This is a genomic window from Arthrobacter sp. MSA 4-2 (assembly GCF_016405885.1).
In the GTDB taxonomy this organism is placed as follows: Bacteria; Actinomycetota; Actinomycetes; order Actinomycetales; family Micrococcaceae; genus Arthrobacter_D.
Genome location: NZ_JAEKGC010000001.1, coordinates 1 through 230,686 on the forward strand (window position 1 = coordinate 1; position 230,686 = coordinate 230,686).

General features: G+C 66.4%; 192 protein-coding genes, 2 pseudogenes and 1 riboswitch (1 of these 195 cut by a window edge). Of the genes and pseudogenes, 96 read left to right on the forward strand and 98 right to left on the reverse strand.

Translation table 11 applies throughout. The features are described 5' to 3' along the window. Positions 1-1,103: DUF222 domain-containing protein (locus I6N91_RS00005; protein WP_198809887.1), on the reverse strand; the 1,103-nt coding region annotated here is incomplete at its 3' end. Positions 1,104-1,344: 241 nt separating this feature from the next. Between I6N91_RS00005 and I6N91_RS00010 the strand changes: the two genes are divergently transcribed. Both I6N91_RS00010 and I6N91_RS00015 read left to right on the forward strand, forming a co-directional pair. Beyond that, positions 1,345-1,686: a helix-turn-helix transcriptional regulator gene (locus tag I6N91_RS00010; protein ID WP_198809888.1), complete on the forward strand. Its 342-nt coding sequence runs from the start codon at positions 1,345-1,347 to the stop codon at positions 1,684-1,686. Next, positions 1,683-2,180 carry an SRPBCC family protein gene (locus I6N91_RS00015; RefSeq protein ID WP_198809889.1) on the forward strand — a complete coding sequence of 166 codons (498 nt, stop codon included), beginning with the start codon at positions 1,683-1,685 and terminating at the stop codon, positions 2,178-2,180. Before I6N91_RS00010 ends, I6N91_RS00015 begins: the two co-directional genes overlap by 4 nt. Before the next feature lie 224 nt (positions 2,181-2,404). On the opposite strand, the gene I6N91_RS00020 is transcribed toward I6N91_RS00015, so the two are convergent. Continuing rightward, positions 2,405-3,283, reverse strand: coding sequence for a CPBP family intramembrane glutamic endopeptidase (locus I6N91_RS00020; RefSeq protein ID WP_198809890.1), 879 nt, complete (start codon positions 3,281-3,283; stop codon positions 2,405-2,407). Between the two features lie 618 nt (positions 3,284-3,901). Here I6N91_RS00020 and I6N91_RS00025 point away from each other — a divergent pair. Then, positions 3,902-5,467, forward strand: coding sequence for an MFS transporter (locus tag I6N91_RS00025; protein ID WP_374058882.1), 1,566 nt, complete (start codon positions 3,902-3,904; stop codon positions 5,465-5,467). A 38-nt stretch (positions 5,468-5,505) separates the two neighbouring features. Here I6N91_RS00025 and I6N91_RS00030 read toward each other — a convergent pair whose 3' ends face one another. From I6N91_RS00030 to I6N91_RS00055, 6 genes are read right to left on the reverse strand one after another with little or no spacing between them, the layout of a single operon-like run. Then, positions 5,506-5,847 carry a hypothetical protein gene (locus I6N91_RS00030; RefSeq protein ID WP_198809891.1) on the reverse strand — a complete coding sequence of 114 codons (342 nt, stop codon included), beginning with the start codon at positions 5,845-5,847 and terminating at the stop codon, positions 5,506-5,508. Between the two features lie 23 nt (positions 5,848-5,870). Further along, entirely contained in the window at positions 5,871-6,572 is a 702-nt protein-coding gene (locus tag I6N91_RS00035; protein ID WP_198809892.1) for an SDR family NAD(P)-dependent oxidoreductase, read from the reverse strand. Further along, a complete protein-coding gene (locus tag I6N91_RS00040; RefSeq protein ID WP_133402890.1) occupies positions 6,572-7,339 on the reverse strand; it encodes an SDR family NAD(P)-dependent oxidoreductase in 768 nt (255 codons plus the stop codon). The genes I6N91_RS00035 and I6N91_RS00040 overlap by 1 nt, the downstream gene beginning before the upstream one ends. Then, positions 7,323-8,717, reverse strand: coding sequence for an MFS transporter (locus tag I6N91_RS00045; RefSeq protein WP_198809893.1), 1,395 nt, complete (start codon positions 8,715-8,717; stop codon positions 7,323-7,325). The genes I6N91_RS00040 and I6N91_RS00045 overlap by 17 nt, the downstream gene beginning before the upstream one ends. A gap of 2 nt (positions 8,718-8,719) precedes the next feature. Continuing rightward, a complete protein-coding gene (locus I6N91_RS00050; RefSeq protein WP_133402892.1) occupies positions 8,720-9,604 on the reverse strand; it encodes a polysaccharide deacetylase in 885 nt (294 codons plus the stop codon). Between the two features lie 3 nt (positions 9,605-9,607). Beyond that, positions 9,608-10,666, reverse strand: coding sequence for an asparaginase (locus I6N91_RS00055; protein ID WP_233091274.1), 1,059 nt, complete (start codon positions 10,664-10,666; stop codon positions 9,608-9,610). A gap of 436 nt (positions 10,667-11,102) precedes the next feature. Here I6N91_RS00055 and I6N91_RS00060 point away from each other — a divergent pair, with 436 nt between their 5' ends. Next, the gene (locus tag I6N91_RS00060) at positions 11,103-12,167 is read left to right on the forward strand and encodes a LacI family DNA-binding transcriptional regulator (protein ID WP_198809894.1); all 1,065 of its coding nucleotides are present in this window, start codon (positions 11,103-11,105) and stop codon (positions 12,165-12,167) included. A 33-nt stretch (positions 12,168-12,200) separates the two neighbouring features. Here I6N91_RS00060 and I6N91_RS00065 read toward each other — a convergent pair whose 3' ends face one another. The 9 genes from I6N91_RS00065 to I6N91_RS00105 form a co-directional block, all read right to left on the reverse strand. Further along, entirely contained in the window at positions 12,201-13,172 is a 972-nt protein-coding gene (locus I6N91_RS00065; protein WP_198809895.1) for a biotin-dependent carboxyltransferase family protein, read from the reverse strand. Next, positions 13,162-14,064 (reverse strand): allophanate hydrolase subunit 1, encoded by a 903-nt coding sequence (locus I6N91_RS00070; protein WP_198809896.1) that lies wholly within the window; start codon positions 14,062-14,064, stop codon positions 13,162-13,164. Before I6N91_RS00070 ends, I6N91_RS00065 begins: the two co-directional genes overlap by 11 nt. Further along, on the reverse strand, positions 14,061-15,422 hold the full coding sequence (locus I6N91_RS00075) for an acetyl-CoA carboxylase biotin carboxylase subunit (RefSeq protein ID WP_198809897.1): 1,362 nt from the start codon (positions 15,420-15,422) through the stop codon (positions 14,061-14,063). The genes I6N91_RS00070 and I6N91_RS00075 overlap by 4 nt, the downstream gene beginning before the upstream one ends. Beyond that, entirely contained in the window at positions 15,419-15,658 is a 240-nt protein-coding gene (locus I6N91_RS00080) for an acetyl-CoA carboxylase (RefSeq protein WP_120168750.1), read from the reverse strand. The genes I6N91_RS00075 and I6N91_RS00080 overlap by 4 nt, the downstream gene beginning before the upstream one ends. Before the next feature lie 32 nt (positions 15,659-15,690). After that, entirely contained in the window at positions 15,691-16,470 is a 780-nt protein-coding gene (pxpA, locus tag I6N91_RS00085) for a 5-oxoprolinase subunit PxpA (protein WP_233091275.1), read from the reverse strand. Positions 16,471-16,548: 78 nt separating this feature from the next. Next, positions 16,549-17,133, reverse strand: coding sequence for a hypothetical protein (locus tag I6N91_RS00090; RefSeq protein WP_198809898.1), 585 nt, complete (start codon positions 17,131-17,133; stop codon positions 16,549-16,551). A gap of 49 nt (positions 17,134-17,182) precedes the next feature. Then, entirely contained in the window at positions 17,183-17,770 is a 588-nt protein-coding gene (locus tag I6N91_RS00095; RefSeq protein ID WP_198809899.1) for a dihydrofolate reductase family protein, read from the reverse strand. A gap of 118 nt (positions 17,771-17,888) precedes the next feature. Beyond that, positions 17,889-18,755 (reverse strand): AraC family transcriptional regulator, encoded by an 867-nt coding sequence (locus I6N91_RS00100; protein WP_198809900.1) that lies wholly within the window; start codon positions 18,753-18,755, stop codon positions 17,889-17,891. 137 nt (positions 18,756-18,892) lie between these two features. Continuing rightward, positions 18,893-19,936, reverse strand: coding sequence for an AAA family ATPase (locus tag I6N91_RS00105; protein ID WP_198809901.1), 1,044 nt, complete (start codon positions 19,934-19,936; stop codon positions 18,893-18,895). Between the two features lie 302 nt (positions 19,937-20,238). On the opposite strand from I6N91_RS00105, the gene uraD reads away from it, so the two are divergent. The 6 genes from uraD (at position 20,239) to xdhC (ending at position 26,873) form a co-directional block, all read left to right on the forward strand. After that, positions 20,239-20,733, forward strand: a complete 495-nt coding sequence (gene uraD, locus I6N91_RS00110; protein WP_198809902.1) for a 2-oxo-4-hydroxy-4-carboxy-5-ureidoimidazoline decarboxylase — start codon at positions 20,239-20,241, stop codon at positions 20,731-20,733. Further along, positions 20,730-21,080, forward strand: coding sequence for a hydroxyisourate hydrolase (uraH, locus tag I6N91_RS00115; protein WP_198809903.1), 351 nt, complete (start codon positions 20,730-20,732; stop codon positions 21,078-21,080). The genes uraD and uraH overlap by 4 nt, the downstream gene beginning before the upstream one ends. A gap of 2 nt (positions 21,081-21,082) precedes the next feature. Beyond that, positions 21,083-22,024: a factor-independent urate hydroxylase gene (gene pucL, locus I6N91_RS00120; protein WP_198809904.1), complete on the forward strand. Its 942-nt coding sequence runs from the start codon at positions 21,083-21,085 to the stop codon at positions 22,022-22,024. A 73-nt stretch (positions 22,025-22,097) separates the two neighbouring features. Beyond that, positions 22,098-23,609, forward strand: a complete 1,512-nt coding sequence (locus I6N91_RS00125; protein ID WP_198809905.1) for a xanthine dehydrogenase small subunit — start codon at positions 22,098-22,100, stop codon at positions 23,607-23,609. Continuing rightward, a complete protein-coding gene (gene xdhB, locus I6N91_RS00130; RefSeq protein WP_198809906.1) occupies positions 23,606-25,999 on the forward strand; it encodes a xanthine dehydrogenase molybdopterin binding subunit in 2,394 nt (797 codons plus the stop codon). The genes I6N91_RS00125 and xdhB overlap by 4 nt, the downstream gene beginning before the upstream one ends. 1 nt (position 26,000) lies before the next feature. Continuing rightward, positions 26,001-26,873, forward strand: coding sequence for a xanthine dehydrogenase accessory protein XdhC (gene xdhC, locus I6N91_RS00135; protein ID WP_198809907.1), 873 nt, complete (start codon positions 26,001-26,003; stop codon positions 26,871-26,873). A 53-nt stretch (positions 26,874-26,926) separates the two neighbouring features. Here xdhC and I6N91_RS00140 read toward each other — a convergent pair whose 3' ends face one another. Further along, entirely contained in the window at positions 26,927-27,421 is a 495-nt protein-coding gene (locus I6N91_RS00140; protein ID WP_198809908.1) for a nucleoside deaminase, read from the reverse strand. Between the two features lie 320 nt (positions 27,422-27,741). Here I6N91_RS00140 and aceB point away from each other — a divergent pair, with 320 nt between their 5' ends. The 4 genes from aceB to allB are packed head-to-tail and all read left to right on the forward strand — an operon-like array spanning position 27,742 to position 32,900. Then, the gene (aceB, locus tag I6N91_RS00145; protein ID WP_198809909.1) at positions 27,742-29,340 is read left to right on the forward strand and encodes a malate synthase A; all 1,599 of its coding nucleotides are present in this window, start codon (positions 27,742-27,744) and stop codon (positions 29,338-29,340) included. Then, entirely contained in the window at positions 29,340-30,671 is a 1,332-nt protein-coding gene (locus I6N91_RS00150) for an aldolase/citrate lyase family protein (RefSeq protein ID WP_198809910.1), read from the forward strand. The genes aceB and I6N91_RS00150 overlap by 1 nt, the downstream gene beginning before the upstream one ends. Next, complete coding sequence (locus tag I6N91_RS00155; RefSeq protein ID WP_198809911.1) at positions 30,668-31,483, forward strand: bifunctional allantoicase/(S)-ureidoglycine aminohydrolase; 816 nt, start codon at positions 30,668-30,670, stop codon at positions 31,481-31,483. Before I6N91_RS00150 ends, I6N91_RS00155 begins: the two co-directional genes overlap by 4 nt. A 49-nt stretch (positions 31,484-31,532) precedes the next feature. Further along, entirely contained in the window at positions 31,533-32,900 is a 1,368-nt protein-coding gene (allB, locus tag I6N91_RS00160) for an allantoinase AllB (RefSeq protein WP_198809912.1), read from the forward strand. An 11-nt stretch (positions 32,901-32,911) separates the two neighbouring features. Here allB and I6N91_RS00165 read toward each other — a convergent pair whose 3' ends face one another. Both I6N91_RS00165 and I6N91_RS00170 read right to left on the reverse strand, forming a co-directional pair. After that, entirely contained in the window at positions 32,912-35,755 is a 2,844-nt protein-coding gene (locus I6N91_RS00165; RefSeq protein ID WP_198809913.1) for an FAD-binding and (Fe-S)-binding domain-containing protein, read from the reverse strand. After that, a complete protein-coding gene (locus I6N91_RS00170; RefSeq protein ID WP_198809914.1) occupies positions 35,752-36,771 on the reverse strand; it encodes an N-acetylglucosamine kinase in 1,020 nt (339 codons plus the stop codon). Before I6N91_RS00170 ends, I6N91_RS00165 begins: the two co-directional genes overlap by 4 nt. Positions 36,772-37,004: 233 nt before the next feature. Here I6N91_RS00170 and murQ point away from each other — a divergent pair, with 233 nt between their 5' ends. The 4 genes from murQ to nagA all read left to right on the forward strand — a co-directional run bounded on the left by murQ (position 37,005) and on the right by nagA (position 41,233). Continuing rightward, positions 37,005-37,964: an N-acetylmuramic acid 6-phosphate etherase gene (gene murQ / locus I6N91_RS00175; RefSeq protein WP_198809915.1), complete on the forward strand. Its 960-nt coding sequence runs from the start codon at positions 37,005-37,007 to the stop codon at positions 37,962-37,964. Further along, on the forward strand, positions 37,961-39,160 hold the full coding sequence (locus I6N91_RS00180; protein ID WP_198809916.1) for an anhydro-N-acetylmuramic acid kinase: 1,200 nt from the start codon (positions 37,961-37,963) through the stop codon (positions 39,158-39,160). The genes murQ and I6N91_RS00180 overlap by 4 nt, the downstream gene beginning before the upstream one ends. 118 nt (positions 39,161-39,278) lie before the next feature. Beyond that, positions 39,279-40,061: a glucosamine-6-phosphate deaminase gene (nagB, locus tag I6N91_RS00185; RefSeq protein ID WP_198809917.1), complete on the forward strand. Its 783-nt coding sequence runs from the start codon at positions 39,279-39,281 to the stop codon at positions 40,059-40,061. Between the two features lie 5 nt (positions 40,062-40,066). Beyond that, positions 40,067-41,233 (forward strand): N-acetylglucosamine-6-phosphate deacetylase, encoded by a 1,167-nt coding sequence (gene nagA, locus I6N91_RS00190; protein WP_198809918.1) that lies wholly within the window; start codon positions 40,067-40,069, stop codon positions 41,231-41,233. Here the strand turns inward: nagA and I6N91_RS00195 are convergent. Next, entirely contained in the window at positions 41,208-41,582 is a 375-nt protein-coding gene (locus tag I6N91_RS00195; protein ID WP_198809919.1) for a GNAT family N-acetyltransferase, read from the reverse strand. The two genes, nagA and I6N91_RS00195, sit on opposite strands and share 26 nt — an antisense overlap. 326 nt (positions 41,583-41,908) lie before the next feature. Here I6N91_RS00195 and I6N91_RS00200 point away from each other — a divergent pair, with 326 nt between their 5' ends. Beyond that, positions 41,909-45,298 (forward strand): phosphodiester glycosidase family protein, encoded by a 3,390-nt coding sequence (locus tag I6N91_RS00200; protein WP_198809920.1) that lies wholly within the window; start codon positions 41,909-41,911, stop codon positions 45,296-45,298. An 88-nt stretch (positions 45,299-45,386) separates the two neighbouring features. Here the strand turns inward: I6N91_RS00200 and I6N91_RS00205 are convergent, their stop codons facing one another. Continuing rightward, positions 45,387-46,418, reverse strand: a complete 1,032-nt coding sequence (locus I6N91_RS00205; RefSeq protein WP_198809921.1) for a matrixin family metalloprotease — start codon at positions 46,416-46,418, stop codon at positions 45,387-45,389. Between the two features lie 13 nt (positions 46,419-46,431). Continuing rightward, positions 46,432-47,100: a class F sortase gene (locus I6N91_RS00210; protein WP_198809922.1), complete on the reverse strand. Its 669-nt coding sequence runs from the start codon at positions 47,098-47,100 to the stop codon at positions 46,432-46,434. A 692-nt stretch (positions 47,101-47,792) separates the two neighbouring features. Beyond that, a riboswitch (SAM riboswitch) is annotated at positions 47,793-47,912 on the forward strand. A 37-nt stretch (positions 47,913-47,949) separates the two neighbouring features. Here I6N91_RS00210 and I6N91_RS00215 point away from each other — a divergent pair. The 5 genes from I6N91_RS00215 to I6N91_RS00235 all read left to right on the forward strand — a co-directional run bounded on the left by I6N91_RS00215 (position 47,950) and on the right by I6N91_RS00235 (position 52,524). Continuing rightward, on the forward strand, positions 47,950-49,356 hold the full coding sequence (locus I6N91_RS00215) for an LLM class flavin-dependent oxidoreductase (RefSeq protein WP_198809923.1): 1,407 nt from the start codon (positions 47,950-47,952) through the stop codon (positions 49,354-49,356). A gap of 18 nt (positions 49,357-49,374) precedes the next feature. Beyond that, positions 49,375-50,433, forward strand: a complete 1,059-nt coding sequence (locus I6N91_RS00220; protein WP_198809924.1) for a methionine ABC transporter ATP-binding protein — start codon at positions 49,375-49,377, stop codon at positions 50,431-50,433. Beyond that, positions 50,430-51,149 carry a methionine ABC transporter permease gene (locus I6N91_RS00225; protein WP_198809925.1) on the forward strand — a complete coding sequence of 240 codons (720 nt, stop codon included), beginning with the start codon at positions 50,430-50,432 and terminating at the stop codon, positions 51,147-51,149. The genes I6N91_RS00220 and I6N91_RS00225 overlap by 4 nt, the downstream gene beginning before the upstream one ends. A 69-nt stretch (positions 51,150-51,218) precedes the next feature. Continuing rightward, positions 51,219-52,139, forward strand: a complete 921-nt coding sequence (locus I6N91_RS00230) for a MetQ/NlpA family ABC transporter substrate-binding protein (protein ID WP_198809926.1) — start codon at positions 51,219-51,221, stop codon at positions 52,137-52,139. Positions 52,140-52,314: 175 nt separating this feature from the next. Then, the gene (locus I6N91_RS00235; protein WP_233091276.1) at positions 52,315-52,524 is read left to right on the forward strand and encodes an FCD domain-containing protein; all 210 of its coding nucleotides are present in this window, start codon (positions 52,315-52,317) and stop codon (positions 52,522-52,524) included. 557 nt (positions 52,525-53,081) lie between these two features. On the opposite strand, the gene I6N91_RS00240 is transcribed toward I6N91_RS00235, so the two are convergent. Genes I6N91_RS00240 through I6N91_RS00255 form a run of 4 tightly spaced genes read right to left on the reverse strand, consistent with a single transcriptional unit; the run spans position 53,082 to position 60,689 of the window. Then, the gene (locus I6N91_RS00240) at positions 53,082-56,216 is read right to left on the reverse strand and encodes a type I restriction endonuclease subunit R (protein WP_198809927.1); all 3,135 of its coding nucleotides are present in this window, start codon (positions 56,214-56,216) and stop codon (positions 53,082-53,084) included. Continuing rightward, positions 56,213-57,943, reverse strand: a complete 1,731-nt coding sequence (locus I6N91_RS00245) for a hypothetical protein (protein WP_198809928.1) — start codon at positions 57,941-57,943, stop codon at positions 56,213-56,215. Before I6N91_RS00245 ends, I6N91_RS00240 begins: the two co-directional genes overlap by 4 nt. Continuing rightward, on the reverse strand, positions 57,940-59,127 hold the full coding sequence (locus I6N91_RS00250; protein WP_198809929.1) for a restriction endonuclease subunit S: 1,188 nt from the start codon (positions 59,125-59,127) through the stop codon (positions 57,940-57,942). The genes I6N91_RS00245 and I6N91_RS00250 overlap by 4 nt, the downstream gene beginning before the upstream one ends. Then, the gene (locus I6N91_RS00255) at positions 59,124-60,689 is read right to left on the reverse strand and encodes a class I SAM-dependent DNA methyltransferase (protein ID WP_198809930.1); all 1,566 of its coding nucleotides are present in this window, start codon (positions 60,687-60,689) and stop codon (positions 59,124-59,126) included. Before I6N91_RS00255 ends, I6N91_RS00250 begins: the two co-directional genes overlap by 4 nt. Positions 60,690-61,557: 868 nt before the next feature. On the opposite strand from I6N91_RS00255, the gene I6N91_RS17425 reads away from it, so the two are divergent. Further along, complete coding sequence (locus I6N91_RS17425) at positions 61,558-61,974, forward strand: FCD domain-containing protein (RefSeq protein WP_307843195.1); 417 nt, start codon at positions 61,558-61,560, stop codon at positions 61,972-61,974. Between the two features lie 122 nt (positions 61,975-62,096). Here I6N91_RS17425 and I6N91_RS00265 read toward each other — a convergent pair whose 3' ends face one another. Next, positions 62,097-62,411 (reverse strand): hypothetical protein, encoded by a 315-nt coding sequence (locus tag I6N91_RS00265; RefSeq protein WP_198809932.1) that lies wholly within the window; start codon positions 62,409-62,411, stop codon positions 62,097-62,099. A 418-nt stretch (positions 62,412-62,829) separates the two neighbouring features. Between I6N91_RS00265 and I6N91_RS00270 the strand changes: the two genes are divergently transcribed. Genes I6N91_RS00270 through I6N91_RS00285 form a run of 4 tightly spaced genes read left to right on the forward strand, consistent with a single transcriptional unit; the run spans position 62,830 to position 69,921 of the window. After that, positions 62,830-64,329 (forward strand): class I SAM-dependent DNA methyltransferase, encoded by a 1,500-nt coding sequence (locus I6N91_RS00270; protein ID WP_198809933.1) that lies wholly within the window; start codon positions 62,830-62,832, stop codon positions 64,327-64,329. Continuing rightward, the gene (locus I6N91_RS00275) at positions 64,326-65,819 is read left to right on the forward strand and encodes a class I SAM-dependent DNA methyltransferase (protein ID WP_198809934.1); all 1,494 of its coding nucleotides are present in this window, start codon (positions 64,326-64,328) and stop codon (positions 65,817-65,819) included. The genes I6N91_RS00270 and I6N91_RS00275 overlap by 4 nt, the downstream gene beginning before the upstream one ends. Beyond that, positions 65,816-66,985 (forward strand): restriction endonuclease subunit S, encoded by a 1,170-nt coding sequence (locus tag I6N91_RS00280; RefSeq protein ID WP_198809935.1) that lies wholly within the window; start codon positions 65,816-65,818, stop codon positions 66,983-66,985. The genes I6N91_RS00275 and I6N91_RS00280 overlap by 4 nt, the downstream gene beginning before the upstream one ends. Beyond that, a complete protein-coding gene (locus tag I6N91_RS00285) occupies positions 66,985-69,921 on the forward strand; it encodes an HsdR family type I site-specific deoxyribonuclease (RefSeq protein WP_198809936.1) in 2,937 nt (978 codons plus the stop codon). Before I6N91_RS00280 ends, I6N91_RS00285 begins: the two co-directional genes overlap by 1 nt. Before the next feature lie 179 nt (positions 69,922-70,100). On the opposite strand, the gene I6N91_RS00290 is transcribed toward I6N91_RS00285, so the two are convergent. From I6N91_RS00290 to I6N91_RS00310, 5 genes are all read right to left on the reverse strand, one after another. Continuing rightward, positions 70,101-73,259 (reverse strand): helicase C-terminal domain-containing protein, encoded by a 3,159-nt coding sequence (locus I6N91_RS00290; protein WP_198809937.1) that lies wholly within the window; start codon positions 73,257-73,259, stop codon positions 70,101-70,103. Further along, on the reverse strand, positions 73,249-75,126 hold the full coding sequence (locus I6N91_RS00295; RefSeq protein WP_198809938.1) for a phospholipase D family protein: 1,878 nt from the start codon (positions 75,124-75,126) through the stop codon (positions 73,249-73,251). The genes I6N91_RS00290 and I6N91_RS00295 overlap by 11 nt, the downstream gene beginning before the upstream one ends. Beyond that, on the reverse strand, positions 75,119-76,327 hold the full coding sequence (locus tag I6N91_RS00300; RefSeq protein ID WP_198809939.1) for a DUF6361 family protein: 1,209 nt from the start codon (positions 76,325-76,327) through the stop codon (positions 75,119-75,121). Before I6N91_RS00300 ends, I6N91_RS00295 begins: the two co-directional genes overlap by 8 nt. 1,271 nt (positions 76,328-77,598) lie before the next feature. Continuing rightward, positions 77,599-80,745 carry a UvrD-helicase domain-containing protein gene (locus I6N91_RS00305; RefSeq protein ID WP_198809940.1) on the reverse strand — a complete coding sequence of 1,049 codons (3,147 nt, stop codon included), beginning with the start codon at positions 80,743-80,745 and terminating at the stop codon, positions 77,599-77,601. Then, a complete protein-coding gene (locus tag I6N91_RS00310) occupies positions 80,742-83,396 on the reverse strand; it encodes a PD-(D/E)XK nuclease family protein (protein ID WP_198809941.1) in 2,655 nt (884 codons plus the stop codon). Before I6N91_RS00310 ends, I6N91_RS00305 begins: the two co-directional genes overlap by 4 nt. Before the next feature lie 539 nt (positions 83,397-83,935). Between I6N91_RS00310 and I6N91_RS00315 the strand changes: the two genes are divergently transcribed. From I6N91_RS00315 to I6N91_RS00330, 4 genes are all read left to right on the forward strand, one after another. Beyond that, positions 83,936-84,619: a DUF2510 domain-containing protein gene (locus I6N91_RS00315; RefSeq protein ID WP_198809942.1), complete on the forward strand. Its 684-nt coding sequence runs from the start codon at positions 83,936-83,938 to the stop codon at positions 84,617-84,619. Positions 84,620-85,901: 1,282 nt separating this feature from the next. After that, the gene (locus I6N91_RS00320) at positions 85,902-87,701 is read left to right on the forward strand and encodes a hypothetical protein (RefSeq protein ID WP_198809943.1); all 1,800 of its coding nucleotides are present in this window, start codon (positions 85,902-85,904) and stop codon (positions 87,699-87,701) included. A gap of 259 nt (positions 87,702-87,960) precedes the next feature. Then, complete coding sequence (locus tag I6N91_RS00325) at positions 87,961-88,653, forward strand: DUF6308 family protein (protein ID WP_198809944.1); 693 nt, start codon at positions 87,961-87,963, stop codon at positions 88,651-88,653. Between the two features lie 2 nt (positions 88,654-88,655). Next, the gene (locus tag I6N91_RS00330) at positions 88,656-89,735 is read left to right on the forward strand and encodes a hypothetical protein (RefSeq protein WP_198809945.1); all 1,080 of its coding nucleotides are present in this window, start codon (positions 88,656-88,658) and stop codon (positions 89,733-89,735) included. A 92-nt stretch (positions 89,736-89,827) separates the two neighbouring features. On the opposite strand, the gene I6N91_RS00335 is transcribed toward I6N91_RS00330, so the two are convergent. After that, positions 89,828-91,507, reverse strand: coding sequence for a nuclease-related domain-containing DEAD/DEAH box helicase (locus tag I6N91_RS00335; RefSeq protein ID WP_198809946.1), 1,680 nt, complete (start codon positions 91,505-91,507; stop codon positions 89,828-89,830). Between the two features lie 325 nt (positions 91,508-91,832). On the opposite strand from I6N91_RS00335, the gene I6N91_RS00340 reads away from it, so the two are divergent. Then, positions 91,833-94,952, forward strand: coding sequence for a DUF3427 domain-containing protein (locus I6N91_RS00340; RefSeq protein ID WP_198810172.1), 3,120 nt, complete (start codon positions 91,833-91,835; stop codon positions 94,950-94,952). A gap of 134 nt (positions 94,953-95,086) precedes the next feature. Further along, positions 95,087-95,827, forward strand: a complete 741-nt coding sequence (locus tag I6N91_RS00345; RefSeq protein WP_198809947.1) for a hypothetical protein — start codon at positions 95,087-95,089, stop codon at positions 95,825-95,827. A 75-nt stretch (positions 95,828-95,902) separates the two neighbouring features. Here the strand turns inward: I6N91_RS00345 and I6N91_RS00350 are convergent, their stop codons facing one another. The 3 genes and pseudogenes from I6N91_RS00350 to I6N91_RS00360 all read right to left on the reverse strand — a co-directional run. After that, positions 95,903-97,042 (reverse strand): ScyD/ScyE family protein, encoded by a 1,140-nt coding sequence (locus I6N91_RS00350; RefSeq protein ID WP_198809948.1) that lies wholly within the window; start codon positions 97,040-97,042, stop codon positions 95,903-95,905. Between the two features lie 599 nt (positions 97,043-97,641). Further along, on the reverse strand, positions 97,642-97,722 hold the full coding sequence (locus tag I6N91_RS17430) for an excalibur calcium-binding domain-containing protein (protein WP_307843196.1): 81 nt from the start codon (positions 97,720-97,722) through the stop codon (positions 97,642-97,644). A gap of 263 nt (positions 97,723-97,985) precedes the next feature. Further along, positions 97,986-98,717: pseudogene (locus I6N91_RS00360) on the reverse strand (HNH endonuclease family protein); the annotation flags it as partial. Between the two features lie 570 nt (positions 98,718-99,287). Between I6N91_RS00360 and I6N91_RS00365 the strand changes: the two are divergent. From I6N91_RS00365 to I6N91_RS00375, 3 genes are all read left to right on the forward strand, one after another. After that, complete coding sequence (locus tag I6N91_RS00365) at positions 99,288-99,872, forward strand: hypothetical protein (RefSeq protein ID WP_198809950.1); 585 nt, start codon at positions 99,288-99,290, stop codon at positions 99,870-99,872. A gap of 292 nt (positions 99,873-100,164) precedes the next feature. Next, complete coding sequence (locus I6N91_RS00370) at positions 100,165-100,890, forward strand: hypothetical protein (RefSeq protein ID WP_233091277.1); 726 nt, start codon at positions 100,165-100,167, stop codon at positions 100,888-100,890. A 97-nt stretch (positions 100,891-100,987) separates the two neighbouring features. Beyond that, positions 100,988-102,085 (forward strand): type I restriction endonuclease, encoded by a 1,098-nt coding sequence (locus I6N91_RS00375; protein ID WP_159615351.1) that lies wholly within the window; start codon positions 100,988-100,990, stop codon positions 102,083-102,085. On the opposite strand, the gene I6N91_RS00380 is transcribed toward I6N91_RS00375, so the two are convergent. Beyond that, positions 102,060-103,433, reverse strand: coding sequence for a hypothetical protein (locus I6N91_RS00380; RefSeq protein ID WP_233091279.1), 1,374 nt, complete (start codon positions 103,431-103,433; stop codon positions 102,060-102,062). The two genes, I6N91_RS00375 and I6N91_RS00380, sit on opposite strands and share 26 nt — an antisense overlap. A gap of 257 nt (positions 103,434-103,690) precedes the next feature. Here I6N91_RS00380 and I6N91_RS00385 point away from each other — a divergent pair, with 257 nt between their 5' ends. Continuing rightward, a complete protein-coding gene (locus tag I6N91_RS00385) occupies positions 103,691-104,767 on the forward strand; it encodes a glycosyl hydrolase family 28-related protein (protein ID WP_198809953.1) in 1,077 nt (358 codons plus the stop codon). Between the two features lie 26 nt (positions 104,768-104,793). Here I6N91_RS00385 and I6N91_RS00390 read toward each other — a convergent pair whose 3' ends face one another. Further along, a complete protein-coding gene (locus tag I6N91_RS00390; protein ID WP_198809954.1) occupies positions 104,794-107,727 on the reverse strand; it encodes a hypothetical protein in 2,934 nt (977 codons plus the stop codon). A gap of 401 nt (positions 107,728-108,128) precedes the next feature. On the opposite strand from I6N91_RS00390, the gene I6N91_RS00395 reads away from it, so the two are divergent. Then, a complete protein-coding gene (locus I6N91_RS00395) occupies positions 108,129-109,103 on the forward strand; it encodes a GNAT family N-acetyltransferase (RefSeq protein WP_198809955.1) in 975 nt (324 codons plus the stop codon). A gap of 64 nt (positions 109,104-109,167) precedes the next feature. Here I6N91_RS00395 and I6N91_RS00400 read toward each other — a convergent pair whose 3' ends face one another. Genes I6N91_RS00400 through I6N91_RS00415 form a run of 4 tightly spaced genes read right to left on the reverse strand, consistent with a single transcriptional unit; the run spans position 109,168 to position 113,293 of the window. After that, positions 109,168-109,956 carry a PIG-L deacetylase family protein gene (locus tag I6N91_RS00400; RefSeq protein WP_198809956.1) on the reverse strand — a complete coding sequence of 263 codons (789 nt, stop codon included), beginning with the start codon at positions 109,954-109,956 and terminating at the stop codon, positions 109,168-109,170. Continuing rightward, positions 109,953-111,149 (reverse strand): glycosyltransferase family 4 protein, encoded by a 1,197-nt coding sequence (locus tag I6N91_RS00405; protein WP_233091280.1) that lies wholly within the window; start codon positions 111,147-111,149, stop codon positions 109,953-109,955. Before I6N91_RS00405 ends, I6N91_RS00400 begins: the two co-directional genes overlap by 4 nt. A 6-nt stretch (positions 111,150-111,155) precedes the next feature. Continuing rightward, complete coding sequence (locus tag I6N91_RS00410; RefSeq protein WP_233091281.1) at positions 111,156-112,568, reverse strand: glycosyltransferase family 4 protein; 1,413 nt, start codon at positions 112,566-112,568, stop codon at positions 111,156-111,158. Positions 112,569-112,591: 23 nt separating this feature from the next. Continuing rightward, positions 112,592-113,293: a glycosyltransferase gene (locus I6N91_RS00415; protein ID WP_307843175.1), complete on the reverse strand. Its 702-nt coding sequence runs from the start codon at positions 113,291-113,293 to the stop codon at positions 112,592-112,594. Between the two features lie 762 nt (positions 113,294-114,055). On the opposite strand from I6N91_RS00415, the gene I6N91_RS00420 reads away from it, so the two are divergent. Continuing rightward, on the forward strand, positions 114,056-115,828 hold the full coding sequence (locus I6N91_RS00420) for a GAF domain-containing protein (RefSeq protein WP_198809958.1): 1,773 nt from the start codon (positions 114,056-114,058) through the stop codon (positions 115,826-115,828). A 6-nt stretch (positions 115,829-115,834) separates the two neighbouring features. Here the strand turns inward: I6N91_RS00420 and I6N91_RS00425 are convergent, their stop codons facing one another. Then, positions 115,835-116,254, reverse strand: coding sequence for a heme-binding protein (locus tag I6N91_RS00425; protein ID WP_198809959.1), 420 nt, complete (start codon positions 116,252-116,254; stop codon positions 115,835-115,837). A 179-nt stretch (positions 116,255-116,433) separates the two neighbouring features. Here I6N91_RS00425 and I6N91_RS00430 point away from each other — a divergent pair, with 179 nt between their 5' ends. Genes I6N91_RS00430 through dhaK form a run of 4 tightly spaced genes read left to right on the forward strand, consistent with a single transcriptional unit; the run spans position 116,434 to position 119,784 of the window. After that, positions 116,434-117,297 (forward strand): class II fructose-bisphosphate aldolase, encoded by an 864-nt coding sequence (locus tag I6N91_RS00430; protein WP_198809960.1) that lies wholly within the window; start codon positions 116,434-116,436, stop codon positions 117,295-117,297. Positions 117,298-117,299: 2 nt separating this feature from the next. Next, the gene (locus I6N91_RS00435; RefSeq protein WP_198809961.1) at positions 117,300-118,118 is read left to right on the forward strand and encodes an HAD-IA family hydrolase; all 819 of its coding nucleotides are present in this window, start codon (positions 117,300-117,302) and stop codon (positions 118,116-118,118) included. After that, the gene (gene dhaL, locus I6N91_RS00440) at positions 118,115-118,747 is read left to right on the forward strand and encodes a dihydroxyacetone kinase subunit DhaL (RefSeq protein ID WP_198809962.1); all 633 of its coding nucleotides are present in this window, start codon (positions 118,115-118,117) and stop codon (positions 118,745-118,747) included. Before I6N91_RS00435 ends, dhaL begins: the two co-directional genes overlap by 4 nt. 41 nt (positions 118,748-118,788) lie before the next feature. Then, positions 118,789-119,784, forward strand: coding sequence for a dihydroxyacetone kinase subunit DhaK (dhaK, locus tag I6N91_RS00445; RefSeq protein WP_120168594.1), 996 nt, complete (start codon positions 118,789-118,791; stop codon positions 119,782-119,784). Between the two features lie 110 nt (positions 119,785-119,894). Here the strand turns inward: dhaK and I6N91_RS00450 are convergent, their stop codons facing one another. The 4 genes from I6N91_RS00450 to I6N91_RS00465 all read right to left on the reverse strand — a co-directional run bounded on the left by I6N91_RS00450 (position 119,895) and on the right by I6N91_RS00465 (position 123,876). Next, positions 119,895-120,758: an ABC transporter permease gene (locus I6N91_RS00450; RefSeq protein WP_307843176.1), complete on the reverse strand. Its 864-nt coding sequence runs from the start codon at positions 120,756-120,758 to the stop codon at positions 119,895-119,897. A gap of 4 nt (positions 120,759-120,762) precedes the next feature. After that, entirely contained in the window at positions 120,763-121,716 is a 954-nt protein-coding gene (locus I6N91_RS00455) for an ABC transporter ATP-binding protein (protein ID WP_307843177.1), read from the reverse strand. A gap of 61 nt (positions 121,717-121,777) precedes the next feature. Then, a complete protein-coding gene (locus I6N91_RS00460; RefSeq protein WP_198809963.1) occupies positions 121,778-122,860 on the reverse strand; it encodes a DUF2092 domain-containing protein in 1,083 nt (360 codons plus the stop codon). A 251-nt stretch (positions 122,861-123,111) separates the two neighbouring features. Next, the gene (locus tag I6N91_RS00465) at positions 123,112-123,876 is read right to left on the reverse strand and encodes a DUF6544 family protein (protein WP_198809964.1); all 765 of its coding nucleotides are present in this window, start codon (positions 123,874-123,876) and stop codon (positions 123,112-123,114) included. A 158-nt stretch (positions 123,877-124,034) separates the two neighbouring features. Here I6N91_RS00465 and I6N91_RS00470 point away from each other — a divergent pair, with 158 nt between their 5' ends. Further along, positions 124,035-125,141, forward strand: coding sequence for an exonuclease domain-containing protein (locus I6N91_RS00470; RefSeq protein ID WP_198809965.1), 1,107 nt, complete (start codon positions 124,035-124,037; stop codon positions 125,139-125,141). A gap of 77 nt (positions 125,142-125,218) precedes the next feature. Here I6N91_RS00470 and I6N91_RS00475 read toward each other — a convergent pair whose 3' ends face one another. After that, positions 125,219-125,692 (reverse strand): DUF6194 family protein, encoded by a 474-nt coding sequence (locus tag I6N91_RS00475; RefSeq protein ID WP_198809966.1) that lies wholly within the window; start codon positions 125,690-125,692, stop codon positions 125,219-125,221. Between the two features lie 66 nt (positions 125,693-125,758). Next, positions 125,759-126,514 (reverse strand): DeoR/GlpR family DNA-binding transcription regulator, encoded by a 756-nt coding sequence (locus I6N91_RS00480; protein ID WP_198809967.1) that lies wholly within the window; start codon positions 126,512-126,514, stop codon positions 125,759-125,761. Positions 126,515-126,748: 234 nt separating this feature from the next. On the opposite strand from I6N91_RS00480, the gene I6N91_RS00485 reads away from it, so the two are divergent. The 13 genes from I6N91_RS00485 (at position 126,749) to I6N91_RS00545 (ending at position 141,694) form a co-directional block, all read left to right on the forward strand. After that, positions 126,749-127,795: an autoinducer 2 ABC transporter substrate-binding protein gene (locus I6N91_RS00485; protein WP_198809968.1), complete on the forward strand. Its 1,047-nt coding sequence runs from the start codon at positions 126,749-126,751 to the stop codon at positions 127,793-127,795. A 78-nt stretch (positions 127,796-127,873) separates the two neighbouring features. Continuing rightward, a complete protein-coding gene (locus tag I6N91_RS00490) occupies positions 127,874-129,394 on the forward strand; it encodes a sugar ABC transporter ATP-binding protein (RefSeq protein WP_198809969.1) in 1,521 nt (506 codons plus the stop codon). Beyond that, positions 129,391-130,434, forward strand: a complete 1,044-nt coding sequence (locus I6N91_RS00495; protein ID WP_198809970.1) for an ABC transporter permease — start codon at positions 129,391-129,393, stop codon at positions 130,432-130,434. Before I6N91_RS00490 ends, I6N91_RS00495 begins: the two co-directional genes overlap by 4 nt. Before the next feature lie 2 nt (positions 130,435-130,436). Next, complete coding sequence (locus I6N91_RS00500; RefSeq protein ID WP_233091282.1) at positions 130,437-131,543, forward strand: ABC transporter permease; 1,107 nt, start codon at positions 130,437-130,439, stop codon at positions 131,541-131,543. Continuing rightward, entirely contained in the window at positions 131,540-132,541 is a 1,002-nt protein-coding gene (locus I6N91_RS00505) for a dihydroxyacetone kinase subunit DhaK (RefSeq protein WP_198809971.1), read from the forward strand. The genes I6N91_RS00500 and I6N91_RS00505 overlap by 4 nt, the downstream gene beginning before the upstream one ends. Positions 132,542-132,546: 5 nt before the next feature. Beyond that, positions 132,547-133,158, forward strand: coding sequence for a DAK2 domain-containing protein (locus I6N91_RS00510; RefSeq protein ID WP_198809972.1), 612 nt, complete (start codon positions 132,547-132,549; stop codon positions 133,156-133,158). 60 nt (positions 133,159-133,218) lie between these two features. Continuing rightward, positions 133,219-134,139 carry an NAD(P)-dependent oxidoreductase gene (locus tag I6N91_RS00515; protein ID WP_198809973.1) on the forward strand — a complete coding sequence of 307 codons (921 nt, stop codon included), beginning with the start codon at positions 133,219-133,221 and terminating at the stop codon, positions 134,137-134,139. Beyond that, complete coding sequence (locus I6N91_RS00520) at positions 134,136-134,948, forward strand: BtpA/SgcQ family protein (protein WP_198809974.1); 813 nt, start codon at positions 134,136-134,138, stop codon at positions 134,946-134,948. The genes I6N91_RS00515 and I6N91_RS00520 overlap by 4 nt, the downstream gene beginning before the upstream one ends. Positions 134,949-134,955: 7 nt before the next feature. Further along, the gene (locus I6N91_RS00525; protein WP_198809975.1) at positions 134,956-136,473 is read left to right on the forward strand and encodes an FGGY-family carbohydrate kinase; all 1,518 of its coding nucleotides are present in this window, start codon (positions 134,956-134,958) and stop codon (positions 136,471-136,473) included. Then, on the forward strand, positions 136,463-137,551 hold the full coding sequence (locus tag I6N91_RS00530) for an aminopeptidase (protein WP_198809976.1): 1,089 nt from the start codon (positions 136,463-136,465) through the stop codon (positions 137,549-137,551). The genes I6N91_RS00525 and I6N91_RS00530 overlap by 11 nt, the downstream gene beginning before the upstream one ends. A gap of 102 nt (positions 137,552-137,653) precedes the next feature. Next, positions 137,654-138,847, forward strand: a complete 1,194-nt coding sequence (locus I6N91_RS00535) for a polysaccharide pyruvyl transferase family protein (RefSeq protein ID WP_233091283.1) — start codon at positions 137,654-137,656, stop codon at positions 138,845-138,847. 17 nt (positions 138,848-138,864) lie between these two features. Continuing rightward, complete coding sequence (locus tag I6N91_RS00540; protein ID WP_198809978.1) at positions 138,865-140,916, forward strand: DUF6541 family protein; 2,052 nt, start codon at positions 138,865-138,867, stop codon at positions 140,914-140,916. 127 nt (positions 140,917-141,043) lie between these two features. Then, positions 141,044-141,694 carry a DUF1992 domain-containing protein gene (locus I6N91_RS00545; protein WP_198809979.1) on the forward strand — a complete coding sequence of 217 codons (651 nt, stop codon included), beginning with the start codon at positions 141,044-141,046 and terminating at the stop codon, positions 141,692-141,694. Between the two features lie 26 nt (positions 141,695-141,720). Here the strand turns inward: I6N91_RS00545 and I6N91_RS00550 are convergent, their stop codons facing one another. Then, positions 141,721-143,037: a M20/M25/M40 family metallo-hydrolase gene (locus I6N91_RS00550; RefSeq protein ID WP_198809980.1), complete on the reverse strand. Its 1,317-nt coding sequence runs from the start codon at positions 143,035-143,037 to the stop codon at positions 141,721-141,723. A 247-nt stretch (positions 143,038-143,284) separates the two neighbouring features. Between I6N91_RS00550 and I6N91_RS00555 the strand changes: the two genes are divergently transcribed. The 8 genes from I6N91_RS00555 to I6N91_RS00590 all read left to right on the forward strand — a co-directional run bounded on the left by I6N91_RS00555 (position 143,285) and on the right by I6N91_RS00590 (position 152,282). Continuing rightward, complete coding sequence (locus I6N91_RS00555; RefSeq protein WP_198809981.1) at positions 143,285-145,156, forward strand: ABC transporter substrate-binding protein; 1,872 nt, start codon at positions 143,285-143,287, stop codon at positions 145,154-145,156. Between the two features lie 3 nt (positions 145,157-145,159). Beyond that, entirely contained in the window at positions 145,160-146,200 is a 1,041-nt protein-coding gene (locus tag I6N91_RS00560) for an ABC transporter permease (RefSeq protein WP_198809982.1), read from the forward strand. Continuing rightward, positions 146,197-147,111, forward strand: a complete 915-nt coding sequence (locus I6N91_RS00565) for an ABC transporter permease (protein WP_198809983.1) — start codon at positions 146,197-146,199, stop codon at positions 147,109-147,111. The genes I6N91_RS00560 and I6N91_RS00565 overlap by 4 nt, the downstream gene beginning before the upstream one ends. After that, positions 147,111-148,952: an ABC transporter ATP-binding protein gene (gene nikE, locus I6N91_RS16980; protein WP_233091284.1), complete on the forward strand. Its 1,842-nt coding sequence runs from the start codon at positions 147,111-147,113 to the stop codon at positions 148,950-148,952. Before I6N91_RS00565 ends, nikE begins: the two co-directional genes overlap by 1 nt. Then, positions 148,949-149,890 (forward strand): LD-carboxypeptidase, encoded by a 942-nt coding sequence (locus I6N91_RS00575; protein ID WP_307843178.1) that lies wholly within the window; start codon positions 148,949-148,951, stop codon positions 149,888-149,890. Before nikE ends, I6N91_RS00575 begins: the two co-directional genes overlap by 4 nt. After that, positions 149,877-151,049: a serine hydrolase gene (locus I6N91_RS00580; RefSeq protein ID WP_198809984.1), complete on the forward strand. Its 1,173-nt coding sequence runs from the start codon at positions 149,877-149,879 to the stop codon at positions 151,047-151,049. Before I6N91_RS00575 ends, I6N91_RS00580 begins: the two co-directional genes overlap by 14 nt. Further along, positions 151,046-151,915 carry a serine hydrolase gene (locus tag I6N91_RS00585; RefSeq protein ID WP_198809985.1) on the forward strand — a complete coding sequence of 290 codons (870 nt, stop codon included), beginning with the start codon at positions 151,046-151,048 and terminating at the stop codon, positions 151,913-151,915. The genes I6N91_RS00580 and I6N91_RS00585 overlap by 4 nt, the downstream gene beginning before the upstream one ends. Positions 151,916-152,018: 103 nt before the next feature. Continuing rightward, entirely contained in the window at positions 152,019-152,282 is a 264-nt protein-coding gene (locus I6N91_RS00590; protein WP_198809986.1) for a hypothetical protein, read from the forward strand. Here the strand turns inward: I6N91_RS00590 and I6N91_RS17540 are convergent. The 3 genes from I6N91_RS17540 to I6N91_RS00605 form a co-directional block, all read right to left on the reverse strand. After that, positions 152,239-152,664 (reverse strand): zinc-binding dehydrogenase, encoded by a 426-nt coding sequence (locus tag I6N91_RS17540; protein ID WP_374058888.1) that lies wholly within the window; start codon positions 152,662-152,664, stop codon positions 152,239-152,241. The genes I6N91_RS00590 and I6N91_RS17540 overlap by 44 nt on opposite strands. 143 nt (positions 152,665-152,807) lie before the next feature. Then, on the reverse strand, positions 152,808-152,978 hold the full coding sequence (locus tag I6N91_RS00600) for a hypothetical protein (protein ID WP_198809988.1): 171 nt from the start codon (positions 152,976-152,978) through the stop codon (positions 152,808-152,810). A gap of 613 nt (positions 152,979-153,591) precedes the next feature. Further along, positions 153,592-154,164 carry an NADPH-dependent FMN reductase gene (locus tag I6N91_RS00605; RefSeq protein ID WP_198809989.1) on the reverse strand — a complete coding sequence of 191 codons (573 nt, stop codon included), beginning with the start codon at positions 154,162-154,164 and terminating at the stop codon, positions 153,592-153,594. A gap of 681 nt (positions 154,165-154,845) precedes the next feature. Between I6N91_RS00605 and I6N91_RS00610 the strand changes: the two genes are divergently transcribed. Then, positions 154,846-155,262 carry a helix-turn-helix domain-containing protein gene (locus tag I6N91_RS00610; RefSeq protein WP_233091285.1) on the forward strand — a complete coding sequence of 139 codons (417 nt, stop codon included), beginning with the start codon at positions 154,846-154,848 and terminating at the stop codon, positions 155,260-155,262. On the opposite strand, the gene I6N91_RS00615 is transcribed toward I6N91_RS00610, so the two are convergent. Next, complete coding sequence (locus I6N91_RS00615; RefSeq protein WP_198809990.1) at positions 155,228-156,409, reverse strand: dipeptide epimerase; 1,182 nt, start codon at positions 156,407-156,409, stop codon at positions 155,228-155,230. The genes I6N91_RS00610 and I6N91_RS00615 overlap by 35 nt on opposite strands. Before the next feature lie 67 nt (positions 156,410-156,476). Between I6N91_RS00615 and I6N91_RS00620 the strand changes: the two genes are divergently transcribed. Beyond that, positions 156,477-157,337: a MurR/RpiR family transcriptional regulator gene (locus I6N91_RS00620; RefSeq protein WP_198809991.1), complete on the forward strand. Its 861-nt coding sequence runs from the start codon at positions 156,477-156,479 to the stop codon at positions 157,335-157,337. A gap of 19 nt (positions 157,338-157,356) precedes the next feature. Here I6N91_RS00620 and I6N91_RS00625 read toward each other — a convergent pair whose 3' ends face one another. The 9 genes from I6N91_RS00625 to I6N91_RS00665 form a co-directional block, all read right to left on the reverse strand. Next, complete coding sequence (locus I6N91_RS00625) at positions 157,357-158,148, reverse strand: alpha/beta fold hydrolase (protein ID WP_198809992.1); 792 nt, start codon at positions 158,146-158,148, stop codon at positions 157,357-157,359. Continuing rightward, on the reverse strand, positions 158,149-158,601 hold the full coding sequence (locus I6N91_RS00630; protein ID WP_198809993.1) for a hypothetical protein: 453 nt from the start codon (positions 158,599-158,601) through the stop codon (positions 158,149-158,151). It lies immediately after the preceding gene. Positions 158,602-158,686: 85 nt separating this feature from the next. Then, positions 158,687-159,418 (reverse strand): DUF72 domain-containing protein, encoded by a 732-nt coding sequence (locus I6N91_RS00635; RefSeq protein WP_198809994.1) that lies wholly within the window; start codon positions 159,416-159,418, stop codon positions 158,687-158,689. 215 nt (positions 159,419-159,633) lie between these two features. Then, positions 159,634-161,232 (reverse strand): alpha-amylase family glycosyl hydrolase, encoded by a 1,599-nt coding sequence (locus tag I6N91_RS00640; RefSeq protein WP_198809995.1) that lies wholly within the window; start codon positions 161,230-161,232, stop codon positions 159,634-159,636. Between the two features lie 2 nt (positions 161,233-161,234). Beyond that, the gene (locus tag I6N91_RS00645) at positions 161,235-162,836 is read right to left on the reverse strand and encodes an amidohydrolase (protein WP_233091286.1); all 1,602 of its coding nucleotides are present in this window, start codon (positions 162,834-162,836) and stop codon (positions 161,235-161,237) included. Positions 162,837-162,890: 54 nt separating this feature from the next. Beyond that, positions 162,891-163,748: an ABC transporter permease gene (locus tag I6N91_RS00650; protein ID WP_198809996.1), complete on the reverse strand. Its 858-nt coding sequence runs from the start codon at positions 163,746-163,748 to the stop codon at positions 162,891-162,893. A gap of 9 nt (positions 163,749-163,757) precedes the next feature. Beyond that, positions 163,758-164,669: an ABC transporter permease gene (locus I6N91_RS00655; protein WP_198809997.1), complete on the reverse strand. Its 912-nt coding sequence runs from the start codon at positions 164,667-164,669 to the stop codon at positions 163,758-163,760. Between the two features lie 61 nt (positions 164,670-164,730). Beyond that, positions 164,731-165,924: an ABC transporter substrate-binding protein gene (locus I6N91_RS00660; protein ID WP_198809998.1), complete on the reverse strand. Its 1,194-nt coding sequence runs from the start codon at positions 165,922-165,924 to the stop codon at positions 164,731-164,733. A gap of 135 nt (positions 165,925-166,059) precedes the next feature. Continuing rightward, entirely contained in the window at positions 166,060-167,130 is a 1,071-nt protein-coding gene (locus I6N91_RS00665; protein WP_198809999.1) for an ABC transporter ATP-binding protein, read from the reverse strand. A gap of 138 nt (positions 167,131-167,268) precedes the next feature. Here I6N91_RS00665 and I6N91_RS00670 point away from each other — a divergent pair, with 138 nt between their 5' ends. The 3 genes from I6N91_RS00670 (at position 167,269) to I6N91_RS00680 (ending at position 170,265) form a co-directional block, all read left to right on the forward strand. Then, positions 167,269-168,003 carry a FadR/GntR family transcriptional regulator gene (locus I6N91_RS00670; RefSeq protein WP_198810000.1) on the forward strand — a complete coding sequence of 245 codons (735 nt, stop codon included), beginning with the start codon at positions 167,269-167,271 and terminating at the stop codon, positions 168,001-168,003. 26 nt (positions 168,004-168,029) lie between these two features. Next, positions 168,030-168,728: a cache domain-containing protein gene (locus tag I6N91_RS00675; RefSeq protein ID WP_198810001.1), complete on the forward strand. Its 699-nt coding sequence runs from the start codon at positions 168,030-168,032 to the stop codon at positions 168,726-168,728. Positions 168,729-169,008: 280 nt separating this feature from the next. After that, a complete protein-coding gene (locus tag I6N91_RS00680; RefSeq protein ID WP_198810002.1) occupies positions 169,009-170,265 on the forward strand; it encodes an aromatic acid exporter family protein in 1,257 nt (418 codons plus the stop codon). 79 nt (positions 170,266-170,344) lie between these two features. Here the strand turns inward: I6N91_RS00680 and I6N91_RS00685 are convergent, their stop codons facing one another. From I6N91_RS00685 to I6N91_RS00695, 3 genes are read right to left on the reverse strand one after another with little or no spacing between them, the layout of a single operon-like run. Then, a complete protein-coding gene (locus tag I6N91_RS00685) occupies positions 170,345-171,529 on the reverse strand; it encodes an MFS transporter (RefSeq protein WP_198810003.1) in 1,185 nt (394 codons plus the stop codon). A 37-nt stretch (positions 171,530-171,566) separates the two neighbouring features. Further along, the gene (locus tag I6N91_RS00690) at positions 171,567-172,289 is read right to left on the reverse strand and encodes a response regulator (RefSeq protein WP_198810004.1); all 723 of its coding nucleotides are present in this window, start codon (positions 172,287-172,289) and stop codon (positions 171,567-171,569) included. Then, entirely contained in the window at positions 172,286-173,869 is a 1,584-nt protein-coding gene (locus tag I6N91_RS00695) for a sensor histidine kinase (protein WP_198810005.1), read from the reverse strand. The genes I6N91_RS00690 and I6N91_RS00695 overlap by 4 nt, the downstream gene beginning before the upstream one ends. A gap of 173 nt (positions 173,870-174,042) precedes the next feature. On the opposite strand from I6N91_RS00695, the gene I6N91_RS00700 reads away from it, so the two are divergent. From I6N91_RS00700 to I6N91_RS00715, 4 genes are read left to right on the forward strand one after another with little or no spacing between them, the layout of a single operon-like run. After that, complete coding sequence (locus I6N91_RS00700) at positions 174,043-175,050, forward strand: tripartite tricarboxylate transporter substrate binding protein (protein ID WP_198810006.1); 1,008 nt, start codon at positions 174,043-174,045, stop codon at positions 175,048-175,050. A gap of 2 nt (positions 175,051-175,052) precedes the next feature. Then, on the forward strand, positions 175,053-175,595 hold the full coding sequence (locus I6N91_RS00705) for a tripartite tricarboxylate transporter TctB family protein (protein ID WP_198810007.1): 543 nt from the start codon (positions 175,053-175,055) through the stop codon (positions 175,593-175,595). Then, entirely contained in the window at positions 175,588-177,345 is a 1,758-nt protein-coding gene (locus tag I6N91_RS00710) for a tripartite tricarboxylate transporter permease (RefSeq protein ID WP_198810182.1), read from the forward strand. The genes I6N91_RS00705 and I6N91_RS00710 overlap by 8 nt, the downstream gene beginning before the upstream one ends. Continuing rightward, positions 177,342-177,737, forward strand: a complete 396-nt coding sequence (locus I6N91_RS00715; protein ID WP_198810008.1) for a universal stress protein — start codon at positions 177,342-177,344, stop codon at positions 177,735-177,737. The genes I6N91_RS00710 and I6N91_RS00715 overlap by 4 nt, the downstream gene beginning before the upstream one ends. On the opposite strand, the gene I6N91_RS00720 is transcribed toward I6N91_RS00715, so the two are convergent. Continuing rightward, the gene (locus tag I6N91_RS00720) at positions 177,734-179,011 is read right to left on the reverse strand and encodes a GAF domain-containing sensor histidine kinase (protein ID WP_198810009.1); all 1,278 of its coding nucleotides are present in this window, start codon (positions 179,009-179,011) and stop codon (positions 177,734-177,736) included. The genes I6N91_RS00715 and I6N91_RS00720 overlap by 4 nt on opposite strands. A 115-nt stretch (positions 179,012-179,126) precedes the next feature. Beyond that, the gene (locus I6N91_RS00725) at positions 179,127-179,711 is read right to left on the reverse strand and encodes a sigma-70 family RNA polymerase sigma factor (protein ID WP_233091289.1); all 585 of its coding nucleotides are present in this window, start codon (positions 179,709-179,711) and stop codon (positions 179,127-179,129) included. Between the two features lie 377 nt (positions 179,712-180,088). On the opposite strand from I6N91_RS00725, the gene I6N91_RS00730 reads away from it, so the two are divergent. Then, the gene (locus I6N91_RS00730; RefSeq protein ID WP_198810011.1) at positions 180,089-180,865 is read left to right on the forward strand and encodes a hypothetical protein; all 777 of its coding nucleotides are present in this window, start codon (positions 180,089-180,091) and stop codon (positions 180,863-180,865) included. Between the two features lie 69 nt (positions 180,866-180,934). Here the strand turns inward: I6N91_RS00730 and I6N91_RS00735 are convergent, their stop codons facing one another. Next, positions 180,935-181,657: a potassium channel family protein gene (locus I6N91_RS00735; RefSeq protein WP_198810012.1), complete on the reverse strand. Its 723-nt coding sequence runs from the start codon at positions 181,655-181,657 to the stop codon at positions 180,935-180,937. A gap of 121 nt (positions 181,658-181,778) precedes the next feature. On the opposite strand from I6N91_RS00735, the gene I6N91_RS00740 reads away from it, so the two are divergent. Then, on the forward strand, positions 181,779-182,315 hold the full coding sequence (locus tag I6N91_RS00740; RefSeq protein WP_307843179.1) for a gluconokinase: 537 nt from the start codon (positions 181,779-181,781) through the stop codon (positions 182,313-182,315). 45 nt (positions 182,316-182,360) lie between these two features. Further along, positions 182,361-183,380 carry an LLM class flavin-dependent oxidoreductase gene (locus tag I6N91_RS00745; RefSeq protein WP_198810013.1) on the forward strand — a complete coding sequence of 340 codons (1,020 nt, stop codon included), beginning with the start codon at positions 182,361-182,363 and terminating at the stop codon, positions 183,378-183,380. Between the two features lie 82 nt (positions 183,381-183,462). On the opposite strand, the gene I6N91_RS00750 is transcribed toward I6N91_RS00745, so the two are convergent. Next, entirely contained in the window at positions 183,463-184,602 is a 1,140-nt protein-coding gene (locus tag I6N91_RS00750; RefSeq protein ID WP_198810014.1) for an ROK family transcriptional regulator, read from the reverse strand. 131 nt (positions 184,603-184,733) lie between these two features. On the opposite strand from I6N91_RS00750, the gene I6N91_RS00755 reads away from it, so the two are divergent. From I6N91_RS00755 to I6N91_RS00770, 4 genes are all read left to right on the forward strand, one after another. Beyond that, a complete protein-coding gene (locus I6N91_RS00755; RefSeq protein WP_198810015.1) occupies positions 184,734-186,008 on the forward strand; it encodes an ABC transporter substrate-binding protein in 1,275 nt (424 codons plus the stop codon). Then, a complete protein-coding gene (locus tag I6N91_RS00760) occupies positions 186,005-186,895 on the forward strand; it encodes a carbohydrate ABC transporter permease (protein ID WP_233091290.1) in 891 nt (296 codons plus the stop codon). The genes I6N91_RS00755 and I6N91_RS00760 overlap by 4 nt, the downstream gene beginning before the upstream one ends. Then, on the forward strand, positions 186,895-187,788 hold the full coding sequence (locus I6N91_RS00765; protein ID WP_198810016.1) for a carbohydrate ABC transporter permease: 894 nt from the start codon (positions 186,895-186,897) through the stop codon (positions 187,786-187,788). Before I6N91_RS00760 ends, I6N91_RS00765 begins: the two co-directional genes overlap by 1 nt. A 74-nt stretch (positions 187,789-187,862) precedes the next feature. Next, positions 187,863-189,494, forward strand: coding sequence for a glycoside hydrolase family 13 protein (locus I6N91_RS00770; protein ID WP_198810185.1), 1,632 nt, complete (start codon positions 187,863-187,865; stop codon positions 189,492-189,494). A gap of 82 nt (positions 189,495-189,576) precedes the next feature. On the opposite strand, the gene I6N91_RS00775 is transcribed toward I6N91_RS00770, so the two are convergent. From I6N91_RS00775 to I6N91_RS00790, 4 genes are all read right to left on the reverse strand, one after another. Next, the gene (locus I6N91_RS00775; protein ID WP_198810017.1) at positions 189,577-190,218 is read right to left on the reverse strand and encodes a TetR/AcrR family transcriptional regulator; all 642 of its coding nucleotides are present in this window, start codon (positions 190,216-190,218) and stop codon (positions 189,577-189,579) included. A gap of 73 nt (positions 190,219-190,291) precedes the next feature. Beyond that, a complete protein-coding gene (locus I6N91_RS00780) occupies positions 190,292-191,389 on the reverse strand; it encodes an alcohol dehydrogenase catalytic domain-containing protein (protein ID WP_198810018.1) in 1,098 nt (365 codons plus the stop codon). Next, the gene (locus I6N91_RS00785; protein WP_198810019.1) at positions 191,386-192,852 is read right to left on the reverse strand and encodes a cytosine permease; all 1,467 of its coding nucleotides are present in this window, start codon (positions 192,850-192,852) and stop codon (positions 191,386-191,388) included. Before I6N91_RS00785 ends, I6N91_RS00780 begins: the two co-directional genes overlap by 4 nt. After that, the gene (locus tag I6N91_RS00790) at positions 192,849-193,022 is read right to left on the reverse strand and encodes a hypothetical protein (RefSeq protein ID WP_198810020.1); all 174 of its coding nucleotides are present in this window, start codon (positions 193,020-193,022) and stop codon (positions 192,849-192,851) included. Before I6N91_RS00790 ends, I6N91_RS00785 begins: the two co-directional genes overlap by 4 nt. 145 nt (positions 193,023-193,167) lie before the next feature. On the opposite strand from I6N91_RS00790, the gene I6N91_RS00795 reads away from it, so the two are divergent. Continuing rightward, complete coding sequence (locus tag I6N91_RS00795) at positions 193,168-193,956, forward strand: nitrilase-related carbon-nitrogen hydrolase (RefSeq protein ID WP_198810021.1); 789 nt, start codon at positions 193,168-193,170, stop codon at positions 193,954-193,956. Between the two features lie 102 nt (positions 193,957-194,058). On the opposite strand, the gene I6N91_RS00800 is transcribed toward I6N91_RS00795, so the two are convergent. From I6N91_RS00800 to I6N91_RS00820, 5 genes and pseudogenes are all read right to left on the reverse strand, one after another. Next, on the reverse strand, positions 194,059-194,760 hold the full coding sequence (locus tag I6N91_RS00800) for a type 1 glutamine amidotransferase domain-containing protein (protein ID WP_198810022.1): 702 nt from the start codon (positions 194,758-194,760) through the stop codon (positions 194,059-194,061). Positions 194,761-194,869: 109 nt separating this feature from the next. Next, positions 194,870-195,738: pseudogene (locus I6N91_RS00805) on the reverse strand (aldo/keto reductase). Positions 195,739-195,801: 63 nt separating this feature from the next. Next, on the reverse strand, positions 195,802-196,749 hold the full coding sequence (locus I6N91_RS00810; protein ID WP_198810023.1) for an acyl-CoA thioesterase: 948 nt from the start codon (positions 196,747-196,749) through the stop codon (positions 195,802-195,804). Between the two features lie 21 nt (positions 196,750-196,770). Next, positions 196,771-198,162 carry an aminotransferase class V-fold PLP-dependent enzyme gene (locus I6N91_RS00815; RefSeq protein WP_198810024.1) on the reverse strand — a complete coding sequence of 464 codons (1,392 nt, stop codon included), beginning with the start codon at positions 198,160-198,162 and terminating at the stop codon, positions 196,771-196,773. Between the two features lie 72 nt (positions 198,163-198,234). After that, on the reverse strand, positions 198,235-199,104 hold the full coding sequence (locus I6N91_RS00820; protein ID WP_198810025.1) for a hypothetical protein: 870 nt from the start codon (positions 199,102-199,104) through the stop codon (positions 198,235-198,237). A 255-nt stretch (positions 199,105-199,359) separates the two neighbouring features. On the opposite strand from I6N91_RS00820, the gene I6N91_RS00825 reads away from it, so the two are divergent. Both I6N91_RS00825 and I6N91_RS00830 read left to right on the forward strand, forming a co-directional pair. Continuing rightward, the gene (locus I6N91_RS00825; protein WP_120167147.1) at positions 199,360-199,584 is read left to right on the forward strand and encodes a hypothetical protein; all 225 of its coding nucleotides are present in this window, start codon (positions 199,360-199,362) and stop codon (positions 199,582-199,584) included. 152 nt (positions 199,585-199,736) lie between these two features. Next, positions 199,737-200,018 (forward strand): hypothetical protein, encoded by a 282-nt coding sequence (locus I6N91_RS00830; RefSeq protein WP_233091291.1) that lies wholly within the window; start codon positions 199,737-199,739, stop codon positions 200,016-200,018. Positions 200,019-200,075: 57 nt separating this feature from the next. Here I6N91_RS00830 and I6N91_RS00835 read toward each other — a convergent pair whose 3' ends face one another. Next, entirely contained in the window at positions 200,076-201,050 is a 975-nt protein-coding gene (locus tag I6N91_RS00835) for a LacI family DNA-binding transcriptional regulator (RefSeq protein WP_198810186.1), read from the reverse strand. 59 nt (positions 201,051-201,109) lie between these two features. Next, on the reverse strand, positions 201,110-202,573 hold the full coding sequence (locus I6N91_RS00840) for a GH1 family beta-glucosidase (protein WP_198810027.1): 1,464 nt from the start codon (positions 202,571-202,573) through the stop codon (positions 201,110-201,112). Positions 202,574-202,881: 308 nt separating this feature from the next. Between I6N91_RS00840 and I6N91_RS00845 the strand changes: the two genes are divergently transcribed. Then, a complete protein-coding gene (locus tag I6N91_RS00845; protein WP_165968701.1) occupies positions 202,882-203,037 on the forward strand; it encodes a hypothetical protein in 156 nt (51 codons plus the stop codon). Here I6N91_RS00845 and I6N91_RS00850 read toward each other — a convergent pair. Continuing rightward, positions 203,034-203,264 (reverse strand): hypothetical protein, encoded by a 231-nt coding sequence (locus I6N91_RS00850; protein ID WP_198810029.1) that lies wholly within the window; start codon positions 203,262-203,264, stop codon positions 203,034-203,036. The two genes, I6N91_RS00845 and I6N91_RS00850, sit on opposite strands and share 4 nt — an antisense overlap. A 202-nt stretch (positions 203,265-203,466) precedes the next feature. Between I6N91_RS00850 and I6N91_RS00855 the strand changes: the two genes are divergently transcribed. Continuing rightward, complete coding sequence (locus tag I6N91_RS00855) at positions 203,467-203,682, forward strand: hypothetical protein (protein WP_198810030.1); 216 nt, start codon at positions 203,467-203,469, stop codon at positions 203,680-203,682. 113 nt (positions 203,683-203,795) lie between these two features. Beyond that, positions 203,796-204,335, forward strand: coding sequence for a heme-degrading domain-containing protein (locus I6N91_RS00860; protein WP_198810031.1), 540 nt, complete (start codon positions 203,796-203,798; stop codon positions 204,333-204,335). Positions 204,336-204,537: 202 nt separating this feature from the next. Here I6N91_RS00860 and I6N91_RS00865 read toward each other — a convergent pair whose 3' ends face one another. Further along, on the reverse strand, positions 204,538-205,179 hold the full coding sequence (locus I6N91_RS00865; protein ID WP_198810032.1) for a ScbR family autoregulator-binding transcription factor: 642 nt from the start codon (positions 205,177-205,179) through the stop codon (positions 204,538-204,540). A 311-nt stretch (positions 205,180-205,490) separates the two neighbouring features. On the opposite strand from I6N91_RS00865, the gene I6N91_RS00870 reads away from it, so the two are divergent. Next, a complete protein-coding gene (locus I6N91_RS00870; RefSeq protein ID WP_198810033.1) occupies positions 205,491-207,542 on the forward strand; it encodes a bifunctional diguanylate cyclase/phosphodiesterase in 2,052 nt (683 codons plus the stop codon). 192 nt (positions 207,543-207,734) lie between these two features. On the opposite strand, the gene I6N91_RS00875 is transcribed toward I6N91_RS00870, so the two are convergent. Further along, a complete protein-coding gene (locus tag I6N91_RS00875) occupies positions 207,735-209,252 on the reverse strand; it encodes a flotillin family protein (protein WP_198810034.1) in 1,518 nt (505 codons plus the stop codon). Positions 209,253-209,376: 124 nt separating this feature from the next. Then, positions 209,377-211,788 carry a GGDEF domain-containing phosphodiesterase gene (locus I6N91_RS00880; protein ID WP_198810035.1) on the reverse strand — a complete coding sequence of 804 codons (2,412 nt, stop codon included), beginning with the start codon at positions 211,786-211,788 and terminating at the stop codon, positions 209,377-209,379. 385 nt (positions 211,789-212,173) lie between these two features. Between I6N91_RS00880 and I6N91_RS00885 the strand changes: the two genes are divergently transcribed. Further along, positions 212,174-213,433, forward strand: a complete 1,260-nt coding sequence (locus tag I6N91_RS00885) for a glycosyltransferase 87 family protein (protein ID WP_198810036.1) — start codon at positions 212,174-212,176, stop codon at positions 213,431-213,433. 23 nt (positions 213,434-213,456) lie between these two features. On the opposite strand, the gene I6N91_RS00890 is transcribed toward I6N91_RS00885, so the two are convergent. From I6N91_RS00890 to glsA, 4 genes are all read right to left on the reverse strand, one after another. Beyond that, complete coding sequence (locus I6N91_RS00890) at positions 213,457-213,804, reverse strand: metalloregulator ArsR/SmtB family transcription factor (protein WP_198810037.1); 348 nt, start codon at positions 213,802-213,804, stop codon at positions 213,457-213,459. Then, on the reverse strand, positions 213,794-215,068 hold the full coding sequence (locus I6N91_RS00895; RefSeq protein ID WP_198810038.1) for an MFS transporter: 1,275 nt from the start codon (positions 215,066-215,068) through the stop codon (positions 213,794-213,796). Before I6N91_RS00895 ends, I6N91_RS00890 begins: the two co-directional genes overlap by 11 nt. An 80-nt stretch (positions 215,069-215,148) precedes the next feature. Next, on the reverse strand, positions 215,149-215,994 hold the full coding sequence (locus I6N91_RS00900; RefSeq protein WP_198810039.1) for an NAD-dependent epimerase/dehydratase family protein: 846 nt from the start codon (positions 215,992-215,994) through the stop codon (positions 215,149-215,151). A gap of 21 nt (positions 215,995-216,015) precedes the next feature. Then, positions 216,016-217,830 (reverse strand): glutaminase A, encoded by a 1,815-nt coding sequence (gene glsA, locus I6N91_RS00905; RefSeq protein ID WP_198810040.1) that lies wholly within the window; start codon positions 217,828-217,830, stop codon positions 216,016-216,018. Between the two features lie 528 nt (positions 217,831-218,358). Between glsA and I6N91_RS00910 the strand changes: the two genes are divergently transcribed. Beyond that, positions 218,359-219,018 (forward strand): pentapeptide repeat-containing protein, encoded by a 660-nt coding sequence (locus tag I6N91_RS00910; RefSeq protein ID WP_198810041.1) that lies wholly within the window; start codon positions 218,359-218,361, stop codon positions 219,016-219,018. Between the two features lie 51 nt (positions 219,019-219,069). Here I6N91_RS00910 and I6N91_RS17440 read toward each other — a convergent pair whose 3' ends face one another. Further along, on the reverse strand, positions 219,070-220,569 hold the full coding sequence (locus I6N91_RS17440) for a type II CAAX prenyl endopeptidase Rce1 family protein (RefSeq protein WP_307843182.1): 1,500 nt from the start codon (positions 220,567-220,569) through the stop codon (positions 219,070-219,072). A gap of 62 nt (positions 220,570-220,631) precedes the next feature. Then, a complete protein-coding gene (locus I6N91_RS00920) occupies positions 220,632-221,339 on the reverse strand; it encodes a YoaK family protein (protein ID WP_198810042.1) in 708 nt (235 codons plus the stop codon). A gap of 309 nt (positions 221,340-221,648) precedes the next feature. Here I6N91_RS00920 and I6N91_RS00925 point away from each other — a divergent pair, with 309 nt between their 5' ends. Beyond that, positions 221,649-223,451: a gamma-glutamyltransferase family protein gene (locus I6N91_RS00925; RefSeq protein ID WP_198810043.1), complete on the forward strand. Its 1,803-nt coding sequence runs from the start codon at positions 221,649-221,651 to the stop codon at positions 223,449-223,451. A gap of 109 nt (positions 223,452-223,560) precedes the next feature. Here the strand turns inward: I6N91_RS00925 and I6N91_RS00930 are convergent, their stop codons facing one another. Both I6N91_RS00930 and I6N91_RS00935 read right to left on the reverse strand, forming a co-directional pair. Then, complete coding sequence (locus I6N91_RS00930; RefSeq protein WP_198810044.1) at positions 223,561-224,814, reverse strand: phosphatidylserine/phosphatidylglycerophosphate/cardiolipin synthase family protein; 1,254 nt, start codon at positions 224,812-224,814, stop codon at positions 223,561-223,563. Between the two features lie 63 nt (positions 224,815-224,877). Next, entirely contained in the window at positions 224,878-225,621 is a 744-nt protein-coding gene (locus I6N91_RS00935; protein WP_198810045.1) for an MBL fold metallo-hydrolase, read from the reverse strand. 211 nt (positions 225,622-225,832) lie between these two features. Between I6N91_RS00935 and I6N91_RS00940 the strand changes: the two genes are divergently transcribed. Both I6N91_RS00940 and I6N91_RS00945 read left to right on the forward strand, forming a co-directional pair. Further along, complete coding sequence (locus I6N91_RS00940; protein ID WP_198810046.1) at positions 225,833-226,093, forward strand: hypothetical protein; 261 nt, start codon at positions 225,833-225,835, stop codon at positions 226,091-226,093. Positions 226,094-226,141: 48 nt separating this feature from the next. Next, a complete protein-coding gene (locus I6N91_RS00945) occupies positions 226,142-226,384 on the forward strand; it encodes a hypothetical protein (protein ID WP_198810047.1) in 243 nt (80 codons plus the stop codon). Between the two features lie 88 nt (positions 226,385-226,472). On the opposite strand, the gene I6N91_RS00950 is transcribed toward I6N91_RS00945, so the two are convergent. The 4 genes from I6N91_RS00950 to I6N91_RS00965 all read right to left on the reverse strand — a co-directional run bounded on the left by I6N91_RS00950 (position 226,473) and on the right by I6N91_RS00965 (position 230,345). Continuing rightward, positions 226,473-227,420, reverse strand: coding sequence for a carbohydrate ABC transporter permease (locus I6N91_RS00950; protein WP_198810048.1), 948 nt, complete (start codon positions 227,418-227,420; stop codon positions 226,473-226,475). Next, positions 227,413-228,384 (reverse strand): carbohydrate ABC transporter permease, encoded by a 972-nt coding sequence (locus I6N91_RS00955; protein WP_198810049.1) that lies wholly within the window; start codon positions 228,382-228,384, stop codon positions 227,413-227,415. The genes I6N91_RS00950 and I6N91_RS00955 overlap by 8 nt, the downstream gene beginning before the upstream one ends. A gap of 3 nt (positions 228,385-228,387) precedes the next feature. Continuing rightward, positions 228,388-229,764 carry an ABC transporter substrate-binding protein gene (locus I6N91_RS00960; protein ID WP_198810050.1) on the reverse strand — a complete coding sequence of 459 codons (1,377 nt, stop codon included), beginning with the start codon at positions 229,762-229,764 and terminating at the stop codon, positions 228,388-228,390. Between the two features lie 164 nt (positions 229,765-229,928). Further along, on the reverse strand, positions 229,929-230,345 hold the full coding sequence (locus I6N91_RS00965; protein WP_198810051.1) for a hypothetical protein: 417 nt from the start codon (positions 230,343-230,345) through the stop codon (positions 229,929-229,931). A gap of 328 nt (positions 230,346-230,673) precedes the next feature. On the opposite strand from I6N91_RS00965, the gene I6N91_RS00970 reads away from it, so the two are divergent. After that, a protein-coding gene (locus I6N91_RS00970) for an ABC transporter permease (protein WP_198810052.1) crosses the window boundary here: on the forward strand, positions 230,674-230,686 show its 5' portion. 629 nt of this gene lie beyond the right edge of the window; only the first 13 of its 642 coding nucleotides appear in the window; the start codon lies at positions 230,674-230,676; its stop codon lies beyond the right edge, outside the window.

Consider the following 230,686-nt stretch of genomic DNA (forward strand, 5'->3'; position numbering starts at 1 on the left):
TGGTCGAGTTGACCGGTCAGGGTCCGGTAGTCGATGGTGACCATGACCTGGGGGCGGTGTCCGCCGGCGGCGGGCAGCCCGTCGCCGGCCAGGGCGATCCGGCAGGCACCCACCAGGCCGTCCAAAAGTTGCTGCGCCCGGGTGGGCCGATCTCCTTGGCTGGATGTGGAATCGCCACCGCATTCCGGATCGCCGAGTTCGGTCTGGTCGTCCGTCCCGCGGCCGTCCGGCGTGCTGGGCTCTACGGAAACCTCAGGCGTTCCGTTGCCGGAGCCCTCGGCGGGGCCGGGGAGGCGGGGGTTGGTTGCGGTGTTCATCACCGTGGCGAGGTGTTCGAACTGCTCGTCCGTGGCCCCGATCTCAAGATAATGAAGCCCGTTCCGGCGCCCGCGCAGGAACACTCCCTGGCGGGCCCGCAGCAGCTTCTCCGACGGCTCCTGCCCGTCCTGATCCAGGACGCTCTCCCACCGCCGGGTCACCGCGCGCAGAATGTCCTCGTCGCTTTGCACCGCCTGCTCGGTGAGGTGGCGCTCCATCGCGTCGAGGTCCGGCGGTGCGGCGATGGGCCGCACCCTGTCGATGGCATCGCGGATCAGGGACGCGGCCCGCCCACTGACCCTCCCTTGGCCACATGCCCCACCCAAGACCTCCAGCGGCGCCGGCGCCTCCAGCCCGCCCGCGGGCACCGGCGGCAGGATGGCCGCGGCCAGCCGGAGCCGCCGGGTCGCCTCGCTGCGGCTGATGCCAACCCGTCCCCGGAGATAGTCTGCGGTATCCCTAAACTCGGTGCGCGTGCCGCCGCCAGCCGGTTCCGCGGCGGGCCACTGGCCTTCCCCTGGATCGGCGAGGCCGTGCTGCTCGGCGGCATGGGCGCCCAGGATCTGCAGGTGGTCGACGACCTTTGATAGTTCCTCAATGTGGGCCACAGTCTCTGCGACCTCATGGCGTGCCAGCAGCATGAAGCGTCCAGAGAAGTCGGCGGCAAATTCGAGTAGCTCGGCGTGCGCCGCGGAGAGAAAAGCCCCGGCGCCCGAGGGAAACTCCCCGGTGCCGGAGAAGAAATCTCCGGTGCCCGCGTGCTCCTCGATCGGCGCCGTTGCCATACCCCCATTCTATCGAACGAGTGTTCTATTTCCGCTCGAAAAAGGCCATTGTGGAGGAACAGTCGGGCCCGAGGATATCCACGGGCGGGGGCGCTTCTGGAGCTGCTGCGAGGGCGCACCTTTGGACCCCCGGCAGAATGCCATGGCCAGGGAAAAACAGGGCGAAACCCCTTGACCCTTCCAGGTGGCAGGTCTACATTTGGATTATCAACCGATTGGTTGATCAACTGACAGGTAGAGAATGAAGCAAGGATCAGAGGAGCAGCTCAACTCGGCATTCGCCGCCCTCGCAGATCCCGTACGCCGGGCCCTCATCGCCCGATTGTCCCGGGGACCCGCGACGGTCAACGAACTGGCTGAACCGTTCCCAATCACCAAGCAGGCCGTCTCAAAGCACATCCAGGTGCTTGAGCAGTCCGGGTTGATCACCCGCACCCGGGAGGGACAACGACGTCCCTGCCACCTTGATCCGGCTGCGCTGGAGGCATTGACCAGTTGGATCGACACTCACCGGCTCACCGTCGAGCGACAGTTCCGCAGCCTCGACACAGTGCTCGACACACTCAAGGAGAAGGAATCATGAGCAACGCAACAGTGATCACTGCAGTTCCGGACCTGCCGTTCATCGACATCGTCCGCGAGTATGACGCCCCGCGCGACCTCGTGTACCGCGCCTACAGCGACCCCGAACTGGTGGTGCAGTGGCTCGGCCCGGACCGACTCACCATGGAACTCGGAGAGTACGACGTGCGGGACGGCGGATCGTGGTCCTTCGTGCACCGGGACACCGACGGCACGGGGTATGGGTTCCGCGGCGTCTTCCATTCAGCAACCCCTCCGGAGCGGATCATCCAGACCTTCGAGTTCCTCGGCGCCCCCGGCTACGTCAGCATCGAAAGCGTGACCTTCGAAGAGCTCGAGGGAGGTCGGACCCGCGCCGTAGCCCACGCCGTCTACCCGACGATGGAGGCCCGCGACGCAATGATTGAAAACGGTATGGAGGGCGGCGTCGTCGAGGGCAACAACCGCCTCGACAAGATCCTTGCCCGCCTCCAGGAACACGCCGACAGCAAGTAGGCGCGCGGATCGGGGCCTGCTTCCGTCAGCTTCCGGACGGGAGGAGGCCCCGACGCGGCGTGGTGCGGTACCAAGCGAGCGTCCGCCTGATCCCCGGCTGATAGTCAGTGACACTGCCCGGCCCGACGACGGCACGGAACCGTGACGCGTCGCCGACGTGCTGCTGTTGGAATTGATGCAGCGTCTCGGCCCCCTCCTGCTTCCACAAGATTCAGCTCCATCGGCTAGTCCCGCCCGCCGGCCCTGCCCGGCGCGACTGCATCTGTGGCCGCTGCGCCCCCGGAACGGCGTGGACCCTCGCCCAGCCGTCCCCGGGTCGCGGCGATCACGATGACACCGACGACGGCGGACACCAGAAGATGGACCGGTCCGAAGTTCTCCCCGGGGTAGAGCAGCGGAAGCATTCCGTCCCCGGGCCACTCCCGGACCGCCACGGCGTTCCCCGCAGCATGGAAAAGCCCAACGAGGAGCAGGCTCGAGGTGCGGTTGTAGAGCCAGCCCGTCACCGCCCGAAAGGGGATCGCGAGCAGGGTGAGCACCAGCAGCAGGATGATCGTCGCCGCGAATGACCCTCCCGCGACGAGTGCGGCATGCTGCAGCGCGAAGAGGGGCGCCGTCATGAGCGCCGCACGCAGTGCGCCGTGCCGCTGCTGCAGCCGCACCTGCACAAAACCCGTCCACGCCACCTCTTCCCAGAGGTTGCTGGTGATGAGCCCAAGCGCTGTCTGCAGCACCAGGCCCTGCAGCAGGGCCGCCGTCATGACCGGTCTGGACGCAGTTGGCGGGTCCGCAAGAAGGAGCGCGAGAACGAGCCCTCCCAGCGGCACCACGACGACGGCGAAGAGATACCACCAAGGGTTCCGCCGCCACGTGAGGATGCGGTCGCGGAGGGCCCGAAGTCCTGTGCGCCCGTTGCACAGCCAGGTGAGGACAAGTGCGGGCAGCAGGAGCCCGATGAGGTTGCTCGCCGTGACAAAGAGAGGCACGGAGAGTTCCAATCCCTGCGATTCGGCGATGCGCGGGAGGAAGGCAAGAAGCTGCCCCACGGTGAAGAACCACACGAGCAGTGCGGCGATGGGATGGCGTCGAATTTTCTCGGTCATAACGGCACTCCATCCAAGAGCGGAGCAGGCAGCGCCACCCTGCACGAGGCGGCCCCAGCCGTAGTGTGCCTGCCCACCGGCGAACCTTGGCATCAAGGGTACTTTCACCTCCGGGGCCCGGAAAACGGTCTGCCCACCCCTGACTCGACCCTTTTCTTCGAGGTCCGGGCGCCCTGCTGGGCCAGAGCGACTGTTGACCGGTTCCGGCGTCGGGTTTATAGTTACTGTAAGCAACGAAGTGAATCCCGAACCGGACCGAGGGCCCCGGCCGCCGGTGTTCCCGAAGCGCGGCGGGAAGCGCCATCACAGCATTTCCCCCGGGTGGGCCGGACATCGAGGCATCCCTTCCGGCTCCAGTGGCTTCATCCGGGTCCCTCATCCATCCATGACCTCGGCTACGAATCACCCCAAGCTCCGGAACTCCAGCTGCAGGAACCTGACTGCAGGAACCCTGACTGCAGGAACCCGGAGCTGCACTATCCCTCGACGGGCAATGACGACCGCCAGCCATCACCGACCCCTGTCGGAAACACCGGAAGCACAATGGCACACTCAACGGCACGTTCAACGACACCTTCACAGACAAATCCAACAGCCGGCTCGGGAGAAGAACCCCCGATGGTCGAGCCCGCAACCGCCCAGCCACCCTCGATGTCGCATGCGCAGATCCTGCAGGCCCTCACCGGACTGCTCGCGGCACTGTTTACGGCGATCCTCAGCAGCACCATCGTTGCCAACGCCCTGCCCACGATCATGGCCGACCTCAACGGCTCTCAGACCGACTTCGCCTGGGTGATCACGGCAGCGCTCCTGGCCAACGCCGCCACCACCCCCATCTGGGGTAAGTTCGCCGACCTGTTCGACAAGAAGCTCATGGTGCAGCTCAGCATCGTCATCTTCGTCGCGGGCTCGGTGCTGGCGGGCCTCGCCTCCACCATTCCGGTGCTCCTGACGGCTCGAGTCATCCAGGGCATCGCCATGGGCGGCCTCACGGCACTGGCGATGGCCGTCATCGGCACCATCATCCCGCCGCGCGAACGCGGCCGGTACTCGGGCTACCTCGGCGGCGTCATGGCCGTCGCCACGGCCGGCGGACCGCTGCTCGGCGGCTTCATCGTCGACTCGCCGCTGGGCTGGCGCTGGACCTTCTTCGTCTGCGTCCCGCTCGCCGTCGTCGCCTTGATCCTGCTGCAGTTCACCCTCAAGCTTCCCCACATCCGCCGCAAGGTCAGCATCGACTGGGTCGGCTCGATCCTCCTCACCGCAGGCGTGAGCCTCGCGCTGATCTGGGTGTCCTTCGCCGGCAAGGCCGGATACTACGGGTGGTTCTCCTGGGAGAGCGCCGCGATGGTCGGCGGCAGCGTCGTCCTGCTCGGGCTCCTGCTCCTCGTTGAGACCCGGGTGGCCGAGCCCATCATCCCGCTGAAAATCATCTCCGAACGCACGACGGCGCTTGCCATCCTCGCCTCCATCGCCGTCGGGATCGCACTCTTCGCGTCCTCGACCTACCTCGGCCAGTACTACCAGGTGGCACGCGGCGCGACGCCCACCGAGGCCGGCCTGCTCACCCTGCCCATGATCGCCGGCAACCTCATCGGCTCGGTCGGCGCGGGACAGCTCGTGTCCCGCTTCGGCAAGTGGAAGCGGTTCCTGATCCTTGGAGCCGTCTTCCTCATCGCCGGACTCGGCCTTTCCGGAACCATCGACCACCTCACCGACCTCCGGCTCGTTGGCGTCTACACCTTCCTCTTCGGCATGGGCCTTGGCCTGATGCTCCAGAACCTCGTCCTGGCCGTGCAGAACACCGTGGCGCTGAAGAATGTCGGCTCCGCGAGCGCCTCCGTCGCGTTCTTCCGGTCCATCGGCGGTGCGGCCGGGGTCGCTGTGCTCGGTGCCATCCTCGGCACGCAGGTCAGCAACCGGACCACCGAGGGCCTCGCCGCGGCGGGAGTGCCCGCGGACCCCTCAGGTGCGGCCGGCGGAAGCCTCGACCTGGTGAACCTGCCGGAGCCGGTGGCCGAGATCATCCGGGCCGCCTACGGCGACAGCACCGCTCTGATCTTCCTGATCACGGCCGGCTTCGCCGTCCTCGCCCTGGTCTGCGTGCTCTTCATCAAGGAGCGGCCGCTGCGGCGCACCGTCGACATGGAGCCGGCCCGGGAATCGGTGGACCTGGAGGCATAGGACAAGCCCGGCGTCCGGTGTGGGTGTCTGGGCGCGGGTCAGGGAGAGAACCGCAGGAGCCCGACGTCGATCACCCGGCGCGTCAGTCCCTCGGCCGCCGCCCGCTCCGCCGCCAGGCGCGCGGCCAGTCGAGCAAACGCTGCCGCGGGACACGCGGCGGCGACGGCGGCCCACAGTTCCATGACGGTGTCGCACCGGGTGACGGCCCCGGTGACGCCCCGGACCTGCCAGGAGTCCCCGGCGACCTGCACGCGAGAAACCCCCGGCAGTCCGGCGCAGAGGCCGTTGACGGCCGAGGCGATCAGGAGGTGCTGACGCAGGGTGCGCACCGGTCCGACGACGTCGTCGGTGGCGACGGTCCGGCCGCACGCTCCACACATGGTTCAGCCCTTTCCCGGGAGCTTCACGGCATGACGTCGCCCGAGTTGGGCCCGAGGGTCTGCCCCACGAAGAGGTTTCCGCCCGGGTCGCTCGCCAGCAGCAGCGCTGTGGGCGCCACCTCCTCCGGCGTGCCGAACCGGCCCAGCGGCAGCTCCTTCCGTTTGGCGGCCTTCCACTCCTCCGAAATCCCGTCGACCAGGGGAGTCTCGATCGGACCGGGCGCGATGCAGTTCACCAGCACGTTGTCCCCGGACACCTCAAGGGCAAGGGACTTGGTCATGCCGATCACGCCGGCCTTCGCGGCACTGTAGTGGCTCAGCCCGGTTCCTCCTTTGATCCCCAGCTGGGAGGCGATATTGATGATGCGCCCCCACTTCCGGTCCCGCATCTCCGCCACCACCTCCCGGCAGCACAGGAAGACGCCCGTCAGGTCGACGGCGAGGGTCTCGTTCCACTGGTCGAGGCCCATGTCCTGCAGCGGCGACTCGGTGAGCAGCCCGGCGCTGTTCACCAGGACGTCCACCTGCCCCAGGTCCTCCCGGGCCGTGGCGAACGCCCGGGCGACGCTGTGCTCGTCGGCCACGTCGACGGCGATGGTGCCTTCCGCCGACGCGTTCCGGTCGAGCACCGCCACCCGGGCGCCCCCGGCCCGGAACGCCTCGGCGATGGCGGCCCCGATCCCGCTGCCACCGCCGGTGACGACGACCCCGCGGCCCTCGATCATCAGGCCCTCATCTTCACGGTCAGTCCGCCGTCGACGACGAGCGCCTGCCCCGTGATGTACACGGCCGCCTCCGAGGTGAGGAAGCTGATGACGCTTGCCACCTCCTCCGGCCGGCCCACCCGACCCCAGGGGATGTCCTTGCCCGCCCGCTCCAGCCCCTCGGGGCCCAGCGAGTTGACCGGGTCGAGCGACTGCGGTGTCTCGATCAGCCCCGGAATCACCGCGTTGGCGCGGATCCTTCGGGGTCCGAGTTCGACGGCGACGCTGCGCACCAGCCCCAGCACGCCGGCCTTCGCGGCGGCGTAGTGGGCGTGTTCCTCCCACCCGTAGACGCCGCCGGCGATCGAGGACACCGCCACCAGGGCGCCGCCGTCGTTCATCCGCTGCGAGCCGGCCCGCAGGGTGCGCAGCACCCCGGTGAGGTCGACGTTGAGCATGTCGTCCCACTTCTCGTCGGAGAGCTCGTTCAGGGGCGCGTTGCGCAGGATGCCCGCGTTGGCGATGGCGTAGTCGAGCCTTCCGTACTCGGCGAGGGCCCGCTCCGCGAACGCATCGACCGACTCGGTGGAGCGGACGTCGACCTCGTGGATGATTCCCATGCCGCCCGCGTGCTTCACCGCGTCGAGGGTCTGCTCGGGGTCGTGCGGATCCCCGGGGAAGGTGCCGATGATCGACACCACGCCGCGCTGCGCGTAACTGACCGCCAGGGCGCGGCCGATGCCGCTCGCCGCGCCCGTGATAATCGCTACCTCAGGCTGGGATGTCATGGGGTGACTCCTCCCGCATGACCGCGTCGACGTGCTTGGCGCCCATCATCATGAAGCCCGACAGCAGGGTGCCCACGGCGCCGACCCACAGCGCGGCGGCGCCGGTGCCGGCGGCCGTGGCCACGATGGTGAACAACGCGCCGCCGATGATGGTGCCGGGCTGGCTCATCGCCCCGATGAAGGCGAGGCCGGTGGCCCGGCAGCTGACGGGGTAGCACTCGGCCATGTAGTACTGGATGGCGGCGTAGGGGCCGACCAGGAAGAACAGGCCCGTGCCGTAGGTCAGGATGATCAGGAACGAGCTCTCCACCAGCGGGCTCAGCATGACGGCGAACGACAGCCCGGAGATGATCCAGCCGCCGATGATGGTGCGCTTCCGTCCGATCTTGTCACCGATCCAGCCATGGAACACGTAGCCGAAGTAGGCGAGCAGGTTGATGACGATCAGCAGCCAGAACGCCGTCGACAGCTCGACGCCCTTGGCATTTGCCAGCACCGAGGTGCCCAGGACGCTGAAGATCGCGATGCCGAAGAAGTTGAGGATCCAGGCGAGCGAGAAGACGATGGTGTTCCGGCGCAGCTCAGGTTCCCAGATGCGCTTCAGGGGAGAGGTCGAGGAGTGCTCGACGCCGAAGCTGCGGGCCAGGGCATGCGCCTCCTCGGTCTTGCCCGACTTCTCAAGCTCGGTCAGGCGGTGGTGCAGCTCGAACTGCGGGGTTTCCTTGAGCTTCTTCGAGATGAGGAACACGATGATGAAGGCCGGGATAGTGGCCATCAGGTAGAGGGCGCGCCAGCCGAAGATTGGAAGGAAGACGAGGGCCAGGGCGCTCGCGAGGAGGAAGCCCAGCGGCCAGCCGCCCTGGATGAACGAGTAGTGGAAGCCGGGGCGCTTGTGTTTCTTTTCATCCTCGGTGACCTGGTACACCTCGTTCATGTACGTGGCGTTGACCGCCTGTTCGGAGAAGCCGAGGCCGCCGAAGGATCGGACGAAGATGAGCAGGCCGTTGCTCAGGAAGCCGAGCCCGGTGGGGATCGCGGCGGTGAGGCCGGAGACGACGGCGGTGCCGCCGACGGTGACCATCATGCCCTTGCGCCGCCCGAGCCGGTCGATGACCGGGCCGATCCCGAAGCAGACGATCGCCGTACCGACGGCGATCCAGGTGTTGATGGCGTAGGCCTCAGGCGCGGTCCAGCCGAACTCATCCTGCATGGCGGGCAGGAGGGTGCCGAACAGGCCGTAGTCGAAGACCGCAACGGTCCAGGCGAGGAGGGCGAGGACGGTTGCCGTCGTCGTCTGCTTCTTGGTGAATGCCGGGAAACGGCGCTTTTCGTCTCCCGTGGGCGTCGAGAGGTCGACGCCTGCCTCTTGGGTGGACATTTCTAGCTTTCCTTTCGGGGGCTCCGGGCGAGGAATGAATCGGCGATTTCGTCGAAGGTGTGCCAGCTGACTCCCTCGTGGGAGTTGAAGTGCTGGATGAGGCGCTCGAGCATGAGCAGGACCTGGGGGCGGCCCGAGACGTCGGGGTGGATGGTCATGGTGAAGACCGCCTCGTCCATTTCGGCGTAGACCCAGTCGAACTGGTCGCGCCACATCTCCTCGAGGTGGCGGGGGTTGACGAACCCGTGGGAGTTGGGCGCGGCCTTGATGAACATCATCGGCGGGAGGTCGTCGAGGTACCAGTTGGCCGGAATCTCGACGAGGTCCGTCTCCTTCCCCCGTACGAGGGGCTCCATCCAGGTGTCGGCGGGCTGGCCGTAGTCGATCTTCTTCCAGCTGTCGCCGACGCGGATGTAATAGGGCTCGAAGTCGTTGTGCATCAGGGAGTGGTCGTACTTGATGCCCCGGTCCAGCAGGATCTCGTTCGTGACCGGGGAGAACTCCCACCAGGGGGCGACATAGCCGGTGGGCCGGCGCCCGGAGACCTTCTCGATCAGTTCGATTGAGCGGTCGAGGATCGCCGTCTCCTGCTCGCGGGTCATGGCGATCGGGTTTTCGTGGGAGTAGCCGTGGACGCCGATCTCGGAGCCCGCGTCGACGACCATCTGGGTCAGCTCGGGGAAAGTCTCGATTGAATGGCCGGGCATGAACCAGGTGGAGGGAAGGCTGTGTTTCTCGAAGAGCCGCACAAGCCTCGGCCCGCCGACCTCGCCGCTGAAAAGCCCCCGGGAGATGTCACAGGGCGAGTCCTCGCCCCCGTAGGATCCGAGCATGCCGGCGACGGCGTCGACGTCCACACCGAATGCGAGTTGGATGTTCTTGGTCATGGGTCAGCCTTTCGACGGAGTGGATAACGGGGGACGGACAGCTGCTGCATGCGGCACGAGGGTTCCGCGCCGGGAGAACTGCTCGGCGATCCGGGATGGCGGCATGCCGAGCGTGAGGAGCAGTTGGAGCAGGATCCGGGCCTGCGACGGGCGCAGCATCCCCGAAGGGATTGCACCCGCGGCGTGGAGGTCCCTGCCACCTCCGCCCCCGTAGACCTGCATGATCGGCCCGGCATGGACGCGTGTACTGACGACGACCACGACGCCGGCCGCCGTGGCGTCCGCCACGGCCGCACAGATGGCGGGGTTCGCATTGCCGTTCCCGGTTCCCTGCAGCACGATCCCCCGCGCGCCGGCCGCGAGGGCCGCCCGCAGGAGGGTGGCGTCCGCGTCGGGGTGGGAGGCGACGATGTCGACCCGAGCGGGGTCTGTGTCCACCGGCGGCAGGGGGAGCGGCTTGTAGACAGGCGGGGCGGGCCGCAGCTCGACCTGCCCAGCCTCGCTTACGGTGCCCACCGGCTCGAGGTCGGGGGTGCTGAAGGCGTGGGCATTCACCGTGTGGGCCTTCCGGACCCCGGCGGCCCGGAAAACGTTCCCTGCGAAAGCCACGAGCACGCCCTGCCCGACGGCGGCGGGCGAGGAAGCGACTGCGAGGGCGCCGCGCAGATTGCCCGGGCCGTCCGGGTGGTCATGGTCCGCCGTGTGCTGTGCCCCGGTGAAGACAACGGCCCGCGGGTCATCCTGTACGAGATGCGCGAGGTAGGCGGTCTCCTCGGTGGTGTCGGTTCCGTGGGTCACGACGATGCCGAGCACGGAGGGGTCCGAAAGGGTGTCTTCAATGGCGGTGCAGATGGTGATCAGGTCGGAGAAGGTCAGCAGGTAGGAGCCCTTCGTCATGACGTCGACCACCCGCACGGGGACGGTGCCGTTTCCGGCGCTGGAGAGCAGCGCGTTCCCGGTGTCCGCTGCCAGGGCAGCACCGCCGGCGGCGTCCGAGCTGCGCGAGGCGATGGTGCCGCCGGTGGCCAGCAGCGCCACATGGGGCGAATGGGGGGTGCTCATTTCACCTCCGGGTTTCCGGTGATGGCGGTGGTGAGGAGGGTGCCGGAGTTCGGGTGCTGGCATCCGTTGCGGTGAGCTGTCCGCGGTGCACTGTGTGCAGTGAGCCGCTGGCAGGGACGGAGGAACGGAGACTCGGGAGCGGGGTAGCTCGGGAGCGGCGATCGGCGGGTGCCGAATCGGTCGGTCGGCGGCGGTCCTGGGAGCGGGGCCGACGGCGGTGATGGGTGCTAAGACGCGGAAGGCGGAGGCGGAGGCGGAACGGCAGTCGGGGCTGCGGAACGGCCCGGCACCTGGATGTTTGCCGGTCCTGCGCCGCAGTTACCCAATCGTTTGGGTAGCGTGGAAATTACCCTAAAATGTGATCTGGGTCTCGTCAACCGAAATGTCTCCAATAGGTTCATGCTTGAAAGATCGGATTCAAGGGGGGAGAAACAGAATGCGCGCAGAGGGAACAGGCCGACAACCGATAACGCTCAAGGATCTCGCGGCCGAGCTCGGGATTCATCCCTCCACCGTGTCGCGGGTGCTTCACTCGACCTCGGAGATTGCCCGCGGAGCGGCGTCGTCGGCCACCGCCGAGCGGGTCCGCAAACTGGCCCGGGAACGCGGCTACTCGCCTGATCCCGGCGCCGCAAGCCTGCGCACCCGCCGGACGAAGGCCTTTGGGGTGATCGTGCCACGGCTCTCCGACCTGGTCCTGGCCACCATGTACGAGGGGGTCGAGGAGGCAGCGGCCGAGGCCCGGTATTCCACGTTCGTGATGAACTCCCACGACAACCCCGAGGAGCAACGCCGCAAGGCCGAGATCATGCTGGCACGCAGGGTGGACGGGCTGATCCTCGGTGACATCCACGCCGGCAGCGAACTGGTTCACGAACTGCAGGCCCGATCTATTCCGTTCGTGCTGATGAGCCGCAGGTATCCCGGATTTCCGTCATCCACGTGCGACGACGTCGTCGGCGGTGAGCTGGTTGCCGACCATCTGTGGGACACGGGCCATCGGGCGGTGGCGGTGATCGCCGGCGAGCCCTTCGCCAGCACGGCCCTCGACCGCACCTCAGGCTTCCGGGATCGGTGGCTGGACCTGGGTGGGAGGATCTCGGACGCCGACATTGTCTGGTCCCGTTTCGACACCGAGGGCGGCCGTGAAGCCGCCGAAACCCTCCTGGCCCGCCGGGGCGGAATACCTACCGCCGTCTTCGCCGTGAACGACTTCGCGGCGATCGGTGCGATGGGGGCCATACGCTCCCATGGGCTCACTGTGGGGCAGGACATCGCCGTCGTCGGATTCAATGACACTTCACTCGCCGCCCAGCTACCCATTCCGCTGTCCTCGGTGCGCTCGCCGATGCTGGAGATCGGCCGCCGGGCCGTTGAGCTGCTGCGCCGGGTGATCGCCGGGGAGCAGGTCGAATCACTCCGCCTGAAGCCTGAGCTGTTCATCCGGGAGAGCAGCGCCGGCGTCGCCGCCGCGGCCTCCCGCGACGCCCTCGTCGGGTAGGGCAGGGCGGTCTCACCGACCCGGGAAACCGGCTCAGCCCCAGATCTGCGAGCGCACCTTCCGCCCCTCGGCCCGTGCAGCCAGCGCCTCCTCGAGGGTGACGGCCCGGAACAAGGTTTTCGTGCCCGGGGCGCTGCGGGCCAGCAGGTCCATGTCTGCACTGATCACCGTGGCGACCATTGCGTAACCGCCGCCGGAGACGGCGTCGCGGTGCAGCACGATCGGCTCCTTGCCGCCCGGGATCTGAATCGAACCCACCGCGTACCCGGCGTCGACGATGTTCGACGGATCGGAACCCGCACCGAACGGCTGAGTGCGCGGCTTCCAGGCGATCTCGGGCCCGGAGTACCTCAGCCCGGTGCGGTCCGCGACCGGCGTCAGGGTCCAGGTGGCGCTCAGGAGGGTGTCGAGTCCTTCCTCGGTGAGGCGGTGGTCGTAGAGTCCGGGCAGCACCCGGACGGTGACCTCCTTGTCGAAGGATGGCCGCAGCGCCTCCTCCAGCTCGGTTCTCTCCGCCCCTCCGGTGCCGACATCCAGTGCCGGCCCGACGGGCAGCACGTCTCCGGCCTTCAGTGCCCTGCCCTCGAAACCCCCAACCGCCCCGAGGGTGTAGGTTGAGCGGCTGCCCAGCACCACCGGAACGTCGATCCCGCCCTGCACGCCTATGTAATACCGGGTTCCGCCGCGCAGCATGCCGAAGGAGACCTCATCGCCTGCGGAAAGTTGAAGCCTGGACCACTGCGGGCGCGGCTCCCCGTTGACCTTGACGTCGACGGGGGCGCCGGCGACGGCGATCACCGCGTCGGCGTCGGTGGTGAACCTGGGCCCCAGGTAGGTGCACTCAAGGACCGCCTCGACAGCGGAGTTGCCGGCCAGTGCGTTGGCCATCTCGGCCGACAACGAGTCCATCGCGCCGCCCTGGGGGATGCCGACGTTGTAGTAGCCGGGCCTTCCCTGGTCCTGCACCGTCGTCGCGAGTCCGGGCTCGAGGATATTAATGGCCATGAAGGCGCTCCAAAAGGTCCAAGTTGTAGGCGGCGGGGTCATCGAGCGCGCGCTGGAGGTCAAAGACCACCGGTGCGTGGCGGTAGGTGTAGGTGCCGGCGTCGACCTGCGCCTGAATGTCGCGGTACTCCGCCTCCTCGACGGGACGGAACTTCACGATGTCGCCGGGGCGGAAGAAGATCATAAAGTCCCGGAAGTCGTCGAGCCGCTGGGCGGGGTCGAAGATGGGTGCCGCCGCAATGCCGAACATCTGGTACCCGCCGGCCCCCCGCACCGAGTAGATGCACGCGAAGCAGCCGCCGTGGCCCACCGTCAGCGCCGGGGTGTCGGTGCGCGGGCTCAGGTACTTGGGCACCTCCAGTTGATCCTTCTGCGGCACGATCTGGAACATGAAGGGCAAGCCCGCGACGAATCCGACCATCGAGACGAGCCAGGGCGATTCGTGGTGGCGTCGGATGAACTCGGCGGGGGAGTCCAGCCCGTTCTCCTCGGCGGCGAAGTCGAGGTCGGTGCCGTCCGGCTTCTGGTGGCCCTTGCGGAATCGGGCACCGGTCTCGCGGGTGTAGGGGTCGTCGTACCAGACCGGCACCTCGATGATGCGGGTGTCGAGCGTCTGGTGGCTCGAGTGTGCCACCTCGTCCTCAACGCCGCGGACTTCGGCCTCCAGCCGGTCCGGGGGGAGGATGTCCGGATTGAAGCGGAGAAGCAGTGACGCGTTCGCCGGGCAGATGTCACTCACGCCGGTGAGGCCGCGCGCCGTGAGGAGGGCCGCCATCGCGTTCGCCTTGTAGTTCGCCGCAAGGCTCATCGCCTCGGCAATCTCGACGAAGAGGAACTCGTCCCCGCCCCAGGTGTAGCGGGCGTCGGTCCGCTGGACCGCGGTGTCGGTCATGAGGTCACTCCCAGCAGGTCGGGGGTCGATTCGATGAACTTGGTTGAGTGGGCGACGTCGCGCACCTCGCTGCGGGAGAGCACGGCCTGCAGCAGGGGGAGCGTTGTCTTCACGCCCTCGATGCGAAGCTCGCCCAAAGCCCTCAGAGATCGGGCGATCGTCTCCTCCCGGCGCGAATCCCATACGATGAGCTTCGCAAGGAGCGAGTCGTAGAACGGGGCGACGACGGAGCCGGTGACGACGCCGGAGTCCACGCGGATGCCGGGGCCGCCGGGCCAGTCGAGGCGCGACAGCGTGCCCGGACTCGGCAGGAAGTTGTTCGCCGGGTCCTCGGCGTTTACCCGGAACTCGAAGGCGTGCCCGGTGAACGTGATGTCCTGCTGTGTCAGGCGGAGCCTGCCGTCGCGGGCCACGAGGATCTGCTCGCGGACGAGGTCAAGGCCGGTGATCATCTCGGTGACGGGGTGCTCGACCTGCAGCCGGGTGTTCATCTCAATGAAGGCGGCCTCGTGCGACTCCGGGTCGTAGAGGAATTCGACCGTGCCCAGGCCGCTGTAGGAGCACAGCTTCCCGAGTTCGATGGAGGAGGCAAGGATTTTGGTCCGCACCGCTTCGGGCAGACCCGGGGCGGGTGCCTCCTCGACGACCTTCTGCTGGCGCCGCTGCAGGGAGCAGTCGCGGTCGCCAAGGTGGATCACGCGCTCGCCGTCGCCAAGGATCTGCACCTCGACGTGCCGGGCGGCGGAGACGAACTGCTCGAGGTACACCGACGCATCGCCGAAGGCGCCCAGGGCCTCCGCCCGGGCCATTCCCAGGGTTGACTCGAGTTCCTCGGGGCCTGTGACCAGGCGGATTCCGCGTCCGCCGCCGCCGGCCGACGCCTTCACCACCAGCGGGTAGCCGACTTCTTCGGCGATGGCGGCGGCGTCGTCGTCCGGGGAGAGGCTGCCGTGGCTGCCGCGGAAGGTGGGGACGCCGGCATCCTCCGCTGCCTGGCGCGCCCGTGACTTGTCGCCCATCAGTTCGATAGCGTCGGCGGCCGGGCCGATCCAGGTCATTCCGGCGTCGGCGACGGCGCGGGCAAACGCAGCGTTCTCTGAGAGGAAGCCGTAGCCGGGATGGACGGCCTCGCAACCCGTGGACCGGGCGGCGCTCAGGACCGCCTCGACGTTGAGGTAGCTCTTGCCGGCCGCGGCAGGGCCGATGACCTCCACTTCGTCGGCCAGTTCGGCGGCGTAGGAGGTGGCGTCGGGCTCGCTGGCCGCCAGCACGGTGCGCAGGTCCAGCTCCCGGGCGGTGCGGATGATGCGCACGGCGATCTCGCCTCTATTGGCGACGAGGAGTTTCTTGAAGGTCATTGTTCTGCCACCACCGCAATCACGTCCCCTGGGTTCACGGCTCCCGCGTCTTCGACGGCGAAGCGTTCGAGGGTGCCGCTGACCTCGCTGCGGACCTCGGAGAACTGCTTCATGATCTCAACCATTCCGATCGCCTGGCCGGCCTCGATGCGGTCCCCCTCGGAGGCGAAGGGCTCCTTGTCCGGTGCGGGCTTGCGGTAGAAAATGCCCGGGAGTGGGGAAATGATGTCAGCCATGGTGCGCGTCCTTCCAAGCGGGGATGGGGTAGTCAGGCGGTAGCGGGCTCCTGGGACCGGCCGGCATCGGAGAGCACCTCGCGCACGGCGGCCGCGACCTCCGGTGAGTTCGGGGCGTCGGAGTGCACGCAGATGCTGGTGAAGTCGATACGCAGGAGCGTGCCGTCCGAGGCCTCGACGAGACCGTCGTCGAGCACCCGGCGGACGCGTTCGGCGGCCTTCGCCGGATCGGTCAGCTCGGGCCGGCGCTGGATGAGTAGCTGGCCTTCGGGGCCGTAGTTGAGATCAACGTAGAGCTCGCCGACGAATTCGATGCCAAGGCTCTCGCACACCACCTGGTGCTGGGTGCCGGCCAGGCCGTAGAAGGGCACTCCGTACAGGGCGGCGACCTTGCCGGCTGCCTGCATCAGGTGATGGTCGCGGGCCAGCATGCCGTAGAGGGAGCCGTGCGGTTTGATGTGGTGAAGGTCGACGCCCTCCCGCCGCAGGAAGGCCGAGAGCGCCCCCACCTGGTACAGCATCAGGTGTTCGACCTCGTTGGGGGTCAGCTTCATCTCCCGCCGGCCGAAGCCGACGAGGTCCGGCAGCCCGGGGTGCGCCCCGATGCCGAGGTCCCGGCAGGCGGCGGCGGACACGGTGTCGGCCATGGCGTCCGGGTCCCCTGAGTGGAAGCCGCACGCGACGTTAATCGAGTCGACGAGTTCCATCAGGGCCAGGTCGTTGCCGAAGGAGTGAAGGCCAAGCGATTCACCCATGTCGGAGTTGATGGTGGGCGTCAGTGCCTGAGTGACGCCGGATTGTGCATCAGTCATGCGCCCAACGCTAAACCCGTAGTCCACCCGGTGTCAGGGGGTGGAGGGGCTTTGAAAAATCGGTGAGGATGTGCTGTTTCAGCGCCGGGTCACCCGACGGTCCGGAAGCAGTCCCTTGACCGCTCCGGCGGTGAAGTGGACGCCGAACCGGCCCAGGGCTCCGAGTCGCAGGGGGACCGACTCCGCGGCGGCCCGGAGCGAGGCAAGGCATCGAAGCGCCTGCGGCGTCGGGGTGCGGAGGAGCCCCTGTAAGGCGGTGCCATCGGGGGCGGTCAGCTCGAAGCGCGTCGTGGTGAAGTCGTACCAGAGCGCGCGCGGGTTGCCCGGCCGCTGGGCCTTGGCGCCCCGCAGATGCAGGTCGACGTGGTCGTCGCTGGAGAAGGAGAGGGAGTATTCGACGGCGGCGCCGGCGTCGTCGGGAAACAGCGCAAGCGTCCCGGTGACCGGCCTCGCGCTGGCGAACCCGTCGATGTCGATCGTGCCCTCGACGTTCAACCGGTGGTGCGGGTCGGTGCGGAAGGTCTCCCAACCGGGCATCGAGGCACGGAGCACCAGGCGCACCGCGGCCTGGCGGAAGGGAAGTTCGAGCCAGCCGGAGAGCTGCTCGGTGAAGCTGACACTGTCCGTTGGGCTTATCTCGCGCATGCCTGCTCTTTCAGCCATGGCTTCATCTTGGGGCATTTCGCCGGTTTTTACATCAAGTGATCCTCGCTCAGGTACGAGTACCGTGCAGGGTCGGCCGGTAGGTGAGTTCCTGGGTCCGCCCGTCGAGGGTCCGGTGCTCCACCAGGTCCAGGTCAAAGTCGGCCGCCCCTTGGAAGACCGGCTCGAGACCGGTCCGACCGGTGATGACGGGGAAGAGCGTCATCTGGAGGAAGTCCACCAGGCCGGCAGCCATCAGCGCTCGGTTCATCGAGAGGCTGCCGTGCGAGCGCAGTGGCACCTCCGACTGCTCCTTGAGCCGGGCGACGACGTCGACGGCGTTCCCGCCCGCCACCGTCGCGTCCGGCCAGTCGAGGGGTTCCTGCAGCGTCGTCGAGACCACCGTTGCCGGCAGGTTCACCATCCGGGTGACCCAGGGGTCCCGCACCTCCGATTCCGCAGTGCTCGAGGCAAGCATCTGCACGAAAAGCCGGAACGTTGTGGCCCCGAAGACCATCCGTTGCGTCGAGTCATACAACGCGAGACGGTGCTCGAGCAGGTCCGGGCCCTGCTTGCCCCAGTAGCCCGTCCAGTCGCCGCCGGCGGCGGCGTAGCCGTCGAGGCTGGAGAAGATGTCCCAGGTGTAGGTAGCGGTCATGATGCATTCCTCCGGTTGCTGTTCCGCCCCTGCCGCACTGTCCTTATGGGTTTCGGAGCGGTGGCCGTGACGTTACACCCGTTCGTCGAAGCCCGCGACAGAATGGGCGCCGCAATGGCTAGGCGCGTTCCACGGGCAGCCATAACTCGGAAGTTGCGGTGCTGAAGTCGGGGGCGCGGTCGATCACGGCAACGATCGAGGGTCCGGGCCTCAACCGCCAGGGGTTGGAAGGGAACCAGTCGGTGGCGGTCGCCGCCCACGTTTCCTGCAGGGCCGCCGGGTACGGGCCCGCGGTGCGGAACACGGCCCAGGCGCCGGCCGGTACCTCGATGGCGTGGAGGTCCCCGGGCACGGGAGTATTTTTATCGACCGCGACGCCGTGGAGGTAGAGCAGTTCGCTGCCCTCGGCGTAGTCGGGGTCCACGTCGGCACTCACCTGGAGCAGTCCCGCCGGCTCGGTGCAGTTCATTTCCTTGAGGCGGTCATGTTCGGCCGCGGGAAGGGACGCGATATGGGCCTCGATGGCGAAATTGGCACCGCGGTGGATGAGTGGCACACGGGCCGACTGTCCGACGAGTCGGAAGGCCGGCAGGTCTGTGATGCGGGTGTCCATGGGTGTGTTCCCTTCTACGGTCAGGCGGAACCTGAGCTTCGGTTGTGTGCGAAGGGGGCCACCGGAACGGCGCACATCGCCGGGGCTGACGCCGTGCACCGCTCGAAAGGCGCGGTTGAATGCCTCAGTGGAGCCATACCCGTAGCGCACCGCGATTCCCAGCAGATCGCCGTCTTCGAGGACCTCCGCAACGGCGACCGCCATGCGGCGTCGTCGAACATATTCGGACAACGGCATGCCTGCGAGTGAGGAGAACATCCGGCGGAGGTGGTATTCCGTCGTGCCAAGACTGCCCGCCAGGCTGGTGATGTCGATGTTCTCGGTGAGATGGTCCTCAATGAGTCCGACGAGTTGGTTCAAAGCTGCGATCACGGTTTCCCCCTTCAGCGTCAAGCCTGCCCGTCAGCGCAGGCGCGCACCCGACTATTGCGGTCCGATGCAGTCGCATTCCTTAACGCGGGCCGGCCGTGCACGCATTCGGCGGCCCGCCGGGAGGATCACCGATTGGCTCAAGTCATCAGCCAGCGCCACCACCGCGACGGTCCGGCTGCAGTCGCCGGGCCCGGCTCGGGTTCCGGTTCCTCGCCCAGCGCCCGCGCGGCCTCGACGAGGTCGTCCTCGGTGAGGGTCATGACGTCCTCCCGGTCGAGCGCGTCGAGACTCCGGTCCTCATCGAGTGAAAGCCTCAGCGCCTGTCGGTTGAGCGCCTGCTCGAACAGGGTGCGGGCGAAGCGCGCATTGCCGGAGTCCTCGCCGGAGTGAAGGCCCGCGAGGATGCGGCGCAGCATCTGCTCCGCGCCCGGCTCGAGCAGGTACTCGTGCTGGGCGAGCATCTGGCCGAAGATCGCCACGAGCGCGTCGACCGAGTAGTCGGGGAAGGTGATCTCGCGCGCAAACCGGGACCGCAGGCCGGGGTTCGAGAGCAGGAACATTTCCATCAGCCGCGGATAACCGGCCACGATCACCACCAGGCGGTGGCGGTGATCCTCCATCCGCTTCAGCAGGACCTCGATCGCCTCGGGCCCGAAGTCCATCCGGTGATCCTCAGGGGCCAGGGCGTAGGCCTCATCGATGAACAGGACGCCATCCAGCGCCCGCCGGATCACCCGGTCCGTCTTGAGTGCGGTTTCGCCGACATACTGTCCGACCAAGCCCGAACGGTCGACCTCCACCAGGTGGCCCTTCTGCAGCAGGCCGACCGCCCGGTACATCTCGGCCAGAAGCCGCGCCACGGTGGTCTTTCCCGTGCCCGGGTTTCCGAGGAACACAAGGTGCTGCGAGGTGGCGACCTCCGGCAGGCCGTGCGCCTTGCGGCGGGCCTGCACCTGAAGCAAGGCGACCAGCGCCCGCACCTGTTCCTTTACGGTCTCCAGCCCGATCAGCGCGTCGAGCTCGGCCTGCAGCTCGGAGAGCGGGCGTGCCGGCCCGAGCTTGGGGCCAAACATCTCACTCACCCGGTCATCGACCCGGTCTCCGCCCGGCAGCTTGAGCTGCTCGGCCAGGTGGCCAATCGTTTCGCGCAGTTCCTCAAGCGGATTGCGGCTGGCAGCCATGCTTTACTCCTGGAGCGGTGGTGGCGCGATGAGCGTACGCGGAACTCCCCGGCAACGGTTGCCGCCGGGTTCGTCTCACTGTAGTACCGGGATCCGGTGAGTTGCTGGCCATTTGTAGGCGTCGATGGAGCGCTTACCGGCGTCTTCGTGGCTGCGCAGGACTGTTGACACGTTCCGTGGAACGGGGGTTACAGTGACGGGAAAATACAGTTCCGCTTTGCAGAAACATCGAATCAAGTCGATTCCGTCGATGGTCAAGGGTGTTCAGCGCTGCAGCGGAGGAACCAGGAAAGCTGACACCCATGCGCCTAGCCGACTTCAACGCCGCTCCCGCCACCGACGCCGCGAAACTGCTGCGTCCCTGCCTCGACATTCCGCGCTGGATCGACGAGATCGTGCGGGCGCGTCCCTTTGGCTCGCTCTCCGCCCTGACCTCGTTCGCCGCGGCCGCGGCGCCTGACCTGTCAGTCGACGAACTCGATGGCGCCCTGGCGCACCACCCGCGGATAGGGGAACGTGCAGCCGGGGCTTCGACGGAGGCGGGGCTGTCGCGGCAGGAACAGTCGGGGCTTGACGGGTCGGAGGATACTGCGGAGCAGATCGCTGCCGGGAACCGCGCCTACGAGGAGAAATTCGGACGCGTCTTCCTGGTCCGGGCCGCCGGACGGTCGGCCGAGGACATCCTCGCCAGCCTTCAGGAACGCCTCGGCCATACCTCCGAGGAGGAGCTTCCCGTCATCGCCGGCCAGCTGCGGGAGATTGCCCTCCTCCGGCTCGATGGAACGGTCACCCCGTGAGCTCCGTGAGCACGCACGTCCTCGACACCCGAACCGGCCGGCCCGCCGCGGGCATGTCGTCCCGGCTCCTGCGCCGCACCGGCGGGAACTGGGAGCAGGTGGGACAGGGGACCACCGACGTCGACGGCCGCATCAAGGACTTCGGCATGCAGGACCGCGGCCCCGCCGTCCTGCCCGAGGGCGTCTACCGGATCGAGTTCGATACCGGAGCATATTTCGAGAGCGCCGGAGTCGAGTCCTTCTTCCCCGAAGTTGCCCTCACCTTCACGGTGGCCAGCGCCTTAGAGCACTACCACGTCCCCCTGCTCCTGAGCCCTTTCGCTTATTCGACCTATCGAGGGAGCTGACCATGACGTCTCAGCGCGATACCGACCAGCCGGCGTCGCAGCCCGGCACAGCATCGGGAGGGACCGGCCGCATCGTGCTGGGCCGCAACCAGTATGGGAAGGCGGAGGTCCGGCTCGTCCGGATCACCCGGGACACCGCCCGTCACAGCATCGAGGACCTCAGCGTCACCTCGCAGCTGCACGGTGACTTCGAACGCGCCCACACCGAAGGCGACAACTCGCACGTCATCGCCACCGACACCCAGAAGAACACCATCTACGCCTTCGCCCGGGACGGTATCGGAACACCCGAGGCGTTCCTCATGCGCCTCGGTGAGCACTTCACCTCAAGCTTCGACTGGGTGACCGGCGGCCGCTGGGCGGCCGAGCAGTATTTCTGGGAGCGGATCTCCGACCACGACCACTCTTTCAGCAGGAACAAGTCGGAAACCCGCACCGCGGTGCTGGTGATGGAGGGCGGCCGGAGGACAATCGTCGCCGGAATCTCGGGCCTCACCGTGCTGAAGTCGACGGGATCGGAGTTCCACGGCTACCCGCGTGACCGCTACACGACCCTTCCCGAGACGACCGACCGCATCCTGGCGACCGATGTGACGGCCCGCTGGCGGTACACCACCCTCGAGGCGGACTTCGACGCCCTGTACTCAAGCGTGCGCCGGATCCTCCTCGACGCCTTCGCCTCGACCCATTCCCTGGCCCTGCAGCAGACGATGTTCACCATGGGAAAGCAGGTCCTCGAGGCCCATCCCGAGATCGGTGAGATCCGGATGTCGCTGCCAAACAACCACCATTTCCTGGTGGACCTCTCGCCGTTCGGGCTGGACAACCCCAACGAGGTGTTCTTCGCAGCGGACCGTCCCTACGGCCTCATCGAGGCGACGGTCCAGCGCGAGGGCGACACCGGCGAACCGGAGGTATGGGCCTCTATTCCGGGCTTCTGCTGACCGGAATTTGGGTCGTGGAAGGCCCTTTCCGCCGGTTGTATAGTTTTGCTCACACCGCTGAGGAGTGGAAAGCATGGACGCTACGCAGATCACCGTGAACGGCCAGGTCCGCCCCTGTGAAGGGATTTCCCCGCACCTCCGGCTGCTCGACTGGCTGCGGGCCGAAGGGCTGACCGGGGCCAAGGAAGGCTGCGCCGAGGGGGAGTGCGGGGCCTGCGCCGTGCTGGTGGCACGGCCCGACGGCGACGGCCGCACCCGGTGGACCTCGGTGAACGCCTGCCTGCCTCCCGCCCTGGCCTTCGACGGCCAGGAAGTCGTGACGGCCGAAGGCCTCGGCACGGCGGCCGGCCCCCGGACGGCCGAGCACCTGCACCCGGTCCAACAGGAAATGGCTGAGCGCGGCGGCTCCCAATGCGGCTACTGCACCCCGGGCTTCGTCTGCTCCATGGCGGCCGAGTACTACCGCCCCGAGCGGGACGCCACCGGCTCCAGCGAGGGCGTCGAGACCGGCACCGCCGTCGTGGGGGAGGAACACGCGAGCGACCACGAGACCGGGCCCAACGGCTTTGATCTCTCCTCGCTCAGCGGGAACCTCTGCCGCTGCACCGGGTACCGGCCCATCCGTGACGCCGCCTACGCCCTCGGTGCCCCGACGGACGACGACCCGCTGCTGCGCCGCCAGGACCGGCCCGCTCCGGCGGCCCGACCCACGCAGGCGGCGGCGGGCGGCTCCCGGTTCCTCCGCCCCGGCAGCATGGAGGAGCTCCTCGGCCTGCTCGAGCAGAACCCGGACGCCCAGGTGCTCGCCGGCGCGACGGACGCCGGGGTCGAGGTGAACCTCCGGCACAGCAGGCCTCCGCTGGTGCTCGCCGTCGACCGCCTCGAACCGCTCCTGGTCCTCACGCTCGGCCCGGACCGGATCGAGATCGGCACCGCGCTCACCCTGTCGGAGGTCGAACGCGGACTGGCCAGCCGGGTGCCCCTGCTGAACCAGCTCTTTCCCCAGTTCGCCTCCCGGCTGATCCGCAACGCCGCGACGCTCGGCGGCAACCTCGCCACCGGCTCACCCATCGGCGACACCGCACCCGCCCTGCTGGCCCTCGACGCCTCGGTGGTCCTTGCCTCCGCCGGCGGCGAGCGCGAGGTGCCGCTCGCCGAGTACTTCACGGGGTACCGGCAGAGCGTCCGCAGGCCCGGTGAACTCCTGCGCGCGGTGCACCTTCCGCTGCCACTGGCCGAAACCACCGCGTTCTACAAGATCGCCAAGCGGCGCTTCGACGACATTTCGAGCGTCGCCGTCGCCTTCGCCCTGCGGCTCGAGGACGGCGTCGTCGCCTCGGCGCGGATCGGCATGAACGGGGTGGCCGCCATGCCCTTGCGGGCCCTGCGCACCGAGGAGGCCCTCGTCGGGCGGCCCTGGAGCGAGGAGACCGCCGCCGGTGCCGCAGCGGTGATGGAGACCGAGGGCACCCCGATCGATGACCTCCGGGCCACCGCCCGCTACCGGTCGGCGATGCTCGGCCAGTCGGTCCTCCGGTTCTACGCGCAGACCACAGCCGCACCCGCACTGGAGGTGACCCGGTGAAATCCCTCGCAGACCGCCCCGTGAACCCCGTCGTCGGCGTGCCCGTTTCCCACGAAAGCGCCGCGCTCCACGTCACCGGCACCGCCCTCTACACCGACGACCTCCCCATCCGCAGCTCGGACGTCCTTCACGCCTGGCCGGTGCAGGCCCCGCACGCCCATGCCCGAGTCACTGAGCTGCGCACCGCACCAGCCCTGGGCGTGCCCGGCGTGGTGCGGGTCCTCACCGGAGCCGACGTGCCTGGGATCAACGATGCCGGGACCAAGCACGACGAACCGCTGTTCCCGAGCGAGGTGATGTACTACGGCCACGCCGTCTGCTGGGTGCTCGCCGACAACCTCGAGGCCGCCCGTCTCGGTGCGGAGGCCGTCGAGGTGGACTACGAACCGCTCCCGTCGATCGTGACGCTGGCCGAGGCGATCCAGAAGGAAAGCTTCCAGGGCGACCAGCCCACCGTAGCCCGGGGCGACGCTGGGGCCGCCCTGGCCGCTGCGGCCCACCGCTTCAGCGGGGAGGTAGAGATCGGCGGGCAGGAGCACTTCTACCTCGAGACCCACGCCTCCTACGTCTATGTCGACGAGAGCGGGCAGGTGTTCGTCCACAGCAGCACCCAGCACCCCACGGAGACCCAGGAGATCGTCGCCCACGTGCTCGGGCTCACCAGCTCCCAGGTGACGGTGCAGTGCCTGCGCATGGGCGGCGCCTTCGGCGGGAAGGAGATGCAGCCCCACGGCTTCGCCGCCGTCGCCGCCCTGGGAGCGACGCTCACCGGGCGGCCCGTGCGGGTGCGCCTGAACCGCACCCAGGACATCACCCTGACGGGCAAGCGCCACCCGTTCGCCGCCAGCTGGGAGGCCGGGTTCGACGACACCGGCAGGCTTGTGGCGCTCCGGGCCACGTTGACCAGTGACGGCGGGTGGAGCCTCGACCTCTCCCAGCCCGTCCTGGCCCGCGCGCTGTGCCATATCGACAACGCCTACTGGATCCCCAACATCGAAGTGCTCGGCCGGATCGCGAAGACGCACAAGACCTCGCAGACTGCCTTCCGCGGGTTCGGCGGCCCGCAGGGGATGTTCGTCATCGAGGAGGTGCTCGGCCGATGCGCGCCGCTGCTGGGCGTTGAGCCCTCCGACCTGCGGCGGCGGAACTTCTACAACCCGGGCCAGAGCACCCCGTACGGGCAGCCGGTCCGGCATGCCGAGCGGCTGCATGCCGTCTGGGAGCAGCTGCTGGGCGGCGCGGACGTCGAACGCCGCCGTACCGACATCGCCGACTTCAACGCCACCCACCGTCACCTCCGCCGTGCCCTGGGCATCACGCCCGTGAAGTTCGGCATCTCCTTCAACCTCACGGCCTTCAACCAGGCCGGGGCCCTGGTGCACGTGTACAAGGACGGGTCGGTGCTGATCAACCACGGCGGAACGGAGATGGGCCAGGGGCTCCACACCAAGATGCGCCAGGTCGCCGCCACCGCGCTCGGCGTTCCGCTCGCCAACATCCGGCTGGCGCCGACGCGCACCGACAAGGTTCCCAACACCTCGGCCACGGCGGCGAGTTCCGGGGCGGACCTCAATGGAGCGGCGATCCGCAATGCGTGCGACCAGATCCGGGACCGCCTCGCCGAGGTGGCCGCGCGGAAGCTCAACATCCACCCCGACGACGTGCGGTTCGACGATGGCATCGTCACCGGGATCGGCTTCTCCGACGAGGGAATCCCCTTCGCCGAGCTGGTGAACGACGCCTACTTCCAGCGCGTGTCTCTCTGGGCCGCGGGCTACTACCGCACCCCGGGGCTGCACTGGGACGCCGCCCGCATGCAGGGCGAGCCGTTCAAGTACTTCACCTACGCCGCGGCGGTGTCGGAGGTCGAGGTCGACGGTTTCACCGGCGCGTACCGCCTGCTGCGCACCGACATCGTGCACGACGTGGGGGACAGCCTCTCGCCGCTGATCGACGTCGGGCAGATCGAGGGCGGGTTCGTTCAGGGCGCCGGGTGGCTCACGCTAGAGGACCTCCGCTGGGACGTCTCAGAGGGGAAGCGCCGCGGGCGCCTGGACACCCAGTCGGCGAGCACCTACAAGCTGCCGAGCTTCTCCGAGATGCCCGAGGATTTCCGGGTCCACCTCTTCGAGCGGGCCACCGAGAGCGGTGTCATCTACGGGTCCAAGGCGGTGGGGGAGCCGCCGCTCATGCTCGCACTCAGCGTGCGGGAGGCGCTGCGCCAGGCGGCCGCGGCCTTCGGCCCCGGCGGACGCAGCGTCGAACTTGCCAGCCCCGCCACCCCGGAGGCCGTTTACTGGGCCATCGATCGGGCCCGCACCACGTCCCGCGAGGCAGCGAAGCCGGCCGGGATGGACGCGCCCGTTCCCTCTCCGGTGAGAGCGCAGTGACGTGGACTGGCTGAGCGCCCTCCAGGGCCTCCGCGCGGAGCGGTCACCCGGGGTCCTCGCCACGGTGACCGAGGTGCGCGGCCACGCGCCCCGGGACGCCGGAGCGAAGATGGTCGTGGGAAGCGAGGCGACCTGGGACAGCATCGGCGGAGGCAACCTCGAGGCGAGTGTCATCGAGCGGGCGCGGGCGATGCTCGCCGCCGGCACCGGAGTCCCCGAGACCCTTGAGTTCTCCCTGAACGAGCACGCGGCGGCCCGGCACGGGCGCCAGTGCTGCGGTGGGGTGGTCCGGGTCCTCCTCGAGCCCTTCCTTCCCCGGCCGACGGTCGCCGTGTTCGGGGTGGGCCATGTCGGCTACGAGCTGGCCCGGATTCTGTCGCGGCTGCCCCTTACCCTGCACCTCGTCGACAGCAGGGCCGACCAGGTTGACCCTGGACGGCTCGCCGCCGTCACCGCCGGTACCGCCGACGTCCGGCTCGTGGCCAGCCCCGTGCCCGACACTGTGCTGGGCACCCTGCCGTCCGGCTCGCACGTCCTCATTCTGACTCACGACCACGCGGAGGATTTCCTGCTGTGCGATGCGGCGCTGCGCCGCGGCGCCCTGGGCAGCGTTGGGCTGATCGGCTCGAGGGCCAAGTGGTCCCGGTTCCGCCAGCGCCTGCGCGCCGAAGGCCACAGCGACGCCGCCATCGACGCGATCACCTGCCCCATCGGCGTGCCGGGGCTGGCGGGCAAGGCCCCCGCCGTCATCGCCATCAGCGTTGCCGCCGACCTGCTGAAGACCCTCGAGCTTGGGGAGGCCGGGGTCTCCGGAGCGCCAGAGCCGGTGCGCGCTCCATTCAGCTCGACGGTTCCCGGCCCGCACCCCAGATAGGCGGGGAAGCCCGGGCAGGAAGAGTGCGATGCCTGCCTAGTAAGGGATGCGGCCTAGTAGGGAATGCGGTCTGGGTGGGCGGCCCAGACGTCGAAGGGCGTGCAGGGGCCAAGGCTGTCGGAGGTTGGAAGCTGGAGCTGGCGTGAGGGCATCGACCGCTCCTCCACGGGAGCCGAGAAGTAGTCGTAGAAGACCGCGTCGTCGAAGCCGGCCCGGGCCGCGTCGTTGCGGTCCGCGGCATACATCACGCGGTCAACTCGGGCCCACAGGGCACTGGCCAGGCACATGGGGCAGGGCTCGCAGCTCGAGTACAGCACGCTTCCGGACAGGTCGAAGGATGCGATGGAGGTGCACGCGGCACGGATGGCCACCACCTCCGCGTGTGCCGTCGGGTCGTTTGTCGCGGTGACCCGGTTGACGCCCGGGAAGACGCTGCCGTCCGGGGTGACGACGACGGCGCCGAAGGGGCCGCCGCCGTTCGAGACATTGGCGACGGCGAGAGAGATCGCCTCGCGCAGGTACTGTTCGTCCGGAGTTGCGGTGCTCATGGGAGCCTCCCAAGCGATGGCAGCCCACCCTCCGCGCCACCGATACGGAACGGAACAGGCGGCTTGGACAGACGGCTGCGGTTGGTCATGCAGGTCCACCTGGTGGGCAGCGGCCCCGGAAAGGGCTGCCCGCCGTTGGCTTCGCCCTCGAACTGTAACACCGCGGCGGGGATGCAGCGCCTCCTGATGCTTGTGCTTCACCATCGCAGACAATAACGTCCGTACTACGAATGTCAGGGCATGCTCGGGTGCCGTTTCGGCGGCGGTCCGGCGGCAGCGGCCTTCACCAGCGGGACTCGATCTTCCGAGGAGAGCACAGCATGGCCATAGAACTGACAGATCCCTCACCCGTCGAAGGCGCCGACATCATCCTGACCCCCGAGGCCCTTTCCTTCCTTGAACAGCTTCACCAGCGCTTCCGCGGACAGCGCGATGAACGACTCACGGCCCGCGCCGCGCGCCGCGCTCAGGCTGCCGCCACGGGCCGTCTCGACTTCCTCCCCGAAACCCGGGGGGTGCGCGACGGCGAGTGGAAGGTGGCGCCGGCGCCGCGGGACCTGCATGACCGCCGCGTGGAGATGACCGGGCCGGCCTCTCCCGTGAAGATGGCCATCAACGCGCTCAACTCCGGCGCGCAGGTCTGGTTGGCGGACCTCGAGGACGCCAGTGCTCCGACCTGGCACAACGTCATCGACTCCCAGCTGAACCTCTACCGGGCGGCTCGCGGACGGCTCGATTACACATCGCCGGAGGGCAAGGAATACTCGCTGCGGCAGGACGCGCCCCGGGCTGTGGTGGTCACCCGGCCGCGCGGCTGGCACCTGAGCGAGAAGAACGTGCGCATCGACGGCGAGCCGGCCATCGGGGCGCTTGTCGATTTCGGCCTTCACTTCTTCGCCAATGCGAAACAGCTCCTGAATTCGGGCAGCGGCCCCTATTACTACCTGCCGAAGCTTGAAAGCCACCTCGAGGCCCGGCTCTGGAATGACATCTTCGTCTTCGCCCAGGACTACGTCGGGGTGCCGCAGGGTTCGGTGCGGGCGACGGTGCTGATTGAAACGATTCCGGCGGCCTTCGAGATGGAGGAAATCCTTTTTGAGCTCCGCGACCACGCCTCGGGGCTGAACGCCGGGCGGTGGGACTACCTCTTCAGCATCATCAAGTACTTCCGCGACGCCGGGCCGGCCTACCTGCTGCCGGACCGCGCCAGCATTTCCATGACCGCCCCCTTCATGCGCGCCTACACCGAGCTGCTGGTGAAGACCTGCCACCGCAGGGGCGCCTTCGCCATGGGCGGGATGGCCGCGGTCATTCCGAACCGACGGGAGCCCGCCGTCACCGAGGAAGCCTTCGCGAAGGTGCGCGCCGACAAGACCCGCGAAGCCGACGACGGGTTCGACGGGTCCTGGGTGGCCCACCCCGACCTGGTTCCGGTCTGCCGCGAGGTGTTCGACGCGGTGCTGGGGGACCGGCCGAACCAGCTCGATCGACAGCGCGAGGAGGTGAGCGTCACCGCCTCGGACCTGCTGGACATCCCCTCGGCCGGCGGAGCCGTGACCGAAGCGGGGCTGCGGCTCAACCTGTACGTCGCCGTCGCCTACGTCGCGGTGTGGCTCTCGGGCAACGGCGCGGTGGCGATCCACAACCTGATGGAGGACGCCGCGACGGCGGAAATCTCCAGGTCTCAGGTGTGGCAGCAGCTCCGCAACCAGGTGGTCCTCTCCGACACGGGAAACACCGTCACCCCCGAACTCGTGAAGGCCCTGCTCGACGAGGAGGTCGACCGGCTCCGGACCGAGGTCGACGCCGAAACCTTCGCCCGCTACTACGAACCGGCCCGGGCGCTGATTGCCGACATTTGCCTGTCCGAGGAGTACACGGACTTCCTCACCCTGCCGGCCTACGAGTTGGTCCGCTGATGCCCGCCGAGGCTGTCCTCGGCGCCGCCGACTACGCCCTGGTCGACGCGAAGCTGTCCGACACCGACCGGCTGCTGCGGCGCAGCTACCCCGGCGACGACGGCAGCCGGCAGCCCGTCCACACCGTGTACGTTCCGGCGGACCGGATCGAACCGGCGCTGGCCGGCCGCTGGGGCGGAGAGGCGCTCGCCGCCGTCGAAGCCCACGGCGGGATGGAGGCTCTGTGCAGGACGGTGGGCCTCCCCGAGAACCTGGTGGCACCCATCGCCGCCAAGGTGGAGGCGAAACTGCTCCGGGAGCCCATCGAGGACCTCCGCCTCGACTTCGAGGACGGCTACGGCAGCCGGAGTGACGACGAGGAGGATGCGGCAGCGCTCGAGGCGGCGGACCTCCTCGCCCGCGCCGTCGGGAAGGGAACCGCTGCGCCGTTCGCCGGCATACGGTTCAAGTCCTTCGAGGAACCCACCCGGGCCCGGGGCATCCGCACCCTCGACCTTTTCCTCTCGCGGCTGCTGGGGAAGGGGACCTTGCCCGACGGGCTTATGCTGACCCTGCCGAAGGTCAGCACCGTGGCGCAGGTCGAGGCGATGGCTTACGTGTGCGGACGCCTCGAGAAGGCGCACGGCCTGGATCCGGGCAGGCTGCGCTTCGAGGTGCAGGTGGAAACGCCCCAGCTGATCCTGGGCGCCGACGGCACGGCCCCGGTGGCGCGGCTGCTGCATGCGGGCTCGGGGAGGGTCTCGGGCCTTCATTACGGCACCTACGACTACAGCGCCTCCTTGGAAATCGCCGCCGGGCAGCAGGCGATGGACCACCCGGCCGCCGACTACGCCAAGGCCGTGATGCAGGTGGCCGCCGCCGGAACCGGCGTGCGCCTCTCCGACGGTTCGACGAACGTCCTGCCCGTGGGCTCCGCCGAAAACACCGCAGCGGCCTGGGTGCTTCACGCCCGACTGGTCCGCCGCTCGCTGGAGCGGGGCTACTACCAGGGCTGGGACCTCCACCCGGCCCAGCTTCCCACCCGGTTCATCGCCACCTACTCCTTCTATCTTTCGGGGTTCGACTCGGCGGCGTCCCGGCTGCGCAACTATGTGCACCGGAGCGAGAGCACCGTCCTTGACGAACCGGCCACCGCCCGGGCGCTGGCGCGGTTCCTGCAGCGGGGGCTCGACTGCGGAGCGCTCGACGGGCAGGACATCGAACAGCGGACCGGTGTCGACCCTGCCGAGCTGGCCCGGCTTGCCCACCCGCGGCCCGCGCACCCTCGGCCCCCCTCCGCAGCGGCGCCCAGCGTCCCCGACCCGAGCCGCCGATCCGAAGGACCTTCATGACCAGCCCCACCTACTACACGCCGCAGACCGGCCTCCCGCCGCAGACCGATCTCCTCTCCGGGCGTGCCGTGGTGACCGAGGCATACACGGTGATCCCCCGGGGCGTCCTGCGGGACATCGTCACCAGTGTCCTGCCCGAATGGCACGCCACCCGCGCCTGGATCCTCAATCGTCCGGTCGCCGGCGGCGCGACGACGTTCGCCCAGTACCTGATGGAGGTCGCCCCCGGTGGGGGGTCCGATGCGCCGGAACCCCAGTCGGAGGTCGAATCCTTCCTCTTCGTGCTCTCCGGAACCCTCGACGTAAGCATCGGCGGCGCTGCCTCTGCCCTGGGGCCGGGAGGGTTCGCTTACGTTCCACCCGCTGAGCCGTGGTCGGCGCACAACGCCGGGGCCAGCAACGCCACGTTCCAGTGGATCCGCAAGCGCCACCAGCCTCTGCCCGGGCATGCCCCCGCCGCCGTCGTCGGCAATGAACAGGACATCGAGCCGGACGCCATGCCCGGCACGGACAACCGGTGGCGCACCACCCGCATGCTGCCGGTCGACGACCCCGCCTACGACCTGCACGTCAACGTCGTCACCTTTGAACCGGGCGCCTCCATTCCGTTCGCCGAGACCCACGTCATGGAACACGGGCTCTACATCCTCGAAGGCAAGGGGGTGTACCGGCTCAACGACGACTGGGTGGAAGTCGAGGAGGGCGACTATCTGTCCCTGCGGGCCTTCTGCCCGCAGGCCTGCTACGCCGGAGGGCCCGGTAACTTCCGCTACCTGCTCTACAAGGACGTCAACCGCCAGATCGTCCTCTGAGCCGATGGCGGCCGCGGGCTCAAATCGGAGTAAGGAGGGAGGGAACTTCATGGCCGATCCATCCGCCGCCGGTTCTTTCACCCGTGGCTTCGACCTGGTGATCCGCGGCCGCAGGGTCCTGACCGAGGGGGGTCTTTGGGAACTTGAGGTCGGCGTCGTCGACGGGACGATCACGGCCCTCGCACCGCGGGGGACCGGGCTCACCGGCGCACGCACCGTCGAGCTCCGCGGTGACGAAACCCTGCTACCCGGCCTCGTGGACTCCCACGTCCACGTCAATGAGCCCGGCCGCACCGCGTGGGAGGGCTTCGCCTCCGCGACGCGTGCCGCGGCGGCCGGGGGCGTCACCACCATCATCGACATGCCGCTGAACAGCATCCCGCCCACCGTGAACGTGGTGGCCCTCGCGCAGAAGCGGGCGGCGGCCGCCTCCCAGGCCTTCGTCGACGTCGGCTTTTGGGGTGGAGCGGTTCCGGGCAACACCGCGGACCTGCGGGCGCTCCACGAGGAGGGGGTGTTCGGCTTTAAGTGCTTCCTCATTCACTCCGGCGTGGACGAGTTCCCGCCCCTGGACGCTGAGGAGCTCGAGAAGGACCTTGCGGAACTTGCCAGCTTCGACGCGCTGATGATCGTCCACGCCGAGGACGCCCGCACCATCGAGGAGGCGCCCCGGGCCGGAGGCAGCCGGTACGACCGCTTCCTCGCCTCCCGGCCCCGGCGCGCGGAGAACATCGCCGTCGCTTCTGTCATCGAGCGGGCACGCTCCACCGGCGCCCGGGCGCACATCCTTCACCTATCCTCCTCGGACGCGCTGCCGCTGATCGCCGCCGCCCGGCGCGACGGCGTGCGGCTTACGGTGGAGACCTGCCCCCACTACCTGACGCTGCGCGCCGAGGAGATCCCTGACGGTGCCACGGCCTATAAGTGCTGCCCGCCGATCCGCGAGGACGCCAACCGGGAACTGCTGTGGAAGGGGCTCGAGGACGGCACGATCGACTGCATCGTCACCGACCACTCCCCAAGCACTCCGGACCTCAAGGACCTCGAGAACGGTGACTTCGACGTGGCCTGGGGCGGGGTGTCCTCCCTCCAGCTCGGCCTTCCCCTGGTCTGGACGGAGGCCCGGAAGCGGGGCATCCCGCTCGAGCGGGTGGTCGGGTGGATGGCGCAGGCGCCGGCCGCGCTCGCCGGCCTGTCCCGCAAGGGCCGGCTCGCCGTGGGCTGCGACGCGGACCTCGTGGTCTTCGCCGCCGAGGAGAGCTTCACCGTGGACGTGAACGCCCTGCACCACCGCAACCCCGTCAGCCCGTACTCCGGGAAGCGGCTGACCGGAGTGGTGCGGCGGACTTACCTCCGGGGCACGGAGGTGGACGGCGGAACTCCGCACGGCCGGCTGCTCCGCCGGGGCGAAGCCTGAAGGCCGCCGGCTCAGGAACGCGTTTCTGCCCGCCGGGTGACCTCCTCAAGGAGCTCCAGCACGTGCTGGTACTGCTCGCCCGTCGCCCGCGTCATGCCCAGCTCGCACGTCCGGTTACACGAGGCGTGGGCACCGGCGCCGAACTCCGCGATCTCGGCCGCCTGCCGTGCCGTGGCCGACGCGGTCAGCTCGGGGTGCAGCATGCCGCGGTCGCCGGCGAAGGCACAGCACCCCCAGTTCTCGGGGATCGAGACCTCGGCGGCGACGGCCCCGGCCACCGCCTCCAGCGCCGGATTCACTCCCAGCCGGGTCGAGGAGCAGGTGGGGTGGAGGGCCAGAGAGTCCCGCTTCTCGTACGGTCCGAGGACCGGCAGGATCCGTTCGGCGGCGAACTCGACGGCGTCAATCACCCGCAGCGGGCGCTGACCCGGCGCGGGCACCTCGCCGACGATCACCGCGAGCAGACCCTCGGTGCAGGAGGTTGCATCGCAGATCACCGGAAGTTCGCCGTCGCCGGTGGCCTCCCGCAGCGCCGCAAGGGTGCGGGCCGTCATGGCCTGCTGGCCGTCGACCAGTCCCTTCGAGGACCAGGGCGTGCCGCAGCACAGCCCGTCGATGGCCGGCGGCACCAGCAGGGTCAGCCCTGCCCGCGCGCAGAGGTCCTCGAAGCTCACCTGCACCCCGGGCGAGGCATTCCCGCCGGGGGACGCCGGCCCGAACCCTGCTGGTCCAAAAATGGTCCCGACGCATGCCGGGAAGTACACGGCGTCCGCGGCACCCTCCGGCGCCGGGCGCCGCCGCCGTGAACCGCTGGCGGGCAGCTCGGGGGAGTGGAGCGGCACGGTGTCGGCGCCCAGAACGGCCCGGGCAATGTGGTTCGGGCCGCGGACAATGGGAAAGGGAAGCTTCGCGGTGAGGCTCAGGGCGGCGCCGGCACCCCGGGTGACGCCGGCCCAGGAGCCGGCGGCGGCGGTTCCGATCCTCCCGGCGACGGGGGACGCGTTCTCCCGCCGGAGCCGTTTCACCAGCGAACCAGTGTTGATGTCGACGGGGCACGCCGTCTGGCACATTCCGTCGACGGCGCAGGTCTGCACTGATTCGTAGTCGTAGTCCTTCTCAAGCTCGGTGACCAGCGCCGGATCGCCGTCGAGCCGTGCCTGTTCGATGGCGCGCAGTGTGACGATGCGCTGCCGCGGCGTCAGGGTGAGGTCCTTGCTGGGGCAGGCGGGCTCGCAGTAACCGCACGAGACGCACCGGTCCACCTCCTCGGCCACCGCGGGAACGGCCTTGAGGTGGCGCAGGTGCGCCTGGGGGTCATCATTGAGGATCACGCCCGGGTTCAGTACTCCGGCCGGGTCGAACAGTGCCTTGATCTCGCGCATCACCTCGTACAGTTCGTCGCCGTACTGGCGGCGCACGAAGGGCGCCATGACGCGCCCGGTGCCGTGTTCGGCCTTAAGCGAGCCGCCCTCGCCGAGCACCAGGTCGACGAGGTCCTCGGTGAACGCCGCATACCGCTCGAGCTCGGACGCCGAGGCGAACCGGTCGGTGAGCATGAAGTGGATGTTCCCGTCCTTGGCGTGCCCGAAGATCACGCTGTCGCGGTACCCGTACGCCCCGAACAGGGTGGTGAGCTCGGTGCAGGTGCGCGCCAGCGCCGGCACCGGGACGACGACGTCCTCGAGCAGCGCCGTGGTTCCGTGCGGGCGCGCTCCTGCCACCGAGGCGTAGAGGCCCTTGCGCAGCCGCCACAGTTCGGCCCGGGCGGAAGCATCGGTGCTGAAGACGGCGGGAGTGCTCAGGCCCAGCGGCGCCAGCACCTCGGCACCGGCCGCCGAGGCCTGCGCCAGTTCCTCCGCGGTGTCCGCCGAGTATTCAACCAGCAGGGCGGCGTGGTCGCGGACGGCAAGGTCCTTCACGACGGCGGGGGTCCCGCGGAGGTTCTGGCCTACCTTCAGCGACAGGGCATCCATCAGTTCGGCGGTGGCGGCGCCTGAGTCGACCAGCGCAGGCAGGGCCGAGTTGGCGGCCTGCAGGTCGTCAAAGACGAGCAGCCCCGTGGTGGTGTGTGGGTGCACCGGCACCGTGCGGAAGACGGCCTCCGCGACGAAGCCCAGGGTCCCCTCGCTGCCCACGATCAGGTGCGCCAGCATCTGGGCAGGGGTCTCGAAGTCGAGCAGGGAGTTGAGGCCGTAGCCCATGGTGTTCTTGCGGGAGAACTGCTCGGTGATGATCCGCACCGAGGCCGGGTTGGAGCGTACCCGCGCGGCGAGCCGCAGCAGGCCATCGAAGAGTGCCGGTTCGAGGGCGCGCAGGCGCTCGTCGGCGTCGGCGGCGCCGGTATCGATCACCGTGCCGCTGGGCAGTACGACGGTGACGGATTCGAGGGTGCGGTAGGCGTTGTCGGCGGTGCCGCAGCGCATGCCCGAGGAGTTGTTCGCCACCACCCCGCCGATGGTGCACGCGGATTCGCTGGCGGGGTCGGGCCCGAACTTCCGGCCGTACCGGGCCAGCCGGGTGTTGAGCATCCGCACGGTGACGCCGGGCAACACCTTGACCCGGGCGCCGTCATCGAGCACCTCCATGCCCCGGAAGTGCTTGCGCACGTCGACCAGCACGCCGTCCGTGACGGCCTGGCCGCTGAGGCTGGTGCCGCCCGAGCGGAGGGTGAGGGGGACGCCCTGGGCGGCCGAGGCGCGCAGCAGCGCTCCCACTTCGGCGGCGTCCACCGGGGTGGCCACGGCCTGTGGGATCAGCAGGAAGTGGGAGGCGTCGTGGGCGCCGGCGTGGCGGTCGATGGCGCGTTCGCTGACCCGGGCGGCGTCGGCGACGGCGGCGCGAAGGGCGGTGATCACGCAGAACGCCCCGGCTGAGAGGGGCGGCCCGCCCGGTGGTGCTGGGTCGAGAGGAAGCCCGCACGCTGATCCGGCCCGGAGCCGCGGGCCGTGGCGGCGCCGAGCTGCAGGGCGCCCTCGAGCGAGGCGCCCTCGCCCGGGGCAAGGTCAAGGCCCACGTGGCCGCGGTGAAGTTCCTGGCCGAACTCCTCCAGGAGGTCAGGGGAGGCCTCGAAGAGCCCGCCCACCCAGCGGATGCGCGGCGGCAGGCCGTCGACCAGGGCGGCGGTGGCGGTGCGGGCCAGTTCCCGGCCGGCGGAGCGGAAGATGCCGAGGGCGACGGCGCAGCCCTGCGCGGCGGCCTCGGCGACGTCGGGCACGAAGGAGGCGAGCACGGCCGCGCGGTCCTGCCGGGTGTAAACGCTGCGCACCAGGTCCTCGGGGGAGCCAAACCGTTCGAGCAGGCGGTCGAGCAGGCCGGCCGACCCGCCGACCCGCCCGTCGTAGCTGCGGTAGGCGGCCTCAAGGCCGCGCGCACCGATCCAGGCGCCGCTGCCTGCGTCGCCGAGCAGGTGGCCCCACCCGTCGACCCGCTGCCACAGCCCCGCGTGGTCGGTGCCCAGGGCGACGGCCCCGGTTCCCGCGGCGACGACGACGCCCGGCTGCGCCGACAGGGCACCGATGTGGGAGGTGAGGACGTCGGAGGCCAGGACCGTCGTGCGCGCGCCGAACCGGGCGTGCAGCTCCGCGTGAACGCCGTCGGCATTGCGCAGCAGGGTGACGAGGCTCGCCGCGCCCAGGACCAGGGTGTCGAGGCTTCGGGCCCCGGAGGCGTCCCGCGCCGCCGCGACCAGCGGCTCGAGGGTGAGCATCAGGTCCTCGACGTCGAGGCCCGAGCCGCCGATGCGCAGCCCGCTGCCGGTGAAAACGCGGGCGGTTGAGGGGCCCGTGGTGGGGGTGGTCACCGCGACGCGGCACCCGGTGCCGCCGATGTCGATGCCGCAGATCCCCGCGGGAACCCGCTCAGCGGCCGGCATGGGGTGCCCTCCGGGAGGGAGCCGGAGAGGCCGGAGTGGAGCGCGTCATCTGCCTCCGGGTGTTCGGGCGTCTCATGGAGGTCCTTCCGGCGGTGGGGGTGGCAACGTCAACGGTAACGCGGTTGGCTCTCTCAGCCACGGAATACCAACCGCCGCGTGAAACTAATTTTCATAACCTTACACAGCTTTGAAAACCATTGACCATCAGCGGGAGGCTGTGGTCTTCTTGGATCGTGAACAACTCCTATCGCACCCAAAAGGCGGCGGACTCTCGGGAAGCACCCTCGGACCTCGACCGTCTGGAGACCGAACAGTCCCGCCCGGACCTGGCCGATCTTGACCTGCGGTCAACCCGCGAACTCGTCGCCCAGATCGCCGCCGAGGACGCCCTCGTCCCCGCGGCCACCGCCGCCGCCGGTGATGCCATCACGGCCGCCGTCGACGCCGTCATCGACCGGCTCGGCCGTGGAGGCCGGCTCATCTACGTGGGCGCAGGCACCCCGGGACGCCTCGCAGGCGTCGACGCCGCCGAATGCGTTCCGACCTTCGGGGTGGCCCCCGGACTCGTCATCGCGCTGATGGCCGGCGGCCCGGCCGCCCTCGTCTCCGCCGTCGAGGGGATCGAGGACGATCCCGACGCCGGCGCCGCCGACCTGCGGGACCTGTCGGTCGGGGAGCTCGACGCCGTCGTCGGGATCGCTGCCTCCGGCCGGACCCCCTACGTACTCGGGGCGATGGCCGCCGCGCGCGCCGCCGGGGCCGTGACTATCGGCCTCTCAAACAACCCGGCGACGCTCCTCAGCGCCGCCGTCGACTTTCCCATCGAGGTCCTCACCGGGCCCGAGGTGGTCGCCGGGTCGACCCGCTTGAAGGCCGGCACCGCCCAGAAGCTTGTCCTCAACGCCATCTCCACTGCGGCGATGATCCGCCTGGGCAAGACCTACGGGAACCTCATGGTCGACGTCAAGGCCACCAACGGCAAGCTGCGCCAGCGGGCGCAGCGGATCGTCCTCGAGGCGACCGGGGCGTCCCCCGCCGAGGCGGCCGGCGCGCTCGACGCCTCGGGCTGGCACGCCAAGACCGCCATCGTCATGCTCCTGAACGGGGTCGACGCCGCGGAGGCCCGCCGCCTCCTCGAGGAGCACGCGGGCAGCGTGCGGGCCATCCTCGGCACGGCACCCATGCGTCCATGAGGGTCATCGGGCTGTCCTCGGGCACCTCGGTGGACGCCATCGACGTCGCCGCCGCGGACTTCGAACTCGACGGCACCGAGCTGCGCATGACGCCGCTGGGCCACCGAGAGATCCCGTACAGCGAAGGCCTGCGGGAAGAGATCCAGCGCGCCATGCCGCCGGCGGCCACCACCATGGAGGCGGTGACCCGGCTCGACACCTTCATTGGGCAGGAGTTCGCCGCCGCCGCGCAGGCCCTGCTCGCGGAAACCGGCGGGACCGCCGACCTCGTCGTCTCCCACGGGCAGACCTTGTTCCACTGGATCGAGGACGGCACGGGCCGCGGGACGCTCCAGCTGGGCCAGCCCGCCTGGATCGCGCAGGCCACCGGACTGCCCGTGCTCTCCGACCTGCGCAGCAACGACATCGCCGCCGGCGGCCAGGGCGCCCCGCTCGTAAGCCTCTTCGACTCCCTGCTGCTCGCCGGGCGAGGGGACGCTGCGGCGGCCCTCAACTCTGCTGCCCTCAACCTGGGCGGGATCGCCAACGCGACGGTGATCCGCCCCGGCCAGGACCCCGTCGCCTTCGACACCGGCCCGGCAAACGCGCTCCTCGACGCCGCGGTGCGCGCAGCCAGCGGCGGCAGGGAGTCAGTTGACCGGGACGGAGAGGGCGCCCGCGCCGGAACGGTCGACAACGACCTCCTCGCTGCCCTGCTCGCCCACCCCTACTACGCCCGGCCTGCGCCGAAGTCCACCGGCCGCGAACTCTTCCACTCGGGGTACCTCGACGCCGTGACCGCGGCCCGGCCGTGCACCACCGCCGACCTGCTGGCCACCCTCACCGAACTGACGGCCCGCACCGTGGCCGATGCCCTCGCGCCCTTTGGGGTCGGCAAGGTGTTCGTCTCCGGCGGCGGTACCCGCAACCCGTTCCTGCTGGAGCGGCTGGGGGCACACCTCGAACCGGCGCAGCTGCGCGATGCCACCGACCTTGGCATCGACGCCGACGCCAAGGAGGCCTACCTTTTCGCCCTGCTCGGCTTCTTCACGTGGCACGGGCTCCCCGGCACCCTGGCCAGCGCCACCGGAAGCACGACGCCGCCTCTCGCCGGCCGCATCACCCCGGGCGCGGGCCCCCTGCGCCTGCCGGAGCCGGCGGCCGTTCCTCCCGAGCGCATCACCGTCTCGTTTCCCGCGCCGGTCCGGCACCCTTAGTCCCTGGAGATCCTGTGAAGGCCTTTCAACCGATACTTCTTTCCGCCGGCTCTGTGCGTCGGATTCCATGGTGCACCTTCGGCGGCTTCATCCATTCCTCGACGATTGGTAGTACCCGATGAGAATCGCCATCCACCCCGACGCCGCGGCCGTCGGCGAGCACGCCGCCCGCATCCTCGCCTCAACCGTCGAGCGGAAGCCCGACGCCGTACTCGGCTTCGCCACGGGGTCGAGCCCGATGGCGACCTACGAGGCGCTCGCCCGGCATCGCCTCGACGAGCTGGCCTTCGACCGGGTGCGCGGCTTCGCCCTCGACGAATATGTCGGCCTGCCCGCCGAGCACCCCGAGAGCTACCGCTCGGTGATCGATCGGGAGGTCGTGCAGCGGCTGGGGCTCACTCCGGGCAACATCCGGGTGCCCGACGGCGCGGCCGAGGACCTCGAGGCGGCCTGCCGGGCGTACGAGGACGCGATCCGGGCCAGCGGCGGGGTCGACGTGCAGCTGCTGGGCATCGGCGCCAACGGACACATCGGCTTCAATGAACCGACGTCGTCCTTCGCCAGCCGGACGCGCGTCAAGACACTCTCGCCGCGCACCCGGGAGGACAACTCCCGGTTCTTCGGCGGCGACGTCACCCAGGTCCCAATGCACTGCCTCACCCAGGGAATCGGCACCATCCTCGACGCGCGGGCCTTGGTGCTCGTGGCCACCGGGACGCCGAAGGCCGCCGCCGTGGCGCAGATGATCGAGGGCCCGCTGGGCGCCTTCTGCCCGGCCACCGCCCTCCAGCTCCACGCCAATGCGACGGTGATCGTCGACGAGGCCGCCGCCGCCGAGCTGCGGAGCCACGCCTACTACCGGCACACTGAGGCCAACCGGCCCGCCTGGCAGCTACCCTGAGTCCGGTGACTCCACTTCCGGCAACGCAGCCCCTCGTTCTCCACTCCGCCCGGCGCTTCACCGGGACCACCGTCGTCCCCGACGCCTGGCTCCGGCTCGACGACGGCGTCGTCACCGACGTCGGGACCGGGGACTCGTGGCGCGGGCTCACTGCGGGTGCAGGAGCCGGTGCCGGTCCCGGTTCACAGGCCGACGTTGAGGTGCTCGACGCGGCCGGAGCGTACGTGGCGCCCGGGTTCGTCGACCTTCACTGCCACGGCGGGGGAGGGGCGTCCTTCGAGGACGCCGACATCAGCCCGGCGCTGCGCGTGCACCGGGCGGCGGGCGCCACGAGCCTCGTGGCGTCGCTGGTGACCAATCCGCTGCCGGTCCTCGAGGCCTCCCTGCGGTCGCTCGGTGCCGTCCGGGATCCGATGCTCCGCGGCTTCCACCTTGAGGGGCCGTTCCTTGCGACGAGCCACTGCGGGGCGCACCGGCCCGACTACCTCGTGGCTCCCACCGTTGAGGCCGTGGACCGGCTTGTCGAGGCCGGGGGAGGCTCGCTCGTTCAGGTCACCATGGCTCCGGAGCTCGACCCGGATCTCGCGGCCCTGCGCCGCTTCGTCCAGCACGGTGTCCGGGTGGCCGTCGGGCACACGGCCGCGGACTATGAAATGGCGCTGCGGGCGTTCGACGCCGGAGCGAGCCTGTTGACTCACACCTTCAACGCCATGGAGCCGCTGCATCACCGGAAACCCGGGCCGATCGCGGCAGCACTGGATTCCCCGCACGTCACGCTCGAACTGATCGCCGACGGGCTTCACGTCCACGACCCGATGGTCCGGCTCGCATTCGCCTCGGCGCCGGGACGGGTGGCCCTGATCACCGATGCGATGGCCGCGGCGGGCGCCGGGGACGGACCGTACCGGATCGGCTCCCTCGACGTCCTCGTGTCGGACGGGGAGGCCCGCCTCGCGGGGGGTGGGTCGATCGCCGGCAGCACCCTCACGCTTGACGCCGCCGTTCGGCGGGCGGTGGGCGCCGGCGTCGGGGTGGCCGAGGCGGTTGCGGCGGCGACCGTCGTTCCGGCCCGTGCCCTCGGGCTCCCGGACTACGGCACGACGGAGGTCGGGGCGCGCGGCGGCGTCGTCGTGCTGGATGAGGACCTTAAGGTGCTGCGGGTCCTGTCCTGACGAGGTCGGAATACTCCGGGTTCTCCGCCAGGAAGTGTTCGACGAAGCTGCACCCGGCCACGACCTTCAGGTTCCGTTCCCGTGCGTCGGCCATCGCCTGATGAATCATGTCCGTGGCGATGCCGCGGCCCTCGAATTCCTCGTCGACGATGGTGTGGGTGTATTCGATGACGCCGTCAGCGAGGCGGTAGGCGGCCAGGCCCACGGGGGTCCCGTCGAGGTAGGCGATGTAGCGGCTCTTCTCTGGGGTGTCGGTGACCGTCAACTGCGCCTTCGTGGCTCCGGAACCGGTCGTCTGTTCGCCCGCTGAAGTGCCTGCCGGGCTGCCTGGCTCTGTGCCGCTGGTCATGTCGTCCCCTTCGTGAGATATCGCAAGTTTTTCACTGTGCCGGAGGATAGTCAACGCGGGCACCCCTCCGCGGTGGCCTGCTGTTGGAGCCGGCGGTGGCAGAGCCGCTGAGCGCCTCAGCCACCGGTCCGGCGACCGTTCTGAGGTTGGTGTTGTCCACGGGGCTCTGGGATGGTCCGATGGGCCAAGCGCCTGCAGGGAGCTGTTCTTCTTGGTTCACCGCGTAGTCGTGATGCCGTCATCCGTCGTTCCCGTTCGGCTGGGACGGTGTGCTGGTGAAAAGAACCTACAAAAAACTGTTACTTCCCGGAATTCTGATACCGGCTGTGCTGCTTTCCGGTGTCGGCCCGGCGTCGGCCGCCCCGCGGCCCGTTAGCGGCGTCCTCGACAGCGACGCCGTTCCCGTCCGCGAGGGGGCGGACAGCAGCCAGGGCCGCAGCCCGGCCGCAAGTTCCAACCCGAATGAGCCGGGAATGCTCCTCAAGGAACCTGCGGGTGGTGAGCGCATCCTCCTGAATGAAGAAGAGCGCCCTGTCGCGCCTGGCCTGGACCTGAGATCGTTCCAGTGGCTTGACTCCGCCGGGTTCGTGCGCGGGGACGTCCTGACCGCCAAGCTGGGCACCCCCGGGCTGAGTCTTGATTATGTCGACGGCGGGACGGTGACTACCCCGGGGCCGCTGGAGAACCAGGTCGAGAAGGCGGGCGCGGTCGCCGGTGTCAATGGCGACTTCTTCGACATCAACAACTCCGGATCAGCTCTGGGTGCGGGGCTCGGCCGCAAGGGCGTTGTGAAGGGACCCAACCCGGGCTGGCCGAACGCCATTGGCGTCGACGCCAACGGGCTCGCCCAGATGACCGAAATGCTCCTCGAAGGCAGCATCGTCACCCCGACGGCCACCGTGCCCCTCAAGGGACTCAACCAGAACGTCCTTGCTGTCAACGACATCGGGGCGTACACCTCCCTCTGGGGCGGCTATTCGCGCGACCGCGCCACGACGGGCGTGTCCTCGAAGGTCGAGGTTCTGGTGACCGACGGCGTGGTGACCGGGATTTCCCCCCAGCCCGGCGAGGGCGCCCTCAAGGAAAACACGATCGCCCTGGTCGGACGTGAAAACGGAGCCAAAGCACTCTCCGCATTGAAGATCGGGGACAAGGTCAAGGTGTCCTACGGCCTCAAGAGTTCTGCAGGTGAGATGGAGGTGGCCATCGGCGGCAGCCAGCCGCTCGTGCGCGGAGGTGAAGTGCTTCCCCAGGGCGACAAGAGCGTGCATCCCCGAACGGCGGTCGGGTTCAGCAAGGACCGCGCCACGATGTTCCTCGTGACCCTCGACGGCCGGATGGCTGACAGCCGGGGCATGTCCCTCGAAGAACTGGGAGCCTTCATGAAGGAGCTGGGCGCCGACATGGCGCTCAACCTCGACGGCGGAGGATCCTCAACCCTGGTGGCCCGCGAGGCCGGCGAGAGCGGGGTCGATCTGGAGAACGCGCCCTCCGACGGCTACCAGCGGTCGGTGCCCAACGGGCTGGCGCTGTTTGCCGCGGAGGGATCCGGGCGGCCGACAGGGCTCCGGGTCGCACCCGAGGCCGGTGACGCCGACGAGAACTCCCTGCGGGTCTTCCCCGGGCTGAGCCGGGAACTCGACGCGCTGGCACATGATGAAACCTACGCGCCGGTCGATGTCGACGCGAAATACCGGTCAAACCCCGCAGCCGTCGGAGAGATCGATAAGGACGGCACGTTCACCGCCAGGCGCAGCGGGGATGTCACCGTCACGGCCTCGACGGCCGGGGCGGCCGGGGAACTTCCCCTCGTCGTGCTCGGGGACCTGGAACGGGTGCGTCCCACCGCGGAGAAGGTATCCCTTAAGGACGCCTCGGATGCCGGGACGTTCGGCCTGGTCGGCTATGACGCTGACGGGTTCCAGGCACCCATCGACCCCGCCGACGTCGTGCTTGAATACGACACCTCCAAGCTTTCCATCGAGCCGAACGAAGCAGGCGGCTTCTCCGTCAAGGCGGGCGTGGACTCCGCTGGCGTCGTGGTCACAGCCACAGTCAAGGGAGTCGTCTCCCATGTGGCCGTCTCGGTAGGACTTGAGAGTCGGATCGCCGCGAACTTCGACGACGCAGCAGGCTGGAAATGGTCCGGAGCGCGGTCAACCGGATCTCTTGCGCCAACCCAGGGAAGGGACGGCGGAACCGCACTGCAGATCAACTACGACTTCACCCAGTCGACGGCGACGCGCACCTCGAACGCGGCGCCACCGAAGAACATCACTATTGACGGGCAGCCCCAGACCATCGGGCTGTGGGTCAAGGGCGACGGACGGGGCCAGTGGTGGTCCTTCTCCCTCCGCGACGACAAGGGCAATTCCTACCCCCTGTACGGGCCTCACATCACCTGGACAGGCTGGCAGTATGTCGAGGTCGATGTGCCCCAGGGCATCGCCTTCCCAATGACGCTGACCCGGTTCGGCATCATCGAAACGGCGGCGACAGCGAAATACGCAGGATCGGTCGCGATCGATGACATCACGGTCAAGGTCGCCCCCAGCATCGAAACCCCGGTGACCGACCGGGTCGCCGACGACGTCGTCATCACCGACGGCAAGGCCCTCGACGGCGGAGACTTCACGTTCGCCGTCGTCTCCGATGCCCAGTTCACGGCATCGGACCAGTCACTTATCCCTGCGGCACGGCGCACGCTCCGTGAAGCTCTCGCCGCCGACCCGGAGTTCATCGTCATTAACGGGGACTGGATCGACACCGCCTTCCCCGCGGACCTCGCTCTCGCCCGCAAGGTCATCGAGGAGGAACTCGGGGACAAGGTGCCCTGGTACTACGTTCCGGGCAACCACGAAATCTATGGTCCCGGTACCGTCGACCCGTTCGAGGCTGAATTTGGCCCCGGGCATCAGAGGTTCGTCCACAAGGGAACGCAGTTCGTTCTCCTCGACTCTTCGACCGGCAGGCTGCTCGGTGGCGGCTTTGACCAGTGGCAGATGCTCCGCGACTCGCTGGACACCGCGCGGGACAACCCGGCCATTAACGGTGTTGTGGTGCTGACCCACATGCCGACCCGCGATCCCAGCCCGATCAAGGTCAGCCAGCTTTCCAGTGCCGTCGAGGTCGGTGTCGTCGAGGACTGGCTTTCGGAATTCCGGCGCGACAGCGGCAAGGGCGCGGCCTACATCGGCTCGCACGTCGGATCGTTCTCCGCGACCTCCGTGGACGGCGTCCCCTACATCGTCAATGGAAACGCGGGGAAGACGCCGTCCACGGCTCCTGCCGAGGGCGGATTTTCCGGCTGGTCGCTGGTAGGGATCAACCCGTCGGCCGAACCGGCGCCGCTGAAGGCCCGGCATCGATCCGCACCGGAATCGGATGCGGAGAACCCATGGCTGGAAGTCGAGATGCGCCCCCACGTCGATAAGCTCGCCATCGACAACCCGGGGGCCATGGCCGCCGGCACGTCGGTCAGTCTTGACGCCCACGTCACTCAGGGGAGGCGGACCTTCCCGGTCAACTACCCCGTGAGTGCTGACTGGGCCTCGGAAAGGGTTCACATCGGCCTCGCGGCGGAAGCGCCGGGAACCAGCATTGCGGCCTACGACCCGGAGACCCAGAGCCTGACCGCACTGCGGGCAGGGGAGGGCACCCTCTCGGTCACCGTCAACGGAGTCACCGAAACCACCCCGGTCACCGTGACCGGGTAAGTCAGTGCACGCAACGGCCCCTGCTTCCTTGAGGCAGGGGCTGTTTCCGTCCGGCTCATCGGGGTTCGCCCGCGCTCTCTTTGATTCATCAGAGCCGCCGGACGCACTCCCCGGTGCCCAGCCGGGCCAGGCCGGCGCGGTCGCCGTCGGCGAAGTCGGTCACGTTGCTGTTCCGCGCGTTCATCAGCTGGTTGGGGTCCTCGACGTGGTCGAGGCCGACGACGTGCCCGAGCTCGTGCATGATCACCGCCCGGACGAGGTCCGGGCCGCCCGGATAGGTGAGGATGTCCGAGAGGGCGGGGGCATCGAGCTGCACCTGACCGGTGACGTAGACGTAGGGGTTGCCTGGGGTGGTGACCGCGCTGCTGCCGCCGAGCCCGGCAGTGTCTCCCGCGAGCTCGGGACTCTCCTGCGGCGTTGACCAGGTGATGAGGACCGGCGCCCACCGCTTGCCGTAGGCCTCAGGCTGGAAGGACTCGCGGTCTTCCGAGGGACCCTCAGACGTGGTGCCGTCGTCAATGAACTGCAGGCCGGTGGCGGCGGAAACCTGCGCGACCGCCTCATCGATGAGCCTCTCGGAGCCGGGAGGGGCGTTGTCGGGGCGGACGACGTAGTGGATCGGGCGGCAGGGGTCGTAGGCGACGAAGTCCTGCTCATCGGTGGGGGAGGAATGGAACTGGTAGGCGTCCGAGGCGGCCACCACGGGAGGCTGCCCGAGCGGCGCGTCAGCCGCCTCGATACCCCAGGGCGGCACGCTGGCGCCGGGGAAGTAGGGCAGCGCCGCCGGGAGGATGTGCCGCTCGAAGACGCCGGGCCCGAAGTAGAGCCCGGCCACCAGGGCGAGGGCGAGACCGGTGCGCAGGCCGCGGCTGAAACGCCGGCGGGGCCGCTGCCCGTGCGGTTTTGGAGGGAGGGTGCGGGAGCGCGGAGGTGCGGGCGGCCACCCGTTGGGCCGGCCCTGCGAGGCGTGGAACCCCCGCAGCTGCTGATTCAGGGATTCTTCAAGCGCCCAGGTGGGTGTGCGGCCGCTAGGTGCCTTCGATTGGCGCGGGGCGCCGTTGCGCGGGGTGCTTTCTGGCTCCCCGCCGCCGCCGGCTTGGCCCTCGTGGGGGTACGGCATACCGGCACCGCTCTCAGCCGACGAGCTTCGCGTAGACGACGTAGTTGTCGTCGAACTCACCGGTCTCCGGGTCGAACCCGTCACAGGTGATCAGGCGTAGTTCGGCCCCCTCGGTGTTCCCGTAGACCTTCTTCGTGGGGAAGGTGTCCTTGGCGTACTGCTCGCCGCGGTCGAAGGTGAAGACCGCCTTCGTGCCGTCCTCGCGGGTCACCTCGATGGTGTCCCCGGCCTTGAGCTTGCGCAACTCGGCGAAGATGCCCGGTCCTCCGTCGGTGGCATTGACATGGCCCAGGAGGACCGCGGGTCCGCGCTCGCCGGGCGTGGGCGAGCCGTTGTACCAGCTGGCGGGCGCGCCGGGGCCGTCCGGGGGGACCTCGAGGGTGCCGTTATCGCGCAGGCCGAGGCTGAGCAGCTCCGAGGTCGCACCGGTTGACGGAATGCGGAAGGAGGCCGGCCGGGACTCGGGGAGGACAGGGAGGTCCGGAGACGCCGTCGGCGTCTGAACCTGCGGTGCCGCCGTCGCCGGTGCAGGGGTGGGTGTGGTCGACGGCGTGGACGAAGTCGTCGGCGGGTTCTCGAGCATCTGGGCCGGAGCCTCGGAGGCGCAGCCGGAGAGCAGGAAGAAGGCGACCGCCGCAGCAGCCAGGCGGCTTCTACGGCGGTTGCCGGAAGAACTGATCATGCGTAGGACGATATCCGATTCGGTTCGACGATGGACGGTCAGGCCCAGGGCCTGACACCTATAGACAGGTGAACGTGGCCCGGGCGGACCAAATCGTCAGTGCATTCGAATAGGTTCTGTATGAACGGTCCGCGCTGGGCGGGCCGCTGATATTGAAGGTAGAACAGTATGCAACAGGAAACAGCTATCGCTCTCGAGGAAGCACAACGAGCGCTCCTCGCCAAGATCACTCAGACGGCGCCATCGGTGGGCTCAAGCCACCGGATACTTCACCTCGCTGAGGCATTTGCGCTTCTTCAGGGCACTGCAACTCCTCGGGGGACGGCAAGCTCAGAGTAGATAAGGGGCTAGGGCGGCTCACTGTGAAAGCGGTGCGCCGCCCTTTCGTCACAAAAGTGATGTTGTAGTCGTGTGTTAACCGAGAAGCCCCGGGCAATCTCGGTATAACGCAAATTCTTGTATGCACCTTCTGTTGAGACGACCGCAGTACCGCTGGCATGGTTTAGTACTCAGCGAATCAGAGGCTCGATGCGAAGTCCGATCGTTCGAAGCGGGACGGGCGCCACCGCCCTGAAAGTGCGGTCAGGGTCGTCCTGCTGGCCGTTGTTTTGCGGTCAATATTGCGGCTCGTGACTTCCTATGACGCACATTCTTGGATTTCACCGTGATGCGTCCAGTAGGGTCAAACACAGAATCAAGAGTTCCAACGCAAAACCCTGGTTTGTTGGACGGCAACCCTCTCGCTGTAGCGGGGTGCCCCAGGTGAGGATTCGGCCCGGCCGGCGCAGATGACCGGAGGGCAAGTACGGCACTTCCTCCGGTTGTGCCCTGAACGAGGGTTCTTTTGCCATGTCCTTATCCCCGCACGCCTCCGGCTCACCGCGCCGGATCCGCTTCAACGCCTTCGACATGAATTGCGTCGGTCATCAGTCTCCCGGGCTGTGGCGCCACCCCGAGGACCAGTCCTGGCGGTACAAGGACCTCCACTACTGGGCTGAGCTCGCTAAGACGCTCGAGAAGGGCCTGTTCGACGGCATCTTCATTGCCGACGTCCTCGGCACCTACGACGTCTACGGCGGCTCCAACGAGGCAACGCTGCGCCAGGGCACCCAGACGCCGGTCAACGACCCGTTCCTCCTGGTCTCCGCCATGGCCCTGGTGACCGAGCACCTCGGCTTCGGCGTCACTGCGGGCACGGCGTACGAGCATCCGTACCCGTTCGCCCGCCGCCTCTCCACGCTCGACCACCTCACCAACGGGCGGTTCGGCTGGAACGTCGTTACCGGGTACCTCCCCTCGGCGGCGCGGAACCTCGGGCAGACCGACCAGCTCGAGCACGATGAGCGCTACAACCACGCCGACGAGTACCTCGAGGTGCTCTACAAGCTGCTCGAAGGCTCCTGGGAGGACGACGCCGTCGTGCGCGATACCGAAAGCGGCGTCTTCACCGACCCCGCGAAGGTCCACGGAATCGGGCATGAGGGCAAGTACTTCACGACGCCGGGGATCCACCTCAGCGAACCGTCCCCGCAGCGCACCCCGGTGATCTACCAGGCCGGCGCCTCCGCCCGGGGGATCGCCTTCGCCGCGGGCAATGCGGAGGCCGTCTTCGTGGGCTCGCCGACCCGGGCGATCCTCAAGGAGACCGTCGCGAAGATCCGCGACGCCGTCGAGGCCGCCGGACGCGACCGCTACTCCGTGCGCATCTACACGATGCTCACCGTCATCACCGACGAGACCGAGGAGAAGGCGCACGCCAAGCACGAGGAGTACAAGAAGTACGTCAGCTACGAGGGGGCGCTCGTGCTGCTCTCGGGCTGGCTCGGCATCGACCTGTCGGTGTACGACCCGGATGAGCCGCTCGGCAACGTGAAGTCGAACGCCATTCAGTCGGCGGTCGCGAACTTCTCCAAGGTGGAGGACGACGGCAAGCCGTGGACGGTGCGCGACATCGCCGAGTGGGCCGGCATCGGCGGGCTGGGCCCGCGCGTCGTCGGCTCCGGTGCGCAGGTCGCCGAGGAGCTCCAGGCGTGGGTGGAGGAGACCGACGTCGACGGCTTCAACCTCGCTTACGCCATCACGCCGGGCTCGTTCGAGGACGTGGTGAAGTACGTGGTGCCCGAACTGCAGAAGCGCGGCGCGTACCCCACCGAATACGTCGAGGGGACGCTGCGGCACAAGCTGTTCGGCCGTGGCGACCGGCTGCCCGCCGAGCATCACGGCTCGAGCTACCGCCTCCAGCCCGCCGCCCGCTGACCTTCCAAGGACAACTCCATGATCTCCCTTCTTGAACTGACGAAAACCTACGGGCGTGGTGCGGATTCGGTCACGGTGCTCGACCGGCTCAACTTCGAGGTCGGCGCCGGCGAAATCTTCGCCGTCACCGGACCGAGTGGTGCCGGCAAGAGCACGCTGGCCCAGTGCATCAACCTGCTGGAGCGGCCCACCTCAGGATCGGTGGTCGTGAACGGCGAGGACCTTTCGAGCCTTCCGGAGAAGCGGCTCCGGGCGGCGCGGCGGCGGATCGGCACGGTGTTCCAGTCGGCGAGCCTGTTGAGCCGGCGCACGGCGTCGGAAAACATCGCCCTGCCGCTGGAATACCTTGGCGTGACGCCGGGGGAGATCAAGGCTCGGGTGGGGGAACTGATCGACCGCGTCGGGCTGGGGCCCAAGGCCCACTCGTACCCGTTCCAGCTCTCCGGCGGGCAGGCGCAGCGCGTCGGCATTGCCCGGGCGCTGGCCCTGCGTCCCGCCATCCTGTTAGCGGATGAGGCGACGTCGGGCCTGGACCCGGACACCACCAGCTCCGTGGTGGAACTGCTGAAGCAGCTGCGGACCGACCTCGACCTCACGGTCGTCTTCATCACCCACGAGATGGACACGGTGCGGCAGATCGCCGATTCGGTGGCGCGGCTCGAGCGCGGGCAGATCGTCGAGACCGGGCCGCTGGTCGACCTGCTGACGGACCACGGCTCCCCGCTGGGCCGGGCGCTGCAGCCACGACGCGGTTTTGCAGCGGCCGACGACGGCGCCGCCACCTGGTACGTCACCTACGACTCGGCCGATGTGCCGGGGGACTGGATCCAGCGGGTCTCCGCGGATCTTGCCGTGCCGATACACCTTCTCGGCGCATCGGTCGAAACGGTGCACGGCATCAATACCGGCAGTGCCACCCTCGGAATCACTGCGCGGTCCGACGAGGCCGTCCAGGCGGTTTTGGCCCGGTATGGGTTGAGCGGTACGCCCGATGCCCGTCGGGAGGCCACTGCCGGGGGAGTGCCGGTTTCACTGGTCCGGTCCGGAGCGGTTCCGGCGCTGGAGGGCGCAGCATGAGCGCCGTCGTCGGTGGGGCGATTTATGTCCCCCGGGCCGATGTGCCGGTGGCCGAGCTTCCCGCACTGCTGCTGCCCGCCTACGGCGAGACGGTGCTGATGGTCGGCATCGTGATGGCGATTGTCCTGGTGGTCGGGACGCCGCTGGGCGTCCTGCTTCACAATGTCGCACCGGGCGGGCTCTTTGAGCGGCCGTCGCTGCATGCGGTGCTGGGCTGGATCATCAGCGTGGGGCGGTCGCTGCCGTTCCTGATCCTGATGGCGTCGATCGTGCCGTTCACCCGCTTTATCACCGGGACGAACATCGGCATTGCCGCCGCGGTGGTGCCGATGTCCCTGGCCGGGATTGCCTTCTTCACCCGAATCGTCGAGAACGCGCTGCGGTCGGTGCCGCCGTCGATCGTGAGGGTGGCCCGCGCCTCGGGCGGGTCGAACCTGCAGATCATGAGGTCGGCGCAGTTCGGGGAGGCGGTGCCGGCCGTGCTCGGCGGGCTGACCATCCAGGTCATCGCCATGATCGAGTATTCGGCGATTGCCGGGACGATCGGGGCCGGCGGCATCGGCTACGTCGCGGTGACCTACGGCTACCAGCGGTTCGACAACACCGTCATGCTCGCGACCATCCTGATCCTCGTGGCGACCGTCGCCTTCGTGCAGGTTGCCGGCGACCGGCTGGTCCGCTGGGTGACGCCGCAGAAGCGGCTGCAGCGGGCCTGACTCACTCCTCTCTATCCTTTTCTTCTCAATATCGCGCTGTGTTCCAGCGCGCCCTCGAAAGGCTTCGCCATGTCTGAAAATACTCCTTCCCCGTCCGCCACCCCCGGCTCCTCCGTGCACGGCTTCACCCTGCGGAAGCGGCGCAAGGCGCCGTGGATTGCCGGCGGTGCCGCCGCCGTCGTTGCGGCGGGTGCCTTTACCGCAGTGCCGCTGCTGAACCCCGAGAAATCGGCCGCAGAGACCGAGGGGGCCACCCTGCTGGTGGCCACCGCCGAGGGCAACCATGCCGAGCAGGCCCTGGTGGAGTTCATCGATGAGGAGGTGGCCCCGAAGTACGGGATCGACATTGAGTTCAAGGGCCTCAGCGACAGCAACACCATCAACCGGGCGGTGAGCGAGGGCGAGGTCGCGGCCACGATCTACCAGCACAAGCTGTGGCTGGGGCAGGTGCTCGAGGCGAACCCGGATTTCCGGGAGACGGCGGTCGGCCCGGTGTTCCGGTGGGGTTTCGGGATCTGGTCGGATAAGTACAAGACCGTGGAGGAGATTCCCGACGGCGCGACGGTGTCGCTGTATTCGGATCCGGCGAACGAGGCCCAGGGGCTGTGGCTGCTGGAGCGGGCCGGGCTGATCACGCTGAAGGAGGGCGTGAACAAATGGGAGGCGACGCAGAAGGACATCGCTTCGAATCCGAAGAACCTTCAGTTCCGGCTGCTGGACTTCGCGGCGCAGTCGAGGGCGCTGCCGGACCTCGACGCCGCCGTGGGGTACACGGAGTACTACACGGCGGCGAAGATCCCGTTGGAGCAGCAGATCTTCGCCCCGCCGGCCCCGGATGAGTTCGCATCCCAGTTGACCGTGGGAACGGAGTACCTGGAGACGGAAAACATCAAGAAGCTGACGGAGGCGTTCCAGGACCCGGCCGTGCAGGAGTTCCTGGCCACCGACCCGGAGGTGAAGGGGCTGCTGCTGCCGATCGAGGGGGAGTAGCGGGAGCGAGGCGGTGCACTTCGTTCGCTTCATGACCGCACTTGGCCAATGAGACTTCGGCTGGCGGAGGTCACCGTTGCGCAATTGCGTCACCCCACGAGAAGGCTCAAAAGGTCCATGGAGAGCCGGCTGCCGGACGGCCCTCAGATGTCGATGGCCCAGTTTGCGTACCACCATGGTCGTGGATATCACCGAGCTCGCCGACGTTCCTGAGATCCGGGCCTCGCTTGAGCCGCTCGCTGCGCGGCGGGCCGCCCAGGTGGCGACGGCGGGGATGCTGGCCGAGCTGCGTGAGACGGCCGCTGCTATTTCAGGGAACGCCCTGACGGAGGGCGCCTTGTACGACCTGATGCGTTTCGACATGAAGGTCCACCGCCGCATCTAGCACGCGGAGCTGTTTGAGACGATCGCCGGGGGAGACGCGGACCGTACCGGGGATCTTGCGCTGGAGCATTTGACGAGTTTCGAGCAGGCCGTTCGGCGAGTGCTCTGATCCTGCTGAGCTGTTGTCTGATTGACTGGGGCGAAGACGGAACGCGCCAGCTGACGTCTCGTCTCGTCCCTTGGTGTTCGAGCCGCGCAGGGTGCCGTAGATCGCCGTCGTCGCGGCGGCGGGGGCCGTTCTGCGGTGTCGCTGCTGAATCCGGGCGAATTCGTCACGGTGTCGATGCGGGTGATGAGTGCAGGGGACGGTTATAAGGACGTACTGCGCACGGTCGCCGGTGGTGACGGTGAACGCCTTCTGTCGACGCCGTCGACTTGGTACTAAAGTGCAAATAGGCACTCCTCCGGGGCGGTGGATGGGCGGGCTGCCAAGCCCGCAGTGCAGAGGACCGCGCACTAAGCTCCTATGCACGCTTTGCGACGGGGCGGGACCATAACTGAAGCGACGAGGCCCGCCGGGCAACTTTTCGCTTGATAGGCTCGCCTCCGGCCGGTGACCTATGCGGAATTGTGTTCTGCGAACAACTCAGCTTGATCTAGCACGAGCTCGATCGCCTTCGCTTCTGCATCCGGTGGATAGTCATATCTCGCCAGGATACGGCGCACCCTCGACCGCATCGTGGCGAGGACTGACTCCTTAAGGTTCCAGTCGATCGTCGCTGACTGGCGCACTGACTTCACTAGGTCGCGTGCGATCGCTTTGAGGGTCTCGTCTCCGAGTTCCAGAACGGCGGCGTCGCTTTGCGCGACGGCGTCGTAAAACGCGACTTCATCCTCGCGCAGCCCGAGCTCATCGTGGCGCTTCTGAGCGTCTCTCATCCGCTTCGCTAGCTTAACCAGCTCTACAATAATCTCCGCTGTCGTCAATGACCTGTTCGTATAGCGATTGACCGCTTCGTCGAGCATCTCAGAAAATTTTCGTGCCTGCACGAGATTCGTTTTTTGCACGCTGCGGATCTGGTCGTTGAGCAGGCGCCGCAGCAGTCCCATTTGAAGGTTTGGCTTCTCTTTGTCGGCTAGTGAGTCGAGGAACTCATCGCTGAGGATCGAGATTTCAGGTGCCTCCACACCCGCGAGCTTGTAAATGTCGACGACCTGATCGGCCGCGACTGCGTCGTTTAGTAATTGTCGGAGTGCCGTGTCTATCTCGACTGCGCCGGAACCACCGCGGCCTGAGTCAGGGTTCTGGATCTTGAGGATCGCCGCACGCACATCAGCAAAGAGACGAACATCATTCCTGATTGCTGCGGCTTCGTCCCGTGCACCAGCCAGAGCGAACGCCTTGGCTAGCGCGAGCACTTGGTCGTTGAACCGTGACGTGCGATCAGGGTCCGCCATGATGAAGTCGAGGACTCTCGCATACTCTCCCAACCTCTGCGAAGCCGACAGGTCAGGGGAGGCGTCGTAGTCGACTGCATGGAGAAGGCCACGAATGACGTCGTGCTTTTCCAGCATCACCTGGACCATCTCGTCGATCGGGACACCAGTCTGATCGCGATCGGACGGTGAGTATTCCGCCAGCGCCGTCTGGAGATTTGCGAACACTCCGACGTAGTCGACAACAAGTCCGCCAGGTTTGTCGCGGAACGTCCTGTTGACGCGCGCAATTGCCTGCATCAGGCCCGCGCCCTGCATGGACTTGTCCACGTACATCGTGTGCAGTGAGGGGGAATCAAATCCCGTCAACCACATGTCACGCACGATGACCAGCTCCAGCTCGTCGTCGGCGCTCTTGGCACGCAGCTTCAGGCTTTTCCTCACGTCTTTGGAGTGGATGTGAGGCTGGAACTCCGCAGGGTCAGCAGCTGTCCCCGTCATCACGACCTTGATCTTCCCCTTGGCCGGATCATCCGAGTGCCACTCAGGACGCAGCGCGACAATCTTCTCGTAGAGGCGCACCGCAATTCTGCGGCTCATTGCCACGACCATGCCCTTTCCAAACAGGGATTCGCGCCGCCTCTCCCAGTGCTCAACGATGTCTTGGGCCACCACGTCGAGGCGCGAGTCAGCACCGATGATAGCCTCGAGCCGCGACCAGCGTGACTTCGCAGCGATCGCCGTGTCTTCTTCGACATTCTCCGTGATCTTGTCAGCTAGCTCATCAAGGGCTGCGAGGTCGGCCGCGGAGAGGTCAATCTTCGCCAACCGGGATTCGTAGTAGATCCTGACAGTAGCGCCGTCCTCGACGGCCCTCGTGAGGTCATAGACGTCCACGTAATCGCCAAAGACCGAACGGGTCGACTTGTCATTCGACTCGATTGGTGTTCCCGTGAACCCGAGATAAGTAGCACCAGGGAGCGCATCACGCATGTGTTTCGCCAGACCTGACTTGAGCCGGCCGTGACGATCCAGCGTCTCACTGAATCCGTACTGGCTACGGTGCGCCTCGTCGGCGATCACAACCACGTTCCGACGGTCTGTCAGCACAGCGTTGATGTCGCCGTCTTCGCCGGGAGCAAACTTCTGCAGCGTCGTAAACACGATCCCGCCTGACGCCCGTTTGAGTTTCATGCGGAGGTCCGACCGCGTCGACGCTTGCATCGGCATCTCAGGGAGGATGCGCGCTGGCGCGAAGGTTTCACCGAACAGCTGGTCGTCAAGGTCGTTCCGGTCAGTAATGAACACCAATGTTGGATTCGCCATGCGCTGATCCCGCATGATCTTCCCCGCGAAGAAAACCATCTCGAAACTCTTACCCGAGCCCTGCGTGTGCCAGACGACCCCACCTCGTCGGTCTCCATCGGGGCGGGATGCCTGCACGGTCGACTCGACAGCCGCATTGACGGCCCAGAACTGGTGGAACTTTGCCAACCGCTTCAAGAGTTCGCGCGTCGGCTGCCCGGTTGCCTTGTCCGCGACCGTCTCGTCGCTAAACACAATGAAGTTTTTCACCAAGTCCAAGAACCGCCTCGGTTCGAAGACACCCTTGATCAGTACCTCAAGCGCAGGGCGGTTGCTGACAACCTCGCGGCCCTCGATTGTTTTCCATGGCGCGTAGTGCTCGAATGCCCCCGAGTAGCTGCTCATCGCGGCCGATGTGCCATCCGAAATCACCGTGATCGCATTGGGTATGAAGACGGATGGGATGTCGTGCCGGTAAGTCTGCACTTGGTTCCAGGCTGACTTCAGTGTTGCCTGCTCGGCGGTGAGGTTCTTCAGCTCGAGCAGTGCCAACGGCATTCCATTGACCATTACGAGCACATCGGGTCGGCGGCGCTTGCCGTTTTCTACGATAGTGAACTGGCTAACCACAACCCAGTCATTGTTTCCCGGACTTTCGAAGTCGACTAGCCACAGACGAGACGTGCGCAGCAATCCATCTTCGCCACGGTGCTCCACTGGCACGCCCTCGGTTATCAACTTGTGTAGGCGAGCGTTTTCGTCGATTGGACTTTGCGACTCCGCGCGCTGTACTCGCTTCACGGCCTCTTCGATGAGCGCAGGACCCGTGCCTGGATTGACTCGGCGAATCGCATCGCGCAGCCGCCCGGTGAGCATCACGTCCTCGTACGAGCCCCGTTCAGACGCAGGCTCACCGGGGGCAATGATCGGACCGCGGAGCCGGTGGTAACCCATCTCGGCGAAATACTCCAGAGCGGCCTGCTCGACGACATTTTCGTTGAATGAAATCATGATCGTTCCTTCGACTCGCCCGCGAGATTCAGCGACTCTCGCAACGTACCTTTTACGAGCTTCACACTGCTATCTGAGGCGTCAGCCTGGGCCGCTGCCCTCGACACCTCACGCATAACCAGAGATGTAAAGGTCTCTCGGTTCGCCCAGTCGAGAGGTAAGTCATTTTCGACCGCACCCAACCTCTGCTCGACGTGCAAAACGAACTCGGCACTGACGTGGTCCCGTAAACCCTCGATGGCTGGACGCCAGTCAAATTTGGATGTGTTAACGGACTGGACGGCAATATTTTCGGGCGCGGCAATGAACCGATCCCGGAGAGCAAAGTCCGACGACTCGATCGCATTCTGCGCACGCACAGAGAGAAGTAGTCCTTCGACGTCGATTACCTCCGGCAAGCTCGCCCCATCTAGGACGAACGCATCGTCGAAACGCGCGCGCCTCAGGGTCAGCCCAGTACTGGCGTCCAGCTCATTAGCCGTCACTTCGAACGGGAACCGCGACTCCGAAAGGTCTACAGCGCCGACAGCGCCCGACAGGTTCAGCAACGGGCCCGGAGCGGAATTCCGCAAGTTGAACCGGGCAAATGAGGCCTCTGCGAGAGACAGTGTTATCTGCCTATCTCCGGTTCCAAATCTAGAGCGCAGCGTCTTAGATCCGACCTGGATCTCGCCCTGCACCTCAGCGCCATCCAACAACAGGTCGCCCTCGAACTCCTCGAATCCGAGCGTTATGTCTCCGGTGACACGCACCTCCTGAGCATTGAGCGACCCTGCCATCTTTTCTCCCGCGAGTGAGATACTGCCGTCAATGATGGCTCCAGCAACGTTCAACTCGGTCCAAGAAGGACTCCACTGGACTTCCAACTCGCCATTGCATTTCATACGCGTAAGGTTCGGTGGGGTGTCGGTGACGCCGATGGGGAGCCGTAGGTCACCGAGGATAAGGGAATGGCTCAGATCCAACGCGCCGAGTCCTGCTACTCGAGAGAAGTCGGCATCGCCGAGAACCACTCCTTGGAAATCCCCAGAGCGAATACGCCATTCAGCTTCCGGTGTCGAGAGTCTCCGCAACAGCTCCGCAGTTATTAGTCGCACCTCTTCCCGAGTCCCGCGCCCGCCGGCAACGTCGGGATCGTCCAGATCAGCGTTTCCACGAAGCCCCCGTAAATGCGAAACCAGCACGTCAAAGCAGCGCTGTGTTCCGTTCTTCCACTCGTCCCCTAGGACGAAGACCAGGTGTGCGCCGGCGATTCGAGAAATGGCATGGTCGTCGGCCAGCAAGCCCACAGCCGTCGAGAATCGCTCAATCAAAGCCGACTCTTGGTCGGTGCGATGTTTCTCGGCGGCTCTTTCCCCCTCCGTTACATCGAGCTTCCCGCGAGCCTCAGCAATCAGATGTGCACGAAGCCGCAAAACGGCGTAGGCCGCGGTGAGCGCACCAGCTATCAAGGTGGCAGCTACGAGTACCGGGTTCGCTACATTCGCTGTTGCTGGGAGAGAGAAATCCTCAGCGCCAAATGCCACCAGAAGAAGTAGTGCATAGAGGCCGATAAGTCCGACAATCACGGCAAGCACCAGCGGCAACAATGGCGCACGAAGGAGCCATGGATCGCCTCCATGAGAAATGCGGGTCCTGCGGGCAACTACAGCCGCGACAACGACCATGATCCCGCAAAGGACTATGCAGGCCGCCGCTGTTACGAGCGTCACCGGCCAGTCAATCATGCGGCTTCCTCATCAGGCACCCGAAGTCGGCCAGATAAAAGCTCGGGGAGAAGAGCCTTTCGGATCGCCTCAATCCTCGATGTTTCGGTCGCGAGCCGTTCTGCCCGCGCTTCCAAAGAGAGCAGTGTCGGTTCCAATTCAGCGGAATGCAAAGCGCTGGGCAGGGTGACCCGGAGAGAGCCGAGCCGAGTTGGGCTAAGTTCGGTCTGGCCAGTGCTTCCGGTTGCCAACTCTTCGATATCGTCTTGCCGGTGAAGCAGTGCGTAGGCAAGCACCGTGGGTGGCACCGCCCCGGGGTCTGCCTTCACAACCGAGACATGTCCATCGACGAAGACTTCGCCCTCGTGCCACCGCGCTAAACGTCCCAAAGTTCCTGTCCCCGTGGAATTAACCAGAATGTCTCCAGCTGTAGCGCGTTTATGCGGAGGAACCACTTTGTCGTGCATCCGGCGGGCCGGGGCGAGCGATACCCAACCATCGCGAATGCACTTTTGATTTACGACGAGCGGAGCCATGCTGTCCTCGTCGGCATACTTAGGCGCCACACCGCGAGCGATTGATCGGGACAGACTTGCGAGTGGCATGGTCCATGCCCCAAGCTCAACAGCCTCAAGATACCGCGCTCGCCCAAGAGAACGTAGCAACTCGCGTTGCCGGGAGTTGGACTCGATTTTATCATCGAGAGCCCCGAGAGTAGCGGCGATCGCGCGCTGCACCGGGAGCGGGGGAAGCTCGATTTGCACCTTAACCAATTCGGCTTGCCTGATTCCCTGCACCGTTGTGCCTGTCGTTCGCGACATGATGTCGTGACGCAGTTTGCCACCTCGAAGCGCATAAAACAGGTAGCGGCCATCCAGCACTCCTGGCTTCCCGCGTAGTCCAAAAACACGTTGTCCTAAAGCCCATTCAAAGTCATCGCCTAGAAATGCGACCTCGCCCGTGGGGGCTTCCGAGGTCAACAGGACGTCGCCTTTGCGAAGTTTGACGTTCATCCACTTCTCGTACATCTCGTGCGAAATGAAGCGATGTTCATTCGTGTCGACGACGCTGTTCTTGATATTGAGCGCAGAGATTACCCGATATCCTGTCGGTGACCAGTCGCCACCCAACTTTTTTGGTGTTTTGCCGCGATGATCGATGAGAACCTCTAACGCTTCGCCAAGCGGTAGTCGAGATCGCGTCACTTGAGCGCTCCAAGCCGAATCCGAACTTCCTGCTCTAGTTCTCGGCCGCGGTCGAATTCATCGAACAGTTCGCCAGTGAGCCGCTCTAGCTTGTCGGTGATTGGTTCGTCATCTATCTCTGCCTCTTCGGCGCCAACGTAACGACCGGGAGTGAGGATGAAGTCATGCTCTGCAATCTTGTCGAGGGTCGAGGACTTCGCGAAGCCTGGAACATCCTCGTAATCTCCCTCGTGATTGCGCCAAGCGTGATAAGTGCCCGCGATCTTTTCAATGTCATCGTCTCCGAGTACGCGAAGCTTGCGCGATTCCATCGTGCCGAGCTTTCGGGCGTCGATGAACAGCACCTCATCGTGTCGTTTACGGTGACCGTTGCCGTTTCGGCCCCTCGAGACGAACCAAAGCGAGACTGGGATGCCGGTGTTGAAGAAAAGCCTGTCGGGCATGGCGACGATGCAGTCGACGAGACCTGCTTCCACGAGTTTGCGTCGGATTTCACCCTCGCCACCGCTCTTCGACGAGAGAGAGCCATTCGCCAGGACGAATCCAGCCGTGCCGTGGGGTGCAAGATGATAGATGAAGTGCTGTACCCACGCAAAGTTCGCATTGCCCGGGGGTGGAGTGCCGAACTGCCAGCGGGGGTCATCCGACAATTTCGCGTCCCACCAATCCGAGACGTTGAACGGTGGATTCGCGATTACGTAATCTGCCCGCAAATCCGGGTGAAGATCGTTGCTGAACGAGTCGTCCGAATGCGATCCCATGTCGGCTTCGATGCCTCGAAGCGCGAGGTTCATCTTTGCGAGTTTCCAAGTCGTGTCGGTGAACTCCTGCCCGTAGACGGATATGTCAGTGCGCTTGCCACCGTGCGCCTTCACAAACTCGGCCGACTGTACGAACATGCCTCCCGAGCCCGCAGCGGGGTCGTAGACACGTCCCTTGTACGGCTCCAACATTTCGACGAGCGTCTTGACCACCGAGCGCGGTGTGTAGAACGCCCCGGCGTCTTTGCCGGTCTCCTTGCCCGCGAATTGGCCGAGGAAGTATTCGTACACCCGGCCTAGGACGTCGTCCGCACCGTGATCGTCGGTCTCAGTGAACCCGATGGAGCTGACGAGGTCCACAAGCTCACCGAGGCGTCGCTTGTCGAGACTGTCGCGTCCATAGTTGCGGGGTAGGACGCCACGAAGAGACGGATTCTCCTTCTCGATAAGGTCCATCGCCTGGTCAATCTGCTGACCGATGCCGGGCTGCTTCGCCTGAGACTTAACGAAGCTCCAGCGCGAGAGCGACGGAACCCAGAACACATTGTGGCTGGTGTACTCGTCGCGTTCCTCAAGGAACGATTCGATCCGTTCAGGCTTGATGCCATCGGATGCGAGCTCGTCCTTGAGCTGCACACGACGCTCCTCGAACCGATCTGAAACGTACTTCAGGAAAACCAGTCCAAGCACGACGTGCTTATACTCGCTCGGCTCCTGATTGCCGCGCATCTTGTCGGCGGCTTCCCAAAGCGTCTGTTCGAGTGTCTTGCCTGGTTTCGGCTTTGCGACAGGTCTTGCCATCTACTGTGACTCCTTCGTGCGACGATCGCACCTCAATTTGTACTTGTGTGCTCAAGCTGAATGATACGGGTGACCAGCAGAATCCCCGCGGCCAGTGGTCCACGCTAGGAGTTCGTCGGCCACGATCTGATCCAACTTATCCCCGCGATACTCGAGGCGAGAGGGTTTCACGTGCTCTATGTCCCCGCCCCGAGCCGACGGTGGTGTTCTCGCCGGGCGCGGTGCGATCATTGCTTCTGACTCGATTGAGCGGGAATTTAGGCACGGGCGGGAGGTGAAACGGTGACCGGTGGCGGTGTAACTGGGGAAAGCTTTTCCCTCCTTTCATGTGCTCGCGAAGTGCGTCGGGGACGACGGGCACATTGGGTAGATCGATAAATTCGACGCTGAGCCACTCAACGCCGGTGGGATGTAACTGAACTGCATTAGGCTCCGGGAGAGACTCCTGAGCGATTCTGAGAAGTCGGTAGTCCGCGGTGTTGCTGAGCGGTCGATTTCGCTGGGTGTCAGTCAGACAGGAGATCAATGAGTTTTAGAACATGAGCACGATCGTTCTGCTGATTCACTTCTATCTCTCCGGACATTCGTTTTCACCCCCATGCTGTGCTCGAGGCCAATCCTGGCTTTCGGGAGACGGCGGTGGGCCCGGTGTTCCGGTTGGGTTTGGGCATCTAGTCGGACAAGTACAAGACCGTTGAGAAGATCCCCGAGGGTGGGACCGTGTCGCTTTATTCGGATCCGGCGAACGAGGGCCAGGGGCTGCCCACGTGGCGACGGCGGGGATGCGGGCCCAGCTGCGCGAGGCGGCTGCAGCTATCTCGGGGAACGCCCTGGCGGTGGGCACCCGTACGACCTGATGCGTTTCGACATGAAGGTCCACCGCCTAATCTACCGGGCAGCGGCGAACCCGCGCCTCGAGGATGTGCTGATCCGCTACGACAAGCTGGTGACCCGAATCTGGTGCCTGGTGGTCGAGAAGGTGCCGGCGGTGGCCGAACACATCGCCGAGCATGCGGAGCTGTTTGAGACGATCGCCGGGGGAGATGCGGACCGTACCGGGGATCTTGCGCTGGAGCATGGGACGAGTTTCGAGCAGGTCGTTCGGCGAGTGCTCCGATCCTGCACTTTAACAATCCCTGGGTGCGGTACCGGTTCACCTAGCTGTGAGCACAAGTGCGCGAGACGGACTTTTTCCTCTAAGGGCGCCACGGGTCACCCGGTCCGGACACGGTCGATGAGGATACAACTACCGGCCGAAGCCAGTCGCTACTACGGCGGGACATAAGTACCCCTTAGTTCTCCTGGTGTGGTGCTCACCCTCTGAAGAGGTCTTCATCCATTCACGGAGCGACCTAATGTCCAGGTGCAATGAGGTCACGCTCTAGATCTCTGGTCCTCGACAAGAGCCTACAGCTTGTCGATCCAGGTGTCCTCGTCGCGAAGGTCCCATGCGGAGGCCCCGGAAGTACTCAGTTTCGCATCGGACGTGGCCTTGATGCGTTCAATGATTCGGCGAGCTTCATGCTCGAAAAGATCCCGCAACGAGGAAACATCTCGAATCACCGCGGACTGGACTATCTCCTTCCGCTGATCCTGGTCGTCGATTCCGGCCGCCAAGAACTGGTCGCGAATGGCGCGCATCTGGTCATCCCTGATGGGCTTGTTCTCGGGCGGTGTAGGTGGCTGAGCGGCAGAGCCGAGGTCGAAAAGTGAGTCTGTCACCATTCGAGGATAGGCCACTGGCCTGCGACCGAAGGCGGCCCCGGATACAAATGCACCACCAGCTGGTTTCGGGAGTCACTCCCGAAAGGCGGCAATCCCCGACGATCGCTGCAACTGTCGTCTAGTCATGCGTCAGCCGGGCGCATTGGTATGGCGGCACCACGCCCACCCAGTCGTATGCGGCGGCGCCAGCTGAAACAACCTCTTGGTCCTACTCTACTGCATCGGTACGGCGCACTTCTCGGCGAGCAGTCTCAGCGAGGCTGGTTGAGGTTCGCTCCACAGTAGAGTGGCATACGAGTTAGGCCGAGCGTCATACTTCGTCGGTGATGGCTGTGAGACTGAGCCGATACGGTGTCACACCTCCGTCCGGAGAGTGTCGCACCGGCTTTGATGAAAGACTTCGAGGATTTGATTTATGAGTGCGCGTATTTCCCTGCCCGAACTGGAACAGTACCTTGCTAAGGCTGCGGACATTCTCCGCGGCAGCATCGACCAGGCCGATTTCAAGGCATACATTTTCCCACTGATGTTCTTCAAACGAATCAGTGACGTCTACTTGGAAGAGTTCGCTGAGGCGCTGGAGGAGTCTGGCGGCGACCACGAGTTCGCGGCCTTCGCCGAAAATCACCGCTTTGCCATCCCTGGTGGCAACCTGTGGGATGACGTGCGCGGCCACACCGAGAATATCGGCGGTGCCCTCCAGACGGCGTTCCGCGAGATCGAGAAGGCCAACCCTGAGACGCTCTACGGCATCTTCGGCAACGCCAATTGGACCAACAAGGACAAGCTGCCTGACCGCAAGCTTGCCGACCTGGTCGAGCACTTCTCGAGCAAGGCGCTCTCCAACGCCAACGTGGCGCCGGATGTGTTCGGTAACGCGTATGAATACCTCATCAAGCGCTTCGCTGACCAGTCGAACAAAAAGGCTGGCGAGTACTACACCCCACGCTCGGTCGTAGGTCTGCTCATCAACATCCTCGATCCGATCGAGGGTGAAAGCGTTTATGACCCGGCTTGCGGCACCGGCGGGATGCTGATCGAGGTCATCGAGCATGTAAAGGCTGCCGGAGGGAGCCCCAAGACTTTGTGGGGCAAGCTCTACGGCCAGGAGAAGGTGCTCGCTACCTCTGCCATCGCGCGCATGAACCTGCTGTTGCACGGCGTCGAGGACTTCAAGGTTGTGCGCGAAGACACGCTGCGCGACCCCGCCTTCTACACGGGGAACCGCCTCGCGCAGTTCGACTGCGTTGTAGCTAACCCGCCATTCTCGTTGAAGAACTGGGGCGATGCCGAGTGGGGATCCGACAAGTGGGGCCGCAATGCCCTCGGTGGCGTCCCGCCGAAGGGGTACGCCGACTGGGCGTGGGTGCAGCACATGCTCACCTCCGCAAGGCCCAAGACCGGTCGTGTCGCGGTCGTTCTGCCCCAGGGCGCACTCTTCCGTCAGGGTGCGGAGGCAAGAATCCGTACTCACATCCTGAAATCCGGTGTAGTCGACGCCGTAATCGGACTTGCCCCCAACCTGTTCTACGGCACCGGCCTGGCCGCTTGCGTCCTGGTTCTACGACACCAGAAGCGCCGCGACAAGCAGGGCAAGGTTCTCTTCATCAATGGCGAGAGCTTGCTCAAGAAGGGGCGCAACCAGAACACATTGGAGCCCGAGCACGCTAAGCAGCTGCTTGATGCCTACGAGAGGTACGGCGACATTGACGGCTTCTCACGCGTCGTCGAGTTAGACGAAATAGCCGGCAATGGCTTCAACCTGAACATCCCACTCTATGTGGCCCCCGCCGACGCCGGTGAGAAGCTGACGGTCGAGCAAGCGCGCGCGGGCCTCGAAGCTGCCCACGCGAGAGCCACGGAAACTCGCTCGGCCCTAGAGGCAGAGCTGGCGAAGTGGGGGCTGTCGGCATGAGTACGCGAATTACGCAGCGCGAGCTGGAATCATACCTGTGGAGCGCCGCCGTCGTCCTGCGCGGCCTCATCGACGCCGGCGACTACAAGCAGTACATTTTCCCGCTGGTCTTTATGAAGCGGATCTCCGACGTCTACGACGAGGAGCACCTCGCCGCGATGGAGGTGTACGGTGACGAGAACCTGGCTGACCTCCCGGAGAATCATCGTTTTGTCATTCCCGACAACTGTCATTGGGATGATATCCGGTCTGTCACCAGTGACATCGGCAGTACGGTCCTTAAAGCCATGCGAGCGATCGAGTCAGCGAACCCTGATACCCTCCCGGGCGTTTTTGGCGACGGCGACTGGGGCAATAAGAACCTTCTGCCTGACTCGACGCTAAATGACCTGATCGAACATTTCTCGACCAAGACGCTGTCGATAGCGAATTTGCCCGAGGACGAACTCGGCAACGGGTATGAGTTTCTGATCAAAAAATTCGCTGACGACTCCGGCCATACTGCGCAGGAGTTTTATACCAACCGCACCCTCGTGCATTTGATGACGCTTATGTTGGAGCCTCAACCGGGGGAATCCATATATGACCCCACTTGCGGCACCGGAGGTATGCTCATCTCCACCGCCGCCGAGGTGAAACGTCAAGGCAAGGAGTGGCGCAACCTACGCCTCTACGGTCAGGAACTCAACTACGGGACGTCGGCCATCGCGCGGATGAACTTGTTCCTGCATGGTGTTACCGACGGTCACATCGCCCACGGTGATACTTTGTCGCGGCCGGCATTCCATAGCGCCAAGGGACAATTGCAGACTTTCGACGTCGTGTTGGCTAATCCGCCCTACTCCATCAAGGCGTGGAACCGGGACGCCTTCACCAACGACCCCTATGGGCGCAACCTGTGGGGGGTACCGCCACAGGGTCGCGCAGACTACGCCTTTTTCCAGCACATCGCCAAGAGCCTCGACCCCAAGACGGGACGAGCAGCGATCCTGTTCCCGCACGGCGTGCTCTTTCGCCGAGAGGAAGCTGCCCTGCGTGAGGCGCTTCTGAAGTCAGACCTGGTTGAATGCGTCCTTGGGCTCGGCGCAGGTTTGTTCTACAACTCACCGATGGAAGCGGTCGTCATCACGCTGCGCGCCAACAAGCGTGCCGAGCACAAAGGCAAGGTGCTGTTTATCAACGCGATCAACGAAGTCACCCGGGAGCAGGCTCAGTCGTTCCTGCACGAGTCCCACCAGATTAGGATCCTTGACTCTTACCGCGCCTTCAATGACATCAACCAGTTTGCGGCCGTAGCGACTCTCGATGAGATCGCCAGAAAAGGATTCAGTCTCGCAATCCCTCTCTATGTCGCCGGTGTGAAGGCCGCTCGTTCTATGGATCGGGTCGACGTTGTTGAAACGCTTGCGGCGTTGAGAGTTGCGGCTGCCGAATCCGAAGCCGCGGTCGTTGACGTTCTCGCGCGGCTGAGGACGGAGGTGTCGACATGAGCCTCGAGTTGGACCGATCCACGTGGAAACGCGTCGCTTTCGGTGACGTCATTGACAGCATTACCGAGCGCGTCGATAACCCATCGGAAGCCGGGGTTGAGCGATACGTCGGCTTGGAGCACCTGGATCCGGGCGTCATGACAGTTCAGAGGTGGGACTCTCCTGACAAAGTGGAGGCTCAGAAGCTGCGATTCGCTTCTCGCGACGTGATTTTCGGGCGTCGCCGTGCCTATCAAAGGAAGGTTGCTATGGCCGAGTTTGAGGGCATTTGCTCGGCGCACGCGCTCGTCCTTCGAGCCCGGTCTAACTATGTCGACCCCGCATTCCTCCCTGTGTTTCTCTCCAGTGACTACTTCCTCGACCGTGCCATCGAGATTTCTGTCGGATCATTGTCTCCGACGATCAATTGGCGGGATCTGAAGGTGCAGGAGTTCGACCTCCCGCCCCTCGACCAGCAGAGGCGCATCGCCGATCTCTTCTGGGCCATCGAAGGCCATCGGTTGGCTCTTCGATCGGCTCAAGAGTCGGCTCGATCACTACTCAGCCACATTCGAGCGGCGATGTTTACGGTCAGAACAGACGAAACACGCGCTAATGAGCTATTTCACATAACTATCGGTCGCCAGCGGTCCCCGAAACACGAAAATGGGGATTACATGGTTCCGTATTTGCGGTCGGCGAACGTGACCGCCCAAGGCATCGGTGTAGGCGACGTGAAGTCGATGAATTTCACGCCCAAGGAGCAGGAGAAGTTTGCGCTGAAGGCCGGGGATGTGCTCGTGTCCGAAGCGAGTGCCAGTGCACTTTCCGTCGGTATGCCTGCCGTCTGGCGTGAGGAGATAGCTGGTGTGGTTTGTTTTCAGAACACCCTTCTGCGCTATCGCGCCATTGAAGGAGTCTCCGTTCCTGCTTTCGTAGAACACTATTGCCATTGGGCATTTGAAACCGGTGGTTTCCTGTCAGCAGCGTCCGGAACAAACATCCGCCACATCGGCGTCGGTGGTGCAACTTCAATGAAGCTGGGCCGATCGACAATCGCCGAACAGCGAGCGTTCGTTCACCAAGCGTCGGCCGTGAATGCCGCGATCGAAGCGTTGAATAGCGAGCAAAGGACACTGAAAGAGTTGGTGATCGGACTGAGTGACGAAATCTTTGGAGGCAGCTGATGACTCAATTCAACGAGGCCAACTCGGTTCGGGACTTCGTCCGGGACCTCGTGAAATCGATCGACGCCCAGTGTCTGGCAGGGAACCAGCTCCCGCGGCGGACGGACGAGGTGATGCTGGAAGGTCCGGTCAAGGCCGCGCTCGTCCGACTGAACCCGGAAATTGCTGTCGACCCGAACAAGGCCGACGAAGTCATCTACAACCTCCGTGCGATCCTGATAGCCGCCCGCACCAGCCCGCATCCCGTCGTAGCCAATGAGGAGTTCATGGCGTGGCTGACCGGACAGAAGTCGATGCCCTTCGGGCCAAATGGTGAACATACGACCGTTAGGTTGATTAACTTCGACAACCTCGAAGATGACTCATCGAACCAGTGGTGTATATCGACCGAAGTCACGTTCAAACAGGGGCGGGTGGAGAAGCGATTCGACCTCGTGCTGTGGTGCAACGGTTTCCCTCTTGTCGTGGGTGAGGCCAAGACGCCGGTTCGATCCGCGTACACGTGGATCGACGGTGCTGCCCAAATCCATGATGACTACGAGCAGAGCGTGCCGCAGTTCTTCGTGCCGAATGTGTTCTCCTTCGCCACCGAAGGCAAAGACCTCCGTTACGGCACGGTTGGGATGCCGGTGGAGCTGTGGGGCCCTTGGCGCGAGGAGACGACCAACGAGGATGCTCCAGCCAAGATTGGTCTGGTCGCCGTCAAGGAGGCCGTCCGCGGCGTCCTCAAGCCGGCGGCTGTCCTCGAGTTCCTGCGGTTCTTCACGATTTACGCCACGGACAAAAAGCACCGCAAAATCAAGATCATCGCGCGGTTTCAACAGTTCCAGGGAACAAATCTGATCGTCGAGCGGGTCCTGCTCGGCAAGACCAAGCAGGGCTTGATTTGGCACTTCCAAGGCTCGGGTAAGTCGCTGCTCATGGTGTTTACGGCACTCAAGTTGCGAGCGATGGCCGAGCTGACAAACCCCACGATTCTGATCGTGGTCGACCGTATCGACCTCGACACGCAGATCACCGGCACCTTCAACGCTTCCGACGTACCCGGTTTGGTGTCAACGGATTCACGCGCCCAACTGCAAACCCTGCTGAGCCAGGGGGCGCGGAAGGTCATCATCACCACGATCCATAAATTCGGTGAGGCGCCCGGTGTGCTCGACGCCCGCGACAACATCATCGCAATGGTCGACGAAGCGCACCGGTCCCAAGAGGGAGACTACGGACAGAAGATGCGCGAGGCTCTGCCCAACGCATTCTTGTTCGGTCTAACCGGCACCCCGATCAACAAGCGGGATCGCAACACCTTCATGTGGTTCGGCTCGCCGGATGACGAGGGCGGCTACCTCTCGCGGTACTCGTTCCAGGACTCGATCCGAGACGGAGCTACGCTGCCGCTGCACTTCGAGCCTCGTTTGTCCGAACTTCACATCGACCAGGAGTCGATCGACGCGGCCTTCGACGAGCTCGCCACGAATGAGCGCCTGACGGAAAGCGAGAAGATCACTCTGTCGAAGAAGGCGGCCTCAATCGAGGTGCTGATTAAAACGCCGTCGCGAATCTCAAAAATCGCCGCCGACATTGCCGGGCACTTCAAGTCGAAGGTCGAACCTGAGGCCTTCAAAGCGCAGGTCGTGGCCTACGACAAAGCATCCTGCGTTGCGTACAAGTCGGAGCTGGACAAGCACCTTGGCTCCGAAGCGTCCACTATTGTGATGTCGAAGTCCCGGGGCGACTCGCCTGACTGGGCGCAGTGGACTCCCGGTGCGGAGGCACTTGCGCAGATCGTCGCGCGATTCAACGATCCGGCAGATCCACTCAAGATCATCATCGTCACCGCGAAGCTGCTCACCGGATTTGATGCTCCGATCTTGTACTGCCAGTACCTCGACAGACCGCTCAAGGAGCACACGCTCCTCCAGGCCATCACCCGCACCAACCGCGTCTATCCGCCGAACAAGACTCATGGCCTGATTGTGGATTACCTTGGCATCTTCGACGACGTTGCCAGGTCGCTGGCCTTCGACGAAAAATCCGTGCAGCAGGTGATCTCCAATATCGAGGAACTTAAGGGACAAATTGGTCCCGCCCTCGCGGCTGCGCTTTTGTTTTTTCCTGGCGTTGACCGAACCGTTGGTGGCTACGAGGGCCTTGTACAGGCGCAGTCGGCGATCGCAAACGACGCGACCAAGGACGCTTTCGGGATGGCCTACAGCGTCGTGTCCCAGCTTTGGGAAGCGGTCAGCCCGGACCCCATGCTATCGCCGTATCGCGACGATTACCGCTGGCTCACTGACGTGTACGAGTCGGTGCGACCGTCCGACATCACTGGCCGCCTAGTGTGGCATGCTCTCGGCGCCAAGACCATTGACCTGATCAATGAGCACGTGCAGGTCGAGATCCCACAGGGTGAGGAAACGATCATCCTCGATTCCCAGACGATCGAAGATCTCATGACAGGAAAGCGGAACGACGTTCCGCGGGAAGAAATTGAAAGACAGATCACGGCTCGTATCGCGCGCCACCTCAACAATCCAGTCTTCATCGAGCTTGGTCAGCGGCTCAACGCCCTGCGGGAGAGGTACGCCGATATCCAGCAGTCCAGCCTCGACTTCCTGCGTGATCTGCTTGAGTTGGCTCGGGACACGGTTGCCGCCGAGAAAGTAGCCGACGACGTGCCTCGCGAAGAGCAGGGCATAGCCGCACTTACAGAACTCTTCGGTGCCCTCAGGGGTGAGGAGACTCCGATCATTGTCGAGAACGTCGTCAGTCGCATCGATGAGGTGGTCCGCGGTGTGCGCTTCGACGGTTGGCAGTCGACGATCCGCGGCGACCAGGAGGTCCGGCAGGCTCTCCGCCGGACACTCTACGTCCAGTTCAAAATCCGCGACAACGATGTTTTCGAAAAGGCCCTCGGCTATGTGCGCGAGTACTACTAACGCGCATCCAACAGCTCGCTCACTCGAACAATTGTCAGTTCCCGCGCTGGTCGACAGCCGGATCCTCGAAAGTGCAGACGGCACATCTTCGGGGCAGGTGTCCGCATCAACGTTAGGTAGGACACCTCTGGTTCAGAAGGACCCACCACCTTACAGCCGGCGGTAGTGCAATGTATGCCTTACGGGCGCAGATCTAACGGCTTGTAGGCCTGCCCGTCTTTCATCAATCCCAAAAGGTCATCCTGCCGCGCTTGCCCAAGTGTCAGCCGGTACAGAGCAAGCTTGGATAGCATCCGCTGGGTTCGCGAAACATCTCGACTGAGCGGGTGGTCGAGCAATCTCCGTTCGATCTTGTGCTCTCCTCGATGAATCCAGTGGGGAGCAAACTCATTCGCCTCATCCGTGGGAAGGGCACTCACATGGTCTGAGGCGGTTTGAAAGAGGCACTGCCAAGGGTCCGTTACTCCAGGCTTCAGGGCAGCCGGCCCGTGGAGATTGGCAACGTTCTTTCGCACCGCATGTCCCAGATACCTGTGCACCCGGCCCTCCCGCTGTTCGAAGTCAACGGGGTTGCTGGGCACGTTCCAGTGGATTACGGAGTGTGCCCACCAGTGAAAGTCGATACCTTCCTGACCAACTGAGGTGGATGCCAGGACGAAGGGCCAGAACGGGCTGTTAAAGGCCCTGCGGACGTCGGGCATGCGGTTGCTCTCGCCGTCGTCGGTCTTGACATTGCTATACCGCACGGCGAAACGGACGCCCATCCGAAGATCCTCAGACGACTTAGATCTGTCCGGATGCTTGGCAAGCATCTGTGCGGGTTTGAGGGACAAGGAGCGTCGTATGTCGTCCGCCAGGTCCCACAGCTGCTCTGAAGTCATGACGCCCGGGCCCTGCTGGCTGCGGAGCTGGAAGACGTACTCATCCAGGACTGCTTGCAGGTTACCTGCTTCGCAATACCGGAGGACCTTCTGCCAGTAGTCGTCTCCCGGGTAGAGCTTGTCCAGCAGTTCCGTGGCATCAAGTCGGTTGAATAGCGTTCGGAGGCCGGTAGCTGCGAAAACGGACGCCTTCCAGAGCTCGGTTCCGTCGAGGTCGTCGGGGGTGACGCGTTTCATGGAACGGTAAAGGCAGTTGGCAGGCGAATTGACGATCAGATCTTCAATGCCGTCCTCCCATCCAGTTAATTCGCCGGAAGTACCCTGCAGCATCCGGTCAATGTGAGCCAAGTAGAGCCCCGCCTCGGGTCCTCCGTCATGATCGGAATCGCCCGCGTCGGTGGCTCTGCCGAGTTGCTGGGTGAACTCATCGAGTCGCCACAGTTCGCCTCTTGCCAGATCGGGGTCGTTGTTCCAGCCCGCCGGGAGTGCGCCAGGGAAAGAGAAATAGGAAGCCCAGACGCCGAGGCGACTGGCAGCGCCGACAGGTACGCCGTCCACCTTCGCTCGGGCGGCAGCTGCAGCGGCGTCCCGAACAACGGCGCCCGGCACTGGCGATCCACTCATCGAGGCATGCTCCAGTGGATCACCCACCATTGCCAGGCCAGCATGCGGGATGAACAGGGCCAAGGTGGACATAGCTTGCGGTTCACCGTCCCGCACTCGAAAGCGCAGCCGTCCGCGAAAGCGTTTGCGCGCCTCCGCAGTGTTTTCTCCGTGCAACGGAGATTCTTCCAACACCTGCCGCTCGGCGTCGTAGGAGAGCAAGGTGCTGATCGCCGTAGGTGCGGCGTTCCATGCCGAAAAAATCAACTGCTTGGTGACTTCCGGGCCGACCTCACTGTAAACACCGGTCGGCTCGATATAAGGGAGGGAGGGCGGAATCCAAAGCAGCTTCCACCAGCCTTGATCAATGGTGTGCTCGCGGACTGCCCGGTACTTCGCGTTGTCGGTGTCGATGGCACCGTATCGGCGATAAGTGTCGGGGTCGATAGTCGCCAGAGTTGGAAGGATGGGGTCGATCGACCTGCGGTCGCACTGGATTTTTCCGTCCAGCATTCTCCCGACCTTGTAATCGGTCAGGAAGTGCGCGAAAAACGGTACGGACTTCCAATACTCCATTGAGCTGCCTGCGTGAGCGGCACGAAACAGGGTGGATAGGGAACGGTAGCTGATCAGGTCGCCCGCACGGACATCAACCGGTGCCATGTCGATGACCGACAGCATGTCGTCTTTTCCGAGCTGTGGACGCTCGGTGCGGCTCATGAACAGTTTGAGGTCGTTCTCAATGTGACGTGTCAGGGTGCTGTCGGGAGCTTGGTTCACAAGCTGGTGTCTACGCTTGTCCAGATTGCCTTCAAGGCGCGAAATGTACTCCATGCTGTCTTCACTCAGGAACCGCATCAGCTGTCGGAAATCCGCTGCATGGTCATCCCCGTCAGCTTCTACAGCGGCGGTATGCGCCTTGTACGGAGTGGCGGAAAGGAGGATTAGCTTGGCGCCCTTGTAATTGAGGAACTGCCGCGCCAGCTCGGCCGAAGAATCCTCTTCGTCCTGCACCGTGCCGGGGGAGTAAAGCAGATCCCGGAAACGCTGAAACTCGTCCAGAATGATGAGGTCCGGCTCTAGACAGTCTAGACCTGCCTGTGCTAGGTCTCCTCGAAGCCCGCTGATGATCTCGCTCATGCGGGGACGGACTGTCTCCGTCCCGTCCCGGAGTGATTGACGCAGTGCTTTCCGGAAGGCCGCCAGGTTGCCGCTCTTCCGTGCCAGAGTGTGAAATCGTCTCCGCACGGAGGGTACGAAGCCGTCCGGGAACTGTTCGTGCATGTACCGGACGCGCCTGGCGAAACCTGGGCCGGAGGCGGTCGCGCGGAGAAGCTCCACGGCGTCCTGATGCTGCTCCTCGTCGATGACGCCCAGCTGCGTCAAGAAACGGAAAAGTACGGCCCGTTCCTTGGCCTGTCCGGTGGCACCGCCGACGTTGAACGAAGTTCCGGGCGTCAACGAGATGAAGTTGACCCGTTTCCGGGTTCCGGGCGCGGCCGGAGCATTGAGCTTGGTCAACTCGGTGGGAAGGAGCGTTAGCCTGCCGGACTCAATGATGTCCGTTTGCCCGGTAACGTTCAGCCGCCCGAGGTTCTGTTTGGCCAGATCGGCGTTTGAGCATACGTACACGATGTCAATACGGCTCACGCCGGAGTTGGGCCGGTCGAGTCGTTCGATGGCTTTCGCTATAACTCCGCGGGCCACCATGCTTTTGCCAAGCCCCGTTTCATCGGCGACCAGGAAGCGGTCCGCTGGTTGCTCGTCCAAATAGAGGCGCTTGAAGACGTGTTCTACTGTCCGGCGTTGAAAGCCGCGGAGGCCGTCGAGGGCGGGCGCTGCATCAAACCCCATGAATGTCTCCTACCTTCAATGCCTCGGTGGCGGCTGTCCACAGCGCGTGCAGCCGTTGCACTTCCGGATCGTCGCCGCTCAGGGAGAGCAACCTGTCGATAACGACTTCCAATTCGGGGAAGATCGACCGGGCGTCGGGACCCGCCATAGCTCCCACAATCGCCTCAAAGAGACCCGCGCTGGATCCGTCACCGAACCCCGAGCCCGCGAACCAGCCGGTGCCGGTACCCAAAGCCGGCAGGGCGTCCTCCGGGATGAGAAATAGAAGGAGGAATTGCCGAAGCTTTTGTGGATCGTCCAGCTGTCGGGCCACGATCTCGTCCAACCTCCCTGGGGGATCGGTACGGAGGCTGCCTTGAATCACCGTGCTCTTGGATAACCCAGCCCTCGGGTCCTCCAACGTCAGCACTAGAAAAGGAGTCACATCTGCGAGTGGGATGGCGTGGAACACGTGAAGATGCTGAACCTCGGCAGGCTCGACAACGCTCAGTTGGGGAATGGAGAGGAGCCGAATTTTTGCGGTGAACTCCGGTTTGGGCGACCAACCATGTTCAACCGACACCGTGAACGCTCGCTCGATGGCATCGTCGGGTACTGCGTCAAGGACGAACTGTTGGGCCGCCGCGTCCCGGAGCGCGTTTTCCAGTTTCAATGCGGCCTCATCATCCTCTGATCTAGCCTCGCCTCCGCTGCCCAGATAGTCGGTGAACGGGACGTCCTTGAGGCTTTCCTTAATCCGCTTCACTCCAAGGCGCTTCTGGGCTCCTCGCATTTCAAGCAGGAACTCCACATTCCGGGTGAAGCCCGCCTCGGTGGCATTGGCTGAACCGAGGAGTGCATAAGTGAAGTGGTCGTAGTCGCAGAAATAGGCCTTAGCGTGCAACCCGGTGAGGTCGTTAGCCAGAAGCTGGTTTCCCGATTCGTCATTGCCAATCAGTCCTGATTCCGCCGACTCGGGAATGCCAAGCTCGTCAAAGGCCTTGAAGGAAGTTCGATCGTCTCCGACCGTCTCTCTCGAGAGAAGGTCCACCTGATCGCCGCGTGAATAGATGGCCAGATTTTGGGTCCATTTGTCCTGCAGCCTGCCAATCAACGTGTCATCGAGGAAGGGTGATACGACCAGTTTCTCCCGGCCGAGGAAAGCGGCGTCCCCGGTCTTCTTATTGAGCGCAATGAAGTTCTCTGGATCCCGGAGGTGCGCGACGATGGAGCCTTGTTCAAAGTTCTCGCCCGTACCCATCGGCCGGAATGCCAAGTGGTGTATATCCTCGGGCAGGTCCCACCGAACCGAGGCCAGGCGGGAGGCAAGCCCGCCTACTCGAGCCAGTCTCTCTTCGTCGGGAGTCACTGTGCACAGGTCAGGAAGGCCAGCAATGAATCGCGCCAATGGCCCGCTATCCGGACCGACGAGACCGGCGTCCTCGACTGGTTCACCGTCCAGCCGGACGAGGAGGTCCCAACTGGCATCGGCGGTAAGATTCCGGCTGCTGCATAGGAAGCGGTAGCGGCGCTCCGTATCGTTCTCGAATTCGAGGAGCCAGATTTTTGGATGGAAAAGGCCGCGCTTGACGCTGACTTGGTGAACCATGGGCTCTAGGAGCGCGAGTAGGTCGGACGCATCCGCGGGTGCCTTGATATGGCCCGCCTGGCAAAAGATGTCCACACGGTCGGAGACCTTCCGAAGCGCGCTGAGGACCGCCACCGGATTCGTGAATTCCTCCCCTGAACCGGATACGAAGCTCAATGGGACTGAAAGAGCACTCGTCATGTCCAAGGTAAAGGTGGTTCCGACGGCATGGGAAAGCCGGAACCCGGCGGGCGGTCGCAGTTGTTGCGTGAGTGCTTGCCTGTTCGCTGCCTCAAGCATGCGATTGCTCTTCCCTCATCAGGCCTGCTTGGATGTCCAGGACGTTCCGGCGCACCTGCGACCAGCGGAACGTCAAGGCGGCCACCCGGGAAGGTGGCTGCCAGACGCGAAGCCGGCGTTCATTGCGGAACCGTGAGTTGGATTTCTTCATGCGTTTCTCCCGGATCTCGACAGCTGCACGAAAGCGTCCGTTGTCGATCAATCTGCTGGGGCTCACGGCGGCCTCATACATGGTCTTTGTGAAGTCGGCGGTATTGCTGTTGATCCCGCGGTTGAGCGATTTGGCACGGTCGATGAAACGGTCGATATCCCATCCCATGAGGAGATCAAGCTTGCTGGTCCGCTCGTCTTCCCATTCCTCAAGCAGTTTCTCGGTGGATTCCAGACTTTCCCTGCCCGTCGAGAACGCCGAGGCTGAGGCCTCAGCCAGCAACTGTTGATAAAGGATGCTGGCGCCGTGGTGAATGAAGGAGAATGCCTCAGCATCTTCAAGCCATTGAGCGGGCTCGCCGTCGGCGCTGCGGCACACCGGTTCCAGCCAGGGTGCCCAGAGATCGGCGGCGGGGGCGACGTCAGATCCTGCGAGGTGAGCCAGCATAGTCCCGTTGCACGTGGTGAGGATGCGCTCCTGAAGCCAACGGGCCTCTCCCTGTGAGAGCTTCAGTCCACACACTTCCGTTTGCGGAAATCCCTCAGGAGGCAGTGGCAGAGTCTGGTTCCAGACCGCGAAGGAGTCATCGCCTTCTTCCGGTGGGGGCGTATTCGAGCACATCAGCTGGGTTACGGCCGCGCGGTCAGTTTCGGGATGGACGATCCCGTAGCGTCTTAGAGCCGTCCAGTAGGCAGCAGATGGAAGTTGCATAACGTTCCTGCCTGCATCGCTGCCGATGAAACTCTTTTCGCCGATCTCCTTGAGCCGGCCGATGAGCTGCCGCTCCGATTCCTCGGCCCGCTTGCGCAGGTCATCCGGATCTTTCGTGCTTTCGCGGGAAGAGAGATAGGCCCACGGCACAAGCAGCAGATAACGCGCGCCTAGGTGCAGGACCGAGGTGCCGGGAAACAAACTGTTACTGATCGCATCGCGCAACTGACCCATACCGAGGTCATCAGTGGTTTCCGGCGTGCCGAATAATTTCACCAGCTCACGCATTCTCGAGTTTTCCTCGGTGGATGCATCGAGCCAGGAAATAGTTGACGCCACCAGTAGACCTTACGCGTAGAAGTTAGATGAGCACAGCATGTTCCTGCCCCCAAGTCTGACATCAATCATTCAGTAGCGTGCCAGACCTTGCCTTATTCTGACGGTTGGTACTGACGTTATCGTCGATCGACTTATTCACTTGAGAAGACAGGCTTGTCGAAATGGGCAGAAGGGCTTGCGTGGGAGCCGACCATTCCCTTGAGGGGCATACGGTTGCGCTGACAGGAAAGGTAAGCGTTAGGGGTGAGCGTCTTTTCCGTCCGGAACTTATTGAGATCCTGCTGCATCGGAATGCCACCTATAAGGACGACGTTTCGCGTAAGGTCTCGCTGCTCGTCCATGGAGATTTGTCGAGCCAGCACGTAGTGAACGAGTGGGAGCAGCATAGCCAGAAGTTGGAGCAGGTAAAGCACGAAGCAGCCCGCGGCCACCATATTTGCGTCATCACCTCGCGGGGGCTCACTTCCCTGATGGCAGGTGAACCAGCGGAGTGTCGCCTATGGCGTTACCTGCACCGCTAGTGGATGCAATCCACTAGCGGCCAGCTGCAGTGTCTTGACGCAGAAGGTCATTGAGCGCCTCCACATAATCTGCCTTCGACGTGCCGCCTGAGCGAGGCTGGGCTGATCACCGAAGTCCCGCTAATGAGGGAAGCAAGGCTCGTCCCGTCCACGGTGTCGAACACCGAAAGACGAGCCAAGCGGAGGGACGAACTCGACAACGCTGCAGCATCCTTCATCGAGTCATAGAGTGCGCGTTGCTTCCAGCGTGGCGAGCCTCCGCCCTCAAATGAGCGCGGTTCAGCGGCTGGACCGAACATCCGCTCGCAGGAGGGATTCGTCCACCGTTTTCCCCAACTGCCGGCGCCGAGGCAGACAGCTTCTTGATTTAGGGATTGCTGCTGGTAGTCCGCCCGCCAAGGCAGGTCCACTGTCCAGTCTGCCCCCAGTGTCTCGGTACGGTAGCGGTTGAAGTGCAGCTCCTCGTCAAGCTCGACTACCAAACCGCCTGCAAAGGCGAGATCCCAAGCGCCCGGACGCAAAGACGGAGTAGGGTTCGAGCCTCCAAACGTGCGGTACGTGTGGAGGACGCTCTGTGCAAGGTTTCCCTGGATATCAGCCAGCCGCGGGGGCGCCGGGACGGCGGCTGCCGGCCGAAAGCCTGCTTCCTCCAAGAGTGTCCTTAGTGCGGTAGCACGTTGTCCAGTTCTGACCATGATGCGATTCGCCTTTCAGTGAGAGCTTAGGACTCGCAAATTGCTGCAACGTCTGTCATGCGACTTTGTACACCTTCCCCAGCGCGGGCAGATGAATCAGGATCTCGATAACCGGCTTTCCGGTGACCGCCAGAATCGCTTGGCGATACGTGTCCATTTGCCCGAGGTAGTGGTCCCTGATGTGACCAGCCGGATCCTGCCCCGGGTAGCTCTTGTGATCGATCAGCACATAACCCGCGGGGATCTCCAGCAGGAGGTCGATCCACCCTTCCATCACCTGGTCCTGCTCATTCCGCCACGCGATGGGTGCTTCCCGGTACTGGACTGCATTGGGGTAGGAAGCCGAAAGGAAATCGGCCAGCCGTTCGCCGGCTACCAGGAGAACATCGGCACTGACGAGGTCGCCCACCCGCCACCGGTCGACGATCTGCTTCGCAAGTCCCAGCTGGTCACTCTGCGCCAAGGCGCCGTACTCGGTACCGAGGAACGCATGAATCGCCGAGCCCACCGCATCCCAGCCTCGATCACCATGGGGAATCAGCCGGTTACCAAGATCGGCATGCTCGCTCACGGTTTCCAGCTGCGAGCCTGCCTGTTGCTTGCTTGCCTGGATCCGGGCAGACGGATACTCCACCAAGGTCCGGGGGACGACGACGTCAGTGTATTGAGCACCCAAAGCTCCCGGATTGAGGGCGGCCTCCTGATCAGCGGTATAGGTGTACACGTCAGCGGGCATCGGTTCAGCAGTGCCCGCAATGGAGATCAATCCTTCACTTCCCTCACCGGACCACGACACCAGGCTTTTGATCCCTAGATCATTCAAGCCTGCAGGTGCGGGCCCTTTCGCAGTGAGAATCGTTGTCGAGACCGACCGGGTCATCCCGACGTACAGCAGCCGTGCCGCGTTGCGGCGCTCACGCGCCTCGTTCCGAGCCAGGACGTCCGAACTCTTCGCCGCAGTGTCCAAGGGGGAACCCCCGTAGGGGAACGGCGACGGCCAGAACCGGATCCACCGGCCGGCAAGGGGATTACTGAGGTCGAAGTCGTCATCGCTCTCCACCGCTGTACCGAAGGCCCGGGCTCCGACCTCCCGGTCGAGGCTTTCCATCACCACGACCGGCCACTCGAGACCTTTCGCTTTGTGATAGGTCAGCACGTTGACGACGTCGTCCCCGGAGTTCTCCGCTCCCATGGCGTCTGCGTCAGCAAGGAAGCGAAGACTGCCGCGCAGGGTCCCGGGTGTCCGCAACGCCTTGGACGCCTCGTAGTAGTTGTTGAGCTCCGCGCGCACGGCGTCGAGGTTGCGCAGGCGCGTCTCCGGCACGGACCAGGCCTTGATCAGCTGCGGAAGGTTGAGTGAGCTCACCACTCCCTCGAAGACCTCGGTGGGTGTCGCGCGGCTGGCCCGGCTTCTCAGCGAGGTGAGTGCCGCGCAGACCGGGTCCGCGGCCCAGCCGGCCAGCGTCTCGGACGGTTCGGCCGACCCGAGCAATTCCTGCTGCCAGCTCTGGTGGCTTCCATGGTCGGGGTGCAGGGCGACGATCTCGGTCAATGCCACGGTGTCCCATGCATCGGCGACGAAGGCCATCGCCGCACGGGCGAGCTGCACCTCCCGTGCACTCATCAGCGGTTGACTATTGAGGCTCGCCCGGACCCCGAGTGCGGCGAGGGAGGCAGCGATCGTCTCAGCCTCCTTGTTCGTTCGGGTGAGCACGGCGACGTCGGACGGTTTCAGTTCCCGCCGCGTCAACAGGTCGGCCACACCGGCGGCCGTCGCCGCAAGGCGGTCCCCGTCCTTGCCTGCCGGTCGGTTCCAGACCTCCAGAGAGCCCGCCGGCCAGCCGGCATGGTCAGGGGTGATCGTCAGCGTTACTGTCGCTGGATCCATTCCCGCCGACTCGAACACCGGAACGAAGACGGCGTTGGAGAGGTCGATGACGGACTGCCGCGACCGCCACGAATATTTCAGCTGGCGCTTCTCCGTTACATGGGCAACGACGGCGTTCATCAGCTCGGGGTCGGTCTCCCGGAACGCGTAGATTGCCTGTTTCGGGTCCCCGACCCACACTGCCTGTTCAACGAGCCCGCTGAGCTGCAGGAACAGCTCGAGCTGCAGGGGGCTGGTGTCCTGAAATTCGTCGACGACGAGGAACCGCACCCGTTGGGCGAAGGAGCTGCGGAAGGCCTCGTTGTCGCGCACCAGTTTCAGGGCGAGCGTTTCCTGGTCAATGAAGTCGATCACTCCGTGCAGTCGTTTGAACTCGGCGAAGGCGTCCATGCATTCGGCCGCGCAGGCGTAGACGAGCCGGATGAACTGTTCGACGTCGTCGTGAAATGCCGGATTGGAGAGCAGCCCCTCCTTGAACGCCGTCACCGGGCCCTCAAAGATCCGCTTGATCGGTGCTGAGGCCCCCGATGGAACAACACCGCGCCACTGCTCCCACGAAATGTCCTCCACCGAGGTCAGGGCGGTGATGCGGTCGACAATAGTGGGGAAGTTGTTGGTGAAGCTCGCGGCCGTCGTATTGACCGACTTCCCGTTCGAATCGACGCTGCTGCGGGCCACCGCTTGGAGGTCGGGAAGGCACTGGCGGAACTGGTGAAGCCAGCTGGGCCGGTCGTCGGTGTCAGCCCGACGCTCCAGCAGGGATTGATAGCCCAACCAGGACCGCTCGGCACACCCTGCGAGGTCCCGCGGCGCGAGGAGGTTGTTGCGGGCGGCGTCGCAGATGCTGCGCACCAGGGACGCCCATTCGTTGTCCTCCGCCATGCTCATCCGGCGTGCGATCGGAAGAATACGGTCGGAGTATTCGGCCAGGACACTGTCGGTGGCGAGGTGGAAAATGCCGTCCTGCTCACCCTCGGCAATCGGTTCGAGCGCGGGGGAGAGGCCGGCGTCGATCGCATATTCGGTCAGCAGACGGCTGCAGACGCTGTTGACGGTTCCAATGAGGCTCACCGACAACTGCTGTGCGGCGTCCTTCAGCTGCTGCGTGTCCTGAGTGCCCTTAGGTGCGTCGAGCAACCTGGCCGCGATGCGCTCCTTCAGTTCACCGGCAGCCTTCTTGGTGAACGTCGTCGCCATGACACCCGACGCCGGTACACCCGCCGCGATCTGGTCGGCAATGACGTTGGTCAGGTAGTGCGTCTTGCCAGTGCCGGCGCTCGCCGAGACCATCCGGACGTTTCCTAGCTCATTCATGAGAAGTCCCCCTTCAATCCACAGAGCCTGCTGAAGTTGCAGAAAGTACACGGCGGTTTGGCATAGAACCGGCCGGCCGCCGCTGCCAGCTCCTCACCGGACGGCCCACCTTCAGCCACCCGCCCCGCCTCGACCAGCGGATCCGCCGTAACACGCCCGTTGAGGACCTCCTCGACTGAAAACTCCGCTGCCTTCACGGCCTTGTTCCACAGAGTCTCCGGGTCCTGCTCACTGATGAGCTGATTGCCGAAGGCCGGATTGGTCGATGCGAACGTCCCCTGCTTGAGAAGGTAGTAGGCCGCCGGGGCGGCCTGAGCACCCTCCTCTTGGAGCGACCACTGATAGAGCGCGAGCTGGAGTGCCTTGCCCTCCCGGACCTCGGACACCCGGTATTTGTCCCTGTTGCTCCACTTGAGATCGATCACCACTGGCCGCCCGGCGTCGTCAATTCCGACGACGTCGACCGAGCCCTTCACCGGCAAGGTGACAGGTTCCCCGCCCACCATAAGGTCGAGGTCCTTCTCGAAGGGATGCTCCACCGACTCAATGGAGATTCCGGCGGCGCTAAGGGTCGAGAAGAACTTCATGACCGAGTCGAGCACAATCGTCCGGATGTTCTTGAGCCGTGCACTGTTGCCCGGCAGCAGGAATTCCGAGGCGAAGTGAGGCAGCAGTGCCTCCAACTTCGCTTCGATCTCCTCGGGCGTCGGCACTGCCCGGTGCGCGGAGGAGAGATCATGCTGGAGTTCCTCAACTAGCTTGTGGACGAAAGTGCCGATCATCTTGTTGCCGCTTGGAGCACTTTCTGCATCCGCCGGCCGGATTTTCGCCTTCTTGTCGAGCACCCATGCCAGGGAACAGCCCAAGAGATTGCCCAGCTGGCTGAAGGACAGGGAAACAGGCAGAAAGTCCGGGCGGCGGCCGACGCCGAACGAAGCCGGTGGCGCGGTGATGGGCCGCCGGGGAACAGGAACCAAGGCTGCTGAACGGCACGCAAGGTGCCAGCGGCTGTCTTGGATGGTCTCGTCAGTGGAGACGGTCACTGCGGCAACCCGTGCTCGCAACAATTCCGCCGTACCCGACGGCCCGGCTTTCGCTGGCTGCGCCGCCACGAGGGCCTCAAGCAGGGGGTTCCCCTCCAACCGCTCACCGTCGAGCTGTGCTGTTGTGACGATGAGCAGGTTTCGGCAGCGCTGACTCGCTGCAAGTGTCTGAGACACCTGCAGTGCGGCCATGCTTTCGGGGGTGGGCAGCTGTACGCCAACAGCAGCAAGGGCGGCCATGTCCTGAGCGTCCCAACGGCGGGCCCGTGGGCTGGATGCGGACTGGAAACCCCACCACAGCACGTCGTCGACGTCGTCCATCAACTCGGACAGGTGATTGAGCCGGAGCCAGGGTGAGGCCTCGGCGGGGGCAAGCGGGCTCGAACTTTCGGCCATCACCGAGGAGATGATGCGGCGCAGGTCGGTGCGCGAGACGGCAGGGAGTCCCGAGATGAGGGACAGGAGGGTCTGCAGCTGCGCCGCCGTCGACTTCAGTTCCTCGTCATGTGCCGCGAGGGCGCCCAGGCGCCTTGCAAGCCATGCTGCCTTGGCGGCAAGTTGCGCACCGGTCACTCCGCTCTCCTCAAGCAGGAGCGCACTTGAGAAGAGACTGTCGAGCTCCGCGGCGATTGCGGGTCCCCGTTCCAGATCCGCCGCAATGTTCTCGAGGGCTTGCTTCCAGGCAGGCCCTCCGGTCCCGGGCTCCGCCTTGAGTGCGCCAAGGAGTTCCCGGGCGGCGCGCCCGCGCACGGGACCGACCGGCAGCGAGAGGAACTCACCTAGGAGCTGGACGTTGACGGGACCCCAAATCACTTCCATGAAAAGCGGGATGATTTGATCCTGCGCTCTCCACCGGGACTTGGCGCCGACGCCGAGACGGGGGAGATCATGGGTACCGAGATAGTGGTCAAGCACGGACGTCGGGTGGGAGGTCACCACGGCAGTGCTGGGCAACAGCCCGGCATTATTGGGTGAGTTGGAGGCGAGCCACCCAGCACTATGCTCTGCAGCTTCCCATTCCGTCTCTGCCTGCAGGACGGTGATCCGCGGCCATGCATCCGCAGCGACGCCAGGCTCCAGAACGAGGGTTCCACGGGCTTCCAACCTGTCCAGAATGCGCTGCCAAATCTCGGGGAAGGACTCGCGCGGATGTTGCAGGAGGATCGTTGAGATACCAAGTGCCAAGGGAGAGTCGAGGGCGCTGACGAGATCAGCGATATCGTCGGCGAGTGCAGGGGAGAGAGGTAGCCCAATGTGCTCCAGCGCAGACAGGGTGCGGAGGAGCTCCGAGGTGGCCCCTGCGGGAAGCTGGCCATCCCACCCGTTGGCAATGAGATCGTCGCGTGCGTCGAGGAGTTCGTGGGCGGTTGACCACGGGTCGACCGAAAAAGAATGGTGGAACCAAGCATCGGCCTGGTCAAGCTCCTGCAACCGGGCAGTGTATTGATTGACGCGGTCGGTGTGTGAGACTTCCGGGCGGGTGATGCCTAGGCGGGTCTGGAGGAGTCCAGTGAATCCGAGGGGACCCACGCGGACGGCGTTCAGCCCGGGATTGTTGAAGGCCCACGGTGCGCGGTCCAAAAACCAGCCGAACTCTACTTGCATCATTTCCCCTTGTGATGATTCGGCGTTTCCGCATCCTTGCGGAATCGAAGGTAGTGCTGGTGGAACACGCAGGGTGAGTCCCGTGCGTTGGCGAGGTTATTCGGCGTTCAGGATGGCGGGAGTGTGCGCAAAGTTGGCTCAAGGCGAGCTTGGTGGGCTGGGCCCGCGTAAAGCAACAACTATCGCACGCGCATTGATTCTCCCTGCATGCCATTTGGCGAGATCACATCTTCACCGCTATTCGCAGGTTAGCAAGGTGCACTGACAATTTATCCGCTCGGCCAAGTGGGTCTCCTCCGGAGTCATACGAAATGAACATCCGAGGTTTGAATTCCTCAGCGTACTGACCGAACAGCTGCCCCAACTTTCGATCGCTTGGAAGCACGCCAGCGACCACACCGCAATACTTTCGACGGTATGATTTGTTTGATTTTGGTTAGTTCTTTTGGGGAGACCACTGGCTTCGGATACTTCGAGAGCGAGCGACATGCCTAGCGACGATCACCAAATGCATGTCACCCGATGCTTTAGAAGGAGTTCCCATGCCCGAATCCCGTCCGATTGACACCGGCGCTGAGCCGTTCACCGAAGACGTCGTGCAAGTTGATGCCAAGCAACTGCCTCAGCCTGTTAAGGTTTGCCGGAAGTGCAGCGTTCAGAGCGAAACCAGCGGGGACTTTTGCCCGAACTGCGGCACATCGTTTCTAGTGCGGACACGGCGCCTCCGACTAAGCAAGCGTATGGTCATCATCCTCGCCGCCATTCTTGTGGTTCTAGCCGCTGGTTCCGCGGTGGCTTTGAGCGTGCAGCATGCCAATCAAGTTGCTGCTGAGGAGGAAAGAGCAGCAGCGGTGGCGGCCGAGAAGAAGGAACGGGAGGACGCGGCCCAAGCTGAGGCGGAGCGTGAAGAAGCTGAGAGGAAGGCGGCCGAAGAGGCTGACGATATGGAGCGGGCAATGCGGCTGCTCACAGTCACGAGTCTCGAAGAGTCGGTGCTGAAGGACGCGAAGGAGCGGGTCGACAAAGGTGTCCTTAAAGGTCCGATCCTTCGCGCTTCCTGCACACCATTGGGCGGGGGCTCCACCGACGACCTGACAGCGATTACAGGAACTTTCGATTGTATCGCTGTGAATGAGGAGCACGACGACGGTTCTGCGTCGGGCTACGGGTTTTCCGCGACAGTCAATTGGGACGAAGGAAGCTACTCCTGGAACCTGGGCAACTAAAATAACACTGCGAAATCGGGATCTAATCGCTTCTAAGAGATGGGCTTATGAGCACCTTTAGGCGTCGTGGGCACTACAGGCGCGGCCCAAATGGGCAGCGCGTATGGGTTTCCAGTCATGAAGTGATGAGGTCCGGGGGTTCGAGCGCCAGCTATAGTCCACCTCCACCGCAGCGCATCTTCTACGCTCCGCGGGCCACAAAATCTGATGACGCAGTTCGGAACACAGGGCCTATGCGACCAAGACCTTGGAAGTCGAGGTTGGGAATCTGGGCAGAAACGAATGCGGTCTGTCCCCTCTGCGGTGCCGCTGTTTACTTCTATGCGAACGAGTACGGCAGCCGGGTCTATTTCGACGAAGTCGGGCCGCCCTGGCCAAAGCATCCTTGTCTGCTTGACACTATTGTCCCGGGTAGTCGTCATATGGTTACCCCTGAATTCGACGAGGCTGAACTGCGACGTGCCAATCGCCGACCAACTCGCTCATTGAGCGACGGTGATGAATCTCGGATCGAAGCGTTCGTGGCCACGCGTTCTTGGCCGGACAAGGGACGCACCTCGATCCTCGTTCGATATCCCGGCGCCGACCATGACTCCGAGATCTGGGTGATCTCGCAAGGCCTCATCTTCGAACCAGGACAGATTCCGTTCAAAGAGGATGGCCAGCGGTTGTCATACGTGAATATGCGGCGTCTTCAGGTATTGACCCCCCCGATCGTAATTCGCAAGCTCCCCGCATCTTCCGGGTCCACCCCGTCTTCCGGGCCCGCCCCGTCTTCCGGGCCCACCCCGTCTTCCGGGCCCGCCCCGTCTTCCGGGCCCACCCCGTCTTCCGGGCCCACCCCGTCTTCGGAGTCAGCCTCAACTCCCGTGCCCGATCCCGTCCGCGAGAATGAGGCTCCGCCGCCGAGTCCGTCCCGGCCCACGAGCGACTCTGCGACCGCCCTTGGCGGCTGCTTGACGCTTCTCCTAATGGGCTTGCTGCTCGGAGCCTCGTTCGCCGTGGCTCTCTGGGCCATCTTGTGACACGCCGCCTGACGGCAGTCGACTGCTGTGGGGCGGCCCATACCGGGTGGAGCAGGAACGCATCCCCCTCCACGTCGCGCATGGGTATGTCTCGAGAATGGACTACGCAATTGGCAACCTGTAATGAAGGTTCAGGTCGTCGCAGCTCGACTGCCAATAAGCGTGTTGCCGTTCATGCAGAACCGCATGGCTATTCTTAGCGAGCAGCCCCACCAACTTAACCTCAGCTCACACGAGCAGCGAGAAATGGAGTCTCCTTGTCGAACCAACCTCTTCTGCTGTTCCTGCATGGCGTCGGGGATGGTGATCCAGAAGACATCTGGAGCAGTCGGCTTACAGACACCCTCGTTCACCTGGGCTATCCCTCTCTGAGTAAGGAACGAGTATTAGCGCCGAAGTACGCGCACCTACTCAGGGGTTCGGACGATAACCGACCCCTGCCGAAGGTGACAATCAAGGAGCCTTCCCGCGATGCAGCTAAGCAGAGCCGTCGTGAATTCGAGCGTCGAACTGGTGCTATCGAGTTTAGGCTGGGACAGCATGACCGGGGCCGTGGTCGATTCGCTGGCGACGCCGTCGTCAACTTCGCCGTCGGACTCCCTCCCTTCATTCAAGCGCGCAACTACATCGGTAATGTCCAGATTCGTGCTCAGGTGCTGAACCGCATCCTCGAGCAGCTTCCTCAGTCCGGTGACCTCGTGATCGTCGGACACAGCCTCGGATCTGTTATCGCAGCCGATCTCGTACGTCGGCTGCCGATTGGCCTCAAAGTCACCGGGATGGTGACTATTGGAAGTCCACTCGCCAACGGCAGCTTCGACGTTGACAAACTCAAGGAGACGCTCAAGGAGCCGCCGACGAACCTGGTTTGGTGGGTTAATTTCTGGAATGGTCATGACCCCGTCGCTGCCCACCGGGGAGTTTCCTCCGTATTTCCGTGGATGCTCGACTTCCGGATTCGGACGAAGGTGAGTCCCAGGGTTCACGCGGCTCAGGAGTACTTGGCTGATGAAGCCGTGGGCGAAGCCATCGGTTTCGCTCTTTTCGGGTCTCGATCTCGTGAAGTAGCCGAAATCGACCAAGACCCAGATCTTCCTCTCGATGCCGCCGAGTTGTTTGCCCTTCTGGCGCTGAGATATGCCCATCTCATGAAGACCAGACTGTCGGGTGATCAACTCGACCGTTTTTCCGGAGCGCTTCGACAGGTGCAGGCAGATGTAGTCGGTGAACTCCAACAACGAAATCTCGCGGAGGGCAGGGCTACGCCCTCAACGGTTGCACGCCTCGCTTTTGACGTGTCTGATTCTCATGCGAAAGTGCCAGAGCCACTTCCAAGCCGCCATTTTTCGAAGGATGAGGCAGTGGTCCTGCTGACCGTCCTCGCGGCGGAAAATGTCATCAAGCCTTTCGAAATTTCACTGTCCAAGGAATTTTGGAGAGGCACGATGAAGGATCTCGCTGCCGAAATGGGGCTTGGAAGTCAGTATGGCGCCGATGTGTTCACAGCGGCAAAACTTGCACAAGAGGCGTTGACTGCGGGTGGTGTGAATTGGATCAAGTGGGGCGCGATGGGCGCGGGAGCGGCAGCAATCGTAGTGGCAACAGGAGGACTTGCACTCGCAGCCGGCGCCGGGCTGGCGGGGGCTGCTGTCATCACCAGTGCATTGGCGAGCTTCGGGCCCGGGGGAATGATCGGAGGGCTGATAACAGCGGGCACATTGGTCACAGCCGGTGGCGGGGGGATCGCCTACAGCCTTGCCAGCACTGGGACGACCGCCGAGACTCTGGAAGCGGTCGTCGAGCGCCGGTTAGCTGCTGCAATCCTTCGACGACTTCAGCTCCTCGAGCCCGACCCATCTCTGTGGAGGATTCTGGTTGAGACGGAGATCGAGGTGCGTCGGAAGTATGCGCGGCTCGACGAATTCTCGGATGAAGCGGCGGCTGCGCTCAAAGAGTTGAAGCGGAAGATCGACGCGCTGGATCGGGCGCTCAGGTACCTCCGGGACAACGGTCTCGAACCGAGCGCGCCTGAAGAGACACAGGGTCCGACGCAGTGACCTTGCGTTCTATGAGGACGTCGTCGTGCCACTGCTCATTCGCCGTTCGCCTAAGCCATGAGCCACGACTTACGCCGTACCGAGACTTCACTCTGACGGTGATCACGGCCGCAGATCGAGCGGCCCGGTCTCGTTGGCATCCTTGATCAGGCCCAGCAGATCATCCGGTCGAGCCTGACTTGCGTCCGGTTCAATGAGTTCGGGGCGCTCGCTGAACTCTCAGTACTCTCTCTATCGCAACTATCGAAAAGAGCCACACATGAGCTACCCCGCAATCCTCGATGCCGACCATGTTGCCGAAGCAGCTGCCTTGGTGCGCCGTTACTACCTCCCACTGGGGGGAAACACCAACCCCCGCACCGGGACGCGCTTCGATGATTGGGCAGGAGGCGGGGACCATCCTAGCGTCGCCGATCGCATCACGGCTGACGACCTCGTGGCGGTGTCGTTTCTCTCGGTCGACATCAAGGGACGTGCAGCGATTGGTCTGCTCGAAAAACACGCAAAAGAGATCAATGAATTGCTTCAACAGATTCCGGTCGACCTTGACCTGTGGGATGCAGACATCGATGCACTCAATTCTCCGGATAGCCCGGCATCCCAGTTGTGGCATGTACTCCGAGGCGGGAAGTACGGCAGGTGGGGAATCGGTCCGACGAGGGCAAGCAAGATCATGGCCCGCAAGCGGCCCCGGCTTATTCCTATCTACGACTCGGTTGTGCGGCCGCTGATGGGTCTCGACCATTCCGGCGGGCAGTGGACGACCTGGCATGCCGCGCTCAATGATGAGTCCGGTCTGCCTGCACGTCTTGAGGTTATCCGGCGTGCAGCGGAGGCGCCGGCAAACATTTCGGCGCTGAGGGTCATGGATATCGTGTTGTGGATGCACGGGATCGAACTCGGACTCGAACCGGTTAACGATGACGACGACGTCGTTGGGGCCGAGAACTAACCATGGCTGGCATTCTTACCCGGCCACACGGCGGCAGCTGGCTCGAGCCGAAGGAGTCCGTCTACGCAAGGGAAGCCGATCTTCAACAGATTCTCGCCGAGCACCCAAGTCTCATCCCCGGCGTCGGCGACGATGGGGTTGCATGCAAAGAGTTCCAGTCCGGTGTTGGTCCGGCAGACCTGATCGTTGTTGATCAGGCTGGCGGTCTCACTATCGTCGAATGCAAACTCGCGTCGAACCGGCAGGTGCGCCGGGAGATCATTGGGCAGATGTTTGACTATGCATCCGCCTTTTGGCGGATGTCGATGGACGAGTTCGAGGAACGCTGGTTCAAACGCACGGGTAAGAGCCTCACCGACAGCATGGTGTCCGTGGAACCTGGCTTCGCCACTGCCGTTGCGGCGAACCTTGCAGAGGGACGGTTCAATATCGTCTTGGCAGTGGATGCTATCAATTCGGATCTGAAGCGAATTGTCGAGTACCTCAACGCAACGTCAGGGCCGGCAACCTCCGTTATTGCCGTTGAGTACAAGCGGATGATCACTGAGCACACCGAAATCCTTTTGCCAATGACCTACGGCGAGGAGCTGGCCGGCGCGAAAGCAGCCGACTCTGAGCGGTCCCGGGCACGTTGGACGGAAGTCGAGTGCCGTTCGTGGATTGCTGCCAAGGATCCGGCGAACTTGGCCAAGTTTGACTTCCTGCTGGAGGAGGCACGACGCCATGACATACCGTTCGTGGGCTCGGCAAAACGGGCGAAAAGCATCCCAGCCGGATCCCTTCAAATTGCATTGGATGACACCGGCAGGACCGGGTCCGTGTACGTCTACCACTACGCGACGGGCTCGACCTCCATTGAATTGAGCCTCACACGGGTGCCGAAAGTGGCACCTTCTGAGGACAACCTCAAACGGCTCGAAGACTTCCTGCAGCGCCTGTCGGACATCGAGGAGTTTCAGGCCGCGGCGGCGGCTCTAAGAGAGTCGCAGTGCAAGCGTCGACCGAACGTTCCGCTTGCCGACATTTCCGCCGATTCACTACAGGAGCTCGTCTCTGTCCTCGCCGCGCTGAGGTCCGCCTAGGAGATTGTTTGTGCACGGAGTCCTGGGACTCAACCGCCCGACAAGGAGGGCTGGAACGAGCGCCAGTTGGGTGATCGGCTCAATGTTCCTGGCTACCCCACCATCGGCTTCCAATGTTGTGCGCTCGACAACACCCGCGCAAGTTCTGGACCGCCGGCTTTCCTCAACAGTGCTGAGTCTCCGACGACGACGAGCAAGCTCCGTGCGCGTGACAGCCCGACGTACAACTGCTCCGGTGCTCGGTCCAGTTCCTTGAAGCCATCCACGCACAGAATGATGACTGAGCGCTCAAGGCCCTTGAATCCCAGCACGTGGCCGTAGAACTCGGCTTCATCCTTATGGAACTCGCGCCAATAGTCGGCTGTTGTCCCGTGATCGAAGTGCCGCTGATGTTCGGGATGGCGATGCTTGGTGGTCAGAAGTGCGATCTGATTATTCGCCCACCCTTCATCGATCAGTGCATCCACGCAATCACCCGCAACATCGAGTGCCTCCTCCGACGAACACTCCACGCGCCGGACGGGAAGTCCGGTGCTGCCCCGAGGCCTGAAGTGTTCTCCCGCGAAGGCTTGAAAAGTCTCGGCGATTCTTCTAGTGTTCCGCAGGTTTTCGTCGACATGAATGGGCACAAGGTTGGCGCCCAGCCCAAGTCCCGCACTCGCAAGCTGGCCATCCCAACGACGGTAGACGTTCTGCTGATCGTCCATGAAGGCGAACACTTCACCGGCTGCGGGGTCCTTCATACAGTTCAACAGTGCGTCCCACCAAAGGGGTGCGAAGTCCTGCGCCTCGTCCACGACAACGGCATCCAGCTTGTCCCCGGGGGGCATCTCGGCCGCAACTGCTTTGAGGAGAGCTGGCATCTCTTCATCGAAGTAGGTCTGGCCCATGCCGTCTGGTACCCCAAGGCGCCGGGCGTACTCGTGAAACTCTCCGGTGAAGACCGGTCGGGCCTGCCGCCAGCTGTCTAACTGATCCTGCAGGTACAACCCAAGCCCCTTGTTGTAGCAGAAAAGGCCAACTCGTTTGCCTTCCCTGGCGAGACGGCGGGCCTTCTCGACCGCCATCCAGGTCTTGCCGCTGCCGGCACCACCGACAAAACGTATTCGGGGCAGACTCCGGGTTGCAGCAAGGAGAACGGCCTGTCGTTCAGTCAGATGATCCTGAGCATCCTCCGCTTCCTTGTGACCGATGGCGGGACCGGCGTCGGGTTCAAGCCGCCCGGATAGCTTGTCCACCATGCGGTTCATGAAGGGCACGGCTAGCGTGTTAGCGCCGCCTCCCTCCTTCTCAATCGCACTGCGGATCAAAGGCGCCGGTGCGGCCAGATCATCTTGGTCGAGAATCAGGGTGCGTGTGCAACCTGCCATCTCCCAGGTGGGAGGCACCGGCGTGTATGGCAGACACACCATGTAGGCGAACCTGCTGGAGAGCCGTGTACCAAGCTGTTGCTCCATCCATGACCGAAACGCGTGCATCGAGCCCTGCGATTGGGCGACCGGGCTCTGGATCGCGTGACGACCCTCTTTACCCGTCTGGTACCACTGGCCGTCCTCGATGCTGATGCGGCCGCCCTTCACTTCGATGGCGGCCAAACCTACCCCGGGCCAAAACACCAGAAGATCGATTTCATGTTCGGCCCGTCCGTGCCGCACCAGGACAGAGTGCGCCAGTACAGCATCGTCCGGCAAACTTCTCCGGAGTTTGTCCCACACCACTCTTTCGGCTGATTGATGATCACCGAATTCAGGCTGCTCTGGAATGCAGCGCATAATCCACCTCTCGCAGGTCCCCGGCAGCTATCCTCGCACGGCGCATGCTCGTTTCCCGTCTTCTACGTCGCGTGCTCGGGAATGTGTGTAACCGCTTCTCGAGTTCGACTGACGATCACTGCCTGTTCTTGTCGAAGCTATGGAACGGGAAGAACTTGCAATATGAATGTCGCGGCTACGACATTCGGTCAGTAGATACTCGGACCCTATGGTCCGAATGCTCGCATCACGCCATAGTTCCCTTTGGGGCCCGCGCAGAAGCGTCAGTTCAATCGATTAGCCTGGACGAGTGAATGAACTAAATGGGGGAGTGGCCGCCGGGAAGCTGCCGGAGGGTCTTTATGAATCGCTGGTGACCGAGCTACTCGCTACCCGGCTGGCAGGGTCGCCCGAGTTGGAACCGCGAATCGACAGTGTCGACGCTGACGATGCGGTCGAACTCATGTCCCGGCACATCGAGAGGGCCGTCCGGACTGAACTCCAGGCGGCGAGACCCGAGGACCGCGTCGGCTTGGCGAACAGGATTCTGCACTCGCTCGAGGCAGGTGACCGGATCGAGGACGGCCCCCAGCAACTCCGCTCCCTGTGCGTCCCGGACACCCTCAAGCGCCGGAACCTGCGCCGTCCCACCACCGCCCTCTCGGACTCGGCACTCCTGACAAACGGCAAGGACGACCCCAATCTCGCGGCGGAACTCCGCACCGAAATGGAGTCGTCGAACACCGTGGACCTCCTCTGTGCCTTCGTCCGATGGACCGGCCTCCGGCTCCTCCAACCCGCCCTCGATCAGCTCCGGGAACGGGGAGTTCCTCTGCGGGTGATCACCACGACCTATATGGGTGCGACCGAACGCCGCGCCATTGACGAGCTCGTCACAAGGTACGGCGCCGAGGTGAAGATCAGCTACGAATCGCAGGCCACTCGGCTGCACGCCAAGGCCTGGCTGTTCCGCCGAAACTCGGGATTCGACACCGCCTACGTCGGAAGCTCCAACCTCAGCCAGGCGGCACTGCTCGACGGGTTGGAATGGAACGTCAGGCTCAGCTCGGTCGGCACACCTGCGCTGCTCAAGAAGTTCGAGGTCACCTTCGACAGTTACTGGGAGCAGCGTGCATTCCAGAGCTACGACCCGGAACGCGACGGCGAGAAGCTCGACGCGGCCCTGGAACGCAACGGAGGCCGCCGCACCGCCGCCCCGGACGCCGCCACCGGCCTGGAAGTTCAGCCCTACCTCCACCAGGAGGAAATGCTCGAAGACCTGGAAGCGGAGCGGCTCAAGGGCTTCAACCGAAACCTTGTGGTTGCCGCTACAGGGACCGGAAAGACGGTCATTGCCGCACTGGACTACAAGCGTCTCTCCGAGGCCGCCGGCCGCGGCTTGAAGCTGCTGTTCGTGGCGCATCGCCAGGAAATCCTCAGGCAGTCGATGCGAACCTACCGCGACGTGATGAAGGACGGAACCTTTGGCGAGCTCTACGTTGGTGAGCACAAGCCCCAGCAGTGGAAGCACGTCTTCGCCTCCGTACAATCCCTCGCATCTTCAGGAGTTCAGCAGTTTGCGCCGGACTATTTCGACGTCGTCGTCATCGATGAGTTCCACCATGCGATGGCGCCCACCTACCGGCAGGTGCTTGACCACCTTCACCCGCAGCAGCTCCTCGGGCTGACGGCAACGCCCGAACGCGGTGACGGCGTCGACGTCGCGAAGCAGTTCTTTGACGGACGCACCGCCAGCGAGCTTCGACTCTGGGACGCCCTCGACGCGGACCTACTGGTGCCGTTTCACTACTTCGGTGTCTCCGACGACGTCGACCTGAGTCAGTTGGAGTGGAAGCGCGGCAATTACGACACGGCGCAGCTCGACCGCCTGTACACCGGCAATGACGCCCGCGCGGCGAAGGTTATCCGGGAGCTGCGGGACAAGGTCACTGCCACGGATCAGATGCGCGCACTCGGTTTCTGCGTCTCCGTGCAACATGCGCGCTACATGGCCGAGGTATTCAACCGGGCGGGAATTCCTTCCGTTGCAATCGACGGCGGGACCAACGACGTCGAACGCGCCGCGGCCCTGAGACGGCTCCGCGAACGGGCAATCAACTGCATCTTCACCGTGGACCTCTTCAACGAAGGGCTGGACCTTCCGCAGGTGGATACCGTGCTGATGCTGCGCCCGACGCAGAGCGCTACAGTTTTCCTTCAGCAGTTGGGCCGGGGGCTCCGGCGGGCGGAAGGAAAATCCGTTTTGACCGTCATGGACTTCATCGGTCAGCAGCGGCGTGAGTTCCGATTCGATCTGCGGTACCGGGCGCTGACTGGATACGGGCGCAAAGAACTCCAGAAGGCCGTCGAGAAGGAGTTTCCATTCCTGCCGTCCGGATCGCAGATCGTGCTCGACCGGGTGGCCCAGAAGGTCGTCCTGGACAACATCAAGGCGCAGTTGCGCTTCAACCGGGCTCAGCTCGTGCGTGACATCGCCTCCTACGGTCGGACCGAGCTGGCGGACTACCTGGACCAGTCCGGCAATGACGTGAAGACCATCTACCGGTCGACGAAAGATTCCTGGACGGGATATCTGCGCCAGGTGGGTTTGATCGAGGGGTACTCGCCGGCCGAGGCAGCCTTGAGTGGCCGGATCTTCGAGCTGTCGGATGCCGCAGAGAAGAAGCTGCTCGGACGGATGGCTGCGCTTATCCATGTTGACGATCCGGAGCGCGCGGACGCATACGTCATGCTCGTTGACAGGAACGCTCCGCGTTACGCCGATCTTGGACCTCGCGAGCAGAGCTTCGCCCGGATGCTCTTCTACACGCTGTGGGACGACGGCGGAGGATTCGCCTCGTACGACGCCGGCCTTGACCACCTGCGGAGTTACGAATTCGTGTGCAGCGAGATCCGCCAGGTGGTCAGGCTTGGAGTCGCCGCGTCAAAGCATGCGGGCAAAGGGCTCGGGGCTGGCCTGCAACACATCCCACTCCTGTCGCATGCGACCTATCGTCGTGAGGAGATCCTCGCGGCGCTGGAGTATGGGTCGCTGGAACTCGGAAAGAATGTGCAGCATCGGGAAGGCGTGGCTTGGTGTTCGGCGACCTCGACGGATGCGTTCTTCGTGACGCTCAATAAGGACGACAGGAACCACTCGGCGACGACCATGTACCGGGACTACGCCATCAGTCCGGAGTTGTTCCATTGGGAGTCGCAGAATGCGACTTCGCCGGGAAGTCCGACGGGCAGGCGGTACCTGGATCGGGCCGCCCACGGGTCCAGCATCGTGCTGTTTACCCGGGATGCCGCCGAGGACGAGACCGGCATGACGGTCCCTTACACGTGCCTGGGGCAGGTTGACTACGTGCAGCATCAGGGGGAGAAGCCGATCGCCATCACCTGGAAGCTGCATCGGCCGATGCCTGGGGACGTCTATTCAGTTGCGGCGGCTGTTGCCCAGTAACGCCCACCGCCTCGCCTGCTTGCTTGCTTGATGCGATCTGTCATGAACGGTCGTTTGTGAGCTTCGGGGAGGGGCGATGGCGCCGATCGCCGATTGCCTCCGCAGACCGGCACGCTATTGAGGAAGGATTGAAAATGGAACCGGATGCCCTGCCGTCCTCGATGATTGCGAGGCTCCTCGAGGAGATCTCGTGGGAAAAAGCGGTGAAGTACCGCATGGGTGGGCGGGGGATGGAGAACGTCCTGACCGCGGAAGTGCTCGGCGGCCTCGACCTGTTGCCTCGGGATCACTTTTTCGGTGAGGTGATCCGTGCGAGCAGTGGCGCTGCAGGCGCACGCTCTCGTCTCGCGCTGCAGGCAGAGTCGGCCGAGATGTCCCTGCTGTCCGGCGACCTGCACGTGAACCCGGCACAAGCAATCTCGACCCGATTCGTGGTGCAACCCGATGCGCTCATCACCACGCCGGACGTGTTTGCCCTCGTGGAAGCGAAGAGAATCCGAACCAGCGCCTTCCAACAGGAGCAACTGGCCCGTGAACTCCTTGCTGTGATCACGAACTCAAATGGACGCTCGCCCTTGCTTTTCCTCTTCGGCGTCGAGCCTCCGGTACGGGTGAAGGGTCTCGGGCATCTCACCGTAGCTGACGCTATCGAGCGTCATTTGCCGGCTGTGCTCGAGCGTGCGGGCGATGTTGGACTCACGGTCGATGACCTCATGTCCCGCCTCGACGACATCGTCTGCTGGATATCCTGGGATTGCATCGAGTCCACCCTCCGATCACAGCTTGAGCAGTTCACGGCAGCTGATTCTAGCGTCGATGCAAGCATCCGGCGTATGGGTACTCAAGTCCTGACTGCGATCGATTGGCACTCCTAGGTCCTACTTCGTTCATGAGGAAGCCGCACCTCCCGCTTCGCTGGCGGGAGGTGCGGCTTCATCGTTGAGCTAGCGTCAGCCGCCGTACACCAACCCGTACCTCACCAACATGCCGTTCGGCGGAGCATCCGGCGCCGGCAGCACGTTCGTCGTCGCGAGGAGGCCCTTCGCGTCCACCTCGACGTCCGCAGGCAGCACTTCCTGGGTGAACAGCACGGCCTTGGTCGTTCCGGCGGGCACCACCGAGATGCGGTTAGCCATCAGCTCGGCGATGAAGAGGTTGCCCTTGTCGTCGAACGCCAGGCCGGTCGGCGTGTGGAGGCCAACGATCACCGATGCCCCGTTACCGGTCGCCGGGTCGATCTTGAGGACCGACCCTGCCATCTCACCCTCGGGCACGCCCGGAAGCGACGAAACGTACAGGTAGCCGTCCTTTCCGACCTCGATGTCCGTCGGCACCGGCTCCGAGTTGTAGGTCTTTCCAATGGTGCAGGCCGGCAGCCCGAACTCGGCGGCATCCGCTGCCGTGAGAACCGTCGGAACGGGCCCGATGAGCGAAATGAACCGAACCGCCCCCGTCGCCAAGTCGACAGCGAAGATCGCGTTCGCGCCTGCGTCCGCAACGAACAGTGTGTGCCCGGTGGGATCCAGCGCCGTCGCGTACGGATGCGAATACACCTCGCCGCCGTGCGGTCCCGCATAGGGAGCGATCGGCGGCGGCAGCTGGTCCAGGCACGACTGCGGGGTGTTCCGCAGCCCGTACTCGGATTTCGCGTCGAAATTGTTGGCGGTCTCAAACGCGGCGAGATCGGCGAGCACCGTAACGGCACCATTCCGGAGCACGCTGACGTTGGCGACCAGCGGCCGTGTCTCGCCCGGACCGCCCACACTCTCGGTGAAGTACGTGTCCGGCCCGTGCGTGGTGACGCCGCCCACTTCGATATTGGGGCGCTCCACCAGGTTCGTGACGACGCCATTGCCGTCGACGCTGCTCAGCAGCCCGGCGAAGTTCTGGGTGACGTAGGTCGACTGCCCGGGTCCGGCGGCGACACGCAGGGGGCCGACCAGGGAATTCGCAAGCTCCGTCTGCTCGCCGGGCGAAACGGCCCCTCCGCCGTGATGCTGGACCTCGACCGCGCCGGCAGCAATGCCGGTTCCGGTGAGGGCGACGGTTAATAGTGTGGTGCTGAAAAGACGCGCAGTATTACCCTTCATGGGATCAATCCTCAGGTTTTGCGGGTGATCAAGACGCGGTAAAGCGGTCCCAGCAACCGAGCAGTGGGGTTCCCACTGGCGCACTGCTACCCCGGTCATCAGCCGGAAGGGCGGCGTCGTTTTATGCTATGACGGCCCTGATCGACTGTCCACGGTATTACTGCGGTGTGATTCACGCTGCTTGGCATTCTGTCCGACTGCTAGGTCCGGCTGCTATTTCGGTTACAAAAATCTTTGCGGTGGCGACAGGAACAATAGTGGGTGCGCCGACCTACAGTGAGCGCATGGAAACGGCCAAGGAAACAACCAGCGCTCCGCGGGCCCGACGACGACGCCTGTGCCCGGTCTGCCGGTCCGGGGCGTGGCGCATCGCCTACGGGATGATCCTGCCCGATCAGCAGGCCACAATGCCCAACACCGTGTTCGCCGGCTGCTGCATCCAGATGCGTGAGCGCCGGAACCCGAAGACAGGGGAGCGCGAACTGGGAACGCCGGCCTGGCAGTGCCAGAACCCGGACTGCGGGCACGAGTGGTGGTGACACGGGGCCGACCAGCGCGAAGCGTTTACGCGCTGGACCAAGCGCATCGCCTGAGCAGGGTCAGCTGTCGCAGCCCCAGCCGTCGCCGTCACGGTCGAGATGGGGTCCGTAGCCGGGAGTGCTGATGGAAATGGGCGCCATGCCGGCGGCACGCACTGCAGCGCAGTTCGGGTAGTACGGTCCGGTGCCGGAGCGGGCACGACTGGCGCAGGCGCGACGGGAGCCGGTGCGGGGGCAGGGGCTGCAGGAACCGGCTCAGGTTGTGCCGGAACGGGGGCCGGCTCGACGACGACGGGAGGCTGCTGGTTCGTCGGAGCGTCCATGGCACCGCAGGATCCGAGGATGGACACCATGGCGTCGTGCTCTGCCTGGGTAACCCACAGCCCGTAAGTCGCCTTCACCGAGATCTGGGTCGCGACGTAGGTGCAGCGGAAGGCCTTGTTGGGTGGCAGCCAGGTGGCGGCGTCGCCGTCGCCCTTCTGCTGGTTGGTCGGGCCGTCCGTCGCCTGCAGGTTCAGCGGGTCGTTTGCGAAGGCCATGCGCTGCTCGGGGCTCAGCTGCTGCGCACCCTTCTGCCACGCGTCCGAGAGTGCCACCACGTGGTCGATCTGCACGGCCGAGCTGGTGGCCTGACCGCGGATGAAACGGATGGTGGTCGCGGTGTACGGGTCGTCGAGCACACCGGAGGCCACCTTGCAGGGCACGCTGTTGGCGAAGACGATGTCATAGAGCAGCAGCTTCAGGATGTCGTTCCGGGTGTCGCAGCCGTTGCGGTCGACGTCGGCCCAGGCTATACCGAACTGGTCCCGGTCGTAGCCGGTCTTCGGTGTCCGTCCCTTGATGGCCAGCGTCTCCAGCAGTGCGAGGGCCTTGGTGCCGGCGGCTGGCTGGCTCTGCGGGGCGACGGTCCCCTGCACGGTGACGGCAGGCACCTCGTCGGTATCGAGAGGGGCGACGTCCGGCGTCGGGGTCGGGGTGGGCGCTGGCGCCTTGGTGGTGCTCGGCCGGGGAGTGGGCGTGGGGGACGGCGACGGCGTCTCCGCGGGTGCGCTGGCCGCCGCCTTGTCGGCCGCTGCCGTCCTTTCGGGAGCCTCGGCCGGTGCATTGATCAGGAAACCAGCGACGAGGGCCACCACGCTGATGCCGATGGTGATGCCGGCGGCCCGGCGGTCCGGCAGGCGCAGCCAGGACGGCTTCGCGGAGACCAGCGTGTAGAGGCCGGTGACGAGGAAGACCAGAGCGCCAAAGCCGAGGACACCGCCGCGGAAGTTGCTCGATTCGGCGATGACGATGGAGAGGATCAGGAGCCCGACGACGATCCAGGTGGATCAATCGATCCTGCGCCGTTGCGGCCCTTCGGACAATGGCTTTGAGGCAGGGCTGTGCCCGGAAGGTTTGCGCATTAGATTGTCCCCCAGCTGAAAAGCGAATGTTGTGCGCTGGTCATCCTACAGCCGTCACGGCCGTTTGCTCTCTTTCGGATTCGGGCTGACGGGATCGAGTTTATTGCTTTGTCAGTTCGCCACGCTAGTCTTCGCTAGACGTCATCTATTCATCCGATACCTAAGAGGAAAAATAATGGGCAATGAAGCGGTTGTTACGGACATGCAGAAGCTGATAGCCGCTGAGAATTGTCGCCACCACCACGCTCTGCCCGCTGGGCTCATCTATCGCTCTGCGTATTGGACGCCACCTATTCCATCGGAGTGAGGTACAACGCCGTGGTCGTTCCGGTTGTCCGGCGCTACGCCCTCTCACAGAATTTGGACCAAGTTCTCATTGAAGGAGATTCACTTCAGCGTCCAATCAGTCCGCGTGATGACGAGCAACCTCTCAAGGATTTCGTATCGTCCATAGAACATCTTTCTGATGATCAATTCGCTGGGCTGTTGGGGAGCCGACACAGGACTTCGTCTCGTGGGGGAATCCTCAAGAGCGCAGCCGTCCGCCAGATAGCCCAAATTCTTGTCGCTGAAGGCATCCAAACCTTGGAAGATGTGAGCATGCTCCTCAAGGACGTTGAGCGAACGTCATCGGTTGAAGCTCGCTTGAACAAGGTGCGGGGCAGCGGAACCCAGGGCATCCGAACGGGCTATCTGTGGATGCTCGCTGGTGACGACTTTCAAGTGAAGCCGGACCGGCATGTTTTGAAATGGATGGGTCACGTCCTGGGGCGCCGCATATCGGTGGTTGAGGCTCGATCCCTGTTGGCGGTCGTGGCGACGCAGCTGGACATCACTCCCTGGTCGATTGATCACGCCATTTGGAAGAAAATGTCCAGACGCGGCTGATGCCGACCGAAACGCTAACCCTTATCCCTCACTCCAACCGAATCGAAAGCATCGATGCGGCGCAGAAACGAAAGACCCACACGTGAGTAAAAAACGCGAGACGAGAAAGCTGTACCAAAGCCCGCCTAATTGGCCCACCCCGCCTCCCGGATGGGTGCCACCGCCGGGTTGGAAGCCAGACCCTGCATGGGGGCCGCCTCCAGAGGGTCATCAATTTTGGGTCGATGACCCTTCTTACAATGGTGGCGATTCACGCGGACGTCGCGGCACTTCCTGGCTTGCCGTCACAGCGTTGATCCTCGCGATTATCTCGGTGCTGCTGTGCTGGGTTCCGATAGTGAACAATCTAGTCTTCATTCTCGGTCTCCTAGCGCTGGGGCTCGGTATCGCTGCTGTGGTGAGTGCCTTCCGCTCCCGGCCCGGGTCCAAGGGGATGGCGGTCACCGCGACCTGCCTGAGTGTCCTCTCCTTGATCGGGGTCCTCGGCACGCAGGCGTTCTATGGTTCGATGTTCGACACCACATCTCCAAGGGCCGAGCCATCGAACGTCGCGACTGGTGGCGGATCGGATCCAAAATCTTCAGCTGCCGAAGAAGCCCCGTCGGACGTCGCGGCCATTGGCGAGAAGCGGGAAGTCTCGGATTACGATGTCTCTGTCACCGGAGTTAACCTCAACGCCGCAGAGCCCATCCTGGCGGCAAATTCATTTAACGAGCCGGCCACTGGCCAGTATGTGCTCGTCGACCTCACAGTGCAGTATCTGGGCACTGAGGAAGCAAACCCGTGGCTTGATCTCAACGTAACCTTCGTCGGATCAGATGCTCGGCAATATGACGCATCTAGCTGTGACGCTGTCCCGCCACTTCCGGCATCCGACGTTCCGACATTGGAGAACACGGGCACCGCTTCATACCAGGTGTGCATGGACGTTCCCCCAGAAGCGATCCCGGAGGGGAAGCTTTTCGTGGAGCGGTCCTTGAGCCTCAATGACGCGCGCGTCTATTGGGCTATCAACTGATGTGGACGTGCGGGGCTGAGGCTGGCCTCCCGCATTCCGTCGAAATGGCTGTACGGTCCGCTATGGTTGCACCATTCATTTCAATGCAGGGGGATTAGTGGAGTTTGCAGAACGTTTGACCGCATTGGCCGCGAAGGTGCGGCAGCAGAGGTCTCAGATCGAAACAGAAGAAGCGACGAAGAACGCGTTCATTATGCCGTTCATCTCGACCATCCTCGGATATGACGTCTTCAACCCACTCGAGGTGGTGCCCGAGTTCACTGCCGACGTCGGCGTGAAAAAGGGTGAAAAGATCGACTACGCGATCATGCACGGCGGGACGGTGCAGATCCTCATCGAGTGCAAGAAGTCCAAGGAACCACTCAAAATCGAGCACGCATCTCAGCTCTACCGCTACTTCGCCGTGACCAACGCCCGGATTGCGATCCTTACCAATGGCGAGGTGTACGAGTTCTTCACCGATCTGGATGCGCCGAACCGGATGGATGCAAAGCCATTCCTCGTGCTGGACCTGAACGACATTGACGAGACGCTGATACCGGAGCTGATGAAGCTCACCAAGGAGATCTTCGATCTTGATTCGATCATCAATGCAGCCGGTGAATTGAAGTACATCGGCCAGATCAAGCGGACGCTCGCGGGTCAGTTCAAAGAACCGGACAGCGAATGGATCAAGTTCCTGGCCACGCGGGTCTACGACGGTCCGTACACCCAGAAGGTCCGCGATCAGTTCACCGGTCTCGTGACCAAGGCGACGAAGCAGTTCCTTAACGAGCAGGTTAACGACCGCCTTAAGACGGCTCTCGGTGCCCCGAACTTTCCAATGGCCAGTGACTCGGTCATCGCGGCCACCGTCACCAGCGAGCAGGTGGTCGAGGATGACCTTATCGACACCGGCGTGGAAACCACCCTCGAGGAGCTCGAGGGCTACCAGATCGTCCGGGCCATTGTCTGCAATGAGGTGAAGCCCGCACGGGTGGTGCAGCGCGACGCGAAGTCCTACTTCGCCGTCCTGCTGGATGACAACAACCGGAAGCCAATCGCCCGGCTGCATTTCAACCGGGTGCAGAAGTACCTCGGCGTCTTCGACGACCAGAAAGTGGAGCAGCGGGTGCCGATCAGCTCGCTCGACGAGATCTACGAGCACGCAGATACCCTGCGCTCCAGCGTCAGGGCGTATTTGGCAACTGGCTAATTGCTGCTTGCTCCTCGGGCGCCTCGAGTTCCTTCGAGTCGCCGGCCTTGTTCCGCTTAGGCCACTTTGGTCTGCTGAACTCTATTTCCCGCAGTTTCTGTACCTGGGGCTTCGCTCTGGTCACGGCCCCAGGTACGGAACTCGCTGCGGTGCCCAGTACCTGCCGGGTTTGGCTCGTAAGGTCGCTGAGCGACTTGCGCCAGGTCTCCCGCTCCACATCGCCGTACACGAGACCTTCGAGGCCGTAGATTGTCGCGAATTGCGCCACGGCCTGCTGAATATTCTCAACCGCGTTCAATGTCGCCGCGCTTCGGAGCGGATTGACGACCCGCGTGAAGTCGTTGATTTTTGCTGTCGCGCTGACTGCATCGTTCAACTTCTGCAGCCGAAGCGCGGCGAGTTCCTGGCGACGTCCTGCTGCCCGCTCCACAGCCGCGACATGATGCTCAAGGTCCTCCGGTTCAGATTTCCCTACGTGCGCAATTTCGAGCGCGTCGAGTCTCGTCTGATTCGCGTGGCATGCAGCGAGTAGGACAAGCCACGAGCGGAGTTCGGAGCCGCTTGCATGCTTTATCGCATCAGATTTTTCCGCAGCAGTTCCGGTGGAAAGGGAATCGGCGATGACGTCCAACTGGTTCAGTGCGTAAGAGGTCGACTGGGCGAGCGCGGTGCTGTGGCCGGAGACCTGAGTCCATGTCGTCTCACTGATGCGGCCGCTCTCCTCGTAAAGCGCGTACGCCTTATCGAGAACCAACGTGACTCCTTGAACGTCTCCGAGCGCCTGCGCTCTGTTGTCCGAAAGGAGCCGGTCGAGCTTGATGTCCATGGCCTCCACGAGCTGCTCGAGGTCGGCCAGGGCAGCCTTCAGAGCGGCGGCGGCGCTCAGCGTCGCCATATTTGAGGCAACCATCGGATTCATCTTCGTGGGCTCGAACTGCGCGTGGGCGGCGATGCGCCCTTTCGCTCCCCGGACGACTCCCGCAAGCGGGCCGTCGCCGTCGGGATTGAACTTCTTCAATTTGTCGAAGAGCTCAGCGGACTCGGCCGTCAGGGTGAAGGTCTTGCCCGCCATTGAGGAACTGACCGCTGCGATGCCGCTGACGGCTGCCACGGCGTCAAGGGTCGCTTTTTTCGCTGTCGCGCCCAACTCTGGATTGACGGCCAGCTCCTGCATGAACTTCTGCACGAGGTCGGAATTTCCGACGATTGCCGCTTCCTTGCCCGAGACGAATATGCCGAGCTCCTGGGTTTGTTCTTCCATCTGCCAATTGAAACAGGCAGAGAGTATTCCGGTGTGAAGCAACGCCTGGCATTCCTTGACGCTTGGTGAACCGGTACCCCAGGTCAAGATGTCCTTGGTGCTGCAGCGCCCATGGGCCAGCGCCCCGAACACCGTGATCTGGCCCGCGCTGCAGCAGGTCACCGCACAGCTGCGGGCGACAACCACCGTCGCCGCTGGGGGAAGACCATAGGTATTTTCTCTAGGGGGACCCGCCCTAGGTCCAGTATCCTGAAGGGACGTTTCTTCCGCGTTCTAGACCGCGGTTCCGGTTCGCCGGCAGAAGGAACTTCCATGCATCTGATGCGGGAACGAAGGTTCGACATATGAGTCCCCACCGATTGAAGGCGGCGTTGCTGGCCGTGGTCGTGGTAGGTGCGTCAGCGACCGCATTCACCTTCAGCGCGAGCGGTGACACCGGCTGCGCTGCGACGGGCAGCCGTGCCACCAGCGTCTTCCGGGTTGATTCGTTCACAGCGGGCAATTCGGATGCGGTTCAGGCGGCAATCGATGCCGCAACCGCCCAGGGTGGCGGGATCGTGCAGCTGTCCGCTGGACAGTTCGACATCGACCGGCCGCTATGGCTCAAGGACAACGTCGCGCTGAGGGGCTCGGGTCCAGATACCGTTCTAAAGGCTTCTGCCCGCTTCCTGGACACCAAAGGACCCCACGGCGGACACCCCCTCGTCACGACTGAGGGAGCAGAAAACGTTACGATCGCCGACCTGACGGCCGATCAAAGCGGTGAAATCTTCGACGGCAACGTCGAGGGCAGGCTCAATGAATACCTCATTGACGTGCGGCATACCGACAACGCCGTCGTCGACGGGGTCGCGACCAGAAACCCTTTCACCTACTCAATAGCAGTGGTGGGCAGCCTCAACTTCTGTGTGCGGGACAGTTCAACGGTGGCGGACTCATCCGGCCGATATGACCAGCTGGACGGGATCCACATCACGGACTCCCACTCAGGCGCCGTGATCGGCAACCGCGTCGATCAAGGACAAGGCGAGGACGGCGATGATGGCTTGGTTGCCCAAACGATAGGCGCGGAGGTCTACGACGTCGTCTACCGGGGCAACGACGTGCGCGGCGGATCGCACGGCGCCGGGATGCAACTCGCTGTATCCGGCCATGAAATCCACGACATCACCATAGAAGGTAACCGGTTCTGGGGTTCACCCTCCGGGATCCGAACGGGCTATTACAACGGCGCCACGCAGGCAGTGCACGATATCGCCATGCTCGGGAACACCTTCTTCGACAACGAGGGAACCTCGATCAACTTCAAGGGCGACCTCGAGAATATTCGGGTGGAGGGCAGTACCATCTGCCGCAGCGGGGAAATCAAGGTAGCCGACGGCGCAGGAAACTCAGTGGAGAGCAGCAGGACACACTGCTGAGGGATGCTCCTCGAGGCACTGTCCCGCTACGGACCCGTCCCATAGGTGGTAGGAGTCCCCACTCTATCCCGCACACCCCGGATCAATGCCTCGTCCCCCACGCGCCAGATGGTCGTGGCGCCATTGGTGAGGCCCCGCTGCTGGAAGACAGGCGTGGCGTTGGCCTCAAGCCACTTGTGCATGGCGGGCTGCATATATCCATAACCCTGGCTGGTCGGAAGCGACTGGGTCAGGATGAAGTCGACGCCGTTTTCCTGCATCAGGGCTGTTGACGGCCAAATGCCGAAGCGCGGGTCGTTCGAGAAGGCAAGTTCGCCGGTGTCGTTGGTAACGCTCACTTTTGCATCTGCCGGCAGGTTCTGACTCACCCAGCGTTTCGCCTGCACGAAACCATTGTCAGTCGAGGTCTCCAACCGGAGCCCAAGGATCGCGGTGAGCAGCACGAATACGGCACCGGCGGCAACAATCGGGCGGCGGAACCTGGTCCATCGTTCCACAACCTCCACCCCCAGCAGCACCGCACCCAGTCCTGCAAGAATCATCACTCCGTAGCCGTACTGCTCTTCGAAGGTGCCGAACAGGGCGCTGAAGACGCCGTAAGCTCCGAGCGACAGGCCCATCAGGCCGATCAAACGGCGTGCCGGGCGGAGACTGAAACACAGAAATGCTCCGGCCACAGGGCACAACCCCAACAGCAGGTAGCTCGTACCAAAATGACCGGCGTTGTCGATAAGTCTTTCCAATATGTTGGGGGCTCCCTCGGCGGTGAAGCCCGTGAACTTATCCAAACCGATAAGACGCCGAAACCCGCCCTCCTTCGCCTGTATCCAGACCGGCAGCATTCCTTCGGACACAACCATCGTCATGTAAACCGTGTACGGCGCGGCCATGCCCACCAGAAGGATGGCCGCGTCGTGCGCCTTAATGGTTTGGCGCCATATCACTCCGGCAAGAACGGGCGCCACGGTACACAGCACGAAGAAGTCCTTGGTCACGATTGCGAGGCCGAACGCCAGGCCGGCACAAAGCAGCAGTGGACGGCGCGTGCTGGACCTGCGGGACTTGAGTATCGACACCACAATGGCGAGTCCCACGATCACCGCGGCCATCGCCAGGGTCTCCAGAAACACGCGGCTGTTATTGCGAAGTACGAACGGTTCGAAGATCAGGAGCCCCGCCGTCACCCAGGCTGCGCCTCTGGTCCCTACCGCTTGAACTATAAGAAATGCCACCCCCACAGTCAGCGCGCCGAGGACGGCGTTCACCCAGCGGAGTTGCATCACCATTTCCACTGAGTCGCCGGTCAGCCCGAAGAGGTTGATGACACCGGCTTCCAGCACGAAGAAACCGGGCGGATGAAGGAAGAACGGGCCATCCGGAAGCCGGGGGAATGAACCCCCTGAGACGATCGATTGCCCAAGCTGGGCATAGAGCATCTCATCGACCCACAGTTCGAAGGCATGGAGGAGTCCTATTGCGCGCACCGCAAGAGCCAGCGCGAAACAGTAGAGGAAAGGGCCCAGGGTGTTCATGAAACGTCGTCCCGCCGGAACTGCGGCCTCCGAGCCCTGTCTCGGAACGGTTTCTGCTGTGGAACCCGCCGCCGCCCGACCACTTGGGTCCACAAGCTGCCGGGCAAGCCGAGGCGTTTCGGCACGTTGCCAAATCCGCATTTGTAGGCCACGTACCAGTTCCAAGGTGCTTCCCATCTTTCGCTGAGCAAGGACGGTGAGTCCGGCGACTAAAACGACCAGCGCCCAGATCGAGGGTTGCTGTCCTGCGAGTACCAATACCAGGGCGAAGCCGAGAGCAGCCACGAAGCCCCTTACGGCCATCCGCCCCGAATGCGGCGGAAGAAGCGGGAGCGCGATCACCGCGGAAATGCAGGCTGCTGCCACCGCACCGAAGGCACATCCGATCGCGATACCCGGTACCCCTCCCCACTCCCAGCCCAGGAACAGGCCGCCTGGAATCAGTGCCGATGCGGTGAGCAACCCAAGCTGGCAACGTCGGTAGGCGCGCAACGCCAGAAGGATCGTGGCGAGAACCGTAAGCGTGGCATAGCCCAATCCTGAGAGTGCGAGCCAGGGGAGCAGGGCGAACGAGGAGCCGTACTCGTCCGGCAGGATAAGGGCCACCAGCGCGTGTGGAACTGTGGTGATGACAGCCCATGCGAGAAGTGCCAGCCGGCCGAAGGTACGCAGGGACTCCATGAGTACAGAAGCCACCTCTACGCCCGGCCGCCTCAGGAGCGGAAACGCCATGATGACCGTTCCCGCTGCGACGTATACCGGGGCCTTGCCTATGGAGGCCAGAGCCTGGAAACCTGCGGCCGCCGTCGAGCCGCCGTCGAGGAACGCCACAAGCACCACATCGATCCCTGCAAGGACCGACATGACGCACAGAGTGACCGCTATACCGGCGGTTTCAACCCATCGCCATTTCTGGCGAAGCACGTGCGGACGCCAGGTGAGATCCCGGAAGAAGGACCTGGGCGTCACCAGAAGCGCCAACCCGCCCATCGCGAAGCCCAAGACAGCGCCCGCAGCGCCCCATGCGAAGAACACGACGAGGACAGAGAAAATCAGTCTGATCAGGACCTCACCAACGGACTTGATCAAGTACCGCATGAAGCGTAATTCGCCCTGGAACCACCCGGTCGGCGCCGCTCCCAGGAACAGGACAAGCGCGGAGAGAGCGACGATTGCGGCCATCTTGAGAGACCCAAGGCCCGCGGTGATGACCCCTGTCACCAAGGCGGCGGCCAACCCAACCAGCACCGAAATCATTGCGGAGAACGCCATGGCTTCGCGCCGCTGCTCTGAACCCTGCGGATGGGCGATCACCGCATGGCACAAAGGTAATGGAACCAAAGCAGATGCAACGATTCCTGCCATGCCGAGCATCACCTTAGCGGCGGCGAACCGGCTGAAATCGGCGGGCTCCAGGGCGTAGACCATGAGCAGTGTGACAGCGTAGCTGTGCACCCCTACGACGCCCGCACCGACCGACAAAAGCACACCATGACGGGCAACACTCGCGCCCTCGAAGGACGCGTGCGAAATGTCAGCGAGAGGACCCAGGCCAGCGTGAAGCGCGGGGGTGGGACCGAGCGTCACGAATTCCCCCTCAACGGGACTCTCATGCAGGACAGGACACCAGCCTACGGGCAGGCTTAGGAGTGGGCACCTGTCTCGACTACTCGCTTCCAGCCGCGGCAACTACGTAGGAAATCCAGTTCAAGAAGGCGTCCGCGGAACCCGCCCTGCAGTCCGTAATGGCACATATACTGGGGCCGCTGGCCAGTTCGCGGGCAGTGTCCTGTGAGTCCCTGAACCAAGCCAACGGTAGGACAAATAACTTGGACTTCTTTGCATCTGACGCCTTTCTGACCGCCCTGGCCCGGGATTACCACCGGGCTCGAATGTTCGAGTTCAAGAGGTATGAAGTGCAGGGCCGGCAGGTGCGGCTGGCGGAGGTCAACGGAGGCAGAGTCCTGACAACGGGCCCGTTCTTCGATTACGTCAAACCCTTGCACCCGGACGGCCCGCCCCAGAGGACCCTCAATTTTCTTCCGAAGCTTGTGACGTCCGTGATCGCGCTTGATGATGAGGATCCTGCAGCATCGGTTCCCCCAACTACCCTGGAACCGGCGCCCCTCATTGTGTGGGGTGCGTTCGGCACCTGGGAGGACTATCTCGCCCTGCTGGGGAGGCGCAGTAAGACGCTGCTGTATAACAGGCAACGGAAGCTCAGGAGAATGCTTAGGGAGCAGGGAGAGCCGGTTTTCGCCTTCGATGATCCCGAACCCGAGGCACTGGACCTTTGCGTCAAGTGGAAGATTCAGCAGTACGAAGGCGGCCACGAAACCCTTGAAGATCCGGCCGCGATTGCCATGCTGAGGGGCCTGTTCGAGGATGGGCACCTGATCCTGTCGACCTTGCGGGTAGCGGACAAATATGTCGCGGTGCAGGCCGGATTCGTGTGGCAGGGAGAATACCTGTACCTCATCCCTGCCTATGACCCTGAGTTCGCACGGCACGGAGTCGGTAGGGAACTGCTGCTGTGCACGCTGGAGCATAGCTTCCGTCAGGGCCACAAGAGCTTCGATCTGCTGCAGGGCGCGGAGCCGTACAAGTGGAACTTCGCCACCCATGTTCAGCTCATTGAGAGCCTCGGACAACCGCCATTGGGTCGCCGCGCGCGTGCTGCTGCGGAGCGGGTAATCAAGAGGCGCCTGCTTGCCGTATCCCCGCAGCTCTTCTATCGCGCTAAACAGTTTTTCCTCTCGGGACGCCGGCGCGTGAAGGAAACGACGAACAGATTCCGGGGGTGAAAAAACACTTCACGGGCCGCTTCAACAGCGTTCCCGCCTGTTGGTCCAACGAGCCCCATCCCGCCTAGGAGTAGTAGGTCTCCGGGACCGGAGGGATTCGTCCGTCGGGGAACAGCGCGTCTGCCTGGGTGGCGTACTGACGAACACGCCGGTGTTTGGCCTCGAGATCACCGCTCCACTCCCACCCGGTGAGGTGCCGACTCCTGAGGAACGCGTCGTCGGGCTGCTGGTTCTGGTTGTAGGGGAAATCGGAGTAGAAGACCGTCCGCTCAGCTGAACTTTCGCCGACCGATCGGGTAATCAGGTGGTCGACATGCCTCCCAATTCCTACGGGGCAGAACACGAGCCCGGTCGCCTGCTCATCGATCTCCTCCGCCACCGTGTCCCGCAGCTCTTCGATCAGACCGGTATCGCCCCTCGAAACCCGTCCAAGCGCGATGTCGAATCGATAGGTCGGATAGCGGTGAACAAGTTCGGGGAGGGTCCTGCCCAGGACGGAGCTGCCGGGAATGGTTTTTCGTCGCCTTCGGAACAGTGCATCCGTCGCCCCGAGATGCCGGAACCGTACGCCAAGCCCCTCGAGAACGGCGGCGTCCTCCTTCTTGCGTTCCTCAAAGAGGGAACCGGCATCCTGCACAGAACACTGCCGCAGGAACGACCGTGCCGCCCGGGTGTGCGGGGTGGGACTGCATTCAGTGAAGATGGTCAGTACTTCGATGTCGCGCCTGCCTGCCTCCGACGCGATGAGGGAACCACAGGAGAGCACCGCATCATCAAGATGTGGCGATAAGAAGAGCCACGGTTCATCAGTGGTGCGGGATTGGGCGAGGCGCGACGGCGGCGCGGCCGTCACCTGCCGCTCCCTGCGCGTTGGGGAGAGGCCACAGGCTGGGGTAATGCCGAGTAGTAGGCCTCCAGTTGGCTTGAGGCAAGAGCATCCCAGTCGAACCCCATCGCGAACCTTCGACCTGCCGCCCCTGCAGCGGCAAGGACCTCGGGGTCGTTATACCGGGTGACGATTTCGTCAGCCAACGCTTCGACGTCGAAGGGAGGGACCACCCAGCCGCAACCCGGCGGCACCACTTCCCGCAGGCAGGGTATGTCGAAGGCGATGACCGGCGTACCCGATGCGAGGGCTTCCACGGCGACCAGGCCGAACGTTTCGGCCCGTGAAGGGATGACCACAAGCCGGCCCGCGGCCAGCGTCTCGAACTTTTCCTGGCCGCCCACCCAGCCGACCAGACGGACCCGGTCTCCGAGATTCTGGGCCGCAACCTCTTGCCGGATCCGGTGCTCGTCCGGGCCGGTGCCGGCGATGATGAGTTCTCCATCAATCTGCTTCGAAGCCTGGGCCCATGCTTTTAGTAGCAGGTCGATGCCTTTGCCCGCAAACTCGAGTCGCCCAATGCAGACGACATCGGTGCCCAACCGGGGCAGCACATCGAAGGCGCGCCTGTCGATCCCGTTGCCGATTACCTCCACCGCGGCTCCGGGGTTCAGCCGTTTCACTTGATCAGCTGTGCCCTTGGATACTGCAATCAGGCGCCGGTGACTGCGGACCGCTGCCCATTCGATCCAGTGGAACGGGAGCTTGTACTCGCGGAACTTCTCGCGGGCATGAAGCCACTGCACCATACCGATTGTCGGTTTTCCGGTCCAGAGCGGTGCGGCCATCGATGAGAAGGGAGCGAAGAAGTCCTCGACCACCAGGTCCACCAATGGCTGGCGCCTCCAGGTTTCCCACGGCAGCCGCAGGCAATATCCCAGCAGCCGGCCCAACCGCGTTCGTCCCTGCCCGAACCCGAGCGGAACGTACTCGACCCTGTCCTGAATGCGGGCCGTCCAGGACGGATACCGTGTAGTGAGGACCGTGACCGAATGCCCCAGAGCTGCGATGCGTTTGTTGATTTCATGGGTGCGAACCGAGCCCCCGCCGGCTCCGGGCATCAGCGGATCTTCGAATCCGAGGTGAAGAATCCGCAATCGCGGCCTGCTCCGCAGGGAGACGCCGCCGGTCTTCAGTCCGTTGTTACTGGTCTCATCCATTCCGATTCACCTTCTCCAGAGGCCTTCAACGCTCAGTGCCCGTTCAGGGCCCGCAAGGAGGTCACTGCGGGTGGCCGGCCACAGCACAGCATCTTCAACGCCCAGGTGCTTCAGGGTGACCGATGCTTCGAACTCGTCGCGGCCCTTGAGGAGTGCAACGGTTGTACCTTCAATTTCAGCGAACTCGTCCGTGCCAGTGAGGAGGGCGGAAAGGTCCAATCCCTGCGGCAGATCGAACTGGGCAACGGTCGACATGTCGCGGTGGACTTCCCTCCTGCTGCGGGCTCCGAGGCGCGGCGTCTCCAGGGATTCCTCCATCAACACGCCCGCCAAAAGGGCTGCGCTCCGGTCCCAATTGAAGCAGCGCGCCCACTGCTGGCAGGCCTGGGAGAGTGCTGACCGCGTTCCGGGGTCGGAAAGTTCGCCAAGCCGCTCAATCAGGGCAGCACCAAGCTCCTTGACCGAATCGACCAGCCAGCCGGTTTGTCCGTCCATAACGCTGTCGCGGATGCCTGGGGCCCGAAGGGCAATACACGGTACGCCCCAGGCTGCCGCCTCGATGATCGAACACCCCCACCCCTCGGCGTCGGAAGCGGACAAGGTCAACCAGGCACGGTTCAGCAAGGCATCCCTTACGGCGTCCGGCTGATACCCGTGGAAGGTGAAGTTGGAATACATGCCCAGGTCCATGACGATCTGCTCAAGCCGGGCCCGCTCCGGTCCGTCCCCAACGATTTCCGCCCGGAGATTCGGGTACTGAGTTGCCGCTGCAGCGATCTGTCCGATGAGGATGTCGATCCTCTTGTGTGCCACCAGTCTGCTGACGATGGTGATTGTTGGGTCCGGGTCCCTCGGGCCGACGACGTTGGGCACCGTTCCGGTGCCGTTTGGAACGATGTGTATCGGCCCCTGATAGCCGAGATTCCGCAGTTCCATTCGGGTCGAGGGAGAGACCGCTGCGATTGCCCGGGGTCCATATATTCTTCGCGCAGCATTACCCTCCAAGTACCTGCCAAGGGCGGCAACCGGAGGGGAGAAGTGCGTACGGAACTGCTTCTGATGAACGTGATGCACCACCTGCACCACAGGTGTTTTCCTTGTCACGAACAGCGGCGAGAAAAAAGGAATGCCGTTCTGGCAGTCCACCACTGCATCGATCTGAGGCCGGGTGCGAAGGAGACCCAGCGCCGCCTGCGGGTACAGGGTCAGCGCCCCGCCGCCTCGCACAATGTGGACACCGTCAATCGTATCTGCCGGGTCTTGATGGCTGTCCCTGCTGGTGTACCAGGTGACGTCAATGCCGGCATCCACCCAACGTTTCGAGATTTGGTGCATGTATTGTTCAGCACCGCCGGCCTGTGAATGCTCGATATCCCGCCAGTTCAGCACGAGTACTCGCTTGCCTTGGAAATACTTCATCGCGGAAGGGTTGAACGCCGGTGTCATGGCAGCCTCTGCATCTGTGCGAGTGCGACAAAACTGGCTATTCCATCACGGACACAATGGAACGTCGAATTGGTGCCGTCGGTCCACGCCACAGGAATTTCGATGATCCTTCCACCCTCGCGTTGAAGGCGGCGGAGCAGCTCAACATCGAAGGCGAATCCGGATGTCCTGGATTGAACCATGGCGCGGAGGATGGCCCCTCGCTCGAAGAACTTGAAGCCGCACTGTGTGTCCAAGACGCCCCGGACCATCGAACTTGTCACCACCCGGAAGGCGGCCCCGCCCAGCCTGCGACTGAACTGCTGGCGCTTGACGAAGGTCGATCCGGGCGAATGGCGTGATGCTATGACGGCGCTGGCACCCCGGGCGAGGTGCTCCATGGCGGCGGTGAGAGTTTCAAGGGGCGTGGCCATATCGGCATCAAAGAAGCCGGTATAGGTAGACGTTCCGCTCAGCAGGCCCCTCCTCACCGCGGCACCTTTGCCGGGGCGGGAACAACCGATGAGGGAAATTGGAACTTCAGAATTCGAAGTAGACATCCTGCGAACAATCTGCCCGGTGTCATCGGCGCTGCCATTGTCCACGACGACTATGCGCGAACTCCAGGTCTGCGTTCGAAGGAAGTCGACGGTGTAGCTGAGGGTTGACGGTAGGCGGCCGGCCTCGTTATAAGCAGGGATAATCACTTCCAGATCCACCGCGCCGCGCCTTCGCGACTTCGAGCCCTCTGATGAGAGCTGACCGCATCCGATTGTTGACAATTTTGGTTTTGCTAGACTATCGAGGGGTTCCACCTAGATTTCCTCGTTGCTGGCTTCCAGAGACCAATATCGGTGCCCCAACGTGCTCCACCGTACGAGCCTGTTGCAAGACCGAACAACAATACGCATTACTCTAAAAACTGCCGCAGATACCTACCGCCCGCCCCGTTTTCGGCATGGCCGGTGCGGTGGAGGCCCTTGCCACCGACCGGAAGACGAGCTGCTGGGTCAGGGTTGAAGGCCGGTTTCACGGGTTTGGCGCTAATTCCCGGGCAGTTGGTGGCCGGGCGCCGCCCGATTTCGGGGGACTCCACTGCAAGTCCTGTCTGGTGGGCTGCCCGCCTCGGCGTCGGGTGGGTGATTCCGCCCCGGCGGGTCCGATCCTTCAGTTACTCCCGAGTAGGTTTCCGCCTGAACGAAAGGTGCGTACCGCGTTGCCGGTCAGGGCAATGATGGCTAGAATGCTGGCCCCCGCCAACCGCCACAAGTCGCCGCCGATCATGTTCCACCCTCAATAGCATCTGCCACGGTCGATGCACAGGGCGATCGCCCTTTCCCGCGCCCCGATACGGCCCGTTATCCTGAAGGCCCGGACGCAGCGTCGCGCCGGGTCGTCGCAGACAGGTGCCCCGCATGCAGCTCTCCACGCCGGATCGCCCCCAGCAGCCACCTGCCACCCCACGGTCTGAACTCGACCGCATGACCGAGCTGGCAGGAGACCTGGCCGGCCAGTTCGAGCTGGTCCCGCTGCTCGAACGCGTCCTCGGCCACGCCGTCGCGCTCCTCGGCTGCGAAAGCGGCTCCATTTCGATCGTCCATGAATCCGAGGGCTACTACCGCAAGGAGGTGGACCAGGGTGTTGGCTGCCTCGAAGGGCAGACTTTTCCGCTCACCGAGGGCCTTACCGGACAGATCGTGAAGCACCGCGGGACCGTGATCCTTGACCGCTACGCCTCGGTCCCCACCGGCCACATCTCCCCAAGCGATCCACGCTGGGGTAGCGCCGTCATCGGCGTGCCCATTGCCTGGGACGGCGCCATCATCGGCACCTTCGCCATCTTCAGCAACGGACCGGACCGGAGCTTCACCGCCGCCGAAGCGTCTCTGGTGGAACTCTTCGCCAACCACGCCGCCATCGCGATCATGAACTCCCGGCTCCACAACGCTGCAGCCGGCAGGGAACGCGAAGCGGCGGTTGCCGGGGAACGTGAGCGGGCGGTGCGCGATGTCCATGAGACCATCGGCCGGTCCCTCGGGTCCCTGCTGCTCCACCTCGACCGTGCGGACAAGGCCACCCCCGCCGGTTCGCCGGCAACCCAGCACATCGACTCCGCCCGCGTCCTGGCCCACGAAGCACTCTTCGACACCCGGCGCACGGTCCTCGGGCTCGGCCCCTCCAGCCTCGCCGGGAGGACCCTCGGGGAAGCCGTCCGCGGCGAACTGAAACGGGTCAAGGCCACCTCCTCCCTCGACGCCACGCTCTCGGTGGTCGGGGAACCCCACAGCCTCGCGCCCGAGGTGGCCCACCAGGTGTTCATGATCGTGCAGGAGGCCGTGAGCAACGTCGTGGCGCACGCCCACGCCACCACCTGCCGGGTGGGCCTGTTCTACAACGCCACCGGAATTGCCGCCGTCATCGAGGACAACGGCCGCGGGTTCGACGCCGCCGCGAAGCACGGCACGGAGGGGGCGCCGTCGTCATCCGCCTGCCTGGGACTCCATGGAATGGCGGCCCGCGCCCACTATCTGCGAGGTGATCTCTCCATCGACTCCACGCCGGGGTGGGGCACGAGCGTGCGCGCTGAGGTGCCATACTCCGCCAGCGGGGAAGTGTCCCGCGAGCGGTGGCAGGTGCTCGTTGCCTGTATCCAGCCGATCGTGCGTGCGGGCCTGGTGCGGCTGCTCGAGACCTCGGAACCGTCGGTGCAGGTGATGGGGGAGCCGGACAGCCTCGCGGACCTCGTGGAGTCGATCTCCCTGCTTCAGCCGGACATGATCGTGCTCGACTGGGTGCTCATGGAGCAGTACGCCGCCGCCCGGCGGACGGGGTCGACAGAGGACCCCGTCGACCGGCCCGTGGTGGCCGTTGTCGATCACCCAACGCTTGACCAGCTGCGAGTTGCCGCGGCGTCGGGGGTGCGGGGATTCCTCTCGAGGAGCTCGACACCGGCCGAAGTGGCCCGTGTGGTGGTCGCCGCGGCCCGTGGTGATGCCCTGCTTGACGGCGCCGTCTTTACCCGCTTCACCGAAGCACACGAAAGTGCCGCTGAGAAGGAGGACGCCGGCGTCCGCCTGACAGCCCGCGAACTCGAGGTCCGCGATTTGCTGGGCGAAGGCCTGGCCGATAAGCAGATCGCCTCCCGGCTCGCCATTTCGGTGAAGACGGTCGAGAAGCACGTGGGCGCGATGCTACGGAAGACCGGTGCCCGCAACCGCACCATGCTTGTAGGCCTGCAGCACCAGGGCCAGTAGGACCCCTCAGAAGGCGGCGGCTCCCGCGGAGGCAACCTCCTGGTCCTGCTCGATGGTGCCGGTGGAGACGCCGATGGCTCCCATGATGCTGCCGTCGCGGACCAACGGGATGCCGCCGGGGAACACCGCCAGGCGGCCGCCGTGCGCATCGCTCAGTCCGTAAATAGGCCCGTCGGCGCGGGTGGCACCCTGCAGGTCACCGGTCTCGCACTGGAACGCGATCGACGTATACGCCTTATTGATGGCGATGGTGATGCTGCCGATGTTCGCGCCGTCCATCCGAACGTGCGCCTTGAGGTTCCCGCCGGCGTCGACGACGGCGATGTCCATCGGCTGGCCGATTTCGGTGGCTTTGGCCGCGGCGGCGTCGATGACGCGCCGGGCTTCCTCGGCAGTGACGGTTTCGAGTACTGATCCTGTGGCCATGGTGTCCTTCAATGTCGAAGTGGGGGTGGTGTGGCGGAACAGCCGCGCCCAACTCAACCATTGATGACTGCCGCTGGCGAGGTGGTGAAAACCCCCACAAACGGGGGAGGGGTAACCCCCATACCGGCCCGCGCAGCGCGGGCTTACCGTGGGCAAGAGCCTAGCCAGGAGGATTTGCCGTGGGTGTTGTACCCCTGAAGGACATTGTTGGTCCGGCGTTCGAGCAGCGGTACGGAGTGCCCGCGATCAACATCTTCAATGACCTGACCATGGAGGGAGTCCTCGCCGGTGCGGTCGACGCGAACTCGCCGGTGATCCTGCAGACGTCGGTGAAAACCGTGCGCAGCGTCGGGTCCCGGGTGCTCTTCGACATGTGGCAGTCCCTGACGCGCGGCATCGAAGTGCCCGTCACGCTGCACCTTGACCACTGTCCCGACCGCGCCGTGGTCACCGAATGCCTGAAGGCCGGCTGGAACTCGGTGCTGTTCGACGCGTCCGAGCTCCCCGTCGAGGAGAACCAGCGGCAGACCATCGAGGTCGTCGCGGAGGCCCGCAGCCACGGCGCCCAGGTGGAGGGGGAGATCGAGGCGATCACCGGCGTCGAGGACGACCACGGCTCCGACGAGGTCTCCAAGCAGCAGAGCCTCGACACGGCGCTCGCCTTCATCGACGCGACCGGAATCGACGTCTTTGCCCCGTCGATCGGGAATGCCCACGGCAGCTACAAGGCCGCACCCGTGCTCGACGTCGAACGCGTCACCCAGATTGTGGAGGCCCGCAACCTTCCGATCGCGCTGCACGGCGGCAGCGGCCTGAGCAGCGAGCAATTCGCCGACCTCATCGGCCGCGGCTGCGCGAAGGTCAACATCTCCACCGCGCTCAAGGAAACGTTCATGCAGTCAAGCCTGGCTTTCCTGAAGCAGGCGGAGCAGAACAACAAGTGGGATCCGCCGTCGCTCTTCAAGCACACGCGCGCCGACGTTCTCGCGATGGTCACGGACCTCTGCACGCAGTTCGGCAGCGCCGGCAAGGGAGGGCGCTGAGCATGCCCACGCTCATCTTCGACTGCGACGGCGTGCTCGCCGACACCGAACAGTACGGCCATCTGCCCGCCTTCAACCAGACCTTCTCCGATTTCCACGTCCCCGTGCAGTGGAGCGTGGAGGAGTACGCCGAGAAGGTGAAGATCGGCGGCGGCAAGGAGCGCATGCGCAGCATCCTCACCCCGGAGCTGACGCAGGAGCTGGGCCTGAAGGACGAGGCCGCCATCGACGCCGCGATCCTCGCCTGGCACAGGCGGAAGACCGAGGTCTACAAGGGGCTGGTGGAGAGCGGCGTCATGCCGGCCAGGCCGGGGATCGCCCGGATCGTGCGCGAGGCTTCCGACGCCGGCTGGACCCTCGCAGTCGCCTCCACCTCCGCCGAACCCGCCGTCCGTGCGGTCCTCACGCACGCCGTCGGGGACGACCTCGCCGCACGCTTCTCGGTGTTCGCCGGGGATGTGGTGCCTGCCAAGAAGCCCGCACCGGACATCTACCTCCTGGCGTTGCGGGAACTTGGCGTCTCCGACGCCGACGCCATCGTGGTGGAGGACAGCGGCAACGGGCTGCGCGCCGCCGTCGCCGCCGGACTCCGCACCGTGGTCACCGTCAGCGGCTTCACCCGCGAGGAGGACTTCACCGGCGCATCGCTGGTGGTCAGCTCCCTCGGTGACGCGGACGGCGAGCAGGCAGAGGTTCTCGCCAACCCGCACGGCACGGACGTTTCCGGCGTCGTCACCCTCGCCACGCTGAAGGACCTGCTGGCCCATCCCGGCCCCGGCGATACAAACTCCGCCCCAACCACCGATACGGAGGCACCATGACAGCCACCCAGCTCGCCGACGTCGAATACGTTGTGCACACACTCGCGGCAACGGCGGTGGACAAGGAGAAGGAGTTCGGGGACCTCGATGCAGTGGTCGGCGACGGCGACCTCGGCTACTCCCTGGCCCGAGGCTTCGAGAAGGTACTCACCGACTGGGAGTCGCTGAAGCGCGACGACGTCGCCACCTTCCTCCAGCAGATTGCGCTCGTGATCTCGAGCAGGATCGGCGGCACGTCGGGCCCGCTGTGGGGCACGGCGTTCCTGCGGGCCTCTGCGGTCGCGAAGACCGTGGACACCATCGACGGGACCGCCGTCGTCGCCATGCTGCGCGCTGCCACCGACGGCATTAAGGCACGTGGCAATGCCGACCTCGGTGACAAGACCCTGCTCGATGCACTCATTCCGGCTACCGACGAGCTCGAACGGCAGCTCACGGCAGGTGCTTCGCCGGAGGAGTGCCGGAAGGCCTTCGCGGCGAAGACCCGCGAATGTGCCGACGGCACGTCGGTGCTTGAGGCGAAGCGGGGCCGCGCCAGCTACAGCGGGGAGCGCAGTATCGGTTCCCCGGACGCCGGCGCCGTCGCCGTGGCGATCATTATCGAGCGCATCGTGGCCGACTGGCCCTGAGTTTCAGCTTTTCCATCCCAACACAACGACGTGGAGACCTTATGAAAAAGTTCGTCAACGATCCGCAGCAGTTTGTCCCGGAGATGCTCGAGGGCCTGGCGCTCGCGAACCCGGACACCCTCAAGTACGTGCCCGAGTACAACCTCATCATGCGCGCCGACGGGCCGGACCAGGGCAAGGTGTCGATCGTGCAGGGCTCCGGGTCCGGGCATGAGCCGGCACACGTGATGATCGTGGGCAAGGGCATGCTCGACGCCGCGTGCCCGGGCGATGTGTTCGCCGCACCGCCGTTCGACTACGTGTATGAGACGACTAAGCTGCTCGCGTCACCCAAGGGGGTGCTGCTGCTGGTCAACAACTACACCGGCGACAAGATGGTGTTCGAGATGGCGCAGGAGATGTCCTCGGCCGATGGTATCGAGGTGAAGACGCTGTTCATCAACGACGATGTCTCCGTCGAGGATTCCACCTACACCATCGGCCGCCGCGGGGTGGCGGGCAACTTCTTCGTGATCAAGGCCGTAGCCGCCGCCGCGGAGCGCGGGGCGGACCTCGACGAGGTCATCCGGATCGGCGAAAAGGTGAACTCGGTAACCCGCACCATGGGCGTTGCGCTCACCGCGTGCACCCCGCCGGCCAAGGGCAGCCCGCTGTTCGACCTGGGCGAGGACGAGATCGAGATGGGCGTTGGCATCCACGGCGAGCCCGGCCGGCGCCGGGCCAAGATGATGCCGGCGAATGAGATCGTCGAAGAAATCCTGGGTCCCGTGGTCAAGGATCTGCCCTTCGGCGACGGCGACCGGGTCGCGCTCATGGTCAACGGCCTCGGCGGGACCCCGATCAGCGAGCTGTACCTGCTGTACGGGCAGGCGCACAAGCGCCTGGCCGAGCAGGGCATCAGCGTGGGCCGCAGCTATGTGGGAGAGTACTGCACGTCGCTGGACATGGCGGGTGCCTCGATCACCCTAGTGAAGCTCGATGAGGAGATTGAGTCGCTGCTGATGGATCCGGCGGAGATCCCGATCCGGGTGTTCTAGGGGTTTGGTGCACGACGGCGGGGCCGGCACAATGAGGTGCCAGCCCCGCCGTTTGGCGTGCACGGCACAATGAGGTGCCGGCCCCGCCGTTTGGCGTGCACGGCGGTGAATCAGGTCAGGATGTCCTTGGTGCTGAAGCGTCCGTAGGCCATTGCCCCAAATACCGCGATGTAGCCCAGCTGCAGCAGGGCATTGTCGCCGAAGGACTGCCAGGCGATCGGATCCCGCAGCAGGTCCCCGAATCCGAACCAGTAGTGAGTGAACAGCCACGGATGCATCCACTCGAGCTGCGGCAGTGCACCGAGGATCTGGGAGACGGCAGCCAGGGCGGCGGTCGCCGCCATAGCGCCGACGGGAACTGAGGTGAGGGTGGAGATGAACAATCCGATTGCGCTCAAGCCCAGCAGGGAGACCGTCACATACAGGGCCAGCAGCAGCAGGCGCACCGCGTAGCCGCCGAAGCCCACGGTCGTGCCGGAGAGCAGTGCGACCGGGCCGATGGGAAACAGTGCGGCGCCGATCAGCGCACCCGTCGTCACCACCGTCAGCGTCCCGACAAGGCAGAACACCGCCGCCCCCGCGTACTTCACCAGCAGCAGCCGCACCCGTCCGGTCGGAGCCACCAGCAGATACCGCAGCGTGCCCAGGTTAGCCTCACCGGCGATGGTGTCCCCGGCGACCACTCCGATGGTCAGCGGCAGGAACAACGGGATCGACACGGTCAGCGCCGTCAGTGAGACAAACAGGCCGTTCTGCGTGATGCTCGCCAGGAACGCCGGGCCGCGCCCGGGCTCGGGCCCCTCGGAGAGCCGCACCACCACGGCGATGAGGATCGGGATCGCGGCGAGGGCGGCCAGCATGGCCCAGGTTCGACGGCGGCGGAACAGCACTGAGATTTCGGAACCCAGCAGGGACCGGCCGGCGAAGGGGCGGGCCCGTACGACGCCGTCGTTGCCGGGTGGGGGAGAGGGCACCGCTTCAGCCGGCAACGTCAAACCCCTCTCCGGTGAGTGCGACGAAGCGTTCCTCGAGGGAGGCTCCGCTCACGCTGAACCCGCGGACGCGGACGTCGGCCCTGACCAGCGCCGCATTCACTGTCTCCGGCTGTAGGCCGTTGAGGACGAGTTCGGCCGTCACGACGTCGTCCCGACCGCCGGTCTCCGGGCTCAGCCCGAAGGATTCGAGCACCCGGCGAGCCGCGCCCGGATCGGGGGTGAGGACCCGGACGTGGGCGGTGCCCTGCGCGCGGAGCTCGTCGAGGGTGCCCTGGGCGACGAGCCGCCCGGCGCTCATGACGGCGATCTGGTCGCACATCTGCTCCACCTCGGCCAGCAGGTGGCTTGAGACGAAGACGGTGGTGCCGCCGTCGGCCAGCGATCGGATGAGACTGCGGACCTCGCGGGTGCCCTGCGGGTCGAGCCCGTTGCTGGGCTCGTCGAGGATGAGCAGGTCGCGCGGGGTGAGCAGGGCGTTGGCGATGCCGAGGCGCTGCTTCATACCCAATGAGTAGGCGTGGGCACGTTTACGGGCCGCATGGCCGAGCCCGACCCGTTCCAGGGCGGCGTCGACGCGCTGATTCCGGGTGGCGCGCGAAGTGAGGAGGTCGGCGTCGTCGAACCGCTGCAGGTTGGCCCGCCCGGAGAGGAACGGGTAGATGGCCGGACCCTCGACGAGGGCGCCGACGCGGGGCAGGACGTCGCGGGAGGACTCTGGCATTGCGCCGCCCAGGAGCCGGATCTCCCCGCTCGAGGCGGCGGCGAGGCCTAGCAGCATGCGGATGGTGGTCGTCTTGCCGGACCCGTTGGGCCCGAGGAAGCCAAAGACGGACCCCCGCGGCACCTGAAGGTCGATGTCGTCCACGGCGCGCTGGTGGCCGAAGGTCTTGGTCAGCCCCCGGGTCTCGATGGCCAGCTCGGTGGCGGCCGCGGTCACGGCCGCACCCCAGGGCAGGCCCGACGACGGTCGGTTGCCTGCCCCCGCGGCGCCCCCGGCGTCACTGCTGGGAGGCAGCGATCAGCTGGTCGGCACTGACGGCTCCGGCGAAGACGCGTCCGTCGTCGGCGATGAACACCGTGACGAGCGAGGTCTGCAGGACGCGTCCGCCGTCCACCTGGGTGAAGGCCTGCTGCAGCAGGGCCTGCGCCTCGGCGGCATCCTCGCCGTTGGGGGTGGCGGTAAATGCATCGGACGCGGAGCCGGCCGGCAGGGCGACGATTGAGCTCCAGCCCTCGCCGAGAACCCTCGGCTCGGTGCCGGGGTCCCGGTCGGGCATGTCGTGATCCCGGTGTTCCTTCACGGGCACCTCGGTCACGGTGGTGCCGGCCGGGGGAGTGAACTCGAAAAGGGTCGCAACGGGAGCGCTGAAGTCGATGCTGGAGAATGCAACCGAGAACGCGGGCTCGGACTGGCCCTGTGCGGCGATGATGAAGCTCAGGGGAACGCCGGTCTCGGAATCCACGGCGAGGGACACAGCGCCGACGAGGGTGTCGTCGGTGCTGGGTGTAAGCACAAGTTCGTAGGCGGTGCGGCCGGCCACCCGGGCGTTGTCGCCCACGGTGATTTCGGTTGAGGGGTCGATGGTGGAGAGGAACTTCTCGGCAATCTGACCCGGCGTGTAGGCCTCGCCCATCGGGGCCTCGGTGACTTCCGCCGGGCGGACCGCGTGGGCCGCCTCTTGCTCGCGGAAGTCGTAGTACCAGACCTCGTCGCCGTTCAGGGTGACGTTGCGCTCGCCGAGCCGGTCCTGCACCTGGACCCGCGCCTTGTCGGGGCCGTCGATGGAGACCTGGGCGGTGTGGTCCGCGGTGAGCAGTTCGAGGGCCGCGCCCGGGCCGTCGGTGCTTCCGCCGCCGGGGTCCATGGACTGCAGCTCCGGTAGGCCGAGCTCGGAGGACTGCTCAAGGGTGCCGGAGAAGGCGCTGTCTTTGCTGTCGGCGACCAGCTCCAGGAGCTCCTGGGCGGTCTTCGCCGGCAGCTTGGGACTCGCCTGCGCGAGGTTGGGCCCGACGACGGACGCCGCCACAATGACCGCCGGGACGATGCCGGCGGGAAGCCAACGCTGCCAGTTCTTTGCCATGATCGTGCCTTCCGGGTGATTCCCTTACCCCCACGCTCTGTTAACGGTACTCCTGCTAGCTGGGAGGACGCCGTGCATTTCGGGGTGAAAGCAGTCCGGGCTGGACACGCCCGGACGGCGAAACCGTATGAGCGTCCCAGCCAGGGTGCTCCTACGGTTGTTTCGGGCGGTTTTCCTCCGGTCTGACGTTCCGCGCCGGCGATCTATGGTCCGGTGAAGGAACGGTCCTGTTCCTTACATTGGGCAGGGCCCTACCGGAAAACCGCTTTGGAGATGCGGGCGCGGAAAAATTCGCCGTCGTCGCTTCCCGGTGAGGTTCCCTTCCACCAGCCGGCCCGAAGGATTGAAGGAAGAGTGATGCCATCGAACTCCGCCTCCGCTTCGATCGACACGCCAAAGGGATACCGGCCCGGGGGAGACCCTCCCGGGGTGCCCCACCGCAGCATCGACACCTCGGTCAGCGCCCCGGCCGGATCGACCCGGAGCGTGACGTCCTCGGCTTCGCCGTCGATCACCCGGGTCATTACCGCCGTGTCGGGCGAGAGACCGGCGCTCCACGCGGCGCTGCGAAACGCCGTGGGGACGAGGACTCCCTCGCTCGCCAGGCGGCCCGCCGCGCTGCGGGTCACATCGTCGCCGCCCGCGGTCACCACCGGAAGGACTCCGAGCAGCCGCCACCGCATCCGGCCGGTGCCTTTACTGAAGCGGTCATAGCCTCGAACGGGAAGACCTCCGACGCGTGCTTCCGCGGCCCAGATGAAGCCCTTCTGCGGAGCGAGGATCTGGCGTGCCTGGAACGGCCGCCAGGAGGGCCCGAGTTTGATCTGCCCGGACATGGTGAGTTCCACCGAGGACCACAACGGGGTGCCAGGCCGGAGCGAGTGCACGAGCCACCGCTGCGCCGCGGCCGGCAGTCCCGCCGTCAGACCCGGCTCGTACAGCGGAGGGGACGACTCTCCGGCGCGGAGCCACGCCCATTCATCCCGGAGCGCCGCCGGCCTCAACACCCTCGTCATCCTGTCCCCCCTCCACGGCGGCCTGTGTCGCCCCGGCTACTACGGTGCCACCGGGCCGACACCCCGCACAGGGGCAAAGGACCTCCGCTGGGACTCTGCGGGATAGGCTCTTCTGGGCTTCGCGTGGGGTCCCGTACGCAACCAGCTCAAGGGGACGAGTGCACAGCCTGAACTTCACGGCCATCGATTTTGAGACGGCCAACAGCAAACGCGGATCGGTGTGCGCCGTCGGGCTCACCAAGGTGCGGGCCGGAGTGGTCACCGAATCGCAGAGCTGGCTCATCCGGCCGCCCGCGGGAATCGACCACTTCGATGCGCGGAACATCTCGGTGCATGGGGTCCGTCCGCAGGACGTACTCGGCGCGGACTCCTGGGGGACCTCCCTGCGGCGGATCCTTGCCTTCGCGGCAGGAGACCCCCTTGTCGCACACAACGCGTCGTTCGACCGTTCGGTGTTCCGGAACGCCTGCCTCGAATCCAACCTCGAGGTGCCCGAGGTCGAGTTCCGCTGCTCGCTCGAGCTGGCGCGGCGCCAGCTGGACCTCGAGGTTAACCGGCTACCGCAGGTCGCCGAGGCCCTGGGGTTGAGCAGCTTCCGCCACCACGACGCCGGCAGCGACGCCGAGACGTGCGCGAACGCCGTCCTGGCCATCGCCCGCAGGGACGGGCTCTCCACCCTCGAGCTGCTGTGGCCCGCCAAGCCGCCGAAATCCTCCGGCTCGCACCGGTACCGGGGCGAGCCCGCGCTCGCAGATCTTCCGCAGCCCAATCCGTTGGCGGACCCCTCCCACCCGCTGTTCGGCCAGGTCGTCGTCTTCACCGGGGAGCTCCGCACCCTCGAGCGGCCGGAGGCCATGGCGCAGATTGCTCACCGCGGCGCGGCCAACGCCAAGAACATCACCAAAAAAACAACAATGCTTGTCATCGGGCGGCAGGATCCGCACAGCACCCGCGTGGAAATCAGCACGGACAGCGGCAAGGAACGCAAGGCGCTGCAGTACGTCGAGGCGGGTCAGGCAATCCAAGCCGTCAGCGAAAATCAGCTGCTCGAATGGCTGGCACCTGCGGCCGGTGCGATCGGGGATCCCACCGAGAATTTGGTCCGTGCAGCCGCCCCTTCCCTTGAGGCGATCCCGGCTCTTGAGGCGCCCGCAGTGCGCCCGGCGGCGATCGAGGCGCCTGCGGCAGGTGCCAGTGGTGCGCCGTTGGAGCTCGTCGCAGCGGGCATCCTCAAGCTTCTGGGAAGCTTCCGCCGCTCTCGGTAGGAGACGGCCACCGGGGTTCCGGAGACCTCGGCGCCCGGGGGAGCTGCCGGCCCGTCGAGGGGGCCGGCGGGAAGCACTCAGTGCCGCCGGTCGTAGCGCCGCACCGCGTTCTCCCGCGCGTGGAGCAGCAGGGACAGTGCCTTCTCGGCCGTTGCCTCGCCGGGGTTGAGGATGGACACCCACGCCTGGGAACCGTAGACGGGATGGGGCAGAATGCGGTCCACCTCGGTGAAGTCGAACTCGGACAGGTGCTCGGCGTGCTGATCGGCCGGGTGGCCCACCAGGTCCTCGTACATCGACTTTCCCACGAAGATATTGAGCCGGAAGATGCCGGGCCGGTTCAGGTCGGAGGCGGTGTCGAAGCCGGGGTAGTCGCTGACCACAATCGTCGCGAAGGGGTAGCGCCGGTACGTCGGAGCGCTGTCGTCGGGATCGTAGAAGATGAAGGTGTCGCCCCACGCGGCCTCGGGCGCGCCGGACTCCTCTGTTGCGGTGTCCACCACGACGCCGGGCAGGTCCGAGACGAAGGCGATGATGTCGTTTTCATCCACCCGTGAATGCTCTCAGGCGTCCGGGACTTGCGTAAAGGAGGGGGGCCGCCGCTTCACACCGCCGCTTCACACCGCCGCTTCACGACGAGGGTTGACGGTGATCACCGGTACCGGGAAATGCGAGGCGCGAATAGGATCGAGCAGGTTGTCAGTGATCCCGGCCGTGAACTGGTCGAGGTCGAACACCTTGAAGAGTGCCTCCCTGCCGAATTTCGAGCTGTCGGCGACGAAAAAGGCTTCCTTCGCAATGGACCGCATGGTCCGCTTCAGTTCGATCTCATAGCTGCTCGTGTTGAAAATGCCCTGCTCATCGACGGTATCCGCACCGAAGACCGCAACGTCGACGCGGAGGTGTTCAATCTGCTGCACCGAGGTGGGCCCCCACAGCGTATAGACGTTCGGGAGCAGTTCGCCCCCGATGAAGACGAGGTGGGCGCTCTGCCGCTCCGCAATCTCCACCCCGATACGCAGGTCGTTCGTGACGACGGTGAGCCGTGAGTGCTTCAGGTGCTTGGCGACTTCGAGCGTCGTCGAGCCGCTGTCGAGCAGGATCGTCTGCCCGTCGAGGATCTTGTCAGCCATCGCCGCGCCAATGGCCCGCTTTTCGCGTTTATGAAGCGACTCCTTGATGGCCGACGGAGTGTCAAGATGCTTCATCGGGTACGCCCCGCCATGGGTGCGCTGCAGGAGCTCCATGCGTTCGAGCTTCTCGAACTCCCGGCGGATGGTCGATGGATTGACGTCGAGCCGCCGAGCAAGGCCCACGACCGATTGGAAGCCTTCCTCCTGGAGGATCTCAAGAATCATCGCTTGTCTGGTCATACGTCGACTCTCGTCATGTGTCGTCCTCCTTGGCGGCAATGCAAGTATAGTACCGCGCGGAATGCGCGATATTGCGCAAAAATCGCGCAGCGACCTCCTCCTATCGTGCAGAGATTGAGCAAAATTCATTGACACCTGCGCAGACGCGACTTTAGAGTTCACCGCAGTTTCACTATCGGTGTCCCGCACGAGTGCAGCACGAGGCAGCACTGGCACCGTCACAAAGGAGTGGCAATGAAGCACGGAAATGCCGTCAAATTTCTTTCAGTAGGAGCCGTCGCCACGCTCCTTGCCTCCTGCGGTACCACCGGGGGCGGAGGCTCCGAAGGCGGAGGTTCGGGCGGGGGCGACGCCGGCGCCGCGGAGGACATGTCCATGGTGACCGTCGTCAAGATCACCGGTGTCGGCTGGTTCGACCGCATGGAGGAAGGCGTCACCAGCTTCGCCGACTCGACGGGCATCGACGCCCGGCAGGTCGGCGGTGATGATGCCAGCCCGGAGAAACAGATTCAGATCATCCAGGACCTCATCCCGCAGAACCCGACCGCCATCACCGTGGTGCCCAACTCGCCCGAGGGCCTTGAGAACGTCCTCGCGCAGGCACGGGAGCAGGGCATCGTCGTCGTGACCCACGAAGCGAGCGGCATCAAGAACGCCGATATCGACATCGAAGCGTTCGACAACAAGGCCTACGGCGCCCAGATCATGGACAACCTCGCCGAGTGCATGGGCGGCGAGGGCGAGTACGTCTCCTTCGTCGGCGGCCTCACCGCCAAGACCCACATGGACTGGGTCCAGGGCGCCCTGGACCAGCAGGAGGCCGAGTATCCGGACCTCACCCGTGTTGAAGACCCGATTGAAAGCAAGGAAGACGAAGGCGTCGCGTACTCGCGGGCCAAGGAGGTCCTGGCGAAGTACCCCGACATCAAGGGCTTCCAGGGTTCGGCCGGCACAGACGTTGCCGGCATCGCCCGCGCGGTGCAGGAGGCGGGCCGCGAAGATGACGTCTGCGTCATGGGCACCAGCATCCCGTCGGTGTCGGAGAAGTACCTCGAGGACGGCTCGATCGACAAGATCTTCTTCTGGGACCCCGCGCTGGCCGGCGAAGCCCAGCTGAAAATCGCGCAGCTGCTCGCTGAAGGCGAGGAGGTCGGGGATGGCACGGACCTGGGAATCGAAGGCTACACCTCGCTCAAGAAGCTCGAGGGCTTCGACAACGTTGTCGTCGGCGACGCGGCGGTTGAGGTCGACGCCGAGAACGTCGGCGAGTACGACTTCTAGACCGCTTCATCCACGCACATCGGGGTCCGTGCGCCGCAGAGGCGGCGCACGGACCCCGAACCGCCAAAGGACATCTTCATGACAAGCAGCAACCCGCCGACGGGGCAGCCAGGTGTCCCCGTCCTGGAAGTGCGAAATATCTCCAAGAGCTATGGGGGAGCGAAAGCCCTCGAGGGAGTATCCCTCGCCCTTCAAGCCGGCCACGTCCACTGCCTCGCCGGTGAGAACGGATGCGGCAAGTCGACCCTGATCAAGATCATCAGCGGAGCCGAGCGCCCCGACGGCGGCGAAATCTTCATCGACGGCAAGCCCCACCCCTTCATGACTCCGTCGCAGGCCATCAAGGAAGGCATCCAGGTCATCTACCAGGATTTCTCCCTGTTCCCGAACCTCACCGTGGCGGAGAATATCGTCCTCACTTCGGTCGTCGCGAAGCGGTCCAAGGTCTTCTCGGCCGGCAAGAACCGTCCGGCCGCCGAACATATCGTCAAGGAGCTGGGGCTGACGCTCGACCTCGACAAAGACGTCGAACGGCTGTCCGTCGCGGACAAGCAGCTCACCGCCATCTGCCGGGCATTGGTCAGCGAGGCACGCGTCATCATCATGGACGAGCCCACGACGGCCCTCACCCACAGCGAGGTGGCCCGGCTCTTCGGCATTGTCCGCAAACTCCAGGACCGTGGGGTTGCCCTGGTCTTCGTGAGCCACAAGCTCGAAGAAGCGCTCCAGGTGTCACAGGACCTGACAATCCTGAGGAACGGCATCCACGTCGTCTCCGGCCCCACCACCGGTTTCGACCGGCGGTCCCTCATCAAGCACATGACTGGGCGGGCCGTAAACGAGACCCGGCTTATCACGAGTCCCCAGCTCGAGGAGCGTCCCGTCCTGAGCGTCCGGTCGCTCTCGGTCTCGGGCGCCTTCCACGACGTGGCCTTTGACCTCCACCGGGGAGAGATCCTCGGGATCACCGGACTGCTCGGCTCCGGCCGGAGTGAAATCGCCGAATCGCTGTTCGGCGTGCTCCCGGCCGATTCCGGAACCGTCGAGGTTGAGGGCAAGACCGTGCGCATCCGATCGATCGACGACGCCATCCGCGCCGGAATCGGCTACGTGCCCGAGGACCGGCTGACCCAGGGGCTCTTCCTGGAGAAGTCGATCGCTGACAACATCATCGCGGGGTCGGTCGACAAACACCGCCGGGGGCCGATCCTCCTCGATTCCGGAAAGGTCTCCTCCTCCATCCGCCGGTTGTTCGATCAGTTGCGCATCAAGGCCCCCAATGTCCTCGCCCCGGTCCGAAGCCTTTCGGGCGGTAACGCGCAACGCGTCGTACTGGCCAAGTGGCTCGCCAACCAGCCCAAGGTCCTGATGCTCAACGGTCCGACGGTCGGCGTCGACGTCGGCTCCAAGGAGGAAATTCTTGCGGTGCTGCGCGAGCAGGCCGGAAACGGGATGGGCGTTCTTGTCATTTCGGACGACGTGCCCGAGCTTGTCACGGTCTGCAACCGGGTCCTCATCGTCCGGCAGGGTGCGGTGGTCGACGTCCTTGAAGGCGACGCAGTGAACGGTACGGCCATTGAGGAGCTGATGGCGGCATGAGCGACACCCGAACGTTGTCCCGCGCCGGAGGCCTCGCCCGGTTCAAGGGCGCCAACAACGAGGGCGTCCTCGCCCTCGTCCTGGTTGTCCTCATCATCGGCATGACAATCATCAGCCCGTCGTTTTTCTCGGTCGGGACCTTCTTCGCCATCCTCCGCAGCTCGATCGTCCCGCTCGTGTTCGCGCTCGCCGTCCTCATCGTCATCATCAGCGGCGGTATTGATGTCTCCTTCGCGGCGATCGCAATCTTTGCCGCCTATACGGCGGTCAAACTCACCGGCAGCGGGAACTTCGACCCCGGGCTGATCGCCATCGTGCTCTTCGCGTGCCTGATCGGGGCCCTGTTGGGGCTGGTCAACGGCGCCGTCATTGCGAGATTCCGGCTCTCAACCCTGATCGTCACCCTCGGGACGCAAGGGATCTTCCGAGGCCTCCTGGTCGCGTACATCGGCTCCCGGTACATCGCGGACCTCCCCGGAAGCATGTCCGCGGTCTCGACCTCGAACCTCATCTCCCTTGAGGGCGGAGGGGCAAACGCGTACCTCCACGTCCTTGTGGTCCCGGTTGTCCTCCTGTGTGTCCTGGTTGCCTTGATGCTACGCAAAACAATGTTTGGCCGGGGCATCTACGCCCTGGGCGGCGACATGGAGGCAGCGCGCCGCGCCGGGTTCTCCGTGGTGCGGATCCAGATCGCCCTGTACGTCCTGGCCGGAGTGCTCGCCGCGCTCGCCGGCGTCTTCCACGTGATCCTCGGCCGCAACGCCAACCCGCAGGACCTCGTCGGGACCGAGCTGGACATCATTGCCGCCGTCGTCCTCGGCGGAGCCTCCATCTTCGGCGGCCGCGGGTCGGTCCTCGGCACCGTGCTCGGTGTGCTGCTGGTGCAGCTGATCAACAACAGCCTCATCCTGGTCGGCGTGCCCACGGCCTGGCAGCGCACGGCGGTCGGCGTGCTGCTCGTGATCGGTGTGGGCATCCAGGCGATCTCCGCCAAGCGTGAGTCGAAACGGGTGCTCGTGAACGACGAGGTGAAGGAGTAGCCATGGCGCAGACAAAGAACCAACCCGACCTCCACACCCCGGGCGGATTCAATGCCCGCATCGACAACGGAATGGGGGCGATGCTGGGCAGGCTGACGCGGGACCGGAGCGTCGTCCGCATGCTCGTGCTGCTGGTGGCGGCGTTCGCCTTCTTCACGCTCCTGAGGCCGTCGATCTTCCTCAACCCGCTGAACCTCGAGAACATCGCGGTGTCGGCCCCCGAGATCGGTATCCTCGCCATCGCCATGATGCTGGCTATGCTCACCGGGGGGATCGACCTCTCGGTCGTGGCCATTGCCAACTTCACGGCGATCACCATCACCACGCTGTACGCGGGTCTGGCCGCCGGCAATCCCGGGCAGGCGAACTCGCTCCTTCCCCTCATCCTGCTGCTGGGGCTCGCGCTGGCCGCCGTCGCCGGCTGGTTCAACGGTTTCCTCATCGGCGTCGTCGGGATCACCCCGATCCTGGCGACCCTTGCCACCATGCAGATCCTCAACGGCATCGCCGTCGTCTGGACCGGCGGCCAGACCCTCTACGGCGCCCCCGAGGCGCTCAGCGTCATCGCCAAGACCACCATCGTCGGCGTCCCGGTGCTCTTCCTGTTTTTCCTGCTGATCGCCGTCGTCGTCGCGGTGCTGGTCAACGTGACACCGCTGGGCCTGAAGCTCCAGCTGCAGGGCGCCAACCCCGTGGCCGCCCGGTACTCCGGCATCGGAAGCCGGCGGGTGCTCACCTCGACGTACGTCACCTCCGGCCTGCTGGGCGGACTCGCAGGCATCGTCTTCATCGCCCGCAACCCCACGGCCAGCGCGGATTACGGATCCTCCTACGTACTGCTGGTGATCGTGATCGCCGTCCTCGGCGGCACCAACCCGGCCGGCGGGTTCGCCACCGTTGCCGGCGTCGTGCTTGCCACGCTCACCCTCCAGGTGGTGTCGAGCGGTTTCAACGCCCTTCGGCTCTCCGCCTACGAGTATTCAATCGCCCAGGGCGTGATCCTGATCGCCGTCATGATCGCCGACCAGATGCGGTTCCGCTCCCGACGGCGTAAACGAGACCTCCAGCCGCCCGTACCAGCAGCCCCCGAGACCCAAGGAAAATCATGAAGAAGCTGATCAACGAGCCCGAAAACTTTGTCGACGAGATGATTGAGGGCATCACCCTCGCCCACCCCGACATGGTGCGCACCCCCAGGGACGACAAGCGGATCATGGTGCGCGCCGACGCCCCCCGCCAGGACAGGGTGGGCATCGTGACCGGCGGCGGCTCGGGTCACCTACCCCTGTTCAAGGGGTACGTCGGTGCCGGGCTCTGCTCCGCCGTTGCCATCGGAAACGTGTTTTCCTCACCCTCCTCCGACCAGATCTTTGAGGCCACCAAGGCGGTGAACGGGGGCGCCGGGGTGCTCTACCTGTACGGCAATTACGGCGGCGACGTCTTCAACTTCGACCTCGCCGCCGACCTGGCCGAACTCGAGGACATCGAGACGCTGACGGTCCTCGGGCGCGACGACGTCGCCAGCCAGCCCAGGGAGCGGTCGGCGGACCGCCGGGGCGTCGCAGGCATCATCTTCGCCTATAAGGCCGCCGGTGCCGCAGCAGAGCGCGGTGATTCACTCAAGGAGGTCGCCGCGGCCGCCGAAGACATCATCGACAACACGGCGACCATGGGAATCGGCCTGTCCCCGACGATTCTGCCCACCACGGGGAAGGCGAGCTTCGACCTGCCCGACGGTGAGATGGAGATTGGCATCGGCATCCACGGCGAGCCCGGCATCCACCGCGGAGTCCTCGAGACGGCGGACGAGGTCGCCGAGCGGCTGATGCGGCCCCTCGTCGAGGACCTCGGCCTCAGCTCGGGGGACCGTATCGCAGTCCTCGTCAACGGGATGGGCGCAACCCCCCTGGAGGAGCTGTATGTCCTGTACCGCAAGGTGCACCGTATCGCCGAGGAGCTCGGCCTCACCGTCGAGAAGCGCTACATCGGCGAATACGCCACCAGCCTCGAAATGGCCGGCGCCTCCCTGTCCCTGCTGAAGCTCGATGACGAGCGGCTCGCCCTCCTCAACGCCCCGGCGTCCTCCCCGTTCTTCCGGGAAGGGTGAGCCCCATGGACGGAGCAGCACTCAGCCTCGCCATCCGGAACAGCCTCGCCGAGGTGACGCAGTACGCCGATGAACTGCGCGACCTCGATGCGGCCCTCGGCGACGGTGACCTGGGCGTCACCGTGTCCCTGGGAGCCAAGGCCGTGATCCAGGCACTCGAAGACCTTCCGGACGACGCACTTCCCGCGGAGATCGCCAAGACCTGCGCTAAGGCCTTCGCCAACGCCAACCCGTCGACCATGGCGGCCCTTGTCGCAGGAGCGCTGCTGGCTGGATCACGCGTCTGGGGCGAATCGACCACCGTCTCGATCGACAGCGGGGCCGAATTCACCGCCGCGGCGGCGGACAGCATCGGCAAGCGCGGAAAGTCGCAGGTGGGCGACAAGACCATCCTCGACGCCCTGGCGCCGGCCGCCGACGCACTTCGGGGCGCGGACACCGCCACGGAAGCCCTGGAGCGTGCCATCGAAGCCGCCGAACGTGGAGTGCGGGAAACCGTCGGAATGCAGTCAATGCGCGGCAGGGCCTCCTGGCTGCAGGAGCGGAGCATCGGTCTCCAGGATCCCGGCGCCACGGCCTTCCTTCGGTTCCTCGAAGCCTGGCGCGACGCCAACTAACCCATGCTTGCCGGATGGTCTATCCGGAATGCACCCCCGAAAGTGAAAGCAGGACAAACCATGGCACAGATTGCCTTCCTCGGCCTGGGGACGATGGGACGCGGCATGGCCGCAAACCTCGCCGCCGCCGGACATGCCGTAACCGCGTGGAACCGGACCCCGCGGGACACCCCGGAGCTCGATGCTGCAGGCGTTACCCGCTCGGAGTCGATTCAAGAGGCGGTGAGCGGTGCCGACTACGTGATGTACTGCCTCGCCGACGACCAGGCAGTCCACGACGTCGTGCTTGCGCCCGGCGGAGTCGCGGAGCTGGTTGAGGAGCGTTCCGTCGTCATCGACCTCTCCACCATCAGCCCCGAAATGAGCGCCGAGGAGGCGGCCGCCTACTCGGCCAGGGGTATCTCCTTCCTCGACGCGCCGGTATTCGGATCGAAAGGGGAGGCGGCAGCCGGAGGCCTCTGGATTGTCGCGGGAGGGGCACGGGACGTCTTCGACGACGCCAAGGAAGTCCTCGACCCCATCAGTGAGACGACCCACTACATGGGCGGCCCAGGAAACGGCGCACGTATGAAGCTCGTGGGGAACCTGACGGTCGCCGCCCAGCTCGAGGCTTTGGGCGAATCGCTCACCCTCGCACGAAAGGCCGGACTCGACCTGCAGGACGTCCTCGGGGTCTTCGCCGTCACGGACTTCCGCTCGCCGATCTTCGATGGAGTCGGCAGTGCGGTGCTCGCCGGCGACTACTCTTCCAGTTTCGCCCTCAAGCTCATGCTCAAGGACGCGCTCCTGGTCAAGGAGTTCGCCGACGGCCTCGGATCCCCCATCCCGGGCACCGAGGCGACCCTCGCCACCATCCAGAAGGCAGTGGATTCAGGCTGGGGTGAAGAAAACGCATCCGCACTCATCAAGACGCTGGCAGCGGAAGCGGATGTCGATCTGTCCGGTGCCGGTTCGGCAAACGCACACCAGGAGAACAAATGAACTGGATGGATAAGGTCTTCGGGACGCCCAAACCCGTCATCGCGATGTGCCATCTGCAGGCACTTCCGGGCGATCCGGCCTACCGCGCCGCGGATGGGCTGCAGGAGGTCCTGCGGTCCGCCCTGGCGGAGATCGCCTCCCTGCAGGAGGGGGGAGTGGACGGCATCCTCATCTCCAACGAGTTCAGCCTTCCCTACCTGACGAAGACCGAACCGATCACGGCTATCACTATGGCCCGGATTATTGGTGAGCTGCGAAGCGAAATCTCGGTCCCGTTCGGGGTGAACGTCCTGTGGGACGCCGAAGCCTCGATCGACCTCGCCGCCGCCACCGGCGCGGAGTTCGTTCGTGAGATCTTCACCGGGGTCTACGCCTCCGACTTCGGAACCTGGGACACGAATGTCGGGAAGACGGCGCGGCACCGGATGGCCATCGGCGCACAGGATGTGCGCCTGCTGTTCAATATTGTGCCGGAGGCCGCGTCCTACCTCGGCTCCCGCACCGTGGCCGACATTGCCCGGTCAACCGTCTTCAACTGCAAGCCCGACGGGCTGTGCGTCTCGGGGCTCACGGCAGGGGCGTCGACGGACAACAGCGTCCTTCAGACGGTGAAGGACAACGCCGGAGACACCCCGGTGATCGTGAACACCGGGGTGAAGGCAGCCAATGCCCAGGAGCAGTTGCGGATCGCCGACGCGGCGATCGTCGGCACCTACTTCAAGCGGGACGGCGTATTTGAGAACGAAGCGGACCCCCGACGGGTGGCCGAGCTGATGTCCGAGGTCGCCGCGCTCCGCAAGTCCCTGTAGCGCCGCCATGAAGCTCTTTCTGGGAATAGATATCGGAACCTTCGAGACGAAGGGAGTCCTGGTTGACGAGCAGGGAACGGTCCGGGCACGGGCCCGCCGCCGTCACGGCATCTCGACGCCGGCTCCGGGGCGGGTCGAGCAGGACGCCGACCTCGTGTGGTGGTCGGATTTCGCGGCAGTTTCCCGGGAGCTAATGGCGTCGGAAGCCGCAGCATCGGGATCCATCGAGGCGGTCGGATGCAGTGCCATCGGCCCCTGTGTCCTTCCCCTCGATGAGGACCTGCGGCCCCTTCGTCCCGGAATCCTGTACGGAGTGGACACCCGGGCCACCGCCGAGATCGATGCCTTGACCGAAAGGTTTGGTGAGGAGGCGATCCTCGCGCGCAGCGGGAACCTTCTCACCAGCCAGTCGGGCGGCCCGAAGGTCGTCTGGATCGGAAACAACGAGCCCGACATCGCCGCACGAACCCGCTGGTACGTCACCGCGCACGGCTACATTGTCGCGCGACTGACGGGCAGGGTGACGATGGACCATGGCACCGCCGGGTACTTCCATCCGTTCTACCGGCTCGCCGATACGAAGTGGGACCTCTCCGGATGTGAGGACCTGATCGCTCCGGAGCGGCTGCCCGAGCTCGGGTGGTCCACCGACATCGCCGGAACTATCACTGAAAGTGCGGCCGGGGAGACCGGGTTGCCTCCGGGAATTCCTGTCATCTTCGGTGCCGTGGACGCACCGGCTGAAGCAGTGAGCGCCTCGGTCGTGAACGAGGGCGATCTGATGCTGATGTACGGGTCGTCCACCTACATGATCAAAGTGACGAATGCACCGATCCCCGGCAGGGTCCTCTGGTCGGCGCCCTATGTCTTCCCGGGAACCTTCGTGCTCGCGGCCGGCACCTCGACCGCCGGCACGCTCACTCGGTGGATGGCCGACATCCTGGGGCTCGACGACGGTTCCGGTGACAATGAGCTCTTTGGGAGGCTGCTCGCCCTCGCGGGAGAGTCCCCGCCGGGATCCCGCGGCCTGCTGCTGATGCCGCACTTCAGCGGGGAGCGCACCCCCGTCCATGACGCGCACAGCCGGGGTGCCCTCATCGGCCTCTCCCTTGACCACAACCGTGCCGACATTGCGCGGGCCGTCCTTGAAGGGGTGGCGCACTCCGTTGCCCACGCCCTCTCGGCCTATGCCGAAGTGGGGGAGCTGCCCCGGCGGGTGATTGCGGTCGGCGGGGGCACGAAGAACCCGATTTTCACCCAGAGCGTCACCGACATCACCGGCCTGTCGCAGAGCATCGCGGAGACCGACGGCGCCGCGGTCGGGGACGCCGCCCTCGCGGCCCTCGCCGTGGGCGCGCTCAAGGATCGGGAAAGCATTGGACAGTGGGTGAAGCTGGGCCAGCCCATTGGACCGGACGAGGCCTCCGCCGATACCCTGCGGAACGACCACGAGGACTATGTGGAACTCTATGAAACGCTTTCCGCACTCAACACCGCGCGGGCTGTGAGGCTTCATGGCCGCTGAGATGCGCTGGAAGCTGCTGGCCGCCCAGCTCGCCAAGGGAACAGGCGTGCAGCGCGGCAGCAAGGTCGCGGTGTTCGTCACCGATGCTTCGGCTGCACCGGCGGTCGAAGCGTTTGTCGAAGAGTGTTACCGGCACGGTGCACAGCCCCAGGTGCTGGCAACCGACGAAAAGTTCGACAGGCTCGCCGTGGACTTCGCGTCGGATGAGGTCCTCGAGGAACCAGCGCCCCTGGAGGTCGCTTCAATGGAGTGGGCGGACGTCCATGTGTCCTTCCGTGCAATGCTTCCGCCCCTGGATTCCGAGGTGGACTCCCGCCGGCTTGCAGCCCAGCGGCGGGCCAAGGGGGTGGTCTCCACCCTGCGCTGGGAACAGACCCGATGGGCCCTCGTGCGCATCCCGACACCGGAGTGGGCATCGGCTATCGGGGTCCCGTTCGAGACGCTCCTCGCCGAGTTCTTCGACGGCTGCCTTTCGGATTGGAATGAGCTTCGGCCCCGCTGGGAGACCCTGTGCGGAATGCTTGAGAAAGAGGATTCGGTCCAGATCCGTACACCGGACTCCCATCTTTCCCTCAGCACACGCGGCCGCCTGTGGGTTACCTTCGCCGGCGAGGCAAACCTTCCCGACGGGGAGATCGCGACCGCCCCCGTGGACGACGGCGTGGACGGCCATATCCGTTTCCCCGGCACCTTCTGGTTCGCCGGGACAGCAGTGACGGACCTTGAACTTGAATTCGAACGGGGCCTCGTCGTCACGGCATCCGCCCGGCGGGGGCAGGACTTTGTGAGCGCCCTTCTCAATACCGACTCCGGGTCACGACGGGTCGGCGAACTCGGGATCGGGACCAACGCGGGAGTGAGCACCGCAACGGGAGACCTGCTCATCGACGAGAAGATCCTGGGAACCGTCCATATTGCCCTGGGCAGGGCGTACCCCTCCTGTGGAGGCATCAATCAGTCATCGCTGCATTGGGACATCGTGAAGGACCTCCGCTCACCCGGTTCCTACCTGAGTGCGGGGAACATGCAGCTCATCGCCGATGGCGTGGTGGTCAACCCTCTCATGATCGCTCGCTAGGAGTGGCCGGGTGCTTGAAACGGCGGTCGAGGGGCGTCGAAGTGCAGCGGCTCAAAGCAGGAGTTCCCCGGAAGGAAGCATCGCTGGGCTATGCTTTTTCCCATGCAGCCGGGTCTCATCTACCTCATTGGTCCATCTGGACACCCCAATTTTGGCGACGAATTCATCACCGCGGCCTGGCTCCGGCACCTTGCCGTTGCCCGCCCGGACGCCCAGGTCTGGCTCGACTGCCCGCAGCCCGGTACGGCCTCGGTCCTCTTCGACGAACTGCACCCGAACCTCCGCATCACCAACACCCTGTGGCGGCTCGTTCACGAGAACGCCGAACGACCCGTCGAGGAAACCGCTGAGATCGTCACCTCACGGGTCACCCACCTCGGTTCGCCAACCTACGACCTCGGCTTGCTCAAGCTGCGCGAGGCCGAATCCCTCCACCTCCTCGGCGGCGGGTACATCAATGACACCTGGGCGCACCACACCGGCCTGCTCCACGCCATGCGCGCCGTCCGGACCCTGACGGGCGCGCGGCTGTACGCGACCGGACAGGGCCTGATGCCGGCGCTCGACCAGGGCATGCCCGCGCCCGAACTGTTTAACGACTTCGACGTCGTCAGCGCCCGTGACGACGCCGGAGCCGAAGCCTACGGGGTGCCCCGCGGGCTCGACGACGCCTTCCTCGGCGTCACTGAGGAGATCGCCCGCTCCCAGTTCTCGGACGCGCTGTATGTGTGCATCCAGAGCGACACCGTCGACGCCGAGCGCTTCGACGCCGCCGTCGACGTAGCACGCGAAGCCGTTGAGGCCGCGCTCGGGCAGCGCCGGAAGGTCTACTACGTCGAGGCGGTGCCCGGAGGGGACCGGGCGGCGTATGAGCGGCTCGCCGACCTGATCCCGGAAGAGCACTTCCTGCCCTTCGTGCACCTCTGGGAGCACGGCCTGCCCCTTTCGGCGCACCAGACCTGGGTGACCAGCCGTTTCCACTTCCATCTTCTCGCTGCCGCCGCCGGAGGCAAGGGCATCGCCGTCGGCATGAAAAAGGGCTACTACGACGTCAAGCACGAGTCGGTTGCCGCTCTCGGCAGCGGCTGGGCGCTCGCGCTCGGTGACGACACGCCGTCCATGCCTTCCGAACGCGGGCAGCTGTCGGCGAACCTGCCGGCACTCGTTGCCGCCAAGCGGGCCGAAGCCGAGCGGCTTTACCCTGCCGCCACACCGGCGGCCCCCGTCCCCGCTGCTGCAGCCCGTTTCCTCGGGGGTTCGATCGGCGGGGTCCTGAAAAACAAGTTCGCCCGCTGAAAGACTGAATCTTCTCCGTGCCTTCCTCCCTGCCTGAGCTCCTTCAGGTTGCCCAGCCGTTCCTCTTCCTGCTCACCGCGTTCTTCCTTCCCGGCACGCTCGCTCTGCTTCCCCTTCGGGTCGGGTGGCCGGCCGCGGTGGCGCTCGGGCCCGCCGTCACGCTCCTGATGCTGGGTGTCGGAACCTTTGTCCTCAATGCCCTCGGAATCGGTTGGACGGCGGGTTCGGTCTCCCTGATGCTGCTCCTGCCCCTTGGCGCGGTATGGCTGGCGGGCCGGTGGATCTGGCTCGAGCGGCCTCTCCTGCCCAGGCTGACCACTGCGGGGACTGCTGAACCATCGACTGCGGCGGCGACGGCGACCGTCAGGGTCGCCGTTGGCGCCGGGCTTGCCGCCGCTGCTGCCCTGATCTCTGTGGCGGTGCTGCGCGGGATGGGCAGTCTGTCGACGGCGTCCCAGGGGTGGGATGCGGTGTTTCACGGCAACGCGGTGCGCTGGATCCAGGAATCGGGCCGGGCCACCCCGTGGAGCATCAACCCCATCTATGGGGACGGCCCTGCAACGTTCTATCCATCCGGCTGGCACAGCGTTATCGCGCTCTATCCGGGGAACCTCGTCGAGGCTGCCAACGCGTCGGCGCTGGTCATCGGCGGGTTGGTCTGGCCGATCGGGCTGGCGTTCCTCGCCTCGGTGGTGTTTCCGCGCCACCCGGCGGTCTGGGCGCTCACCCCGGTGCTGGCTGCCTCGTTTGTCAGCTTCCCGTTCGGCCAGCTGTTGCGCAGCGGGCAGTGGCCCAACGGGCTTTCCACCGCCCTCACTCCGGCGGCCTTGGCCATGATCCTGCTCCTCCTCGGACGTCTGAGCCCGGGACTGAACCCCCGCCCTGCCCGGCCGCTGAAGGATGTCCTCCTTGTCCTGATTCTCACCGGTGCAGTCGTCGGGGGAAGCGTCGTCGCCCACCCCACCGCTGTCTTCGCCCTCGCGGCGGCCGGTCTGCCCTTCCTGCTTGCCTGGGTGGTGCCCCTGTGCGTCCGGGCGTTCCGACACCGGTGGCGGGCCGCCCTTCTTGGCGCCGTCGGCGCCGCCGTCCTGGTGGGGGTGGCGCTCCTGGTGCTGAAAGACTCGCGGTTGCTGGCCGGGGTCATGAACTTCCCCCGGGGTGTGCGGGCCACTGTTCCCGATTCGCTCGCGCTGGCCTTCTTCGACCTGCCGCGCTTTCCGGTGGTCGTGGCTCCCACACCGGAGAACTTCAACCTCCTGGTCGGCCTTCTCGTGATCCTTGGGGCCATCGCGGCCCTGGTGTTGCGGACCGGGTGGCCGCTGGTGGTGTCGTGGCTGATCTTCGTGGGGCTCTACGTGCTGGCGGCCGGCCCGGAGAGCCCCCTGCGGTTCCTCACCGGGGTCTGGTACAAGGACACGCAGCGGATCGCACCGTTGATCGCACTGACTGCCAGCATCCTTGCCGCTTTCGGTTTGGCCGTGCTGGTCCGGGCCGCCGCCGGGCTCGTGACGCGTGTCCTCCGGGCAAGGATCGCCGCACCTGACCGTTTCCGGTCGGCACTGGCCGCCGTCCTGGCCGTCCTGGCCGTGGTGGCGGTCTACCAGGGCTCCGGACACTTCCGCTCGCCGGACCGCGTCGCCGTAGCGGCCCACAACTACAAAACGGCGGCGGAGCCGGGCATCTGGCTGCTCTCCACGGGTGAGCAGGATTTCATCGAGCGGGCCGGAGCGCTGCTCCCGGAGGACGCCGTCGTCATCGGTGACCCCTTCAATGGACAAACCTACTTCTACACCCTCACCGGACGGCACGTGGTGTACTCGAGGCTCGGCTCTCCGGCGCCGACCGAGGCGAAGACAGTGCTGCGCATCGGATTCGACCGCCTGCAGGACGACCCGGCGGTCTGCGCGGCCATCGAGGAGGTGGGAGCCACGCACTTCTACCAGGACCAGCCCGCGAGCGTCGACAGGGAGGTCTGGAAGGGCTTCTATGGCGTCGAGACAGCCAATGGGTTTGAACCGGTGCTCGTCGAGGGCGGCCGGGGGCTCTACGAAATCACCGCCTGCCGGTGAGCTGTCTGGCCACCGGCCCAGCCATTAAGGAAGCGCTTAGGCGGTTGCCGCGCCCCCGCCGTTCCCGGGATACTTAAGGGACCGACGCAACCGAGACGCTTTCAGGGTGCGTGAAAGGCGGCGACGAATGAACAGCAGGGCAGCCCGCGAGTACGAGCGCCGCATGCAGCGTGCCGCCGAGTTCCGGGCGGCGCGGGAATCCGGCGATCCGCAGGGGTATCTCGCCCAACTGCGCAAGGAGGAGGCCGAGGCCGCTCAGCGTCGCCCGGTGTCCGACGACGAGGCACTCGCGAAGCGGGCCCGCCACAAGGACGACGCCGCCCGGGCCGACTACCTCGTGCGGGAGGCGATGGCCCGCGGTGACTGGGACAACCTCAAGTACGCCGGCAAGCCGATCCCCGGACTGGGGGAGGGCCACGACCCCGACTGGTGGGTCAAGGGCCTGATCGAACGGGAGAACCTCACCGGTCTGGGGCCGAAGGCCATCCTGCTACGGACGGAGGACGAGGGCCTGGATAACCGCCTCGACCACGTCTACACCGAGAAGCAGGTTCGGGACATCGTCCAGGACTTCAACCAGCGCGTCATCGAAGCGCGGCGCCAGCTCCTGGGTGGGCCACCTGTCATCACCAAGGTGCGCGACGTCGAAGGTGAGGTGGAGCGGTGGCGCCAGCGGCGTACCGCCAAGGCGGCGCAGGTTTCCAGGGACGAGGAGGCCACCGCAGAGGAGGCGGAGCGGCGCTCGTGGTGGAAGCGGGTGTGGAAGGGCGCGGGCTGAGCGCGGGTGCCTCGACCGATGCTGGCCTAGACGGTGCTCAGGAAGTCCTGAAGGATCCGCTGACCCGTCCTCACGCCATGCACCGACACCCGCTCGTTGATCCCGTGCACGCCGTCCGAGGTCCTGCCCTCCGGGTCGGCACCCTGCGGTGAGAAGCCGTAGCAGGCGATGCCCAACGGGGTGAACGCCTTCGCATCGGTTCCACCGCCCATGCACCGCGGCACCACCACAGCGGCTGGGTCGTGCCGCTGCAGGGCCGCCCGCATTGCTTCGAACCAGGGCGAATCGATCGGCGCCTGCACCGGCGGCTGGTGCGAGATGAACACCCGGGAGACCTGGGGGCCCAACAGGCCGTCCAGCACCGCCAGGGTTTCCTCCTCGGTACCTGGCAGGCACCGCACGTCCAGTTCGGCGTGGGCGATACCCGGAATGACATTGACCTTGTAGCCGGCATTGAGCACCGTGGGCGTCGACGAGCACCGGATGGTGGTCCGGGCGACGCCGCCGAGGTCGCCCATCCGCGCCACCGCCTCCTCGACGCCGTCCTCGGTGGTAAGGTCCACCGAATGCCCGAGCGCTGCGTTCGTCTGCTCGAGGTAGGCCCTCACGGTCGGCGTCAGCGTGAGCGGCCAGGAGTGCTCGGTGACCCGGTGCAGCGCCTCCAACAGGTGGATGACGGCATTGTCGGCGTTCGGCCGCGAGCCGTGGCCGGAGGTTCCCGTCGTCGTGATCCGCATGTGCATGGTGCCGCGCTCGGCGGCCGCCACGGGGTACAGCCGCACCTCCTCCCCGGTGTCCGAGGTGAGGAAGGTCGGTGCCCCGCCGGATTCCCCGATGGCTGCCTCGACGCCCTCGAACAGCTCGGGGTGTTCGGCCACGAGCCACAGGGCGCCGTAGTCGCCCTTGTCCTCCTCGTCGGCGACGAAGGCGACGACGACGTCGCGTTGCGGGCCGGTGCCGTCCTCGGCCCAGGTCAGGAGGGTGGCCAGGGTCATGGCGACCATGTCCTTCATGTCGCTGGCGCCCCGGCCCCAGATGTACCCGTCGCTGATCTCGCCGGCAAACGGATCGATGCTCCACTGCTCCGGCTCGGCCGGAACGACGTCGAGATGGCCGTGCACGAGCAGTCCAGGCAGGGAGCGGTCGGCGCCGGGCACCCGCACGACCACGGAGGCACGCTCCGGGGTGGGTCCGAGGATCTGCGGCGCGTAGCCGGCGTCGGTGAGGAGCCGGGCAATGAACTCGGCGGCGCCGCGCTCACCCTCGCTCTTGCCCTCGCCGTAGTTACTCGTGTCGAAGCGGATGAGTGCTGCACACAACTCGGCCGTATCGATGCTGCCCATCTGTTCCTCCGGTGCTGGGGTGCCACGGCGGAGAAATCCGCCTCACCTTTCGACTGTACCGTGTGATCCAACACACCTTGGTAAGTGGTTTGCATCACAACAGCCTCCTGTGTAGCTTACTTACATCGGCCGCACAGCGTGGTGACGGCCGATACTCCAGACGGGTTCTTCTCTCACCGGAATCGGGTCCGCGGCGCTCTGCCCCGGTCACCCTGACCTGCTGGCAGGCTCAAGCGAAAGAGAAACGATGGCATCCTGGTCTCCTCTCCCCACCGACGGGCCGCTGCGCCCCTTCCCCCGAGCCGCCGGGCTCCGCCGCACCGCAGGAGCAGGCCTCCTCGCGGCGGCACTCGCCCTCACGCCCGGCGCACTGGCCCTTCCCGCGGCCACCGCCGGTGAAAAGGCGGAAGACGCAACGCTGAAGCTCGCCCTCACGGGCGACATTGACTCCCTCAACCCCTTCACCGCCATCCTGGCGGCCAGCACCAACATCCTGCTGCTGCAGTACGAAGGCCTCGTCACCTACGGCCCGGAAAACAACGAGATCGTGCCGGCCCTGGCCGAGTCCTGGGAGACCTCCGAGGACGGCACCACCTGGACCTACACCATCGGCGAGGACCGGAAGTGGTCCGACGGCGAGCCCGTGACCGCCCAGGACGCCGCGTGGACCTTCAACGCGATCGCCGAGAACGACACCCTCAAGGCGGCCAACGGCACGCTCCTCGAGAACATCGACTCCGTCGAGGCCCCGGACGACCAGACCCTCGTCATCACGCTCAACGAGGCGCAGGCACCGAACCCCGGTGCCGACCTCGCGATCGTTCCCGAGCACATCTGGTCCAAGGTCGAGGACCCCTCCACCTTCGAGAACTCCGAGAACGCCGTCGGCAGCGGCCCGTTCACCGTCGAAAGCTACAGCCCGAGCTCGGGCGTGCGCATGAAGGCCAACCCCAACTACTGGCGGGGCAAGGCCAAGGTCGACGCCGTCACCTACGTGCCCTACCGCAACAGCGACGCCGCCGTGCAGGCACTGCTCAACGGCGAACTCGACGTCGTCGGCGACCTCACCCCGGCGCAGTACAAGGCCCTCAAATCCGAGGAAAACATCACCGTCAACTCCGGCGCCGGACGGCGCTACCAGGCGCTGAACATCAACTCGGGCACGATCAACTCCGAGGGCAAGCTCATGGGCGACGGCAACCCCGCCCTGCAGGACATCGACCTGCGCAAGGCGATCGCCCGCGCCATCGACAGCAAGACCCTGCTGGAGAAGGTCCTCGAAGGCCTCGGCGAACAGGCCACCGGCGAGATCCCCGCAGTGTACCCGCTGTACCACTGGGACACCGACGAGGAACTGCCCTACAGCTACGACCCCGAGGAAGCCAACCGGATCCTCGACGAGGCCGGCTACACAATGGGCCCGGACGGCATCCGCCTGGACAAGGAGGGCAAGCCGCTGAAGCTCCGCCTTGCCGGCAGCAACAGCAAGCCGACCCACGCCCAGATGGCCGACTACGTGGTGCCGTGGCTGAAGGAGATCGGCATCGAAGCCACCACCGAAATCAAGGCCTCCGGCCAGCTGAACGACGACTCGATCCTCGGCAACTACGACATGTACTTCACCGGCTGGGGCATCGGGCCCGACCCCGACTTCCAGCTCTCCATCAACCAGTGCTCCTCGCGCCCGAACGCCGACGGCACCGGCGCCACCAACGAATCCAACTGGTGCTCCCCGGAGTTCGACGCCCTCTACAAGGAACAGCACACCGAGCTCGACCAGGAACGCCGCAGCGAACTCGTCGTCGAGGCCCAGAAGCTGATCTACGACGCCGCCGTGAACCACGTCCTGTTCTACGCCGACTCCCTCGAGGCCTACCGGTCCGACAAGTTCGAACCGTTCACCACCCAGCCCAAGGAAGGCGGGGTCATCCTGGCCCAGAACGGTCCCTGGGGCGTCTACAGCGCGACGCCGGCCGGCGAGCTCGAAGCGGCCGGGGCAACCAGCGAAGCCAACCCCGCAGCGGTCATCGTCCCCGTCGTCGGAGTGCTCGTCGTCGGTGGGCTCGCGGCGTTCTTCCTGGCCAAGCGCCGCCGCGCCACCGCGGACGACCGGCAGTAACCGATGTCCAACGCGCTGAGTGCCGCCGACCTCGTCCCGGGGGAGCCGGCACTGGATGAACCACCCCGGGCGTCGTCGTGGCTGCGCTACGCCGCTCTGAAGGCCGGCGGCGCCGTGGTCTCCCTGATCATGGTGGTGCTGCTCGGGTTCTTCGCCTTCCGGATCCTGCCCGGCGACCCCGTCCGCTCCCTGGCGGAGGGGCGCCGGGTCAGCGCCGAACAGATGGACCTGCTGCGTGAGCAGCTGGGTTTCAACGACCCGCTGCTCACGCAGTTCCTGCGCTACCTCGCCGACCTGGCCCAGGGCCGGCTCGGCTACTCCTACACCTACAGCGAGCCGGTCCTGAACCTGATCCTCGACCGGCTCGGCCCGACGCTCCTGCTCACCGGCACCGCCGCGCTCATCTCCGTGGTCCTGGGGCTGTGGCTGGGGCAGCGGGCGGCGTGGCGCCGCGGCAGCCTCTTCGACAGGACCCAGACCGGCCTGGCCCTGGTGTTCTGGTCCGTGCCTACCTTCTGGCTCGGCCTGATCCTCCTGCTGGTCTTCGGCGGCGGTCTCCACTGGTTCCCCACCGGCGGGCTGGTCACGGCCGGCACCACCGCCACCGGGTTCCCGCTGCTCTGGGACATCGCCCGGCACATGGTCCTGCCGGTGGTCACCATGGTCGCCGTGGTCTACGCCCAGTACCTGATGGTCATGCGCGCCTCGCTGCTTGAGGAGATGACCTCGGACTACCTCCAGACCGCCCGCGCCAAGGGCCTGCGGGAGGACCTGGTGCGCCGCCGCCACGCGGTGCCCAACGCACTGCTGCCTACCGTGACGCTGATCTTCCTCACCCTCGGCGGGCTCGTCGGGGGAGCGGTGACCGTCGAAACGGTGTTCTCCTGGCCGGGCCTTGGGCTGCTGACCTTCCAGGCCCTCTCCGCGCCGGACTTCCCGCTGCTGCAGGGCACCTTCGTCGTCTTCTCCTCGATTGTGATCGGAATGAACTTCCTCGCCGACCTGCTCTACCGCTTCCTCGACCCCCGGCTGCGTGCCGCATGAGCACGTCAACCGGCTCCGCGGGCACCCGCCGCGTCAATGTCGCGGCGGCGCGGCGCCGCCAGGCCATGGCCGACGGCTGGAAGGAGTTCGCCCGCAATCGGGCCGGCCTGGCCGGGCTGATCATCCTGCTGGCCGTCATCGCGCTGGCCGCCGTCATCCCGCTGTTCGCCCCGGCCAGCGTCCTCGACGTCACCCAGGTCACCGCCGGACGCAATGAATCGCCAAGCCTTGCCAACCCGCTGGGCACCGACCCCGCCGGGCGGTCGGTGCTCGCCCTGCTGATCTGGGGCGCCCGGATCTCCCTGGTGGTCGGCTTCGCCGCCACCCTGGTCTCCATGGTCATCGGCACGGTGATGGGCATGGCCGCCGGCCACTTCACCGGCGCTGCCCAGGCCGTCCTGATGCGCCTGATCGACTTCTTCCTCGTGGTGCCCGGGCTGGTGCTGGCCATCGTGCTTTCAAGCATCATCGGGCCCGGTATCGCCACCATCGTTGTCGCCATCGGCGTCACCTCCTGGGCCGGCACCGCGCGCCTGGTCCGATCCCAGACCCTCACTGTCGAGGCCCGCCCCTACATCGAACGGGCCTGGGCGCTGGGCGCCTCGGACGCGCACGTGATCGGCCGGCACGTGCTTCCGGCCGTCATGCCGCTCGTGCTGGCCAACACCACGCTCACCGTCGGCTCCGCCATCATCGCCGAGTCGACGCTGGCCTTCCTCGGCCTCGGCGACCCGAGCAGCGTCTCCTGGGGCGGCATGCTCAAGTCCGCCCTCGACACCGGCGCGGCCACCGGCGGCTACTGGTGGTACGTGCTGCCGCCGGGCCTCGCCATCGTTATCGTGGTGCTGTCCTTCACCCTCGTAGGGCGCGCCCTCGAATCCGTCATCAACCCCACACTGCGAGGACGCTAATGGCCCGCCTGCAACTGAAGGACCTGCGCATCAGCTACCGGACGAAGACCGAGGGCGGACGCGGCACCGTGACCGCCGTTGACGGCGTCAACCTCACCGTTGAGCCCGGTGCCACCGTCGGCATCGCCGGGGAGTCCGGTTCCGGCAAGTCGACCCTCGCCGTGTCGGTGCTGCGCCTCCTGCCTGCCAATGCCACCATCGAGGGCTCGATCCTGCTGGGCGAGGACGACATCTCCACGCTCAGCTGGGGCCGGCTGCGCTCGGTCCGCTGGACCGAGGCCGCCATCGTCTTCCAGGGCGCCATGCACTCCCTGAACCCGGTGCGGAAGGTCCGGGACCAGATCGCCGAGGCCCTGCAGATCCATGCCACCGGGGACGGCGCGAAGTATCGAAACGAGGCGGCGCGGACCGCCCGCGTCAACGAGCTCCTCGAACAGGTCGGGCTGCCGGTGGCCAAGGGGCTGTCCTATCCGCATGAGCTCTCGGGCGGGCAGAAGCAGCGCATCATGATGGCCATGGCCCTGGCGTGCGAACCGGAGGTGCTGATCGCCGATGAACCGACGACGGCGCTCGACGTCGTGGTGCAGGCCCAGGTCCTCGACCTGCTCACCTCCCTGGTCCGCGGCCGCGGACTGTCGCTGATCATGATCAGCCACGACCTCTCCGTGCTCGCCGCCACCTGTGAACGTATCGTGGTGATGCAGGCCGGCCGGATCGTCGAGGACGGCCCGTCGGCGGAGGTGATGCGCAACCCACAGCACCCGCACACCGCCGCCCTGGCCTCGGCGTTCCCCACCATCGGCGACCCTGCGTCCCGGCTCCGGCTGCCCACCTACACCGCGCCGAACGCCCCCACGGTGCTCGACGCCGACCGGCACACCGGCGGCGTCCAGTCCGACGGCGTGCCATCCCGCACGGGCTCCGGACGCCGTGCCGCCGTGCCGACGGATTCCCCTGCGCCGATGGCGGTTTCGCCGGTGCCGGTACCCTCCGCGCCCGCAGCCGGACCGGCGCCCGGAGCGGCGGCAGCGCCGGCGGCCGGTCCGACCCCCGTGCTTGAGGCCCGCAACCTTTCGGTGCGGTTCGGCCGCAGCGCCACCAACGCCGTTGACTCGGTGAACCTCACCTGCAACGCCGGGGAGATCGTCGCCTTGGTGGGCCAGTCCGGCTCCGGCAAGACGACCCTGGCCCGGACCCTGCTGGGACTGCAAAAGCCCACGGCCGGCGAGGTGCTCTTCCGCGGCGAACCGCTGGTGCACCGGCGCAGGGCGCTCAAGGCGTACCGCCGCGCGGTCCAGTTCGTGCTGCAGGATCCCACCGCCGCCCTGAACCCGAAGCATTCGGTGTACGAGGCGGTGGCGGAGGGCCCGCGCCTCCATCACCTCGACGGCGACGAACGCGAGCTCGTCGCCGCGGCGCTGGCCAAGGCTGAGCTGAACCCGCCGCAGAAGTACTTCACCGCCATCCCGCAGGAGCTCTCCGGCGGCCAGCGGCAGCGCGTCGTCATCGCCGGGGCCCTCGCCCTTGACCCGGAGTTCCTCGTCGCCGACGAACCCGTCGCCAGCCTTGACGCGTCGGTGCGCGCCGGGGTCCTGGCCCTGTTCCTGCGGCTTCGATGCGAACTCGGCCTCGGCGCCCTGGTGATCACGCACGACCTAGGGCTGGCGTGGAACATCGCCGACCGGGTGGTGGTGATGTACGAAGGGCGGATCGTCGAGGAGGGGCGCGTCGAGGACGTGCTGCTCAACCCGCAGCACGAGTACACCCGCAAACTCCTGAGCGTCGTGCCGACCAGCACGGGCTCCCCCGAGCTGTCGGTGCAGCCCGAGGCCGCCCGGTGACCGGCGGACCGGCCGCACCGCAGGGGCCGCGGCCTGAACTGCGTCCGCTGCAGGCGGGGGACCGCGTGGGCCTGGTCTCGCCGTCGGGCCCCGCTGACGCCTCGAAGATCGACAGGGCCCTCCTGCTGCTCGAGGAGTGGGGGCTGGAACCGGTGCTCGGCCGGCACGCCCGCGACGTGCACCCGCGCGCGCCCTACCTCGCCGGGTCCGATGCCGACCGCGCCGCCGACCTCCAGGACCTGGTCTGCGACGACAGCATCGCCGCGGTGATCTGCCTGCGCGGCGGTTACGGCGCCGTCCGGCTCCTGGACCTGCTCGACGCCGAGAAGCTCCGCTCCGCCCGGCCCAAACCGCTGATCGGGTCCTCCGACATCACCGCCCTTCACGAGTACTGGGCCGAACACCTCGGTCTGGCCACCTGGTTCACCCCGATGCCGGCCACGGACGCCCTGCTGGAGGACCCCGCCGCCCGCGAGGGGCTGCGCGAGGCCCTGTTCACCCCGTACCCGGGCCGGACGCTGACCAGTTCCGCGGCCGAAACGCTCGTTCCAGGCACGGCCACCGGGATCCTCACCGGCGGCAACCTCAGCCTGCTCGCCATGACCCTGGGCGCCCGCGGCCGGCCCGCGCCCTCGGACGAGGGCCGGATCGGGCTGCTCGAAGACGTCACCGAGGACATCTACAAGCTCGACGGGCTCATGACCTCCCTCCTGCGAGCGGGCTGGTTCGACGGACTGGCCGGGCTCGCGCTGGGCTCGTGGAGCCAATGCGGTGAACCGCACGAGGTGAGGGCGCTCGTCGAGGAACTCCTGGTGCCCCTCGGCATTCCGCTCGTCGAGGAACTCGGCTTCGGGCACGGCCCGGCCGCCCTCAGCGTTCCCCTCGGCGTGCCCGCCACCCTGACCGCCGACGAAAGCCCACGCCTTGTCCTCTCCTGACACCCCGTTCCCCTCCCAGCCGCCCGCCGACGACTCTCTTGAGGAGGAGCTCCGGCGAATCCTCACCGAGGAGGTCGGCGCCGGTGCGGCGCCGTCGGCGGTCGCCGCCGTCGACGTCGGCGGCCGGACCACCGGTCCCATCGCGGTCGGCAACGCCGTCGCGTTCGGTGACGGGGGCGCCGCCTTGGCGCCCGGGGACCGCGTGCCGGCACGGCCGGAGACCGTCTACGACCTGGCCTCAGTGACCAAGATCGTCAGCACCGTGGGCGCACTGGCACTGGTGGCCGACGGCCTGCTCGACCTCGACGAGCCGGTCGGCCGCCACCTGCCGACCTTCCGGCACGGCGACCGCGGCAGGATCACTCTGCGCCATCTGCTCACCCATACCTCCGGGCTGCCCGGCACCTGGGAGGGATGGCGCACGCTCCCGACGGGAACCGACCGGGCCGGCCGGCTCGAGGACCTGCTCTCGGTCCCCCTGGCCACCGCGCCTGGTACGGAGTTCACCTACTCCTGCGTCGGATTCAACACCGCGATGGCCCTCGCAGAGACCGGCTCCGGGCGGGAATGGGCGGAGCTCGTAGAGGAGAAGGTGCTCGCCCCGCTGCGGCACCTCGACCCCCGGACGGCCGCGCTGACCTACGGGCCCCGGCGCGACGACTCCGCGGCGACCGAGTACCAGCTGGAGACCGGCAGGGGAATGGTGCGGGGAGAGGTTCACGACGAAAGCGCCTGGTTCCTGGGCGGTGCCGTGGCCAACGCGGGCCTCTTCGGGACCGCCGAGGCGGTGCTGGGGCTCGGGAACGTGCTCCGCGACCGGCCCGAGGCGCTGCTTCCGGCGGAGCTGGCCGACGGCCTGTGGACCGACCAGATGCCCCGCATGCTGGGCGCGCAGCGCGCTGCCGACCCGGAGATTGGCTGGCACGCCCTTGGCCTGCGCATCGGGCAGCCCGACTGGATGGGCACCGCCGGTGCCCAGGCCCGCGGGCACAACGGCTTCACCGGCACGTCGCTGATCATGGACCGCACCCACGCCGTGACGGTGGTACTGCTGACCAACCGCGTCCATCCGCACCGGCTTCACAACGCCATGGGCCCGTTCCGTGTCCGAGTCGCCGACGCGGCCTACTCCCACGCCGTCCGGGAGGTGACGGCATGAGCATCGTCTCGGATTACAGCGACGGCGTCCCCCACATCTCCTACTGTCTGATCACCTTCGACGGGGAGGTGATTGCCGAAAGCGGTGCCGACACCCCCGTCTACGCGGCGAGCACGATCAAACTGGCGGTGCTCATCGCCGCCCTGCGTGCCGTGGACGCCGGGAAGCTGAGGCTCAGCCAGCAGCTTTCCTCACGGCTGACCTTTCGCTCCTCCGCCCCGGGCGGCGGCACCTTCAGCTTCGAGCAGGACCCCGACGAAACCGACGACGGCATGCCTCCCGCCGGCCGGCCCGTCTCGCTGCGCGAGGTGCTGCGCCGGATGATCGTCGTCTCCTCCAACGAAGCAACCAATATGGCCGTTGAACTGGTCGGCCTCGACGCTGTGCGCGGGGCACTCGCGGTGTGCGGAGCGTCATCGTCGAAGATGGAGCGGTTGTTCGGCGACCTTGAGGGGCTGGCCGCTGGGCTGACGCAGCAGACGACCGCCCGGGACCTGACGGCCATCATGAGTGCCATCGTCACGGGCCGGGCGGCGGGCCGGTCGAGCACGCGGTTCATGGTTGAGCTGTTGCGGGCGCAGGAGTACAGCCTGATCGGGCCGGCGCTTCCTGCGGAGGCGCGATGGGGTTCGAAGTCCGGGTGGGTCACCGGAATCCGCCACGATGTCGCCTTCGTGCAGCCCTACGGCGGGACGGACCCAATGGGCGGCTTCATCCTCGCCGTCTGCACCCGGGCATATGGCGAAGCGGAGGCAACGACGGCGATCGGCGCGCTGTCCCGGCTGGCCTGGGACCTGTCCCGCACACGTCCGGGAGGACTCCACTACGTGCTTGAGGGCCCTGTCGAGGAGTGGGCGACGGGCTGAGGCGGATACGAACGCACAACGATCCAGCCGCCGGCGTTGTACCCGGCCCGCCCCGGTGTTTGACTCGGACGGACAATATATCGCGAGTGTTCAGGGGGACCGAATGACCGAGGTAAAGATGCGCAAGACGGTGTTGCGGTGGGGGATAATCCTCGGCGTTGCCGGTGTCCTGATGCTGGTTTTCAGCCCGGTGATCATCGGCAATTTCGGGACGTTCTACCCCGGCGCAGGAGCGCCAGTGGCCATGGCCGTGACGACCCTCTATTCGGTGGCAACGATCGCGCTCCTGCCCTTCTCCGCTTCCCTCGTGGCAGCATCCCTGGTCATGCGCCATGCTGAGTCGCTTGCGGCGCGGAAGGAAGCGTAAGGACAAGCTTCCCCCGAACCTGCCCGCCTTCGCTTACGCGGTGGGCTCTCTCCAGCTCCTGGATGGGAAGCACCTCCTGGATGACAGGGCGGAGGGAGCCTTCCTCGATCCAGCCGCGCAGCAACACCAGGTCCCCGCCCGAGGGTCGGACGAGGAATCCTCGGACGGCGGCTCCCGGGAGCAGTCTCGACCGAGCGGCGATGATCGGATTGTCGGTGCCCGGGTTCACGGTCACCGCGGTGCCCTCCCGCCGGACGAGCGAGCGCAACACGCGGGCCGGCAGCTTCCCCGAGGCATCGAACACCAGATCGAACCGTCTGCCGCCGAGGCTTTCCCGCCAAAGGTTCCGGTCGACCACTTCGTGCGCCCCCAGTCCGCGCACAAAGTCCGCTTGATCGGGCGTGGTGCCGCGGTGACCTCGGCGCCCAGCCGTCCCGCGACCTGCACCGCAGAGGTTCTCTGCGATGTCGAAGATGCCGATGCCACACGGAATCAGCAGCAGCGGGCTGCGGGAGAGCCGTTGGCTCAAAGGGCCTGCGCCTCCGTCCCATACTCCTGCAGCAGTTCCAATGCCTCCCGGGGTTTGAGGACTCCCCGGACGTTCTCGAGGTCAAGGAGCGGAGCTCCCGCCACCCGATGGAAGGAGGCGCCGAACGCCCTGAGCGTCACGGTCCAGAAGACGTTGAGACAGAGCACCAAAAGAACAAGGACAAGCGGGTGAAGCGCGAGACCGCACTGCCGTAGCCAGACGAGAAAGGGTTTCATCCGGTGCAGGGGAGAGGGTGCAGAAGTTCTTGGAGGCCGGCCGGTCTCGATCAGAGCACTGAATGCCGGTGCCGCCGGCTCTGTGCGGGCGACGCTGCGGGTCCCGCCTTGTCGCGCTGCAGCTCGAACAGCTCGACGACCTGGACGGGCCTGCCGATGAGCACTGTTCGGTCCAGTTCACCTCATCGCGCCAGAGCCGGCGCAGCAGGGCGTAGTTCTCGACGGCGAGCGGGATGCCGTCGCGCACGTCCCGGTTGAAAGACCTCGTCGGCGTGCTTAGCGATCTCGGTGAGTCCTAGGAGACGTTCGTGTTCGGTGAGCATTTGGCCGGAGTCCGGATGTGACCTGATATCCCCGATGGTTAAGATTTCAATTTCCATGAGGCTTGTCCTCCGTGCCGGGGCCTGCCCACCGCAGTGCGGTGGGCAGGCCAAGCCCGGGCTGGTTGGCGTAGTGGGCCAGGCACGTCAAGCTACCGGCCCGGCCCGAGGCCATCACGGGTTAATTCAGGCTCTACCGATTCTCGGCCGAACTGCTGAACTACTTATGCAACAGCGACAGCGGCGCGCAGCGGCTCGAGTGCCTTTGCCCATGCTTCGAGCTGGTTGAACATGTTCTCGAGAGCCTGGACCTGGTAGTCGCCAGGCTTCAGGGTCGAGAAGTTCTCGAAGTCGGTGAACAGCGACAGGGCAGCCTGGTCCCGGACCGTTGCCATCTGCAGTTCGGCAGCGACGAGGCGAAGGTGCTCGACAGCGCGCACGCCTCCGACCGAGCCGTAGCTGACGAAGCCGGCGGCCTTGTTGTTCCACTCGGCGGACAGGAAGTCGATGGCGTTCTTCAGGACACCGGAGGTCGAGTGGTTGTACTCGGGGGTGACGAAGACGTAACCGTCGAATTCAGCGATCTTCGCGGCCCACTCCTTGGTGTGGTCCTGCGAGTACTGGCCCATCAGCGGGGGCATCGGCTCGTCGAAGTGAGGCAGCGGGTAGTCCCGGAGATCGACGATTTCGTAGGTGGCGCCGTCGCGGGTTGCAGCCTTCTCGAAGACCCAGTTGGCGACAGCCTCGCCATTGCGCCCGGGGCGCGTGCTTCCAAGGATGATTGCGATCTTAGTCATATTGTTCCCTTCCAGGACCAGTTGTTCGTGTGCTTGTTCAGCAAGATCTACAACCCGCCCTGAATCGGTAATATTTCCGCTTTCGACACGCACTTTAAAGTGCGTTCTGATACGCACTTTAACGTGCGTTACGCACCTGAAAATAAGAAATAATTAAGCGGGTCGCCTTCAGGGTGGCGGGGCAAGAGCCTCGAGAGAACCACGTTGCGACGCGCGGGCCGGGGCCTCCCGGGCCTTCCGACGGCACCTTCGGGTGGCCAGACATACACCGGACGGGCCGGTCAGCGCTAAAAGGAATTCCCAACCGCCTCTGCGGCGTATTAGTCCGCTGAGGTGATTCCGCCGTCTCCGGCTTCGAAAGGGAATTTTCGTTTATTGTCCCGCCAATGTTCGAGAAACCGGCTGGACCTTCGGACATTCGAATTTGCGCCGACAGCTCAGCCATTGATTCTCCTGGGTGGATCTCCGGTGGCGTAGGCGCCGACCCTGGGTGCGCTCCCAACCCGTACACAGGATGGTCCGGCATAATTGGAGGGCGCGTTCCCGCGGGCGGAGTTCCCGGCGCGGATTGCGGGACGAGCGCCCGCATGCTGCCGTGGCAGGAGGCCCGCTCGGGCCGCCCGCCCCGGAACCCAGCATGGGGCGAATGAAGGTCAAACAGGATCCGGAGAATCGGCAATCATGAAATTAGCTGCGGTCGAGCAGGCACAGGTCATCTGCGACAAGGAAGCAGAGACGATCGCCTTCGTGCGGGAGATCGTCAGTCGATTGGGCGACAAGTGGACAATGGCCGCACTCGACCAGCTCGCCGGCGGGCCGCTGAGGTTTACCGCGCTGCAGGCAGCCCTTCCCCCCATTTCCCACCGGGTGCTGACCGCGACGTTGCGAACCCTCGAGAAAGACGGAATGGTGACCCGCACCTCGTATCCGGAGATGCCCCCTCGAGTTGAATACGCGCTGACCCCACTGGGTGCGGGCTTCCTCCGGCAAGCCATGCCGCTCGTGGGGTGGGCCCAGGAGCATCGGGCGGAAATAGAGGAGCACCGGTCGGCGTCGGCTGCGGTCAGCGCCGCGGCTGTGGCTTCCGCAACCGCGTGATTCCGGTGCCCGGCGCATCGTCAAGGACGATGGTGCTGCCCGAGTAGCGGGAGCCGCCGTCGACGGGTGACTCCCGAAGCCACAGGCCGCCGACGAGGTCCTGCGGAACCTCCGCCCCGGACTTGGCGGCCAGGGCCGACGCGAAGGCGGCGGCCGCGCCAATACCGACGCCGCTTTCCATCATGCAGCCCACGAGCACTCCGATGCCGGCGGCCTGCGCCGTCGAGGCCAGCTCCATCGCTGGGGTGAGTCCGCCGGTCTTGGCGAGCTTGATGTTGACCATCGCGGCCGCGCCCGCGTCGATCAGCCGGTGGAGGTCCTTCACAGTCCAGACGGATTCGTCGGCGAGAATGGGGGTCCGCACGGTGGAGGTGACCCGGGCGAGGCCGTCCCAGTCGCCCGCTGGAACCGGCTGCTCGACGAGTTCAAGGTCGACTCCGTCATCCTCAAGGGCCGTAATGAACCGGATGGCCTCATCCGCGGTGAACGCCTGATTGGCGTCGATGCGCACCCGGGCGTCGACGCCCACGGCATTCCGCACCGCCCGCAGCTTCGCCACCGGATCGCCGTGCGCATCGAGCTTAACCTTCACGCAGTCGAACCCGGCGGCCCGATGGACGGCGGCGGCCCGGGCGAGGGCCGCGGGTCCGTCGACGGAGAGCGTCATGTCGGTGAGGATGCGGTTGTGCCGGCCGCCCAGGTAGCGGTACAGCGGCAGCCCTGCGCGGCGTGCCGCGAGGTCGTGCAGCGCGCAGTCTACGGCCATGCGGGCGGCGCTGCGTTCGTCCGAGCCGGCGATCCGGGAAAGCGCAGCGGAGAGATCACCTGATCCGTCGTCGGACTCCAGCAGGGCCTGCAGAGGGCCGTGCACCGAGGCGATGACGCCGGCCGTCGTCGCGCCCGTCACCGCGCTGATCGGGGCCTCACCCCAGCCCGAGCGCCCTTCGGCGTCCCGCACCTCAACGAGCACCGATTCGAGGACCGTCGTGCGGCGCACGGCGGTGATAAACGGCCGGACGAGGGGGACCGTGACGGCGTGGGCGGTGAGGAGGAGCCCGGAGCCGCCACCAACCCGGCCCGAGGGGAGTGCCGGTGCGCCGTCGTTCATATTTCCGCCCATTGCAGCAGCCTCCCCTATGTAGGTCACTTACGATACCTTTTAGTTGGTTGTAACTGACCGACTTTTCCCTTCAACCGGCTCCCGAAAGCGGCAGATGAGCATCCAATCGGCAATTCAGGCGCAGCTGCCCACGCTTCCTCCCTCTGCGCGTCGGGTGGCTGAGGAAATCCTCGCCGATCCGGAGACGGTGCTGCGCCACACCATTTCGGAGCTGGCGCACATCTGCAGCACCTCCGAACCTTCAGTGGTGCGCTTCTGCCGAGCTGTTGGCTACGCGGGCTACGCCCAGCTGCGCCTTTCGATGGCCACCGAGATCGGCCGCGAGACCGCGCAGTTCGGGGACACCAAACGGTTCGGCGCCGACATCAGCCCCGACGACTCCCTCGCCGACACGGTCGCCAAGATCGCCTTCGCGGAAACCCTGGGCATTGAAGAGACCCTGTCCCACCTGGACATCGACCAGCTGCGCAGCGTCGTCGAGAGCATCAGCACGGCGCGCCAGATCCTGGTCTACGGAGTCGGCGCCGGAGCGGTGGTGGCCGACGACCTCCAGCACAAGCTGTTCCGGATCCGCCGGATGGTCCACTCCTTCGACGATCCCCACGACGCCCTGATGGGTGCGTCCCTGATGGGCGCCGGGGACGTCGCCGTGGCTTTTTCCCACAGCGGCAGGACCGCCGAGACCCTCGAGTTCGTTGAGCGGGCCCGGGAGGCAGGGGCAACGACCATCGGCATCACCAACGGTGCAGGGTCACCGCTCGCCGAGGCCGCGGACCTGTGCCTGCTCACGATGGTCCGTGAGACCGCTTTCCGCTCCGGCGCGATGGCGTCGCGGATTGCCCAGCTCGCCGTGGTTGACTGCATCTTCGTGGGTGTGGCGCAGAGCAGTTACGACGCGACGGTCGATGCGCTGGAGACGACGCGGGCGGCGATCACGAACCGGAAGCAGCGCTGACCCGACCCAAGCCTCCTACTCACCGGAGGACCCGGCGCAGGAAGTCCACGGTCCGCTCTGGCTGGTCCCAGTGCGGAAAGTGCCCGCAGTTCTCGAACCACTCCAGGGTGGCCCCGGGGTAAAGGGCCACGGCTAGGGCGGCTTCACTGGGCAGAGTTACCCGGTCTTGGCGTCCCCAACCGAAGGCGAGCCTGCCCTTGAGCGTCCCGCACGAGACACCTGACTGATTGGGCCCGTAGGAGAGCGCCCTGCGGGCGTCGTCGAGGCTGGGGGAGGTGGCAAAGCCGCGCAGCTCCGTGAGAACGAGCTGCGGATCGAGCCGCCATGGCCGGGCCGAGAACTGGGCCAGCAGGGCCGTGCGTCCGGCGGCGTGCCGTGTCAGGAAGGGGAGCGCCGGCTGGATGCGCCGCACGAGGGCGATGGAGGCTGTGATGCTTGCCGTGAATATTGCGCGTTGTCGATGGTTCCAGAATCCGCCCGGGCTAAGCGCAACGGCGGTGCCGCGATGTCCCCGTCGAGCCAGTTCGACCACCATCCGGGCGCCCATGGAGCTGCCGACGAGGTCGGCGTCGGCCAGGTGCTGCTCCACGAGGTAGTCCTGCAGTGCATCCGTGAGGGTCGCAACGGTCACCTCGCCGGTGAGCGGAGCGCTGGTGCCGAAGCCGGGCAGGTCGACTGCCACGACCTCACGCTGGCGGGCCAGGGCGGGCACCACGGGATCCCAGTTGCGCAGGCTCGAGCCCAGGCCGTGCACCAGGACCAGCGGCGTGCCGGAGCCTGAGCGCTCGGTGTTGAGGGTCGGGGCTCCCACCTAGGAGGCTTCCGGCGGCAGGGCCTCGTGGTGCTCGCGGCCCTGCGTGCGGCGGTCTTCCTTCATCTCGGCCTCGAAGAGGTGACGCTTGCCGTCAGCCAGCTTGTCCCGGGCCAGCTTCTCGAGCGCCTTGAACTCCGCGTAGTAGGAATCGTCGTAGTCCTCGACGATCTGGAATGTCCAGCGCCCCTCGATCACATTGCGGCCCACGAGGTCCTTGTTGAGTGTCTCGGCGAGGTCTGCGTGGCCGGCGGTACGCAGCAGCTCGACGGCCTCTCCCAAGGCCAGATCGGCCTTGCCCGTGAGGCGGTGGAAGCCGTACAGGTAGCCCCGGGCGTGTTCCACCACCTCGAGTGCCTCGGAGAGTTTGCCCAGGGCCTCGACGGTGGCGTCGTCGACTCCTTCCGGGCGCTGGTGGTTGGCGTCGGGTCCGTTCTCAGCAGAGTTGGTCATGGTGCTTACCCTAAACGGAACCCGCGCGGGGCATGGAGCAATTTCTGCCCGGGGCCGGGTTCGCGCCGAAGGCCGGGGCGCACCATCAGCCCCCGCCCAGGATCGCCCGCAGCGTGTCGGCATTGCGCACTGCGTTGCCGCCGCCGTCGTTGTTGAAGTAAACGAACACGTCCTTCCCGGCACCCTGCCACTCACGGATCCGGTCCGCCCACCAATGCAGATCCGCGTCGCTGTAGGACCCGCCGTACAGATGATGGGTATCGGGGCCGTGCAACCGCAGGTAGACGAACGGTGCGGTGGCACGCAGGACGCACGGCAGGTTGGCGCCGCTCATCACGCAGTAGGCCGCGCCGTGCCGTTCGAGCAGCGAATAGACCTCCTCCGTCTCCCAGCTCGGATGCCGGAACTCAACCGCAACCCGGATCCACTCAGGCAGCAGCGCCAGGAAATAGTCGAGCCGGGCGTCGTCGCGCTGCATCGCTGGTGGGAGCTGGACCAGGAGGACGGCCCGCTTGTCGCCCAGCTCGTGCCAGCACCGGATGATGCGCTCGACCCACACCTCCGGTGCGTACAGCTTCTTGGCGTGGGTGAGTCCCCGCGGGGCCTTGACCGAAAAGAGGAATCCGGACGGAAGGCGATTCCGCCAACCGGCGAACGTCGAGTCGCGGGGCCACCGGTAGAAGCTGGCGTTCAGCTCGACGGTGCTGAACCGCTGGTAGTAGTACTGCAGCCGCCGGGCGGTCGGCGTGCCCGCGGGGTAGAGCACGTCGTTCCAGTGGTCGTAGCTCCACCCGGAGGTGCCGATGGAAACGCTCAAGGCTAGGCTCCGCCCGTTGGATGACACTTCCGTCCGATCCTAGTGGACGGCCGTGGCCGGCCGCCGGAGGAGTCGACGATCCCCACCGGGACCCTCCCAACCTCCGACGGGGAGACCGACGGGCCGACACCGGACGAGTCGACTATTCCGACCGGAACCCTGCCGGCCGAGGACTAGGGCAGCACCGGCGGTTCCAGGGCCGGGCGCAGCCCGGCTCAGGCGCGGAGCACCCAGGCCGCGTTGTCGGGTTCAAGCCAGCCCTCGGCAGCCTGCGGAACGGCGGTGATCAGCACCGTCCCGGCGGGAAGCCGCACGGGGGCTTCGCCCATGGCAACGGCCAGCAAGAAGCCGTGCCCGCGCTCGCAGATCAACAGGCCGCCGTCGCCGACGTGCCAGGAGGCGCCGTCGCCGGCGTCGAGCACGCCCTCGGCCAGCAGCCGCCTGCGGAGCTCGAGGGCGCGGACCACCAGCTGCTGTGGAGACGCCGGGTCGTTCCGTTGAGCCTCGATGGCCCATTGCCCCCATCCGGGTGGTACCGGCAGCCATGGTTCGGCCGCGGGACCGGTCATCGAGAAGCCGTGGGCGGATGCCGCGTCCGCGGTCCAGGGCAGCGGGACCCGGGCGCCGTCGCGGGAGATTCCGCCGCGGGCCACCATGGGGTCGCGCCGTGCCGCCGGCGGCACCTCGGCCTCGGGGAGCCCGAGTTCCTGGCCCTGGTAGAGGTACGCTCCGCCGGGCAGCCCGAGGATGGTCAGCAGGGCCGCCCGCGCCCGTGCGGCGCCGCGCCCGCCGCCGCCGAACCGGGTGGCGGCGCGGACGATGTCGTGGTTCTCGAGTGCCCAGGTCGGCGCCGCGCCGTGGGCCTTCCGTGCGGCCTCCAGTTCGGTGCCCACGGCGGCCCAGGCGGCCGGGTCCCAGCCGAGCTGGACGAAGGCGAAGGCGAACGCCTGATGTAGTTCGTCGGGCCGCGTGTACCGGGCGGCGCGGTGGGGATCGAGGTTGACCTCGCCCACCAGCACGCGCGGCGGTGAGTAGGAGTCGGCGAGCTGGCGCCATCTCCGGTAGACGGCGTGCACCTCCTCCTGGTCGGAGACCTGCCGGTTGGAGCGCAGCCCGTCCACCACGGGGGTGCCGGTGGGGGAGTCCGGAAGCCCCTCGGCCTTGAACAGGGCGTGTGCCACGTCGATGCGCAGCCCGTCCACGCCCTTGTCCAGCCAGAACCGCAGCACCTCATCGAAGTAGTCGCCCACGGCCGGGTTGCGCCAGTTCCAGTCCGGCTGGGCCGGGGAGAACAGGTGCAGGTACCACTGCGTGTCGGTCGTCGACTCCGGGTCCGCGCGGGTCCAGGCCCGTCCGCCGAAGACGCTCTGCCAGTTGTTCGGGGGAGTGCCGTCGGCGGGCCCCTCGGCGAAGTGGAACAGCTCGCGCTCTCTCGAGCCGGGACCCGCCGCGAGGGCCTGCCGGAAGAGGGGGTGCTCCACCGAACAGTGGTTGGGGACGACATCGACCAGGATGCGCAGGCCCAGGCTGTGGGACCGGTCGAGCACCGCGTCGAAGTCGGCCAGAGTCCCGAACAGCGGGTCCGCCCCGCAGTAGTTGCTCACGTCGTAGCCCTGGTCCACCTGTGGGGAGGTCTGGAACGGGGTCAGCCAGAAGCCGTCCACCCCGAGCGAGGCGAGGTAGGGCAGTCTCGCCAGGAGGCCCGGGAGGTCGCCCACGCCGTCGCCGTTGCCGTCCGCGAAGGAGCGCGGGTACACCTCATAGATGACGGCGGTCTTCCACCACGGCTCACCGGCCGGAGCCGCCTCCGGCACGGCTACACGTCCAGGGAGGCGACGAAGTCCTCCCCGTGGACGCAGCGGCCGCCGACGAAGGTGGCGAGCACCTGGATCTGCCCGATCCCGGTGGCGGGCACGGCCGCAGGATGGTCCGAGAGCAGGACCAGGTCGGCGAGCTTCCCCGGCTCGAGGGTGCCACGGATGTCCTCGTCGCCGGCGATCCACGCCGCATCCACGGTGTAGGCGCGCAGGGCCGTGACGGCGTCGACCCGCTCGGCGGGGCTCATCACCCGGCCCGCTGCGGTGCTGCGCTGGACCATCGACTGCATACCCAGCAGCGGGGCCCCAGCGGCGACCGGGCGGTCGGAGCTGCCCGGCACCCGCACGCCGGCCTCAAGGAAGGAGTGGTGCCGGTACATCAGGGCCTCCCGCTCCCCGCCGACCGTCTCGAGCAGAACCTGTCCCATCTCGTGGAGGAAGCGCAGCTGCGGAACCGGGGTGACGCCGAGCGCAGCGAAGCGCGGCAGCTGGTCCTCCCGGACGATGCCCGCATGTTCGATCCGGTGGCGCACTCCCGGGCGCGGATGGGCGGCTTGGGCGGCCTCGAACGCGTCGAGGGCGACGTCGACAGCGCGGTCGCCGATGGCATGGGCGGCCACGGTCCAGCCGGAGCAGTGGGCCTCGACGATGCGGGCGGTGAGCTCCTCGAGGGAGAGCTGAAGGCTTCCGGTGTTGTGCTCCTGCCCGCAGAAGGGTTCGGTGACGGCGGCGGTGCGCCCGAGGAGGGAACCGTCGATGAAGATCTTCATCGGCCCCAGCCGCAGCGTGTCGTCGCCGAATCCGGTGTGCACTCCGAGGTCGAGCCCGAAGGTGATGTGGTCCTGCCGGTGGGAGGTGAGCGGGTGCAGCGCGTCGCTGCTGGCCATGAGCTGCACCCGGGTCCTCAGCCCGCCGCGCTCGCGGGCAAGGGTGTAGGCGGCGAGCTCCACGGGGCTGCGCCCGATCCAGCCCGCACCGATGCCGGCCTCGGTGACGTGGGTCAGCCCCTCGGCGGCGTAGCGTTCACTGGCGGCGGTGATGGCGTCCGCAAGGGCCTCCACCGGGTGGGGAATCACGAGCTGGGTCACCAGTTTCTGGGCCTGTTCCTGCAGCACGCCGGTGGGTCCGTTTCCGTCCCGGACAACCTCCCCGCCCACCGGGGTCCCGGCCGATCCGTCCATCACCCCGGCCCGGGCCAGCACCTCGGTGTTCACCGTGGCCGCGTGGCCGGAGCGGTGCTTGAGCCACACCGGGTGGCCCGGCGCCGCGGTGTCGAGCCGTTCCCGGTGCGGGTGGGCGCCGAGGACCGTGTTGTCGTAGCCGGACCCAATGACCCAATCCCCGGCGTCGAGGCCCGAGGCGAAGGCCGCCACGGCGTCGTACACCTCCTCGACGGTGGTGCAGCCGCTGAGGTCGAGTTCGGAGAGGGACTGCCCGAACCACGCCATATGGTTGTGCGCGTCCCCGAACCCCGGGAGGACCACCGCGCCGCGGCAGTCCAGGGTGCGGCGGGAGGCCAGGCCCTCGACCTGCCCGTCGAGCCCGACGATGCGTCCGTGCAGGATGCCCAGGGTGGTAGCGGTGGGGGAGGCCCCGGCCATTGGGGAGATGGCCGCGTTGACGAGCAGCAGGTCGAGGATGGGATCACCTCAGGGTCAGGGGGCGGATGAAACCTTGGCTTTCTTCATCTTCCCCCGTCCGATGCCCGGCGCGCCGGTTCCGGCCACCGAATCGCTGGAGAGCCGCTGCGCCAGCCAGATGGGAACGATGGAGACGACAATGAGGATGACGGCGACGACGTTGACCACGGGCGCCTGGTTGGGGCGGAACAGGTTGGAGAGGATCCAGACCGGAAGGGTCTGCTGGCCGGCGCCGATGGTGAAGGTGGTGACGATGATTTCGTCGAAGCTGAGGGCAAATGCCAGCAGCCCGCCGGCGAGCAGGGCCGAGCGCAGCTGCGGCAGGGTCACCAGGACGAAGGTGGTGAAGACGCCGGCCCCGAGGTCCGCCGAGGCCTCCTCGAGGCTGCCGTTGATGCGGCGCAGCCGCGCGATGGCGTTGTTGAACACCGTCACCATGCAGAAGGTGGCGTGTGCGACGATGACCGTCCACAGGTTCAGCGGAACCCCGAGCACGGTGGTGAACAGGTTGTTCAGGGCGATGCCGGTGACGATGCCGGGCAGTGCGATGGGCAGGATGACCAGCAGGTTGATCACGTCCCGCCCGAAGAAGCTGTACCGCTGCAGGGCTAGGGCCAGCAGCGTGCCCAGGATGAGCGAGATTATCGTGGAAATCACGGCGACCTGCACCGACGTCGCCAGGGCGTCTCGGACCCCCTCGGAGGCGACGGCCCGCGACCACCACTCGAGGGTGAAGCTGCGCGGGGGCCAGCCAAAGGTGCGGTCGGCGTTGAAGGAGTTCACCACCACCAGCAGCAGCGGCAGGTAGATGAACAGCAGGATCAGCCCGGTGATGACCCCGAGGATGGTCTTGGCACTGCGCGAAAGCTTCACGGCCCGCTCCTACAGGTTGTTCAGGGCGCCGGTACGGCGGACCACGAAGAGATAGATCATGATAATGGCGATCGGGATGAAGGCCACGGCGGCAGCCAGCGGCAGGTTGTTCGCAGCCCCGACATTGGCGTACACCACGGTGCCGAGCATCTGGGTGGTGCCCCCGACGATCTGCGCGGTGATGTAGTCCCCCAGGGAGAGGGAGAACGTGAAGATGGTGCCGGCGATGATCGAGGGGACGAGGATGGGCAGGATCACCAGGCGCAGCGTCGCCAGGGGCTTCGCGCCCAAATCGCCCGAGGCCTCGATCAGCGAGTCGGGCACCCGCTCGAAGCCGGCGTGGAGGGGAAGGATCATGTAGGGGAGCCAGATGTAGGCGAGGGTGAGGACGACCGCGGTTTCGCTGTAGCCGGGGCTGTTCACGCCTACCGGGGCACCGAGCCACTCGAGCAGCCCGCCCTCGGCGAGGACGTTCCGCCACGCGTAAGCCTTGACGAGGTAGCTGGCCCACAGGGGCATCAGCACCGCCACGATGAGCAGCTTCTCCCACCGTTTGTCGGCCACCTTGGCGATGAAGAAGGCGATGGGCAGGGCGATCACCATGTCGATCAGGGTGACGACGACGGCGATCCGGAGGGTCCGCAGCGTGATCGCCTGGTACACGGGGTCGGTGGTGACCGTGAGGATGTTGTCGAAGGTCCAGGTGGTGGACACCTTCCCGGTGAAGGTGTCCACCGTCCAGAGGGCCGTGATCAGCAGGGCGGCCAGGGCCGCGATGTACACCAGGATCAGCCATGCCGCCGGAGCGGTGAGCAGGCCCGCCAGGCGCAGGCGGGGGCTGCGGTGCAGCGCCGCCGATACCCGCCGGTTCCCCGTCCGGGGCGGCGCCGGGGCGGGCCGCGGTTTGGTCTCAAGTGTCATCTTTGCTTACCTTTTTCGTTCGTCCTGCTGATGCGGGGGCGCTCCGGCCTGGAATCCCGGTTTAGCCCTTGATCTCTGTCCAGGCCTTGGTCCACTCGGAGTAGTCGGTGCATTCGACGTCGGTGCGTCCGTCGATGCAGTCGGCCACAGGGGTGGTCCAGTACCAGATCTGGTTGGCGTATTCCTCATCGCCGGAGTGGAACGTCTCGCAGTGGTTCGCGTCCTTGGTCAGCTCGCACGCGGCGGGGTTGGCGGGGGACTCACCGAAGTACTCCGCGACCTGGGCGTTGGCCTCCGGGCTTGCGATGTAGTCGAGCCACATGTAGCCGCAGTTCTTGTTCTTTGATTCCGAGCCGATCATCCAGGTGTCGGACCATCCGGTGGCTCCTTCTTCGGGAAGGATCGTTTCGACCTTGGTGCCGTCGGCCGTGGCGATGTTCGCCCCGACCTGCCAGGTGGTGCCGACGACGCTTCCGCCGCTGGCGAAGGACTGGACCTCCTTCACGACGTCGGACCAGTACTCACCGACATGCTCCCGCTGGGCCTTCAGCAGGTCGACGGCGGCCGCCAGCTGGTCCTTGTCGAGGGCGTACGGGTTTTCGATCCCAAGCTCAGGGTTGTGCTTCATCAGGTACAGGGCGGCGTCGGCGATGTAGATCGGGGAGTCGTAGGCGGTGACCTTGCCCGAGTACTTCTCGGCGTCCTCGAACACGGCCTTCCAGGAGGTGGGGGCGGGGTCGACGAGGTCAGCGCGGTACATCAGCACGTTGGCTCCCCAGCCGTGCGGCATGCCGTAGTTCTTGTCGTCGACGGTGTTCCACGGCTGGTCCTTGAGGAACGGGTAGACATCGTCGTAGTTCTCCAGCAGGTCGGTGTTCACCGGATCGACGTCGCCGCCGGCGATCAGGCGGAGTGAGGCATCCCCGGAGGCGGAGACGACGTCGTACTGGCCGGTGCGCATGAGGGTGACGGCCTCATCGGAGGTGCCGAAGGGCTTGAAGTCGACCATGCACCCGGTCTCCTCCTCGAAGGCGGAGACCCAGTCGACCTCGGGGTCGTTGCTGCCGTCTTCGACGTAGCCGGGCCACGCCAGGATGGACAGTTTGCCTTCGCCCTCGCCGATCTCCGTTTGGGCGGTCTTCGCGGGTGCCTCTGCGTCGGCGTCGCCACCGCCGGAGGTGCCGCAGGAGGTCGCCGCGAGGACGGCGACGGCTGCCAGGGAAAGCGGCCAGTACCGCTTGGTGGACGTGCTCATGGTTCTGCCTTTCGGTCGATGATGCGGGAAGTCGGTGTAGGAAGTTGGTGTAGGGAGTCGGTGCCCGATGGCGGTGCTTGAAGCTGGTTCCCGCTGCCGGTGGCGGAACGGGGAGCGGGCGGAGAAGGAGCCCGGTCAGCCGGTGGGCGGGAGCCAGACGACGTCTGAGGTCCGCCACTCGACCGCGACCTCCCTGCCCGGCGTCACGTCCTCCTCGGCCAGGGCGGCCGGGTGGACGAGGACCACCACGGTGGTGCCGTCGCTGATGGCCACCCGGACCTGCGTCGCATGCCCGAGGTACACCAGCGCCGAGACGATTCCCAGGATCGCCGTGCTGCCGTCACGGCCGGCGCCGCCGGGGTGGGCAAGCCGGAGGCGCTCGGGCCTCACAGAGAATGCCTCGGCCTTCCCGTACAGGCTGGACCCCACGGCGGCGGGGAAGATGTTCGAGGTACCGACGAAGTTGGCGACGAATTCGCCGTTCGGGCGATCGTAAATCTCCTTCGCCGTGCCCACCTGCACCAGGCGGCCGGCGTTGAAGACGCCGATCCGGTCGCTCATCGTGAGCGCCTCCTCCTGGTCGTGGGTGACGAAGATGAAGGTGATGCCGAGGGAGCGCTGCAGCTCCTTGAGTTCGACCTGCATCTGCTGGCGCAGCTTGAGGTCGAGGGCGCCGAGGGGCTCGTCGAGCAGGAGGACCCGCGGCTCGACGACGAGCGCCCGGGCGAGGGCGACCCGCTGCCGCTGGCCGCCGGAGAGCTGCGAGGGCCTGCGGCCGAGGAAGCTGCCGAGCTGGACGCGATCCAGTGCCGCAGCGGCACGCTCGCGGCGCTCCCGCTTCGGGACCCCGCGCACCCGCAGGCCGTACGCCACATTGTCGATGAGGCTCATGTGGGGAAAGAGCGCGTAGTCCTGGAAGACCGTATTCACGTCCCGGTCAAAGGGCGCGCGCGCCGTGACGTCGGTTCCTTCGAGCTCGACCGTGCCGCTGGTGGGGGACTCGAAGCCGGCGATGAGGCGCAGCACCGTCGTCTTCCCCGATCCCGAGGGGCCGAGCATTGAGAAGAACTCGCCCTGACGGATCTCGAGGTCGATCCCGTCGACCGCCGTCGTCTCGCCGAACTCCTTGGTGAGCCCGCGCAGGGAGATCGCCGGAACGTTGGAGGACACTGTCTTCTCTCCTGGGTTGAGGGCCGTCTGGGTCATCGGGGCCGGTGCCTTTCCGCTGCGGGGGCAGCTATCGAGGCACTGTGACCTGCCTCACTCGTCGAACTGCGCTAAAGCCTATGACCTTATATGTTTTATGTATAGACGTCGGCAGAAAATTCTCGTTACAGTGAGTCCGTGACCCAGCAAGCAGCCTCCGCCTCGCGGGGACTTGCCGCCGTTTTCTCGCCGCTGCGTTCGGCAGGGCTGGCCGATCAGGTGGTCGAGCGCATCGAGCAGGCCGTGGAGACCGGGCTGCTGGTGAGCGGCCAGCGGCTGCCGAGCGAGGTGGAGCTCGCCGCGGCCCTCGGGGTTTCCCCGGTCACCGCACGGGAGGCGCTCTCGAGTCTCCGGGCGCGGGGCCTGATCACCACAACCCGCGGACGGAACGGCGGCAGTTTCGTCGCCGAGGACTTCCTTCCCTCAACCAAGGGCGCGCTCGAACAACTCCGGGCACTCACCCGCCTGCAGATCAACGACCTCGGCCTTCACTACTCGATCATCACGGTGGCCTGCGCCGGAATTGCCGCGCGCCGGGCCGACGCGACGGAGCTGGCCATCCTGCGGACCTACCTCCGCCCGGCGCAGGACACGCTGCTGTCCTGGCGCCTCGTTGACTCTGAGTTCCTGCTCGAACTCGCCGCCATCGCCCGCTCGGCCCGCCTGGGCCGGGAACTCGTGCGCCTGCAGGCCGACCTCGGAACCCTGACCCTGCTGCCCTACACCGACGAAGCCTTCCGCGAGGCCTCCGTCGGCATGCGGACCGCCGTCGCCGACGCCATTGAGGCCCGCGACAGCGCGCTCGCCGAAACCACCACCAAGGAACTCGTCCACGCCCTGATCCACTGGCTGCTGGACGAGCATTCGCGATGACACTCCGCGCCCACAAGGAGCCTTCCATGGCTGCAGAACAGATCGAAGTACCGGCACCCGTCCGCCAGGTGCAGTCCCTGATCACCGGCATCGAGGGCACCCTCGAGAAGTGGGCGCAGGATCTCGGCAGGGACCTGTCGGGCATGCGAGGCATCGTTCCCGGTGCGGCCATCGACGGCCTCGTGCAGCCCGCGGTGAAGGGACTGCTCGCCAAGGACAGCCCGGAACTCGCCGGTGCGGGATTCATCGCCAACTCCGGGCTCGTTGGCCCGGACCGCAGCTATATCGCCTGGTGGCAGGGGCCCCAGCTGGAGCGCGTTGATGCGTTGGCCAATTTCAGCCCCAGCTCGATGGAGCGCTACCTCAAGGCCGAGTGGTTCCGGATTCCGGTGGAATCCGGCATTCCGCACGCGACGGGGCCCTACATCGACTTCCTGTGCACGGACGACTACGTCGTCACCTTCACGCACCCGGTCCGCCGGGAGGGCAGTGCAGAGGTCGCAGGGATTGTCGGCACCGACGTCGCCGTGCGCACCCTCGAACAGAACCTCATCCGCGGCCTGCGGCAGCTTGGCCCCGCAGTGTCACTCGTCAGCGCCGAAGGGCGGGTCGTCGTCTCCTCAGCACTGTCCCTGGAGCCCGGGGACCTGATCTCCCTGGACGACGCCGCAGTGTCGTATCCGGTGGGCAGGCGGTTCGCGATCTGGGGTGCGACGGAGGACTAGCCACCCCGGGGAAGAGCCGCTAAATGCCAAAGGGCCCCGCGTCGTGGACCGGATCAATCGATGCCGGGTTCGATCGGTAGCCGGCATCGACCGGGAAATGTCTTGTCTTCAGGGCTCCGACGGGTAGTCACACGGCAGTCTCGGGGGTACGTTCAGGCCAAGACGCGCTCTGGTGCAGCGGTTGCTTCGCCGGGGGCGCATCCTCCCAACCAGTCCCGGGATCAGCATGAGCGAACGGAATGGAAGTCGCAAGCCGCGTCGGCATTGGAGCGTGCGCCGGATGCTGTGGTCGGTCTGGCCTGCCATGCCGGCGTCGTTGGGTGAGGTGCCGAAGCGTCTCACGCCGGCCGCCACGCAGATTCTCCGGCTCACTGTGGCAGCAGTGGTCGCCTACGTCGTCGCCGACACTCTCTTTCCCGGCATCCTGGACCTGACGGCACCGCTCACGGCGCTGCTGGTGGTTCAGGCCTCGACGGTCGGCACGCTGCTGATGGGAATGGTCCGGGTCGGGGCGGTGCTCACCGGCGTTTTCATCGCCATCGCTGTCACAGCGATGATCGGACTGTCCTGGTGGAGCCTGGGCCTCGTGATCGCCGCCTCACTGACCGCCGCCATGGTGCTGCGGCTGGGGGACCAGACGCTCGAGGCGCCCATCAGCGGGATGCTGATCCTTGCGGTCTCGACACCCGGCATTGCGGCGGAGGTGCGCGTGGCGAACACCCTGATCGGCACGGTGGTGGGGATCGCATTCAGCCTCGTGGTTCCGGTCGCGATCCCGAATTCGCGTGCCAGCGATGCGGTGCGACGTGTCACCCGATCGCAGGCGGCGCTGATGGACGAAGTCGCACGGGCACTTGGTGATCGACCGCCGCATCCAGAGGAGGTGAAGGAATGGTACGAGTGGTCGGACGACATCGCTAAGGAGCTCCGCACCGCGTCGGCCGAGGTGGAAACGGTGAGGGAGAGCCGCCGGTTCAACCCGCGCGCGCTGGCAATGGCAGTTGTGTACCCGGGGCTGCGCGCTGCCCTGGACCGCTTGGAAAAGTGCCTCGCGGCCGAACGGGCTTTGCTCGTCGTCATCGGTAAGGCGGCGCCGGCGGAGCGGAGTGGATTGCCGGACCCGACCGAGAGGGAGCTTCGTCGGGCGTTTGCGTTCGTGCTTGACGATCTGGCGAACGGGCTGCGCGCCTTCGGTGACCTCGTCGAAGCCGAGTATGGCAGCGGCATGGGTGACCGCGCCGACGAGGCGCTTGAACATATGCTCGAAAGTGTCCGCGAGACCCGAGCCGTACTCACCGAGCTTATGCTCCTTGACGTTGATCCGCGGGAACAGAAGGAGTTGTGGATGCTCCAGGGCTCCGTGCTGGCCGCCATCGACCATGCGGTCTCGCAGCTCGACCTGGAGCACACCGAGCGCAGCACCAAGCCATGGCTTCAACGGATTGAAATCCCGAACCCCGGCATCGGCTGGCTGCCCAAGGTCGCACGGCGATCACCGCGAAGGGGTTCGAGCCGGGCTTCCCGGAGTGGGGGCTGAGTCTCAAGGGCTTGGCGTCATCGGCAGGCGGCGGACTCGGGTCGGTGAAGGATGCCGGCGTGGATCGTGCCGGGGTTGCCTACCCCCGCCCTTTCCGCAGCGAATACCAGGAGCCGGCGGCCACCAGCGCGAGGCCCGCAGCGGTGACGCCGAAGACGCCCGCCACCCCGGCCGCCGCCGCGACAAGGCCGACACCGGCCGGAATCGCCGACTGGCCCAGCCGGTTCGCGCTCAGGCGCAGGGCCAGCCAGGTGCCCTGCGTGCCGGGAGGCGCCTCAAGGGAAATCACGGTCATGGTCAGCGGCTGCCCGATGCCCAGCGCCACCCCCGCCACCACCAGGACGGCGGCCAGCACCACCAGGTTCAGCGGCGCGGCGAGTGCGCCCACGGCAAGCGCTGACACCGCCGTGGAGAGGGCGATCAGTTCGGCCCGGCCGATCCGGGCCACGAGCGGCCCGAGGTAGAGCCGCGAGGCCATCGTCGCCCCGGCCCGCACGCTGAGCAGGATGCCGACGACGCCGGCCGGGATGCCGCGCTCCACCCCCAGCGCCGGAAGATACACCGCAATCAGGTCGATGGCGCCCAGGACCATGGCACTGACGACCATCGCCCCGAACAGCTTCCCCCGGGACTGACGTGTAGTCCGGGTGAACGCACTGCCCAGGCTGCCCCGGGACGCCATCGGCCTCGCCGGTGCCCTGCCCTTTCGCCGGGGGCGGCGCACCAGGGGGAAGGTGAGCACCAGCAGGACGACGGCGGAGGCGGTGTAGGCCATGAACAGCGCCCGCGTGTCGGGCAGCACCCGGCCGCCTCCGAACACCGTGATCAACAGTGGACCCACGGCCTGCCCCGCCGATCCGGCGAAGGTGTAGAGGCCGAACGCCGCATCGAGCCGGCCTGGCTCTCCCTCGGCGATCCGGCTCTGCTGGCCCACCACGCACATGAGGTGCCCGAGCCCGAGCACCACGTTCCACACCAGCAGCAGCTCAAGGGACGACGACGCGAACACCAGCCCGGCCCCGGCCCCGGCCATGAGCACTGCGCCGCCGAGCAGCACCGCGCGTTGGTGCCCGGCGTCGGTGGCCCGGCCCACCAGGACGGCGATGAACAACGGCAGGAGCGCGAAGCTCGCCGCGATCAGTCCGAGCAGCGCCGGTTCGACACCGAGCTCAAGGGCGCGGTAGGCGGCGGCGGGACGCACGATATAGGCGGCCAGCTGCAGGAACAGGGCATGGAGGAGCAGCACCCACGGCCACTGGCGCACTACCGGCCCCGCGCTGGTGGCCGGGGAGACCGGGCGTTCAGCGCCCGGTCCACAGGTAGAACTTCTCCGGCCGCCCGGCGGTGCCGTAGCGCGGAACGATGCGCACCTGGCCCTTCGTGACAAGGAATTCGAGGTAGCGGCGGGCGCTGACCCGGGCCATCCCGAGGCGCTCGGCGACCTCCGAGGCCGACGCCCCGTCCGGCCGGGTCCGCAGGTCGGCGACGACGGCGTCGAGGGTGGGCGCCGACAGTCCCTTGGGCGTCGGGCCCTGCGCCGCACGCACCGCCCCGGCGGGGGCCCCGGGGCCCGTGGGCCGCAGGAGCTGGTCGATGCGGTGCTGATCCAGCGCCGCCGCGCCCACGGAGGCGTGGGTTGCCACGGCGCGGTGGTATTCCACGTAGGCGTCGAGCCGCTGGTTGAGAACCTGGGAGTTGAACGGCTTCACGAGATAGTGGAGCACTCCGCCGGCCACCGCGGCCCGCACCGTCTCCAGTTCGCGGGCTGCGGTGATGGCGATGATGTCGACGGGATCCCCCGGCAGGTTCCGGGCGGCGCGCAGCACCTCGATCCCGGACATGTCCGGCAGGTGGATATCGAGCAGGACGAGCTGGGGCTTCAACAGGTCCACGAGCTCGAGCGCGCGGGCGCCGGTGTGCGCCACGCCGACGACGTCGAAGCCGCCGTGGGCCAGCAGGAACCCGGTGTGGACCCCGGCGACCTCGTGGTCGTCGTCGACCACCACGGTGCGGATCGGGCTCATGACGCCTGCAGGGGTCGGCCGGCGGGCTGGCGGGCGAGGAAGACGGTGAACTCGGCGCCGCCCAGCAGCGACTCCTCCACGACGACCTGCCCGTGCCGGCGTTCAGCGATACGCGTCACCAGGGCCAGGCCGAAGCCGCGGGTGCCCGCGCTCCCGCCGTCCTTCGTCGAGAAGCCGGAGGAGAAGATCCGGCCGAGCACCTCGTCGGGAACGCCGGGGCCGTCGTCGGCCACGGTGATGCGGATGATCTCCGGGCCGGATTCAAGGTCGACGCTGATCGTGCCGTCGGCGCCGACGGCCTCCATCGCATTGTCGATGAGGTTCCCGAGGATGGTGACGGCGTCGGTGGTGCCGTCGGGCTCGAGGGTGGAGGTCTCCGTCACTGCGAGGGCGATGTCCTTCTCGGCGCAGATGGTGCTCTTGGCCATCAGCAGGCTCGCGGCGTCGGGATCGGTGATGCCCGGGGCGATGCTGCCCGAGATCAGGGCGCCGCCGTGGCCGGAGCGGGAGATGAAGTCGACCGCCTGCTCGGTGCGGCCCAGTTCGAGCAGGCCAGACACCGTATGCATGCGGTTGGCGAACTCATGGGCCTGCGCGCGCAGGGCGGCGGTGACGTCCCGGGCGCCGTCGAGGTCCGTCAGGAGCTGGTGGAGCTCGGTGCGGTCGCGCAGGATCATTACGTTGCCCACCCGCTTGGAGTCGACGACGGCGTCGGTGGTCCGAGCCAGCAGGACCCGCTCGCCCACGAGGACTGTCTCGTCGGCGTCGCCGGGGGAGGTGAGGAGCCGGGCCAGGGCTGGATCGAGCACCGCGGAGGCGTGCCGGCCGGTGGCGGCGTCGTCGAGGTCGAGCAGCCGCTTGGCCTCGTCGTTCATCAGGGCGATCCGGCCGGTTTCGTCAACGGCCACCATTCCCTCGCTGATGCCGTGAAGCATGGCATCGCGGGTCTCGAGCAGGGACGCGATTTCCTCGGGTTCGAGCTTGTAGATGCGGCGCCAGACCAGACGGGAAATGTAGATGGATCCGGCCGACCCGACCAGCGCCGCGGCGACCAGCCAGATCAGCAGGCGGGGGAGGTCCTCGAAGAGGTCCTCCCGGAGCTCGGACTCAAGGGTGCCCACCGACGCCGTACCGATGATGGCGCCCTCCGGAGAGTGGATCGGGACCTTCACCCGCCAGGACTCACCGAGGGTTCCGGTCTGCGTGCCGACGTAGATCTGGCCGGAGAGCGGAATCGAGGGGTCGGTGGAGACGACCTTGCCGATCAGCTCCGGGTTGGGGTGGGAATACCGCACCCCGCGCTCGTCGGTCACCACCACATAGGTCACCCCGGTGGACTGGGCGATCAGGTCGGCGATCGGCTGGATGGTGGCGCTGGGGTCCGGGTCGTCGAACGCCTCGATGATCGAGGGCAACTGCGCCACCGACTGCGCCACCCCCACCATGCGGTCCTCATACTGGTCGCGGATCTGCTGCATCTGGCTCGCGACGGCGGTGGACCCGGCCACCAGGACGACGGCCAGCACGATGAACAACTGCAGCAGGAACAGCTGGAATCGCAGCGACATCGTCCGGACCATGCGCCCATTGTGGCACGGAAGGCAGGCGGCAGCGGCGCGGAATTCCGCGTATCGCAGGGACCACAAAGACCAATACGAGCGTTACGACCGTATTCTTCCGCCGCCTCCAATGCGTTCCTACGCTGAAACGAGCGTGGTGACCCACATCACATCTCAAGGAAGAGACGCCCCCCATGAAAATCAACCCATCCGGCTCGCGCCGAACCACCCTGACAGCACTCGCCCTGGCCTTCGCGCTTGCCCTTTCCGCCTGCGGCTCGATGACCGAGAGCACCACCGGGGGCGGCGGCGGTGACGCCATTGAGAAGCTGAACATCGTGGTCCCGGCCGACCCGGGCGGCGGCTGGGACCAGACCGGCCGCGCCATGCAGAAGGACCTGCAGGACAACGACCTCGTCGAGACCGCCTCCGTGGTCAACGTCGGCGGCGCCGGTGGCACCAACGGGCTGGCCCAACTCGCCACCGAGACGGACCCGAACACCCTGATGGTCATGGGCTACGTGATGGTCGGGGCGGTGGAGACGAACAACGCGGCGAACCGGATCGAGGACACGACGCCGATCGCCCGCATGACGGACGAGCCGCTCGTCGTCGTCGTCCCGGCCGACTCGCCCTACCAGACCATGCAGGACCTCCTCGATGACATCGAGGCCAAGGGCCAGGGCGTCTCCATCACCGGCGGCTCCGCCGGCGGCGCCGACCACATCCTCGCCGGAATGGTCCTCAAGGAGGCCGGTATCGCCCCCGACAAGCTGAACTACATCCCGTACTCCGGGGGCGGGGAATCCCTCGCCGCGCTGCTGGGCAACAAGGTCAACGCCGGCATCTCCGGCGTCGGCGAATACGCCGAGCAGGTCGAGGCCGGCAAGCTGCGCGCCCTCGCCGTCTCCGGCGAAGAGGCCGCCCCGCAGCTTCCCGAGGTCCAGACCCTCGCCGACCAGGGCATCGACGTGGTGCTCACCAACTGGCGCGGCGTCGTCGCACCGGGGTCAATCGACGAGGCGCAGGCCGACAAGCTCACCGAACTCGTCACCGACCTCCACGAGACCGAAGCCTGGAAGACAACCCTCAAGGAGAACAACTGGTCCGATGCGTTCCTGACGGGCGAGGAATTCGACACCTTCCTCACCGAGGACATCGCCACGGTGAAGACCACCCTGACCGAGATCGGCCTGCTGTAACCATGAGCACCTCGATTTCCAGCCCCGCCGGGAGCGGCACCACCGCCGCTCCCGGCCGGCCGATCGGAGAGCTCATCTTCGCGCTCATGGTGATCAGCATCGGCGTGGTGGGTTTCGTTGCCGGGGCGTCCATCCAGACCCCGCCCTCCGCCAGCGACATCGGCCCCAAGGCCTTCCCCTACCTGGTTTCGGGCATGCTCGTCCTCGTCGGGACGGGCCTTGTCATCCAGCTGCTGCGCGGCGGAACCGGGGTGCCGGAGGAGGGGGAGGACGTCGACCCGAACATCGCCACCGACTGGGCAACCGTCGGGAAGCTCGCCGGCTTCGTGCTGCTCCACTCCTTCCTGATCGTGCCCCTGGGCTGGCCCATTGCGGCCGCGGTGCTGTTCTTCGGTGCCGCGTGGTCCCTCGGTGCCCGGCCCTGGTTCCGCAACCTGATCACCGCCATCGTCCTGGCGCTCGTCCTGCAGTTCGTCTTCGCCGGGCTGCTCGGTGTCTCCCTGCCCGCGGGCTTCCTCGAAGGGTTCGGTGTCTTCGGTGGATAACTTCATGAGCCTGCTCGAAGGCTTCGCCGTCGCGGCGCAGCCGATGTACCTGCTGTTCGCACTGGGCGGGGTGCTCGTGGGCACCGCCGTCGGGGTGCTTCCCGGCATCGGGCCCGCCATGACCGTGGCGCTGCTGATGCCGCTGACCTACAGCCTCGAGCCGACGGCGGCCATCATCGTCTTCGCAGGCATCTACTACGGCGGAATGTACGGCGGCTCGACCACCTCCATCCTCCTCAACACCCCCGGGGAGTCGTCCTCGATCGTCACGGCCCTCGAGGGCAACAAGATGGCCAAGGCCGGCCGCGGCGCCGCTGCACTGGCCACCGCGGCGGTCGGCTCGTTCATCGCCGGCACCATCGCCACCGTCCTGCTGAGCTTCGTCGCCCCCTATGTGGCGGCATTCGCCGTGCAGATCGGCCCGGTCGAGTACGTCGCCCTCATGGTCGTCGCCTTCCTGACCGTCGGGGCCCTGCTGGGGTCCTCGGTGCTGCGCGGCCTCGCGTCCCTGGCCCTTGGCCTGTTCATCGCCACCATGGGCTTCGATTCGCTCACAGCCCAGCAGCGGTACACCTTCGGCAGCCCATTCCTTGCGGACGGGATCGACGTCGTCCTCGTCGCCGTCGCGCTGTTCGCCGTCGGCGAGGCACTCTACGTCGCCTCCCGGCTGCGCCACGGGCCCATCAAGGTCATCCCGGTGACCGGCGGCTGGACCAAGTGGATGCGCAAGGAGGACTGGAGGCGCTCGTGGCGGCCCTGGCTCCGCGGCACCTTCATCGGCTTCCCCGTCGGCACCATCCCGGCCGGCGGCGCCGACGTCGCCACCTTCCTCTCCTACGCCTCCGAGCGCAAGCTCGCCAAGGGCGCCCGGAAGAAGCAGTTCGGCAAGGGCGCCATCGAGGGCGTCGCCGGACCGGAGGCGGCGAACAACGCAGCCGCCGCCGGCGTGCTGGTGCCGCTGCTCACCCTCGGCATCCCCACCACCGCCACCGCCGCGATGCTCCTGGTGGCGTTCCAGCGTTACCAGATCCCGGTCGGGCCGCAGCTCTTCGAGAACGACAGCGCGCTGGTGTGGGCCCTGATCGCCAGCCTCTATGTCGGCAACCTGATGCTGCTGGTGCTGAACCTTCCCCTGGTGGGCATCTGGGTCAAGATCCTCCAGATCCCGCGGCCCTACCTCTACGCCGGCATCCTGGTGTTCGCCGCCCTGGGTGCGTTCTCGGTGAACTTCACACCCATCGACGTGATCATCCTCCTGATCCTTGGCATCCTCGGGTTCTTCATGCGGCGCTTCGGCTACCCGGTTGCACCCATGGTGGTCGGCCTGATCCTCGGCCCGATCTTCGAGAACCAGCTGCGGCGCTCCCTGGCGATCTCCCAGGGCGATCCGGTGGCGCTGGTCTCCTCGCCGATCGCCGCAGTCATCTACGTGGTGCTGATCATCATCTTCGTCCTGTCCTTCTGGATGAGGAAGCGCCAGAGCGCGCTGGAGGCGGAGACCGCCGCCGACCTCGAGGACGACGTCGACGACGGCACGGGTACTCCCCGCGCGTCGGCTGCCCAGGGCGGTCCGGACGCCGACGGGACCTCCGGTACTGCCTCCGCGGCGCCCGGTGATCCTGTTGAACCCGCTGATCCGGGTGCGGCGGCCGGCGTCTCCGGCGCCGAGAGCACTCCCGGGCCGGACATCGTGTCCGGTGGGGCCCACTCCGGAGCCTCAAGCACCAAGAACCGAAAGGAAAGCCCATGAGCACCATCGTTGTCGGCTACGTGCCCAATGCCCTCGGAGACGCGGCGGTGGACGAGGCGATCCGCGAGGCGCGGCGACGGGAGGCCGGGCTGGTGGTGGTGAACACCACACGCGCCGACCGGCTCGTTGACCCCGGCTACGCCGATGACACGGACGTATCCCGGCTTGAGGGAAAACTGGCGGCCTCGAACGTGGACTACGAGATCCGGCACGGCACCTCCGACGCCACGGCGGCCGAGGAGGTCCTCGAGGCCGCCGAAAGCCTGAACGCCGAACTCCTGGTGATTGGGCTGCGGCACCGCACGCCGGTTGGCAAGCTCATCATGGGCTCCACCGCGCAGACGATCCTGCTTTCGGCCCGGTGCAACGTGCTGGCGGTGAAGCTGCCCTAGGCCCTGCCCCTTGGCGCCGTTCCGGCAGGGCGGGAGGCGCCGAGGGGACCGGCCGGGCCCAGATCGACCCGCACCGTTGTGCCGCCACCCGGAGTGTCGGTGATCGAAATGCTCCCGCCATGGGCCGAGGCGATACGGGCGCAGGTCGCAAGGCCGATCCCGGTGCCCGGCGGATCGCCCTCTCGGGACAGCCGCACCAGCGGCTCGACGACCCGGGTGCGGTCCTCGGCGGCAATGCCCTTGCCGTTGTCGACGACCGTGAGGACCTGGGTGTCACCGGTCTCGGCGAGCACCGCAATGCGAGGGGCGGTACCGGGGCGGGAGTACTTGATCGCGTTGGCGATGAGGTTCTGCAGCAGGGCGCGGAGCAGCGTCGGGTCGGCGACCAGTTCGGCGTCGGCGGCGGTGATGCCGGCCCCGGAGCCCTGCACCAGCGGCAGGATGTCCTGCCGGACGGCGGAGACGGCGGCGGCCAGCGGAACCCGCTCCCGCGTGATGCTGCCACCGATGCGGGAGAAGTCGAGCACCTCCTGGACCGTCTCGAGCATCCGGCCGGCGCTTCCCCGGATGATCCGGAGGTAGCCTGCAGCGGGCCCCGACACCGAATCGTCCTGCTCGCCGAGTTCCGCGTAGCCAAGGATGGCCGTGAGTGGGTTCTTGAGGTCGTGGCTGACCCGGGCCGCGAACCCGGCGAGGTCCTCGTTGCTGCGCCGGACGGTGGCCAGAGCATCGGCGAGCTGCCGGGTCCTCAGCTGCAGTTCGAGCACCTCGATGACCTGCGCTGCGAGAATTTCGAGGCCCTCCCGGCGCTCCGGATCAAGGTCCCGGCGAGCGGTGGTGAAGACGCAGAGTGAGCCGAGGGCCGCGCCTGCCGGGGAAACCAGTGGTACCGAGGCGTAGGAGCGGATGCTGGACTTCACCCCGTTGACGAAGGGATTGTTGACGAAGCGGTGGTCCCGGGCGGCGTCGGGCACCACTGTGATCTCACCTGACTGGAACACCTTGGAGCACATCGAGTCCTCCCGGGAGCACACCTCCGGCTCGACGCCGTGCGCGGCGATCGTGTGCTGCTCGTCGGCGGTGATGATGTTGATGGCGCCCGAGGCCATTCCGGTGATCTGCACCGCGAGCCGGACCAGGTTCATCAGTTCCGGTGGAGGAGAGACCTTGTCGGAGGTCGTTCCCCGTGCGTTGGAGGGGAGCCCGTAATCGCGCAGCACGGCCTGGCGGGAAAGCTCCTCCAGGTGGGGATGATCGACAAGCGCATCCTGCATTGCTCCCCCTGGGGTGAATCGAGACCGGGTCAGGAATACCCCAAGTTACCGCATCGGGCCGATCCCGGCGCTGTCGGCGCGGAGAGGTGCCGGGTGCGTTCGATAGTCGCAGGGCCTACCGGGAGTAGGCGTCGTACCCCTCGACCTCGAGTGTGCGGCGGAGTTTCGTCAGACCGCTCTGGATGCGGGACTTCGCCGTCGGGACCTTGAGGTTGAGGGCCTCGGCAACCTCGACATAGGTCAGGCCGCCGTAGTAGGCGAGCCGGATGGCCTCGGCCTGGTGGTCGGTCAGGGAGGAGAGGCACCTGCGGACCGTCTCGGCCATCAGGGAGCGGTGGACCGTCTCGTCGATTGAATCGTGCTTGAGTGCACCCATTTCCTGGGCGTGGCGCGCACCGCGTTCGGAGGAACTCTGCTCACTGCGGACCCGGTCCACCGCCCGCCGGTGGGCGAGGGTAAGGATCCAGGTCTGGGGCGAGCCCAGGGAGGGATCGTACTTTCCGGCCGACGTCCAGACGAGCAGGTAGACCTCCTGAACGATCTCGGCCGCCATCGCCGGGTTCTTGATCACATTGAGCGCCACCCGGTACACCCGGCGGACCGTCTGCTCATAGAGCGACTCAAACGCCGGCTCGCTGCCGCCGGCCACCTCCTCGAGGAGCCGCAGCAGGGTGGCGGTCGTTGAGCCGTTGTCGGTCATGGCTGCCGGGTCCCTGCGTCCGCGCATGCGCTCGCAAACGGATGTGCACCCGTCGCTCGCGTGTTGCCCGGCATGGAAACCTGCTCTGTTCGTGGACCTGACCTTCACAGACTGGTGGAGGTCCCGCGTGCGGCCTGCCCACAGGCAACCCGCTCATCCACTCCCCAGCGAAGGATTCGAGTATGCCATTTATCTAGACAATCTAGCAATACACCTGCTTACTTTTCCGCTCGGTTCGTTCCAGGTGCGGGAACAAGCGGGTCCAGCGGCTCGTCTGCACGGGGGATACCCGTCCCCGCGCCTTGCTGTACGCTGTGCTGAAAACCGCGGATGCGGCGAGGCCAATGGGGGAGAACATGGGAAAAATCGGCGCGCGCGTGAGCGCCCTCTTGACTGCCGGAGTACTGCTCTCGGGCTGTGGCGTGCTCGGCCCCGGCCCGGAGGCGGAGGGTTCCCCGGCGCGGCCCGTCGCCTCGCCGGAACCCACCCCACCCGTCTCTGCGGCCGCAGAGCCGACGGTCCGTGCGTCGACGGCTCCGGCCGAGCCACCCGCCGCACCGGAAGTGCTGCCGCCGGCGGAACTCGAGGCACGCGTGGCCGGGCTCCTGGACGCCCAGGGCCAACCTTTCACCCTGATGCCCCGGGACCAGCTTGCATCGGGGACGGATGCCGCCAAGTTCATCTTCGACAATGCCGTGATCGACCCTGCGGAGTGCGGGGAAACGGCGAAGAAGAACCTGGGGCAGATCCCCAGCGACATACCGTCAGCGTCCGGAGTCAGCGCCCCGGATTCCTCCGGCTCGGTGACCGTTGTCGCTATAGCATCGGTCGACGATCCCGCAATTCTCGCTCACGGGCTGAGCCTTAACACCAGCCAGTGCGCCCAGTTCACCATCAAGGTCGAGGGCCAGGGGGTTGGGGTCACGATGGAGGAACTGCCCATCGATCCGGTGGGCGGCGAGACCGTGTCCTACCTGCTCACACAGGACCTGCCGACGGGCCACACAATGTACATCATGGCGGTCACGGCAATCGACGGCACTTCTACCGCGTCGGCCCAGAAGGTCGGATTCACTGAGCCCGACCTGGTCACCCAGGATGAGCTGGGTCGGCTCGCCGGAGAACTGCTCACCGGCAAACCCGTCTCCGGCTAGCTCAGCCCACGTCGGCGTACCGCTTCGCGCGCCCGAGCGCATCCCGCATCCCGTCCACTCCCGCCGCACTCAGTCCGGCGGCCGGCGCCCGGCCGCGAGCTGGTCGGTGAGTTCGGCGAGCTGGGCGCGCACCGCGGCGAGTTCCTGCCGCACGGCGTCGGCGGAGTCGTCGGCTGATCCGGTCGAGACGCTCTCCACCAGCCAGGAGGCCACGGTGGCGGTGACGACGCCCAGGACCGCGATGCCGAGCACCATGAGGCCGGAGGCCACCAGCCGGCCGGGCACCGTGACGGGGAAGTGATCCCCATAGCCCACGGAGGTCACGGTCGTCAGGGACCACCAGAGGGCATCGCCGATGGTGAGGATATTGCCCTCCTGGGTCTCCTGCTCCACATCGAGCACCGCTAGGGCGCCGGCATAGGAAAGGATCGCGGAGGAGGCGAGGACATAGAGCGCCAGCCGGCCCCGGAGCGCGTCCCCGCCGGCCCGGTTCAGCACCCGCAGCAGGGTCAGCAACCGCAGCAGGCGCAGCGGCCGCAGCATGGGCAGGACCAGGATGAGAAGTTCGTGGAGGTTCCGGAGCAGCCAGCGCCACCGCCGCTCCGCCAGCGCGAGGTTCATCAGGAAGTCCAGGAGGAAGACCGCCCAGATGGCCCAGTTCACGGCGGCCAGCAGGGAGGACTCGGCCTGACTCAGCGGAACGATCACCTGGACCGAATAGATCAGGAGGAAGAGGACCGCGGCCCCGGCCAGGGGCCACTCGGTGCGCGCCCGCCACATCTCAGAAGTCATAGCTGAATACTAGGGCGGCCCCTCCACTACCCGTACCTGTGGCGATCCGGGCACCGCTTTGTAGAATGCTCAGACGTCCATCTCCCCGCCGCGCACCCCGTGGTCCGACGAAGGGTCAACCGTGCCGCATCCCCACCTCCCTCCGGTCGTTGTCATGGGGGTGCAGGGCTCCGGTAAGACCACCGTCGGAACCCTGCTGGCCGCCCGCCTCGGGACCGAATTCGTCGACGGCGACGACCTGCATTCCGAGCACAACCGGAAACTCATGGCGGCAGGCACGCCCCTCACCGACGCCGAACGCCTGCCCTGGCTGCGGGCCGTGGGGGAGCGGCTCGCACAGGGCGGGGATTCCGGCATCGTCGTGGCCTGCTCTGCGCTGAAGCGCTCCTACCGCGACCTGCTGCGCAGCTTCGCGCCGACCGTGGTGATGGTCCACCCGCACGGGCCGATGGAGGTGGTGGCCGAACGGGTGGCGAACCGCCGGCATCAGTTCATGCCGCCCTCGCTGCTGGTGTCCCAGTACGAGGTACTGCAGACCCTGCAGGAGGACGAGCGCGGTGTCACCGTCGACCTGAGCCTGCCCCTTGAGCAGATCGTGGACCAGGCCGCCGACTATGTGAGGGGCCTATCCCCCGAGGGGGAGACTCCCGAGGAGTGACCGGAAAGAAGGGAATAAGGGGCGGGCCCGGGACGCTACCCGGAGATGAAGAAAATAGGTTTCCTGTCCTTCGGGCACTACCAGGATGTCCAAGGTTCCCTCGTGCCCACGGCACGGGATGCCCTGCAGCAGATGGTGGAGCTTGCGGTCGCCGCCGAGGAGGTCGGCGTCGACGGCGCGTTCCTGCGGGTCCACCACTTCGCCCCCCAGTTCGCCTCACCCTTCCCGCTGCTGGCAGCGATGGCGGCCCGCACCAGCCGCATCGAGCTGGGAACGGGCATCATCGACATGCGTTATGAAAACCCCCTGTACATGGCGGAGGAAGCGGCCGTCACCGACCTGATCAGCAACGGTCGGCTGCAGCTCGGGGTTAGCCGGGGATCACCCGAACCGGCCCTGCGCGGCTATGAGAAGTTCGGCTACGTGCCGGCCGAGGGGCTCTCCGACGCCGACGACGCGCGCAGGAAGACGGCGATCTTCCGGGCCGCGATCGCCGGGGCGGGAATCGCCGACGCCGACCCCCGGATGACCGGGTCGGCAGGGCAGCTGGCCATCGACCCCCAGGCCCCGGGGCTCAGCGGACGCATCTGGTGGGGATCAGGCACCCGCGCCACCGCCAAGTGGGCGGGGGAGCAGGGCATGAACCTCATGAGCTCCACCCTGCTGACCGAGGACACCGGGGTTCCCTTCGACCAGCTCCAGGCCGAACAGATCGAGATCTTCCGGACAGCGTGGGCCTCGGCCGGACACGCGGGAAACCCGCGCGTGTCGGTGAGCCGCAGCGTGTTCCCCCTGGTCACTGACGAGGACCGCTACTACTTCGGGGTGAGGGCGCAGCTCGAGGCCACCGACCAGGTCGGCAACCTCGGCGGCGTCCAGGCCCGCTTCGGCAAGAGCTACATTGGGGAACCGGACGCCATCGCGGCGCGGCTCGCCGCCGATGCGGCGGTGCAGGCGGCGGACACCGTCCTGCTGACCATCCCGAACCAGCTCGGCGTCGAGTACAACGCGACGCTCCTTGAGAGCATAGTCCGGCACGTCGCGCCCGCAGCGGGCTGGCGCTAAGCCGGGGGCAGGCCTGGGCTTGGGGACAGGGAGCGGCGGGCGGCCAGTAGGGGGGCCGCCCGCCGCTGACCTTGTCCGGGCACTAGCGCAGGGTGCCGAGGATTGAGCGCTGGATGACGACGGCGGCGGCGCCCCGGGCCCATTCGCCGAAGTCGGTCGGCTGGCGCTTCAGCCGGATCGGCGTCGCTTCCGGGTCCCGGTGGTACGCAATCGCCGCGTCAATCTTTTCCGGGGCAACCCCGGCGAGTTCCATCCCCTCACCGGAGAGCACGACGAGGTCAACCATGGTCAGGTTCCCGACGGCGGCGATCAGCGTTCCCAGGACGGTGCCCGCGGCGCCCATCACCGCCCGTGCAACGGGATGGCCGGCGCGGGCCAGGTCGAGGATGTCCTCGTACCGGTACTGCTGGCCCGTGGCGGCGGCGACCTGGGCGCAGATCGCCGGAATGGTGAGGACGGCCGAGGAACACCCGCGGTGGCCCTCAAAGCACAGGGGGCCCGATGGGTCGAGCGGGTAGTGGCCGAGGAGGCCGAGGCCGGCATCCGGCGGCGCGATGACGGTGTCGTGGAGCACCAGCCCGTACCCCACGCCGGCGCCGACGGTGAGGACGGCGAAGTCGGTTTCCCCGCGTCCGCCACCGAACCAGTGTTCGGCCATGGTGAGGGCGACGACGTCGTTCTCAACTGCGACCGGAACCGCGACCTCGGCCTCGATCAACTGCGCCAGGGGCACATCGCGCCAGCCGAGGAACGGTGCGCGGACCACGACGCCGTCGGCGCTGATCTTCCCGCCGATGCTGACGCCGACGCCGCTGAACTGGGAGGCACCGCCGAGGTCCTCGATGACCGCCAGGATGGTCGCGACCACGTCGGCGACGTCGTGGCTGGGCAGGAGCCGCTCGGCGGTAGCTAGCGCATCTGAACGCAGGTTCGTCGCAACGCCCGCCGCGCTCATGCCGCTGAGCTTGATGCCGACGAACCGGTGCGCCTCCGGAACAATTTCCAGCGGGCGTGTCGGACGGCCCACCCCGCCGGGGAGCAGCTCCTCGCACTCGCGCACCACTCCGGCGTCGAGCAGGGGTTTGCTGAGCCGCGTCAGGCTCGCACCCGAGAGGCCGAGGCGGGCCGCCAGGTCGGCCCTCGAGATCGGGCCGTGGATCAGCACCTCGCGCGCGATGCTGCGGATGGGACTGTCGGGGGAGAGAGCGAGGACTTTTTCCATGGCCGCCTCCAAGAGCTCCTAATTATTTTCACAGTAACTGTAACACCGCGTAGGAAGTCCGCCAGGGGGCCAGAAATTCCCTTCCCGAGGGCCTTTGACACCCTAGTTTATTCCAAGGTAAAAATAACCCCATGTTCAAACAGCCCCGGTCCTCCCGAGCGAAGCTTTTCGCCACCGCGGCGGCGACAGCGCTGATGCTGTCCGCCTGCGCACCCTCCGACACCGACGTCGTGACCCTCGATTTCTTCCAGTTCAAACCGGAAGCCGTCGGCAGTTTCGACAAGATCATCAGCGAATTTGAAGCCCAGAATCCCGGCATCAACGTGGTCCAGAACCACGTGCCCAATGCCGACACCGCCATCCGCACGCTCCTGGTGAAGAACAAGACCCCGGACGTCCTGACCCTCAACACGAACGGCAACTACGGCAGACTCGCCGAGGCGGGAGTCTTCGCCGACCTCAGCGACCATCCTGCCGTTGACACCGTCCTTCCGGCGGTGAAGGACATCGTCCAGGAACTGGGCACCCGCACCCCCTCGGAGATCAACGCGCTGCCGTTCTCCAGCAACGCCAGCGGCATCCTGTACAACAAGGACATCTTCGCCAAGTACGACGTGGACCCTCCCCGCACCTGGGATGAGCTGATCGAAGCGGCTGAGACCTTCAAGGCCAACGGTGTGACCCCGTTTTACACAACGCTCAAGGACGCCTGGACCGTTGGGCCGGCCTTCGTGAACCTCGGTGGGGCCCTCCAGCCCGAGGGCTTCTTTGCGGACCTGTTGTCCAAGGAGGGCGATGCGTCGTTCTCCAAGGACTACCCGGAAGCGGCGGAGAAACTGAAAACGCTGTTCTCCTACGGCCAGCCCGATGCGCCAAGCAAGGACTACAACGCGGGCAATGCGGCCTTCGGCGCCGGCGAGGCAGCGATGTACCTCCAGGGCAGCTACGCGATCCCAGCCATCCGGGCCGCCAACCCTGACGCCAACATCGGCTCGTTCCCCTACCCCGCCAGCAACGACCCCGCCGAGACCGTCGTCGTCTCCGGCGTTGACGTCGGGATCTCCATCGGACGCGACACCGAGCACCCCGAGGAGGCACGCAAGTTCACTGAGTTCCTCCTCTCGCAGGAGGTCGTCGAGGCGTACGCGAAGGAGCAGAGCGCCTTCTCGCCCCTGAAGGCGAGCCCGCCCAGCGAGGATCCAGCGCTCGAGGGGCTCGCCCCCTACTTCACCGAGGGACGCCTGATCGGCTTCATCGACCACCAGATCCCCTCGAGCCTGCCGCTGGCGCCGCTGCTCCAGGAGTTCGTCCTCGGAGGAAGCACCGAGGACCTCCTCGCATCACTGGACAACGAGTGGAACAAGATCGCCGCCCGCACCATCAGCAATGAGAAGGACAAGCCATGAGCACGCTGACCAGGCCGAACGTCGGCCGCAAGACCCCCCGGGTCTTCTACTTCATGGTCCTTCCCGCGCTGGTGATCTTCGCGGTGTTCCACACGGTGCCGCTGCTGAGTGGAATCTACTTCAGCTTCACCAACTACGCCGGCTACGGTGAGTGGTCCTTCGTCGGGCTGAGCAACTACATCAACCTCTTCCGCGACGACCGTATCCTCAACGCCTACGGGTTCACGTTCCTGTTCGCGATCGTCTCGACCGTTGCGGTCAACGTCATCTCCCTGGCCGTGGCCATCGCCCTCAACGGGCGGATCAAGTTCAAGACGGGCTTCCGCGGGATCTTCTTCATCCCGAACATCCTGTCGATCCTCATCGTCGGGTACGTCTTCAACTACCTGTTCTCCAACTCGGTCCCGGCGATCGCCCAAGCACTGGGGATCAACGCCCTGACCACGAGCATCCTCGCCGACGCCGACACCGCCTGGATCGGCGTGGTGATCCTCTCCGTCTGGCAGGCGGCCGCCTTCAACATCATCATCTACCTGGCCGGGCTGCAGACCATCGGCGGTGAGCTGTACGAGGCGGCCTCGCTCGACGGAGCCTCCTCTTGGCGGCAGTTCCGGTCCATCACCTTCCCCCTCATCGGGGCGTTCTTCACCATCAACATGGTTCTGTCCCTGAAGAACTTCCTGCAGGTGTTCGACCAGATCGTCTCCCTGACCGCCGGCGGACCGGGCACGTCGACCGAATCGATCTCCCTGCTCATCTACCGGGGCGGGTTCGAGGGCGGCGAATACGGCTACCAGACCGCCAATGCCGTGATCTACCTCATCGTCATCATCGCCATCTCATTCGTCCAGCTGCGCATCCTGCAGCGCAGGGAGGCTTCCTTCTAATGACAGCTACAGCCGAATCGGCAGCTCCACGTACCTCTGCCCCGTCCGGGCCAGCCCCCAAGGCCCTGCGGCGCGACCGCACGAAGATCAACTGGTGGCTCACCGCACTCGTCGCGGCCTGTTCCCTGACGGTGCTCATCCCCCTGTACCTCGCCGTCGTCACTGCACTGAAGACACCGGACCAGCTCGGCGGCACCGGATTCGAACTGCCCATCGGTGCCCGCTGGGAAAACTTCGCCGAGGCGTGGACCACGGTAAAGTTCCCGCGGGCACTCCTGAACACTGCCCTGGTGACGGTCGGGGCGGTGCTGCTGACGCTCCTGACGAACTCGATGGTCGCCTACGCCATCGCCCGGAACCTTCACCGCAGGTTCTTCAAGGGCCTCTACCTCTACTTCATCGCCGCCCTCTTCGTACCGTTCCCGATCATCCTGCTCTCGGTGGTCAAGGAAACCGCGATCCTCGGCCTCGACAACCAGCTCGGCCTGATCCTGCTGTACACGGTGTACGGGCTCTCGTTCAACATCTTCGTCTACGTGGCGTACATCCGCTCGATCCCGCTCGAGCTGGAGGAGGCCGCCCTGACCGACGGCGCCAGCACCTGGACCATCTTCTGGCGCATCATCTTCCCGCTGCTTGGGCCGATGAACGCCACCGTGGGCATCCTCACCTGCCTGTGGGCGTGGAACGACTTCCTGCTCCCACTGGTGATCCTCTCGGACCCGGCCGCCCAAACCCTCCCGCTGGCCCAGTTCATTTTCCAGGGCCAGTTCAACACCAACTATCCGGTGGCCTTCGCCTCCTACCTGCTGGCCCTGGCCCCCCTGCTGCTCGTCTACCTGTTCGCCCAGCGCTGGGTTGTCTCCGGCGTCATGCGCGGCTCGACCAAATAGACTCTCACCAGACACCGAAAGGAAACCCCGCCGTGGCTACAAGCACCGCCGAAATTTCCGCACAGACCGGCTCCATGTCGGACCCCAACTGGTGGCGCCAGGCCGCCGTCTACCAGATCTACCCCCGCAGCTTCGCCGACTCCAACGGCGACGGTCTGGGCGACATTCGGGGCATCACCTCGCGGGTTCCTTACCTGTTGTCCCTGGGCGTGGACGCCGTCTGGCTCAGCCCGTTCTACCCCTCGGCCCTGGCCGACGGCGGCTACGACGTCGACGACTACCGAAACGTCGACCCGAAGCTTGGAACCCTTGAGGACTTCGATGAACTGGTCGACGCCCTGCACGGTGCCGGGATCAAGCTCATTGCCGACATCGTGCCCAACCACACCTCCAACCGGCATGAGTGGTTCCGTGAGGCCCTGGCCTCGCCCAAGGGATCACCGGCCCGGGAGCGCTACATCTTCCGCGACGGCAAGGGCCCGGACGGCTCGGAGCCGCCCTCGGACTGGGAGTCCGTCTTCGGCGGCAGCGCCTGGGACCGCACCGAGGACGGCCAGTGGTACCTGCACCTCTTCGCCCCGGAGCAGCCGGACCTCAACTGGGACAACCGGGAGGTGCGCGATGACTTCCTGAAGACGCTGCGCTTCTGGTCCGACCGCGGTGTCGACGGCTTCCGGGTCGACGTGGCGCACGCGCTGACCAAAAACCTCACCGACCCGCTTCCCTCGAAGGCCGAGCTGGGCGCCGAGGACGAAAACCTCAACGGCGAGCACCCCTTCTGGGACCGCGACGAGGTCCACGACATCTACTCCGAATGGCGGCAGGTGTTCAACGAGTACGACCCGCCGCGTACTGCCGTCGCCGAGGCCTGGGTCCACGCGACCCGGCGGGCCCGCTACGCCAGCCCCGACGGGCTCGGCCAGGCGTTCAACTTCGACCTGCTGCGCGCCGACTGGAATCCCGGCCAATTCCGCAGCATCATCACCACCAACCTCACCGAGGCCGAGAACTCCGGCGCCTCCTCGACCTGGGTCTTCTCCAACCACGACGTGGTCCGCCACGCCACGCGCTACGGCCTGCCCCCGGCCGGCGACGGCAAGCCGACCGGCATCGACTGGCTGCTCAGCGGTGGAACCACCCCCGAGCTGGACGCCGAACGCGGCCTCCGGCGCGCCCGCGCTGCGTCCCTGCTGATGCTCGCGCTGCCCGGCTCGGCCTACCTGTACCAGGGTGAGGAGCTTGGCCTGCACGAGGTGGCCGACATCGCCGACGAGGCGCGCCAGGACCCGACGTTCTTCCGCAACCCGGGCGTCGAAGTCGGCCGCGACGGGTGCCGGGTGCCGCTGCCATGGACCGCCGAAGGGCCCTCCTTCGGCTTCGGCGGACAGACGGCCCACCTGCCCCAGCCGGACTGGTTCTCCGACTCCGCCGTCGAGGTGCAGGAGGAGGGTGAGGATTCCACCCTGAACCTCTACCGCAGTGCCCTGGCGCTGCGGCGGGAACTCCAGACCACCGAGCAGCTCGACTGGGTTCCCTCGGCACCGGAGGTCCTTCACTTCACCCGCTCCGGCGGCTGGCACTCGGTGACCAACTTCGGCACGGACCCGGTTGACCTGCCGGCGGGCAGGGTCGTCGTGAGCAGCGCACCCCTCGCTGACGGGAAGCTTCCCGCCGACACCACCGCGTGGGTTGTCGCGGAGGCCTAAACTCTCCACGGCGGGAACACCGCGCGATGGCGCATTCGACGCTGCACCATTCGACGCTGCACCATTCGACGACGGCGGGCGGTCACCTACTGGTGGCCGCCCGCTGGTGTCCGGGCAGGAGCGTCTCCAGATGACTGATGATCGCCCTCACCCCCACTTCGAACCCGAGGTCGGAGCGCCGTCCCTCAAGGGAGGCCTGTGCGAAGGCTTCGTGCAGGGCGGGCTGCGCAGCGGGATCGGCCACCCACGCCGACTCCGGGGACGCCCAGTCGAGGGCGGACCCCAGCATGAAGCTGTCGAGCGCCGTGACGGCGACGACCACGTCATTGGGCCCGAAGCCCGCCCCGGCAAACAGGGCGGCGAGCTGTTCGTAGATGTCGAGGGTGGCCTTGTCCGTCACTGCCTCACCGACCAGCAGCGGGATGGCCTTGGCGTGCTGGCCCAGCGCGCTGCGGTAGCTGCGCGCCCACGCCGCGGCCCGGTCCTGCCAGGCCGGGCGTGCAGTGAGGAAATCACCCGACGCCAGCGCGTCCGATCCAATGACTGAACGGATCCCGTTGATGATCTCCGGACGTCCCTGGACGTGGTGGTAGATGGAGGAGGGGCTGACGTTCAGCCGCTGCGCCAGGCCGGGCAGGGTGAAGTCCCCAAACTCGTCAACCAGCTCAAGGGCTGCCCGGTAGATCTTCTCGGGCGACAGGATCGCCTGGCGTGGACGCCCCATGGTCCCTCCCGTCCTGGGGTGCGCTGCCGCACCTCCGCCGTCGTCCGTGCCGGCGGAAGGCCCGCCGGCAGTCCTAGAACACGATTACGCTCCGGGCCCGCTCGCCCCGGCGCATCGCCTCGAAGGCCTCATTGACCTCGTCAAGCGTAATCCGATGCGAGATGAGCCGATCAACGGGCAGGCGCCCCGCGAGGAACAGCTGCGCGAGGCGGGGGAAATCCCGGCCAGGCACCGTGGAGCCATAGTTGGATCCGATCAGGGACTTTCCGCCCTCGGCAAGCGACAGCGCGTCGATGGAGATGGGGGAGTCCTCGGGAGGAAGGCCAACGATCACGGCCTTGCCCCCGGCCGCGATCAGCGACGGAAGGGACTCAATGGTCGAGACCCGTCCGATCGCCTCGAAGGCGTACGCGGCCCCGCCGCCGGTCAGCCGGCGGATCTCCTCAGCGAGCCCGTCCGAGGGCGTAAGGGTATGGGTGGCGCCGAAGGCCTTCGCCGCCACGAGCTTTTCCTCGCTCAGGTCCACGGCGATGATTGGATTCGCGCCGACGAGCTGCAGCGCCATGATGATCGAGAGGCCGACCCCTCCGGTCCCCACCACGACGGCCGAGGTTCCGGCCTCGACCCCGGCGTCGTTCACAACAGCACCGAAGCCGGTCGCGACCGAGCAGCCGATAAGGCTCGCAACGTCGAAGGGCACCTCGCGCGGGATGCGGATGGCGCCTGCCTCGGGGACCACTGCGTACTCGCTCATCGAACCCACGCTCAGGTACGGAAACGCCCTCTCGCCGTCGAGTGAGAGCGGGGTGCTGCCGTCGGGCAGCAGGCATTCCTCCGACCGGCTGCCCGTGCACACATAGGATCTCCCCGAAACGCAGGCGGTGCACCGCCTGCAGGGGTAGAACCAGGAGAGGATGACGGAGTCGCCGACCTCGACGTCGGTGACGCCCTCGCCGACCGCCTCGACGGTGCCGGCCCCTTCGTGTCCCATCACGGTGGGGGAGGGCAGCGTCCAGTCGCCGTCGAGCACGTGGCGGTCCGACCCGCAGACGCCTGAGGCTCCCATGCGCACCAGGACGGTCCCCGGAGCGGGGTCGGCCACCTCGACGCTGGTCAGGTGGAGGTCCCGCGAACCGGCCCGGTGCACGGCGGCGCGTGATAGGCGGCTCATGCGCGCTCCTCGACCTTCGCCGCGGCCGGCGCGTAGCCGCCGATGCCCCGGCGGACATAGAGAACGCGGGCAAGCACGTAGTAGACGACAGCCCCCACGATGGCCGAGGGCAGGGACGCGGTGATGTAGCTGAAGACCGGCAGCGTCGTCAGGGTGACCGGATTGTAGATCACCAGGTAGAAGAAGGCTCCTGCGGCGACGGCCCCAAGCCCGGCCCAGTTGATTCCGCCGGAGAAGTGGTAGGCGCTGTCGCTGCGGTGCCGATAGAGCTCCTCGAGTTCGACCCGCTGGCGGCGCAGCACGAAATAGTCGGCGATGATCGCCCCGCACATCGGTGCCAGGAAGGCCCCGCTGAGGGTCACGAAGACCATGAACCGCTCATACATGAAGCCCGGGAAGAAGGCGAGGATGGCCGGCAGGACGAAGAACGCGGCGCACAGCCACGCCCACCGGACGCGTGAGAGCAGGTTGCCGCTGGCCTGGCGGATGGCAAGCACCGTCGAGTAGACAATGGAGGAGGTGCTGGTGATGTTGGCGAAGGCGATGAACAGCAGGATGAAGGCGCCGAGCAGGGGGCCGCCGAAGGGAAGCATCCAGACCGTCGGGTCGGAATCGCCGAGGGTCAGGGCCGCAGCCATGCCGACGATCTGCGCGATCAGGGTGGCGCCGAGGAGCCCGCCGTAGGAGGGCCACAGGGCCGCCCGCGGGGTCCTGGTCAGGCGGGCGAGGGAGCCCATCACCGGGTACCAGGACACTCCGACGCCGGCGTTGAACTCCACGGCGAGGGCGAAGTTAAGGCGGTCGTCCTCGAACGGCGCCAGCGGCGCCGCCGTGAGGAGCGCATCCCACGAGGTGTTGAGGACGAGGAAGATCATCAGGAACACCGTGACGACGATCAGCCCCGGGGCGATGAACTTGTTGAACCGGCCGATGGTGACCGGCCCGCGGGAGAGGATCCACCAGGAGATGGCGATGGCCACAAGCGCGAAGAACGTCACCATGAGGCTCTCCGGGCCGAAGTCGGTGTTGAAGGTTGAGTTCGACACCTGGGTGACGGCCCGGCCCACCATGATCGCGAGCAGCGACGACCAGCCCATCTCGGTGATCAGGATGACGGTGAAGACAAGGATGCCCACCCCGACCAGCCCGAACACCGGCCGGAGGATGGTGTACTGCTCGACGCCGTAGCGCTGGCTCGCCACGACGCTCGCGAGGATCATGAAGCCAAGGCCGATCGCATTGCCGATGACCATGGCGGCGATGCCCTGCTGGAAGCCGACAAGCAGGGCCGTTGAGCCGCCGACGAGGAACGCCCAGGTGGCGATGGCAAGGCTGATATTGACGCCCGTGAAGTCGGATCCGTTCCAGATCCGTTCCCGAAGGAGCAGGGGAAGCGAACCCAGGGATCCGCCGTTTTTACCGTCCGTTACAGGCGTGCCGCGCTCGCCGTGTGCGGTGCTCACAGGGCCAGCACCAGGAAGCCAAGCAGGGTGATGCCGAGGGTCACGGCCGTGAACAGGCCGAGGTCCCGCCCCGAGAGGGCATTCCGCGAAGGATCGCCCTGTTCGCGGGCCGAGATTTCGGCGAGCCGCCGGCGAAGCTCGGCCGCCGTCGTGGTGTCAGCTGAATCCATTGGTCCGGGTCTCCAATAATCGAATGTCATTCGGTTTTCGACCAATAGTTGTGCCTATCATGAAGGCTGTCAATGGATTTCGTTCGATTTTTCAGGTGTTACGCCGGGGCCGGCGGACCCCTGGGCAGGAGGAGCCGTGCCGGCAATGGCAGTGCTGCAGGCCGAGGGGGCGGTGAACGCCGTCGAGGAAAACCTGCGCCGGATCGACGGCTATGCCGGGCGCGCCGCGGAGCAGGGGGTTGAACTCCTGGTGACCCCCGAGCTTTTCGCCACCGGTTACGCCCCGGCGCTCGTTGTCGGTTCGGACGGAGAAGGCATCCGGGCCGAACTGGCCGGAATCGCCCGCCGGCACGGCATCGCGCTCGTCGGATCGACTGTCGAGGCCGCGGGGGAGCGGCACCACATCAGTGCCTCGCTGTTCGACCGGCAGGGGATGGAGCTCACCCGGTACCGGAAGTCGCACCTGTTCGGGCCCGAGGAAAAATCCGTCTTCACGCCGGGAAACGACCTCCCGGACCTGGTGCCGCTGATGGGTCTCTCCGTGGCGCTGGGCATCTGTTACGACATTGAATTCCCGGAATTTGTGCGCAGCGCGGCACTCCGCGGTGCCGACCTCCTCTGTATCCCCACTGCCGTTCCGACCACGGGGGACGTGGGCGGGCGTCCGCCGGAACTGACCTACAACGCGGAACGGATCTCCACCCTGCTGGTGCCGGCCCGTGCCCTCGAAAACGGCGTCTACATCGCCTACGCCAACCACACGGGCCCGGACTTCACGGGCTTGAGCAGCATCGCGAGCCCGTACGGCACCTTCCTTGGGCTCGCCGGCGGCGGGGAGGAACTGCTGGTCGCCCATGTCGATCGATCGGAGGTGGGCCGGGCACGCGGCCTGAACACCTACCTCACCTGCATGCGCCCGGCGCTGTACGGCTGATTCGGCACGGACATCGGGACATCGAAACATCGGGAACGACGGCGGGCGGCCACCCTTCTGTGACCGCCCGCCGTCGTCTGCGTTACTCGAAGCAGCCGAAGCCTACCCGGCGAGGGCCTTGATGACTTCCTTGGCGACATCCTCGCTTGACTGCGGATTCTGGCCCGTGATCAGGTTGCCGTCCCGCACCACGACGCTGCTCCACGCGGCCGAGGTCTCAAGGACCGCGCCCCTCTCGCGCAGCACGTCCTCAACGAACCAGGGGGTGTTCTCGCCGGTGCCGCCGGCGAGCTCCTCCTCGTTGGTGAACACGGTCATGCGCCGTCCGGCGAAGGCGAAGCCGCCGTCCTCGTTCACGGCGCTGAGCAGGCCGGCCGGGCCGTGGCAGAACGGTGCGATGACCTTGCCCGCGTTGTTGGTCTCCACGAGGATCCGGCCGAAGTCCTTGTTCTCGGCGAGGTCGGCCATGGGGCCGTGGCCGCCGGGCATCACGACGCCGTCGAAGTCGGATGCGCTGACGTGCGCCAGGACCAGGGGAGAGGAAAGCTCGTTGTCGATGTCCGCGAGGTAGGAGCGGAAGTCCTCGGCCTTGGCGGCGCCGCCGATCTGCTCCGGGTCGAGGCTCGCCGCATCGATCGTCGGCTTGACCCCGCCGGGGGAGGCTAGCTGTACCGAGTGCCCGGCCTCACGGAGGGTGCGGTGCGCGACGACGAGCTCTTCGGCCCAGACGCCGGTTGGGTGGGAGCTGCCGTCTTTCATGGTGAGGGCGTCGGCGGACGATACGACCATCAGGATTCGGGCCATGGGTTGTACTCCTTCACGGGCGCGCCCGGCGGGCACGCCGATCGGTTGATTGGTGTCCTTGGAGTCAGCCTACCCGGGCCGGTCTTTGTGCCCGGTTCAGCGGGGAGCGCTACCGGGCGGATTCGAGTTGCGCGTAGGTTGCGTCATCGAGCGCGATGCCGAGGGCGCCCATATTGTCTTCGAGGTGGCCGATGGAGCCCGTGCCCGGGATCGGCATCATCACCGGCGAACGGCGCAGCAGCCAGGCCAGGGCGACCTGGGAGGCGCTGGCGTTCAGTCGCCGGGCGGCCTCGTCCACCGGGCCGCCGGGGAGGGCGAGCTCGCCTGCGGAAATCGGAGCCCAGGGGATGAAGCCGATCCCGTTTTCCGTGGCGTAGTTCAGGACGTCTTCCGAGGTGCGGTCGGTGAGGTTGTACCGGTTCTGCACGGTGGAGACGGTGAAGTACTTCTCCGCCTCCTTCAGCTGGTCCACCGTGACCTCGGACAGGCCCAGGGCCTTCACCTTTCCTTCCTGCTGGAGGTCGCGGAGGGTGGCGAACTGCTCCCCGGCGTCGACCTTCGAATCGATCCGGTGCAGCTGGAGCAGGTCGAGGGAGTCGACGCGGAGTTTGCGGAGGCTGAGTTCGGTCTGCTGGCGCAGGTATTCGGGGCGGCCGACGGCGACCCACCGGTTGGGGCCGGGCCGGGTGAAGCCGACCTTCGTGGCGATGCGCACGCCTTCCGGGTAAGGGTAGAGGCCTCGGCCAGAATCTCCTCGCTGACGTCTGGCCCGTAGGAGTCCGCGGTGTCGATGAAGTCCACGCCGAGTTCGACGGCACGGCGGACGACGTCGATGGCAGTGCCGCGGTGTGCCGGCTCACCCCAGATGCCCGGCCCGGTGATGCGCATGGCGCCGAAACCCAGCCGGTGGACCGTGCCGAGGTCCTTGAGGTCGATGGTCGGGGACAGGGTCGTTGCCGTGTGTGGAGTTTCAGTCATACTGCCGCAACGGCCGGGCTGCGCCGGTTGTTCCGTCGGGCGAGACCGGCGTCACCGAGGAGCCTACGGCCTCAGGTCCAGCACCGGCATGCCCTCGCGGAGCTCCTTGAGCCTTTGCGCATGGCGCTGCAGCGCCTCGTCCTCCTCGGTGGCGGGCGTATATGCCGGCACCGGGACGGCACGGCCGTCGTCGTCCAGGGCCACGAAGACACTCAGGCACTGCGCGGCAAGATGCATCACCTGGTCCTTTGGGTCGGCGGCACGCACGCGCAGCCCGATATGCATGCTCGAGGTTCCGGTCATCAGCAGCCTCGCCTCGATCTCCAGGAGGTGGCCCACCGGGATGGGGCGGTGGAAGTGGATGCCGCCGGCGTAGACGGCCGCGGTGTTCTGCCGGCACCACCCGGTGGCGCAGGCGAAGGCCGTCTCGTCGATCCAGGCCATCACCGTGCCGCCGTGGGTCTTGCCGCTCCAGTTCGCGTCGGTGGGCGCCGTGAGGAACCGGAAGGTCATCTGCGGCCCGGACCCGGCCGCGGTGTAGGTGGTGCGGGCCACCTCCTTCTTGATCTCCGACCGGATCGGGATGCGCTCCGCGGCCGCCGCATGGAAGGCGCGTTCCTCATCGGTGGAGGGGGTCCACTCGGGAACGCGCCGCGGGGCGCCGTCGTCGTCGACGGCAACGAACACCAGGAGGCACTCGGTGGCCTCTTCGTACTGGCCGGAGCGGGGGTTCGCGGAGAGGACGCTGACCAGGATGTGCATGCTGGTGCTGCCGGTGTAGATCAGCTTGGCATGGGCCTCGATGAGGCTGCCGGCGGGGATCGGCCGGTTGAACCGGACGTCCCCGACATAGGCGGTGACGCAGTAGCCGCCGCTCCACCCGACGGCACAGGCGAACCCTGCCTTGTCGATCCACTCGAGCACCCGGCCGGCCTGTACTGTGCTGCCGCCGACGGCGACGTCGGTCGGGGCGGCGAGGAAGCGCAGGACCATGGTGCCGCGGGAGCTCATCGGTTCATCCACCGCGCCTGCTCACCCCTCTCCAACCGCCGAGAGGGCACGGGCGACGGCGGCGATCGACTGCTCGACGTCGTCCTCGTCGGTGGACCAGTTGCTCACGGAGATCCGGAGCACCGCCCGGTCGTGCCAGCGGGATCCGGACATCCAGGCCGTTCCTCCCGCGAGCAGGTTTTCGGTTACCCGCCGGGTGCGTTCGTCGTCCCCGAAGCTCACGCAGACCTGGGTGAAGGCAACCTCGTTGAGGATCTCGGCCCCGGGCAGCCGGCCGATGCCGTCGGCCAGGGCGCGGGCGTGCCGGGCGAGCCTCTCGACGAGGTCGACGCTGCCGGAGCGGCCGAGGGAGCGCAGGGCGGCCCAGACCGGGACGCCACGGGCCCGGCGGGACAGCTCCGGAACCTTTTCGAGGGGATCCCCGGGGCCTGAGACATCGGCGATGAGGTAGCTCGTATGCACCCCAAACACTCCGCGCATCACCTCGGGCCGGGCGACAAACGCCACCCCGCAGTCGTAGGGGACATTGAGCGTCTTATGGGCGTCCGTGGCCCAGGAATCGGCCGCTTCGATGCCGGCCAGCTGCCCCCGGTAGTGCGGGCTTGCCGCGGCCCACAGGCCGAAGGCGCCGTCGACGTGGACCCAGGCGTCCCTCGCATGGGCGACGGCGACCGCTTCGGTCATCGGATCGGACGCCCCGGAGTGGAGGTTGCCCGCCTGAAGGCAGACGAGGGCGGGGCCTTCGCCGGCGTCCAGGGCCGCAGCAAGGGCATCGGGCCGAAGTCGGCCCTGGGCATCCGCCTCGACGACGGTCGGGGCACCGAGCCCGAGGTAGCGCAGGGCGAGGTCGATGACGTCGTGCCGTTCGGCTCCGACGAAGACACGGACGCGGGGGCCTCCGGCGAGGCCGTCCCGGTCGAGGTCCCAGCCGGCCCTGTCGAGGACGACCTGCCGTCCGGCGGCGAGGCCGACGAAGTTCGCCATGGTGGCCCCGGTGGTGAACCCCACGCCGCTTCCGGCCGGGAGGCCGAGCAGCTCCAGCAGCCATCCCCCGGCGGCCTCCTCGGCGGCCACCACGGCCGGGGTGGCGAAGCGCAGCCCCGCGTTCTGGTCCCATGCGCTCACCAGCCAGTCGGCGCCGAGCGCCGCCGGAAGGGTGCCGCCGATGACCCAGCCGAAGAACCGGCCGGATGGCATGGCCATCAACCCCGGCTCGGCGAGCAGGGCAAGCTCATCGATGACTCGAGCGGGATCGGTCGGCTGGTCGGGCAGGGGAGAGGCGAACTGCGCGGCGAGTTCGTCCGCCGTTCGCCCGGGCGGCAGAGCGCGCGTAGGGACCGACGCGAGCCACTTCTCAGCGTGAACCCTCGCCCTCTCCAACGCGTCGCCATAGGCGTCCGGCCGGGCCGACATGCCGCCACCTTAGCAGGGACCGCAGCCCGTGCCGAGGCCTCGACCGGGTCGGATTTCCCGGGGTGCCCACCGTCAGGTGAGTTCCCCGACCCGCTGCTGCGCCTCCTCCACCTCCTCCTGTGCGGCCTCGGCCGCACGTTCTGCTGCGTCCTTCGCGCGCCCGGCCTCAGCGGCTTCGGCGTCCAACCCGTCCAGCTCGCGCTGCAGCACCCCCAGCCGCTCCTGGAGGTCCTCGATGGAGGCCGCGAGACCCTCGCGCTTCACCGCGATCCGGTGCGCGCGCTTCTGCAGCGCCTCGGCCTCCCCGGCCGCCCGCTGGGCGGCGGCTTCGGCCTCCGCAAGGTCGGTCCGGGCCTGTGCCAGCCGCACCGCGCGCTTCGGACCGTCGGCGGGCCGGCCCTCCTCCCCGGCATCGGCGCCGGCTTCGAACGGGTCCTCAAACGGCCCGGCGACCGCGCCGCTCAAATCCACCGGCTCCCACCCCGAAACCTCGAGCGGGCGGATGAGCCGGCCGGTGAGGACGGCCGCCGCCGCACCGGAATCCGTCATCGCCGCCCGAAGGGTCCCCTCCACCTCCGGCAGGGCGGAGGCGCCGACCGGGTGGCCGAGTCCGGCGGCGAGGTCAAGGCTCTGCCGTGCGATGCCGGCCAGGAGGCGCTGCCGCTGCTGCCCCAGCGCGTGAAGGCGGGCCCGGTCGGTGGTCTCCTGGGCCTCGCGCAGGGATTCACCCAGGGCCAGCACCTGCTCGATCTCCTCCCGCTTCCGGTCGACCAGGACGTTCACCAGCCACGCCGCCGTCGAGGCCTTCCGAAGCTTCCGGAGTGCACCGCCCAGGTCCTTGTCCCCGGCCGCAGCGGCCTCCTTCGCCAGGTCGTCCCGGGCACGGGTGAACTCGTCAAGGGGCAGCGCGTACAGCTCGGCTGCCGCTGAGGCCAGGTCCATGTGTCATGCCTCTCGGAGGGAGTCGGAGATGCCAACACTGGCAAAAACAACACCGTTGGGCAAGGGTGCCACCGTGCCGGACGGCTCCGCCGGAGGCACAGGATGTGAACGGTTAGTTGCCGTCCGCACCCGCCGCTACCGGAAACACTGAAGTGCTCCTATGATGAGCGTGTTCGGCTGATTTCGAGCAGGACAGATGGGGGGCGGAATGGTCTTCCCGGCGTATTTCCGGTCCAGGAAAGAAGGGCTGAACACATGAACGAGGAAGACCTCCGACGCATCCGCATTGCCGCAGCGGACAAGGAGGCTGCGGCCTTCGAACTGGACCACGCCTCACTGACCCTTGAGGAGGCTGTCGTCGAGGCGCTGCGCCACGGCGAACATCCTGCCCTCATCGCCGAGGCCGCAGACCTGCCCGAGCCCGAGGTGGTTGGGCTGTCGGGTGCGCCGGCGGGTGCCAAGGAAATCCAGCCCGAGTGAAGCCGCCGTTCTCCTCCGGGCGACAGGGAGGGAAGAAAGGCCACATTGGCATTTGTTAGGAAAGCTACCTATATGCTTTCCTAATGGCTTCGATGAACGCTGTTGAGTCGAATCCGGTCCCCGCCACCCCTCACACGGACAGAGCAAAACACATGCCCAACAAGAGCAGACTCACCCCGGAGGAGCCGTTCCCCGAAGACCTGACGGAGCTCAGGGACGAGTCGGTCGAGGTCCTGCACAGCAAGATCCACCGCGAGATCGATGCTGAGTACGACGAGCTGGGGGAGCTTGTCCCGGAGACCGAGTTCCGCCTCGAGGAGCTGACCGAGGAACTGGACCGCAGGGACGAGGACGCCGAGCTGGACTCCCGGCCCGTCGCCGAGGTGACCGTCCTCAAGACCTCAGATGGGGACGCGGAAGAGGCCGAAGCCTGATCCTCCGGGCCCAGGCGGGCCCGGCGTCCCCGGATGGCCATCCGGGCCACGGGCGGCTCAGGCAGAACCGCGAAGCACCAGGGACGTGCCCAGCCGGGTGACCCGTTCGACCGGGCGGCCCTCGATCAGGGCCACGAGCTTCTCCGCCATCCGCGCTCCCATACCGGTCACCGGATGGTGGACTGTGGTCAGGGCCGGGGTGAGCGCCGCCGCGAACTCGTCGTCGTCGAATCCGACGACCGCCACATCCCCGGGAATCCGCAGCGAGTGCGACGCGAGGATCGAGTACGCTCCGGCGGCCATTTGGGCGCTCGCCACGAACAGTCCATCGATCGGGGCGCCGCGGGCGAGGAGCCGGCGCATTGCCGCCGCCCCCGAGGCGGGGGTGAAGTCCCCGAACTCGACCCTCGAGGAATCCAGGCCTGCACCGGCCAGTGTCCTGCGCCAGCCGGTGAGCCGGTCAATTCCGGCGGGCATGTCCTGCGGGCCGGCGATGGTGGCGATGTTCCGCCGCCCCCGCGATAGAAGGAGGTCGGTGGCGGCGGCCGCGCCCGACTCGTTCTCAACCTCGACGTAGTGGCTCCCGGCCTCCCCCACCAGCGGGCGGCCGGCGAAGACGACCGGCAGGGACCCGCTCACCCGTGCCCAGGAGTTGTCCCCGCTGTGATGGGACACAACGAGGGCCCCGTCAACGTTCCCACCCAGCAGGTAGCGCCGGGTCTTCTCGGGTGAGGACTCCGAGGAAAGGATCATGGTGAGGGTGTACTCGGTTTCCGCAAGGTAGCCGGCGATGCCCTCGATGACCGAGGCGAAATAGGGGTCGGTGAAGACCTTCGAGGTCGACTCCGGGAGCACCAGCGTCACCGCCTGGGTCCGCCGGCTGGCCAGCGAGCGGGCGGCACGGTTCGGGACGTAGTTCAGTGCCGCGATGGCATCCCGGACCGCCCGTGCGCGCTGCGGATCCACGGACGGGGAATTATTCACCACCCGGGAGACCGTGGCGCGCGAGACTCCGGCCAGCGCCGCCACCATTTCGAGGGTCGGCGCCGGCCGGGCCCGGCCCGGATCGCGGTGTGTCACAGGGCGGGAGCCTACCCGGCCGGCCGGTCCTGCGCCTCGGCTGCCGCGGCGGCCGGATCGGAGCCGGAGTGCGCGGCGGCGATCACCCGGCCGTAGGCGTGGCCGCTGTCCTTGACGGTGCGGGCCAGGGTGTCGTAGTCAACGCGCACGATGCCGAACCGTTTGCCGTAGCCCCACGACCATTCGAAGTTGTCGAGCAGGGACCACACGAAGTACCCCCGCACGTCGGCACCCTCGTCGATGGCCCGCCCTACGGCGTCGATATGGTCTCGGATGAACCGGGTGCGCTCGGCGTCGTGGATGGCACCATCGGCACTGACCTCGTCGTCGTACGCCGCACCGTTCTCCGTGATGTACAGCGGGGGGAGGTTTTCGTACTCCCGGCCAAGGCGCACCAGCAGGTGCCGAAGTCCATCGGGGTTGACCTCCCAGTCCATCGCCGTGCGCGGCAGGCCGCGGCTGGGGAAGGTGATCCATTCGGCGCCGATCCAGGGCGACGCCGCCGGCCGCTCCGCGCCGCCTGAATGTCCGTCGCTGCCCGAGAGGTCGGGGTGCCCGCTAATGAGGTCGTCGTGGTAGTGGTTCACCCCGAGGAAGTCCAGCGGAGCCCCGATCGCCTCAAGGTCGCCCGGCTGGATGAGCTCGGCCAGCCCGAAGGGTTCAAGGTCCCGCAGGGAGTCCTCGGGGTAGGCGCCGCGGAGGATCGGGTCGATGAAGATCCGGTTCTGCAGTGAATCAAAAAGCCGTGCCGCTTCGAGATCGACTGGGTCGGACGGGTCCTTCGGGATCGAATTGCTGAGGTTGAGGGTGATGCCAAGGTGTGCGCCGCCGCGGTTGCGCAGCTCCGCCACCGCCAGGCCGTGTGCCAGGTGCTGGTGGTGCACGGCGGCAATGGCGGCGCGTGGCTCCTGGCGGCCCGGGGCGTGCACCCCTGAGCCGTAGCCGAGCAGTGAGGAGCAGAACGGCTCGTTGAAGGTCGTCCAATGCTTCACGCGGTCGCCGAGGGCCTCGTAGACGTCGGAGGCGTACTCGGCGAAGCGGTAGGCGGTGTCGCGGTTGGCCCACCCGCCCTTTTCCTCGAGCGCCTGCGGCAGATCCCAGTGGTAGAGGGTCAGCCATGGAAGGATGCCGGCGTCGAGCAGTTCATCGACGAGCCGGGAGTAGAAGTCGAGCCCCTCGCGGTTCACGGCTCGGTCCCCGGGGCGCACGCGGGCCCAGCTGGTGGAGAACCGGTAGGAGTCGAGTCCGAGTTCCTTCATCAGGCGGACATCCTCGGGCATGCGGTGGTAGTGGTCCACAGCGGTCTCGAGGTTCTCCCCCTTCGCAACAGCGCCGGGGATGCGGGCAAAGGCGTCCCAGACCGAGTCCTCCTTGCCGCCTTCGTGGCCGGCCCCCTCCACCTGGGCGGCGGCGGTAGCCGAACCCCAGAGGAAGCCCTGCGGCCAGTTCGTGCGGAAGTGTTCCTGCTGAGACATGGGCCCTTACCTGCTCCTTGAATGGGTTGCGGAAAACGCTGTGCTGCCGGCGGCCGGGAAAGCAACGCTGCGGCGCTGCCGCTCCTCCGGTCCGGGTGGGCCCACCTCCACGGGCGGGGGTGGGCCGAGCGGGCCGCAGAGAGCGCTCTCACGGGGTGGGTCGAGTCTAGGAAGGCCGGAGCGGAAGTGTCAAAGGAGGGGGCAGATCGTGCGATTTGTCCAGCGCAGGCATAAAGCCGATCCCATAGGCCCGGCGGCCGCGACCGGGTTTAATGACAGGACCTGCCCGCAGTATCCAGGAGGAGAAGATGAGCGCTGTGTGTCCATCATGCGGATCGAGTCTGCAGGAGCTTCCGGAGAGCCAGTGGCCGGCGTCCGGCCCCGTCCCGGAGGGGGCGATCGCCGTGTATCAGTGCGAGGGCAACCACCGGGTCATCGTCGCCGATCCTGCGGTCCAGGCCTAACGTCCCTGGGAGTGGGCCTGGCGGTCGCGGATGATCCTGTCGATCTCATCGCGCAGGGCAACCGCCTCCTCCATGGTCAGTTCGAGTTCGGCGGACTGTTCCACCCAGCCGATCTTCAGCACCTCGTCGCCCCCAGCGCCCGAAAGCCCCACCGCAAGGGCCCGTCCGCCCACCCGGCTGACATCGCCAATCACCATTTCCCCGCCGTCGTCCTCCGCGATTGCCATGCTGTCCGCTCCTTGTGCGAGTGTCCGCCGCCGCCCCCGGGGTCCCGGATGGGGGCTGAGGTCATCATCGTACCCAGAGGGAATCAGCGGAATGAAGGGTCCTGAAAGTTATGGCCGGGAATACAACGCAGGCTTAGCATTGAGGCGTGACCGGTGGGTATTCCGCCTGCGGGCACAGCCAACCAGGGAGTGCGCCATGGGCTTGAGCAACCGACTTATCAACGCTGCGGGACGACTGGCGGGCCGCGGCACCACGGGGACCACGGGCACCGGCAGGACCCGCGGCACGGGCGGAGTAGGCCGTGGCATGGGCGGCGCAGGGCGCGGCATGGGCCGCACCACCGGCCGGGGCGGCATGAGCAGCGGGTCGCGCAGCGGGCTCGGCGGAATGATCCGGGGGATCCTGAACCGGCGGTAGGCGCCGGCTGGCTGCCCGGTCCGGGCCGATGGCGCAGTGGGCCCGCCAGGCGTCGCAGGCCCATCCCGGGACTGCAGCAGGCACGAAGGGCCGCCGCGGAGTAGGTTGGTGCGATGCAGACACCTGAACTCCCGCACGCCCCGGAATTCGATCCCGACTCATCCGAACCCCAGTCGGAGGAGCTGCTCGCCGCAGCGATCGCGAGAATCGAAGGCGAGATCGCCGAGCTCCAGTTTGACCGGTTCACCGCTGCCGATGCGCTCGCACTCGGGTTCCGGCTTGTGGAGCTGGGATCCGAGAGGAACCTTCCCATCGCCATCGACATCCGCCGCGGCGACCACACAGTCTTCCACGTGGCCCTGGACGGCGCGACCTACGATAACGACCTGTGGGCCGCGGCCAAGAGCCGCACCGCGCTGCGGTATACGGAGCCGTCCCTGCTGGTCGGACTACGGGCGCGCCGGGGTGGCGGAAGGCCCGAGGACAACCCGATGCTCGATCCGGCGCTCTATGCCGCCCACGGCGGAGCGTTTCCGTTGTATGTGCGCGGTGTGGGGCCGGTGGCCGTCGTGACGGTGTCCGGGCTGCCGCAGGTCGCCGACCACGATCTGGTGGTCGAGGCGCTGCGGTCCTGGCGGCATGAGGCGGATTGAGCAAAGCGGGTTAGGCGGGGCGGCCTGCGGGCCGCGGGAGTGTGGCCGTGCCCGGACGTGGAGTGAACCACGCGCCGGGCACGGTCGGTGGCGGGAACGGATGCGTTCCGTCGTCTCATCGCTTCCCCCACGGAGCGGTGAGTCGTGCGCCACAACGAAGCTTAAGCACAGCCGGCGTTAAAAACAAACCATTCGACCGGTTTCATTCCTGTGGCGTTCCGCGGACGAGTCCGACGAGCCGCCCGGCCTCCTGCTGATGCTCCTGGGCGAGGATGCCGGGGAGGAAGGCCGCCCACATTTCCTCGAGGCGCTCCATCAGATCCCGGCGCCCGGCGAGAATGCCGGAGACCATCTGGATACCTGCGACCGAGGCCACAAGGAGCCGCGCGAAGGATCCCGGGTCGACCTCCGCATGCAGCCAGCCCTCATCCCGCGCGGTGCGGGTCATTGACTCCAGGGCCTCGGTCCAGTGCCGGTAGGGCTCCGCCACATCCTGGCCGAAAGCTGATGCCTCGAAGGTCAGGCGGATTCCGGCTCGGACGATCGGTTCATTGAGGCTGTCCTGCCCGAAGCCCCTAATGATGAGAATCATCGACTCGAGCGGCGGGCGGCCCTCAGCCACGACGGCGGCGGAGCGCTCCATCCCACGGGCATGCTGGGCCGCAATGACAGCCCGTGCCAGTTCGTCCTTGGAGCGGAAGTGAAAGTACAGCGCGCCCTTGGTCACCGACGCCTCCTCTGCGACACGCGCGAGCGAGGCCATCCCATAGCCTTCTTTTTCGAAGACCGCCGCGGCGCCGGCGAGGATCGACTCGCGGGTCGCCCGTGCCCGCTGCTGGATCATGCCGGCTCCCCGGGACCGGGCGGGGTGCCCCGCGGGTGCACCAGCTGCACGGGGTGTCCCCTGGACTTTTCGACGTTGGATCCCACGTTGTGCCCTTCCTCAGGCCGGATGGGTGGTGCGCTCCCACCATGGTTCTTGGACGGCTTTTGTCGCCCGTTCCGGCAAAAGCACCAGATATACGCCGGGTTAGATAGGGGTTAGCATGCCATTAACATCCGGCCTAAGGCGCAGCGCAACGCTGTGCTGACCGCGCGGGCACGACGGCGGGTGGCCGGTGCTTTCGGGTGTGACAGGTAGAGGGGGACTACGTCATGCATCTGCGCCATGGGCCGCGATTCGGCGGCGGCGAATTGCCGGAGGAGCTGTTCATCAAGGCGATGGCTGCGACATCGGAAATTTCTTTGATCTCCGATGCTTCGGAGAACATCCAGCACGTCTCGGAGTCCTTCACGGCCATCACCGGCTACACGGCCGATGAGGTGCTGGGGCGGAACTGCCGGATGCTTCAGGGGCCGGGCACCGACGTCGAGACCCGTGCCGCCATCCGGCTTGCGCTCGACGCCGGCGAGCCCTTCCGGGGTGAAATCCTCAACTACCGGAAGGACGGGTCGGCGTTCTGGAACATGCTCAGCATCACGCCCCTGACCTCCGAGTCGGGGGAGCTCACCCACTTCGTGAGTGTCCAGCGCGACATCAACACCCGGATGGCGCTCCATGAACAGCTACGCTTCCAGGCGCTCCACGATCCCGTCACCGGGCTGCCGAACCGCCTGGCGATGAACAACCACCTTGCGGACATTCTGGCGGGCGGGCCCCGGTCCGAGATCACTGCGGCCGTGGGCATGATCGACCTCGACGACTTCCGCGTCGTGAACAACACCTTTGGGCATGAGGCGGGGGACATGCTGCTCAAGGAGTGGGCGGCGCGGATCCAGGCGCAGCTGCGCGATGAGGATTTCCTAGGCCGGATGGGCGGGGACGAGTTCGTCCTGATCCTCAGCGGTATCAGCCGCGGCGCTCCGGAGGCGGGCCTCACGCGGGTCCTGGAGCGGCTTTCCTCCGCCGTCGAGGTGCCCTTCAGCATCGATGGGCGCAGGGTGACCATCGGGATGAGCATGGGGCTCGCCCTGTTCCCTGAAGACGGCTTCGATACCGCTTCCCTGCTCAAGAGCGCCGACGAGGCTCTCTATGAGGTGAAGACCCGCAAACACGGACGGCGCCGATGGTGGGAGCTCGCCGCCGAGGTCTCCTCGGCACCGGCCGGGGCCTCCGCCGGCGCCGCAGAAGGGGAGGATCGCGCCGATACGGCCGAGGAGGAGGCCGCGTGGGCCCGCGAGCGGCGGCGCGATGCCCTCTACGGTGGAGGGCTGTCCATCTGCCTTCAGCCCGTCATCGACCTGCGGGACGGCTCGGTGCACCTGTTCGAGGCCTTGGCCCGCCTGACGCTTCCCAACGGGACGGTGCTGGAGCCCGCCGGGTTCGTCAAGGACCTGGGGACCTTCGACCTGGACTACCTCTTCTCCACCGTCCTGGAGCAGTCCCTTGCCCAACTGGCCGAGTGGGACCGGCAAGGGGTGAACTACAGCGTGTCGGTCAACCTGCCGCCTACCACCCTTCTCGATCCGGCCTCACCCGCCCTGATCAGCAGCGCCCTGACCCGCCATGGAATCGCGCCCCACCGGCTCGGCCTCGAACTGCTCGAATCGCAGACCCTCGAGTGGGACATCCAGCGGGAGGCCCTCAGCCAACTGGTCCGGCTGGGGGTCGGCCTCGCCATGGACGACCTCGGAGCGGGATACAGCAGCCTCAAGCGGCTGTCGTCCCTGCCGTTCAACGCCATCAAGCTCGACCGCGATCTGCTCGCGGACATCCGTACCAAGCCGCCCGAGACGCTCAGCCTGATCGCGACCCTGATCCAGATGGGCAGGGATTTCGGCATGAACGTCGTGGTCGAAGGGATCGAGGACGAGGGGATTGCCGAGGCGGTGGCGGTCCTCGGCGCGCCCCTGGGCCAGGGCTTCCACTTCAGCCGCCCGCTGGCACCCCAGGACGCCGCGGCGTGGGTGGAGCACTTCCGCCTGCCGGCGCCCAACGGTTCGCTCAGCACGAGCCTTGGGGCGCTGGCCTACCACTGGCAGTTCGCCCGACTGGGTTCGCCCCACCCCCGCGCCCTGGCCGAATGCCCCCTGAGTCGATTCCTCGCCTCTTACGGCAGCAGCGCCGACGTGGGTCGGTGGCACATTCAGCAGCATGATCCACGGGCGGCACACGCCGGCGCCGGACGGCTCCTCGTGGACTGGCTGGTGCGCCAGATCCGCACGACCGCCGAGCCTGCCGGGCCACGGCTGGAGCTGCTGGCCTAAGCGTCTGCAGGTCCCAACGCCCGAGCGCCTCAGGGACCGAGTCACGAAGCCCTGAGCCCTGGCCGTCTGAGGGCCTGAAGGCCTGAGCGCCTGAAGGCCTGAGGGCCTGAGCGCCGGTGCGGCCCGGCACCGCGCCGCCCGGGCAAGCGGGCCGGCACCCCGCCACTGGGCAGGCGGCGGGGCGCCGAAAGGTCAGGGCCGTTCGCCGTCCGCGGACCCGCCCGATGCAGGCGGTGCCACGGCGGCGCCGTTTCCGGAGGCCCGCTGGCCCGACCCCGCGCCCTTCAGGATGTCGCCCAGCAGGGTGATGACATCGAGGCCGGTGGTGTCCTTGATCAGCTGGGTGGTCTGCTGCACGCCGGTCGACACGTCTCGGCTGAGCTGCCCGGCGCCGTCGTTGGACACAACGGTCATCGTCTTGATCGCCGCGAGCGGGGCGGCGACCTCCCGCGCCATGGCGGGCAGGACCTCAAGGACCTTGCTCAGCACGGCCGCTTCGTTGAACTTCTCGTAGGCTTCGGCCTGCGCCGCGATGCCGGCGGCCTCTGCCTTGCCCCGGGCCTCGGTGGATTCCGCCTCCGCCTCGCCGCGTGAACGGATCACCGCCGCCTCGGCGCGCCCGCGCGCCTCCTGGACGGCCGCTTCGGCGGTTCCCCGTGCCGTGTTCGCTGCGGCGTCGGCTTCCGCCGCGACCCGGTCGCCTTCGGCGTTGAGCTTGCGCTTGGCCAGTTCCACCCGTGCCTCGATCTCGGTCGCCTCCGAGGCCCGCCGCCGCTCCTCAAGCCGGGCATCGGCCTGCTGGATCAACCTGTACTTCTCGGCGTCCGCGGGCTTGCGGACCTCGGTGTCGAGCTCGCGCTCGCGCAGTTCGGCGCGCCGCTGGGCCACCTGCTGCTCGCGGATGATCACCTGCTCGTTCTGTTCCGCCGCGGCGAGGGGCCCGGCAGCGTCCGCCCGGGCCTGGCGGGCGTCGGCGACTTCCTTCAGTTCAGCACGCTTGATAATGAGCTGCTGGTGCGCCAGGGCTACCTGCTCGTCCGAGATTGCGCGGGCCTGCTCCGATTCCTGGACCGACCGGGCCTCGGCAATTTTGGCGTTTTTTTCGGCCAGTGCGGCCTCCGGGCGGCCAAGGTTTTTCAAATAGCCTGAATCGTCGTCCACGGACTGAATCTGGAATGTGTCGATTTCGAGACCCTGATTGTGCATTGAGTGTTCGGCTTCTTCCTTCACGCTCTTCGCAAAGGTGGCCCGGTCTTTGATAATCGATTCGACCGTCAGTGTCCCCACAATAGAGCGGAGCGACCCGGAAAGGGTTTCCTGGGTGTAGTGGTCAATGGCCTCCTGCTGGTTGAGGAACCGTTGGGCCGCTTTGCGGACGGCGTCGGCGTCGCCGCCCACCTTGACCTGTGCCACCCCGGTGAGGTGCAGTTTGATCCCGTTCTGCGAGATTCCCTCGATCTTGAGCGAGACCTGGCGGGAAGCCAGGGAGATGGGGTAGGCGCGCTGCGAGAACGGATTGATGAAGATCCGCCCGAAGACCACGCGCTGGCTGTCGGGGTCGGGCTGGCCCTTGCTGTCTTTCGACGAGATAATCAGGGCCTGGTCAGGGCTTGCAATATGGAGCGCCATTCGGGCAAGAATGATGCCGACGACGGCGAGGACAAGCACCGCCGCGACGATGAGGATAATTGGAATAAGAGTGGGATCCATGGTGGCCCTTTCCGCGGGCACTGGGCAACGAGCCGCGGAAAAAGGTCCCGCGTTCCACCACTGATCTTAGGGAGGAAAACGTTTTTTGCATCCCCCAGTCTGACGAATTCTTTAGTCGGCCCTGCTAATTCAGAGGAAGCCGTGCATATTCTTCGATACTGCGGTCAGCAAGCCAGTCCACAAGCCGCGCCCCGGGCTCCGGGGCGTCCTCGGCCGGACCGTGCTGGAGGCCGTGCCAGTGCAACGCCGGCGAGCCGGGCTCGGCATGCGCGTCGAGGAACGCCGTGAGCGGGCACCGGTCCTGCGGGCCGGGATGGGGCGAGCGCAACCGGGTGAACTGCCAGGTGTACGCGAGGGCGCCAAGGAAGGTCTCCAGCCCGCCGTCGGCGCCGGGCGGGGCAAAGACCTCAACCCAGGCGGGGACGTCCGCCGGTTCCAGTGGAGGGGCCAGGAAATATCCCTGTCCGTAGGGCGGAGCCAGAATCCGTGCAGCCTCGGTCAGGGCGGCGTCCTCAAGGCCTTCGATGATGACATCCCAGTCGAGGTCGCGCCCCATCTGGACGAGCATCGCGAGGATCGTCAGCGTCCGCACGGGCCGTGTCCTCAGCTGGGCCGTCAGCGCGCCATCGATCTTCACCGCGCTGAAGGGCAGCACGGACAACCGCTGAAGACTGCTGTAGCCCGACCCGAGGTCGTCCATGGCGAGGCACACGCCCAGGGTCCGGAGGTTCCACAGCGCGGCGACCTGAACCGGAGAGGTGATCGCACCGGTTTCGAGAAGTTCAAGGACGAGCCGGTCCGGCGCAATCCCGTGCCGTTCGAGGGCGGAGGCGACCCAGCCGGTACACCCCGGGTCGAGCAGGGTGGAGGGGCTGAGGTTCACGCTGACCCGGAAGACACGCCCCGATCGGTCCCAGCGGGCGAGGTGGGACAGGGCCTGCTCGAGCGCGTCCTGGAAGAGCTGGTCGACTTCCTGCGCGGCCAGCGCCGGCAGGAAGTCAGCCGGTCCCATCGGGGGGTGGCCGTCGATGCTGACCCGCGCGAGCGCCTCCAGGAGGTCCACCTTTCCCGTCCGGAGGTCCACAACGGGCTGCAGGACCAGTGACAGTGTCCCGGCCGGGCCGTGCGGGGCGGGGACCGGATCTCCGGCCCGCCGCGCTGAGCCTCCCGGACCAGGCACGGTTGCGGACGTACCGGATCCGGGGTGCGGGGACGGATCAACGGGTCCGGCGAGGCTCCACCACTGCCGGCCGCGGTCCCCGTGGACCGTTCGATCGGAGAGGGCGGCCTCCGCCCGCCGCCGGGAGTCGTCAAAGCCGTCGCGGCCGGCGCGGTGCAGCGCCAGCCCCATGCTCATTCCGACCTGGACCGAGTTCCCTCCGCCGAGCGGCACCGGAGTTTCAACAGCACGGTGGAGCCTGGCGGCGACGGATCCGATCTGCCGCTGCGCCTCGGCGTCATCGACGCCCGCGATCAGGAGAATAAACTCGTCTCCGCCGATCCGGGCGAGGAAATCGGTGGTGCGCAGGTTCGACTTCAACCGGTGTGCCATTTCGCGCAGGAGGGCGTCGCCGGCGTGGCGGCCGAAGGTGTCGCTGACGTGGCGGAAATTGTCGAATCGAATCACCCCAAGCGCCACGTCCGTGGCGGCTGGTGCGGTGCCCAGCCGCTGTTCGAGGCCGCTGCGGTTCGGCAGCCCGGTCAGCGGGTCGTGAAGGGCGAGGAAGCGCAGTTCCTCCTGCAGTGCCACCTGGGCGGTGATGTCACGCTGGATGCTGACGAAGTGGGTGATCCTGCCTTCGTCATCGCGCAGCGGTGAAACGGTCAGGGCGTTCCAGAATGGTGAACCGTTCTTGCGGTAGTTGAGGATATTTCCCCGGAAGGTCTCCCCCCGCTGAAGGCGGCTGCTCATGGCGGCAAGCGTGACGCGGTCCGAACCGGGGCCCTGGAGGATCCGGCAGTTCTTCCCGAGAAGTTCTTCGGAGGTGTAGCCCGTGATGGCCGTGAAGGCGGCGTTGGCGTACACGATGTCCTGGGCGGCGTCCGTGATCAGGGAGCCCTCGGAGACCGCGTTCAGGGCGTGGCCGAGCAGAGAGTCCGGCAGGCCCGGCGAGCCCGGTCCGCCGTCGCCGTCCCCGCCTGGACGCGGCGGTTCCTCTTGGACGGGGCTGCCGGCCGGGGGAGTCGTGTCGGGTGCCTCCGCGGCGCGGCCGGCGCCCAGCCGAACCTCCAGATCGGTCAGCGCCTGGTGGTGGGAATCGAGGACCCAGCGCCAGGAGTCGGTTGGCGCACCGGCGGCGAGGCCCGCCAGTCCTGTCGCGGGTCCGAGCCCCCACTCCTGGGCGACGGCGGCCAGCTCGACATCCCGTGCCAGGCGGATCAGCCCGAGTTCCTCGCGCAGGTCGGAAGCGGCCCGCGGTGCTTCCCCTTGGGCGGAGTCCCGGGGCGGTGCCAACGCCTGCCCGGTCGCCGCAAGCAGTTCTTCAAGGACCCGCCGCTCCTGCCACAGGGTGACGGTCAGTTCAGTGATGCCCATGGCTCACCGACCCCCGCAGCCGGCGCAGAACGCCGATGCGCCCGGACATCAGGAGGGGAACCTTCGCGGCGGCGTGGAGCATGGTTGCATGGTGAACCTTCGCTGATCGCTGTGCATCGGTGCAGCGCGAGCCGGGCCCACGACCGCCCCCCAGGTGAGCCGGACGGTGGCCACCTGCGCCGACTATAGCAGGGCGGGCGCGCGGGACCTGGAAGGTGCGGCGCACGCGCGGAGGGCCCCCAGACGGGCGGCGTCCCGGGCGATGAGACCGGGCTCCGGGACCGGGCGCGCGCTCGTGCGACCCGGGATTTCCGGGCAAGCGATTTCAAGGCCTGCGCGCGTGGATGAAAGACTTGGCCCACCACCCTACCCACCAGGAGCGCCCGTGCGATCACTTCGGCTTGGTCCGGACTTCCTTTCCCGCACCTCGTCCGTCTGGATCTTCTTCGCGCTGATCCACGCGGGGTTCCTCGCCCGGCTGATGCCCTTCATCCTGTCCGGGGGAGTGCTCAGCGACATCAACATCTACCGCGGCTGGGCCTACCAGGCCCTGAACGACGGGATCTGGCAGGGCATCGACACCGCCTGGGTCTATCCCGCCGGAGCCATCGTGCCCATTGTCGCCGCCACGGCCCTCGGCCCGGAGCTGTACCAGCTGACGTGGTTCGGCATCTTCGCCGCCCTGAACGCGGCCGGCACCGCCGCCCTGCTCCGCCGCGGCATGCCGCACGGCCCCCGGGCGGCGTACTGGTGGCTCGCTGCCACGGCACTGCTCGGCCCGGTCGCGGTGGGACGCCTCGACGGGCTGACCGCCCCCCTGGTGATCGTCGGAATCCTGCTCCTTGCAGCGCGGCCGGTCCTTGCCTCCCTCCTGCTCAGCGCCGCGACCTGGGTGAAGGTCTGGCCTGCCGCCGTCGTGCTGGCCGCGGTGATCACCTGCCGCAGCCGTCTCCGGATCGCGCTGGCGGGGGCCGGACTGTCAGCGGGCATCGCCGTCGTCGTCGCCGTCTTCGGTGACCTCCGCAACCTCACCGGCTTCCTCGGCGCCCAGGGCGCGCGTGGGATGCAACTCGAGGCGCCGCTGTCGACGCCCGGCGTCTGGCAGGCGATCACGGGGACCTCGGGGGCGTACTTCTACGAGGACAAGATCATCAACACCATGGAGGTGAGGGGGGCGCTGAGCGGGCAGGTCTCCGCCTTGATGGGCCCGCTGCTGGCCCTGGCGGTGCTCGGAACCGCCGCGCTGGTCGCCGTCGGGCTCCGCCGGGGAGCGCGCCCCGGCCCGCTGCTGGCCACCGGCTCGCTCGCCCTGGTGACCACGCTCGTCGTGTTCAATAAGGTCGGCTCCCCCCAGTTCATGCTCTGGATCGCCGCGGTGATCGCCGCAGGACTGGTGCTCGATACCGCAGGGGACTGGCGGCTCCCGGCGGCGGCGATGCTGCTGACCGCGGCGCTCACAACGCTCGTCTATCCGATCTTCTACGACGAGCTGCGGTACGGGCTGAACCCGGCGGTCGCGCTCCTGCTGACGCTGCGCAACCTCCTCGTGGTGGGGATCTTCGCGTGGTCGGTGCGCAGGCTCTGGCGGATGAGCCGGAGGACGGCGGGGGCGCCCGCCCCGGCGGGCCTGCCGGGATCCGCCTAGGCACCCGGGCCCGGCACCGCACCTTAGAGGTGCCCGGGTTCCCCGGTGACGCGGTGGTCGGCATGGTTGAGGCCCTCCCGGACCAGCCGCGCCAGATGGCCGTCCGTGATGCTGTAGATCACGCGGCGGCTCTCGCGGTGGGTGCTGACGAGGCCGGCAAGCCGCAGCTTCGCCAGGTGCTGGCTGACCGAGGTGCGGCTTACCGCCGTGCGCGCCACGAGGGTGCCGACGTCGGACGGTCCATGGGTGAGCAGCCACAGGAGGTGCAGCCGGGTCGGATCCGCGAGCATCCTGAACGTGGCCGCGCCGGACCCCAGGCGCTCCGGGTCCGGCGGTCCGGGATGGTGAAGGCTGGGCTCCTTACCGCCCATCCCGGTTCCCTTCAGCCGCCGAGCCCGCGGTGGGCGGCACCGGCCGGCCAACGCGCGGCCACAGCCGGACCGCCCCCAGGGTGCCCGCCGCGGCCAGGGCCGCCAGGACCAGCGCCGCGGCCGGCTGGCCCGCTGCGGCGCCGATCCAGCCTGCCGCCGGATAGGTGAGGATGAAGCACGCGTGCGACAGCGAGAACTGGGCCGTAAAGAGCTGGTTCCGGGTGCTGTCGGTGGCGGCCCGGCGCAGCAGCCGCCCCGAGGGGGTGCTGATCATCGAGGTTCCGGCGCCGAGCAGTGCCCACAGGCCCAGGTAGAGCAGCCAGGAATGATCCGTGAGGGGGACCGGGAGCTGCTCCGTCCAGGTCAGCAGCGCCGCGGCGGCAAGCCCGGGCGGCAGCAAAATGCCGCCGGTGAGCATGAGGGAACGGTCGGAGATTCGGTTAAGGAGCCGCGGGGCGGCAAGGGCCACAATCATCGACCCGGCGCCGTAGCAGGCGAGGGCGACCGCGACGTCGGTATCGGAGCGGTCGAACACCTCCCGGACGTGCACGACGGTGTTCACGAGCACGTAGGCCGTCCCCGCGGCCACGGCCAGGTCAAGGGCCAGCAGCCCGCGCAGCGGGGCCATGCGCAGGAAGATCCGCGTCCCGAGGGTGGTGCGGTGCAGCAGTGACCCGGCCGGATCCGCCGGTGGAATCGGCGGCAGCCGGGTGGCTGCGACCAGGGCGGCCGAGAGCAGGAAACCGGCCGCCGTCCCGAGGAACAGGTTCGAGTAGGAAAGGACGAGCAGCAGGGCGGCCGCCAGCAGCGGGCTGAGTAGCGACTCGAGGTCGTAGGCGAGGCGGGAGAGCGACAGCGCCCGGGTGTAGTCCCGCTCGCGCGGCAGGACAACAGGGATGAGGGCCTGGAACGCCGGGGTGAAGGTGGCCGAGGCCGACTGCAGGACAAAGACCAGCAGGTAGATCTGCCAGACCGAGTCGACCCACGGCAGGGCCAGGGCGATGGCGGCGCGCACGAGATCCGCACCGATCAGCACCGCCCGGCGGGGCAGGTGCCCCACCAGGGCGGACATGAAGGGTGCGGCGAAGACGTAGGCGACCATCTTGAGGGTGAAGGCCGTGCCGAGGACGGCGCCGGCCTGCCCGCCGGCAAGGTCGAAGGCAAGCAGGCCGAGCGCCACAGTCAGGAGGCCGGTGCCCGCCAGGGCCACAACCTGGGCGGTGAGGAGCTTCCGGTAGGCCGGAACCCGCAGGACGGTGAGCATGGGTTCCTTTGGGGCAGGCAGGACGGGGACCTTCAGCATAGGTGCGCGTTCACGCACATATCAAGATCCCGCCGGGCGCTTCAGGGGTGGCGGACGCCTTCGCCGGCCAGTACCGCCCGGTACCCCTCCCGGTAGGTGGGATAGGTGAAGGAGAACCCGGTCGACCGCAGCAGGGCGCTCGAGCAGCGCTTGTCGCCGCCGCGGGTGGTGCTGGTCGGGCCGGCCGGGGGAGCCGGCAGGCGCAGTTCGGCCGCAAGGAAACGCAGGACGTCGGCGAGGTCCGAGGGCTCCTCGTCGGTGCCCAGATACACCGGCGCCGGGGCCTCCACCGCCGTGGTGAGGTGCACGATGGCGGCGGCGGCGTCATCGCGGTGGATGCGGTTGGTCCACTGGGGCTCGGCCGGCAGGACGGCCCGGCCGGAGGAGACCGAATCGATCAGCCTGGTGCGGCCCGGCCCGTAGATGCCCGAGAGCCGCAGGACCAAGGCGCCGGGGGAGCGCTCCAGCAGGAGCACCTCGGCCTCCCTCAGGATTTTCCCCGTGGGTGTTCCGGCCTCGGCCGGGGACTCCTCGTCCACAATTCCGCCGCCGAAGTCCCCGTACACGGCGGTTGAGGAGACGAAAAGGATCCGCCGCGGGCTCACGCCGTCGCGCTCAAGGGCGTCGAGGAGGTTCGACGTCGCGCTCATGTAGGCCGCCCGGTAGGCCGCCTCGGTGCGCTCGCCGGCGGCGGTGGCGATCACCACGATCTCCGTGTCGGCCGGGACCTCCGGCAGGGTGCCGGTGAGGTCGACGGCCTGGCCCTCAATCTGCTCCGGAAGCCGACCGGGGGAGCGGCGCCAGCCCACCACCCGGTGCCCGGCCGCGGCGTAGCGCAGCCCGGCCTCCGTTCCAAGGTCTCCGCACCCGGCGATCAGCACTGTCATTCCTCGAGCCTATCCCCAGTCCTAGTCGCGGATCCGCACGGCGGTCTCGCGGAGGTACAGGTCAACGCGCGTGTACGCGTCGCGGGTCAGGGCCTTCCACAGCTCGACGCCGAGCCGCGGGTCCTCCTCCTCGATGCTGGTGATGGCGTCCGCCGTCAGGACCTTCAGCCGGACCTTGCCCACCGCCTTCACGGTGGTCTCCTGGCGGTCCGAGCTGCCCAGCGCGAGCTCGCCGAACGTCATCCCGGCGCTGAGGGTGGTCAGCTTCACGCGCCCGCCGGTCGGGCCTGGCACGGAGGTCTCGATCCTGCCCGAGAGGATGAAGAAGACGCCGCCGAAGCGCTGGCCGACGCGCCGGATCACGTCGCGGTCGGCGTAGGTGCGGTCCTCCATCCGCTCGGCGAGGGCGTCGACGTCCTCCGCACTCAGCGGGCTGAGCGCCGGGCAGTCGGCGACCTCGACCTCGGCCGGCAGGCACAGCTCGTCGCCGTAGCGGCCGATCAGCTCGTTCTCGCACCACTCGACGGCGGCGGTGCGGGTGTCGAAGGTCGGCACCTCCCGGTCCACGTCCCTGAAGGTTTCGGCGAGGTTGCCGTCGGCGTCGATCAGGACGAGTTCCCGGCCGGCCGCCACAAGGTTCTCGCGCACCTCGGCCAGCAGGCGCAGGGACACTCCGGCCACCTCGTCGACGCGGCGCAGGTCCAGGATGACGAGGGCGACGTCCTCGCCCAGGCTGCTCAGTTCGCGGACCATGGACTCGGTGCCGGCGAACAGCAGGTCGCCGTTGAGTTCGATGACCCTCGCGCGGTGCCCGTGTTCGCGGAGGATGTCCATCGCCTCGTCGTTGCGGCGGATTCCCGAGGGTGCTCCGGTGATGTCGTAGGTCGACCGGATGGCCGAGCGGCCGGTGCGGGCGGCCCGGACGAAGTGGAGTTCCATATCGTTTGAGAGCCGCTCGGCGGTGGCGACGCCGCGGACGCTGCTTCCGTGGGCGTCGAGCGGCGGGGAATACACGGCGAGGCCGACCTGGCCGGGCAGGACGGCGATCGTTCCACCGCCCACACCGCTCTTGGCCGGCATGCCGACGTTGCTCAGCCAGGAGCCGGCGTCGTCGTACATGCCCGAGGTCGCCATCACCGACAGGACGCGCTCCACCTCGCCGATTCCGAGCACCTCCTTGCCCGTCAGTGGATTGCGGCCGGAGTTGGCGAGGGTCGCGGCCATGACCGACAGGTCGAGGCAGGTCACCTGGACCGAGCACTGGCGGAAGTAGTCGCTGATGACCGGCGCCGGATCGGACTCGAGAATGTTGAAGGACCGCAGCAGGTAGGCCAGCGCCCGGTTGCGGTGGCCGTGGTCCAGCTCGGATTCGAAGATCTCCTCGTCGACGCTCAGCTGCCGGCCCGCGAAGGCCGAGTACGTGTTGAGGATGCGCTTGAACCGCGTGTTGCCGCCGGCGGAACGGACGAGGGAGGTCGCGGTGAGGGCGCCGGCGTTGATCATGGCGTTGGCCGGACGGCCGGTGCCGGGAGCGAGGGAGATCTCGTTGAACGAATCACCCGACGGTTCGACGTCGACCTTCGCGTCCACGGCCTCCATGCCCAGATCGGCCAGCGCCAGCCCGTAGGTGAAGGGCTTGGAGATCGACTGGATGGTGAACTCCTGCCGGGTGTCGCCGATCTCGTAGGTGTACCCGTCGACGGTGGTGAGGCAGATGCCGAAGTTGTCCGGGTCGACGTTGGCCATGGCCGGGATGGTGCTGTACGGCTTGCCGTCCTTCAGCTCCGCAATCTCCTGGTGGATCTTTTTGAGGTAGCTCTCGATCGGCGATTCCATGACTTCAACCCTAGGGCACCCTGTAGGGAGGGCTGCCCAGCGCGGTGCCCGGTGCGACGGGGGCGGCCGGGGATGCCCCTGGCTCCCGGTAGCGACTGCGGTACCCGAAAGCGACCCCCGCGCCGGATATTTCCGGTCCGCTCGTCGCAATCGGGTGCGCTCGTCGCTAACGGGTGCGTTTTCGACGGCAGTCCTGGAAGTGACGGCGGTACCCAAAAGCGACGGCGGCGCCTGAAAGCGACGGCCGGACCCGGAATACGTGCCGCGCTCGTCGTGATCGGGTGCGTTCGTCGCTAACGGTGCGTTTTCGACGGCAGTCCTGGAAGCGACGGCGGTACCCAAAAGCGACGGCGGCGCCTGAAAGCGACGGCGGCGCCTGAAAGCGACGGCCGGGCCGGATAATTCTGGGGCGCTCGTCGCAATCGGGTGCGTTCGCGGTGGGAGAGTCGATGCGCTTCGCTAGACTTCCCAAGACCCGGCCCGGGGCAACGCTCCGGGCTCCGCCGCCACCCACCCCCAGGACAGCTCATGCCGAAAAGCTCAACGCGGTCTCCGCGGATCGAAGATCTGGTGCTGCGGGACCTCGCAGTGCCCCAGGACGGTCCTCCTGAGGCTGGCGATCACCGCGAAGGTGAGTTGTACTCCTCCACCAGCCTCGACGGCCTGGACCTCGGCGGTATCTCCTTCAACGAGTGCCTGTTCGAAGGTACCTCCCTCAATGAGACGCAGCTGCGCGGGGCCCGGTTCCGCGAGTGCCGCTTCACCGAGCTGTTCGCCCCCGTCTTCGCCGCAGCCCGGAGCTCCTGGCGCAACGTCTGGCTCGAGGGCACCCGCTGGGGATCTGCGGAACTGTACGACAGCACGCTTGAATCGGTGCGGATCAGCGGCGGGAAGCTCGACTTCCTCAATCTCCGCAGCTCAACTCTCACCGATGTGGACATCTCGGACTGCATCATCGGGGACCTCGATCTCACCGATGCGAAGGCGGTCCGCGTCGCGCTGCGCAACTGCCGGATCAACACCCTCACCCTCACGGGAAGCAGGCTGCGGGACTTCGACCTGCGCACCACCGAGTTCCGGTCGCTCAACGGCCCGGACGGGCTGGGCGGGGTCACCATCGATTCCTACCAGTTGGGCCTCCTCGCGCCGATCCTCGCCGAGAACCTGGGCCTTCGCGTCGAGGACTGAGCCGCCCCGGCGCGCCGTGCACCAGCTCGGGCAGCCCGGTTACCCGCTCGGTTATCGGTCGCGCCGAGCCTGATCCCGTGGGCGGGTGTCGGGGTCGTTAGAGGTGGTATCGGAGGAGCCGTCGCCGGCCTGCCGGTCGTTGACCGAAGTGTCCGGCGCGTGATGCTCCGCCGGCGCTGGCTGGGGATTCTGCCCCTGGTATTGATCGGAGGGGTGCGTCGCGGGAGGGGTGGATCCGGCGTCCGGAGCAGGCGCATAGGGAGCGGGATACTGCCCCTGTGGGTACTGTGCGGCGTAGGGCGGGTACTGCCCAGCGGGAGCCTCGCCCTGCGGGTAGGGCGGGTACTGGCCGGCGGGAGCCTCGCCCTGCGGGTAGGGCCCCGCGTACGGCGGCGGGTACTGGCCGGGCGGGACCTGGCCCTGCGGGTAGGGCCCCGCGTACGGCGGCGGGTACTGACCGGCCGGGACCTGGCCCTGCGGGTACGGCGGGTACTGCCCGGCATTGGGTGCGAAGGGAAACTGCCCGTAGGGGTACTGCGCGTAAGGCTGAATGGCCGGAACCGGCGCAGGCACGACCACCCGGTCCCGCCGAAGGCTGCCGGACCGGTCGAACATCCGCAGCACGACGACCGCGAAAGCCGCCGTCGTCAGCACCGAGATGCCAAGCCCGATAGCGGAGCCCTCCTTGGCGTTGACGTCTACGAGTCCGACGGCACCGAGCAGGAAGATCGTCGAGTTGTTGACGACGTGCGCAGCGATGGCCGCCTCAAGGCCGCCGGTGCGCCAGGTGATCCACCCCGCGAAGACTGCGAACAGGGCGACGTCGAGCTGGCCCAGCAGGTCATAACCGTGACCCAGCACGAAAAGCGGGACCGGCAGGAGGATCGCGAAGGCGGGATGGCGGAGCCAGCTGCCGACCGCCTGCATGAGGTAGCCGCGGAACACGTATTCCTCGGCGGCGGCCTGGAACGGCACGAGCAGGATGGTCATCACGATCAGGATGCCTACCCGCGGACCCGCAAGGTCGAGGGTCGCGGGAACGTAGCCGGGAAACAGCGGCTCAAGGAGGAAGGACAGCGCGATGCTGAGCGAGTAGATGACGGCGGCAGCAGCGAGGCACCGGCCGAGCCATCCCCAGCGGATCCGCCCGTGGACCGAGGAAAGCAGCCCGATGGGCCGGGGTCCGGTGATGAGGGCCGCAAGGGCGAGCGCAGGGATCAGCAAGATGAGGGACACCATCGTGAAGCCGAACACGAGCGGGTCCGAGAGGTCGAAGGACTCAAGCCTTTCGAGGTAGGAGGCGCCCAGCGCCGGGTCGAGGCCTCCCCAGATCCCGCCGATGACGAGCACGATGAGCATGAACACCAGGTAGAAGATGGTGCCGAGCAGCCCGGTCAACAGGGGCTTCCACCACCGGTGGCCGGCCCAGGAGCGGGTCAGGCGATGGAAGGGGAAGGCCTCGCCCGCCGGGGCGCCGGCCGGGTCCGCCGGGAGCTCCGCCGCTCGGTTCGATGCCGCCACGGCCGACGGGCCTTCTGCAAATCGGTCCACTGTGTGCTTATCCGTCCCTCATCGAGACCGTGCCCGCGGTTCGGGTCGGTGCCTTCTTCTCCTTAACGGTAAACGTCAGCCAAAGTAGCCCGGGCATCGCGCCGCGACCGCACCTGACCGATGACTGTCACTGTGCAGGTCAGGACGGCCGAGAGGGTGATCCCCGCCCACAGGTCGATCTTCAGGGCCGCGGCGCCCGCAACGGCGCCGGCCAGGATGAGGGCGATGGCGGCGGCCCGGCGCACCCAGAAGGGGCTTGTGCCGCCCGCGATCCTCGAGTCGGAGGCGAGCCCGGTGATGGTGGAGGTCACCACGACCGTCGTGATCTCGGCGACCTTGAGGCGTTTCGCGGTGGCGGCCTGGATCCCCATCACCAGGCCCAGGGCCGACGTCGTGATGCTTCCCAGGGTCTCGTCGTCGGCGACGTCGACAAGCGCCGTGAAGACTGCGAGCGCCACCATCACCCCTGCCACCGCAGCCAGGGCGGTGGTCGTCCGGCCCGACCAGCCCTCGGGGGCGCGGCGCAGCAGTCGCCCCGCGATGGCTGCCCCCACCATGAAAAAGACGAGCGCCAGGGCCGGCCGGAGCACGGGAAGGTCGCTGCCGCCGGCGAACGCCATTCCGAGGAGCACGACGTTGCCGGTCATGTTGCCGGTGAACACCCGGTCCAGTCCGAGGTAGCCGACGGCGTCGATGACACCTGTGGAGAACGTCAGCACGAGCATCAACACCAGGTGCAGCCGGTCGGTGGGCAGGGACGTCTTCTTCATGCGGTCCTCCAAAGCGTGGCCGGCGGGAATCGGGACAGGGGAGCGGGCCCGTCCAGGGTTGACAGGGACTGGTTCACAGCGACAGGCCGCAGCGACAGGTTCACACGGGCGGGTCGGCGGGTGGGACGGCCGCGGTTCGGGACCGGCAGCCCCGCCGGAACCGATCCGCCTGGCCGACGCCGGTGCTGCTGATGATCTTGTGAGGAATGTATACGAAGCATATCGTCGGAGCAGAGAAGATATCCCATATCAACGGGCCCCGCCGAGGGGAGATCCGTCCACGCCCTGCCCGGGCCGAAAGGCGCTTCCATGACGTACACACCGGCGGGGGCCTTCACCACCCGTCCCACCCTGCAGGGCAATTTCGGCATGACAGCCTCCACCCATTGGCTGGCGACGGCCTCTGCGCAGGCTGTCTTGGAGCGCGGCGGCAACGCCTTCGACGCCGCGGTCGCTGGGGCCTTCGTGCTGCACGTCGTCGAACCCCACCTCAACGGCCCCGGCGGTGACATGACGGGCGTCTTCACCACCGCCGCGGACCCCACGCCGACCGTGCTCATGGGGCAGGGCCCCGCCCCGGCCGGTGCCACCCGGGAGCACTACCTCGCCGAGGGACTCGAGCTGGTGCCCGGGGCGGGAGCACTGGCGGCCGCGGTGCCCGGGGCCGTCGACGCGTGGCTGCTGCTGCTGCGCGACCATGGCTCGTGGGAACTCGGCGACGTCCTGGCCTACGCGATCGGCTACGCCCGGAACGGGCACCCCGTCCTGGCCCGTGTCGGTGCCACCATCGCCACCGTCGCCGAACTGTTCACCGAGCACTGGCCCAGCTCGGCAGCCCTGTGGATGCCGGATGGACGGCCGCCGGCCGCGGGGAAGATCATCACCAACGAGGCCTACGCGGGCGTCCTCGACGGGCTGGTCGGCGCCGGGTCCGACGCGGCGACCCGCGAGGCACGGATCGATGCCGCCCGCCACGAGTGGCGGACCGGGACCGTGGCCTCGGCGGCGGTGGACTTCCTTTCCATCCCACACCGCCATTCGTCAGGGACCGACCACGCCGGGGTGATCACCCGGCAGGACTTCGCCGGCTTCGGGGCCGGGTACGAACCGGCGGTCACCTACGATTTCCGTGGGCACACCATCGCCAAGACCGGACCGTGGGGGCAGGGGCCAGCGCTGCTGCAGACCCTGGCGATCCTGGACGGGCTTCCCGATGACCACCTCGACCCCTCGACCGCACTCGGTGCGCACACCATCCTTGAGGCCCAGAAGCTCGCCATTGCGGACCGTGAGGCCTACTACGGCGACGCCGCGGTGCCCCTTGAGTACCTGCTCTCAGAGGAGTACGCGGCGCAGCGCCGGACCCTGATCGGAGAGCGGGCCTCAACCGAGTTCCGTCCCGGCAGCGTTCCCGGACACGAACCGTTCCTCCCGCCGCTGAGGACCGAGTACACCCCGCCGGCGGCCGCCGGGAGGCCCTTCGCCGGGGCGGGGGAACCGACAGTCTCCCGCGCCGGGGAGACCCGCGGCGACACCTGCCACATCGACGTAGTCGACCGCTGGGGGAATATGATCTCGGCGACGCCCAGCGGCGGCTGGCTCCAGTCCTCGCCGGCCATCCCCGGGCTTGGCTTCTGCCTCGGTACCCGCCTGCAGATGACGTGGCTGGAGGACGGCGCCCCCTCAACGCTGCGCCCGGGCCGGCGCCCGCGCACCACCCTGACGCCCACCCTCGTCCTGCGGGACGGTGAGCCGGTGGTGGCCCTCGGCTCGCCGGGAGGGGACCAGCAGGACCAGTGGCAGCTGCTGTACCTGCTGCGCACCATCGTCGGGGGCTACACCCCCCAGGAGGCCATTGACGCGCCCTCGCTCCATACGACCTCGATTCCCGGCTCGTTCTGGCCGCGCACGTGGGAACCGGGTGGAGCGGTCGTGGAGGACCGGCTGGGAGACGAAGTCATTGCTGAGCTCGAACGCCGCGGACACGTCGTGACCCGGGCAGGGGACTGGGCACTGGGGCGGCTTTCCTGCGTCACTGCCGATCCGGCCTCCGGGATCCTCCAGGCGGCGGCCAATCCGCGCGGCGCGCAGGGATATGCCGCCGGCCGCTGACCGGCATCCGACCGGCAGATCCCTACCGGGCTGTCCCGGGGACTTCATGCAGGGGGCGGGCCGCCGCCGGACGGCGCCACGGGGGAGCGCCCTCTGCCGGCTGACCGCCTTAGAGGAAGGGGCGGAGCGGCGCGAGCACCATTTCGCTGAACCGGGCCACGACGTGCCGGCTCTCCCACTCCTCGAGGGTGAGCAGGCGGGTGTTTGAGCTGTCGATCTCGAAGATCTGTTCCATGGTGCGGGCCAGATCCTTATCGAAGATTTCGAGGTTGGTCTCGTAGTTGCCGGTCAGGCTCAGCCTGTCGATGTTCGCAGTGCCCACCGTTGACCATTCACCGTCCACCGTCGCGGTCTTGGCGTGGATCATCGCGTTCTGGTACAGCAGGACCTGCACGCCGCAGCGCAGCATCGAGGAGTAGAACCCGCGCGAGAGGCAGTCGGCGACGACGTGGTTCGAGTCCTCGGGCAGGATCACGCGCACGTCAACGCCGCGCTGACTCGCCCGCAGCAGCGCGTCCATGATCTGCTGGTCGGGGATGAAGTAGGCGGTGGTGATGTAGATCGAGCGCGTGGCGCGGTTGATGGCATCGAGGTATACCCCGCGGATGGGGAACACGAGGTTCGCCGGGATGTTGTTGACGGCCCGGATCCGCGGTTCCCAGAAACCGGCGCTGGTGTCGGCCATCTTCGCGTTCCGCTTCGCGCTCAGGTTCCAGACGCTCACGAAGGCCTGGCGGAGCTCCCACACCGACGGTCCGGTGATTGCCAGGTGGGTGTCGCGCCACTTCGTGGCGTACAGGGAACCGATGTTGTAGCCGCCGACAAAGCCGATGGCGTCATCGACCACCATCAGTTTCCGATGGTCAAGGCCGGTGCCCCGGATGTTGGTGAACAGCACCGAGGGCCGCAGGACCGGAAACCGGAATACGTGCACGTCCGGGTGGAACCGGTAGAACGAGGGGCGCACCACGAGATTGGCGAAACCGTCGTAGATCACGTGGACCTTGACGCCGCGGGCCGCCGCGGCGTTGATGGCGTCACGGAACCGCCGCCCCATCGCGTCGCCCTTCCAGATGTAGGTCTCGAGCAGGATCTCCTGCTCGGCCTTCTCAATTGCCTCGATCATCGCGTTGAAGAGATCTTCGCCGAAGGTGTAGACGGTCGTCGTGGACTCGTTGATCGTCGTGGTGAAGGTGCCGGGCCGGGGGAAGCCCTCCCGGGTCCGGCGGATGCGTTTCTGCACGGCGTCGATGAGGACGGCGGAGGCGATGACGGCCGCCTGGACACCGAAGAAAAGGAGAGCAGCGCGGCGAAGGGCGGTCGTGGCAAACTCCATCACAGCCCTGTGGTTCAGCGAGTCCATGACTAGAGCCTATCGTTCGGAGGGCCCGGTCCTGACCCGCATCCGAGCGCGCGGGCGGCGGCGCTAGTGCGCCCCGACCAGACGGGCCTCCGCTGTGGCCTTTGCCACCCCGTTGGTCCACGCGTAGCCATGCCCGGGCAGGACGATTTGGGCTCCCGTGCCCTCCAGCGCATCGAGGGAGGCGAGGGCCGCGGCGGTGTCCGCGGTCGCGGCCCGGGCCACGATCTGCGGCCCCCGCCGCCCGGTGTACGGGTCGAGGGTCACCAGTGCGTCGCCGCTGATCAGCACGCCACGCTCGGGAAAGGACAGCGCACAGTGGCCCAGGGTATGCCCCGGGGAGGGGACCAGGACGGGGTTTCCCGGCAGGGCGGCGGCACTGGCGGAGGTCAACGGCTCAAGTTTTTTCACCCCGCGCACCTTGAGGGCGCCGGCGGCCGCCATACGGGCCAGCACCGGGACCGCCTGGGGATACCGCACCGGGTACAGCAGCGGCGTCCTCTCCCGCTGGTACCGGTAGGGGTGGGCGGCGATGTATGCGTCGTCCACGTGGCCGTAGACGGGGATCCCGTGCTGACTCCGCAGGTATTCGGCGAACCCGACGTGGTCGAAATGGCCATGGGTCAGCACCACGGCCCGCACGTCGGCGAGGCTCCTGCCCAGGCTGCTCAGCGCGCCGATGAACTTCCGCCGCGTGCCCGGCAGCCCTGCGTCGACAAGGAGCAGGCCCCCGCCGTCCTCGATCAGATAGCAGTTCGTGTGCGCGTGGGTAATGCGGTGGATCCCCTCGGCGACATTCGGCGTGAGCATGTTGGATCCTCCCTGGGGCAAGCCGGAAAATTCTAGCCAAACAGTGCAAGGGGGAGGTCCGCAAGGACCATTCTTTCCAAACCCGGGCTTGCCCGATACGTTGGACTTGTAGTCGATTTCACGCCGATGTGCCGGTGTGGGGCACCGGTTGCCCGGTCTTTGCGGGGCGGATGCACCAATGCCGGCGCAAGTCCAGAAGCGGTAGGGTCCGGTGATCAGCGAAAAGGACCAGCAGCGCCGCACCTGCGCGGCCTTCCGGCAGACGGGCCTGAGCCTTTACGAGCTGTGGCTGCGCTATGTCGGGCTTGGCGGGAACGCCGGCGAGGAGGAGGTGGACGCCTACCTCCACAGTTCGCTGCTGCTTCCGGCCTTTGAGCGGGACATGCTCGCGCACGCGGTGAACGAATTCATTGCTGAACAACCGGCTCCGTCGCGCGCGCCCTACAGCGGCGAAGGTCGCGGAGGGTCCTGACCGGCTGATAAATTCGAAGACCAACCCCTGTCACGTGAAAGGGCGGCCATGACCGAATCCAGCCCCAGTCCCATCAAGCGGATCATGATTGCTGCAGCGGACCTCGAACAAGCCGAGTTCGAGCGCGACCGGCTGGCCCTGCTGTACCGGGACCTTGTGCTTGAGGCCTTCGGGGCGGGGGAGGAGCCGGGAGCGCTGGCCGAGGCCACCGGGATCCCCGAAGCCGAACTTTTGAGGATTTCCGCCCTCGTGACCCCCGCCGGGCGCGGCCGGGAGACGCTTCCCGGCTAGGTCCTGGACGCCGAGGCCCGGACGCGGTGGTCCTGCCCGGGCGGTGGCCCGCCGGACCACCACGCGATGGCCGAAAGGCGCCGGATCCTCAGCCCTTGTTGCCCGTGGTGGCGATCCCCTCGACGAAGTGCCGCTGGCCGAGGAAGAAGAGGATGATCATCGGCACCGTGGTGATCACACTCGCCGTCACCACCAGTTCCCAGTGCCAGTCCCCGCCGAACCCGAACTGATCGAGCAGGGCCTTCAGCCCGCGGGGGACCGTGAAGGTCGAACTGTCCCGCAGATAGATCAGGGGGCGCATCAGGTCGGTCCAGGCTGCCTGGAATTCGAAGAGCAGGGTGACGACGAGGGCGGGCTTGCACAGCGGCAGCGCGATGCGCGAGAACATGTGCCAGTTGTTCGCCCCGTCCACGCGGGCGGCCTCGAACAGTTCGCGCGGCAGCCCCAGGAAGAACTGGCGCAGCAGGAAGATATAGAACGCGCTGCCGAAGAGGTTGCCCGCCCACAGCGGGGTGAGCGTTCCGACCTGGCCCAGGCTGTTCCAGATCAGGAAGGTCGGAATCATGGTGACCGCGCCGGGGAGCATCATGGTCCCCAGGACCAGGCCGAACAGCACATTGCGGCCCCGGAACCGGAAGAACGCGAAGCCCCACGCCACCAGCGCGCTGGAGATGGTGACGGTGGTGGCGGCCAACACCGTGACGAGCACGGTATTGCCCAGCCACAACGCGAGCGGAGCCTCCTGCCAGACGGTGAGGTAGTTCTCGAACGTGAACGACTTCGGGATCAGCCGGTTGTCGAAGACCTCGGAGCGCGGCTTGAAGGAGGCGCTGATCAGCCACAGCAGCGGATAGGTGAAGACGACCGTCGCGGCGCCCAGCGCCAGCCAGGTGAGCACCCGGGCCACGGGGCTGCGGCGGGTCCCCGCCGGGCCGGTGCGCCGCGGTGCCGGCGTCACCGCCGCCGGAGCGCCGTCGGCGGGGCGGACCGGCGCGACCGGCGGCAGCTGGGACGGGCCGGCCTGGAGATCAGCCATCGTTGTTCCCGCTTTCGTAGTAGACGAACCTCCGGCTGACGACCATCTGGATCACCGTGACGATCAGGACGATGACGAACAGCACCCAGGCCATGGCCGAGGCGTAGCCCATGTGGAGGAATTCGAAGGCCTGCTGGAACAGGTAGATCGAATAGAACAGGGCGGCGTCGTTGCTGTAGGTGGTGTTGCCCGAGCCGAAGAACGCTGTGTACGCCTCGGTGAAGGTCTGGAACCCGGCGATCGTGTTGATGATGATGAGGAAGAACAGGCTTCCGCTGATCATCGGCAGGGTGATGGCGCGGGTGACCTGGAAGCTGTTCGCGCCGTCGACCTTCGCCGAGTCGTAGAGTTCCTGCGGCACATCGCGCAGCGCCGCCAGCAGGATGATCACCGAAGACCCGAGGGTCCACAGGCTCATCAGGATCAGCCCGGGCTTGATCCAGGACGGGTCGGTGGTCCATGCCGGACCATCGATGCCGAACCAGCCGAGGAAGCCGTTGACCAGGCCGTTCTGCCCGTTGAACAGGAGCAGCACCAGGATGCCAATGGCCACCGGGGGTGTCATCTTCGGCAGGTAGAACACCGTCCGGAAGAACCCGGAGGCGCGCCCGGCCCGGTTCAGCAGCAGCGCCAGCAGCAGCGATACGATCACGTGCGCCGGCACCGAGATGGCGGTGTAGATGAAGGTGTTGCGCAGCGACAGCGCGGTCTTGGGGTCCTCGAACAGGTCGGCATAGTTGGCCGCGCCCACGAAGTTCGGGTTGTTGATCACGTCGTAGTCGGTCAGCGACAGGTAGGCGCTATAGATCACCGGCCAGAGCGTGAAGATGAGGAAACCGGCGATCCATGGGCTGATGAACAGCAGGGCGGCGCGCCGGGCCCGTCGACGGTTCCGCCGCTGGCCCGGCCGGAGCGCCGGCTTGGCGGCCCGAGGGCCCCGCAGCGGGGCGGCCTGCGAGCTCATCTCCTATTCCTCGTCCCAGGAGCTCCAGGCCTCGTCAAGAGCCTGCTGGGCCTCCTCCTGCGCCTGGTCGAGTGCGGCCTGGGGTTCCTGCTGGCCGTTGAGCACCCGGTTCACCGCGTCCTCCCACGCCGTCTCGAATTCGGCGTCGGCGGGGCTGGCTGGCAGGGCGAAGGATGCTTCATTGGCTTCGTAGGAGGCCTCGATGGCCGTGTCCCACTTGGGGTCGGAGCCCACCTTGACGAACTCTTCCTTGATCCGCTCGTCGGCGGCCTGGTTGCCGGTGAACAGCCCTGTGAACGGCTTGCCCTCCTCGGCGCGCATGTCGGCGCGGGCAGTGGCGGCCTCCATCCAGGTGTCGACCTTGGTCATGTGTTCGATGAACCGGCAGGCGGCCTCGGGGTTCGAGCTTCCCTTCGGGATGGCCCAGGCCGACCCGCTGGAGTAGCTCATGGTCTTGCCCGAGGTGTCCTTCAGGGTGGTGAACGCCATGGGGGCATCCGGCGAGACGTCGTTGAGGATGTTGACGTACCACTGCTCCATGGGCATGGCCCCGAGCGTGTTGGAGGCGAACTGGTTACCCTCCCCGAAGAAGTCGGCCGAGTCCCGGAACGCCTTGACGGCGCTGAAGCCGCCCTGCTTCTCATAGATCTCGGAAGCGAACTCGAGGGCCTCGACGACGGCGGGGTCGTTGAGCTGGGCTTTGCGTCCGTCCGCGGAGATGATGTCGGCACCGTTGGCCTTGGCCCAGATGGGAAGGAATTCGGGGAGCTTGGTGTCGTAGCCGATCACGCTGAGCTTGCCCTCGTTCTTGACGAGCGTGTCGGCCGCCTTCCGGATGCCGTCCCAGTCGGAGCCGTCGATGTCCTCGACGCTGAGGTCCTGTTCCTCGAGCAGCGCCGAGTTGCCCATGACGATCTGCACCTGGTTGAACTCGGGCACGCCGTAGACCTCGTCCTCGAAGGTCACCTGGCTCATTGCAGCCGCGCGGAAGTGGTCGACCTGAATGCCGTGGGCGTTGATGCACTCGTTCAGGGGCATGATCGCCCCCCGGGAGGCAAAGGTCCCAAGCTGGTTGCGGTTGGCGTAGATCAGCGCCGGCGGTTCCCCGGAGGCGACGGCGGAGAGGAACTGCTGGATGTCCAGGTCGCCTTCGACCAGGCTCACCTTCACGCCGTCGAGCTTCTCCTCGGCCGACTTCACGCGTGTTTCGCCGATCTCGTCGGTCGCGCCGAAGCCCATGATGTTCAGTTCCCCGGAGACCTCGGCCTCCGGGTCGAACTGGCTGTCTTCGGCTGTCTGGGATCCGCCCGTACCGGTGGCGCACGCCGAGAGTGTCAGCCCTAAAGCTGCCGCAATGGCCAGTGACTTCCGAGTCTTCATACCCGCCCCTTCGCTTCGAACGTCCCGGACGGCTCGAGGAGTGGGTTTTCAACCTCCGGTCGACGCGGGACTACCGTGTGAAGTCAGCATAAGCACTTCTCCTCGAAATACCTAAGGCAGCTTACTGTCAGCAGGCTTGGCGTGTGCACCGGTACGGCGGGCGGCTACTTCTGCTTCTTCGGCGAGTCGAGGATCAGGCCCAGGGCGATGCCGAGCATCCAGACGTCCTTGGCGACAGGGGTTCCGGCCTGTGTGGGGCGCACCCCGTCCTTCTCGGTCATTCCCTCCGTCTTGAGGTACATGGCGAGGAGCCCTGCCGAGAAGCCTGCGAGGGCCAGGCCGGCGAGGCGGCTGGGAACGAACGGCACGAGCAGGAGGCTGCCCAGGCTGATCTCCACCGCGGAGAGGATCTTGCCGAACTTCTCCGGGTCGAGCTGGCCGGCCTGGGGGAAGACGCCGGCGGCCATCTGCTGCATGTATGCGGCGCTCTCCTGATCGAGGCCGCGTTTGCCGATTCCGGCGTTCAGGATGAAAGCGCCGGTGGCCGCCCGCGGGGGGATGTGGCTGAGTTTGATAACCATGAAATGGTCCTACTTTCGGTTAAAACTTCCGCGGATTTCCGCCACGGATTCGGTGCTGAAACCCACGGCGGCGCCACGGGCTGGATCGAGCCTACGGGGGTCCCGAGGGCGAATCCAGCATACCGCCGAAGGTGACGCGGGAGGCTGCGGGAGGCCGTCGAGGACGGCATTCTGGCGTTACCCGAGGGGCCCTTGAGACGGTTGGTGAAATGGAAACTTCTGTGAAACCTGCCTAAGGTAGAGGCCGCCGTTCACCGATAAAGCGGCCTGGTTTCCTCCCGCCGCGACCCCGCGCGGGCAGTTCCCCCAAGGTGAAAAGGGTACGAATGTGACCGAATTCC

Excerpts from the sequence above, each read along its gene's own strand:
- I6N91_RS00825 (WP_120167147.1), top strand. The coding sequence starts at position 199,360 with ATGAACGAGGAAGACCTCCGACGCATCCGCATTGCCGCAGCGGACAAG.
- I6N91_RS00770 (WP_198810185.1), top strand. The coding sequence starts at position 187,863 with ATGTCGGACCCCAACTGGTGGCGCCAGGCCGCCGTCTACCAGATCTAC.
- I6N91_RS00105 (WP_198809901.1), bottom strand. The coding sequence starts at position 19,936 with ATGGCTGCCAGCCGCAATCCGCTTGAGGAACTGCGCGAAACGATTGGC.
- I6N91_RS00095 (WP_198809899.1), bottom strand. The coding sequence starts at position 17,770 with ATGACCGCTACCTACACCTGGGACATCTTCTCCAGCCTCGACGGCTAC.
- I6N91_RS00790 (WP_198810020.1), bottom strand. The coding sequence starts at position 193,022 with ATGGATTCAGCTGACACCACGACGGCGGCCGAGCTTCGCCGGCGGCTC.
- I6N91_RS00935 (WP_198810045.1), bottom strand. The coding sequence starts at position 225,621 with ATGCTCACGCCGAATGTCGCCGAGGGGATCCACCGCATTACCCACGCG.
- I6N91_RS00405 (WP_233091280.1), bottom strand. The coding sequence starts at position 111,149 with ATGGATGAGACCAGTAACAACGGACTGAAGACCGGCGGCGTCTCCCTG.
- I6N91_RS00235 (WP_233091276.1), top strand. The coding sequence starts at position 52,315 with ATGGTCGTGGATATCACCGAGCTCGCCGACGTTCCTGAGATCCGGGCC.
- I6N91_RS00705 (WP_198810007.1), top strand. The coding sequence starts at position 175,053 with ATGAGCACCTCGATTTCCAGCCCCGCCGGGAGCGGCACCACCGCCGCT.
- glsA (WP_198810040.1), bottom strand. The coding sequence starts at position 217,830 with ATGGAATCGCCGATCGAGAGCTACCTCAAAAAGATCCACCAGGAGATT.
- I6N91_RS00585 (WP_198809985.1), top strand. The coding sequence starts at position 151,046 with ATGAGCATCGTCTCGGATTACAGCGACGGCGTCCCCCACATCTCCTAC.
- I6N91_RS00930 (WP_198810044.1), bottom strand. The coding sequence starts at position 224,814 with ATGGACTCGCTGAACCACAGGGCTGTGATGGAGTTTGCCACGACCGCC.
- nikE (WP_233091284.1), top strand. The coding sequence starts at position 147,111 with ATGGCCCGCCTGCAACTGAAGGACCTGCGCATCAGCTACCGGACGAAG.
- I6N91_RS00425 (WP_198809959.1), bottom strand. The coding sequence starts at position 116,254 with ATGGCCACAGGATCAGTACTCGAAACCGTCACTGCCGAGGAAGCCCGG.
- I6N91_RS00215 (WP_198809923.1), top strand. The coding sequence starts at position 47,950 with ATGTCCTTATCCCCGCACGCCTCCGGCTCACCGCGCCGGATCCGCTTC.
- I6N91_RS00840 (WP_198810027.1), bottom strand. The coding sequence starts at position 202,573 with ATGTCTCAGCAGGAACACTTCCGCACGAACTGGCCGCAGGGCTTCCTC.
- I6N91_RS00820 (WP_198810025.1), bottom strand. The coding sequence starts at position 199,104 with ATGGACCTGGCCTCAGCGGCAGCCGAGCTGTACGCGCTGCCCCTTGAC.
- I6N91_RS00720 (WP_198810009.1), bottom strand. The coding sequence starts at position 179,011 with ATGCAGGATGCGCTTGTCGATCATCCCCACCTGGAGGAGCTTTCCCGC.
- I6N91_RS00210 (WP_198809922.1), bottom strand. The coding sequence starts at position 47,100 with ATGATCAGTTCTTCCGGCAACCGCCGTAGAAGCCGCCTGGCTGCTGCG.
- I6N91_RS00230 (WP_198809926.1), top strand. The coding sequence starts at position 51,219 with ATGTCTGAAAATACTCCTTCCCCGTCCGCCACCCCCGGCTCCTCCGTG.
- I6N91_RS00255 (WP_198809930.1), bottom strand. The coding sequence starts at position 60,689 with ATGGCAAGACCTGTCGCAAAGCCGAAACCAGGCAAGACACTCGAACAG.
- I6N91_RS00520 (WP_198809974.1), top strand. The coding sequence starts at position 134,136 with ATGAACTGGATGGATAAGGTCTTCGGGACGCCCAAACCCGTCATCGCG.
- I6N91_RS00950 (WP_198810048.1), bottom strand. The coding sequence starts at position 227,420 with ATGGCTGATCTCCAGGCCGGCCCGTCCCAGCTGCCGCCGGTCGCGCCG.
- I6N91_RS00420 (WP_198809958.1), top strand. The coding sequence starts at position 114,056 with ATGACCGAGCTGGCAGGAGACCTGGCCGGCCAGTTCGAGCTGGTCCCG.
- I6N91_RS00725 (WP_233091289.1), bottom strand. The coding sequence starts at position 179,711 with ATGACCGACAACGGCTCAACGACCGCCACCCTGCTGCGGCTCCTCGAG.
- I6N91_RS00245 (WP_198809928.1), bottom strand. The coding sequence starts at position 57,943 with ATGATTGACTGGCCGGTGACGCTCGTAACAGCGGCGGCCTGCATAGTC.
- dhaK (WP_120168594.1), top strand. The coding sequence starts at position 118,789 with ATGAAAAAGTTCGTCAACGATCCGCAGCAGTTTGTCCCGGAGATGCTC.
- I6N91_RS00780 (WP_198810018.1), bottom strand. The coding sequence starts at position 191,389 with ATGAGCCGCCTATCACGCGCCGCCGTGCACCGGGCCGGTTCGCGGGAC.
- I6N91_RS00715 (WP_198810008.1), top strand. The coding sequence starts at position 177,342 with ATGAGCACCATCGTTGTCGGCTACGTGCCCAATGCCCTCGGAGACGCG.
- I6N91_RS00525 (WP_198809975.1), top strand. The coding sequence starts at position 134,956 with ATGAAGCTCTTTCTGGGAATAGATATCGGAACCTTCGAGACGAAGGGA.
- I6N91_RS00775 (WP_198810017.1), bottom strand. The coding sequence starts at position 190,218 with ATGGGGCGTCCACGCCAGGCGATCCTGTCGCCCGAGAAGATCTACCGG.
- I6N91_RS00860 (WP_198810031.1), top strand. The coding sequence starts at position 203,796 with ATGCAGACACCTGAACTCCCGCACGCCCCGGAATTCGATCCCGACTCA.
- nagB (WP_198809917.1), top strand. The coding sequence starts at position 39,279 with ATGAGAATCGCCATCCACCCCGACGCCGCGGCCGTCGGCGAGCACGCC.
- I6N91_RS00205 (WP_198809921.1), bottom strand. The coding sequence starts at position 46,418 with ATGCCGTACCCCCACGAGGGCCAAGCCGGCGGCGGCGGGGAGCCAGAA.
- I6N91_RS00620 (WP_198809991.1), top strand. The coding sequence starts at position 156,477 with ATGAGCATCCAATCGGCAATTCAGGCGCAGCTGCCCACGCTTCCTCCC.
- I6N91_RS00220 (WP_198809924.1), top strand. The coding sequence starts at position 49,375 with ATGATCTCCCTTCTTGAACTGACGAAAACCTACGGGCGTGGTGCGGAT.
- pxpA (WP_233091275.1), bottom strand. The coding sequence starts at position 16,470 with ATGACTGATGCACAATCCGGCGTCACTCAGGCACTGACGCCCACCATC.
- I6N91_RS00040 (WP_133402890.1), bottom strand. The coding sequence starts at position 7,339 with ATGACATCCCAGCCTGAGGTAGCGATTATCACGGGCGCGGCGAGCGGC.
- I6N91_RS00225 (WP_198809925.1), top strand. The coding sequence starts at position 50,430 with ATGAGCGCCGTCGTCGGTGGGGCGATTTATGTCCCCCGGGCCGATGTG.
- I6N91_RS00800 (WP_198810022.1), bottom strand. The coding sequence starts at position 194,760 with ATGGCCCGAATCCTGATGGTCGTATCGTCCGCCGACGCCCTCACCATG.
- I6N91_RS00895 (WP_198810038.1), bottom strand. The coding sequence starts at position 215,068 with ATGCTCACCGTCCTGCGGGTTCCGGCCTACCGGAAGCTCCTCACCGCC.
- I6N91_RS00060 (WP_198809894.1), top strand. The coding sequence starts at position 11,103 with ATGCGCGCAGAGGGAACAGGCCGACAACCGATAACGCTCAAGGATCTC.
- I6N91_RS00590 (WP_198809986.1), top strand. The coding sequence starts at position 152,019 with ATGACCGAGGTAAAGATGCGCAAGACGGTGTTGCGGTGGGGGATAATC.
- I6N91_RS00025 (WP_374058882.1), top strand. The coding sequence starts at position 3,902 with ATGGTCGAGCCCGCAACCGCCCAGCCACCCTCGATGTCGCATGCGCAG.
- I6N91_RS00280 (WP_198809935.1), top strand. The coding sequence starts at position 65,816 with ATGAGCCTCGAGTTGGACCGATCCACGTGGAAACGCGTCGCTTTCGGT.
- I6N91_RS00140 (WP_198809908.1), bottom strand. The coding sequence starts at position 27,421 with ATGAGCACCGCAACTCCGGACGAACAGTACCTGCGCGAGGCGATCTCT.
- I6N91_RS00535 (WP_233091283.1), top strand. The coding sequence starts at position 137,654 with ATGCAGCCGGGTCTCATCTACCTCATTGGTCCATCTGGACACCCCAAT.
- I6N91_RS00125 (WP_198809905.1), top strand. The coding sequence starts at position 22,098 with ATGGACGCTACGCAGATCACCGTGAACGGCCAGGTCCGCCCCTGTGAA.
- I6N91_RS00680 (WP_198810002.1), top strand. The coding sequence starts at position 169,009 with ATGCTGTGGTCGGTCTGGCCTGCCATGCCGGCGTCGTTGGGTGAGGTG.
- dhaL (WP_198809962.1), top strand. The coding sequence starts at position 118,115 with ATGACAGCCACCCAGCTCGCCGACGTCGAATACGTTGTGCACACACTC.
- I6N91_RS00350 (WP_198809948.1), bottom strand. The coding sequence starts at position 97,042 with ATGAAGGGTAATACTGCGCGTCTTTTCAGCACCACACTATTAACCGTC.
- pucL (WP_198809904.1), top strand. The coding sequence starts at position 21,083 with ATGACGTCTCAGCGCGATACCGACCAGCCGGCGTCGCAGCCCGGCACA.
- I6N91_RS00500 (WP_233091282.1), top strand. The coding sequence starts at position 130,437 with ATGGCGCAGACAAAGAACCAACCCGACCTCCACACCCCGGGCGGATTC.
- I6N91_RS00870 (WP_198810033.1), top strand. The coding sequence starts at position 205,491 with ATGCATCTGCGCCATGGGCCGCGATTCGGCGGCGGCGAATTGCCGGAG.
- I6N91_RS00700 (WP_198810006.1), top strand. The coding sequence starts at position 174,043 with ATGAAAATCAACCCATCCGGCTCGCGCCGAACCACCCTGACAGCACTC.
- I6N91_RS00545 (WP_198809979.1), top strand. The coding sequence starts at position 141,044 with ATGAACAGCAGGGCAGCCCGCGAGTACGAGCGCCGCATGCAGCGTGCC.
- I6N91_RS00515 (WP_198809973.1), top strand. The coding sequence starts at position 133,219 with ATGGCACAGATTGCCTTCCTCGGCCTGGGGACGATGGGACGCGGCATG.
- I6N91_RS00675 (WP_198810001.1), top strand. The coding sequence starts at position 168,030 with ATGGCTGCAGAACAGATCGAAGTACCGGCACCCGTCCGCCAGGTGCAG.
- I6N91_RS00015 (WP_198809889.1), top strand. The coding sequence starts at position 1,683 with ATGAGCAACGCAACAGTGATCACTGCAGTTCCGGACCTGCCGTTCATC.
- I6N91_RS00655 (WP_198809997.1), bottom strand. The coding sequence starts at position 164,669 with ATGACACTTGAGACCAAACCGCGGCCCGCCCCGGCGCCGCCCCGGACG.
- I6N91_RS00310 (WP_198809941.1), bottom strand. The coding sequence starts at position 83,396 with ATGATGCAAGTAGAGTTCGGCTGGTTTTTGGACCGCGCACCGTGGGCC.
- I6N91_RS00755 (WP_198810015.1), top strand. The coding sequence starts at position 184,734 with ATGTTCAAACAGCCCCGGTCCTCCCGAGCGAAGCTTTTCGCCACCGCG.
- I6N91_RS00605 (WP_198809989.1), bottom strand. The coding sequence starts at position 154,164 with ATGACTAAGATCGCAATCATCCTTGGAAGCACGCGCCCCGGGCGCAAT.
- I6N91_RS00955 (WP_198810049.1), bottom strand. The coding sequence starts at position 228,384 with ATGAGCTCGCAGGCCGCCCCGCTGCGGGGCCCTCGGGCCGCCAAGCCG.
- I6N91_RS00880 (WP_198810035.1), bottom strand. The coding sequence starts at position 211,788 with ATGGGCATCACTGAACTGACCGTCACCCTGTGGCAGGAGCGGCGGGTC.
- aceB (WP_198809909.1), top strand. The coding sequence starts at position 27,742 with ATGGCCATAGAACTGACAGATCCCTCACCCGTCGAAGGCGCCGACATC.
- I6N91_RS00750 (WP_198810014.1), bottom strand. The coding sequence starts at position 184,602 with ATGGAAAAAGTCCTCGCTCTCTCCCCCGACAGTCCCATCCGCAGCATC.
- I6N91_RS00195 (WP_198809919.1), bottom strand. The coding sequence starts at position 41,582 with ATGACCAGCGGCACAGAGCCAGGCAGCCCGGCAGGCACTTCAGCGGGC.
- I6N91_RS00285 (WP_198809936.1), top strand. The coding sequence starts at position 66,985 with ATGACTCAATTCAACGAGGCCAACTCGGTTCGGGACTTCGTCCGGGAC.
- I6N91_RS00335 (WP_198809946.1), bottom strand. The coding sequence starts at position 91,507 with ATGCGCTGCATTCCAGAGCAGCCTGAATTCGGTGATCATCAATCAGCC.
- I6N91_RS00270 (WP_198809933.1), top strand. The coding sequence starts at position 62,830 with ATGAGTGCGCGTATTTCCCTGCCCGAACTGGAACAGTACCTTGCTAAG.
- I6N91_RS00920 (WP_198810042.1), bottom strand. The coding sequence starts at position 221,339 with ATGAAGAAGACGTCCCTGCCCACCGACCGGCTGCACCTGGTGTTGATG.
- I6N91_RS00295 (WP_198809938.1), bottom strand. The coding sequence starts at position 75,126 with ATGCTTGAGGCAGCGAACAGGCAAGCACTCACGCAACAACTGCGACCG.
- I6N91_RS00275 (WP_198809934.1), top strand. The coding sequence starts at position 64,326 with ATGAGTACGCGAATTACGCAGCGCGAGCTGGAATCATACCTGTGGAGC.
- I6N91_RS00050 (WP_133402892.1), bottom strand. The coding sequence starts at position 9,604 with ATGACCAAGAACATCCAACTCGCATTCGGTGTGGACGTCGACGCCGTC.
- I6N91_RS00155 (WP_198809911.1), top strand. The coding sequence starts at position 30,668 with ATGACCAGCCCCACCTACTACACGCCGCAGACCGGCCTCCCGCCGCAG.
- I6N91_RS00065 (WP_198809895.1), bottom strand. The coding sequence starts at position 13,172 with ATGGCCATTAATATCCTCGAGCCCGGACTCGCGACGACGGTGCAGGAC.
- I6N91_RS00510 (WP_198809972.1), top strand. The coding sequence starts at position 132,547 with ATGGACGGAGCAGCACTCAGCCTCGCCATCCGGAACAGCCTCGCCGAG.
- I6N91_RS00795 (WP_198810021.1), top strand. The coding sequence starts at position 193,168 with ATGGCAGTGCTGCAGGCCGAGGGGGCGGTGAACGCCGTCGAGGAAAAC.
- I6N91_RS00330 (WP_198809945.1), top strand. The coding sequence starts at position 88,656 with ATGGCTGGCATTCTTACCCGGCCACACGGCGGCAGCTGGCTCGAGCCG.
- I6N91_RS00435 (WP_198809961.1), top strand. The coding sequence starts at position 117,300 with ATGCCCACGCTCATCTTCGACTGCGACGGCGTGCTCGCCGACACCGAA.
- I6N91_RS00530 (WP_198809976.1), top strand. The coding sequence starts at position 136,463 with ATGGCCGCTGAGATGCGCTGGAAGCTGCTGGCCGCCCAGCTCGCCAAG.
- I6N91_RS00020 (WP_198809890.1), bottom strand. The coding sequence starts at position 3,283 with ATGACCGAGAAAATTCGACGCCATCCCATCGCCGCACTGCTCGTGTGG.
- I6N91_RS00045 (WP_198809893.1), bottom strand. The coding sequence starts at position 8,717 with ATGTCCACCCAAGAGGCAGGCGTCGACCTCTCGACGCCCACGGGAGAC.
- I6N91_RS00810 (WP_198810023.1), bottom strand. The coding sequence starts at position 196,749 with ATGAGCTCCCGCGGCACCATGGTCCTGCGCTTCCTCGCCGCCCCGACC.
- I6N91_RS00460 (WP_198809963.1), bottom strand. The coding sequence starts at position 122,860 with ATGGCAAAGAACTGGCAGCGTTGGCTTCCCGCCGGCATCGTCCCGGCG.
- I6N91_RS00965 (WP_198810051.1), bottom strand. The coding sequence starts at position 230,345 with ATGGTTATCAAACTCAGCCACATCCCCCCGCGGGCGGCCACCGGCGCT.
- I6N91_RS00055 (WP_233091274.1), bottom strand. The coding sequence starts at position 10,666 with ATGAGCACCCCCCATTCGCCCCATGTGGCGCTGCTGGCCACCGGCGGC.
- I6N91_RS00960 (WP_198810050.1), bottom strand. The coding sequence starts at position 229,764 with ATGAAGACTCGGAAGTCACTGGCCATTGCGGCAGCTTTAGGGCTGACA.
- I6N91_RS00745 (WP_198810013.1), top strand. The coding sequence starts at position 182,361 with ATGAAGAAAATAGGTTTCCTGTCCTTCGGGCACTACCAGGATGTCCAA.
- I6N91_RS00070 (WP_198809896.1), bottom strand. The coding sequence starts at position 14,064 with ATGACCGACACCGCGGTCCAGCGGACCGACGCCCGCTACACCTGGGGC.
- I6N91_RS00010 (WP_198809888.1), top strand. The coding sequence starts at position 1,345 with ATGAAGCAAGGATCAGAGGAGCAGCTCAACTCGGCATTCGCCGCCCTC.
- I6N91_RS00760 (WP_233091290.1), top strand. The coding sequence starts at position 186,005 with ATGAGCACGCTGACCAGGCCGAACGTCGGCCGCAAGACCCCCCGGGTC.
- I6N91_RS00610 (WP_233091285.1), top strand. The coding sequence starts at position 154,846 with ATGAAATTAGCTGCGGTCGAGCAGGCACAGGTCATCTGCGACAAGGAA.
- I6N91_RS00090 (WP_198809898.1), bottom strand. The coding sequence starts at position 17,133 with ATGGCTGAAAGAGCAGGCATGCGCGAGATAAGCCCAACGGACAGTGTC.
- I6N91_RS00390 (WP_198809954.1), bottom strand. The coding sequence starts at position 107,727 with ATGGTCTACGCCCTGGAGCCCGCCGATTTCAGCCGGTTCGCCGCCGCT.
- I6N91_RS00550 (WP_198809980.1), bottom strand. The coding sequence starts at position 143,037 with ATGGGCAGCATCGATACGGCCGAGTTGTGTGCAGCACTCATCCGCTTC.
- I6N91_RS00850 (WP_198810029.1), bottom strand. The coding sequence starts at position 203,264 with ATGGCAATCGCGGAGGACGACGGCGGGGAAATGGTGATTGGCGATGTC.
- I6N91_RS17430 (WP_307843196.1), bottom strand. The coding sequence starts at position 97,722 with ATGGCGCCCATTTCCATCAGCACTCCCGGCTACGGACCCCATCTCGAC.
- I6N91_RS00035 (WP_198809892.1), bottom strand. The coding sequence starts at position 6,572 with ATGATCGAGGGCCGCGGGGTCGTCGTCACCGGCGGTGGCAGCGGGATC.
- I6N91_RS00490 (WP_198809969.1), top strand. The coding sequence starts at position 127,874 with ATGACAAGCAGCAACCCGCCGACGGGGCAGCCAGGTGTCCCCGTCCTG.
- I6N91_RS00410 (WP_233091281.1), bottom strand. The coding sequence starts at position 112,568 with ATGAAGTATTTCCAAGGCAAGCGAGTACTCGTGCTGAACTGGCGGGAT.
- I6N91_RS00240 (WP_198809927.1), bottom strand. The coding sequence starts at position 56,216 with ATGATTTCATTCAACGAAAATGTCGTCGAGCAGGCCGCTCTGGAGTAT.
- I6N91_RS00830 (WP_233091291.1), top strand. The coding sequence starts at position 199,737 with ATGCCCAACAAGAGCAGACTCACCCCGGAGGAGCCGTTCCCCGAAGAC.
- I6N91_RS00385 (WP_198809953.1), top strand. The coding sequence starts at position 103,691 with ATGAGTCCCCACCGATTGAAGGCGGCGTTGCTGGCCGTGGTCGTGGTA.
- I6N91_RS00150 (WP_198809910.1), top strand. The coding sequence starts at position 29,340 with ATGCCCGCCGAGGCTGTCCTCGGCGCCGCCGACTACGCCCTGGTCGAC.
- I6N91_RS00030 (WP_198809891.1), bottom strand. The coding sequence starts at position 5,847 with ATGTGTGGAGCGTGCGGCCGGACCGTCGCCACCGACGACGTCGTCGGA.
- I6N91_RS00735 (WP_198810012.1), bottom strand. The coding sequence starts at position 181,657 with ATGACTTCTGAGATGTGGCGGGCGCGCACCGAGTGGCCCCTGGCCGGG.
- I6N91_RS00945 (WP_198810047.1), top strand. The coding sequence starts at position 226,142 with ATGACCGAATCCAGCCCCAGTCCCATCAAGCGGATCATGATTGCTGCA.
- I6N91_RS00345 (WP_198809947.1), top strand. The coding sequence starts at position 95,087 with ATGGAACCGGATGCCCTGCCGTCCTCGATGATTGCGAGGCTCCTCGAG.
- I6N91_RS00845 (WP_165968701.1), top strand. The coding sequence starts at position 202,882 with ATGAGCGCTGTGTGTCCATCATGCGGATCGAGTCTGCAGGAGCTTCCG.
- I6N91_RS00925 (WP_198810043.1), top strand. The coding sequence starts at position 221,649 with ATGACGTACACACCGGCGGGGGCCTTCACCACCCGTCCCACCCTGCAG.
- I6N91_RS00170 (WP_198809914.1), bottom strand. The coding sequence starts at position 36,771 with ATGCCGGCCGCTGAGCGGGTTCCCGCGGGGATCTGCGGCATCGACATC.
- I6N91_RS00665 (WP_198809999.1), bottom strand. The coding sequence starts at position 167,130 with ATGACCCAGACGGCCCTCAACCCAGGAGAGAAGACAGTGTCCTCCAAC.
- I6N91_RS00075 (WP_198809897.1), bottom strand. The coding sequence starts at position 15,422 with ATGACCTTCAAGAAACTCCTCGTCGCCAATAGAGGCGAGATCGCCGTG.
- I6N91_RS00900 (WP_198810039.1), bottom strand. The coding sequence starts at position 215,994 with ATGACAGTGCTGATCGCCGGGTGCGGAGACCTTGGAACGGAGGCCGGG.
- I6N91_RS00875 (WP_198810034.1), bottom strand. The coding sequence starts at position 209,252 with ATGGATCCCACTCTTATTCCAATTATCCTCATCGTCGCGGCGGTGCTT.
- I6N91_RS00465 (WP_198809964.1), bottom strand. The coding sequence starts at position 123,876 with ATGACGAGGGTGTTGAGGCCGGCGGCGCTCCGGGATGAATGGGCGTGG.
- I6N91_RS00660 (WP_198809998.1), bottom strand. The coding sequence starts at position 165,924 with ATGAGCACGTCCACCAAGCGGTACTGGCCGCTTTCCCTGGCAGCCGTC.
- I6N91_RS00910 (WP_198810041.1), top strand. The coding sequence starts at position 218,359 with ATGCCGAAAAGCTCAACGCGGTCTCCGCGGATCGAAGATCTGGTGCTG.
- I6N91_RS00290 (WP_198809937.1), bottom strand. The coding sequence starts at position 73,259 with ATGGGGTTTGATGCAGCGCCCGCCCTCGACGGCCTCCGCGGCTTTCAA.
- I6N91_RS00180 (WP_198809916.1), top strand. The coding sequence starts at position 37,961 with ATGAGGGTCATCGGGCTGTCCTCGGGCACCTCGGTGGACGCCATCGAC.
- uraD (WP_198809902.1), top strand. The coding sequence starts at position 20,239 with ATGCGCCTAGCCGACTTCAACGCCGCTCCCGCCACCGACGCCGCGAAA.
- I6N91_RS00695 (WP_198810005.1), bottom strand. The coding sequence starts at position 173,869 with ATGGTCCGGACGATGTCGCTGCGATTCCAGCTGTTCCTGCTGCAGTTG.
- I6N91_RS00495 (WP_198809970.1), top strand. The coding sequence starts at position 129,391 with ATGAGCGACACCCGAACGTTGTCCCGCGCCGGAGGCCTCGCCCGGTTC.
- I6N91_RS00565 (WP_198809983.1), top strand. The coding sequence starts at position 146,197 with ATGAGCACGTCAACCGGCTCCGCGGGCACCCGCCGCGTCAATGTCGCG.
- I6N91_RS00765 (WP_198810016.1), top strand. The coding sequence starts at position 186,895 with ATGACAGCTACAGCCGAATCGGCAGCTCCACGTACCTCTGCCCCGTCC.
- I6N91_RS00630 (WP_198809993.1), bottom strand. The coding sequence starts at position 158,601 with ATGACCAACTCTGCTGAGAACGGACCCGACGCCAACCACCAGCGCCCG.
- I6N91_RS00815 (WP_198810024.1), bottom strand. The coding sequence starts at position 198,162 with ATGTCGGCCCGGCCGGACGCCTATGGCGACGCGTTGGAGAGGGCGAGG.
- I6N91_RS00480 (WP_198809967.1), bottom strand. The coding sequence starts at position 126,514 with ATGACCAGACAAGCGATGATTCTTGAGATCCTCCAGGAGGAAGGCTTC.
- I6N91_RS00865 (WP_198810032.1), bottom strand. The coding sequence starts at position 205,179 with ATGATCCAGCAGCGGGCACGGGCGACCCGCGAGTCGATCCTCGCCGGC.
- I6N91_RS00890 (WP_198810037.1), bottom strand. The coding sequence starts at position 213,804 with ATGGGCGGTAAGGAGCCCAGCCTTCACCATCCCGGACCGCCGGACCCG.
- I6N91_RS00645 (WP_233091286.1), bottom strand. The coding sequence starts at position 162,836 with ATGGCCGGGGCCTCCCCCACCGCTACCACCCTGGGCATCCTGCACGGA.
- I6N91_RS00080 (WP_120168750.1), bottom strand. The coding sequence starts at position 15,658 with ATGGCTGACATCATTTCCCCACTCCCGGGCATTTTCTACCGCAAGCCC.
- I6N91_RS17425 (WP_307843195.1), top strand. The coding sequence starts at position 61,558 with ATGAAGGTCCACCGCCTAATCTACCGGGCAGCGGCGAACCCGCGCCTC.
- I6N91_RS00835 (WP_198810186.1), bottom strand. The coding sequence starts at position 201,050 with ATGGTGGCGGCGCTGGCCGGAGTCTCGCGCGCCACGGTCTCCCGGGTG.
- I6N91_RS00315 (WP_198809942.1), top strand. The coding sequence starts at position 83,936 with ATGCCCGAATCCCGTCCGATTGACACCGGCGCTGAGCCGTTCACCGAA.
- allB (WP_198809912.1), top strand. The coding sequence starts at position 31,533 with ATGGCCGATCCATCCGCCGCCGGTTCTTTCACCCGTGGCTTCGACCTG.
- I6N91_RS00325 (WP_198809944.1), top strand. The coding sequence starts at position 87,961 with ATGAGCTACCCCGCAATCCTCGATGCCGACCATGTTGCCGAAGCAGCT.
- I6N91_RS00560 (WP_198809982.1), top strand. The coding sequence starts at position 145,160 with ATGTCCAACGCGCTGAGTGCCGCCGACCTCGTCCCGGGGGAGCCGGCA.
- I6N91_RS00555 (WP_198809981.1), top strand. The coding sequence starts at position 143,285 with ATGGCATCCTGGTCTCCTCTCCCCACCGACGGGCCGCTGCGCCCCTTC.
- I6N91_RS00305 (WP_198809940.1), bottom strand. The coding sequence starts at position 80,745 with ATGAATGAGCTAGGAAACGTCCGGATGGTCTCGGCGAGCGCCGGCACT.
- I6N91_RS00485 (WP_198809968.1), top strand. The coding sequence starts at position 126,749 with ATGAAGCACGGAAATGCCGTCAAATTTCTTTCAGTAGGAGCCGTCGCC.
- I6N91_RS00505 (WP_198809971.1), top strand. The coding sequence starts at position 131,540 with ATGAAGAAGCTGATCAACGAGCCCGAAAACTTTGTCGACGAGATGATT.
- I6N91_RS00690 (WP_198810004.1), bottom strand. The coding sequence starts at position 172,289 with ATGAGCCCGATCCGCACCGTGGTGGTCGACGACGACCACGAGGTCGCC.